Here is a 165,853-nt window from a genome sequence, read left to right on the forward strand (position 1 = left end):
TGGAGACCTTCGCGGTCCCGCCGCTGGTCTTCCTGCAGCCGGGGGCGGCCGAGGCGCTGCTGGACTTTCGGACCTGCACGCTCAAGGCGGCTCGCAAGAACGCCTACGCCCGAGGGCGTCGCGGCCTGCAGTTTCCGTGGGAAAGCGGCCCCGTGACAGGACAGGAGGCCGCGCCGCTGCCGGGTACAGCCTCGTGGCACGAAGACCACATCACCCCCGACGTGGCCCGGGCCTTCGCGCTCTACGCCGCCGCGGCCGGCGACGAGGAATTCATGCGCGAGCAGGCCTGGCCGGTGTTGTCCGGCGTCGCCGAGTGGATCGCCAGCCGCGTGACGCCCACCGAGCGCGGCCACGAACTGAAGCGCTCGATGGGCGTCGCCGAGCGGGAGACGGAGAGCGACAATCCCGCCTTCGCCGTGCTCGCCTGCCAGGCGGCCCTGGACGACGCGCTGGACATGGCCGAGAGGCTGGGCAAGCCCGCGCCGCCTAAATGGCGGACGATCCGCGACAGCCTGGTCCTGCCAATGCAGGGCGACCTCCTGGCGTCGCACGACGACTATCGCCCGGACGAAGAGAAGGGCGAGACGCCTGACCCGCTGATGGCCTTCTTTCCGCTGTGGCGCGACCTGGGCGTCGAGGTCGAGCGCACGACCCTGAGCCATTACCTGGGTCTGGCCGACGCCTATGTCGGCTCGCCGATGCTGTCGGGCCTCTATGGCGTCTGGGCCGCCTGGTCGGGGGACCGGGCGCTGTCGGCCCGGCTGCTGGAGGAAGGCTACGCCAAGTTCGCCGCCGGCCGCTTCGACCAGATCCTGGAATATCGCCCGGACCGCTTCCCCGAGCAGCCCCAGGCCGGACCGTTCGGGGCCAATATGGGGGCGTTCCTGATGTCGCTGATCCAGGGCTTCCCGGCCCTGCGCCCGACCTTGGGCCCGCCGGAGACCTGGCCCCAGCGGCCGGTGACCCTGCCCGAGGGCTGGGAGGCGATCCGCATCGACCACCTGTGGGTCCGGGGCCGGCGCTACCGCCTCGAGGCGCGGCAGGGCCGGATGGCGACCCTGGAGCCGGTCGATGAGGGCTGAGCCTCCCGCCGCCCGTCGCTAGGACTGCTCGACCTGCTCGATGCCCGCGTCGCTGAAGCCGAAGTGGTGAGCCACCTCGTGAACGAAGACGTGCTCGACCAGCGCCTGGAAGCCGACGTCGCCCGCGCACCACTCGTCCAGGATCGGGCGGCGGAAGAGCCGGATGCTGGAGGGGTTCGGCGCGACGTCGAACACGCTCCGCCGCGTCAGGTCGACCCCTTCATAGACCCCGGTCAGCTCGAACGGGTCTTCGATCTCCAGGGCGTCCAGCGTCGCGTCGTCGGCGAACTCCTCGACCCGGACCTGGACGTCGCCGACCGCCGCCTTGATCGCCGGGGGAAGATTGGCCAGAGCGTGGCCGGCCAGGGCGGCGAAATCGGCCAGCGACGGGGATCGGGCCTGGCTCCAGCCTTCCCCCGAGATGGTCGCGGGCGGCCAGACGGCGTTGAACGCCCGGCCCAGCTCGTCGGCCAGCACATGGGCGACCATCTCACCGAGTGCGACGTCGCCGCGCTCGCACCATTCGTCGAGGATCGGCCGGCGGTACAGGAACAGCGTCGGCGGACCCCGGCCCAGGTCGCGGAGGAGGCCAGTCAGGGCGTACGGATTCTCGATCCCCTGATCGTCCAGCACCGCGTCCGGGGCGAAGTCATCGACGCGGAGCGCCACCCCGCCGGCCCGATGGCGGATCTCTGCGGGCAGGCCGTCGAAGGCCTTTCGCGCCAGGGCGGCCAGATCATCCAGCGACGGGGCCAGGGTCGCGGCCAGGGGGTCGGTCCAGGTCATGGCCGGTAGATAGGCCGCCGGCGTCGCGCCGGAAAGGCGGGGCCGCATGGCCATGAACGGCCAGGCTCATCGCGCTCTGGCCACACGCGGCCTAATCTGTGAATCTGATTCGCTAACCACGTCCGCAGCCCGGGGGCCGACGACAAGCCTGATGACCTCGTCCGACTTGATCCTGGCCGCGACGGCCGGCGCGGTCTGCCTGGCCCTTTGCGCCACCCTGTGGGCCATGTCGCAGCGACGGCGGTTCGAGGACCACCTCGCCCGCCTGAAGGCCCGCGCCGGGGCGCTGGAGACACGGCTGATGGACGCCCAGGGCGCGGCCGAGGCCTTCGAGACCGCGGTGGTCGTCCTGCATGACGACGGCGTGGACCTGGTTTCCGGCGAGGACGCCCTGGCCGCCTGCGCCCAGATACTGGACGTCGCCGCCGACGCCCGAGCCGTGGTCGCGGCCCTGACCGAGGCCGACCCATCGCACGCCCTCAAGCTGAAGACCCTGTTCGAACAGGGCGAGGCCTGCGCCTTCGAGGCGCGGGGCGCGCGCGGCGGGGTGCTGGTCGAGGGCCGGGCGGCCGGGACCCGCGCCTGGCTGCGCCTGGCCGCGGCGGCCGCCGACGAGACCGGCCTGCCTGACGCCCGCCGCTTCGCCGCCTTCATGGACGGCCTGGTCGAGCCGGCCTGGATCGCCAGCGCCGACGGCGCGCCGGTCTGGGGCAACGCGGCCTATCTGCGGGTGGTCGGGGTGGAGACCGCCGCCGACGCGGCGCGGGACAACAAGTCGCTCGACCGGGCCGCCGACGCCCTGGCGGTCGAGGCCGCCAAGGCCGGCGAACTGCGTGAGCTGGTCCGCTGGGTGCCGCTGGACGGCCGCCGCCGGGCCCTGCGCTTTTCCGCCCAGCCGCTGGACGGCGGCGGGGTCGGGGTGTTCAGCAGCGACGTCACCGAGGTCGAGGACATGCGCGACGCGCTGAAAAAGCACGTCGCCGCCCACGACGAGACCCTGAACCACATCGCCGACGGCGTGGCGATCTTCAGCGCCGGGCGACGCCTGGCCTTCCACAACACCGCCTTCGCCGAGCTGTGGGGCCTGGAGCCGGCCTGGCTGGCCGAGCGCCCGACCCACGGCGAGGTGCTGGACCGCCTGCGCCAGCGTCGCAGGCTTCCCGAGACGGTGGATTATGCGCGGTGGAAGGCCGCCGAGCTGGCGCGCTACGAGGACCTGGGCCCCCAGGCCGACGAGATGTGGGACCTGCCCGACGGCCGCACCCTGCGCGTCGTGCGCCAGCCCCACCCGCTGGGCGGCATGCTGCTGCTCTATTCCGACATCACCGGCGAACTGCGGCTGAAGGCCCAGTACAACGCCCTGATCCAGGTGCAGCAGGCTACGCTGGACAAGCTGAACGACGCAGTGGCGGTGTTCGGCTCGGACGGCCGCCTGCGGCTGCACAACGAGGCCTTCGAGACTTTCTGGAACGTCTCGGCCCAGGCTTTGGAGGCGGCGGTCGATTTCGAAGGCGTGGTCGAGCTGTGCGTGCCGCGCCTGCACGACCTCAGCTTCTGGCGCGAGCTGAAGGGGCGGGTCGCCGATCCCGACCCGCAGATGCGCGCCCCGACCTCGGGCGAGACCCGCACCTCGGACAACCGGATCATCGTCTACCAGTCCCGGCCATTGCCGGACGGGGCGACATTGATCGCCTTCGCCGACGTCACCGACACCCGCGCCCTGCAGAACGCCCTGGACGACCGCTCGGCCGCCCTGACCGAGGCCGAGCGGCTCAAGCGCGACTTCGTCGGCAACGTCTCCTACGAGCTGCGCACGCCGCTGACCACGATCATCGGCTATTCGGAGCTGCTGGAGCGGGCCGACGGCCTCAGCGAGCGCGGGCGTGGCCACGTGGCCTCGGTGCGCGCCGCCGCCACCCAGCTGGCCCGCTCGATCGACGACGTGCTGGACATGGCCCAGATCGACGCCGGCGAGATGGCGCTGGAGATCGAGGACATCCGCGTGGCCGGGCTGCTGGCCGACGCCCAGGAGCGCTCGCTGAAGGCCGCCCAGCTGGGCGGGGTTACGCTGTCTGTGGAGTGCGACAAGGACGTCGGCCTGATCCGCGGCGATCACAAGCGGCTGTCGCAGATCCTGGACCACCTGATCGAGAACGCCCTGCGCCAGACCCCGCCGGACGGGGTGGTCACCCTGTCGGCGCGGCGGGCGCTGGGCGAGGTGCGGCTGGACGTGTCGGACACCGGCCGCGGCGTGCCCTTCCACGTCCAGGCCCACATCTTCGACCGCTTCGTCGGCCGCGACCGCGGCGGCCCGGGCCTGGGCCTGGCCCTGGTCAAGGCGCTGGTCGAGCTGCACGGCGGCTGGGTGGCGCTGGAAAGCGAACCGGGCGCGGGCTCGACGTTCACCTGCCACTTGCCAGAGACCCAGCAACCCGGGGCGGCCCAGCCGGAGTTCGGGTTTTAGGTTGGCATGACCACTTGCCCCCTACGGGTCGCTGCGCGACCGTCTTCCCCCGGAGGGGGAAGAGTACTCGGTCTGAAGGCTCCGCCCCCTATGGGGGCGGACAGACCGCGAAGCGGTCAGGTGGGGGCAAGTCCGCCGCTCAGTGCTGGCTTTCCGGCAACCGCACCACCAGGCCGTCCAGGGCGTCCGACACCTTGATCTGGCACGACAGGCGCGAGTTCGGCTCGACATTCTCGGCGAAATCCAGCATCGACTCCTCCATGGCCGACTTGTCGCCGGTCTTGGACAGCCAGGCCTCGTCCACATAGACGTGGCAGGTGGCGCAGGCGCAGGCGCCGCCGCAGTCGGCGTCGATGCCGGGCACGTTGTTCTTCACCGCGCCTTCCATGACCGTCAGGCCAGGCTTGACGTCGATGACGTGGTCCGTGCCGTCGTGCTCGATATAGGTGATCTTGGCCATGGGTTCCCTGGACAGGTTTTGAACAGTCGTTCTACGCCGCGACGTCTTTCATGGAAATCGCCGGATCCATCAACCTGGCGATATCGACAGGCGTGCGCCGGGCGATCAATTGCTTGCCGGCCATGAACTCGGGCGGCGCGTTGACGGCTTCGACGGCCTGCACCAGGTCGCCCTTCAGGTGGAAGACCGCGAAGCGGGCGGCGGCTACGTCGCCGCGCACCACCTGGCGATCGGCGTCGAACGGCAGGCCGGCGATCTGCAGCTTCAGGTCGTACTGGTCGGACCAGAACCACGGGATCTCGTGCGGCGGCATCGGCCGGCCGGCGATGGCGGCGGCGGCCTGCTTGGCCTGTTCCAGGGCGTTGGGCACGCTCTCGAGGCGGAACTGGCGGTCGTAGGTCGGCAGCGGCCGGTGGGTCAGGTCGCCGATGGCGAACACGAACGGGTCGGCCGTCCGAGCCTCGAGGTCGACCACCACGCCGTTGGTGCAGTCCAGCCCGGCGTCGCGCGCCAGCTCTTCGTTGGGAATAGCCCCCACCCCCACCAGGGCGACATCGCAGGCGATCACCGAGCCATCTGACAGTCGCACCCCGGTCACGTGACCTTCAGCGCCGTCGAAGCCCGCCACCTTGGCGTCGAGCACGAAGGTGACGCCGCGGGCGCCGTGATAGTCCTGGAAGAAGGTCGACAGGGTCTCGCAGGCCACCCGGGCCAGGACGCGCGGCTCGCGCTCCAGGATCGTGGCGTGGCCGCCCAGGGCCATGGCCGAGGCCGCCGCCTCCAGGCCCACATAGCCGCCGCCGACCACCGCCAGCCGCTTGCCGGGGCCCAGGGCGCCCTTCAGGGCCTCGGCGTCGGCCGCCGTGCGCAGGGCCAGGACGCCGGCCAGGTCGGCGCCGGGGAGAGGGAGGGCGCGAGCGCGGGCGCCGGTCGCCAGGATCAGGTAGTCGTAGGGAAGCGTCTCACCCGAAGCCAGGCTGACCGTCTTGGCGCCGCGATTGATCGACACCGCCACCCCGCCCAGGCGCAGGGAGACGCCGGCCTCCTCGTACCAGCTGCTGGGCTTGAGCTGCAGGCTGTCGGCGTCGGCCTCGCCCTTCAGCCAGGCCTTGCTGAGCGGCGGGCGCTGATAGGGCAGCAGCGGCTCGTCGCCGATCAGCACGATCGGACCGGTATGGCCGTACTGGCGCAGAAAGGCCGCGGCCGAACCGCCGGCATGGCCCGCGCCGACGATGACGACGCGACTGTTCAGATCGCCAGTCCCTGCTTCACTCAACGCCGTCGTCCTCCCGTTCGAGCAAAGATGACGGCAGCGTCACCTTTTTGCAAGCCGACCGGCCTTGGGCTCGAAGACCGGAATGATCCGACGTCCACGCGATGGGTCAGCCCCGTCCCGAGCCCCTTCGAAGGACGAGGCGGTGGGGGTCGCGGTCCTAGACCACGCGCTCCACCAGCATCTTCTTGATCTCGGCGATCGCCTTGGCCGGGTTCAGGCCCTTGGGGCAGACCTGGGCGCAGTTCATGATCGTGTGGCAGCGATAGAGCTTGAACGGGTCCTCAAGGTCGTCGAGGCGGTCGCCCGTGGCTTCGTCGCGGCTGTCGATCAGCCAGCGGTAGGCGTGCAGCAGGGTGGCCGGGCCCAGGTACTTGTCGCCGTTCCACCAGTAGCTGGGGCACGAGGTCGAGCAGCAGGCGCACAGGATGCACTCGTACAGGCCGTCCAGCTTGGCGCGGTCTTCCGGCGACTGCTTCCACTCGGTCTGCGGCTCGGGCGTGACGGTGTGCAGCCAGGGCTCGATCGAGGCGTACTGAGCGTAGAACAGCGTCAGGTCCGGGATCAGGTCCTTGACCACCGGCTGGCTGGGCAGCGGGCTGATCTGCACCGCCTTGCCGGGCGTGTCGGCGTGGCCGTGGGTGCAGGCCAGGGTGTTGCGGCCGCCGATGTTCATCGCGCACGAGCCGCAAACGCCCTCGCGGCACGAGCGGCGGAAGGCCAGCGTCGGGTCGATGGTGTTCTTGATGTAGAGCAGGGCGTCCAGGACCATCGGGCCGCAGGCGTCGACATCCACCTCGTAGGTGTCCCAGCGCGGGTTGCGGCCGTCTTCCGGGTCGTAGCGGTAGATCTTGAACGACCGCGTGTTCTTGGCGCCGGCTGGGGCGGGCCAGTGCTTGCCGTTCTGGACGGTGGAGTTCTTGGGGAGGGTGAGCTGAACCATCGATCGTACCCTCAGTACACGCGCTGCTTGGGCGGGATGTAGTCGATGTCTTTCGACATGGTGTAGCTGTGCACCGGCCGGAAATCGATCTTCACCTGGCCGGTCGATTGGTCGAGCCAGGCCAGGGTGTGCTTCATCCAGTTGGCGTCGTCGCGCGTGGAGAAGTCCTCGCGGGCGTGGGCGCCACGGCTTTCAGTGCGGTTGACCGCCCCGGCCACGGTGACGACCGCCTGGCCGATCAGGTTGTCGAACTCCAGGGTCTCCATCAGGTCGGTGTTCCACACCAGCCCCCGGTCGCTGACCTTGATGTCCTTGACCTTTTCCCAGACCGCGCCCAGGCGCCTGACGCCGCTTTCCAGGCTCTCGCCGGTGCGGAACACCGCGGCGTCCTCCTGCATGGCCTTCTGCATCTCCAGGCGCAGGGCCGCCGTGGGCGTCGCGCCGTTGGCGTTGCGGAAGCGGTCGAAGCGCGCGAGGTGCGCGTCGGTCATGCTGTCCTTCAGCTCCGGCTGGGTGGCCATCGGCTTGAGGATCTCGGCGCAGCGCAGGGCCGCGGCGCGGCCGAACACCACCAGGTCGATCAGGCTGTTGGAGCCCAGGCGGTTGGCGCCGTGCACGCTGACGCAGGCCGCCTCGCCGACGGCCATCAGGCCGGGGATCACCTGGTCGGGATTGTCGCCCGACTTGGTGACGACCTCGCCGTGATAGTTCGTCGGGATGCCGCCCATATTGTAGTGGACGGTCGGCAGGACCGGGATCGGGGCCTTGGTCACGTCGACGCCGGCGAACACCTTGGCGGTCTCGGAGATGCCGGGCAGGCGCTCGTGCAGGATCTTCGGGTCCAGGTGGTCCAGGTGCAGGAAGATGTGGTCCTTGTTGGGACCCACGCCGCGGCCTTCGCGGATCTCGATGGTCATGGCCCGGCTGACCATGTCGCGCGGGGCCAGGTCCTTCACCGACGGGGCGTAGCGCTCCATGAAGCGCTCGCCTTCCGAATTGGTCAGGTAGCCGCCTTCGCCGCGGGCCCCTTCGGTGATCAGGCAGCCGGCGCCGTAGATGCCGGTGGGGTGGAACTGCACGAACTCCATGTCCTGCAGCGGCAGGCCGGCGCGCAGGGCCATGGCGTTGCCGTCGCCCGTGCAGGTGTGGGCCGAGGTGGCCGAGAAATAGGCGCGGCCGTAGCCGCCGGTGGCCAGAATGACCATCTGGGCCTGGAACCGGTGCAGGGTGCCGTCGTCCAGCTTCCAGGCGGTGACGCCGCGGCAGACGCCGTCTTCCATGATCAGGTCGAGCGCGAAGTACTCGATGAAGAACTCGGTGTCGTGGGCCAGGGACTGGCCGTACATCGTGTGCAGCATGGCGTGACCGGTGCGGTCGGCCGCCGCGCAGGTGCGCTGGATCGGGCCTTCGCCGAAGTTCTTGGTCATGCCGCCGAAGGCGCGCTGGTAGATCTTGCCGTCCACGGTGCGCGAGAACGGCACGCCCCAGTGCTCCAGCTCGTAGACCGCCGCGGGGGCGTTGCGGGTCAGGTACTCGATGGCGTCCTGGTCGCCCAGCCAGTCCGAGCCCTTGACGGTGTCGAACATGTGCCAGCGCCAGTCGTCCTGGCCCATGTTGCCCAGCGAGGCCGAGATCCCGCCCTGGGCGGCGACCGTGTGGCTGCGGGTCGGGAACACCTTGGTCACGCAGGCGGTCTTCAGCCCGGCCTGGGCGCAGCCCAGCGCGGCGCGGAGGCCCGAGCCGCCGGCGCCGACGACGACGACGTCGAACTTGTGGTCGATGAACTTGTAGGCCGACATCAGAGGGCTCCGGTGAAGGCGACCTTGAGGATCGCCACGACCCCAAGAGCGCCGCCGAGGACGCAGACGAAAAGATTGGCGAGGACCAGCACGGTCTTGGTCGTGAAGTCCGGGATGTAGTCCTCGATCACCACCTGCACCGCGCCCTTCAGGTGGATCAGGGCGACGACGATCAGCAGGCTGAGCAGGACGGTGTTGTGCGGGATAGCCACCCATTCGGCGGCGCCGTCGAAGCCCAGGCTCGCCAGGCGCAGGACCGCGAACAGGCCCCACAGGGCCAGCGGGATCAGGGCGATGCCCGACACGCGCTCGGTGACGAAGTGGCCGACGCCGTGGTGCGAGGCGCCCAGGCCGCGGGCCCGGGACATCGGCGTGCGGAAGCGGGCGGAGGAAGAAGGACCGGCCATGATCAGAGCGCTCCGGTTTGGGCGGCGATGACCCAGACGACGATCGCGCCGACCACCGCGAAGGCGATGGCCCCGGCGCCGGTCATGTCGGCGGTCTTCGGCGTGAAGCCCTTGCCGGCGTCCCAGAAGGTCTGACGCACGGTGTAGGCGATGTTGTAGAGCACGGCGACGGTCAGGCCGAACAGCACCAGCTTGCCCAGCGGCGAGCCCAGGGCGCCGGTGTAGCAGGCATAGGCGTCGGGGCCCGAGGCCAGGGCGACGGCCCAGCCGGCCAGCAGCAGGACACCGACATACAGCGCGAACACGCAGGCCCGGTGCAGGATCGAGCAGGCCATGGTGATGTGCCAGCGCCAGACTTGCAGGTGCGGCGACAGGGGGCGCTCGGGAAGGCCCCCGCGGGTGTCGGTCATGGTTGCGTCCAACCTTTGGCTTTGTGCGTTGCGGGATGCTTTTAAGCGCGACGCCGGGGGTGTCAACGCGGCCGCCCTTGTTGAGAAACGTTCTCAGGGCGTTGACCTGGAGGCCGTCTAACGGGCCTTGAACAGGTTCAGCGCCGCGTGCTGCAGCAGCATGATGGTCTTGGCGTCGCGGATGCGCCCGTCGGCGATCATGGCCAGGGCCTCGTCGAGGGGCAGTTCCAGCACCTCGATGTCCTCGCCCTCGTCCGGATGGCCGCCGCCGTCGCCGATCCGCATCCCCGCGTCGTACGGCGCGACGAAGAAGTGCAGGATCTCGGTCACCGACCCCGGACTCATGAAGGCCTGGAACACCGGCGTCACCGCGCCCAGGCGATAGCCAAGCTCCTCCTCGACCTCGGCGCGGATGCGGACCTCCGGCTCGGCGTCGTCCAGCAGGCCGGCGGCGGCCTCGATCAGCAAGTCGTCATGGCCGTTGACGAAGGCCGGATAGCGGAACTGCCGGACCAGCAGTACGGTGCGGCGGGCCAGATCGTAAGGCAGCAGCACCGCCCCGTTGCCGCGGTCGTAGACCTCGCGCGACTGGGTCTGCCAGGTCCCGTCGCGACGCTTCCAGTCGAAGGTGGTCGTCTTCAGGACATACCAGTTGTCGGAGAGCAGCCGGGTCTCGTGGACGCGGACACGGTCCTTGATGCTCATTGCACGTTCCTAATCCCGCACCCGCGCCACATAGTCGGCCGAGCGCATCTCCTGCAGGCGCGACACCGTCCGCTCGAACTCGAACGACCCGTCGCCGGCCGGGTACAGCGCCTCGGGCTCGCCATCCGCCAGGGCCACCAGCTTGGCGTCGGCCTCGTAGAGGGCGTCGACCAGGGTGTTGAACCGCCTGGCGGCGTCGCGCCGCTCGGGCGTCAGCAGCGGCACGTCCTCGAGGAACAGGGTGTGGAAGCGCTCGGCGACCGCCAGGTAGTCCTGCGGCCCCAGGGCCTGCTGGCAGAGGCTGGCGAACGAGGCGCGCAGCAGGCCGCCGGCGGCGCGGGGAAAGTGCATCTTGCGGCCCAGCACCTCCAGCTTGGCGCCGGTCTCTTCGGCCCCGTCCAGCATGTCGGCCCACAGGGCGTCGAAGGCGGCGGCGTTGGCCTTGTCGTCCGGCGCCAGCCAGGTTCGGGCGGCGCGCAGCCGGTCCAGCCGGAAGTCCACCGGCCCGCGCACGGCGACCACCTCCAGCCTGTCCTTCAGCATCTCGATGAACGGCGTGAAGAGCTGGCGGTTGAGGCCGTCCTTGTAGAGGTCGTCCGGCGGGCGGTTGGAGGTGGCCACCAGGGTCACGCCCTGGGCGAACAGCGCCTCGAACAGCCGGCCCAGGATCATCGCATCCGCGATATCGGTGACCTGCAGTTCGTCGAAGCACAGCAGGCGGGCCTCGGCGGCGATCAGGTCGGCGGTCGGGACGATCGGGTCGTCGCCCTTGTGCTGGCCGAAGCGCGCCTTGCGCTCGCCCGCATCGCCCTTGCGCCAGGCGTTGATGTGCTCGTGAACCTCCGCCATGAACACGTGGAAGTGCACGCGGCGCTTGCGGCTCACCGGGGCGCTGTCGAAGAACAGGTCCATCAGCATGGACTTGCCGCGCCCGACCGGCCCCCACAGATAGACGCCCTTCTGGCCCTTGGGCTTGCGGCCGAACAGCGAGAAGCCGGGCTCGCCGGCGTTGTCGAGATCGGCCTCCAGCCGCGACAGGGCGTCGACCGCGGCGGCCTGGGCGACGTCGGGCTTGATCTCGCCCTGGGCCAGGCGCTCTCGGTAGGCGGTGCGGACGGATGTGGGCATCGCCACGGGGGTTAGCGCGCCAGGACCGGCGGGGAAAGGCCCAACAGGCGGCGAAGGGTGGGAGCGCCGGATGAAACGTGGCTGGAGCCAACCTCGTTAGTTGCCCTGGAAATGTGAGAGGAGACCGTCATGGCCCAGCCCGAAGACCGCACGATTCCCTCGGACCTCGCCCCCGAGGGCGAGACGGCCGCGCTCTACGACGCCGCCGACAACCTGGACCTCGACGCCGGCGCCGCGCCCCGCGACGGCGGCCTCGACGATCAGCACGGAACCAAGACCCGCCAAGCTCGCAAGAACGAGATCAGCAACCGGCCGGTTTGAGCCTCCGGGGACATGCCCTTGCGGCGTGTCTCCGTCAGCACTGCCGAGCGCCTAGACGCCCAGGTCCTTGCGCACGAACCGGTACGTCTCGCGCCGCTCGCAGGCGCAGGCCTTCATCTGGCCGTCCTTGGTCCACCAGACCAGCAGCGGATAGGCGAAGTTCACGCCGTTGGCCTTGAGCAGCGGGCGCAGGTCCTCGACGGTCTTGCGGCCGGCCTCGATCACCGCGGTGCGGGCGACGTCGCCGTCGGCGGGCGCGATCCCCTTGGCCGTCCAGGCCTCGACCGGGGTGGCGTCCCACTTTTCCGACAGCGCCCAGCTGCGGTTGACCCACAGCTCGGCCACCGTGGCCCGCTCGGCCGGCGTGGACTTCGGCACGCCGTTGCGGTCGGCGCGGGCGATCTCGATCAGCCGGGTGTCGACGCCGGCCTTGTGCAGGCCCGGATATTCCTCGTGCTTGAACCGCACGCAGTCGGGGCAGGTGCGGAAGCTGACCATGTAGAGCTTCTGGCCCTTCAGCCCCGGCGACACCCAGCCGGCGGTCTCCAGGATCCTGGCGATCTCGGCCTGGTTCCTGGTGATCGTCTTGGGCCGCCAGCGCAGCTCGAGGTTCCAGTAGGTCCACGCTCCCGCCGCGACGGCGGCGATCACGACGATGGCGACGAGCCAGCGGCCAAAACGCTTCATGCAGGAAACTCCCTCTTCAAGCCCAACCTCCGATGTCGCGGCCGGTCCGTCAAATGTCGGGCCTCCCTTGGAACCGGGCGGCGGCTTCTCTAGACTCGGCGGATGACCTCGACGCAGGCCGCGATCCCGGCCGGCCCCCACATCATCGACACCCTGATCGCCGAGCGGGCCCCCAAGCTGTGCGGCTCGCGGGCCTGGCCGCTGGCGCGCGGGCCGCTGCACGCCCTGCTCAGCTACGGCAAGGCCCGCGCCCTGGCCGAGGCCGTCGCCCCGCTGGGCGGCCGCGAGGCCCTGGACTACGTGTCCGGCCTGCTGGGCCTGTCCGTCGACGTCCGAGGCCTGGACCATCTGCCCGCCAAGGGCGCGGCCGTGGTCGTCTGCAACCACCCCACCGGCGTCGCCGACGGCGTGGCGGTCTACGACGCCCTGAAGGCCCGGCGGCCCGACCTCACCTTCTACGCCAACGCCGACGCCGTGCGGGTCTGCCCGCGCCTGGGCGAGGCGCTGATCCCGGTCGAGTGGGTCGAGGCCAAGCGCACCCTGTCCCATACCCGCGGCGTGGTGGAGCGCACCCGGGCGGCGCTCAAGGCCGGCCAGGCCCTGGTGATCTTCCCCGCCGGGCGGCTGGCGACCCGGGTCGACGGCCGGCTGACCGACAAGCCCTGGCAAGCCTCGGCCGTGTCGATCGCCCGCTGGAGCGGCGCGCCGATCGTGCCGATGCACCTCAGCGGACCATGGTCGACCCTGTTCCACCTGTTCGACGGCCGCTTCCAGGAACTGCGCGACATCACCCTGTTCCACGAGATGCTCAACAAGCGCGGGCGGCGGTTCTCGCTGGTCGTCGGCCAGCCGATCGCCGCCGCGGCGCTCGACCCCGACGCCGCCATGGCTGTCGGCGCGCTCAAGCATTTCGTCGAGCGCGTGCTGCCCACCCACCCCGACGCGGTGCTGCGATGACCGAAATCTTCCTGCCCGACGAGGCGGCCACCAAGGCCCTGGGCCGCAAGCTGGCCATGGCCCTGCGGCCGGGCGACGCTGTCTGCCTGACCGGTCCGCTGGGCGCGGGCAAGTCGACCCTGGCCCGGGCCCTGGTCCGCGCCCTGACCTCGCCGGACGAGGAGGTGCCCAGCCCAACCTTCACCCTGGTGCAGTTCTATGACGGCCCCGACTTTCCGGTCGCCCATTTCGACCTCTACCGCCTGACCGACCCGGACGAGGCCTACGAGATCGGGCTGGAGGAGGCGCTGGAGGACGGCGCGGTCCTGATCGAATGGCCCCAGCGCCTGCAAGGCCGCCTGCCGACCGACCGACTCGCTATAGACATCACCCCCATGGGCGACGACGGCCAGGCGCGCCGCGCCGTGATCGTGGCCCACGGAACCTTCGAAGGACGCCCGCTTGAGCTCTGATCGCGAAACCCTCAAGACGGCCTTCCTGGCGGCCCACGGCTTCGGCGACGCCCGCCGCGAGCCGCTGGGCGGCGACGCCTCGACCCGCGCCTACGAGCGCCTGCATCGGGGCGATCAGAGCTTCATCTTCATGGACCAGCCGCCGGCCCTGGAGAGCGTGGTCTGCCCGCCCGGCGCCAGCGACTCCGAGCGCCTGGCCCTGGGCTACAACGCCGCCGCTCGCCTGGCCGCCGGCTCGGTCGCCGCCTTCGTGGCCACCGCCGCCTATCTGCGCGGGCGCGGCCTGTCGGCCCCAGCCATCCTGGCCCACGACGTCGAGGCCGGGCTGGCCGTGCTGGAGGACCTGGGCGACGGCCTCTACGCCACCCTGATCGCCGACGGCCAGGACGAGGTCCCGCTGTACGAGACCGCCGTCGACGTCCAGGTCGCCCTGCACGCCGAGACCCCGCCGGACGTGCTGACGGCGCCCCAAGACAAGACTGGCGGCGGCGTGGCCTGGCCGTTGCTGACCTATGACGCCCTGGCCCTGAAGATCGGCACGGACACCTTCCTGGAGTGGTGGCCGAAGTTCTCCGGCCTGCCCGCCTTCGGTCCCGAGGCCGTCGCCGGGTGGGACGCCCTGTGGGCCCCGGTCTGGGTGCGCGGCGAGGCCGGCGCCTCGGTCTTCACCCATCGCGACTATCACGCCCAGAACCTGCTGTGGCTGCCCGACCGCCAGGGCGTGGCCCGGGTCGGGCTGCTGGATTTCCAGGACGCCCTGCGCGCCCATCCGGCCTGGGACCTGACCCACCTGCTGCAGGACGCCCGCCGCGACGTCTCGCCCGAACTGGAACAGGCCATGCTCGACCGCTATCTGGCCGCCCGGCCGGGCGTCGACCGGTCGGCGTTCATCGCCGACTACCGGGCCCTGGCCGCCTCCAACGCCGCCCGGATCCTCGGCCGGGTGTTCGCTCGCCAGGCCTTGCTGGGACGCCCGCAGTACGAGGCCTACATGCCGCGCACCTGGCGCTATCTGGAGCGCAACCTGGCCGACCCGGCGATGGCGGGATTGAAGGACTGGTTCGACGCCCACGTGCCCTCGGAGTTCCGCCGATGAGCGCTCCGCCTCACGCTCCCAAGATCGCCATGGTGCTCGCCGCGGGCCTGGGCACCCGGATGCGGCCCCTGACCGACGACCGGCCCAAGGCCCTGGTCGAGGTCGGCGGCAAGGCGCTGATCGACCACATGCTGGACCGCCTGGCCGCCGCCGGGGTCGAGACCGCCGTGGTCAATGTCCACTATTTCGCCGACCGGCTGGAAGCGCATCTCCTCCGCCGCGCCGAGACCCACCCGCTGCCGCACATCGTTATCTCCGACGAGCGGCCCCAGGCTCTGGAGACCGGCGGCGGCGTCAAGCACGCCCTGCCGCTGCTGGGCGACGACCCGATCTGGGTGGCCAATATCGACTCCGTCTGGATCGAGGACGCCTCGGCCCTCGCGGCCGTGGCCCGCGCCTGGGCCCCGGCGACCATGGACGTCTGCCTGATGCTGGCCTCGACCCCGGGCTCGCTGGGCTTCCACGACAGCGGCGACGTGTTCCTGGCCGAGGATGGCGTCGTGCGGTTCAAGGCCGCGGGCGAGATCGCGCCCCTGGTCTATGTCGGCGTGCACATCTGCAAGCCGCAGGTGGTGGCCGACGGGCCGGACGGGCCGTTCTCGCTGACGCCGATCTGGAAGGCCTTGGCCATGGAGGGCCGAGTGCACGGCGTCGCGCCCGAAGGGGTGTGGATGCATGTCGGCGATCCGGACGCCCGCGACATCGCCGAAGCCCGGCTGGCCGGAAGCGCCTGACGATGGCCGGCCCCTTCGAGCATCCGGGGCCGCGCTGGTTCTCGATCCCCGCCCACCGGCCCTTCGTCGAGGATCTGGCGCGCGGGCTGCTGCAGGCGCTGGCGCCGTTGGGGCCCGAGGCCCTGCCCGCCGCCACCGTCCTGACCCCCACCCGCCGCGGGGCCCGCGCCCTGGCCGACGCCTTCGTGTCCGTCTCGGAAGGCATTGGAGGGGGCGTCAAGGCCCTGCTGCTGCCGCAGATCCGGCCGCTCGGCGACCTGGACGAGGGCGAGCCGCCGTTCGAGCCGGGCGAGCTGAGCCTTACCCTGCCGCCCGCCGTCTCCTCGCGCCGCCGCCGGTTCGAGCTGGCCCGGCTGGTGGCCGACCACGCCCACCTGCTGTCGTTCCAGCCGCAGGCGAGCCAGGCGCTGGAGATGGCCAAGGCCCTGGCCGAGTTCCTCGACAGCTGCCAGATCGAGGAGGTGGTCACCGACGACGGCCGGCTGGACGGCCTGGCCGAGGGGGATCTGGCCCAGCACTGGCAGGTCTCGGCCCGGTTCCTGAAGGCGGTGCTGACCGCCTGGCCCCGGCGGCTGGACGAGATGGGACTGATCGACGTCAGCGACCGGCGGGTGCGGCTGCTCAACGCCCTGGCGGACCAGTGGGAGGCCCATCCGCCGCCGGGCGTGCTGGTCGCCGCCGGCTCGACCGGCACGGCGCCGGCCACCGCCCGCCTGCTGCGGGTGATCGCCGGCCTGCCGCAGGGCGCGGTCGTGCTGCCCGGCCTCGACGACGGCCTGGCCGACGACGCCTGGGACAAGATCGACGGCCTGGCGGGCGAACAGCACCCGCAGGGGGCGATGAAGCGGCTGCTGGTCGGGGCGGGCGTGACCCGCGCCGATGTCCGTCCCTGGTGGCCCGAGGCCGACAGCCGGGGCCGCTGGCGTCGCCGCCTGATCAACGAGGCCCTGCGTCCCGCCGAGGCCACGGCCGACTGGCTGGCCCAGATCGACCGCCTGCGGGCCGAGGCCCCGGGGCTGGACCCGATCGAGGAGGGTTTGAAGGGCCTGTCCCTGGTCAGCGCCCGCACCGAGGAGGAGGCGGCGGTCGCCTGCGCGCTGCTCTTGCGCGAAGCGCTAGAGGATCAGGGGCGGACCGCCGCCCTGGTCACCCCCGACCAGGAGCTGGCCCGGCGGGTCAACGCCCGGCTGATGCGCTGGGGCGTGGTCCCCGACAGCTCGGCCGGCGCGCCCCTGGCCGCCAGCCCCGCGGCGATCCTGGCCCAGCATGTCGCGGGCCTAGCGGTGGATCCGCTGGACCCGGTCCGCCTTCTGGCCGTGGCCAAGCACCCGCTGCTGGAGGCCGACGCCCAGGCGGCCCGCGACCTGGAGCTGAGGGGCCTGCGCGGTCCAGCCCCGCGCGACGCCGCCCTGCTGCTGGAGCGGCTTGAAGGACGCCCGGACGCCAAGACCCTGGTCGAGCGTGTGCTGGCCGCCGCTCATCGCGTCGCCATGCCGTATGTGGTCGATCCCAAGGCGGGCGCGCCGGCCGCCGCCGCCCGCGCCCTGGTCGAGGCGCTGGAGGCCCTGGCCGATCCGGCCCACCTGTGGGCCGGTTCGGCCGGCGAGGGCCTGGCCGGCCTGCTGTCGTCGCTGATCACCGACGGCGTCGCCTTGCCGTCAGCCTCGGCCCAGGGCTTCGCCGACCTGCTGGACCGCCTGGTCAACGAGGAGACCCTGCGCACCGGCGGCGCCACCCATCCTCGCCTGCGGATTTTCGGGGCCATCGAGGCGCGGATGGTGCGGGCCGACCGGCTGATCCTGGCCGGGCTGGAGGAGGGGATCTGGCCGCGCGGCGCGCCGATCGACCCGTTCCTGTCGCGCCCGATGCGGACCCGGCTGGGCCTGCCGCCGCCCGAGCGCCGCATCGGCCTGACCGCCCACGACTTCGCCCAGGCCGCCTGCGCCCCTGACGTGGTGCTGGTCCACAGCGAGCGGCGCGGCGGGGCTCCCGCCGTCGAAAGCCGCTGGCTGTGGCGGCTGAAGACCCTGGCGCGCGGGGCCGGCCTGCGCCTGACCGAGCGCCCGGACGTGCTGGCCTGGGCTCGCGACCTCGACGCCCCCGGCCCCTACGCGCCGATCAAGCGCCCCGCCCCGACCCCGCCGGTCGCCGACCGGCCGCGCCGGATGGCCGTGACCCGGGTCGAGGCCCTGACCCGCGACCCCTACGCCGTCTGGGCCCGCGACATCCTCAAGCTCTATCCGCTGGACCGTCCCGACGAGCCGGTCGAGGCCCGGGCGCGCGGCACGGCGATCCACGCGGCGTTCGAGACCTTCGCCCTGAAGCATCCCGGCCCCGTGCCGGCCAACGCCGCCGAGATCTTCGCGGGCCTCTATCTGGACGAGCTGGAAAAGGCCGGCATGCCCGCCGCCGCCCTGGCTCGCGAGCGCGCCCTGGCCCGCGAGGCGGCGCTGTGGGTCGCCGAACTGGAGACGCGGCGCCGCGCCAACGCCGAGCGGATCGTGGTCGAGGCCGCCGGCGCGCTGACCTTCGACATCGGTGGCCGGCCCTTCACGGTGACCGCCAAGGCCGACCGCATCGAGCCGACCGCGGACGGCCTGGCCCACATCCTCGACTACAAGACCGGCGCCGCGCCGTCGAAGAAGCAGGTGGAGACCGGCTTCTCGCCCCAGCTGACCCTGACCGCCGCCATCCTGCGCGAGGGCGGCTTTCCCGACATCGGTCCGCGCGAGCCCGGCGACCTGACCTATCTGCGGGTCACGGGCCGCAAGCCGGCGGGCGTCGAGGAGGTGCGCGCCACCGCGGGGGCCGAGGCCAGCGAGGCGGCGGTCAAGGCGCTGAACGGCCTGCGGGCGCTGATCGAGCGCTACGACAATCCCCGCCAGCCCTACCTGTCGCGCGTGGCGCCGCAGTTCGTGCACGACCACGCCGGCGACTACGGCCACCTGGCTCGGGTGTTCGAATGGTCGACCAGCGGCGACGACGGGGAGGGGGCGGAGTGAGCCTGCAGACCCAGATCCTCCCCCCCTGGGGGAGGTGGCCCGAAGGGCCGGAGGGGGTTTCACCCGCCGGCTCTGCAAGACCCCCTCCGTCGCTTCGCGACACCTCCCCCACAGGGGGAGGAGCTTTCTGATGTCCGACGCCCTGACCACAATCATCGACCCCCAGCGCATCGCCGCGGATCCGGCCATCTCGGCCTTCGTCACGGCCAACGCCGGCTCGGGCAAGACCAAGACCCTGATCGACCGGGTCGCGCGCCTGCTGCTGGCCGGGGCCGAGCCCGAGGCGATCCTGTGCGTCACCTACACCAAGGCCGCCGCCGCCGAGATGCAGCGGCGGCTGTTCGAGCGGCTGGGCGAATGGTGCATCACCCCCGACGTCAAGCTGCGCGAGCAGCTGGGCGCGCTGGAGGGCCGCGATCCGGCGGGCTTCGATCCCCGCGCGCTGTCCAAGGCCCGGGGCCTGTTCGCCAAGGCGCTGGAAACGCCCGGCGGCCTGAAGATCCAGACCATCCACGCCTTCTGCGAGAAGCTGCTGCGGCGCTTTCCGCTGGAGGCCGGGGTGTCGCCCGGCTTCCAGGTGATGGACGACAGCGCCTCGGCGGCCATCGCCCAGGGCGCCTTGCGGCAGGTGGCGGCCTATGTCACCGACCACGACGACGCCTTCGCGGAGGCCTATGCCCGGTTCTCGGTGGCCCTGGACTTCGCCAGCTTTGAGGCGATGTTCGCGACGTTCGAGGCCCAGCGCGGCGCGATCGGCGAATATCTGGACCGGGCCGGCGGCCTGCAGGGCGCGGTCGAGGATGTCTGGACCGTCTGCGGCTTCCACGACGGCCCCCGCAGCGTCGAGGCCGTCACGGCCGAAGCCATGGCCGAGCTGGACCGCGACCTGTGGCGCGCGGTGGCCGACGTGCTGCTGAACGGGACCAAGACCGACGTCAAGTGCGCCGGCCAGATGCTGGCGGTGGCGGCCGATCCCGACGCCGATCTCGACCAGGCCCTGGCGGCGCTGTTTACCGAGAAGGGCGGCGGCACGCCCATGACCTGGCCGGCCAAGACGTCCGGCCTGAAGGCCCGCGAGGACCTGCGCGCCCGGCTGCTGGCCGAGCAGGAGCGCCTGGAGGCGGCCCGCGAATGGCTGCGCGCCGCCCGGGTGGCCGAGGACAGCGCCGACGCCCTGCGCCTGGCCGCCCTCTACGTCACCTCGCACCAGATCGAGAAGGACACGCGCGGGGCCTTGGACTTCGCCGACCTGATCGACCGCACCCGGGTGCTGCTGACCGAAAAGGTCGACGCGGCCTGGGTGCTGTACAAGCTGGACGGGGGCATCGACCATATCCTGCTGGACGAGGCCCAGGACACCGCGCCCGAGCAGTGGGCCATCCTGCGGGCCCTGACCTCGGACTTTTTCGCGGGCGAAAGCGCCGTCCGCTGGCGCGCCCAGCATCCGGGCCCAAATGGCGGCGAAGACGCCCGCACGCTGTTCGTGGTCGGCGACGAGAAGCAGTCGATCTATTCGTTCCAGGGCGCCGACCCTCAGCGCCTTCTCGCCGAGACCCAAGGCTATATCGCCCAGATCACCGCCGCCGACCGGGTGGGCAAGGCCGTACCCCTGACCATGTCGTATCGCTCGACGGTCGAGGTCCTGAGCTTCGTCGACGCCCTGTTCTCGGCGCCGGAGACCCGCTCGGGCGTGCCGGCGCCGGCCGGTGAGGACGTGGTCCGCCACCAGCCGTTCCGCATCGACCACAAGGGCTGCGTCGACCTGTGGCCGCTGGAGCGCGAGCTGCCCGGCGCGGAGCGCGAGGCCTGGGACGCGCCGCTGGACGCCGAGACCGAGCAGGGCACCAACCGCCGCCTGGCCGAGAAGATCGCCGCCGAGATCCAGGCCCTGATCGCTCGCGGCGACGCGGTGTTCGACAAGGAGACGCGAGCGTGGCGGCCCGCCCATGCCGGCGACGTCCTGGTGCTGGTGCGCCGGCGCAAGGCGCTGTTCGAGGAGATCCTGCGGGCCCTGAAACGGCGTGGCGTGCCCGTGGCCGGGGCCGACCGCCTCTCCCTGTCGGCCCATATCGTGTTCGACGACCTGCTGGCCCTGGGGCGGTTCTGCCTGTTCCCCGACGACGACCTGACCCTTGCGGCCCTGCTCAAGAGCCCGTTCTGCGGCTTGTCGGACGAGGACCTCTACGCCCTGGCCAAGGGCCGGCCGGCCACCCTGTGGCAAGCGGTCAACGACCGCGCCGGCGAGCAGCCCCGCTGGACCGCCGTCCGCGACCTGCTGCGTTGGGCCCTGGCCGAAAGCCGCCGCCGGCAGCCGTTCGAGTTCTACGCCCTGCTGCTGGGCCGGGTGGACGACACCGCCCGCTCCAACCGCGCCAAGGTGCTGACCCGCCTGGGCGAGGAGGCCGCCGAGGCCCTGGACGAGTTCCTGGCCCAGATCCTGGCCGCCGAGCAGCGCGGGGTGCGCGACCTGGAAGCCCTGGTCGCCGACTTCGCCAGCCTGGACATCGTCGTCAAGCGCGAGATGGAAGGGGCGCGCCACGAGGTGCGGGTGATGACCGCCCACGGCTCCAAGGGGCTGGAGGCGCCGATCGTCTTCCTGCCCGAGACGACGATGAAGGGCGCGGCGCGCGGCTCGCCGCTGATGCGCACGGAGGCCGGCGGCTTCCTGTGGTGCGCCAGCAAGGCCAATGATTGCGAGGCCAGCGCCGCCGCCCGCGAGCGGCGCGAGAAGAAGGACGCCGAGGAGGCCCTGCGGCTCTACTACGTGGCCCTGACCCGGGCGCGGGACCGGCTGATCCTGTGCGGCCGGATCGACGCCCGGACCAAGGACGAGAACGTCGGCGGCTGGTACGCCGCCGCCCAGGCCGCCTTCGACCATCCCGATGTCGAGCCCGGCGTGCGCGAGATTTCCGATGACGGCCGCCGGCGCTTCGGCCCCGACCCGATGCGGGCCGAGACCCTGGCTCCGCGCGCCGCGCCGGTCCTGGTCCCCACGCCCGCCTGGACCTTGGCCCCGGCCGCGCCCGAAACCCCCGCCGCCCGCTACGCCGCTCCCTCGACCCTGGAGGACGAGATCCGGGGCAGCGCGCCCTCGCCCCTGGCGGTGGTGGCCGGCCTGGGCCGCTACCGGCGCGGCGAGATCATCCACCGGCTGCTGCAGCTGCTGCCCGACCTGGAGCCGTCGGCGCGCCGGGCGGCCGCCGGTCGCCTGCTGGCCGCCGAGCGCGACCTGACCGACGACCAGCGCGAGGAGATGGCCGCCGCCGCCTTCGGGGTGCTGGAGGACGCGCGGTTCGCGGCGGTGTTCGGCCCCGGCTCGCGGCCCGAGGTCTCGGTGGCCGGGGGCGCGGCGACCCTGCCGGCCGAGCTGCGGATCGCCGGTCGTGTCGACCGGCTGGTGGTCACGGAGGGTCGCGTCCTGGTGGTCGACTACAAGACCAACCGCCCCTCGCCCGACCGCATCGAGCAGGCCGATCCGGCCTATCTGTCGCAGATGGCGGTCTACGCCGCCGTTCTGGCCGAGGTGTTTCCCGACCGCCCGATCGAGGCCGCGATCGTCTGGACGGACGGTCCCAAACTCATGGCGGTTCCAGAAAAGGTGATGGCCGCCGCCCTGGCCCGGCTGTTCTAGATCATTGCCGAGGGCGACGCGGGTCCCTAAATCTTGACGCAAGACGGGGCGCGAATCCCCCGCCACGACAGTTTTCTAGCGCGCCTTCGAACATCCGGGCGCAGATGGAGCCAGACGATGAGCACCGTGACGGTGACCGACGAGTCCTTCGAAAAGGACGTCCTGCAGGCCGACAAGCCGGTCCTGGTCGACTTCTGGGCCGAGTGGTGCGGCCCGTGCAAGCAGATCGCCCCTGCCCTGGAGCAGATCTCCGAGGAGCTGGCCGACCACGTCACCGTGGCCAAGGTCAATATCGAGGACAGCCCCACCACCCCCTCGCGCTACGGCGTGCGCGGCATCCCGACCATGATGCTGTTCCGCGGCGGCCAGATGGCCTCGATGAAGGTCGGCGCCATGCCCAAGGCCAAGATCCTGGAATGGCTGAACGAAGCCGGCGTCCACCAGCCGGCCTAGGCTTGTTTTTGAGCTTCCACCGCCCGCCTCGCCCCAGCGAAGCGGGCGGTTCGCGTTTGGGGACGCGTACTCACGGCAGGGCGTCGGACGGGGTGCAGGGCGCTCCGCGTGAGTTCGTGTCCCCTCCTTGATCCGCTGAGTCCGGCCTTGGACCCGCTGTCCAGGACGAACGATCCAGCGTCGCGGACAACGTGGGGGACACGCACTCACACGAGGCGCTGGGGATCATCGGCTTCGGCCTTGCCGTGAGTGCGCGTCCCCGGCGTTTATCCTCGGGCTATCGGGAACGAACCCTAGCGATTTCAACGCCCTGAACTTTCTCGACCCCAATCCATCCTCACCCTCCCGAACCGCCCTTATCCTGATCTCACCCCGTCGCGGGGAAAGGGCGCATGGCCAGCGACCGATGCGGCGGCGGGGGGCGATCGAGCGGGGTCCTTTCCGGCTTTGCTGGAGAGAGACTTAAACAGAGGGCGAGGGACGTAAGCTCGCCCATCGGGATCTTCATGCTGGGAAGGTTCCGCCCGTCGTGGGGTTCGCTCCGGTGCTCGTTGGCTCACTCCCGCCTCTGATCATCATGCGGTGCACAGATCCTTGGGGAGATACCGGGTGGGGTGAAGGGCGGAAAAGGCCCGCGCGCCCCGGCCTTGCGGATAACGGTCGCGCGGAGCGCTCGGCTTCGTCGAAACGGTAACTTGTTCAAACAACTCCGGACGATGTCCGGGCGCTCCGCGACCCTTTCCATCCACTCAGCGGCGAGCCGCGTGAGGTCGAGAGATCGTGCCGGTGACTACTTGCCCCCACCTGACCGCTTCGCGGTCTGTCCGCCCCCATAGGGGGCGGAGCCGCTCGCACCAGAAGGCTCTTCCCCCTTTGGGGGAAGACGACCGCGAAGCGGTCCGTAGGGGGCAAGTGATCGGCAGATGGCCGGACAATCGACGATCCCAAAACTCTCCCCACGGGAAGGGGCGGAGCCGTCGCGGAGGTCAGGCCGCCTTCTTGGCGGCCTTTTCCTTCTTGGGCTTCTTGTCCTTCTTGCCGTGGCCGGCCTTCTCGGCCTTGGGCGACTTGAGCTTCTTGGTCTTGGCCTCGGGCTCGGCGTGGACGTCGGACACGGCCATGTCGGCCAGCAGCTCCAGGAAGCCCTCGCGCTTGCTGGGCTTGAGCAGGGCCAGGATGCGGGCGTCGGCCATGGCCACCTTGGGGCGGCTGTCCTCCAGCACGGCGGCGCCGGCCGGGGTCAGGCTGACCGTGTTGGCGCGGGCGTCCTGGTCGGAGCGCTGGCGCTCCAGATGACCCTTGGTGATCATCCGGGCGACCATGTCGGCCAGGGTGGAGCGGTCGATGCCGGTGGCGCGGACCAGGCCCGTCTGGGTGACGCCCTCGTTCTCGGCGACGGCCGCCAGGACGGCGTACTGGCGCTGGGTGATCCCGCCGGCGCCGCTCTCCTCGGCGTAGATGTCGAGGGCCAGCTGCAGGACCCGGTGCAGGAGGTGACTGGGCGACCGGGCCAGGGCCCCGCCGTGTTCCGCCTTGTCGCCCTTCGTATCGCCCTTGGTCTTGGCCATGGTCCGCCGTCCCTCTTTTCCGCCGACGGACCTTTCAGTACCACGCTTAGACGTCGTTTTGACGACAGATGGTCCGTGGGCGGCGGGTTATCCGGCCCCCGATTCCGCGCCGGGCTCCTCGGGCGTCTTGGCCTGATCCTCGTCGTGCATGTGCTTCATCATGAACGGCACCTGGGTCAGGGAGAACAGGATCATCAGGACGGCCAGGCCCGGGAACTTGAACCACACCCACACCGCGTCGGACTGGGTCCGCCAGACCGCCTCGTTGACCCCGGCCAGGACCAGGAAACAGGCGCCGTAGCGGATCGTCAGCGTCCGCCAGGCGGCGTCGGACAGATGCATCGCCTCGCCCAGCAGCACCTTCAGGGGGTTCCTGCGCAGCGCCACGCCGCCGAACAGGAAGGCGGCGTAGGCGACATTGAGCACCGTGGGCTTGATCTTCAGCAGCCGCGGGTCGTGGAAGATCAGGGCCAGGCCGCCGAACACCAGGGCGCCCAGGCCGGCGATCAGCGGCATCGGCGCCAGCCGGCGTTCGACCGCGAAGCCGAACGCCAGGGCGACCGCCGAGGCGGCCACCAGCACCCAGGTCGCGGTCGTGATGTTGCGGGTGATCAGGAAGCTGACCAGGAAGGCCAGCAGGGGGCCGTAGTCGACCGCGTGGCGGATCCAGGCGGACCGCTTGGCGGCGGCGTTCGGGGTGGGGGGCGGCGTTTCGGGCGTGCTCATCGCCTAGTCCTCCAGCCCGACCAGCGAGCGGGAGAAGGCCCGGGCGTCGAACGGCTGGAGGTCGTCCACCCCCTCGCCGACGCCGATCAGCTTGATCGGGCTGTCGGAGGCGCGGGCCACCGGCACCAGCACCCCGCCGCGCGCGGTGCCGTCCAGCTTGGTCATCACGATGCCCGACACGCCCACCTGGTTGCCGAAGATCTTCTCCTGGGCCAGGGCGTTGCGGCCGACCGTGGCGTCCAGCACCAGCAAGGTCTCGTGCGGCGCGTCGGGATCGACCTTCTTGACCACCCGGATGACCTTCAGCAGCTCGTCCATCAGGCCCTGCTTGTTCTGCAGCCGGCCGGCCGTGTCGATCAGCACCACGTCGTGGCCCTCGGCCTTGGCGCGCTCGACGGCCTCGTAGGCCAGGGCGGCGGCGTCGGCGCCGGGCGGCCTGGACATGAAGTCGGCCCCGGCCCGATCGGCCCAGACCTTCAGCTGCTCGACGGCGGCGGCGCGGAAGGTGTCGCCGGCGGCGATCAGCACCTTGGCCTTCTTGCCCGCCAGGTCCGAAGCGATCTTGCCCAGGGTGGTGGTCTTGCCCGAGCCGTTGACCCCGATGAACAGCACCACATAGGGCCTGGGCCCCGACAGCGGGTCGAACACGCCCTCGCGGTCGGCCAGCTCGGCGGCGACCAGCTCGGCCAGGGCTTCCTTGACCTCGGTCTCGGTCGACGACTTGCCGAACCGGGCCTTGCCGAAGGCGTCGGTGATGCGAGCGGCGATCTGCGGGCCCAGGTCGGCCTCGATCAGCATCTCCTCCAGCTGGTCCAGCTGCTCCTGGTCCAGCGGCTTCTTGGTGAAGGCGCTCGTGACCTGCTCGGTCATCTGCTGCGACGACCGGGCCAGGCCGGACGTCAGGCGCTGGAACCAGCCTTTTTTCTGCTCGGGCTTTTCGCTCATGGCGTTCCTTTAGAGCGTGACGGGCGAAAGTGTGAGCGGTTTCGACGCGCGCCACGCTCTCCGGCAAGAGATAGGGCGCCTCTTGCCGGATCGAAGCATCGGAGAAGACAGGCTCTAGCGGGGCGTGGCATGAAACGCCGATGGACGCGCTTTCGACCACGCTCTTCTGGCTGGACTACGCCGCCGTCGCCGTGTTCGGGGCGACCGGGGCGCTGGCGGCCGCCCGCCGCAGGCACGACATCATCACCTTCGGCTTCTTCGCGGCCATCACCGGCGTGGGGGGCGGCACCCTGCGCGACCTGCTGATCGGCGCGCCGGTGTTCTGGGTCCAGCGGCCGGGCTATGTGATGGTCTGCCTGGTCGCGGCGACGGCCGTGTGGCTGCTGGGCAAGCGCGGCTGGCGCTTCCGGGCCCTGCTGTGGCTGGACGCCCTGGGCATGGCCGCCTACGCCGTGGTCGGCACGGCCAAGGCCCTGAGCCTGGGCGTCCACCCGTTCACCGCCGTGGTCATGGGCGTGCTGACCACCGCGTTCGGCGGGGTGATCCGCGACGTGCTGGCCGAGGAGCCGAACCTGCTGCTGCGCCGCGAGATCTACATCACCGCCGCCCTGCTGGGCGCGGCGGTGTTCGCGGGCCTGACCCTGCTGCACGTCGACTTCTGGCCGGCCGGGATCGCCGGGTTCTGCGCGGCCTTCGGCCTGCGGGCCTGCGCCATCCGGTTCGGCTGGAGCCTGCCGGGGTTCGCGGGCGGCGAGGAGGAGGCGAAGTGATCAGCCTAGAACAAGAATGATCGAACCACGCACGCAGAGATATCCTGTTGATAAGCCTCCGCGATAGACGAGGTTCCCTTTATGTTCTACCCTTTTACGTTGCCTTAGGAGACGCTGTGGAACAACGTTAATGGCACAAGATATTGGGGTAAGAGGGGCCAGAATGCCCAAGCTGTTGAGCACCGCCGAAATTCGGACCGCCATCGAAAGCGAGTCGTTTTTGATTGGAGGTAACCTTTCCAGCGCCGAAGCCGTAAAATACGATTTTCGGATGGGAGACCGAGTCCTCAAAGCCGCATACCGACAGCCGAAAGACATCCTCTCCATTCCGGAAGAAAGCCGATGTGTTGATCCCGGTGAAGTTGTCTTTGTCCTTTCCAAGGAGCGCCTAAAACTCCCAAAGGATATGATTGCCACCTTAATCCCCAAGCGCAAACTTGCACACAAAGGAATCCACATACTCGGCGGATTAGCAGTTGACCCTGAGTATAAGGGCGTCCTTGTTATTGGGCTTCATAATTTTTCTTCTACACCCTTTGCCTTATTGCCTGGAATGAAGCTAATCGCAGCAACCTTCCAAAAGCTGGCAAAAAATGAACTTTCCGATTATGACGTCGCTGATAGTCGGGAAATTTTAGACTTCCCAGAAGAGCTTATTGACTTGATCCAGCACTATCGCCCCACCGATACTGGAGCCCTCTATAAAATTATTGAAGATACAAGGAAAGAGTTGATTGCACTTAAAAATGACATCACGACAGACCGTGAGTGGCGACAGGAATTTCAGGGAAATCTTGACAAGCAAAATAACTTACTTGATCGTACGAATACAGAGATAAATAAGGTTCTAGAGCTTATAAAGGAAGAAGCTAGAGAGAGGAAAAATCAAGATGAAAGGCTTGGGGATAGACTAAATGCTATGTCTGGTATGTTTGGTGGACTTCGGGTTGTCTGGATTGTTATTGCATTAATTGTCGGATCTTTGGTAACTTACACAGTCCCGAAAATAATATCTAAGCTTTCCCAACCCGCATCTAGTCCGCAAACTTCATCCCCTGCCGGCACATCGCCCATTCAGCCACCGCAAAAATAGAACCACCTATATGATCAGGTCTCACGGTCCGGATGCTGCCGGCTGACCACGGCTCCGTGGGGCCCACCGGCCGGCGGGCGCACCGGCAGATCGGCCAGATGCTCCATCCAGGCCGGACGTCCCTCGACCGCCAGCTGCACCGCCGGTTCCACCCGCGACGGATCGTCGAAGGCGAACACGGCGAGGTCGATCTTGTCGGCGCTCCATTCGAAGGTCAGGGGCGTGCCGCAGACGGCGCAGAAGCCGCGCTTGACCGCGTCCGAACTCTGGAAGGTCGAGCGCTGGCCACGCGTCCAGGCCAGATCGGCGACCTTGACGGTGACCAGCGCCCCGAACGGTCCGGCGAAGGCCTTCTGGCACATGCGGCACCAGCAGATCGAGGCGCGGCCCGTCTCGCCCTCGACCCGGAAACGCACCGCGCCGCACTGGCATCCGCCAGCAAGAGGGGCGCCGGTCAGAACAGGCGTGTCGGACATCGCAAGACCTCAGGGCTTGTGCGGCGGAACCGGCAGGACGGGGATCGGCGTCAGGCGGAAGGTGACCTCATAGGCGTCGTGGTCGGACAGCACCGGCCCGCCGGTGACCGAGCCGTCGAACCGGGCCTCCACCTGGACCGGCCGGATCGCCACCTTGTCGCCCGGCTTGAAGCCGATCAGGTCCTGGGTGTCCAGCCACGGGGCGTCGCCGTCGGCCGAGATCTTGGCGTCGCAGCTCTGAGGCTCCTGGAAGCAGACCTGGCTGACCACCTCGAACGGATAGCGCTGCATCACATAGTCATAGCGGTCGGGGGCGTGCATGACGTTGAAGTCGCCGCCGACGATCAGGGGCGCGCCCGGCGTGCGGTCGCTCTCCATGAAGCGCCCCAGCTCCTCGGCCTGCAGGTGGTGGGCCATGCGGTTGCGGTTGCGCGGCACGCCCGAGGCGCCCTTGGAATTGAGGTGGGTGTCGGCGATCTCGACCGGGGTGGGCAGGCCCGGCACGTCCAGGCTGACCAGCATCACGCCCTTGTTGGCCAGACAGTCCAGGCCCGCGCAGTAGCGGTAGGCGTGCGACTTGACCCAGTTGATCGGATGGTCGCTCAGCACCCACAGGCCGCTGGAGCCCCACTTGCCCCAGCCCTCGCCCTTGCGGATGTACTTCACCCGCTTGTAGGGCGGGCGATCGCCCTTGCTGAACGGGTTGGCGTCGCGCTGCTTCTTGCGCGGCCCGCGGGCCACATGCTGATAGCCGCTGAGCGCGATCAGGTCGCGGACCTCCTCGCGAAAGCCTTCCTGCAACAGGACGACGTCGGGCTGCAGTCCCTTCTCGCGCAGGGCGGCCAGCTGGCGGCCGATGGCCTTGAGCTTGGAGCCGCGCCCGGACCGCACCGGCCAGGGCAGACCCTCGACATTGTAGGTCATGACGCTGAATTCGATCGGCTGTATCGGGCCGACCGGATGGAAGGCGGCGGGCGGGGTGTCCTCGGTCTTGGGCTCCGGAGCTGGCGGGGCCTGCTGGGCCCAGGCCGAGGCGCCGAACGACAGGGTCGCGGCCAGGGCGGCGGTCAGGACGAGGCTATGGATCATGCCTGGGCGGCGAGCTCGGCGATCACCCGCGTCCCGTCGTGGCCGACCACCCGGAAGGCGGCGATCTGGCCCTGGGGCGCGGGGCCTTCGAAGGCGATCTCGGTGAAGTCCTCGGCCCGGGCCACGCCCTCGCGTTCCACCAGGCCTAACAGGGTGCGGCCCACCTGGCGCTGCAGGTGGCGTTCGAGCCCCGCCTGGCCGGCCTCGCGCAGGCGACGGGCCCGGTCCTTGATCACCGGCCCCTTGACCGGCGGCATCCGCGCGGCCGGCGTGCCGGGGCGGGCGCTGTAGGGAAAGACGTGCAGGAAGGCCAGGCCCGCTTCCTCGACCAGCTTCAGCGTGTTCTCGAACGCTTCCTCGCTCTCGGTCGGGAAGCCGGCGATCAGGTCGGCGCCGAAGGCGGTGTCGGGGCGCACGCGTCGCACTTCGGACACCAGCTTCAGCGCGTCCTCGCGGCTGTGGCGGCGCTTCATGCGCTTGAGGATCAGGTTGTCGCCGGCCTGCAGGGAGAGGTGCAGGTAGGGCATCAGCCGCGGCTCGGTCTCCAGCAGCGCGAACAGGTCCGGGTCGATCTCGGCCGCGTCGATCGACGACAGGCGCAGGCGTGGCAGGTCGGGGACCATCCGCAGGATCCGGCCCACCAGCTGGCCCAGGGTCGGCTGGCCGGGCAGGTCGGCGCCCCAGGAGGTGACGTCGACCCCGGTCAGCACCACCTCGTTATAGCCCTCGGCGGCCAGGCGGCGGACCTGCTCGACCACCTCGCCGGCCGGGGCCGAGCGCGAATTGCCCCGGCCGAAGGGGATGATGCAGAAGGTGCAGCGATGATCGCAACCGTTCTGGACCTCGACATAGGCCCGGGCCCGGTCCTTCAGCCCGGCGATCAGGTGACCGGCGGTCTCCTTGATCGACATGATGTCGTTGACCCGCACGCGGGTGGAGGTGTCGAGCAGGGCGCCCGGGGCCGCCTTCTCGGCGTTGCCCAGCACCAGGTCGACCTCGGGCATGGCGGCGAAGGCGGCGGGGTCGATCTGGGCGGCGCAGCCGGTGACGATCAGCCGGGCGTCCGGCCGCTCGCGGCGAGCCTTGCGGATCGCCTGGCGGGCCTGACGCACGGCCTCGCCGGTCACGGCGCAGGTGTTGAACACCACCGCGTCGGCCAGGCCGTCGGCGCTGGCCCGGGCCCGGATGGCCTCGGATTCGTAGGCGTTCAGCCGGCAGCCGAAGGTGACGACGTCGACCCCGTCAGGCCCCGACATCGTCGTCGCCGGCCCGCCTTCCTCGCCGACCTGCGGCCTGGGCGTCGGCGGACGCGAGATGAGGGTGTAGGTCGTCACGGCGCTTCGACGAACGCCGTGAAGGCGTCTTTCCAGTCGGGATGCCAGCGCGACAGGGCGGGGCGGTTTTCGATGACGTCGCCCATGGCCCAGGCCATGCGCTTTTCGTCCAGCGCCCGCGGCGCCTCATTGTCGGGGCACAGGATGTAGAAGTCGCCGCGAGCTATGCTGTCCAGCATGAACTGGATGGTCTGCTCGGGCGTCCAGGCGCCGGGCGGCTTGTCGGTTCCGCGACGGGTCATGCCGGTGAAGACATAGCCGGGGATCAGCAGGCGGGCGTCGACCTGGCAGTCGACGATCTCGCGTAGGGTGTGGGCCAGGCCCTCGGTCAGGGCCTTCACCGCCGACTTCGAGACATTGTAGGCCGTATTGCCCGGCGGCTGGGTGATCCCCTGCTTGGAGCCGGTGTTGATGATCAGCCCCGGACGGCCGCTGGCGGCCATCTCTTCGCCGATCACCTGGACGCCGTTGATCACCCCCCACAGGTTGACGTCCAGCACGCGCTTCCACGGGTCCTCGCCCGAAAAGACGTCGCCGCCGCCGCCGACCCCGGCGTTGTTCATCAGCACGTCCACGGCCCCGAACCGCTCGACGGCGGCGTCGCGCAGGGCCTGGACGGCGGCGCGGTCGGCGACGTCGGTCGGCACGGCCAGGGCCTTGTCGCCGATGGCCTCGGCCGCCTTCTTCAGGGCCCGGCCCATGATGTCGGCCATGACCACGTTCATGCCGAGCGCGGCGAACGCCTGGGCGGCGGCCAGGCCGATGCCGTCGGCCGCGCCGGTCACCACGGCGGTCTTGCCGGGCCCGATGGCGGGATGGATGGTCATGCGGCCACCGGCTCCGGCAGCTTGCCGGCGAACTCCATGGTCACCGGACCGGTCATGATCACGTGGCCGTCGCCCTCGCGCCATTCGATGGTCAGGGCGCCGCTTTCGAACTCGACCTTGGCCGTCCGGTCGGTCAGGCCGCGGCGCACGGCCGCCACCTGGGCCGCGCAGGCCCCGGTGCCGCAGGCGGCGGTCAGGCCCGCGCCGCGTTCCCAGACCTTGAGCTGGATATGGTCGCGGGCGGCGATATGGGCGAAGCCGACATTGACGCCTTCCGGAAACAGCGGGTGGTGCTCGACCAGACTGCCCGTGCCGCGCGCGAAGTCGTCGCTGACCGGGGCGTCGACGAAGAACACCACGTGCGGATTGCCCATCGAGACGCAGCCGGGCGTGTGAACCAGCGGCGCGTCGATCGGGCCGACCTGCAGCTCGATCCCGACCGTGTCCATTTCCTCGGCCAGCGGAATCTGGTCCCAGGCCAGGCCGGGCCGGCCCATGTCGACGGTGACCAGCTTGTCGCCGGCCATCACGCCCGATAGCCGTCCGGCCACGGTGTCGAAGGCCACGGCGTCCTTCTGGCCCGACTGCATCAGCAGCCAAGCCACGCAGCGGGTGCCGTTGCCGCAGGCCCCGGTCTCCTCGCCGTCCGAATTCCAGAACCGCACATAGGCGCTGGCGCCTTCGGCGCGTGGCGGATCGATGGCGATCACCTGGTCGCAGCCGATCCCGCCCTCGCCCCGTTTGGCGATGGCGCGGATGTCCTCAGCCGTCGGATGGAAGGGCTGGGTCAGGGTCTCGATCACGACGAAGTCGTTGCCGAGGCCGTTCATCTTGAGAAACGTGCGGCTCATGGTGGGGGCTATATAGTGGAAAACCTCGGCCGAGTCAGAGGCCTGGCCTCGCTGCGGCGATTTGAGCTTGGGTTTTCCGGCTCGGAGGGGATCCTGAGGGCCTTATCAGGGCGATGGCGCGGCTCAAGCTATCTGGCGTCCGCCCTCTTTTGCGATACCGTCGTGCAAAGGCGCCGCTTGAAGGCGAGCCACCTGTCACGACCGCCGCCGGATACCCAGATGCGTAGACTGCTTCTCGCCCTCCTCGCCTCCACGAGCCTCATGACCACCGCCCAAGCCGCCGACCCCGCCCCGCCCGCCAATGTTGAGCCCCGCACGCCGCTGGCCGAGCTGGGCAAGGACGATCCCTACAAGTGGATGGAAGAGATCGAGGGCGAACGGCCGCTGGCCTGGGCCAAGGCCGAGAATACGCGCAGCCTGGCGATTCTGCAGGGCGACAGCCGCTATGCCGGGCTCGAGGCCCAGGCCCTGGCCATCCTCAACGCCAAGGACCGGGTGCCTGGCGTATCGTTCGCCGGCGACGGGTCGCTGCGCAACTTCTGGCAGGACGCCGACCATGTGCGCGGCCTCTGGCGCAGGACCACGCTGGACAGCTACCGCACGGCCGATCCGCAGTGGGAGACGATCCTCGACATCGACGCCCTGTCCAAGGCCGAGAACGCCAACTGGGTGTTCAAGGGCGCCAACTGCCTTCCGCCCGACGAGACCCGCTGCCTGCTGACCCTGTCGAACGGCGGCAAGGACGCGGTGACGATCCGCGAGTTCGACACCACGACCAAGGCGTTCGTGCCCGGCGGCTTCGTGCTGCCCGAGGGCAAGCAGAACGTCGCCTGGCTGGACAAGGACACCCTGCTGGTGGCCCGCGAATGGGAGCCGGGCCAGATGACCAAGTCCAGCTACCCCTATGTGGTCAAGGCGCTGAAGCGCGGCCAGGCCCTGGCGGACGGCAAGGAGGTGTTCCGGGGCGCGCCAGACGATGTCTCGGCTTCGGCCTACACCCTGACCGACGCCGACGGAAAGGTGGTCGCCGTCCTGGCCAACCGGGCCGTCAGTTTCTTCGAATCCGAGAGCTATCTGCTGACCGACGCCGGTCCGGTGAAGCTGCCCCTGCCGCTGAAGCATTCGATCCAGGCCTATGTCGCCGGCCAGATGGTGATGTCGCTGGAGCAGGACTGGCCCGAGCGGGGCTTCAAGACCGGAGACCTGATCAGCTTCGACCTTGCCGCCTTCAAGGCCGATCCGGTCAAGGCGGTGGCGACCCTGGTTCTGCGTCCCACGGCCAAGCAGTCGGTGGAGAGCGTCACCACCACCCGCGACAAGCTGGTGGTCGGCCTGCTGGACAATGTGACCGGCGCGGCTCTGGTCTACAGCCATGGTCCCAAGGGCTGGACCAGCCAGAAGCTGGCCCTGCCGGCCAATTCGACGATCGGCCTGGGCTCGGCCTCGCAGAAGGACGACCGGCTGTTCGTCAGCGTCACCGGCTATCTGACCCCCTCGACCTACTGGCTGGCCGACGCCGCCTCGCTGAAGCTGGAGCAGGTCAAGGCCTCGCCCGCCCGGTTCGACGCCTCGACCCACGTGGTCGAGCAGTTCGAGGCCACAAGCCAGGACGGAACCAAGATTCCCTACTTCGTCGTGCGGCCCAAGGGTGTGAAGTACGACGGATCGGCCCCGACCCTGCTCTACGCCTATGGCGGCTTCCAGGTGTCGATGACCCCGACCTATTCCGGGGTGATGGGCAAGCTTTGGCTGGAGCGCGGCGGGACCTATGTGGTGGCCAACATCCGCGGCGGCGGCGAGTTCGGCCCCGCCTGGCACGATGCGGCTTTGAAGGCCAACCGCCAGAAGGCCTATGACGACTTCTTCGCCGTTTCTCAGGACCTGATCGACCGCAAGATCACCTCGCCGCGTCGGTTGGGAATCATGGGCGGCAGCAACGGCGGCCTGCTGATGGGTGTGGCCCTGACCCAGCGGCCGGAACTCTACAACGCCATCGTCGTGCAGGTGCCGCTGTTCGACATGATCCGCTACAGCCAGATCGGGGCCGGCGCCTCCTGGGTGGGCGAATACGGTGATCCCGCCATTCCGTCCGAACGGGCGGTGATCGAGAAGTACGATCCCTATTCCAACCTCAAGGCCGGCCGAAAATATCCCGAGGTGTTCATCGAGACCTCGACCAAGGACGACCGCGTCCACCCGGCCCACGCCCGCAAGGCGGCCGCGCGGCTGGAGGAGCTGGGCTATCCGGTGCTCTATTACGAGAACATCGACGGCGGCCACGCGGCCAGCGCCAACCTCGCCGAGACCGCCCGTCGCCAAGCGCTGGAATATGTCTACCTGTCGAAGAGGCTGATGGATTGACGGGCTTTACGCCCCGACGAACGCCGATCTCCGGGGCGTAAACCCTCGTTCAATCTATCCGCGTCATGGTGGCGCCGAATATCCGGCCGCACGTTCGGCTCGAGCCGGATCGAGGTTGCCTTGAAGATCGACGTCTTCCCCGCCCTGGAACTGCCCGCGGAGGTCCTCGCGGCCTGGTCGGCCGCCCAGGCCGGCGAGGCGCGTTTCGACAGTCCGTTCCTGTCGCCGTCGTGGGCCCAGGCCGTGGCCCGAGCGCGCGGTCCCGCCAACAGCACGCGGGTCGCGGTCCAGTCCGACCCGGCCGGGAACCCGGCGGCCTTCCTGGCGGTGCGCAAGCGCGGCTCGACCGCCATGCCCGCCGGCGCTCCGATGAGCGACTACCAGGCCCTGGTGACCCGCGACGGCTTCCGGGCCGATCCGCGCGCCATGCTCCAGGCCCTGGGCGTCTCGCGCTACGACTTCTGTCACATGCAGGCGCAGGACCCGGCGTTCCAAGGTCATGCCCGGGGCCACTGCATTTCCTGGGTGATCGAGGTCGCCGACGGCTACGCCGCCTACGAGGCCGAGCGCAAGGCGGCCGGCGTCGGCGCGCTGAAGGACATCGACAAGAAGCGCCGCAAGGTCGAGCGCGAGGTCGGCCCGACCCGGTTCACGGCCCTGTCGGAGTCGCGCTCCGATTTCGAGCGGCTGATCGCCTGGAAACGCGCCCAGCTGGCAGCCACCGGCCAGACCGATCTGTTCAAGACCGCCTGGGTCATGCGGTTGATGGACGAGCTGCTGGAGACCCGCGACCCGGCGTTCGGCGGCGGGCTCTACACCCTGCATCTGGGCGACGAGCTGGCGGCCGTGCACTTCCATTTGCGCGGCGGCGGCACGATCCACGGCTGGATGATCGCCCACGATCCGAAGTTCGAACGCTATTCGCCGGGCCTGCTGCTGTTTCAGGACATTCTCAAGAGCCTGGATGGCGGCCCCTACAAGCGCCTCGACCTCGGGGCCGGCGACTATCGCTTCAAGCGTGAGCTGTCGAACCGCCAGCAGGGCGTGATGTTCGGGTTCCTGGGCGCGCCGTCGGTCTCGACCCTGACCCGCACGGCGGTGTACGGCCTGCGCGAAATGGCCGAGGCCCTGCCGCTGGGGCCTATGTCGGCCTTGCCGGGCAAGGCGATGCGCCGGCTCGACCTGCTCCGCGGCCTGCGCTGAGGGTCGTCAGGTCGCGCGGACGATAAGGGCGATCACGCCGGTCCAAAGGACCAGGTTGATGGCGACGACCAGCATAAACCAGCTAAAGCGGCTGGAACGACCGCTTCGGCGCGCCCGATCAGGCGCGCCAAGGACCACGGGATCCATGACGTTCCTCCCAAGGCTCTCTACCAGAGCTTGAGTGAAATAAGACGCCTGTTCCGACGCGCGCGCAAGCAGGTTTGATGGCCTATCTCGGGCGGTCGAGAAACGTGACCTTGGAACGGATCTTAGCTAGCGGACATTCGTAGCGTCCGCTTTGGCTTCGCCGAACCGTGACGGCGCACGCGCAAGCGTCCGTCAGTTCAGCCGCAACCGCATCCGCTCGCGCGCCGCGCGGGCGGCGACCGTCGCGCCGCCGTCCAGGACCTGGGCGCGAGACAGGGCCTGCAGGGCGCCAGCCAGGGCGCCCTGGCCTTCGCGGGCGGCGGCGACGTCCAGCCAGGGGTGGTGGTCGGTGGGGTCGAGCAGGGCGCGGCGCAGGGCCGAGCGCTCGGCCCGGGCCCAGTCGCGGGCCTGCTGGGCGCGGGCGAAGATGGTGTTCTGCAGGCGGATCAACACGGCGCGGTCCGGGATCGGGCTCATCAGCACGTCCAGCTTGGCGGCGACGTCGGGCATCAGGCCGGTGCGCAGGGCCCGGCGCGACAGCTCCGACGGCAGCACCACCCGGCCCTCGCTGAACGGGTCGAGCGCCAGAGGCCCTTCCTCGGTCTCGATGCGCAGCAGGAAGTGGCCCGGGAAGTCGACGCCATGCAGGTCCAGGCCGCAGGCTCGGCCAGCATGCAGGTAGAACACTCCAAGAGTGACCGGCAGGCCCTTGCGCCGCTCGGCCACGGCGACCACGTCGGCGTTGTCGGGATGGTCGTAGGTGATCAGGTCGCCCGACAGCCGCAGGTCCCCGGCCATGGTCTCGGCCAGGGCCTCTTCCGGCGACTCGCCCTTCAGCCGCTCGGTCAGCCGATCGATCGAGGTCTTGGCCATGTCGAGCACGGGCGCCAGGTCGCGGTCGGGATCGTCGTGCACAGCGCAGGCGAGGGCCGCCTCGAACAGCGGGAAGGCCTTGTCCGACCGCTCGCCGGCCTGGGTCAGCAGGGCTTCGGCCTCTTCGCGCGTCATTGATCACCCATCCACGCATTGGCGACATGACGCGGACGGCGGCCGGGCGCGAGGGCGATCAGGTCCAGCCGGACCACGGCCCCGCGCAGGCCGGCGCGATGCGCGGCGACATGGGCTCCGGCGCGGCGCAGGCGGGCCCGCTGCTCGTAGGTCACCGCTTCCAGCGCCGCCTCCAGACTGGTCCTGCTCTTGACCTCCACAACGGCCAGCACGCCGCCGCGTTGCGCCAGCAGGTCGATCTCGCCCAGCGGCGTGGCCAGGCGGAAGCCGAGGATGCGATAGCCCTTGGCCATCAGCCACAGGGCGGCGACCACCTCGGCGCGCCGTCCCGACAGCCGCGCGGCGGCGCCCCTCGCCTGTCTCTGGGCCTGTCTCTGGGCCTGGCGGTCGGGACGGACGGGCCGGACGGCGCTCATCCGGCCGCCTTCATCGCCAGGGCCTGGCGGTAGAGGTCCTTGCGCGACAGACCCAGGGCCCTGGCCACTTCCGAAGCGGCCTCGCCCAGCGGCAGGCGGGTCATGGCCTCGCGTAGGGCGGTCTCGGCGTCGGCGGCGCTGGCGACCTCGTCCTGGCCCGGCCCGACCAGGATGACGATCTCGCCCTTGGGCGCCTCGAACCGCGGGTCAACGGCCAGTTCGTCGAGCGGACCCCGGACGCAGGTCTCGTACAGCTTGGTCAGTTCGCGGGCCACCGCGCCGGGCCTGGGGCCGAACACGGCGGCCATGTCGGCCAAGCTGTCGGCCACGCGCGAGGCGCCTTCGTAGAAGATCAGGGTGGCGCGGACCTTGGCCAGCTCCTCGAAGAACGCCTTGCGCGCCACGGTCTTGGTCGGCGGGAAGCCCGCGAACAGGAAGCGGTCGGTGGGCAGGCCGGCCAGGGTCAACGCCGCCAGGGCCGCCGAGGGGCCGGGGATCGGCACGACCGTGTGGCCGGCGGCGATCGCCGCCTGGGCCAGGCGCAGGCCGGGGTCGGAGACCATCGGCGTGCCGGCGTCGGAGACCAGGGCGATCCGCTCGCCGGCCTCCAGCCGTTCCAGCAGGCGCGGCGTCTCGCGGTCGGCGACGTGCTCGTCATAGCGCTGCAGCCGCTTGGCGATGCCGTAGGCGGCCAGCAGCTTGCCCGACACGCGGGTATCCTCGGCTAGCAGGACGTCGCAGCCGGCGAGCACGTCGAGCGCCCGCAGGGTGATGTCGCGCAGGTTCCCGATCGGCGTCGCCACCAGATAAAGCCCGGGCGCCAGCGGCGCGTCGGACAGGATGGGCGGGGCGGGCTGGCGGCTCAAGGGCGGACTTTCAACACGGGACTGGCCGACACGAACTGAGCGCCCCGAAGCGGCGCGCGGACAAGGGTTATCAGGTCGCGAGCGTTCCTGTCAGCCGGTCCAGCACCAGGCGTCCGGATCGGGTGGCCCGCAGGCGCAGGGGATCATCGGCCAGAAGGCCGGACTCCACCAGAGATTTCACCCTTGGCGTGTCTGGCGACAAGTCCAGGGCGGCGATCTCGGCGAAGCTGACGCCGTCGTCTATGCGCAGGCCCAGCAGCAGGCGCTCCTCGGCGGCCTCCAGCGGCGTGAGGACTTCGCGCTCGAAGCCGACGCCGGTCTCGGCCACCGCCTGGATGTAGTCGGCGATCCCGCGCCGGGCCGTGGTGGCCAGCTTTGCGTCGGCCAGGGTCAGGCGGCCGTGGGCGCCGGGGCCCACGCCGACATAGTCGCAGCCGCGCCAGTAGACGAGGTTGTGGCGCGAGCGGGCCGCCTCGCCCCGAGCGTGGTTGGAGACCTCGTAGGCGTCGAAGCCCGCCGCCTCCAGCACGCCTTGCGTGGTCTCGAACAGGGCGGCGGCCAGGTCTTCGTCGGGCGTGATCAGCTGGCCCCGGCGGACCGCACGGTCGAAGGCGGTGCCGGCCTCGATGGTCAGCTGGTAGGGCGAGACGTGCTCGGGGCCCAGGGCCAGCAGCTCGCCGAGCTCGCGGGTCCAGGCCTCGACCGTCTGGCCGGGGCGGGCGTAGATCAGGTCGGCCGACAGCCGCGGAAAGGCCCGGGCCGCCACGGCGATCGCCCGCCGGGCCGAGCCGGCGTCGTGGTTGCGGCCCAGCAGGGCCAGGGCCGCGTCGTCCAGGGCCTGGACCCCCAGCGACAGCCGCGCCACCCCCGCCGCCGCCAGGGTGTCGAAGCGGTCGGTCTCGGCGTCGGTGGGATTGGCCTCGAGGCTGATCTCCAGGTCGTCGGCCGGGGTCCACAGCGCCTTGGCGGCCTCGATCACCCGGGCGACCTGGGCGGGGTCCATCAGCGAGGGGGTGCCGCCGCCGAAGAAGATCGACAGCAGGGTCCGCGGCCCGGTCAGGGCGCGCTGGGCGGTCAGGTCGGCGACGATGGCGTCGGCCAGGGCCGCCTGCTCGTCGGTCCTGCCGCGATCCCGCACGACGTTGAAGTCGCAATAGGGGCAGATCCTGGCGCAGTAGGGCCAGTGGACGTAGACGCCGAGAGGGGGGAGGCCGGTCACCGCGGCCTCCTGCAACGATGGAAGGGTCTACTCAAACAGCGCCGCCTTCAGCTTGGCGAACGCCACGGCCCGATGGCTCATGGCGTCCTTGGCGGCCGGCTCCAGCTCGCCGAAGGTCTGGTCGAAGCCGGCCGGGATGAAGATCGGGTCGTAGCCGAAGCCGCGGTCGCCGCGCGGCGGGAAGGTCAGGGTCCCGTGGACCTCGCCCTGCACCACCACCGCCGGCCCGCCGTTTGGCCATGCCACGGCCAGGGCGCAGGTGAACCAGGCGGAACGGTCGTCCGAGCCGGTCTCCTCCAGTCGCTCGGCGACCTTGTCCATGGCCTGGGCGAAGTCCTTGCCGGGCCCCGCCCAGCGCGCCGAATAGATCCCCGGCGCCCCGTCCAGGGCCGCAACCGACAGGCCCGAATCATCGGCCAGGGCGATCTGGCCCGACAGGTCGGCGGCGTGGCGGGCCTTGAGCAGGGCGTTGCCGACGAAGGTGGTCTCGGTCTCGTCCGGCTCGGGCAGGCCCAGGGCCCCGGCCGCCAGCACCTCGAACCGGCCGTCCAGCAGGGCCGCCAGCTCCTTGGCCTTGCCAGGGTTGTGCGTGGCGGCGACAAGCTTCGTTCCAGCTTCCAGCTTCAGCGTCATCACGCGACTCCTTTTCGGGACAGGACCATGCAGCTTCTCTACTCCCCCATGTCGCCCTTCGCCCGCAAGGTTCGCGTGGTCGCTTTCGAGCTGGGCCTGGCCGAACGGCTGGCGCTGACGGTGGCCAGCCCGTTCACCGACGAAAGCGTGCGGGCAATCAATCCGCTGTCGAAGATCCCGGTGCTGATCCCGGACGACGGCCCGCCGATCTTCGACTCGCCGGTGATCTGCGAATATCTGGAAGCCCTGGCCGGCCGGTCGCTGACGCCCGCCGCCGGCCCGGACCGCTGGGCCGCCCTGACCGTCCAGGCCATGGCCGACGGCATGGGCGACGCGGCCGTGGCCATCGTCCGCGAGCGCCTGCGCGAGGGTCCGCACCGCCAGGACCTGTTCGACCGCCAGGGCGCCGTGCTGGTCGCCGCGCTGGACCTGCTGGAGCGCCAGACCCCGCCCGGCGACCGCTTCGAAATCGGCGAGATCGCGGTCGCCGCCCAGCTGGCCTATCTGGACGGCCGGCAGGTGATGGACTGGCGCCAGGGCCGTCCAACCCTCGCGGCCTGGTACGAAACCGCCAGCCGCCGCACCTGCATGGTGGCCACGGCGCCACACCTCGCATAATCCGTTCGGTGAGCGCGATCATTGCTAAAGTTTAATATCGTTTATCGATAAGCGACATTGGCGGCCGGGAAATCGGCCCCTATCTTCGGAGCCTGGGAGACACGCCATGCCGGCGCGGTCCCGAACCCGACCCGAAGGCCCGCCATGTCCGCCGCCAGACTGATCCGCATCGTCGACGCCGTCGCCACCCGCATGGCCACGCTGACGCTGATCGCCGGTCTGCCGCTCGCCGCCGTGACCTTCGCGATCAAGACGTTCTGACCCGGCGTCCAGCCCGCCTTTGACCCGTCCCGATCCGCCGGGGCATGGTCGGCGTTTCTGCGTGAGGGGAAGAGCGGATGCGCGCCTTGGGGCCTGGCTCGGTATCGAGCTTCCTGAAGATCATTCTGGACGTGATCTATGTGGGTCTGTGGGTCTGGGTCAGCCTGCTGGCGATCTTCACGGTCGCCGTGCTGCTGCTCAGCTTCAATCCCGAGCTGATCACCGCCAAACTGCATATCGGCAGCTCGATCGACGAGTTGATCAGCAAGGGACCGCTGTTCGCCGGGGCGCTGGGCGCCTGGGCTTTGCTGTCGGGCGGCTGGATGGTGATCGTCGAGCGCCTGCGCCGGGTGTTCTCCACCCTGACCGCCGGCGACCCGTTCCATCCTGACAATGTCCGCCGCCTGCGGGTGGTGGGCCTGGTCCTGGCCGCCCTGGAGATCGGCCACTACATCTTCGCCGCCCTGGCCAAGTGGCTGGCCCCGGACACCAAGATCGTCGACGGCTCGTTCAGCCTGAGCGCCTGGTTCCCGGTCCTGGTGGTGTTCGTTCTGGCCGAGGTCTTCCGCGAGGGCGCCCGCCTTCGACGGGAGGCCGAACTGACAATCTGACGACGCGGAGACTTTAGAACCCCATGGCCATCCGCGTGCAACTGGACCGCATCCTGCTGGAGCGACGGATGTCGCTGACCGAACTGTCGGACCGGGTCGGCGTGACCATCGCCAACCTGTCGATCCTCAAGACCGGCAAGGCCCGCGCGGTGCGCTTCACCACGCTGGACGCCCTGTGCCGCGAGCTGGACTGCCAGCCGGGGGACCTGATGACCTATGAGCCGGGTCCGGGCGAGGCGCACGAGGAGGATTGAGGCTCACCGACTTGCCCCCACCTGGCGGCTGCGCCGCCTGTCCGCCCCCATAGGGGGCGGAGCCTTGCGCCTCCGGCTCTTCCCCCTCTGGGGGAAGACGATCGCGAAGCGATCCGTAGGGGGCAAGTGCGGCGCGCTACTTCCCCGAAACCGCTTCCCGCTGCTTGACGAACAGCTCGCCGATCCCCTTCTCGGCCAGGGCGAACAGGCTTTCGAACTCGGCCCGGGTGAAGCCGCGCTTCTCACCGGTGGCCTGGATCTCGACGATGTCGCCAGCGTCGGTCAGCACGAAGTTGCTGTCGGCCTCGGCGCTGCTGTCTTCTTCGTAGTCCAGGTCCAGCACCGGGGCGTCCTTGAAGACGCCGCAGGAGACGGCGGCCACCTGGCCCAGGATCGGGTCGGTCTTCAACACGCCTTCCTCGATCAGATAGTTGACCGCGATGCGCAGGGCCACCCAGGCGCCGGTGATGGCGGCGGTGCGGGTGCCGCCATCGGCCTGGATGACGTCGCAGTCCAGGCTGATCTGGCGTTCGCCCAGGGCCTTCAGGTCGACGACAGCGCGCAGGCTGCGGCCGATCAGCCGCTGGATTTCCTGGGTGCGGCCGCTCTGCTTGCCCAGGGCGGCCTCACGGCGACCGCGCGTATGCGTCGCCCGCGGAAGCATGCCGTACTCGGCGGTGACCCAGCCCGCGCCCTTGTTGCGCATCCAGCCCGGAACGTTTTCCTCGACCGTGGCGGTGACCAGCACCTTGGTGTGGCCGAAGCTGACCAGGCAGGAGCCTTCGGCGTAGCGGTTGACGCCGGTCTCCAGCGTGACGTCTCGCGTTTGATCGGGGGCGCGTTCGGACGGGCGCATGGGCAACTCCGGGGCTTGGCGTGATAGGATGGGGCCGCTTATCCTAACTTCAGCGGGGTCGTCCAATCCCGTCGGAATCCGAGGAGCCCGCGATACACCGTGGCGGGCGCGTTCGAAGGCGACATGACACAGCTGTTTTCGGGGTTTTCCGCTCAGACTCCCAGTCTCACCGACCTGGACGCTCGGGCCCGTGACATCTTCCGGCGGGTGGTCGAATCCTATCTCGACACCGGCGAGCCGGTCGGCTCGCGGACCCTGTCGCGGGGCGGGGTGGCCCTGTCGCCGGCCTCGATCCGCAACACCATGCAGGATCTGGCGCAGCTGGGTCTGCTGGACGCCCCCCACACCAGCGCCGGCCGGATCCCGACCCATGCGGGCCTGCGGATGTTCGTCGATGGCCTGCTGGAGGTGGGCGACATCGGCGAGGACGAGCGGCGAACCATCGAGGCGCGCCTGTTCGCCCACGGCCGCTCGTTCGAGGAGGCGATGGGCGAGGCCAGCGCCATCCTGTCGGGCCTGGCCGGCGGGGCCGGGGTGGTGGTCGCCCCCGTCCGCGAGGGCGGGGTCAAGCACGTGGAGTTCGTGGCCCTGGGCGCCGACCAGGCCCTGGCGATCATGGTGTTCGACGACGGCACGGTCGAGAATCGGCTGATGAAGCGCGCGGCCGGGGTCACGCCGGCGGCCCTGCAGGAGGCCTCCAACTTCCTCAACGCCCGCCTGCGCGGTCGGACGCTGAACGAGACCAAGGCCGAGATGGCGGCCGAGCTGGACACCGCGCGGCGTGAACTGGACGCCGCGGCGGCGCGTTTGGTCGAGGACGGCCTGGCCGCCTGGAGCGGCGGCGAGGACGCCGACCGCGCCCTGATCGTCCGTGGCCGCGCCAACCTGCTGGCCGACGCCAGCGCCCGGGAAGACCTTGAGCGCGTGCGGCGGTTGTTCGACGACCTGGAGCAGAAGGGCCAGCTGATCGGCCTGCTGGACGACGTGCGGACCGCCGAGGGCGTGCGCATTTTCATCGGGGCCGAAACGCGACTCTTTTCGCTTTCGGGTTCCTCCCTGATCGCGGCGCCCTATATGACGGGCCGACAGAAGGTGCTGGGGGCGATCGGCGTGATCGGCCCCACCCGGTTAAACTATGCCCGGGTGATCCCGCTGGTGGACTATACCGCCCGCGTGCTTGGCCGGATGATGGACGGATAGAGGACGAGATGACCGACGAACAGACGCCGGCCGAAGACGTGGCCTTCGAGGCCGACCAGGCTTCGTGGGAAGACGCGTCGCAGGAGATTGAGGCGCTGAAGCTGGAAGTGGCGGCGCTGAAGGACCAGGCCCTGCGCTACGCGGCCGACGCCGAGAACACCAAGCGCCGGGCCGAGCGCGAGATGAACGACGCCCGCGCCTATGCGATCCAGAAGTTCGCCCGCGACCTGCTGGGCGTGGCCGACAACCTGTCGCGCGCCACCGCCCACAGCCCGCGCGACTCGCAGGACGCGGCGGTTACCAACTTCATCATCGGCGTCGAGATGACCGAGAAGGAGCTGCTGGCCGCCTTCGAGCGCAACGGCCTCAAGAAGATCGACCCGGGCAAGGGCGAGAAGTTCGACCCCCACCTGCACCAGGCGGTGATGGAGCAGCCCTCGGACGAGGTCGCGGCCGGCGGCGTCATCCAGGTGCTGCAGGCCGGCTACGAGCTGATGGGCCGCCTGGTCCGCCCGGCCATGGTCGCCGTGGCCGCCAAGGGCTCCAAGGGCCCGGACGCACCGGCCGAACCGACGGCGGGCGCCGCCAACCCTTATGCCAGCACCGACGCCGACACGGGCGGAGCCTTCGACACGAAGGCCTGAGGCCATCCTTTTGATCCGCTCATCCCGGCGAACGCCCGGATGAGCGGCTTTGGAATTGGCCCTCGATCAAATCCGCCAACCCCTTCGCCCCCGCCACGGCGTCGGCCCAGGTCAGGTCGAAATCCGCGTCGTCGCCGTAGTACGGGTCGGCTACCGACTTGCCCTGGCGGCCTTCGACCGCGTCCAGCAACAGCAGCAATTCGGCGGTCGCGTCCGCCGGCCGCAACCCCTGCAGGTCGGCCAGGTTGGCGCGGTCCAGCGCGACGATGTGGGTGAAACGGCGGAAGTCGTCGGGCGTCGCCTGCCGGCCGCGATAGCCGGAAATGTCGATCCCATGCCGCAGCGCCACGGCCTGGGCGCGGCGGTCGGGCGGATGGCCCACGTGCCAGGACCCGGTGCCGGCCGAATCGATCTCGACCTCCAGCCCGCGCCGCTGCGCCTCCCGGCGGAAGGCGGCCTCGGCCAGCGGCGAGCGGCAGATGTTTCCCAGGCAGACGAACAGGACGGCGGCGCGCTTCACGGAGGACCTCGGCGACAGGACGCGCCGCTTGCGCGCGCGCCGGACAGGTCCAACATGTAGCCTCGCCCATTGCCCTGACGAAAGGCCGACTGCCATGACCACCGAGACCGCGATCCTCGCCGGCGGCTGCTTCTGGGGCGTCCAGGATCTGCTGCGCCGCTATCCCGGCGTGCTGAAGACCCGCGTCGGCTATTCCGGCGGCGACGTGCCCAACGCCACCTATCGCAATCACGGGACCCACGCCGAGGCGATCGAGATCGTCTTCGATCCCGCGGTGATCAGCTATCGCCGGATCCTGGAGTTCTTCTTCCAGATCCACGACCCCACCACCCTGAACCGCCAGGGCAACGACATCGGGACCAGCTACCGCTCGGCGATCTTCTATCTGAGCGACGCGCAGAAGCGGGTGGCCGAGGACACCATCGCCGATGTCGACGCCTCGGGCCTGTGGCCGGGCAAGGTGGTGACCGAGGTCGCCCCGGCCGGTCCGTTCTGGGAGGCCGAGCCCGAGCACCAGGACTATCTGGAGCGGATCCCCAACGGCTACACCTGCCACTTCATCCGTCCGGGCTGGACCCTGCCCGTCCGGGCCGAGCGCGCGGCGACCGTCTAGCTCGGATCGATCCCAGATCGCGGGGTGCGCATTTCGCCGCACCCCGTCGCGCGCCCCCTCTTCCCCAGCGGCGCGATTACGCTAATGTCGCAAGTCCATTCATTGCGGGGCCGCGGGGGATTCTCTCTGTCGGCGGCGGCCCTGGGACCTGGACCGAGATATGAAGCTTACCATCGAGCGGGCGGCGCTGCTGAAGGCGCTGGGTCACGTGCAGAGCGTCGTGGAACGCCGCAACACCATCCCGATTCTGTCGAACATCCTGTTGTCCGCCGACCGCGACACCCTGTCGTTCTCGGCCACCGACCTGGACATGGAGATCATCGACGAGGGCCTGGCCCAGATCGACCAGCCGGGCCAGATCACCGCCCCGGCCCACACCCTGTATGAAATCGTCCGCAAGCTGCCCGACGGCTCGGACGTCTCGCTCAGTTTCAGCGGCGACGACCCGCGCCTGGTGATCCAGGCCGGCCGCTCGCGCTTCAACCTGCCGGTATTGCCGGCCGGCGACTTCCCGGTGATGAGCAGCGACGGCCTGTCGGGCCGCATCTCGGTCGACACCAATGAGTTGATCCGGCTGATCGACAAGACCCGCTTCGCGATCTCGACCGAAGAGACCCGCTACTATCTGAACGGCCTGTATCTCCACACCGTCAACGACGGCGGGACGACCAAGCTGCGCGCCGTGGCCACCGACGGCCACCGCCTGGCCCTGGCCGAGATGGACGCTCCCGAGGGCGCGGCCGGCCTGCCGGGCATCATCGTGCCGCGCAAGACCATCCAGGAGGCCCGCCGCCTGATGGAATCGGCCGGCGAGCAGGTCGACCTGCAGGTCTCGGCCCAGAAGGTCCGCTTCGAGTTCGGCCGCGCGGCCCTGACCTCCAAGGTCATCGACGGCGCCTTCCCCGACTATCTGCGCGTCATCCCGCGCGACAACGCCAAGATCCTGACCCTGGACAACGACCTGTTCGCCAAGGCCGTCGACCGGGTGGCCACCATCTCGGCCGAGAAGAGCCGCTCGGTGAAGCTGGCCGTCGAGCCGGGCCGGATCACCCTGACGGTGCGCAACATGGAAGCCGGCCAGGCCGTCGAGGAGGTCGAGGTCGACTACGACGGCGAGGCCTTCGAGATCGGCTTCAACGCCCGCTACCTGCTGGACGTCTGCGGCCAGATCGGCGGCCCGATCGCCGAGTTCCGCTTCGCCGACCCGGCCTCGCCCACCCTGGTGGTCGACCCCACCGACCCGGGCGTGAAATACGTGCTGATGCCGCTGCGGGTGTAGGGACTTCGAGAGTTCGCGGAGTTTTCAGGAGACGGGCGCCGCGGGCGCCCGTTTTGCTGTGCGGCTCTGGTCGGCTCGCAATCCAGGATTGACGGCCTTCCACATCTGCGCCGCGATCTATCTCGCCCAGAAAAACACGTCGGCCGACGAGGCCGCGTTCTGGAGTCTCCGCGGTCCCCCTTGCCCGACCCTGGACCCGGCGAGCTACCAGCGGGCCTGGGGAACGGCCCAGGTCACACGGTATGACGGGGCGAGTTTCGAATATCGGGTCGGCCACATGATGTGCACCCGGCGGCCTGCCGAACAGGGGACCGGCGGCCCCTATCCCGTCTGTCAATTTACCGGGCCCGTCTTTTTGGGCGTCGAAGCGGGCGGCCGCCGGTCCTATTTCGCGCCGCCCGCGCGGTCTGCGGCCCGGGTGGCGATCCTGAACGGCCAAGCCCGTTGCGTGCTGATCCCACCGTTCAGGATGAACGCGCATCGCTAGGGCGGCCGCGCGATATAGAAATCACGCGGCTACATGACGTTTGCGGAAAACCGACCGCCGCGACAGCCTCACGCCACCCCGAGAATCCGCACCACAAGCCAAAGTCCCCCGCAGATCACCGCCCACCCGGTCGCGATGCCGAGTTCCGGATGGGTCTGCCACCACTGGCGCGACGCGCCCAAAGCCTTGAGTTTCATGTCCCCCTCCCCAGGGTCTGTTACCGCTATTCAGACCATAGAAACCTTGTCATGCAAGCAACTTCCGGTTCCTGCGACGACTTGCGCGCGAACCGGGGCGAAATAGGAGGTCCTTGCCCGTATCGCCTCCCGTGCTAGCCTCCGTTTCATAAGAAGACGGGAGGGGCGGGCATGGCCAGGGTCAGCTACATGACGGTGGGGTCCAACAGGCTGGAGGCGGCCAAGGCGTTCTACGACGCCCTGCTCGGCTCGATCGGCATGACCGGCGTCTACGAGCATCCCTCGGGCGGGCGGCTCTATCGCGGCAAGGGCACGGGCCTGTTCGGGGTGCTGGGCCCCTATGACGGCCAGCCGGCCTGCGTCGGCAACGGCACGATGGGCGGCTTCGACTTCGAGAGCCGCGAGGCGGTCGACGCCTTCCACGCCAAGGCCATCGAACTGGGCGGGACCTGCGAGGGCGGGCCCGGCGAGCGGATGCCCGGGGCCTATTTCGCCTATTTCCGCGATCTGGATGGCAATAAGCTGTGCGGCTACAAGTTCGGCTGACCCCGACCTGATGCCGACCGGGGTCCAAGACCCTATATCCTCGGCCGGCGCTTCCGGCGCCGACGAGGAGCATCCCATGAGCAAGGATTTGAGCGGCCGCGTGGCCCTGGTCACCGGCGCGTCGTCGGGCTTTGGCGAGGCCGTGGCCCTGGGCCTGGCCAGGGTCGGCGCCAAGGTGGCCCTGGCCGCCCGCCGCGAGGACCGCTTGCGCGACCTGGCCGGCCGTATCGAGGCCCTGGGCGGCGAGGCCCTGGTGATCGTCGCGGACTTCACCGACGAGAACGAGGCCCAACGCGCGGTCCGTGAGACCGAGGCCGCCTTCGGCCGGCTCGACATCCTGATCAACAACGCCGGCGTCATGTACCTGGAGCCGGTGGCCACCGCCGACCTCGCCCGCTGGCGGTCGATGCTGGAGCTCAACCTGCTGGGCCTGATCGCCGCCACCCAGGCCGCCCTCCCCGGCATGACCGCCCGCAAGGACGGCCACATCGTCAACATCGCCTCGACCGCCGCCCATATCGCCAATCCGATGGCCGCGGCCTATTCCGCCACCAAGTTCGGCGTGGCCGGCTTCTCCGAGGCGCTGCGCAAGGAGGTCCACAAGGACAACATCCGGGTGACCGTGATCTCCCCCGGCATGGCCGCCACCGAGCTGCGCGACCACATCGCCGTCGCGGCCGTGCAGTCCGCGGTGAACAAGTCGGCCGAGGCCATGCGCCAGCTGACCGCCGAGGACGTCGCCGACGCGATCCTCTACGCCGTCTCCAGGCCCCCGCATGTGATGATCAACGAGATCCTGATGCGCTCGACCGACCAGGAGCGGTAGAGCATTTTACGACGAAGTGGAGACCGGTTCGTCGTCAGAAAATGCGTTAAAACAAATATCTAGAGCCTCGGCCTGACACAGTCAGGTCGGGGCTCTAGGCCGAGGCCCAGATTCCGCCGCCGTCCCAACCCGCCTCCGCCACGATCGAGGCGCACAGCAGATGCGCATCGCAAGGAGCCCGCCATGCGCACCAGCTGGGACCGCATCGCCGCCATCGTCTTCAGCGGAACCGCCTGGGCGCTGGCCCTGGTGGCCGGGCCGCACATGGCCCACGCCCTGCGCCACCCCGCCCGCCTGATGGCTCACGCCGCGATCGGCCGCCGACGCGACCTGGGCTGATCGCCGATTTAGACCTGCGGCCCGAATAGGCTAGAAGGCGCGGGTGAGCCGCGCCGCCCTCCTTTCGCTGACCCTGACCGACTTCCGCTCGTACGAGCGCGCGCGGCTGCGTCCGGAGGGGGCCAGCGTCTATCTGTTCGGAGCCAATGGCGCGGGCAAGACCAACCTGCTGGAGGCCATCAGCCTGCTGTCGCCGGGCAAGGGCCTGCGGGGCGCCGGCCTGACCGAAGTTGGCCGCCGGCTGCCCGGCGAGGCCGGGGGCCGCGCCTGGGCCGTCGCCGCGGAGGCCCAGGCCGGCGACGACGCGCCGGTGCGGCTGGGGACCGGCGTCGAGCTGGCCGGCGCGGCCCGCCGCGTGGTCCGCATCGAGGGCGAGACCGTCCCGCCCGGACGCCTGGCCGACCATGTCCGCCCGATCTGGCTGACCCCGGCCCAGGACCGGCTGTTCCTCGAGGCGGCCGGCGAGCGGCGCAAGTTCTTCGACCGCCTGGTGTTCGCCGGCGAGCCCGACCACGCCCGCCACGCCAACGCCTACGACAAGGCCCAGCGCGAGCGCATGCGCCTGCTGACCGACGCGGCCGAGACCGGCCAGCCGGCTGACGCCATCTGGCTGGCCGCCCTGGAGGCCCGGCTGGGCCAGGCCGGGGCCCTGATGGCGGCGGCCCGGGCCCGGACGCTGAGGGCCCTGCAGGCCGAGATCGACGGCCGCGGCGACCGCCCCTTCCCCCGCGCCCGCCTGACCCTGGCCGGCGAGTGGGAGAGGATGGCGCTGGATGGCGTCGAGACGCCCGAAATCGAGGCCCGGCTGGCCGCCGCCCTGACCGCCGCCCGCCCTCGCGACGGGGCCGCCGGACGCGCCCTGACCGGTCCGCACCGGGGCGATCTGGCCATCCACCACGTCGATAAGGACCGTCCCGCCGCCGAATGTTCGACGGGAGAGCAGAAAGCGCTGATTCTGAACCTGGTTTTGGCCCAGGCCGCGCGACTTTCGCGTGCGAAGGACGCGCCGAATCCTATATTGTTGCTCGACGAAGTCGCCGCGCATCTCGACCTGAAAAGGCGGGCCGCCCTGGCCGACGAAATCACGGCGCTCGGCCTGCAGGCTTTTTTGACAGGCACCGACGAGTCGCTGTTCGACCATCTGAAAGGTCGGGCTCTGGGCGTTCGCGTCAGCGAACTCGGCCTGACCGCATTGGAAGACGTATGACCGAAGAGACCAAGGGCCAGCCCGAAGACCACCTCACCACCGCCGACGGTTCGGAAATGTCGACCCCCGAGGTGATGACCGGCGAGTACGGCGCCGACTCCATCAAGGTGCTCAAGGGCCTGGACGCCGTGCGCAAGCGTCCGGGCATGTACATCGGCGACACCGACGACGGCTCGGGCCTGCACCACATGGTCTACGAGGTGGTCGACAACGCCATCGACGAGGCCCTGGCCGGCCACGCCACCCGGGTGGAGGTGATCCTCAACGCCGACGGCTCGGTGACGGTCACCGACGACGGCCGCGGCATTCCGGTGGGCATCCACGAGGGCGAGGGCGTCAGCGCGGCCGAGGTCATCATGACCCAGCTGCACGCCGGCGGTAAGTTCGACCAGAACAGCTACAAGGTCTCGGGCGGCCTGCATGGCGTGGGCGTCTCGGTGGTCAACGCGCTCAGCGACTGGCTGGAGCTGAAGATCCACCGCGACGGCCACAGCCACCAGATGCGCTTCGAGCGCGGCGACGCAGTGACCTCGCTGAAGGTGACCGGCGACTCGCCCATCCGCGCCGACGGCCCCAAGGCCGGCGAGGTGCTGACCGGCACCGAGGTGACCTTCTTCCCGTCCAAGGACACCTTCGCCTTCATCGAGTTCGACCGGAAGACGCTGGAGCACCGCCTGCGCGAGCTGGCCTTCCTGAACTCGGGCGTGACCATCTGGTTCAAGGACGACCGCGACGCCGAGCCGTGGGTCGAGAAGCTGCACTACGAGGGCGGCATCGAGGCCTTCGTGCGCCACCTCGACAAGGCCAAGACACCGCTGCTGAAGACCCCGATCGTCATCCGCGGCCGCAAGGACAAGGTCGAGCTCGACCTCGCCCTGTGGTGGAACGACAGCTATCACGAGCACATGCTGTGCTTCACCAACAACATCCCGCAGCGGGATGGCGGCACGCACCTGTCGGCGTTCCGCGGCGCGCTGACGCGCATCATCACCGGCTACGCCGAAAGCTCGGGCATCACCAAGAAGGAAAAGGTCAATGTCGGGGGCGAGGACGCCCGCGAAGGCCTGACCTGCGTACTGTCGGTCAAGGTGCCGGACCCCAAGTTCAGCTCGCAGACCAAGGACAAGCTGGTCTCGTCCGAGGTGCGCCCCGCTGTCGAAAGCCTGGTGCAGGAAGGCCTGGCCACCTGGTTCGAGGAACACCCGAATGAGGCCAAGGCCATCGTCGGCAAGATCGCCGAGGCCGCCGCCGCCCGCGAGGCAGCCCGCAAGGCCCGCGAACTGACCCGCCGCAAGAGCGCGCTCGACATCACTTCCTTGCCAGGAAAGCTCGCGGATTGCTCCGAGCGCGACCCGGCCAAGTCGGAGATCTTCATCGTCGAGGGCGACTCGGCCGGCGGCTCGGCCAAGCAGGCCCGCAACCGCGACAACCAGGCCGTCCTGCCCCTGCGCGGCAAGATCCTCAACGTCGAGCGCGCCCGCTTCGACAAGATGCTGTCGTCCGACCAGATCGGCACGCTGATCACCGCCCTGGGGGCCGGCATCGGCCGCGACGACTTCAACCCGGACAAGGTGCGCTACCACAAGATCGTGCTGATGACCGACGCCGACGTCGACGGCGCCCACATCCGCACCCTGCTGCTGACCTTCTTCTATCGCCAGATGCCCGAGCTGATCGAGCGCGGCTACATCTACATCGCCCAGCCGCCGCTCTACAAAGCCGCCAAGGGCAAGTCGTCGCGCTACCTGAAGGACGACGCCGAGATGGACGCCTTCCTGGTCGACGAAGGCGTCGACGGGGCCGAGCTGGACCTGCCGTCGGGCGAGCGCCGCACCGGCCAGGACCTGCTGGCCCTGGTCCAGCTGTGCCGCCAGGCCAAGGGCAACATCGACCGCCTGTCGCAACGCGCCCCCGCCTTCGCCATCGAGCAGGCGGCCCTGGCCGGCCTGTTCGGCGACAAGCCGGACATCGCCGCCGCCGCCAAGCGCCTTGATCTGTATGCGGAGGAAGGCGACGGCCCGTGGTCGGGCGAGCGTGGCGACACCGCCTATGTCTTCACCCGCGTCCGCCGCGGCGTGACCGAAAGCGTGGTTCTGGACGACGGCCTGCTGCACGCCGCCGACGCCCGCCGCCTGGCCGAACGGGCCGGGGCCCTGGCCGACATCTTCTCAGGCTCGGCGGTCTTCCGGCGCAAGGACAGGTCGACCACCGTGCGCGGCCCGCTGGACCTGGTGGGCGCGGTGCTGGACGCCGGCCGCAAGGGCCTGTCGATCCAGCGCTACAAGGGCCTGGGGGAGATGAACCCCGACCAGCTGTGGGAAACCACCCTCGACGTCGAGGCCCGCACCCTGCTGCAGGTCCGCGTCAACCACGCCGACGACGCCGATGACATGTTCAGCCGCCTGATGGGCGACCTGGTCGAGCCCCGCCGGGAATTCATCCAGGAGAACGCGCTGGACGCCGAGGTGGACGTTTAGAACCTTCCCGCTCTTCTTCTCTCCGCTCATCCCGGCGTCGCCAGGGTGGGCGGTGGAATGGGCCGGATCTCGGCCTTGTCTACTCCCCGAGCCGCTGAAGTTTCAGCCGCAGGATCCAGCGGCGAGAGGGGTCGGTGTCGCAGTTGTACTGCAGGCCGGTCACGTTGTTCTCGGTGCTCCGCCCGCCGGCGATCGTCAGGCACTTGTCGGTCTGGACGTTGCGGATCTGATGGAGACCATTGCCGCCGACGTCGGTGATCCGCCAGGTTCGCGACGGGTCGCCATCACAGTTGTACTGCAGGGCCGTGACGTTGTTCTCGGTGGTGCGGCCGCCGGCGATCGTCAGGCACTTTCCCGTTCGCACGTTGCGGATCTGGTAGATGTCGGCGCCCGCCACCTGATTCAGGATCCAGCGCCGCGACGGGTGGCTGTCGCAGTTGAACTGCACGGTGTCGACATTGTTGTCGGTGCTTTCCCCGCCCGCGATGGTCAGACATTTGCCGGTCTGGGCGTTGACGAGCATCACTTCGGCGCCGATCGCGGCGGCCTGGGATACGCCGAAGATGCATAAGGTCGCGATTGCGAACACGATCGACGCCACCGCGTGGGCGGCGACACGACGAAGCCTTGTCATGTCATGGTCCCCTGGGCGCGAGAACCGCCGCGCCGTCGCGTCCCCGATTTCGGACGATCATGTCACCGAGTCCAAATAGTTGCAATTATATATCTCACCACCCTTGCGTTCATGCCCACCTCAATCGTCGGTGAAATAGTCCGCGATCGCCGCGTCCTCCGACTCCAGCTCGAAGTTCGGCGAGCCGGCGCGTTCCAGGGCGTGGCGGATCTGCCAGGCGCTGCGGCCGACATGGATGTTCATGCCCCGCAGTTCCTCGATGATGGCCGCGCGGGTGACATCATCGACCGCCTTGTTGTTCTCCAGCCGCGCCTGATCGAGCCGCCAGCCGAAATAGCTATCCGGCGTCAGCTCGATCACCGCGCCGGGGGCCGGCAGCCATTCGTAGATCGCGCAGCGGCGGTCGACAGCGGCGTCGACATAATTGGCCAGGCAGTTGCGATAGCGGCGCGCGGCGTCGCGAATTGCCGCCACCGTCTCCAGCGGCCGCAGACGCTCCGTACCCGGATGAGGCAGCTTGGGCAGCTCGCGGCGGAAGTCGTCGGCCACCAGGTTGAACAGCGTCTTGGCGTTCGGGGCCCGGGTCCAGACCGCGACCCGTTCGGCCAGGACGGCTTCGGGCAGGCGGCGGGCGAGCAGCGCATGCGCTTCGGCCAGCAGCTTGGCCTGGGCGGCGCTGACCCGCACGGCCGCACCGCCGGCGTCGCGCAGCGGGCGCGGCAAGGTGCCCAGGGTCCGCACCTGCAGCGGGTCGATCCGCTCGGCGTGGCGCAGGGTCTTGGCCGGCTTGGGATCGGCGAGCAGGGCCACGAGGACGCGATAGTCCTCGGCCGCCCAGGCGATCTCGCCCAGCCGCTCCAGCGCCCGGACAAGGCCTTCGGGGGCCGGATCGAGCACCAGGCGCACGGCCTTGCGCAACGGCGCCTCGAGCAGGAGGCCGACATCGACCGATGCGCGGCGGTCGCTTTCCGTCGCCAGCATCAGGCAGATCAGGTGCCGCCGCGCGGTCGGCGCGGTGACGAACGGGGTGTGAGGCGCGGGCCACAACGCGGCCAGCACGTCCGCATAGGCGGGCGCGATCAGGCGCAGCAGGGGCGAGGCGAGCTCGGTCGCCTTGGCCAGAACGAGGGTGGTCATCGATAGCTCCCGGCGACGGCCGGGGCGGCCGTCGCTAGCGGTGGGCGTGTTGCGGACGAAGCGGGCGCGGCTCGCACGACGCGCGCCATCGCACCGGGATCGGTGGCTTGTATGGCTGAGCGGCGTTCAAGGTCATGCGGCGGCGGCTTCTTCCGGAGCGTGGATCGGGAGGCGCTGATCTCATGATCCGAGGCGACGGACAAGCGGGTCGCGACGAGGACGACAACTCAGGGCTCGCCTTGTTGCCGTCCGGACACGGTTCAACGAACGCCGTGCGGGCCGAACGGCGTTGGAGGCGGCGTCGCCCAGCGGTCCACTTCGTGCTTGCCAATTCCTATATATAGCTATGTATATAGCTTGACATGCTTCCTAGCTGACGAGCCTGACCATGACCGCCGACACCCTCGCCGATCTGGGCGTGACCTTCCTGGGCAGCCGGCTCAAGCGCCTAGCCGATCGGCTGCAGGCCGACGCCGCCGCCACGCTCCAGGCGCTGGATCTGCCGATCCAGCCCGCCCAGCAGCAGTTTCTGGCCGTGCTGCGCCGGCAAGGACCGCAGACCGTGGGCGGCGTCGCCCAGCACCTGCGGCTGAGCCAGCCCACGGCCACCCGCGCCATCCAGGCGCTGATCGAGCAGGGCCTGATCGATGTCAGCCGCGAGGGCCGCGACCAGCGCCAGAAGCTGTTGTCGTTGAGCCCGGACGGCCAGGCCCTGATGGACCGGCTGGAGCGCGAGCTATGGCCGAGAGTCGAGGCGGCCGCCGTTTCGCTGTGCGGCGGCCGCCACGCCGCCCTGCTGGGAGAGTTCGCCAGGATCGAAGCCGAACTGGACCGCCGATCGCTGCTGGATCGGGTCATGGCGACGCCCCCCGCCATGAGCGTGCGAGACTTCTCCGACGACCTGACCGAGGCGTTCTACGCGATCAACGCCGCCTGGATCTCGCAAATGTTCTCGCTGGAGGAAAACGACGTCAGGCTGCTGGAAAACCCGCGCGGCCTGATCGTCGACAAGGGCGGGGCGGTGCTGTTCGCCCAGACCCCGGACCTGGGCGTGGTGGGAACCTGCGCGATCATGCGGATGAAGGACGGCTGGTTCGAGCTGACCAAGATGGGTGTGCTGGAGGCCGCACGGGGCCGCAAGGTCGGCGAGTTCCTGCTGGCGGCGGCGATCGAGCGGGCCAAGGCCATGGGCGTGGCCGACCGGCTGTACCTGCTGACCAATCGCAAGTGCGCGGCGGCCATCCACCTCTACGAGAAGCTGGGCTTCCAGCACGACGCCGAGATCATGGCGCTGTTCGGCGGCCGCTACGAACGCTGCGACGTGGCGATGCGGTATCGGCCCGCGTCCTGAATCCGTTGGCCGGAGAGGCGGATCAGGACGACACCTGGGCCGCCGCCGCCTTCAGCACGTCGCGCGCGGCGTTCGGGTCCAGCCGCACCTGCAGGCCGCGCTGGCCGCCATTGATATAGACGTAGGTCTCGGCCAGGGCGTCGGCCTCGATCACCGCCGGCAGCGGCTTGCGCTGGCCGAACGGGCTGATGCCGCCGACCTTGTAGCCGCTGATCCGCTCGGCGTCGGCCGGCTTCATCATCTGGGCCGACTTGCCGCCGACCGCGGCCGCCAGCCTCTTCATCGCCACCTCGCGGTCGGACGGGACGATGACCAGCACCGGCTTGCCGTCGACCAGGGCCATCAGGGTCTTGAGCACCAGGCCGGGGTCCTCGCCCAGGGCCTCGGCGGCGGCCAGGCCGATGCTGTCGGCGTCCGGATCGTAGGTATAGGCGTGGACGGTGAACTCGACCCCGGCCTTGGTCAGGGCGAGGGTGGCGGGCGTGGTGCGGGACATGGCGCGACTATAGCCAAGCCCGCCGGCAACCGGCCAGGGCCCTATTTCGGGCAGACCGCGTCGCCCTCGTTCGAGGCCAGCCGCACCTCGGTCAGCGACAGCGAGAACGGTCCGCTCGCGCCGACCACGAAAGGCGCGGTGACATGGTCCATCTTCGCTCCGGCGGCCTGGAAGCACGACAGCTTGATCTTCACGTCCTGCCATTGGTTCAGCGGCGCTTCCTTGACGGCGGCGGTGACGTCGATCGTCCCCGCGCACGAGGCGTCGTCGGCGCAGCCGATGCTCATCGTCACGGGGCCGGTCGGGGCGGCGTCGATCCGGTAGCGGACCCTCACCGCCATGTCGCCGGTGGTCTGGCGCGACAGGTCCGCCGCCGGACCATGGATGGCCAGCATGCCCTGCCCCGTCCAGGTCGCCTGGCGGGCGTTCTCTTGGGCGCCGGCGTCGATCGCCTTGACCGAACCGGCCCCGACGAAGTCCATCCGCCACGGCGCGGCCACCCGGCCGTCGACGAAATAGCGGTCGACGCTGCCCGCCGCCGCCACCTTGCCCGGATCCTCCGGCAGGACCCCGACCTTGTCCGGCCTGGCGTAGGACAGGCCGTAGCCGTAGGCGAACTGCGGGTCGTAGCCCGGCTGGCCGCGGTTCAGAGGACCCTGGTCGGCCCGCTTGGGCCAGGAGAAGCCGAGCCGGCCCTGGAAGTCGCGCTTGGGCCTGCCGTCCGGACCGGCCACCAGCACGTCGGCGACGCCGCCGCCCTCGCTGCCCGGCAGCCAGGCGGCCACGAACGCGTCCGAGGTGTTGATCTCGGGGTTCACCCACAGCGGACGCCCCGACAGGAACACCGACACCACCGGGATCCCCCGCGCCTTCAGCCGCTTGAGCAGGGCCAGGTCGCGCTTGTCGCCCAGCTGGTAGCCGAGGTGGGTCGCGTCGCCCTGGAACTCGGCATAGGGGTCCTCGCCGAACACCACGATGGCCACGTCCGGCTTGGCGGCGAACTTGCCGTCCGGCGCCAGCTCCGCCTGGCCGCCGGCGGCCTTCACCGCCTGATCGAGGCCGCCCCAGATCGACTGGCCGTGCGGAAAGTCGCCGTTCTTGTTGCCCGTGCCCTGCCAGGTCAGGGTCCAACCGCCCGAGGCCTTGCCGATGTCGTCGGCCGCCCCGGCCACCAGCACCCGAGCCCCCGGCTTGACCGGCAGCACGCCGTCGTTCTTCAGCAAGACCAGCGACTTGGCCACCGCCTCGCGGGCGATGGCGCGGTGCTCGGGCGCGCCCAGGCGATCGAAGCGGCCCTGCACCGTAGGCGCCACCCGCTCGAACAGCCCGGCCTTGACCTTGACCCGCAGGATCCGTCGCACGGCGTCGTCCAGCCGCGCCATCGGGATCTGGCCGGCCTTCACCTGGGCCAGGGTGTTGTCGTACAGGCCCTTCCAGCTGTCGGGGGCCATGTACATGTCGAGCCCGGCGTTGATCGCCTGCGGGCAGCTGGTGTTGGTGCAGCCGGCGAGCTGGCCGTGGGCGTTCCAGTCGCTGACCACGAAGCCCTGGAAGCCCATGCGGCCCTTCAGCACGTCGGTCAGCAGGGTCTTGTTGCCGGTGATCTTCTGGCCGTTCCAGCTGGAGAACGAGGCCATCACCGTCAGGATGCCGGCGTCGATGCTGGGCGGATAGCCCTGGGCGTGGAGGGCGACCAGCTCGGCCTCGGGAATCTGGGCGTCGCCCTGATCCTTGCCCCCTTCGGTGCCGCCGTCGGCCAGGAAGTGCTTGGCCGAGCCGGCGATGTGGCCCGCGCCCAGGGTCTGGCCGGACTTCAGCTCGCCCTGCAGGCCCAGGGTCATGGGGCCGGAATAGGACTTCACCACCTCCGGGTCCTCGGCATAGCCCTCGTAGCTGCGCCCCCAGCGGTCGTCGCGCGGCACGGCCACCGTCGGCCCGAAGGTCCAGTCGCCGCCGGCCGCCGCCACCTCCTCGGCCGTCGCCTGGCCGATGCGGCGGATCAGGGCCGGGTCGCGCATGGCGCCCAGGCCGATGTTGTGCGGGAAGATCGTCGCCCCGACGATGTTGTTGTGGCCGTGCACGGCGTCGATGCCGAACAGGATCGGGATCGGCACGTGACCCGGCCGGGCGGTCAGGGCCTGCTTGCGATAGGCGTCGATCAGGTCGGTCCAAGCCTGGGGCGGGGCGCGGTCGTTGCCGCCGGGCGCCGAGTTGCCGCCGGCCAGGATCGAGCCCAGCGGGTATTTTTCCAGGTCTGCTGGAGTCATCGAGGCGATGTCGCCCTGGATGGTCTGACCGACCTTCTCCTCGACGCTCATCCTGGCCATCAGTTCACTGATGAACGCCTCGGTCTTGGCGTCGGTGATCGCCGCCGGGCTGGCCGCGGCGGGCCACTGGTTCGGATGGGCGGTGCCGGGGCTCGATTGCGCGAGCGTCGATGTCCCCGTCAGGGCGGCCGAAGCGACCACGGTCGAGGCGAGCAGGGCCGAAATCGCCTGGCGACGGGAGCGGACGGTCATTCAACACCTCGGGGAAACAGCCCGGCGACGGCGGGCTGACATTGCGCGGGAAAGAACCGGCGCGACGGGGAGAACGTCGTCGCGCCGGAGTTTCGAGAGCCCCCGAATGACGGGGATCCAGTCGCGCCGGCGCCTGAGGGATAGGATGACGGCGCGTCGCCCCCGCCGGCAGGTCGGCGCTGGAACGGGACGGATCGGAATGATGAAGGACGCGGCTCGCCATTCGGGCGCGCCAGCGTGGTCTCTGGGTGTTTCCTTCCTGATGGAGGCCGGCGCCCCTCTTCATGCCCTCTGACTGCACCACGAATTGACAGCGCTGTCCAGTCTGATTTGATAACGCTACCTTGGCATCCTCCCTGTTGACGACGCGAAGAACCGGCGCGGGCCGGGTCAGGCCATCGCGGCCTCCGCGGCCCACATGCGGTGGCGCTTGAGGTAGTCGACGTGGCTGGGCATGGCCTCGATGCGGCGGGCCATCATGGTCTTCATGTTGCGGAAGCCTTCGGCAATGGCCCGGCTGTCCTGGCCGGCCACCAGCGGCGAATAGGATCGCGGCCGCACGCCCTGCCCCAGCAGCACCGCCAGCCATGAGGTGGGAGTGAACATCTCGTCGGGATGGATGACCAGTTGGCCGCGCTCCTCGAACAACGCGATCCGCTCGGCCAGCGAGTCCGGGATCGGCATCTGGCGCACATACGACCAAAGGGGCGCGTCGTCGCGCACCGTGGCCTTGTAGTGCAGGACCAGGAAGTCGCGGATCGTCTCCATGTCGATCTGGATGCGCCGGTTGTAGACATCGCGGTTGGCCGGCGAGAACGACCGGTCGGGGAAGTGCTGCAGCAGCTTGTTGATGCTGGCCTGGATCAGATGGATGCTGGTGGACTCCAGCGGCTCCATGAAGCCGCTGGACAGGCCGATGGCGACGACGTTCTTGTCCCACGCCTTGCGACGGCGGCCGGTGTTGAACCGCAGCAGGCGCGGCTCGGCCAGGGGCTTGCTCTCGAGATTAGCCGTCAGGGTCGCCACCGCGTCGTCGTCCGAGATGAAGCGGCTGGAATAGACGTAGCCGTTGCCGACCCGGTGCTGCAGCGGGATGCGCCACTGCCAGCCGGCCTCGCGGGCCGTCGAGGTGGTGTAGGGCGACAGCGGGCCGGACAGGCCGCAGGGCGCGGCGGCCGCGCGGTCCATCGGCAGCAGGTCGGACCAGTCCTCGTAGCCGGCCTTCAGGGTCTGTTCGATCAGCAGGCCGCGGAAGCCCGAGCAGTCGATGAACAGGTCGCCCTCGACGACCTGGCCGGACTTGAGCCGCAGGGCGGTGACGAAGCCCGTCTCGGCGTTCTGGTCGACCTGGACGACCTCGCCCTCGGTGCGGACCACGCCCAGCTTCTGGGCGAACCGGCGAAGGTACTGGCCGTAGAGGATGGTGTCGAAATGGTAGGCGAAGCCGAAGGTCGACATCGGGTCGCGCGGATCGTCGCTCTGCCGGTCGAACCGGCCGGCCTTGGCGGCCTGGGCGCACAGCGCGTAGTCGGCCAGGTCGAGGTCGGCGCCTTCCGTGTTCAGCTTCAGCCAGTATTGGAAGAAGTGGCCCAGCTCGGCGTTGACGCCATAGACGCCGAACGGATGGAAATAGGACTGGCCCACGGCGCCCCAGTCGCGGAACTGGATGCCCAGCTTGTAGGTGGCCTGGGTCTCGCGCATGAACTCGGCCTCGTCCAGGCCCAGCATGGCGTTGAACAGGCGGATCGGCGGGATCGTGGCTTCGCCGACGCCCACCACTCCGATGTCCTGGGATTCGACGACATGGATGCGATAGCGACGGTCGAGGCCTCGCGCCAGGGCCGCGGCGGTCATCCATCCGGCGCTTCCGCCGCCAACGATGACGATAGTCTGGATCCAGTTTCCGTCCGACATCCCGCTGTCCCTTCAACTTGATGAGGTCCGTCGCCCGGCGATCCTGGGCCGGGCGGCGGCGACGCTCAAGGGCGGCGGCCATGGCCCGTCGGGGCCATGGCCGAGCCTTTCTCCGGCTAGCGGCCGAAGCGGTAGCGGAGGCCGAGCGACACGCGGCGGTCGCCCGACACGAAGCGGAAGGGCAGGTCGGAGAACTGCAGGTAGGCCTTGTTGTCCTCCTTGGTCAGGTTGGAGCCCTCCAGCGTCACCTTCAGGTCTTCGGTGACGTCGTAGGCGATCTGGCCGTCCAGCTGGCCATAGGCCTCGTTGCGGATCTCCAGCTTGTGGGTGTCGGCTCCGGAGCCGAAGCTGAAGCCGCCCAGATAGGACTTGTCGCGCCAGGCGTAGGACATGCGGGCCTGGAACGGTCCACGCTCGAAATAGCCCTGGAGGTTGAAGGCGTGCTTGGAGACGCCGGGAATCGGCAGGTCGTCGGAGAAGTCGCTAAACTCAGGCGATTTGGAGTCCGAGTAGGTGTAGTTGGCGGTGAAGCCGAACCCGTTCTCGAACGCGTACTGCGCCTGGGCTTCCAGACCCTTGATCTCGCCGCCTTCGCCATTGACCACCGAGGTGAACGTGCCGGTCGTGGCGCCGGCCACCGATTGGTCCTTCACCGTCACCGGGAAGGTCTCGGGGACGATGAACGAGTCGACGCTCTTGTAGAACACGCCGACCGAAACCAGGCCCTGGCCGCCGAAATAGTGCTCCCAGGCCAGGTCGAATTGCGACGCGCGGAACGGGTCGAGGTCCGGGTTGCCGCCGCTGCCGTTGGTGTAGAGGAACTTGTCGAAGTTCGGCCCCGGGGTGGACGAGCGGGTGAAGTTGTACGACGCGCCCTGGCCCAGATCGAACAGGTTCTGGGCGGCCACGACGCGAGCGCCGCTGGCCCTCACCTTGTCCTGGTCGGTGATGTTGAACACCGCGTTGAGCTGCGGCAGGACGTCCGTGTACTCGCGCACCGTGCGGGCGTTGTCCGGGTTCTTCAGGATGCCGTTCCAGCTGTCGGTGCCCCACCACAGCGGGGTCACCGGCGTGTTGGACGAGTCGATGGTCAGCTTGGTGTGCACCACGCGGACGCCGGCGTTGATGTGGTAGCCGTCGTCGCCCAGGTCGGCCATCACATAGCCTGAGGTCGTCTGGTCCTTGATTTTGAAGGACTCGATCGGGTCGCGGTAGAAGGCGAACTTGGTCGATGGATACAGGGCCTGGATCCAGTTCGCCGGGTTCTTCATCTGCCCGTAGTCCTGGAAGATCGCGTTGACGCCGTGGACGTTGTCGGTGACCGCGCGGCTCGGGGCCGTGGCGGCGGTCTGGTACGGGGTGATCACCGCGGGGGAGTCGCCGAAGCGCGAACAGCCGTAGAAGGCGATGTCGCACTTCTTCAGGCCGATGGCGCCGTCCATGAAGTAGCCCAGCGGGGTCCAGTCGACGAACACGCCGTGGTCGGTCGTGCCCTGGGCGCTGGCTGGCAGCTCGCCCTTGGCCGATAGGTCGGCCAGATAGCGACCATAGTCCGAGGTGACCTTGTTTTCCGAGTAGCGCAGGCCGCCGGTCAGGACCATGTTGGCGCCTTCGCCGAACTCGGGACGCCAGCTGAGATCGCCGGTGATGGCCTTGTTGTCCAGCTTGGACTTGTCGCCGAACGCCCAGTGCGACTTGAAGAACACCGAGCTCGGCGTGGTCATGGCCGTGGCTAGGTTGGCCGCCGGCGTGAACATCGGATAGGCGCCGTTGGTGAAGCTGTAGGTCGCCGTCGCCGGGGCGGTGGAATTGGGCGCGAAGCCCGCGATCCCGTCACGCACCGTGTACTGGGTGTAGCGCGTGTCGACCTGGCCCGAGGTGGACTTGTAGTCGGTCTTGGACCAAGCGGCGCGGACCTTGCCGCTCAGGCGCTCCGTGCCTGCCCAGTCGAGGGCGAACTGCACGTTGTCGGTCTTGGCCCTGGCGTTCTTGGCGAAGGTGTCGCCTTCCGACGAGTTGGCCGTGACCGTGCCCGACTGCAGCACGTCGTTGCTGCTCTTCACCAGGCCCTGCGAGTTATACATCGCGTTTTCGTTGGCGTAGGCCCACTTCAGCGAGTGCTCGCCCGTGAAGATCTTCAGGTCCGAGTGGAACCAGTCGGCCGTCAGGCTCAAGGTGTCGGACACCTTCCAGTCCGCGTTCAGCGAGAAGGCGGTCCGCTTGCGCTCCTGGTGGCGGTTGTTGCTGTAGCGGTATTCCGGCGACCAGATGTTGGTCGTGCCGGTCTGGACCTGGTTGTTGCCCGTCGCGGTGGGACGGTTCAGATAGGCCCAGCCGCCACGGTTCTCGCCGCTGAGCACCTCGGTGTTGATCCAGCTCTCGTCGTAGGTGACGCTGCCCAGCAGGCCGAAGTTCGGCGTGATCTTATAGCCGATCACCGCCGAGAGGTTCGGCTTCAGCTTGCCGTCGGTCGAGCCCTGATTGCCCGCGACGTCCAGCGCCACGGTCAGGTCGTTCTTCATGTCCAGCGCCCGGCGGGTCTTCAGGTTGACCGTGCCGCCGAGGGCGCCCGCCAGCTGGTCGACCTGGGGCGACTTGATCACGTCGACGCCGGCCAACAGGTTGGACGGGATGCCTTCCAGCGAATTGGTCTGCTTGAGGTTGCCCTCGCCCAGGCGGAAGGCTTCCAGCCCCGACAGGAAGGTGTCGCCGTTCAGCAGGGTGATGTTCTGGTCCAGGCCCCGGATGCGGACCTTGGTGCCTTGGCCGTTCTCGCGGTCGATCTGGACGCCCGGCAGGCGCTGCAGCGACTCGGCGATGTTCTGGTCGGGGAACTTGCCCATGTCCTCGGCGGTGATCGACTCGATGATCTGGTCCGAGTTCTTCTTCAAATTTAGGGCGTTCGCCAGCGAGGCCCGGAAACCGGTGACGACGACTTCATCAACCTGGGATGGTTCCTCTTTCTGGGCCGGCGCGGCCTGGGCTAGGGCCTGGCTGGCGCTCAGCAGCACCATGGCCGAGGCGGCGCAGAGCAGAGCCGTGCGCGATCGGTAACACTTTGTGGTCATTTAGCATTCCCCTGATGTGCGGCAGCAGTTCTCGTTCTCGATCAGCGGAGCCGAACGAGCCAAGACGCGGAGTTTGAGGGATGCGTGCGCATCCTCCCGTGGAGTTCCGGCTTTTTCTGGAGTGCCGGTAGCTTCAACCTATGGACAACCGACAGCGCTGTCAACTCGGGACAACGGATTCCGGAGGGAATTTGTCGGTGCAGCTTTTAGGTCACGCCCGAGTCAGGGCCGAGGTGACGGCAGCCAGGGTCACCGGCTCGATGACGGCGTAGCCTTCGCGGGTCGGATGAACCCCGTCATAGGCCAAGCCCGGCTTCATGCCGCCCATCCCGTCATCCAGCACCCGAGTGTAGTCGGCCAGCACCGCGCCGCGCTCGGCGGCATAGGCCGTCAGCCAGGCGTTCAGCGCTCGGACCTTGGCCACGGGCCCCAGGCCGGGGCGCCAGGGAAAGTCCAACGCCGGCATGACCGTGGCCAGGATCACGGCGATCCCGTTGGCCTGGGCCAGGGTGGTCATGGCCTGGAGATTGGCCTGGGTGGCCGTCAGATCGTAGGGCCCGGCGTTCTGGGCGATGTCGTTGATCCCGGCCAAGATGTGCACGGCGGCCGGCTTTAGGGTCACCACCTCCGGCCAGAACCGCACCAGCATCTGGGCCGTCACCTGGCCGCTGATGCCGCGGCCGAGAAAGCCGTTGTCGGTGAAGAAGGCCGGATGGGCGTCGCGCCAGCCCTGGGTGATCGAATCGCCCATGAACACCACCCGCCGCCGCTCGGGCGGCAGGTCGCGATCGACGGCGTTCTCGGCGGCGTAACGTTGCAGGAACGGCCAGTCGGTGCGCAGCCGCAGGTCCTCCGGGCTCGGCGCCGATGGAGCCGCGGCGGTCTGGGCCAGGGCCAGGCCCGGAGCGGCGGCGAGTCCGCCCGCCAACAGCGTGCGACGATCCAGCATCAGCGTACCTCCGTCTTGGCGGGGACCAGGTTCCAGCCCCGCAGTTCCACCTTCGCGCCCGCCCTCGCCTCGCCTGGATAGCGAATCTCGACGGTCCGGCGTTCGCCCGGCAGCAATGAGACATAGTTGTCGGCATAGTAGGCGGGCAAGATCCGAGCGCCCTTGGCGTCGACCAGGGTCAGCTTGCCGTTCAGGGCTGGGGCCGCGCCGGCATTGGCCAGGCTTACGGTGACCACCGTCTCGGCGTCCGCCCCCAGCCGCACCTTGCCGCCGGTGGCCCTGATCGACACCGGCTGGGGCGTCATGGCCGACAGCTGGCGTTCGCCCTGCGCGTCGCGCGCCACCCAGTAGAGATTGCTCGACAGCGGCGCGCCGTCGGCGGCCGTCAGGTCCAGCCGTACGACCACCGCGCCCTGGGCCAGCGGCTCCGACAGGTCCAGCACCTGGCCCAGCGTCACGCCGTTGGCCGCCGCGTCGATCTTGGCGACACGGTCAGCCAGCGGCTTGCCGTCCAGGCCCACGACCCGGGCGCGCAGGCTGGCGCCGGTGATCGGCGTCAGACCGTTGTTGACCACGGCCAGCCGATAGTCGGCCAGGCTCATCTGGACGTGGACGGCCTCGGCGGCCTTTTGGGTTCCGTAATAGGCGGCGTGGGTGTCGTAGTCGTGGCTGAGGATCTGCCACATGGTGGAGGGCCAGGCCGGCTGGGTCATCCACAGCAGGCGCCCCGACGACCTGGTCCACAGTTCCTGGTTCATGCCCTCGAAGATCGCCCGATGGGTCTCGTAGTTCATCAGCTGGGCCTTGCGCTCGAAGTCCTCCAGGCTGGTGGCCGGTCCCAGCTTGGCGGCCATGGCGTCCAGGAAGGTCTTGGTGTCGCCGTTCCCGGTCGGGTGCCAGTCGTGATAGGCCCAGGTGTCGCTGATCGGCCAGCGGTCGGGGGCGGGCACGGCGGCCTCGAACGCCTCCAGGGTGGGGAACGAGGGCGTGCCCACCTCGACCGAGAAGCCCTTGGCGTGCTCGGTGAAATAGGTCTCCGGCTCGCGGTAGTTGTAGGGCCCGCTGTTCTGCAGGTTCACCCGGTTGGAGCTGCCGGTGTACCAGCGCGTGCCGTCCAGGTCGTGGACCAGGGCCTCCAGGCCTTCGTTGAGGATCGGCTGCGGCACGCCCTCGTTGCGGCCGAACCACAGGGCGATCGAGGGGTGGTTGCGGTAGCGGCTGATCACGTCGGCGACGTTCTTCAGGAACAGCGGCACGTCCTGCGGCTCCAGCTGGAAGTCCTGGGTCGAGGCCCAGAAATCGTTCAGCACCAGCAGGCCGTACTCGTCGGCCAGGTCGTAGAAGACGTCCTCGGTGTTCTGGCCCACCCAGTTGCGGATGATGTTGAGGTGGGCGTCGCGGTGCAGGCGGAAATAGGGCTCCAGCCGTTCGCGCGATACGCGCTTGCGCCAGTCGTCCGTGCCCCAGTTGCCGCCCCGCGCGGCGATCTTCACGCCATTGACCTTGATCACCAGGTAGGGCGTCAGGCCCGTGTCGGGCACGTCACGGACCGCCGGCGAGGTTTCACCGACCTTGGTCAGCGAGGTGGCCCAACCGTCGGTCACCTTGCGGACGCCCTCGTGGCTGCCGTCGGTGATGTCCTGGCCCAGCTGGCGGGCCCTGGCGTAGTCGACCTCGACCCGCCGCAGCTCGCCGTGCGAATCCATCAGCGACAGCTCGTAGGTCATCTGTCGCAGGCCGATGCGGCTGTCCTTTTGGTCGGAGGCCTTGCCGTCCACCGAGGCCAGCAAGCGCAGGCCATACAGGGTCTGGGCTCCATAGCCGTTGGGCCACCAGAGCTTAGGGTTCTTGACCGACAGGTGTGGGAAGTCGGTGGGCCTGAACACCACCTCGCCCTGGCCCGGCGCCAGGGTGACGGTCTTTTCGACGGCGACCGTGTCGAAGGCGGCGCGGACCGTGGCCTGGACTGGCCCGTCGGTCAGGTTCTCGACCGGCACGGTGATCTCGACCTCGGCGACGCTGTTGTCCGGCTGGCCCGCCACTTGAGGCAGGGTGGTGACCACATGGCTGTCGCCGATCCGCACCGGGCCGGTGGAGCGCAGCACCACGTCCTGCCACAGGCCGGTGTTGCGGTCGCGGACGCTGGGGATCCAGTCCCAGCCTTCGCTGGCGATGAAGGTCGGCCCGTCCAGGGCTTGCATGCCGCCGTTCTCGCCGACCCCGGCGGTCAGGGATTCCTCGTGCGCCAGGCCCGGATGCGGCGGCGGCGAGATCCTAATGGCGACGACGTTGGCGGCGCCGGGCTTCAGCTTGCCGGTGACGTCGAACTGGCCACGGATGAAGGCGCCTTTCAGCTCCCCCAGCCTTTCGCCGTTCAGCCAGACCTCGGCGGCGTAGTTGATCCCCTTGAAGATCAGCTGCTGGTGGCGACCTTCCTGGTTGGCCGGCGCGACGAACTCGCTGCGGTACCAGTAGTCCTGCTTGTTCAGGCGCTCCGGAATGGCGGTGTTGTTCAGGCCGTAGTCAGGGTCGGGATAGACGCCGCGATCGACCAGGGTGGTCAGCACCGTGCCGGGGACGGTGGCCGTGTACCAGGTCCTGGCGTCGTAGCCAGGTTTTGACAGCGCTGTCCCAGCGTCCGTGACCTTCGGCGCCTCGGCCAGGGACCAGCGCTTCAGAGTCCAGGCCTCTGCACCTTCCGTGGTCGGCGCGGCGACCAGGGCCGGGCCGGCATAGGGCGCGACGGCGACGGGCTTGGAGAATGGCGCCTTGCCTTTCGGACGGGTCCAGGCGTCCTGCGGCGACACCTGGCCGTACATCTGGCGCACCTGCACCGGCCAGGTCGGGCTGCCTGACTCGTACACCGTCAGGTCGGGGTCCGGCTGGGTGGAGGCCAAGGTTCTGAGCGCCGCCGGGGTCAGGGCCGAGGCCTGGGCCGTGAAGCCCGCCACTTTGCCGCCGAACGGCGCCGCGCCGGCCAGTTTGCGCGGGCCCAGCTGGACGGTGGCGGCCGGAGCGACCGGCGCCGCCGGCCCTTCGGCGACCTTGGTCCCATCGACATAGAGCGCCACCGTCGTCCCGTCCGACACCGCCGCCACGTGGCTCCAGGTCCCCGGCTTCAGCGCCGCCGATCCCTTCACGGTCGATGCGCCGGCCCAGACAGCCGGCCCGCCGTCTTGCAGTCCGATGAACCGGCCGCCAGTAGCCGGATCGCCGACCCCGGCTACGACCACCCGGCCGGCCGCGGCGGTCGCCGGCGAGATCCAGCCCTGCAGCGACCACGGCCCTTCGGCCGGCAGCGGACTGCCCGCCAACGGCTTGGCCAGCCCGTCGCCGCCGCGCGGCAGGTCGGCGTTGTAAGGTCCGTAGACGGACGATGTCTGGGCGGCGGCCGGCAAGGCGACCAGAGCGGCGCAGGCCGCCAGCAGCGGCAGGCGAGATATCCCCGAGGCAAGGCGGGGCTTGGCGGTCTTGGTGGTCATGTATTCCTCCTCGGGCCGGCCTCTTCGGGCCGTGCTTGTGTTCAGGAAACGGTCGTCAAGGTCGGGGTAAGAGGCGGCAGAACGCGCGGCGGTCGTCTCTCGTGATCCGGGGTCCGGATGGGGCGAAGGCGATCGCCCTGGCGGCGGCGGTCCGGGCGGGCCAAGGCGCCAAGCCTGATCCGTTCGGATTGCCCGAGCGCGCGAAATTGGCCCAATAGGCCTGCAGGCGAGGCCAGGTCACCGGAGTCGCGCCCGCGGGCGGCGTGTCGAACACGAACGGCAGTTCGGAACCGTGGCGCACCGGCCCCGCGCCGGACGCGGCGACGGCCAGTTCGTAACGCCAGACCCGCTGGCCGGCCGCGACCTGTCGGGCGGCCACCCAGGTGGCGGGGCAACGGAAGCCGGTGTCGGCGGCGACCTGGTCGGCCGTCTTGTCCGAAACCGCGCCGCGGCCGGCGATCCCATAGAGCCGTAGCGCCTGCACAGGGTCGCGATAGTTGGCCTTGATCCAGATAGCGGCGTTGGCCGCGCCGCCATGCAGCGACAGCTCGCGCGCGCTGTTGCCGATGATCAACGGCACGCGGGCCTGACGGCCGGCGGCCAGGGTCTTGGCCGGCGCCTCGCGGATCACCGCTCCGTCGACCACCGCCTGCAACCACACGAAGCCATCGTCGGCGATCGGCGGCTTGAGACTCTCGGCGGCGTCGAGCACCGCCGGACCCGAGGCGGCGCGCAGCCCGGCCAGGTCCCTGGCGCCCAGCGCCCGGGCAAGGTCCTGGCCCAACGCCTCGTTCTGGGCCAAGGATCGCGGCGGCAGGCCGAAGCCCGCCGTGCCGCTCTGTTCGATGGCCTTGTGGAACAGGCCGCGAGCGTCCGGGGCCAACATCAGCAGCCCCACGTCCTGGCCGCCAGCCGAGTGGCCGAACAGCGTCACATTGCCAGGATCGCCGCCCAACCGGGCGATATTGTCCCGCACCCAGCGCAGGGCGGCGATCTGGTCCATCAGGGCGTAGTTCCCCGAGGCTCCGCCGCCCTCGGCGGTCAGGCCGGGATGGGACAGGAAACCGAAGGCCCCCAGCCGGTACTGGATCGACACCAGCACGACGCCCTGATCGACCAGGCTCGACTCGACCGTGCCCCGCGCCGATCCGGCCCGGTTGGCCCCGCCATGGATCCAGACCATGACCGGCAGAAGCTTGGCGGGCTTCAGCGCTGGCGTACGGACGTCGAGATAGAGGCAATCCTCACGGCTGTCGGCGGCGTCCTTGGCGTTCCAGCCGTAGGAGCGCTGCAGGCACGGCGCGCCTGAAACCGTCGCGTCGCGGGTTCCGGTCCAGGGCTGAACGGGAGCCGGCGACTTCCAGCGACGGTCACCGGTCGGTGGGGCGGCGAAAGGCACGCCGCGAAAGGCCGCCCCGGCGCCGCGCGCCTCGCCGCGGATCGCGCCGCCGGTGACGCCGACCTCGACGCCGTCGCTTGCGAAGGCCGTTCCCGCCGCCCCGAGGGCCAGCAGGGCGGCCCACAAGGCCATGGAGATGACGGAGCGACCGTCAGGCGGCGGCATGGGCGGCGGCCTCGGCCGGCGTCCACAAGCGCGCGGCGCCGCGCACGCCCGACGAGTCGCCCCACTGGGCCGGCGCCAGCCTGGCTCGCCAGCCGTCGGAGAAGACATGGGGTTCGATGAAGGCCGGCAGACGGTCGTACAGTTCGCCGACGTTCGACAGGCCGCCGCCGAACACGAAGGCGTCGGGATCGACGATGTCGGCGATCACCGCCAGGCCACGGCCCAGGCGGTCCAGATAGCGGTCGAAACTGGTCGTGGCCTCGGCGTCTCCGGCCCGGGCGGCGGCGATGATCGCTTCACCGGACAGGGCCTGGCCTGTGCGCTCGGTGTGATCGCGGCGGAAGCCGGTGCCCGAGATCCAGGTCTCCAGACAGCCATGCCGGCCGCACCAGCAGGCCGGGCCCGGCGACTCTTCCGGCTTGGGCCACGGCAGGGGCGCATGGCCCCATTCGCCGGCCAGGCCGTTGGCGCCCTCGACAAGCTTGCCCTCGACCGCCAGGCCGCCCCCGCAGCCGGTGCCGATGATCACCGCGAAGACCACGGCCAAGCCGGCCGCCGCGCCATCGACGGCTTCCGACAGGGCCAGGCAGTTGGCGTCGTTGGCCAGCCGCACCGGGCGACCCAGGCCCGCTTCCAGGTCCTCGCGGAACCGGCGGCCGTTCAGCCAAGTGGAGTTGGCGTTGCGCATAACGCCCGTACGTGGCGACACCGATCCGGGCGCGCCAACGCCGACCGAGCCGCGACCGCCGGCCTGCTGCTCGGCCTGGGCGATCAGGTCGCGGACCGTGGCGATGGCCGCGTCGTAGGATCCGGGATTGGGCGCCCGCACCCGGGCCAGGAACCGGCCGTCCGGCGACAGGGCGGCGGCCTCGATCTTCGTGCCGCCAAAATCAACGCCGACCTGAATCAAACCCGGTTTCCTCCAGACGTCCGGAGCGCACGCTACGGTGCTTCCGGCTTGCCTCATAGTCAGCAGCGTCGAATAAAGAAAGCAATTTAAACAATCCGTCGATAGCGGTGAAGCTATCGCGAGCGCCCATCACGATGCTACTAGGGCGTTAGGTCGAAGGTCATCGAATGCCGTCCTCGGAAATCTCGCGGAAGTCCCACCGGAAGCGCACCCCCGGCGCTAGCCTCTCGGGCGCCAATCTTGAGCGAGTCGGCGACCACAACCAGCGCGTTATCCTGCAAGCCATCCGCGTCAACGGCCCGATCACCCGCGTGACCCTGGCCCAGATCAGCGGCCTGACGCCGCCGGCCGTGGCCAACATCACCAAGCGCCTGCTGGACGACGGCCTGATCCTGGAGGCCGGCCGGGTCCAGGGCGCGCGCGGCCAGCCGGCCATGAACCTGACGATCAACCCCGACGGCTGCCTGTCGATCGGCGTCAATATCGATCGCGACCACATCACCGTGGTCATGCTGGACCTGCTGGGGGCGGTGCGGGCCCGGGCCAGCAAGGAGATCGAATTCCCCCTGCCCGCCGACGTGGCCAAGTTCTGCAAGGCCCAGATTCACAAGATGCTGGCTGGCTGGAAGGACGAGCCGCCGCGCCTGGCGGGAATCGGCGTCGCCCTGCCCGACGACCTGGGCCGGGTGGACCTGCCGCACCGGCCCGAGAACTACGGCGTCTGGAGCACGGTCGACATCGGCAAGCTGATGGCCGAGATCCTGCCCCTGCCGGTGTTTCTTGAGAACGACGCCGCCGCCGCCGCCCTGGGCGAACTGCAGTTCGGCCACGGCCTGCGGCGCCCCAGCTTCTTCTACGTCCTGGTCTCGTCCGGCCTGGGTGGCGGCCTGGTGATCGAGGGCGACTATTTCCGCGGCGCCCAGGGACGCAGCGGCGAGATCGGCTTCCTGCCGGTCAGCTCGCCGGAGACCAAGGCCCGCTCGCTGCAGGAGGTGGTGTCGCTGTCGGCGCTCTACGCCCACCTCGAGGCGGGCGGGATCCTGGTCGAGCGTCCCGACCAGCTGATCGACCTGCCAGCCGCGGGCCAGACGCTGGTCGAGGCCTGGATCGACCTGTCGGCCACGCTGCTGGTCCCGCCGTTGGTGGGGATCAGCTGCGTGGTCAATCCCGAGGCCATCTATGTGGGCGGACGCCTGCCCACCGCCCTGCTCGACCGACTGGTCGCGGCGGTCAATGCGCGGTTGGCCGCGATCATCGACGTGCCAGCCCTGGCGCGGGTCGAGCGGGCCGCCACCTCGGCCGACGGGCCGGCGGTCGGGGCGGCCCTGCTGCCGTTCACGGCCCAGCTGCTGCCCTCCCGCGCGGCCCTGATGAAGACCGGCCAAGGTTAACCATCCGCCTACGGATCATATGATCCGCTGGGCGGTCACCGGCTGCCCCTTCCGATGCTGGGCGTCGAGCATGACGATGGCCCGGTGAGCGGCGCGGATGGCTCCTTCCTGCCAGGCGCCGACGTGGCTGAGATACTCGCCGGCGAAGTGGATCGGCCCGTCCGGCTGACCCAGCAGGCGGTAATCCGGCTCGTCGTCACTGGCCCAGCCCACTCCGATGCCCAGGGTGTGGGGCACCGCGGCCCACTGCACCTGCAGGGGCTTTTCGAGCAGTTGGCCGCAGCCCGGATGCATGGCCTCGATGATCTTGCGGGTGTGCTCGATCTGCTCGGCCCGCGGCAGCTTGGCCAGCTGGGTGGCGGCCGGCCCGCCCGTATAGGCGCCGAGGATCACGCCGGTCTTGGTGTGCAGGCCGTAGCTTGGGTACCAAACCATGTTGGTCGGACCCTTCACGAACGAGAGGCCGCCATAGATCTGGTACTTGGGCCCCTCCCAGAACCGCGGGGCCTGCCAGGCGATCTTGATGCTGTCACGATAGGGCGTGCGGGCGATCGCGGTCTTGTAGGCGGGGCTGAAATCGGCGTCGATTTTGGCCAGCACCGGCAGGGGGATGGTCGAGATGCAGTAGTCGGCCTCGATCGCCAGGTCCTTGCCGGCCGCCGCGTCGTAATAGGCGATCCTGACGCCCCTCGCCGTCTTGCGGATCTGGCGCACCTCGCACTGGCGCTTGATGATCTTGGGACCCAGGGCCTTGGCGAAGGCGTGGGGAATGGCGTCCATGCCGCCCTTGGGCTGGAACATGGTGGCCTGCATGTCGATCGTCTCCTCGAACAGCACGCCGTTCCACAGATCCTCGTCGAGCAGGGCTTTCAGGCTGATCGGGTCGTAGGGCGCAGCCCGCTCGTCGCCGGCCCCCGGCTCGATCCTCAGCCCGGCCCGCTGCGAGCCCTTGTAGAAGAGGTCCGGCGACAGGTCGCCATAGGTCTTCAGGAAGGCGACCATCCGCTGCTTATCGTCGGCGGTCAGGTCAGCGTCGAGCGCGCCGGCGTTGATCGCCTTGGCCAGCAGTTCGGAGACGTGACCGCGGGTGTCATTGATCGCCGTCCGCATCTGGATCGGCTTGCCGCCGTTGGCCTCAGGGTTGAGCAGCAGGGCGCTGCGGCTGGTGTTGACCTCGACCTCCAGCTCCACCCCCAGTTCGCGGCAATAGCCCAGCACGATCTGGTGGTGGCTGGGCAGGCGCGCGGCGCCGGCGTTCATGTATTGGCCTTCGTCGAACTCGCAGACCTGGCGCGAGCCGTCGGTCATCTCGATCTTGTCGCCGCGGCGCACGGTCCAGACCCGGCCGCCGGTGCGGGCCCGGGCTTCCAGGATCGTGCAGTCGTAGCCGGCCTTGCCCAGCTCCCAGGCCGCCGCCATGCCCGAGACGCCGGCCCCCAGGATCACGACCTTGGCGCCCTTGCCCCCGCCGCCCTTGGCGAGGTCCGGCGGCGCGCCCGCGAAAGCCGTGGACGGCGCCAGCAGGCCCAGGGCCTGCATGGCGGTAAAGGCGGCGGTGTAGCCGCCGGCCGCCCCGACGGCGTGAATGAAGCTGCGACGGCTGACCGGCATGTGTACCCCTCGTTGCCCGTTGATCGCGCCATGCGAGGCGGCGGCTTCCGATGGGTCAATCCGGCGGCGACGCCGTCGCGCGTTTGGGGGCGCGGCGCCGCTACGGCTTGCGGCCGGCGCCGCATTTCGCGGCGCGCGGTCGGGTCCGTGCGCGCTGGTGCAAGCTGTCGAACGCGCTTGAGCAAAGCTATACCGGCGGCGGATTGACCTGCCGGAAGCCGCCCTCGCGCCAGTACGGGTAGTGCGGATAGGCCGGGGTGACGGCGCTGGCGGCGTCGAGACGCGCCACCTGGTCCAGCGTCAGGCTCCAGCCCACCGCGCCGAGGTTCTGGCGCAGCTGCTCCTCATTGCGGGCCCCGACGATCACGCTGGACACGGTGGGCCGGCGCAGCAGCCAGTTGATGGCGATCTGGGGCAGGGTCTTGCCGGTCTCGGCGGCGATCGTGTCCAGGACGTCGACCACCGCGTACAGGCGCTGGTCGTCGACCGGCGGGCCGATGTCGGCGGTCTCGTGCAGGCGGCTGACCGCCGGCAAGGGCCGGCCGCGGCGGATCTTGCCGGTCAGGCGCCCCCAGCCCAGCGGGCTCCAGACCAGCGCCCCGACGCCCTGATCGATCCCCAGGGGCATCAGCTCGTGCTCGTAGTCGCGGCCGACCAGCGAATAATAGGCCTGATTGGCGACGTAGCGCGGCCAACCATGAGCGTCGGCGATCGCCAGCGACTTCATCAGCTGCCAGCCGGAGAAATTGGACGCGCCGGCGTACAGCACCTTGCCGGCCCTCACGAGGTCGTCGAGGGCGTTCAGCACCTCCTCGATCGGAGTAAAGGCGTCGAAGGCGTGCAATTGCAGGAGGTCGATGCGATCGGTGCGCAGGCGCCTGAGGGCCGCCTCGACCCCGCGCACCAAGCGCAGGCGCGAGGTCCCGGCGTCCAGCGGACCGTCGCCCATCGGCAGGCCCAGCTTGGTGGAGATCAGGGCCTGGTCGCGCACGCCCTCCAGCGCCGCGCCGAGGATCTCCTCCGAGGCGCCGCTGGAATAGACGTCTGCGGTGTCGAACAGAGTCACCCCGGCCTCCAGACAGATCTCGATGATTCGCCGAGCCTGGGCGGCGTCGGTGTCGCCCCAGGCGCTGAACAGCGGACCCTGGCCGCCGAAGGTGCCGGCGCCGAAGCTGAGGGCCGGGACGCGCAGGCTCGATTTTCCGAGTTGGCGATATTCCATGATCGGGGTCCTTGATCAGAGGGCGGCGGCGCGTGGGACGCGGCGCTCGAGGGAAAGGCTGAAGGCGGCCAGGGCCAGGGCCGAGAGCGGCACGGCCGCAGCGACCAACGGGACGGCGGCCAGGCCCGGGCCGTGGGCGATCACCGCCCCGCCCAGCCAGGCGCCGAACGCGTTGCCGAGGTTGAAGGCGGCGATGTTCAGGCTGGACGCCAGGCCCTGGCCGGCGCCGCCGGCCTGCGACAGCACCCGCATCTGCAGCGGCGCGACGGTGGCGAAGGCGGCCGCGCCCAGGCCGAAGGCGGCGATTACCGCGCCGATCCGGTCGTGAAAGCCAAGGGCGGAAGCAACCAGCATCAGGGTCAGGATGGCCAGGCTGCCCAGGAGGGCCGGCGTCAGGGCCTTGTCGGCCCAGCGGCCGCCGACCAGGTTGCCGCCCACCAGACCAGCGCCGAACACCAGCAGGATCGGCGAGACGGCCGCCTTCGAATAGCCGGCCAGCTCGGTCAGGATCGGCTGGATGTAGGTGAAGACCGCGAACACGCCGCCGAACCCCAGGACGGTCATCAAGAGGCCCATCTGCACCTGCGGTCGGGCCAGGACAGCGAACTCCTCACGTAGCGGAGCGGGTTCGGCGGCATCCTTTTCGCGCGGAACCAGGGCGGCCAGCACCGCGAAGGCGACCAGGCCGATCGCGCCCACGGCCCAGAAGGTCGAGCGCCAACCGAAGGCCAGGCCCAGCCACGAGCCGAAAGGCACGCCCAGCAGGGTGGCCAGGGTCAGGCCCGTGAACATGACGGCGATGGCCGAGGCCTTGCGCTGGGGCGGCACCAGACTGACGGCGACCAGGGACCCCACGCCGAAGAAGGTGCCATGGGCCAGGGCGGTGACGATCCGGGCCGCCATCAGCAGGCCGTAAGACGGGGCCAGGGCGGCGGCGATATTGCCGATCGTGAAGATGGCCATCAGCACCAGCAGGGTGGTCTTGCGCGGCAGGCGGCGGGTGGCGATCGTCAGGATCGGGGCGCCGACGAACACGCCCAGGGCATAGCCGGTCATCAGGAGGCCGGCCCGAGGAATCGAGACGTCGAGATCGGCAGAGACCTGCAGCAGCAGGCCCATGATCACGAACTCGGTGACGCCGATCCCGAAGGCGCCGACGGTCAGGGCATAGAGGGCGAGAGGCACGGCAAGAGCTCCGGGAGAGTTTTCGAGCCGCTGAGGTAGTCTTCCTCATTTCCGTGAATTAGACTGCTGGAAAGACAGACATCTGTGAGCTGAAGTCAAAGATGGCCAGGCTGGAGATCAACCGTTCGGGCGAGATGGAAGTGTTCGCCCGGGCCGTGGAGCTGGGCGGTTTCTCGCCGGCGGCTCGGGCCCTGAAGATGACGCCTTCGGCGGTCAGCAAGCTGGTCAGCCGGATGGAGGCGCGCCTGGGCGCGCGGCTGATCAACCGTTCGACCCGCAAGCTTACCCTGACGCCCGAGGGCGAGCTGTTCCATGAACGGACCCTTCGGGTCCTCGCAGACCTGGATGAGGCCGAGAGCGCAGTCGCCGCCACCCAGGCGCCGCGCGGCCGGGTGCGCGTCAGCTCCAGCGTGCCGTTCGGCCTGCATCATCTGCTGCCGCTGGTTCCCGGCTTTTCGGCGCTCCATCCGAAGGTGATCCTGGATGTCGTGCTCTGCGACACGGTCGTGGACCTGATGGACGCCCGCGTCGACGTCGCCATCCGATCCGGGCCGATGCGGGCTTCGCAGCTGATGGCCCGCAAGCTGGGCGACAGCCCGATGGCCGTGGTCGCCTCGCCGTCCTACCTGGCCCGCCACGGCGCACCCGAGACGCCGCGCGCTCTGTCCGCCCACAACTGCATCGGCTTCAACTTCGCCCGTCACTGCGACAAGTGGCCGTTCATCGACGGCGACGAGCGCCTGTCGCTGCCGATCCATGGCGACGCCACCGCCGGCGACGGCGAGACCTTGCGGCGGCTGGCCCTGGTCGGCCAGGGCCTGGCCCGACTGGCCCATTACCATGTCGGCCCCGACATCGCGGCCGGTCGTCTGGTTCCGGTGCTGGAGACCTACAATCCCGGCGACCGCGAGGACCTGCACGCGGTCTATGTCGGTCACGGCGGCCAGTTGCCCAGCCGGGTGCGGGCGCTGATCGACTTCCTGGTCGCGGAGGTGGACTTGCATGCGCCGCGCGATTCCGCCGGTTGTTGAAGGCCTGCTAGAGCGGCTTGTCCAGGAACGGGCGGACCAGGGCGATCGTCGCCTGAGGGTTCTCTTCCATGATCCAGTGGCCCGAGGCCGGCACCACGCCTTCGGTGACGTTGTCGGCCGCCGCGCGCATGACCGTGGCCATCATCGGGCCGAACGACTTCTCGCCGCCCAGGGCCAGAACCGGCATGGTCAGCTTGCCGTACTGGGCCAGCAGGGCCTTGTCGTCGACGGCGTCCTGATCGAAGGCGTGGAACTGCTCGAAGCCGGCGTGCATGGCGCCCGGACGGGCGTAGAGCGCGGCGTAGTGGGCGCGGGCGTCCTCGGTGAAATTGGCCGGATTGGCCGAAAACTCGTTCCAGAAGCGGTCCAGATAGATGCGCTCGCGGCCGGCGACCAGGCGCTCCATGTCGGGCCCGCCGAATCGGAAGTGCCAGAGCAGCGGGTTCTTCAGGATCTCCTCCCAGGGGCCGATTCCCGGCACCGGAGCGTCGATCAGCACCAGGCGCGTCACCCGCTTCTGGTTCTGCACGGCGAAGCTGTAGGCGACCATGTTGCCGATGTCGTGGGCGACCACGTCGGTCTTGTCGATCTTCAGAGCGTCCAGCACTCCCGCCACGTCGCCGGCTTGAGTCTTCTTGTCGTAGCCGCCGGCGGCCCGGGCCGACAGGCCCATGCCGCGCAGGTCGGGGACCACGACGGTGTGGTCGCGCACCAGGTCAGCGGCCAGCGGCGCCCACATGTCGCCGGTCTCGCCATAGCCGTGCAGCAGCACCACCGCCGGGCCGTGGCCGCCGACGCGGACGTGGATCGTCGTGCCGTTGGCGGCGATCTCCTGGATCCTGAACGCGGCGGGGAAGGCGGGCATTTCGGCGTGCGCGGCGCCGGCGAACGCGACGGCCGCGATCAGCCAAAGGACAAGGCGTGGCATGGCGAGCTCCAGGGTTGAGGCCTTCAACCTGAGCCCCACCCAGCGGCGGCGCTAGCAGAATACCGTCGGGATTGGCCTATTTCCGACACCGATCGGACTGTAAGCCGGAAACGTGGCGCGGGGCCGCCACGCTCCCGCCGGTCGTCAGGCCAAGGCCTTCTTGTACAGCGCCAGCAGTTCGGCCCACGCCTTCTCGGCGGCCGGTTCGTCATAGACCTGGCCGCCCTTGACGGTCCAGCCGTGGGCCGCGCCAGCATAGACCTCGACCTTGGCCGGACGCTTGGCCGCGGCGAAGGCGGCCTTCAGCTTGTCCTTCGCGGCCGGATCCTGCTTGTCGTCGTTGTCGGCGATGGCGACCAGGTAGTCGGCGTGGGTCTTGGGGATCAGCAGGTGCGGACTGGTCGGCTGATCGGTAACCAGGCCGGCCCCGTGGAAGCTGGCCACCGCGGCGATGCGGCCCGGGGCGACAGCCGCCGTGCGGAAGGCCAGGGGGCCGCCCATGCAATAGCCCTGCACCCCGACCTTCTTGCCTTTATTGGTCTGGGGCTGGGCGTCGAGGAAGGCGACATAGGCGGCGGCGTCGCGATCGGTCCCCTCCGGCGTGACCGTGGCGCGCAGCGGGGTCAGCTTGGCGCGGTCGTCGGGATTGGCGAAGCTGAACGCCCCCTCGATCACCGGCGCCTTCTTGGCCCGGTAATAAAGGTTGGGGACCAGCACGACATAGCCGGCGGCGGCCAAGCGGCGGCCCATGTCGCGGAACACCGGCCGCAGGCTCATCACGTCGGGCCAGACCAGCACCGCCGGCCAGGGACCCTTGCCCTGCGGATAGAACAGGGCCGCGTCGGCCCCGCCGTCGGGCGTCTTGATCTCGACGTCCTTCTCGACCACCGGGCTCTGAGCGCCAGCGGCGGTCGCGGCCAGCCCTCCCAGGGCGGCGGCGGCCAGGCCGAACGTCCGGCGCGACAGGCGAGGATCGTGGACCAGACCCGGGTGGATATCGTCGTCACACATGCGAGCAGTCTCCATCGAGGCGGCAGGGCGCGAGCCCTCGTGGCGCACACCTTAGCGCATGGCCCGGCCCCGGGAAGGTCTCGGCGACAAACCTCCCGTTGCGACCCCCGCCTAGGCGGCGAAGACCTTCCGCCCCCGTTCGACATGCATGCGGTGCGAACCCGCCAGGCTGGTGTCGCGGACCTTGATCGTCCGCAGGAACAGCCATTCGCCCGTCAGGCGCTGCGGCGTCACCTCGATCATCATATAGCCGCGCTGGCTGGTGTCGGCCCATTTCAGCTCGGGATTGGCGGCCATGAAGCCTTCGGCGACCCGCCTGGGATCGGCCCCGAAGTCGCCCTCGGCCCCGCTGGAGGTGACGCTGTGGCCGGCGAACTCGACGCCGGCCGGACGGCCATCCTCGATCAGTCCATAGGCCCAGGCGTTGTGGCTGTCGCCCGACAGCATGACCAGGTCGGCGTCGGCGGCCTGGGCGGCCTGCAGCAGCCGCGAGCGCGCCGCCGGATAGCCGTCCCAGCGGTCCATCCACATCGGCAGGCCCAGCCTGGCGGCCCGGATGTTGTTCTTGTAGCCGGCGACCTTGCGTTCGGAGACCTCGGGCCGCAGCCAGTCGACCGCGTCGCGCGGCATCACTGTTCGCCCCAGGATCGTGCCCATCCCGACCATCTGCCAGGCGCTGGAGCGCGCGTTGGTTTTCAGCTGATGGGCCAGCCAGCTTTCCTGGGTCGAGCCGAGCATGGTCGCCGAAGGGTCCCGCCAGGGTCCGTCGCGAAAGGCCTTCAGCGCGGCGTCCGGATCTTCCGCCTTGAAGGCGGCGCCGATGTCGGCCGGCCGGGTGCGGCCCAGGAGGCGGGATTCCGTGCGGTAGAGCGTGGCCAGGGCGCCGATCGGATAGGTCTTCCACGGCTCGTCCGACACCGGCATCCACTCGCGATAGACCTGCATGGCGGCGGCGCGGCGCGCGTTCCAGTCGCCTTCGGCGGCCGGCTGGTGGTTCTGGGCTCCGCCCTCCCAGCTGTCGTTGGCGGATTCGTGGTCATCCCAGAAGGCGACCATCGGAGCCGCCTGGTGCAGGCGTTGCAGCTCGGGATCGGCGCGATAGCAGGCGTAGCGCAGCCGGTAGTCGGCGATGGTCAGGATCTCGTTGGCCGGCTGCAGCGACCGCCCCACGGCCCAGTCGCCTTCGTGGATGGACGCCGGGCCGTACTCGTAGATGTAGTCGCCGGTGTGCAGCCACAGGTCCAGGTCGGGGCGGGCGGCGGCGTGGCCATAGGCGTTGAACAGCCCGACCGGCAGGTTCGAGCAGGAGAAAACGCCCAGGCCGAACCGGGCGACCTCGCCGACCGGCAGGGTCTTGGTCCGGCCGGCCGGTGACCGGCTCCCGTCGGGCGCTATGAACCGGTACCAATAGACGGTTCCGGGCCGAAGCCCATCGACCGTGATCTTGACGGTCCAGTCGCGATAGGCGCCGGTGCGCACCACGCCGCCCGCGACCACCTTGGCGAAGCTGGAGTCAAGCGCCAGTTCGACCTCGAGCCGGACCGTGTCGTCGCGGGCCGCAGGGACGTAGCGGGTCCACAGCAGCATGGCGTCGGGCCCCGGTTCGCCGCTGGCCACATTGTGCGTGAAGCCCGTGGCGCCCAGGACCTCGGCCGCCAGCCCGCGGCCGGCGGAAAGCCCGAGCGCGCCCAGGCCAAGTCCGGCGCCGAGGACCAGACTGCGACGATCGATGTTCAGGACCACGGCATCCTCCGTAGACGGTTGATTTCGGAGAGAGACGGCCGCGCGCCGCTCATTGGGCGCGCGGCCGAGCTGGCGCCGGGGCAGGGGGGAGACCGCCAGCGCCAGGGTGGGAAGGGGTTAGAAAGTGCCCTTGACGCCGATGTTCCACATCGAGCCGTAGATGCTGTACTGCTGCACCCGGCTGCGGACGTTGGAGTAGATGACGTCCGGCGCGTTGAAGATGTTGCGGCCGGCCAGCATCACTTCGAACTGCTTGTTGATCTTGTAGCTGGCGCTGACGTTCCAGAGCTCACGCGCGGCGTGGTAGAGAACACCGTTCGGGCTGGAGGTCGGCGTATTGCTCAGCGCGCTGGTGCGATACTTGCCCTGGGCGTTACCGGTCAGCTGGACGTCGAACTTGCCGTAGCTGTAGCGCACGCCCCAGTTGGCCGCCGTCTTGGGCATGTTCACGCGCTCGCCGTCGGGATCGATCTTGGTGATCGAGCCGCGCAGGCCCAGGCCTCGCAGCGCCCCCGGCAGGAAGGTCAGCTGCTGGTCGTATTCGAGGGTCACGCCCTTGTTGGTGCTTGTGCCCGGCAGGTTCTGGGCGCTGCGGAAGGTGTAGCCCGCATAGGCGCCGGGATCATAGCCGACGTCCTCGGGGGCGACCGTGACGCCTGTCACCTGCATGTCCTTCACGTCCAGCTGGTAGGCGGACAGACCGATGACGCCGGAGGGCTCCAGGAAATATTGAAGGCTGGCGTAGTACTTGGTCGAATGTTCGGGCTTCAGCAGCGGGTTCGGGACCGAGACGATCAGGTTGTTGTCGTCAACCGCGACCACACCGCCCAGATTGCCGTAGTCGGGGCGCAGGATCGACTGGCTGAAGGCCAGCTGGCCGACCAGCTTCCTGCTGAAGTCATACTTGGCCCCGCCGCTCAGAAACCAGTCGTCGTACTCGCCGTGACGGGTCGCATAGGTCCCGTTCCGGTACTTGTAGAGCAGCGCGGGCTCGGTGTTGAGCGTATAGCCGGCGGCCGTCACCTCCTTGTCCGAGCGGACGTCGGCGACACGGGCGTCGGTCTTGGTGCTCTCGTAGCGCAGGCCCAGGTCGAACTGAGCCTTGCCGATACGCGGCTGGACCTCGAAATAGGCGGCGCTGACCTCCTCGCCGACCTTCTTATTGTTGTCGAGCTGGCGCTTCAGGTTGCCGTAGGTGTCGGGCGTGAAGAAGTCCGGGTGCTGTTCGTAGATGTCGTAGACGGCGTAGTTGCTGTCGGCGCGCCAGTTCTGATCGTTCAGGTTGCCGGCGTCGAAGCCGTGGATCTTGAAGCTGTAGTTCTGGGTCCAGGGAATGACCGCCTCGGGGGCCTTCTGGGTCGCGTCGTGCGTCGGGCCCACATATTGGAATTGCTGGTACGAGCCCTCGTTGGTCTTCCAGACATTGGTTCGGTAGGTCGCGCCGGCCAGAACCTTGAGCTGGACCGGACCGAGATCCAGTTTCTTCTTCAGGTCCAGATTGAGGCCGTACATCTGATTCTGGGCGTCGGACTGGGACGTGCGGATGTTGTTGCCGATGTCGTCGTCACGATTGAAATTGGACGCCACGCCCCAGGGCCGGCCGGCGGTCTGCTTCAGGGTCCAGGCGTTGGAGTCTTCCGACGCGCGGTCCAGCGTGAAACCGATGCGGGTCAGGTAGCTGTCCGTGCGCTGAAAGAAGCCCTTGTCGTTGTCGCGAAAATTGAACTCCGAGCTGGAATAGCTGCCACGCAGCAGCGCTTCCCAGGTGTCGCCGCGATACTCCAGCTTCGGCGCGAACAGCCATGAGGGCGTGCCGGCGTAGCGGTGCGAATACTGGGTATGCAGGCGGGTATTGGTCCCGTTCGGATTGACCACGATGTGGGTCGGCGTGGAGTCGGCCGTGGTCTGGGACGCTGTCGCCGTGCCGAAGATCAGGTAGGTATACTGGTTGAAGTACTCGACGTCGTAGAACGAATAGGTGCTGCGCAGGCTAAGCGTCCACTGGTCAGTCAGCTTATAGTCGACGCTGAGATTGGCCGCCTGGCGATGGGTCAGCTTGGGGCCTGGCCGCCACATCACCTGGTAGGGAATTACCCGGCCATTGGCCAGGTACGACCAGTCGGTCTGGATGCGATCCTGCTCGACGAAGTTGGCGTTGTAGCTGGCGTTGAAGGCAATCCCCAGCCGACCGTTCACGAAGACGTCGGCATAGCCGATCTGGGCCGACGGAAAGATCGAGGCGTGCTGCTTGTCGTCCGGCAGGTACATCCGCGACAGCCTGGAGTCGGAGGACCCCACGCCGCCCAGCTGGAAGCGCAGCAGGCGGCCGTTGCGCTGGAAGGCGTACTTGCTGCGCAGGTTGATGGCGCCGCCGGGCGAGTCGGCGTCCATGCTGGCCTGCAGGGTGTTGTTCAGCTCGATCGAGTCGATGCCGGTGATCGACATCTGCTCGAACGAGTTCTGGCGGCCGTTGTTGTTGTTGGAGGTCGCCGTCGCCATGCGGGCGCCGTCGGTGGTGAAGGTCGAGTACTTCGGGTCCAGGCCGCCGATCCGTACGGCCGTGGCGTCCACCTCGGTGTAGTCGAGCGAGATGCCCGGCATGTTCTTCATGAACTCGCCGACGTCGCCCATGGTCAAGGCGCCGAAATTGTCGGCGGCCACGACGTTCTTGGCGTTGGTCGAGGCGCGGCGCTCCATGATCGCCGCGGCCTGGCCTTCCCGCCGGGCGACGATGGTGATCGCTTCGACCTCGCCGTCCTTGGCAACATAGGACAGCGGGTTCAGGGCGACGTCCAGCGTCGCGGCCTGGCCGGCGACGACGGTGGCCACCGCCCGGGCCTCCTGCAGGCCGGTATATTTGACGACGACCGTGACCTCGCCGGCCGGGACACCGGCCAGGCGAAAGTCGCCGCCATCCTCGGAGAAGGCCGCGATGGTCGTGCCCTCGACGCGGATCTCGGCGTTGCGCACATATTCGCCGGTGGCGGTGTTGAGGACACGGCCGCGCACCACGCCGGCCCCGGCCTGGGACACGGCCCCGCTCGTCGCGCCCTGAACGGACGAGCGCAGGGTGATGACCTGTCCGTCGTCGGAGTCGATCCGCAGCGGCGTGCCGGCGATCAGGCGGCGAAGCGCGGTGCGCACATCCATCCGCCCCTTGACGGCCGGCGTCATGACGCCCTCGAGGTTCCGCGCCGACGCCACGATCTGCACCTGCCCCTGGCGCGCCAGTTCGGGAATGGCGCGCACCGCGGGCTGGGCCGGAATGTCGAAGATTCGGTCCTGCGCCAGGGCCGGCGCGGTGGTCGAGAGCGCGATGACCGCGGCTCCGCAGGCGAGGACGGAATGACGAGAATACATTGGTTGGCGGCCCCCAATCGTCGCGTCGGTCGCGACGTTCGCGGTTGAGAGCCGTCAGCCGGTGGCTTCCGCTATTTTGTAACAAAAACTTCTTGATGCGCCCCGTCGCCCAGGGCGCCGCCGCGGGTCAGGACGACCTTGTCGCCATCCTGTTCGACCCGGGCGTCGAACACGCGGGCGATGGCGCGGCTGAAGCCGGCGGGATCATTGGCGGCGAACAGCCCGGTCACCGGCTCGCGCGCCAGGGCCGGGTCGCGCACCTGGATCCGGGTGTCGCTGTAGCGCGCGAACGCCGCGGCGGCCTGGTCCAGGGTTTCGCCCTCGAACGCCAGCTTGCCATCGCGCCAGGCCAGTTCACGGGTGACCGCCTCCGGCCCCACCGGCCAAGGCCGCTCGGCCGGACCAGACAGGACCAGCCGGGTATTGGCCGTGAGCGCCACCCTGCTGGCCAAGGCCGCGAGGCTCAGGCCCGCGACCTCGACCCGGCCCTGGTTCACCAGGACGTCGACGGGATCGGCGTCGAGCTTGCGAACCCGGAACCCCGCCTGCGCCGTGCTGAGGCGCCGGCCGTCCACCTCGACGACGAACGGCCGCTGCTCGTCGCGGGCCACCGAGAAATAGGCCTCGCCGCTGAGCAGGGTGACCCGGCGCTCGCCCCGGCTGTACCGGACCCGGATCCGGGTCTGGGTGTTGAGCAGTACGGTCGATCCGTCCTTGAGCGGCGCCAGGCGAATCTCGCCCCGCTCGGTGCTGATGACCGCGCCGGCCGCCGACACGCCGACGCCCAGCGCCGCCAGGGCGCCGACCGCCACCGCCCCTCCGGTCCAGGCCAGCGCCTGGCGGCGCGACAGGCCCGAGCGCCGCGACCGCCCGGGCGGCTCGAACGCGACCGGATCGAAACCGGGCCCCAGCGCCTGGGCCGACTCGCTCATCAGCGACAGCGCCCGGGCGCGCAGCAGCGCGCCCTTGCGGCGCGGGTCGCCCCGCAGCCAGGCCTGAAAGACGTCCTCCGCCTCGGCGGTCAGCGGCCCGCGATCCAGCCGCGCCGTCCAGTCGGACGCCGCCTGATCAATGTCTCGACTGGTTTCTCGCTCGGCCATCTATCGAGGCAATCTCCGCTTCTGTGTTCCTAGAGGTTTGGGGCCGCCTGTTTCCGCCACGGCCGAACCAATCAATCAAGAAGAGGATGCCCCGGGAAATGTGCGTCTCGACCGTATTTTCCGAGATGCGCATGCGCGAGGCGATCTCGCGCTGGGGCATGTCCCGGACGCGACGCAGGACAAAGGCCTCGCGGGTCTTGAGCGGCATGGCCGCGATCGCGTGGGCCAGCTGGCGCAGTTCGTCGCGGTCGATCGCATACTGTTCGGGCGAGGCCGCGGTCTCGGCCTGCTCCAGCCGCTCCAGGTCGTCGACGGTATGGATCGGGACGATGCGCGCCCGACGGACATGCCGCATGATCACCGAACGCGCCACCTGGAACAGATAGGCTCGCGGATGGCGGATGGCGTCCACGCTCTCCAGCTCGGCCAGGATCGTGTAGGATTCCTGGATGATGTCGTCGGCGTCGATCCCCGGCGGCGCGGCCCGCAAAAGCCAGCCCCTGAGCGCTGCTTCATGCGGCAGGACGTTCCGCAGAAACCATCGTGTTCTTTCCCGGTCGGCGGCGCTCATTCGTTATCCGCTGGCTTGGAGACTGTTTTGGCCCCGAGCGACCCGGCGATGGGAATGACGGGAACCGCTCGCGTCGATCAGCGCCCTGCCTAATGGCCAATTGTGACAGTCAGGCTTCCCTGCACGTGGCCGGATGATCGCGAGCCGATCACAATTTTTAGTGGTGCCGGGCAGCGAAGCTGGGGAGCCGCCGCGGCGGGTTCATGCAGGCTGATGGCGCGACACGCGAAGCGGCGGCGGGAACAATCCCGACTCGCACTGCAGCGCCTTTTGGATGACGGGATCGTCGCCATGGAAATGGTCGCCGGAGCACTGCCCTTAACCGCCGCCCCGGCAAAGCTCTTCGCCTGATCGAGGTCGTGGAGATTGATGGCCTTGTCCGCACCGTCAAGCGTGACGGGATGGAGATAACAGCGCGGAACAAGGTGCTGGTTCCTGTTCAGGCCACGGCGCGAAAGAAGCTCCTCTCCTCATCCCCGGTCAATTTCGCGATAAGCGGCGATCAGGCGCTCCTCGCCGGGACGTCCGGCCAGGGAATTGCCATGCTCCATGCCGATCACGCCCCCATAGCGCCGGGACTTCAGCCACCGGACGATCGAGGTGTAGTTGATCTCGCCGGTGGTCGGCTCCTTACGGCCTGGAGTGTCGCCGAACTGCACATAGGCGATCTCGCTCCAGCAGGCCTCCAGCGTCGGGATCAGATGCCCGAACTGGATTTGCGCATGGTAGAGGTCGGCGAGAACCTTCACGGCCGGGCTGTTCAAGGCGCGTGCGATCGCGAAACCCTGCGGGATCGTCTGCATGTAGACGTTGGGATGGTCGATGCGGGTGTTCAGCGGCTCCATCACCATGACCAGGCCCTGGGGAGCCACGATGTCGTTCGCTCGGCGCATCACGTTGATGATGCGCGCCGTTTGGATATCCAGCGGCGTCTTCGGGTCCAAGAACCCGGTGACCACCGTCATGCACTTGGCGTTCAGCCGCTTGGCCACGTCGACGGACGCACGGATGTCGGCCAGGAACGCGTCCCGCTCCGCGTCATCGGGGCCGCCGAGCACGGGCCGGAACTGAGCCCACTTGGGCATGCTGGCGACGAAGACCCCCATCGTCATGCCGCGTTGCTTGAGCGCTCGCGCCATTCGCTCCTGGTCTTCCACAGGACGGTCCCGCGCCTGGTTGTCCTCCCAGGCGGTGAACCCCTGGTCCGCGGCAAAGGCGATCTGCTCGATCAGTCCGCCGCGGCTGGCGAAGCTGCCCTCATGGGGCGCGAAGGCGAGCGAAAAGCGCGCCGCGTTCGACTTGCCGCCCTGGGCGGCGGTCAGTCCCGGCGCCAGGGCGGCGGCGGCGCCCGCCGCAAGCACGGTCCGGCGACGAAGGATCATTTCCGGCTCCCTCCAAGTTAGGCGGCGACCGCGCCAGCAAAAGCCATCACACGCCATCCGGTGATCGACAATAGACGCCGAGAGGCTTGGCGGCCGGGGCCGAGCCCTTCTCACCCGGGTCTCGAAGGCGACGACTTCTTATTGTGACGCTTCTGCCAGAGATGCTCTTTTTTTGCGTATATAAAAACATATTTGCCAATGAGAATTTATATGTACTATTATTCGGTCCAGAAAATTAGACCCACCCTTTTCGAGAAATGCCGGCTGCGGGTTCGTCCGCGGCGTCGCGGGCGCTCGCCTTGGGCTCAAGAAATAGAAGCTGGGTAGCAAACACGGGAGGAAATTCATGCGGAAGACGTTGCGTCATGTCCTTTTGAAGGGGCTGGCCATTGGGGCGCTTGCGGTCTCTGCGGTCGCGTCGACCTTGGTCGCGCCCGCCAGCGCCCAGAGCTACAGCTGGCAGACGGTGAAGATCGGCGGCGGCGGCTATGTGCCCGCCGTCATCGCCCATCCGGGCCAGCAGAACCTCTTCTACGCCCGCACCGACGTCGGCGGCGCCTATCGCTACAATTCGTCGAACAGCACCTGGGTCCCGCTGCTCGACGGGCTCACGCCGAGCCAGGCTGCATACGACAACGTCCAAGCGATCGCCATCGACCCCAACAACACCCAGAAGCTCTACATGGTCGCCGGCGGCGGCCATGACTGGCAAACCAATTGCTGCGGCGGCGTGCTGATCTCAAACAACCAGGGCGCCAGCTTCACCATCGTGCCGCTGACCTTCGAGCTCAACGGAAACGAGCGCGGCCGCAGCGTCGGCGAGCGGCTGCAGGTGGACCCGAACCTCGGCTCCGTCCTGCTCTACGGCACCGCCAACACCTCGGCCGGCGCCTCCACCAATGGCCTTTGGAAAAGCACCGACAGCGGCGCGCACTGGTCCAAGGTCACCAGCTTTCCCGCCATGTCGAACAACGACACCGGCGCGGGCGTGAGCTTCGTCGCCTTCTACAAGCCGTCGGGTTCTTCGGGCCAGGCCACGCCGAGAATCTTCGCGGCCGTCAGCACGCCGGCCGCCGCCAGCTCGGGCGCCACCCTCTACCAGAGCACCAACGGCGGAAGCACCTGGTCGCAGGTTCCGGGAGCCCCGACGGGCCAGCTGCCGCAACGCGGCCAGATCGGTCCGGACGGCAACCTCTACATCACCTATTCGCAGCACGATTCGTCGTCCAGCGGCTGGGGCCCGGACGGCCTGGTGCACGGCGAGGTGTGGAAATACAACATCCCCGGCAACAGCTGGACCAACATCACCCCCCCGAACGACAGCCAGCAACTGGCCGGCTGGTTCGCCGACTACGGCTTCTCCGGCCTGTCGGTCGATCCGGCGCATTCGGGCGTCGTCGCCGTCATGAGCATCAACCGATACGACGGCCATGGCGAAGCCCTGTTCCGTACGACCAACGGCGGCGCGAACTGGGTCGACGCCACCGCCAACGTCAACATCAACCTCACCGCGGCCCCCTGGAACGGCACGCGCGGCTATATCGGCAACTGGAGCGGTGTGGCCCTCGATCCGTTCAACACCAACCACGCCTTCGTTACCTGGGGCGGCGGCATCATGTCGACCCAGAACCTGACGGCGTCCGCCAACGGTCAGACCGTCAATTTCGCGCTGGACCAAAACGGCGTCGAGGAGGGGGTTCCGCTCAGCCTCGCGTCTCCGGGCGTCTTCTCGTGGGGCGGTTCGGTTCCGCTGGTCAGCGGCATGGGCGACATGTGCGGCTTCTTCCACGCCAGCCTGACCCAACCCCCCGCCGAGGCGTTCTCGAATCCGACCTGCGGCAACACCACGTCTCTCGACTGGGCCAAGAGCACGCCGAGCATTCTGGTGCGCGTCGGTCAGTTCGGCAGCGCCGCCGGCGGCATCTCGTACAACGGCGGCTACAGCTGGTCTCCCTTCACCAGCAATCCGGCGGGCGCCACGGCCAACGGCGGCGGCAACGTAGCGATCAACGCCGACGGCAGCGCCATCGTCTGGTCGCCCGGCGACAGCGGCGTCGCACCAGCCGTCTCGACCAACAGCACCTACAGCTGGACGTCGACGTCGTTGCCGGCCGGCACGCCCGTGGTCGCCGACGGCGCGAACGTGAACAACTTCTATGCTTACGATCGCACCAACGGCAAAGTCTATGTCAGCACCAACAAGGGCGCCAGCTGGACCCAGCCGGTCACGCCGATCGCCTGGCACACCCTGATTACGCCGTTCGGCAAGTCGTGCGACGTCTGGCTGTACGGCTATAGCGGCCTGGTGCACAACACCACCTGCGGTTCGGGAACCTGGACCACGCTTTCCGGACCCACCAGCGTGCAGGCCATGGGCTTCGGCAAGGCGGCCTCCGGCCAGTCCTACCCGGCCATCTATGTCAGTGCGACGCTCAACGGCGTCGTGGGCGTGTACCGCTCGGTCAACGGCGGGAGCAGCTGGGCGAAGATCGACGACGCTCAGCATCAGTACGGCGGCTTCCGCATGCTGACGGGCGATCCGAAGACCTTCGGGACCGTCTATGCCGCCACCAACTCCGGTCGCGGCGTCATCGTGGGCACGTCTCCCAACTGACCCTGCCCAAGGCTGGCGGCGCCGCCAGCCTTGGGCGATCCCACCCCGTCCGCGCAGCCGGTTGCGGCGGTACGGACGGGGCTTGGGCAAAGACTGAAGGCCGCGCTTCTATCCCACGCGAAAATGCCATGGACAGAACAAAAAGGGGCTTACGAGCCATGAAAGCCATACGATACGTGTCAGGCGCCATGCGGGCGGCGTCTCCAGCCTTGGCCTTTATCGCCTTGCCGGCCCGTGCCCAGGCCTATGCCGACCCTGCAGGATCCGGCGCCATCGTCGGCGCGCTGCACTGGATCCAGGGGACCTTGCTGGGCACGACCGCGACCGTCGTCGCGGTGATCGCCGTCGCCTTCATCGGCTACATGATGCTGACGGGACGGTTGAACTGGCGCCACGGCGCGGCGGTCATCCTGGGCTGCTTCATCCTCTTCGGCGCGACCAGCATCGTCGCCGGGATCCAAACGGCGGCCAGCGGCGGCCTTTGAAGCATGGACATGCTCGATCGCGACCGCCTTTTCGTAGCCCTGACCAAGCCGCAGATGTTCCTGGGCGTCACCTACAGCTTCCTGATCGCGAACGTCATCGTCACGACGGAACTGTTCCTGATCTTCAAGGCGTTCTGGGTCATCGTCGCGGCGCTCGTCATTCACGCGGCGGGCTGGGTCGCCCACCTGTACGACCCGCGCATCTTCGATATCTGGATCGTCACCAGTTCACGCTGCCCTCGGGTCAGGAACCGGTCTCTGTGGGGGTGCAATTCCTACAGTCCATGACCAGCGTAGCACACGAAAAAGAGACCCGGGGCGGCGATCGCCTACCGTATCTTGCGCACATCGATGATCACACGGTGATGCTGCAAGACAAGCTCCTCATGCAGACCATCGTTCTGAAGGGACTTCTGTTCGAGACCGCGGACACCAGTGAACTCAATTACCGCAAAGACCTGAGGGACGCCGCGCTCAAGGCCCTCAGCGCCTCTCGCTTTGCGCTCTATCACCATATCGTCCGCCGCCGCGTCGAACCGGCGCTCGAGGCCGGCTATGAGGACGCGTTCAGCCGGACCCTGAACGAACGGTGGCGCAGGCGCCTGGACGCCAAGGCCCTCTACGTCAACGACATCTATGTCACGCTCCTGCGGCGGCCGACCCAGGGGGGCAAGGGACTGGTCCAACGCTTGCTCGAAAGCGCCTCCGCCGACGCCGGCCGCGCCGACGCCGAGCTGCGCGAGGGTCTGCGCGACCTGAACGAGGCCCGCGAGATCCTGATGGCCTCGCTGGCGGCCTACCGGCCGCGCGCGGTCGGCGTCTACACGCGCGGCGACAAGCACTATTCCGGAATCCTGGAATTCCTGGCGCAGATCTACAACGGCTTCGGCCAGACGCGACTGCTGCCGGAGGGCGACCTGGCTTCGCACGTGCCGGCCCGCCGCCTCAGCTTTGGGCGCAACACAGGCGAACTGGCTCCCTATGCGGAGCAGGACCGGCGCTATTTCGGCATCCTGTCGATCAAGGATTATCCGGGAACCTCGCGGCCGGGCATGGTCGATGAACTGCTGCGGCTGCCCGCCGAATTCGTCCTGACCCAAAGCTTCGCCTTCGTCGACCGCGACCCCGCCCTACGCCGCGTCGGCCTGGCGCTGCGCCGCATGCGCGCCAGCAACGACGAGGCGGTCACGCTGCGCAGCGAACTGGCCGTCGCCAGCGACGACGTGGCCGCCGGGCGCGCCGTCTTCGGCGAACATCACATGAGCCTCATGCTGAGCGCCGCCGACGAGCGCGAGGTCGCTCAGGGCCTAGCCGACGCCCAGGCGGTGCTGGCCGACCTCGGCATCGTCGGCGTGCGCGAAGACCTGGCGCTGGAGCCCGCCTTCTGGGCGCAGTTCCCCGGCAATATGCGGTTCATCACGCGGCGCGCGCTGATCGCCGGACGCAATTTCGCCAGCTTCGCCTCGTTCCACAATTTCGCCATCGGCGAGCCGCGCGGTTACTGGGGCGAGGCGGTCACCGTCCTGGAAACCACAGCCGCGGGCCCCTATTTCTTCAACTTCCACCACGGCGACCTCGGCAATTTCAGCGTCATCGGCCCGTCCGGCTCGGGCAAGACGGTGGTGTTGAACTTCCTGCTGGCCCAGGCGCTGAAGTTCCGGCCGCGGCTGGTCTTCTTCGACAAGGACCGCGGCTCGGAGATCTTCATCCGGGCCGTCGGCGGCCGCTATCGTACCCTGCGGCCCGGCGAGCCCTCGGGGCTGAATCCCTTGGCGCTCAAGGCGACGCCGATCAATCGCCGCTTCCTGATCGATTGGGTGTCGCGACTGGTTTCGCCGGACGCCGCGCCAGGCGCCGAGGACCTGGCGGTGATCGAGGCGGCGGTCGAGGCCAATTTCGCGGCGCCGGCCAGTCTACGCCGCCTGAGCGCCTTCGCGGACCTGCTGCGCGGCGCCGAACGGCCCAAAGCCACTGACCTCTATGCCCGGCTGCGTCCCTGGTTCGGGAACGGAGAGCATGCCTGGCTGTTCGACAACGCCGAGGACCAGGTCGGCCTCGACGCGGCGGTCGTCGGCTTCGACATGACTCAATTGCTGGACGCGCCGGCGACGCGGACCCCAGCCATGATGTACCTGTTCCATCGCGTCGAGGAGCGCCTCGACGGATCGCCGGCGATCATCGTCGTGGACGAGGGCTGGAAGGCGCTCGACGACGATATCTTCGTGGCCCGCATTCGCGACTGGGAAAAGACGATCCGCAAGCGCAACGGCCTGGTGGGCTTCGTCACCCAGAGCGCCCAGGACGCGCTGGCCAGCCGCATATCCTCGGCGATCGTTGAGCAGGCCGCCACGCATATCTTCCTGCCCAACGCGCGGGCCCAGGCCGTTGACTATGTCGACGGCTTCGGACTGACCCAGCACGAGTTCGACCTGATCCGGTCCCTGCCCGATCACGCCCATTGCTTCCTGATCAAGCATGGGCGCGAGAGCGTGGTGGCGCGCTTGGACCTGACCGGCGAGGCGGAATTGCTGCACGTCCTGTCCGGCCGCGAGAGCGCCATACGGCTGCTGGACGAGGTGCGCGCCGCCGTCGGCGACGATCCCAGCGACTGGATGCCGCCGTTCCTGGAGAGGCTGAGGTGAGCGCGGCCTGTCCCGTCGCCGCCGACAACGCCGGGGTTGTCGAGCGCCTGGCGGTCTATGTCGAGTGCCAATCGCGCCAGATCGATCTGGCGGCGTTCCAGGGCGGCTTGTGGCATGGCCTGCCGACGGCGCTGGTCTCCGCGCTCATGGTGCTCACCGTCGTCGGCATCGGCTACCGGCTGATCCTGCACCGCCATCTCGACATGGCCGACCTGATCTATGCGGTGCTGCGGCTGGGGTTCGTGATCGCGGTGGCCACGACGTTCAGCGCCTATTCCGCGCTGGTCTACACCGTCGCCACCCAGGGGCCGACGGAACTGGCCGCCATGGCGCTGGCTCCGACGGGGCTACGGGCGCCCTCGCTGACCCAGGCCAGCCATGCCGCGGCCGAGACCCTGACGTCCCTGGCCGGACCGACGCCGGTGTCCCCGCCCCCAGCGCCGCCGGCGACGGCCGGCGGCGACCCGTCCGCCAAACCCTCGACTCCGGCCCCCGCGCCCCCGCCTGTCGGTCCGAGCGTGGATCTAAGCAGCGCCGTGTTCATGCTTTCGTGCGTCGGGTTCAGCCTGGCCGCGCGGCTGACCCTGGCGATCGTCCTCGCCATCGGCCCGCTGTTCATCGCCGCCGCCGCGTTCGATCTGTCGACCGGCCTTTTCGTCGGATGGCTTCGGGCGCTGGTCGCGCTGTTCCTGGCCCAGGCGGGCTATGCGGTAAGCACGGCGTTGGAGCTGTCGTTCTTCGCCCAGGACCAGGAGCGCCTGTCGTCGGCGCCCGCCGACGCCGGCGACCCGTTGCTGGTCGGATTGTTCTTCATGGCGGCTGGCCTGGCCATAACCGTGATCGCCGTCCTGGCGGCTGGCGGATTGCTGCGTTTCGCCCTGGCCCGACGCGCGAGCGCGCCCGCGACGGCGCCGCCGGTGACCGAGCCGTCGCCGACGGCGCGATCGCCTTGGTCCGCCCCCGAGGTTCGGCTCGCCTCCCCGGCGTCGCGTGTCCAGCGCGTCATCGACGCCGTCGGAGCGCCGGCCGCCGTCTCGGAACCGCGTCAGAGCGGCGACCGTGAGGTCGTCGGCGTCTCAAGTGCTGGCGCGGCCTCGGGGACGGCCACGGGATCGTCGGACGCCGCCGGCCCGGGCTTGCGACGGCCCGGACACTTGCGAGCGTCGACGGGTGCGGCCAGGCGGGATCTGATTTCATGAAAACAGACAAGAAATCCTATTACGCGGAGACCTTGAGTTGGGCTCAAAGCGAGGCCGACGGCGCGCGGCGCACGCGCGACCGCACGTGGATCATCGCCGGCGCGGCGGTGCTGGTCGCCGTGGTCGAGGCGTTCGCCCTGGCCAGCCTGGCGCCGTTGAAATCGACGAGCGTGGTACCGGTCCTGGTCGACCGGCAGACCGGATTTGTCCAGGTGCTGAACAAGGACGGCGGCCAGATCCTGCGCGCCGACACGGCCCTGACCCGGTCGATGCTGGCCCAGTACGTCGCGGCCAGGGAAGGCTTCGACATCACGACCCTGAGCGCCGATTACCACCGGGTCATGCTGTGGTCGGGCGGCGCTGCGCGCGGCGAATACGCCGCGGTGATGCCGGCGCAGAATCCGCAGAGCCCGTTGCGGCTCTATCCGCGTTCAGCGCTGGTCGCGGTCAATATCGAGTCGGTCTCGGACCTCGGCCCGCGGACGGCCTTGGTGCGTTTCACCACGACCAGGCTGGACGAAGGCGCCTCGGCAAGGGCGGCCAACTATTATGCGGCTGTGATCACCTATCAGTTTTCCGATGGGCCGCTACGCGTCGAGGACCGGTTGATCAACCCGCTGGGCTTCCAGGTGACCCGGTATCATCGCAGCGACGAGACCGCGCCTTCGCCGCAACCAACGCCGGTAGCTCCCGCCACGCCGGTCAGCCCGAGGGATATATCCGAGACCCCGACAGCGCCCCCGCAAGGCGGCGTGGTCGGTGGGTAGCGTGCTCCCCGGCGAATATGAGGGACCCGTGACCACACGCCGCCATCTCCTCGCCCTGATCGCCGCCTTGCCGGCCGGCGTCGCCTTGCCGGCGAGGGCGTCGGTCGCACCCAAGCCGGGCCTGAAGGACCCGCGGATCCAGACGATCGATTTCGATCCGGACGAGGTCGTCGCGCTCCGCGTGGCGCTGGGCTATGCCTTGACCGTCGAATTCTCTTCGGACGAACGCATTGAAAACGTCGCCCTGGGGAACAGCGCGGTCTGGCAGGCCGTGGCCAATCATCGGGCCGACCACCTCTTCATCAAGCCCATGCAGGGCGCGACCAACACCAACCTCACCGTCGTCACCGACACGCGGGAATATAATTTCGACCTGACCGCCATTCCTGTGCCGGACGCCGCCACGGCGATATCGCTGAGGTTCGTCTATCCGGTGAGCCTCGACCAGCAACCCGCCCCCCAGGCCGCGCCGAAAGCGCGCTTCCGCTTCACCGGAGCCGGATCGATCCGGCCGGCGTCCATGTACGACAACGGCCTGGCGACCTTCGTGGAATGGCGCGAGGACAGCCAGATCCCAGCTGTCTTCATGGTCAACGACCAGGGGGCGGAGGTTCTGATCAACGGCGCCATGCGCGACGGCAAGTACGTCATCGATCTGGTCGCCGACCATTTCGTCTTCCGGCTTGGGAAGCAGAAGGCGACGGCGACACGGGTCCTCGACAAGGGGCAGAAATGACTGGCGACGGCCCGCCCAAGCCCGACTCCCCCGGCCCCCGAGTAGCCTTGCCGCCAACGGGGCCTTCACCGGTTGTCGTCGCCATCGCCCTTTGCCTGGCGGGCGGGGGCGTGATCTGGCTGGCCCAGGCGCATCTTGGTGCGCCCAAGCCCGCCAAAACGCGCGCCGCACCCGCCACGGCCCTTCCGCCAAGCATCGCGCCGCTGGACATTCCACCACCGCCGCCGCCGCCCCCCCCGACGTCCCCACCGCCCCCCGAAGTGCGCTACATCCAAGGTCCACCGCCGCCGCCGATCGTTCAGTACGTCAGCCAGCCGATGCCGCCGCCCATGGCGGCCGGTCCCGAACCACGGCTGTCCGAGCCGGTCATGACGATCGACCTCCCCCCGGCCTCGGCGCCGGCCGAGGGGGCGCCGCCGGCGGACGATCTGCCGGCCCGCGCCGTCGTCATGCGCAATCGCGCCATGCTGGTGCCCCAGGGCGCGCTCATTCCGGCGGCGATCGAGACTCCCGTCGATTCCAGCGTGGGCGGGGCCGTGCGCGCCATTACGACAGGCGATACGCGCGGGTTCGACGGAACGCGAGTCCTGATCCCGCGCGGCAGCCACCTGGTCGGTGAAATCCGTCCCAACGCCCAGCCGAACCAGAGCCGCGTCACGATCCTGTGGACGCGCCTCGTCCGGCCCGACGGCGTCGCCATCAAGCTGGTGGCGCCGGGAGCGGATCTGCAAGGCGGCGCCGGCGTCGCGGGCAAGGTCGACAACCACCTGTTCGCGCGCATGGGCTCGGCCGTTCTGCAGTCGGCCCTGACCATCGGCGTGGCCGTGGCCTCGCGCGGCGACAACGGCGCGGTCATCCTGGGCCTTCCCGCCCAGACCGCCGGCGGCATCGCCCAGGCCGGGGCGGCGCAAGGCAAGAACGCGCCCACGGTCACGGTCGCGGCCGGCACGCCGATCATGGTCTTCGTCAACCGGGACATGGACTTCACGGGGGTCTTGCCAAGACGATGACCGCCCGGCCGACGACCGATGGTCCCAGCGACTATCTCAGCTACTATCTCGAACCGCTGCGGCCGCTGCTCGTCGACGCGGATACGACCGACATCTATATCAACCGGCCCGGCGAGATCTGGCGGGAGCGGCTGGGCGGCGAGATCGCCTGCCTGCCGATGCCCATGCTCGACAGCGAGTACCTGCAGCGCCTCGTCCGGCAGGTCGCCGTCCATTCCCACCAGGGGCTGAGCCGGGCTCATCCGCTGCTCAGCGCCAGCCTGCCGGACGGCGCCCGCATCCAGATCGTCATGCCCCCGGCGACACAGCGCCATCTCGCCATCGCCATCCGCCGCCATCGCGCCGCGGCCCTGCCCCTGGCGTCCTATGTGCTGGAGCCGGCGCGGCGGCGCGACGCCATTGCCGCCCCGACCGGCGAACTGGCGGCCTATCTCGCCGAGGCGGTCCGGCAAAGGCGCAACATCATCATTTCCGGCGGCACCTCGAGCGGCAAGACGACCCTTCTCAATTCGCTGCTGGCCGAAATCCCGCCGTCCGAACGGTTGATCACCATCGAGGACGCGGCGGAGCTGCAGCCGAGCCACGCCAACCGGGTCCAGCTGATCGCCGCCCGCGGCGGACAGGGCGAGGCGAACGTAACCCCCAACGACCTGCTGGAGGCGGCCCTGCGTATGCGGCCGGACCGCATCCTGCTAGGGGAACTCCGCGGCGCCGAGGCCTATACCTTCTTGCGCGCGATCAATACGGGGCACCCGGGGTCCATCACCACCATCCACGCCGACAGCGCCGAGGGCGCGCTGAGGCAGCTGGCGATCATGATCCTGCAGGGCGCGCACAATCTCGACTACGCCAACGCCTATGGGCTGGTGACATCGATGATTGATATCGTGGTTCAGATCGACCGCGTCGAAAACCGTCGCTGCATTTCCGAAGTGCTGCGCCTGGGCGACCGCACCGCGCCTTGACGCCTTCCGGGCGCGAGCGCCGACGCCGCGCGGCAATGCGTGAGGCGCGGGCCCAAGAAGCGAGAAAAAATCCGATCCTGCGGAGACGGTCAGAGCGGCAGTTGAGCTTATCTCAAGCCCTTGGAAACTTTGGAGTTCGGACACACCGGGCGAGCGCTCGCTAGTGGCCAAGCTTCTGTTGCCAAAGCGTCTCACATAGAGGAAATGGCGCACCCGACACGATTCGAACGTGTGACCTTTGCCTTCGGAGGGCAACGCTCTATCCAGCTGAGCTACGGGTGCTTCCGCCTTGCGGAAGCGCGGTCTTAGCTGAAAGGCCGCGCCGGCGCAAACGGGTCTTTGCGGGGCGGCGTCAGCCTTTCGCCAGATAGACGAAGCGGACCACGAACAGGGCCGCGAGGATCAGCAGCAGCCAGTCGCCCTTGCCGATCTTGCCGGTCAGCAGGCGCAGGACCGCGTAGCTGGTGATGCCGAAGGCCAGGCCGTTGGCGATCGAGAAGGTCAACGGGATGGTGATCAGGGTCAGGAAGGCCGGGATCGCCACGGTGGGATCGGCCCAGTCGACGTCGACCAGCGCACCGACCATCAGGGCCCCGACCAGGATCAGGGCCGGGGCTGTGGCGGCGGCGGGGATCGCCTGGACCAGGGGCGCGAAGAACAGGGTGACCAGGAACAGCAGGCCGACGACCACCGCGGTCAGGCCGGTGCGGCCGCCGGCCGTCACCCCCGCCGCGCTTTCGATATAGCTGGTCACGGTCGAGGTCCCGGCCACGGCGCCGACCATGGTCGCCGCCGAATCGGCCAGCAGGATGCGGTTCAGGCGCGGGATCGAGCCGTCGGGCGCCTGCAGGCCGGCCTTCTTGGTCACCGCCACCAGGGTGCCGACATTGTCGAACAGGTCGACGAACAGGAAGACGAAGACGATCTCGAGCATGGCCAGGGCCCATCCCGCGCCATTGGGGCCGCCCTTCAGGTGGAACGCGCCGGTTACGTCGAGCTTGAAGGCGGTGGCCGTCAGGTCCGAGAGACTGGAGGTCCCCGGCGCGATCTTGGCCAGGCCCAGGGCCCAGCCGGCGGCGCCGGCCAGCAGGATGCCGATCAGGATCGCCCCCTTGACCCGCCAGGCCTGCAAGACGGCGATCAGGACCAGGCCCAGGATCGCCACGGCCGCCGTCGGGGTGGTCAGGTCGCCCAACGCCACGGTGGTGGCGGGACTGGCGACGATGATGCCGGCCTCCTTCAGGCCGATAAAGGCGATGAACAGTCCGACCCCGGCCGCGACCGCCGAGAACAGCGGCTTGGGGATGGCCGCGACGATCATCTGGCGCACGCCGACCAAGGTCAGGATCAGGAAGGCGACGCCCGACAGGAAGACGCAGCCCAGGGCCGTCTCCCACGGCACGCCCATGCCTTTGACGACGGTGTAGGTGAAATAGGCGTTCAGCCCCATGCCGGGGGCCAGGGCCAGCGGATAGTTGGCGACCAGCCCCATCAGGATCGAGCCGAAGCCGGCGGCCAGGCAGGTGGCGGCCGCCACCGCCGCCACCGGCATGCCGGTCTCGCCCAGGATCGTCGGGTTGACCACCACGATATAGGCCATGGTCATGAACGTGGTGACGCCGGCCAGCAGCTCGGTGCGGACGTCGGTTCCATGGGCCTTGAGGCCGAAGAGGCGTTCGAGCATGGCTTAGCGGCTCCGGCCGGCCGGGGTGTTGGGAATCTCGGTCGCGTAGCGGTCCCAGTGAGCGACCAGCTCGCGGACCACGACGCCGCCGACCTTGAAGGTGGCGTCGAACCCGGCCTTCAGGCCTTCGCCGTGGAAGACGTGCGGCAGGCTGGTCTGGCCCAGCGGCCCCCGGGAATAGTTGCTGGCGGTGCGCAGCACCAAGACCCGACGGCGGTCGATCTTTCCGGACGTGGCATGGGCGTCGAGCACGTCAAGGATCCCCTGGTCTTCGCAGTCGGTCATGGTGAAGGTTCCGGCGCCGTCGGTCCAGAGCTTGACCCAGTCCTCCGCCCATCGAGTGCGATGGGCGCCGTGCCAGAAACGCACCGTGCCCAGGGCGTCGCCCCGCAGCACGAACGGCGGCCGCTGGCCTTGGGGGTCGCCCTCATACGGCGCCCGCAGGGCCTGCAGGCCCGGAGAGTCCGGCAGTCTGACGTCACGGGTCAGGCCGTAAGCCCAGTCGACCAGGCCCTTGTCCAGCGTCCAGACCATGGCGCTGGAACCCTCGGCCTTGCCCTTGACGTTCGGGCGCTCGGTATCGTTGGCATAGAGGCCGTAGGGCCAGTCGGCCGGCATGTCGCGCTCGTCGAGCTCGTAGATCGGGTCGGCGTCGACCACATGGCTGGCCCAGGCGGCGCTGCCGACCGAGGCGACGGCGGGATCGACCCCGGCGATGCCGCTGACGATCCAATAGGCCTTGGACAGGTCGAACTGGTCCGACAGGATCAGGGCCGCCACGCTCTCGCGGGCCCGGCCCCGCATGTCGCTGACGATCGCCAGCACCCCGTCGTCGGAATAGCGGGCCACGTGACGGACGCCGGGGATGACGATCTCGTGCTTCAGCGGCCAGCCCTCCACCCAGGGCTGGAACTCGCCGGCCATGTCGCCGGTGTCGGCCCCGATCTCGAAGGTGGTGACCACCACCACCTTGACCGGCAGGCGGGCCGCCGCCTGGGCGCCGGCCAGGCCAAGGCCGAGGGCGACACTCAGCGCCAGGACGATCCGAAACCACAAAGCGCGCATGCAGGCCCCACCCAATCCGGCGCCGAACCTCCACCGATGCGGCCCGCGACGCAATCGCCGATCGCCGCAAGACGCGGCGACGCCCCCCGCTGCGCGCCGACGAGGCGTCGGCGCCCAATCCGGTCGCTGACGGCGATGGAGACCTCGCCTCCTGGCCGGGACCGCGGCTAGGGTGCCGGCGAATCACTCCCTTGCCGAAAGCCGCCCATGCGCCTGCTCCTGACGCTGCTGATCCTGGCCAGCGCTCCGTTCTCCGCCCCCCGCCCCGTCCAGGCCGCCGACCTCCTGGATCCCACGCCGCGCACGGCGGTGATCAGCGCCTTTCCACCGGAGCTGGCGGCGCTGGAGGCGGCGACCGGCGACAAGCACGTCTACACCGCCGCCGGCGCGCGGTTCGTCACTGGCACGCTGGAGGGCAAGCCGGTAGTGCTGTTCCTCAGCGGGATCAGCATGGTCAACGCCGCCATGACCACCCAGAGCGCCCTGGACCGCTTCCGGATCGAGCGGATCGTGTTCTCGGGCGTGGCCGGCGGCGCCGACCCCGCGCTGGAGGTCGGCGACGTGGTCGCGCCGGAGCGCTGGGTGCAGTCGTCCGAGATGGCCTATGCCCGGGAGGTTCCCGGCGGCTTCGCCCCGACTCCGGGCCTGACCGACGGCCGGAGCAATTTCGGCATGATGTATCCGCGCGCCGTGACGGTGACCCGCGATCCGGCCAAGCCGGAAGACCTGAAGGACTTCCCGGTCGACCCGGCCCTGCTGGACCTGGCCCGCCGCAGCGTCTCGGGCCTGACCCTCAAGCGCTGCGCGGCCGACCAGTGCCTGGCCAAGCCGCCCAAGGTGGTGGTCGGCGGGGTGGGCGGCTCGGGCCCGGTGTTCGTCGACAACGCCGCCTTCCGGCAGTACGCCCACGACGTGTTCGGGGCCCGGGTGCTGGACATGGAGAGCGCCGCCGTCGCCCAGGTGGCCTATGTCAACCGCACGCCGTTCATCGTCTTCCGCAGCCTGTCGGACCTGGCCGGCGGCGACCCGGCCGGCAACCAGTTCCCGGTGTTCCTGAGGTTCGCGGCCGAGAACTCGGCCACCGTCGTCAGGGCGTTCGTCAAGGCGCTGCCTTAGGACGCCCTCACGTCTTCAGCGGATCTTTGGCGTTCGGATCGCCATAGGTCAGGGACACGAAGACGTCCTCCAGGTCGGGATCCTCGGTGGCGATGTCCTTGATCTTCAGGCCCTCGGCGCGGACCGCCGCCAGCACCTGCTCGACGCTGGACTGGCCGGTGCGGTAGGAGACCGAGAACGCCCCGGCCCCGCGCAGCCTGGTCTCGAAGCCCGGCAGCAGCGGCGCGACCGTCACCGGCTCCTCCGGCGTGACCACCACGTTGCGGCTGTCCATGCGGCGCAGCAGGGTCGCGGTCGGCTCGCAGACCACCACCTCGCCGCGGTTGACGATGGCGATCTGGTCGCACAGCTCCTGGGCCTCCTCCAGGTAGTGGGTGGTCAGCACGATGGTCACGCCCAGCTGGTTGAGGCCCGTGACGTATTGCCAAAGCTGGCGGCGCAGCTCGACATCGACCCCGGCGGTGGGCTCGTCGAGGATCAGCACCGGCGGCTGGTGGACCATGGCCTTGGCCACCATCAGCCGGCGCTTCATGCCGCCCGACAGCTGGCGGACATAGGCGTTGGCCTTGTCGCCCAGGCCCAGGGCGTTGAGCAGCTCGTCGGTGCGGCGCTCGGCCTTGGGCACGCCGTAGAAGCCGGCCTGCACCTCCAGCGACTCGCGCGGGGTGAAGAACACGTCGGCGGCCAGTTCCTGCGGCACCACGCCGATGGCGGCGCGGGCGTCGCGGGGGCGCTCGTCGATGTCGCGGCCCCAGATCCGCACCTTGCCCGAGCTCTTGCGGGTCAGGCCGGCCAGGATGTTGATGAAGGTCGACTTGCCCGCGCCGTTCGGCCCCAGCAGGCCGAAGATCGAGCCGCGCGGCACCTTCAGGTCGATGCCGTTCAAGGCGCGCTTCTCGGGCGCGGTCTTGGTGGCGGGATAGGTCTTGAACAGGCCTTCGGCTTCGATCGCGTAGGCGGGCAGGTCCATGGAGCGTCCAGATGCGCCGCTTTGCAGCGGTATTGGGAAACGAAGGGGCGCGCCTTCAATTGACGACGGCCAGACGGGTCGCATAGGTATGCCTGCATCGCCGCCACGCCAAGGCCGCGTCTGATTTTCAAGGGTTTCACGAACATGGCGCGCAAGGCCAAGTCCACCGCTCCCACCGCCATGGAGCCGACCGTTGTCGAGGTCGGCGCCGGCCCCGCCCCAGAAACCGTCATGGTCCGTTCGCACCGCATCGCCTGCGACGGCGTCGGCGGCGCCCTGGGCCATCCCCGCGTCTGGCTGGAGATGGGCGCGGCCGGCTTCGTCGATTGCTCCTATTGCGACCGCCGCTTCGTGGCCTCCACCGCCGCCGGCCACGACGAGGATGAGCAGCTGGCCCCCGGCGTCTACGAAGGGTCGGGCGGCCACTAGGTCGTCGGCGCTTCGATGAGCGACATCGTTCCGACGGCCCGGCGCGCCGAATCCCTGGCCAAGGCCTGGGAGGCCGCCGAGTGGCCGCACGAAGCGCCGGTGCTGCGAGCCATCGCCATGCCGTCCGACACCAATCCGGAAGGCGACATCTTCGGCGGCTGGCTGCTGTCGCAGATGGACCTGGCGGCGGCCTCGATCGCCTTTCACCGCGCGGCCGGCCGCTGCGCCACCATCGCCGTCGACGGCATGACCTTCCTCAGCCCGGTGTTCGTCGGCGACGAGGTGAGCCTGTTCGCCAAGGTCGTGCACGTGGGCCGCACCTCGCTGAAGGTCGAGGTCGAAGCCTGGCGCCGCCGCCGCGACGGCGAGCAGGCCCACAAGGTGACCCAGGGCGTGTTCACCTTCGTCGCCATCGACGAGAACCGAAAGTCCCGGCCGCTGCCCTAGATCCGCGCTCCGCTCCCGCGGGCGGCCGACGCGCAGCTGCTCGCTTCTGGGGAAGCTGTCAAAAGGCCGACTGAGGGGTCTTTGGCACGTACGGTTTGGCCCTCGTGGGAGGGTGGCCCTGGCGGCGCAGGTGTCGAGTGGGGGGCCGGCGGCGGCGGCATACATTTATAAAAGCTGGTTTCTCGCTCGGCTGATGACCTTCCCGGCCCTAGTCGTTTGCTTGCTTGACGTTGAGCGGCCTTCGAATAGCTTCTTTGCAATAAAACCTGGGATTGCCGACCGTGCGCGGTTTCCTGATCTTCATACATTCAGTCGAGTAGGGCACGCGCATGGTGACGATTTCGGGGACCTCCGGTGACGACATTCTCAGCGGCGGCGACGGCGACGACACGCTAAACGGTCATCTTGGCGTCGATATCCTCCACGGCGGCGATGGCGATGACGTCCTGGACAGCGGGTCTAACGATTTCGCCGGAACCAGGCTGGGCTTCTCCTATGAAGGGGACGCGGGCGGCAACCAGCTCTACGGCGACAATGGCGATGATGTCCTGTCCGGCGGCGCGGGCGATCGGCTGGACGGGGGAGCCGGCAACGACATCTTCACGATCCGTCACGGCACGCTGTCCCTGGGCCGGGGCGCGATCAACGTCACGGGCGGCGACGGCGACGATACGATCAAGGCGGGGGCCGAACTGTACGGCGTGATCGACGCCGGGGCCGGCGCCGACACGATCGAACTCTTCATCCGCTACAACACCGGTCCGGCGACGCGCCTATCGGTGATCACCGGCGCGGGCGCCGACACAATCAGCATCCCCAACGGCGGCGTTTCCCTCGGACTCTCCACGGTTCCGGCGACGGTCGACGTGACCGACTTCACGGTGACGGGCCCCGAGCATGACAGCATCATCCTGACCGGCGGCGGAAATATCTTCGCTGCCGGCGGCGCCAATCCTTATGCTCTGGCCCAAGTGGGAGACGACACCGCGGTTTTCCGCCTTCAGTTCAACGCCGACTTCCAGGGCTCGACACCCTACCTGCTGCTCAAGGGCGTCAACGCCCAGACCCTGACCGCGGCCAATTTCGGCGGCTTCGATCCCGGGCCGATCTGGACCATCGGTGGCACGGGCGACGATAGGCTGACGGCCTCGGCCGGCGGCAACCATCTCCAAGGCTTCGAAGGCGCCGACGTGCTGATCGGCGGCGCAGGAGACGATGTCCTGGTGGGCGGTTCGGGCGCCGACACCCTGGCCGGTGCAACCGGGGCGGACACCTTCGCCTATTACGGCCTGAGCACCGTCGCCTTCAGTCACAACGACTCCACCCTCGCCGCACGCGACCAGATCACCGATTTCGAGAGCGGGATCGACAGCCTGGACTTCACCAGGGCCCAGCCCGTCAGCGTTCAGGTCGTCACCAACGGCGACCAGTCCCTAGTCTATGCCTACGACTCCGGAGGCGTGGCCAGCGCGATCCATATCGCCGGCTCCATACTGACTACCGACGTGATCGCCGCCGCGGGGACGGTTAAGGCCGGTGTGCAGGGCACGTCGCTCCCGGACACGCTGGTGGGGACCAGCGGCGACGACGTGATCCTGGGTGGCGAGGCCCTCGACGTCCTGACTGGCGGCGGCGGCAAGGACATCTTCGCCTATCTGCGGGTGACGGAATCGACGCCTGGCTCCACCGACCAGATCACCGACTTCCAGACCGGCGCCGATGTCATCGACCTGTCTTCGCTGGCCGTCAGCCACGTCACGATCACGCAGAACGGTGACGGCTCGGGCCTCGTCGAGGCCACGACCGACGAGGGCGACATGCGAATCGAAGTCCAGGGCGCGGTGCTGGAAACCGACGTCTGGGCCAATGGCGACGCGACCGGCTTTACCCTGATCACAGCTGACGGCGACCAGAGCTTGATCGGCACGGCGGCCTATGACCGACTGGTCGGCGAGACCGGAGACGATGTGATCATCGGCGCCGCCGGCAGCGACAACCTGACGGGCGGCGCGGGGGCCGACACCTTCCTGTATCGCCACACGAGCGACTCCCTGTCGTCCGACTACGACATCATCGCCGATTTCGAACAGGGCGTGGACGTCATCGACCTCTCGGCGATCGGCGCGTTCTCCATTAGCCTGATCCATAGCGGGAGCGCGACCTATCTCTTCGTGCCGGACGCGTCGGAGACGCGTCTCAGCCCGATGACAATCGCCGTCGCGGGGAACGTGCAGGCCACGGACATCAGGACGGGCCTCAACACCAGTTTCTACATCGTCGGCGACACGATGGGCCAGACCCTGGTCGGTGGTGTCGGATTCAACACAATCGTCGGCGGCGGAGGCGCGGACGCCCTGTTCTCCGGAACCGGGACCACCTACTTCACCTACACCGCCGCCTCGGATTCCAATGCCGCCGCCTATGACATCATTCATGGCTTCAAGGCCGGGACCGACAAGCTGGACCTGGGCGGCCTGAACGCCAGCAATGTCAGCATCGTCAACCACGACGGCGGGACGTTCGTGTTCGGCCGATCCGGGGCCGAAAGCTTCCAGATCGCCTCTACCCAGACCATCAACGGGTCCGATCTGCTCGGCCTGTCCGGCGGGATCTACATCGTCGGTGGAGACGCTGGCGGGGTGCTGATCGGGTCCTCCAACGGCGACACCGTCATCGGCGGGGCGAGCGTGGACGTGATTCGAGGCGGCGGTTCCGGAGACGCCCTGTTCGGCGGCGCCGGGGCCGACGTCTTCGTCTATGGCGGCGTCGATGATTCGAGGCCGTCCAGCCTGGACATCCTGCACGACTTCCAGACCGGCGTGGACGCGCTGGATCTCTCCGCTCTAGCGCCCAGCAATGTTAGCATTATCCGTTACAACGGCGGCTCTTTCATCTCGGGAATTTCCGGCTCGCAGACCTTCCAGATCGCCTCGACCCAGGACCTCAACGCCAGCGACATCATTGGCCTGACCAGCGGCGCCTATATCGTCGGCGACGATGGCGTGAACGTCCTTACGGGCGGGACGCTGGCCGAGAGCATCGTGGGCGGCAGCGGCGACGACGTGATCATCGGCGGCGGCGGGGCGGACGCCCTCTACGGCGGGGCGGGCGCGGATGCCTTCAAGTATCTGGCCGCCTCCCAATCGACGCTCTCGGCCGCGGACATCGTTCATGACTTCCAGGCGGGCGTGGACAAGGTCGACCTGACCGCGATCCACGCTTCGACCAGCGACGCCTTTGGCTTCGCCTATGCGGACGGCGCGACCTTTCTGTTTGTCGATCAGGGCGGCAATGGCGTGAACGAGATGCTCATCGAGTTTACTGGGGCGACACTGAGCGCCGCGGACATCGTTTGGTGACCCTCGGCCAGACGATCTGACCGTCGCAAGCCAACACCAACGGCCACGACGCCGCCTCTGGACACCACCACCCGTCGCGCGCCATATCCGCCCATGCGCGACCACGACGCCGACGTCATCATCGCCGGGGCCGGCATGGCCGGGACCACCCTGGCGCTCGCCCTGGCCTCGGCCGGGGTCAAGGCCCTGCTGGTCGATCCCCAGCCGTTCGACGCCCAGCTGGCGGCGACCTTCGACGGCCGCTCGTCGGCCATCGCCTATTCGTCGTTCCGCCAGTGGCGGGCCATCGGGGCCGGCGAGGCGCTGGCGCCGCACGCCCAGCGGATCGAGCAGATCCTGGTCACCGACGGCAAGACGCCGGGCGCGGCCTCGCGCGGACCCTCGCCGTTCTTCCTGCGGTTCGATAGCGGCGAGATCGCCGACCGCTCCGAGGGCGAGCCGCTGGGCTACCTGATCGAGAACCGCCAGATCCGCGCCGCCCTGGCCCGGACCGTGGTCGACAAGGGGATCACCGTGCTGGCCCCGGCCGCCGCCAGGACCCTGGAGGTCACCCCCGCCCGCGCCGCCCTGACCCTGACCGACGGCCGGACCCTCAGCGCCCCGCTGGTGGTCAGCGCCGAGGGGCGCAACGGCGTGCTGCGCAAGGCCGCCGGCATCGGCGACATCGGCTGGAGCTACGGCCAGAGCGGGGTGGTGGCCACCGTGCGGATGCAGCATCCGCACCAGGGCGTGGCTCACGAATATTTCCTGCCCAGCGGCCCGTTCGCCATTCTTCCGCTCACGGACAATCGCGCCAGCCTTGTCTGGACCGAGAGCACCGACCGGGCCGAAGCCTTGCGCGACGCCTCGCCCGAAGCGTTCCACGCCCACCTGATGCGACGGTTCGGCGAGTTCCTGGGCACGGTCGAGATGGCCGGCCCGACCTTCGTCTATCCGCTGTCGCTGTCGCTGGCCGAGCGGCTGGTCGCCCCGCGCCTGGCGCTGATCGGCGACGCCGCCCACGGCGTGCACCCGATCGCCGGCCAGGGCCTGAACCTGGGCCTGAAGGACGCCGCGGCCCTGGCCGAGGTGGTGGCGCAGGCCCTGCGCCACGGCGAGGACATCGGCGCCGAGGCCACGCTGGAACGCTACGCCCGCTGGCGGCGGTTCGACAATGTGTCCAACGCCCTGGCCTTCGATGGTTTCGTGCGCCTGTTTTCCAACGACAACCCGCTGCTGCGCCTGGCGCGCGGCGCGGGCATGGCGGCGGTGAACCGTATCGCCCCGGCCCGGCGGTTCTTCATGCACGAGGCCGGCGGCGGGGTGGGCGACCTGCCCCGGCTGCTGCGGGGCCTGGCGCTCTAGGGTCGCCTCTCCTAGCTCGGCCCCCAGAATGTCCGTCATTCCGGGCCTTGTGCCCGGAACCTCTGTTTCAGCTAACGGTGAAGCGCCTTGGCGCGCCGGCGCGCCACACATCCGCACCTGCTGCGACAAAGGGGTCCCGGGCACAAGGCCCGGAATGACGGCTGAAAGGGTGGCTGGAAGAGGATGAGACCAGCGCCAGGGCGGCGGAGGACTGTCTAATCCTCCAGACTGCGGGCTTCCTCGGGCAGCATAATCGGCACGCCGTCGCGGATCGGATAGGCCAGCTTGGCCGCGTTGCTGATCAGCTCGCCCCGGGCGCGGTCGTAGAACAATGGCGCGCGGCTGACGGGGCAGACCAGCACCTCCAGGAGGCGCGGGTCGAGATCGGCGGGCGGGGGCGGCGGCTGGCTGGTCATCGGGGCGTTCTAAGGGGTTTTCGCGAGGAAGGAAACGGCGGCGCCGTGCGTCCTTCGAGGCCCGCGGGCGCGGGCGCCTCAGGATGAGGAGTTCGTCACCAATCCACGATCCTCATCCTGAGGTGCGAGGCGCAGCCGAGCCTCGAAGGACGCACGGCGCTACTGCAGCATCGTCGGGTCTTCGTCGTCGCCGGCCGCCGCGTCGATCTCCAGCAGGGCCACCAGGGTCTCGCGGCGGTCGGCCAGGGTCGGGGCCTCCAGCAGGGCCTGCTTCTCGACCGGCTCGAACGGGAGGGCCATGGCCAGGCTGTTGATCAGGGCGTCGGACGGCGCGGCCTCGGCGCTGCTCCAGTCGATGGCCAGGCCGCGATGGTCGAGATAGCGGCGCAGGGCGTCCAGCAGGGACGAAGGGTCGCTGCTCGCGCCGCTGTCGGGCGCCCCTTCCCGCAGATCGTCCTCGAACGCCGCGAAATCGGCGCGCACCTGGCGGTAGGGCCCGCGGGCCGGCAGCTCCTCACCCAGGCGGAACCGGCACACCCCGGTCAGGGTGACCAGATAGCGGCCGTCGCTGGTCTCGGCGAAGCTGGTCACCCGGCCAGCGCAGCCGACGGGCGCCAGGTTCGGCCGCTCGGCGTCGCCGCCCGGACGGGTCTGGACCATGCCGATGATCCGCTCGCCCGACATCGCGTCGTCGAACATGTTCAGATAGCGCGGCTCGAAGATGTTCAGCGGCAGCTGGCCGCCCGGCAACAACAGGGCGCCGTCCAGCGGGAACACCGGGATCACCAGCGGCAGGTCGTCCGCCCTTCGATAGGATCCTGGCATGCGACGCTCCCTTATCCGACCAACCCGGCCTAACTGAACAGGATCGATGACAGCCGCTTGCGGCCGGCCTTGGCCACTTCCGACGCGTAGCCGGCGGCCTCGAAGACGGTCAGCAGCTGCTTGCGGGCCGCCTCGTCGTTCCAGGCACGGTCGCGTTCGATGATGGTCAGAAGATGGTCGGACGCGGCCTGGAGACGGCCGGCGCCGGCCAGGGCCTTGGCCAGCTCGAAGCGGGCCTCGTGGTCGTCGGCGTCGGCGGCCAGGCGCCTTTCGAACGGCGCGGTCTCGGACGGGGCGTCCTGCGCCAGGGCCAGGGCGGCGCGGACGCTTTCCAGGTCCGGATCCTTGGCGTCGGCCGGGGCCGTGGCCGCCACCTCGCGGGCGCCCTCCAGGTCGCCGCCGGCCAGGTAGCAGCGGGCCAGGCCGCCGATGGCCTTCAGGTTGGCCGGATCCCTCTGCAGAACCTGGGCGAAGGCCTGGGCCGCGCCGCCCAGGTCGCCGAGATCCAGCGACTCCTTGGCCATAGCCAGCAGGGCGTCGACGTCGCTCTCGGCCGGCGGCCCGGCCAGGCGGTCGATGAACGCCTTGACCTGGCTCTCGGGCAGGGCGCCCTGGAAGCCGTCGACCGGCTGGCCGTTGACGAAGGCGTAGACGGTGGGGATCGACTGCACGCGCAGCTGGCCCGAATAGCCGGGGTTCTTGTCGACGTCGATCTTGACCAGCTTGACCGCCCCGCCGGCCGCGTTGACCGCCTTTTCCAGGGCCGGGGTCAGCTGGCGGCACGGACCGCACCAAGTGGCCCAGAAGTCGACGATCACCGGCTGGGTCTTCGACGCCTCGATCACGTCGGCCATGAAGCTGGCGTCCGTGCCGTCCTTGATGTGCGGACTCTTGGCGCCCCCTTGCCCATTGGGAGCGCCGGCTTGGATGGGAGCGGGGGTGTCGCCGATCAGGGCCATGGGGTCTCTCTAATACGCGGGTCTTGAACGCACGGGGCGCCGAATGGATCGGCGGGGGCGGGACGCGGGCGTCCCCTCTCGGCGGCCAAGATGGTCCCTCGGGGCGCGGTTCGCAATCGGTCGATCGGCTTAATGAACCACCGTCATCGCCGCGAAATCGACGATCATCGGCGTGATCCCCAGCGCCGCCAGGAACCGGCGCAAGCCGTTCTGCGAAACCGCCGTGGTGGCGTCGTTGGCCAATGGGTGGAAGTTGACCGGATCGGCCTTGGCCAGGGCCGCGTCGAGCACGAAGCGCACGCGACGCTCGACATCGTTGATCAGGCCGAAGGCGGTGACCGAGCCCGGCGTGACGCCCAGGGTCTCCTGCATCAGCTCCGCGCTGCCGAACGACAGCCGGGCCGAGCCGATCACCGTGTGCAGGCGCTTGAGGTCGATCGCCGTCTCGCCCAGGGCCGAGATCAGCCACAGCTGGCCCTTGGCGTCCTTGAGGAACAGGTTCTTGGTGTGGCCCCCGGGCAGGGCCGCCTTGATCTCCAGCCCCTCCTCCACGCGGAACACCGGCGGATGGTCGAGGGTGGAATGGGCGACGCCGTGGGCGTCGAGAAAGGCGAACAGGTCGGCCCGGCTCTTCATCGAGGTGGTCATGAGGGACTTCCTAGCCGAGCCCCCGCCCGCTAGACCAGACGCAAGACAGCCAGGGAAGAAGAGAGCCGGCATGGAACTGGAGTGCTACCCCACCGAGGCCCGCCCGCCGGAGATCGTGCCGGGCCGACCGCAACGGGCCTGGATGGACCATTTCGCCGACCGCCATCCCTATCGCTGCCTGCCCCTGACCATGGCCAACACCACCGGCTGGGAGATCCTGTGCCCGGTCGGCTTCACGGCGACCTGGGACGGCGGGGCGCACCAGAACTGCATCACCTTCCGCGCCGACCACCCGCATCCGGGCTTCGACGACTTCGTCAAGTCGCACTTCTCGCGCGGCACCATCACCTTCCACACCGGCTACCTGTTCCGCACCCCGCCCGGCTGGTCGATCTGGACCATGGGCCCGCCCAACCATGTCAAGGACGGCGTCCAGCCGCTGGCGGGGCTGGTCGAGACCGACTGGCTGCCGTTCCCCTTCACGATGAACTGGATCTTCACCCGCCCGGGCACGGTGCGCTTCGAGAAGGGCGAGCCGTTCTGCTTCTTCATGATGATCCAGGACAAGCCGCTGGAGCAGGTGCAGCCGGTGATCCGGTCGATGAACTCCAACCCCGACCTGCGCGGCCAGTACGACGCCTGGGCCGCCAAGCGCGGCGAGTTCAACGCCCGGATCTTCAAGCGCGAGCCGGAGGCGATGAAGGAGGCTTGGCAGCGCTTCTACTTCAAGGGCGAGTTCCCCGAGGAGATCGAGGCCCCGGCCCCCGCGGCCCACGTCAACAAGCGGCGGCTCAAGGCGCCGAAGGTCGGGTAGTCGATGAAGAGGCGCGCGCATCGCACGCCGCTGTCGATCTGGATCATCGCCGCGATCTGGTCGCTCGGCGCCCTGGCGCCGGCCCTTCGTTGGACGATGAACGCATGGTCGACCGGCGGCGGAGCGGTCGTGGCGCTGCTCGTCGTGACGCTCGTCTTCGTAATCTATCACGCCGTCGCACTGGTCCGTCTCAGCCGCTGGCCGATCGTGCTGCAAGTCGCGACGATCGCGTGGAGTGTCATCGGCCGGGCCTTGACCGGAAACTTCGACGTGGGTTCCACCTCCGTCCTTGGCCTTCTCCTGATGTGGGCCCCGTTTGGCGTTTATCTCGCCTGCACCCTGCCCCACTGGCGCAAGATGAGCTGGGCGCTGTTCGGGCGCCCCTATCGGCCGGCCGAGGATCGGGTCGAGGTCTTTACCTAGAAAGCCGCCCGGGAGCGCCCCGGCCTCCGGGCACGACAGCGTCTGCAGAATACTCTGCTTGACAGAGTTCGCAATCATGGTAACTCTGCATAACAGAGCGCTCTGAGCGCGAACTTCAACGGAGGGTGCGATGGGCATTTCCAAGAGCGAGGCGGCGTCCGCGCTGGCCGATATCGAGAGCACGGCCGGCCGCGGCCGTCTGCTGAAGGGCTATCAGATCGGCGGACCGATCCTGATGGCCTGGGGCGCGGTCTGGGCGCTGGGCTATTGCGCCATGGGCCTGCTGGCGCCCGATCGGTGGGGCGTCAGTTGGCTGGTGCTGGACGCGATCGGCGTCGCGGCGACAATCCTCCTGAGCCGACGGGGCAAGCGAGAGGTCGCGGCGGGGGCCAGGGCCGCGAACGGCTGGAAGACCGCGGCCGGCGCCTTCGCGATCCTGGCCTTCGTGGCGGCGACCTACGCCGTGTTCCGGCCGACCTCGGTCGAGCCCGCCATCGTCTTTCCGGGCCTGGTCACGGGCCTGGTCTATGCCGGGGTCGGCGTCGCCTTCGCGCCCCGCTACCTGTGGATCGGCGCGGCGGTGTCCGCCGCCAGCCTGGTGGGCTGGTTCTTCTTCCAGCCGTGGCTGGCCTTCTGGATGGCGGCGGTCGGCGGCGGCGGGCTGTTCGTCGGCGGCCTGTGGCTGCGGAGGGCGTGAGCGTGGCGCAGCTGGACGAACTGATCCACCAGCCGCTGCGGCTGAAGATCATGGCCGCGCTGCACGCCGAGCGCGACGCCGAGCCGGTGGAGTTCTCGCGCCTCAAGGCCGTCACCCAGGCCACCGACGGCAATCTGGGCAGCCACCTGACCACCCTGGAGAAGGCCGGCTATGTCGAGATCGCCAAGGACTTCGTCGGCAAGAAGCCCCGCACCCGCGTCGCCCTGACCCCGGTCGGCCGCAAGGCCTTCCGCCGCCACGTCGACTATCTGCGCGCCGTGGTCGAGGGGGTGGACGGGGATTGATCAATCTTAAATCGGCACTATTCAAATTACTATCATCGCTTGCGTGGCGCGAGCGTTGCCTTCACCATCGGAGTCGCAACCATGGGTCGCATCTCGCGTCCCTCAGTGAAAGGCGAAATGGTCATGGCGCTCAAAATGGCGACGAAAATCAAAATTCTGGCCGGCGTCCTCCTCGCGTCGAGCGTGGCGGCGGGCGTCGCCCTGGCCCTGCCGGCCTATTCAGTGGTGACTTACTACTATTCCGACGAGGCGAAGACCGACGAGGTCGGCTCGTCGGTCCTGACCTGCAACGGCAATTACACCTTGGCCGGCCAGCAGACCCAGTATGCGACCGTCGAGCGGGAATGGTGCGGCAACACCCAGTGGCCCAACTAGACGGCCAACAGGAATACGTAGCCGTCCTTAGGGAGCGTCCGTTAGGGGGCGCTCCCGAATTTCGCCCGACCTTCGCGGGGCGTACCAAGGCGTCATGACCGGCCCGAGGCGGACCGGCCCTTTCGGGGAAACCATCATGACCAGCCCAGCCGTCGACCTGACCGTCCACCACCAGCCCGCCGGCGCCTCGGACCGCGTCGCCTACGGCTTCGTCAAGCTGCTGCGCTTCTTCGCCGACACCTTCTTCGCCAAGCGCTACGGCCACCGGGCCGTGGTCCTGGAGACCGTCGCCGCCGTGCCCGGCATGGTCGGCGCGACGCTGAACCACCTGAAGTGCCTGCGCCGGATGGAGGACGACCGGGGCTGGATCAAGACCCTGATGGACGAGGCCGAGAACGAGCGGATGCACCTGATGACCTTCATCCAGGTGGCCAGGCCGACGATGTTCGAACGCTTCGTGGTCGTGGCCGCCCAGTGGGTGTTCTACCTGTTCTTCTTCGGCCTCTACCTGGTCAGCTCCAGGACCGCCCACCGGGTGGTCGGCTATTTCGAGGAGGAGGCGGTGATCAGCTACACCCACTACCTGGCCGAGATCGACGAGGGCCGCAGCCCTAACGTCGCCGCCCCGCAAATCGCGCTCGACTACTGGAACCTGCCCGCCGGCGCCACCCTGCGCGACGTGGTCGAGGTGGTGCGGGCCGACGAGGCTCACCACCGCGACGTCAACCACGGCTTCGCCAACGAACTGCGCGGCCTGCCGCACGGCGACATCGCGCCCTGCCCGCCGCACGTGGTGCTGGAGCCGAACTGGAAGACGGCGGCCTGACGCCGCCCGCCAGCTCAGGCCCTGCGCGCGCCCCGAGGGTTCAACCCTCGGGGCGTTGTGCCGCCTGGGGGCGCTTTCCGAGCACTGAACGCCGCGCGTGATCCCGGTCCTTCGACCTCGGCGTCGAACGCCTCAGACCGCCTTCACCGCCGTGACGATCGACCTGACCACCTTCTTGACCAGGGCCGGGTCGTCGCCCTCGGCCATGATGCGGATCAGCGGCTCGGTGCCGGACGGGCGGACCACGATGCGGCCCGCGCCGTTCAGCTGGGCCTCGCCGTCGGCGATGGCTTCCTTGACGGTCTTGTGCTCCAGCGGCTTGCCGCCGGCGAAGCGGACGTTTTCCAGCAGCTGCGGCACGGGCTCGAACTGGCGGCCCAGGGCGCTCATCGGTTGGCCGCTCTCGATCAGCACCGCCATCACCTGCAGGGCCGCGATCAGTCCGTCGCCGGTGGTCGAGAAGTCCGACAGGATCACGTGGCCCGACTGCTCGCCGCCGATATTGAAGCCGCCCTCGCGCATGCGGGCCATCACATAGCGGTCGCCGACGCTGGTGCGCTCCAGCTTCAGGCCGTTGTCGGTCATCAGCCGCTCGAGGCCGAGATTGGACATCACGGTGGCGACCACGCCGCCCGACTTCAGCTTGCCGGCCTTGGCCAGGGCCAGGGCGATGATGGCCATGATCTGGTCACCGTCGACCACCACGCCCTTCTCGTCGCAGATCACCAGCCGGTCGGCGTCGCCGTCCAGGGCCACGCCGATGTCGGCGCGATACTCGCGCACCATCTTGGCCATGGCTTCGGGGTGGGTCGAGCCGCACTCGGCGTTGATGTTGGTCCCGTCGGGCGAGACCCCGACCTCGATCACCTCGGCGCCCAGCTCGTACAGCGCCGTGGGCGCGACGCGATAGGCCGCGCCGTGGGCGCAGTCGATCACCACCCTCAGGCCCGACAGCGACAGGTGGCGCGGGAACGTGGCCTTGACGATCTCGACATAGCGGGCCTGGGCGTCGTCGATGCGCTTGACCCGGCCAAGGCCTCGCGGCGGCGCCAGGCCTTCCTGCAGGCCCTCGTCCATCAGGGCCTCGATCTTCAGCTCCTGCTCGTCCGACAGCTTGTAGCCGTCGGGGCCGAACAGCTTGATGCCGTTGTCGGCGAAGTCGTTGTGGCTGGCGCTGATCATCACGCCCAGGTCGGCGCGCATCGAGCGGGTCATCATCGCCACGGCCGGGGTGGGCAGCGGGCCGAACAGGCGCACATCCATGCCGACGCTGGCGAAGCCGGCGACCAGGGCCGGCTCGATCATGTAGCCCGACAGCCGAGTGTCCTTGCCGATCACCACAAGGTGGCGGCGGTCGTCCTGCGAGCGGAACAGCTTGCCGGCCGCCAGGCCGACCCGCAGGGCGACCTCGGCGGTCATCGGATGCTTGTTGGCCTGGCCGCGGATGCCGTCGGTGCCGAAATAGGCGCGCTTGCTCATTGGTCTGGTCTCGCCCGGGCGTGACGCCGTCACGCTCTCATTGTTTGGTCCGGATCATTCCGCCGGAATGACCCCAGGGTCTAGATCGGACACCGTAATGATCCGAAATGCAGATTTATGAGGGCTGGACCTGCACGAATGCTAAAGGCCCAGCGCGAAATAACCGTGTCACAGCCATAGTCCCTGGCACGGCGTTCTACAAAGGATCATGGCCCATGTGCGGCATCATCGGCATCGTCGGAAAAGAACCCGTCGCCGGACGCCTGGTCGACAGCCTCAAGCGCCTCGAATATCGCGGCTACGACTCGGCCGGGGTCGCCGCCGTCGTCGACGGCAAGGTCCAGCGCCGCCGGGCCCAGGGCAAGATCAAGAACCTCGAAGCCGTGCTGGCCGAGCAGCCGCTGGCCGCCCGCAACGGCATCGGCCACGTCCGCTGGGCCACGCACGGCGCGCCCACCGTCACCAACGCCCACCCCCACACGGCCGGCCGCGTCACCCTGGTGCACAACGGCATCATCGAGAACTTCGCCGAGCTGAAGGCCGAGCTGCAGGCCGCCGGCCGCACGTTCGAGAGCGACACCGACACCGAGGTGATCGCCCAATTGATCGACGCCGAGCTGGCCACCGGCCTGGCCCCGCTGGAGGCGTTCAAGGCCACCCTGGACCGCCTGACCGGCGCCTATGCCCTGGCGGTGCTGGTCGAGGGCGCGGACGACCTGATCCTGGGCGCCCGGCGCGGCAGCCCGCTGGTGGTCGGCGAGGGCCAGGGCGAGATGTTCCTGGGCTCGGACGCCCTGGCCGTCGGCCCGTTCACCAACCGGGTGATCTATCTGGAGGAAGGCGACTACGTGGCCATCGACCACGACGGAGCCCGGATCTTCGACGCGGCTGGCGCGGCCGTGACCCGGCCGGTCAAGCTGGTCCCCGCCTCGGCGGTGATGATGGAGAAGGGCAACTACCGGCACTTCATGGAAAAGGAGATCCATGACCAGCCGGAGGGCTGCCAGCGGACGATCTCGGCCTATGTCGACGCCCTGACCGCCCGCACCGCCATGCCCGGCGACATCGACTTCAAGGCGCTGGAGCGGATCCAGATCGTCGCCTGCGGCACCTCCTACATCGCCGGGGTGATCGGCAAGTACCTGATCGAGCAGCTGGCCGACCTGCCGGTCGATGTCGAGATCGCCTCGGAATTCCGCTACCGCCAGCCGGCCCTGCGGCCGGGCTCGCTGGTCATCGCCATGTCGCAGTCGGGCGAGACCGCCGACACCCTGGCCGCCCTGCGCTACTGCAAGGCCAAGGGCATGAAAAGCGCGGTGGTGGTCAACGCCCAGGAATCGACCATGGCCCGCGAGGTCGACGTGGTCTGGCCGATCCATTGCGGCCCCGAGATCGGCGTCGCCTCGACCAAAGCCTTCACCGCCCAGGTCAGCGTGATGATCGCCCTGGCCGTCGCCGCCGCCAAGGCGCGCGGCGCGATCGACGCGGCCGAGGAGCAGCGGATGGTCCGGCTGATGCTGGAGGCCCCGCGGCTGATCGCCGAGGCCATCGGCCTGGAGGACGCCCTCAAGGAGATCGCCAGCGACATCGCCAAGGCCCGCGACGTGCTGTTCCTGGGCCGCGGCCCGATGTCGGCCCTGGCGCTGGAAGGCGCGCTGAAGCTGAAGGAGATCAGCTACATCCACGCCGAGGGCTACGCGGCCGGCGAGCTGAAGCACGGCCCGATCGCCCTGGTCGACGACCAGACGCCGATCATCATCCTGGCCCCCTATGACAGCTATTTCGAGAAGTCGGCCTCGAACATGAGCGAGGTGATGGCCCGCGGCGGCCAGGTGGTGTTCATCACCGACCCGCAAGGCGCCCGGCACGCCCCGGCCGGCGCCCGGGTGGTGGTCACCGCCCCGGCCAGCGACCCGCTGGTCTCGACCCTGGTGATGTCGGCCCCGATCCAGCTCCTGGCCTACCACGTGGCCGTGGTGAAGGGGGCGGACGTGGACCAGCCGCGCAATCTCGCCAAGTCCGTGACGGTGGAATAGGCGCCGGCCGCGCGCCTTCGCGGAAATCGATCACCTCCACAAGGTTGTGATTTGGGCGCGATGCGCGCTGGAGTACTTTGTCGGCGACCAAGGGTCATCGTGGCGGAGGGCGCACGATGGAGACGCCGAGTCTGACGATCACGATTTCGGGCGGCGCCGACCAGGCGACGATCGAGGGCCTGCAGGAGGCCCTGGGCGGCGATCTCCGGCAGGAGACGCGCAAGAGCGGAGAGCTTGTCGACACGATCCGGCTGATCGTCGAGTGGGCTCCGGCCGCCCTGGTGGTTCTCAAGGGCGCCTCGAGCGTCGTCGAAGGCGCGGACCTGGCCACCAAGATCGTCGATCGCATGCTGGCGTGGACCGACGCGCGCGCCGCTCGGCCTTCCGCGGCAGCCCAGGCGCCGGCTCCGGTCGTGGCGATCGCCGGTCCGGACGGCAAGACCGCCGTGACGGAAGACAACCGCGACAAGCTCATCGCCCTGCTGATCGAGGAACTGGCGCGGGCCCGCGCGGGAAACTGAGCATGGACGAGGTCGCGCGGCTGAAGACGGAAATGCTCGCGATGAGCCGGCAGGCCGACATGATCGTGCAGGTCGGCGCGGCTCAGCGCCAGGTCCAGATGATCCTGGCCTCCGCGCCCGACGACACCGCCGGCAAGATCGCCGCGCAGCGTGTCTTCTGCTCGCTCATCGACCAGCTGATCGATCTCGAGACCCCCGCCGCCGGCCCTCAATTGCGCCGCACGATCGAAATGGCGGTGAACGAATACGGCATGCTCGGAGACTGGCTGGCGCTGGCGGGCGACCTCACGGCCGCGGAGGCCGCGTTCGATCGCTGCATCGGCGTGGCGGAGGCGAGCGACGCCGACCTGAAAATCCGTGCCCGGATCAACGTCGCCAGCCACCTGCTCGCGCGGGGCTCCTTCGCCCAGGCCCTGGCGCTCTTGTTGGCCGCGCGCGATCTGGAGGCGACGGCGGGCTGGCCCGCGGCTGTCCAGGTCGATCCCGTCATCGCGGTCGAAGCCAAGCTATCCGAAGCCTATCGCTGGCTCGGCGACGCGGCTCGTGCGCGGGCCGAAAGGGAAAAAGCGCTGGCCCGTCTGGCCGACCGACAGGCGAAGGCCGATCCGATCCAGCGGCTGCTGCTCGAGGGCAAGGATTTCGAACTGCGCCTCGAGGGGATGATCGTCGCGACCGAGGCCGGCGGCGCGGCCCTGGCCGAGGCCGAAGCCGGCCTCGACGCCTTGACGCCGACCTTCCAGGCTCTGGGTATCGCTCCGGCGGCGGCGTTCTATCGCGCCAAGATCGAACTGGCCCGCGGCAGGGCCTCGGCCGCCCTGGCGCTGCTCGATGCGGCGGCGCCGGGATTCCAGGAGTCGGAGATCCTGCGCAACAAGACCGGCATGCTGAAGACGCTCCGCGCCCAGGTCCTGACCAGCCTGGGGCGCGGCGCCGAGGCGGTCATCGACGCGAAGGAAGCGGTCGCCCGCGAGGTGCTGGCCGACAACCGCGAAACCGTGTGGAAGGCGCACTGGCGCCTGGCCCAGGCGGCGATCGCGGCGGGTGACCCTCGTACAGCGCTCGCGGCCTACGACGCGGCGATCGAGGCGGTCGACGGCGTCCGGCGCGTCTCGCTCGGCTATCGGCTCGACAACCTGTTCCTGCGCGAGCGCAAGCCGATGTTCGACGAGGCCATCGACCTCGCCGTCCGTCACGGCGACGCGCGCCGTTGCGCTTGGTACGTCGATGCGGTCAAGTCACGCTTCCTGGCCCCGGCGCTTGCCGCCGGGCCGCCGTGGCCGCCAGCGGCGGCCTGGGTGGACCGCCTCGACAGGCTGGGGGAGGTGATCGACCGGAACGCCGCCGACGACCCCGTCGCGGTCCGGGCGCAGGCCGACCGCGCAGCGATGATCGAGCGTCGACGGATCGACCTGAGCGCGGCCGAAGCCCTCGCGCCGACCCCGCTCGACGTCGAGGCGACGCTGGCCGACCTGCGCACCCGCGGCCAGGCGGCCCTCAGCCTCTACCGGCTCGGCGACCGGATCGTCGCGACCCTCCTTTTCGACACCGCCGAGGTCGAGGCGATCACGCTGGACGCCGCGACCCAAGAGGCGATCCGGCGCTACGCCGGCAACCTGTCTCAGCCGTCGGCCGATCAATCGACCGTCGATTTCGATCCGGCCCGGCTGCGCCTGAGCGCCGAAGCCCTGGTTCCCCCGCGGCTGCTCGCGCGCGCGGTCGCGGCCGACACGCTGCTGATCGCGCCCCACGCCGAGCTGAACCTGATCCCCTGGGCGATGCTGAAGTTCCGGGACGGACGCCTGTGCCAGGCGGTTCCGGTCGGGGTCGCGCCCAATCTGGCGGCCATCGCCCCGCTGGCGGCCCGCCCGATCGCGGCGGCCAAGCTCGCCCTGATCGGCGCTCCCGACGAAACGGGGACGCCCGAGGACGAGCAGCTGCGTCACACCCTGCCCGAGATCGAGGCCTTGGCCGCGCTCTACGCCGCCCACGGGGGCCTGCTCGCACCGTCTTCGGTCGGGGCGGAGGCGACGCTCGCCCGCTTTCGGGATCTGCTGGACGATCCGGCCGCGAAGGACGGCGTCCTCCATGTCTCGGGCCACGGCGTCTTCGCCCGGGACGATCCGGCCGGATCGGGACTGAAGCTCCACCGGCGGCGCCTGACCGCCGCCGAGATCGCCACGCGACCGCTGGCCTTCGCCGAAGTCACCCTGTCGGCGTGCAGCACCGCCCTGCGCCCGACGGCGGTCGGCGACGTGGCCTTGTTGGGCGACGACGTTGTCGGCCTTCCCGCGAGCTTCCTCGAAGCCGGCGCCGGCGCCCTGCTCGTCTCGATCACCGAGGCCGAGGACGCCGCGAGCGCGGCGTTTCAATGCGACTACCACCAGCGTCGGATCGCCGGCGCGCCGCCGCTGGCGGCGCTGGCCGCGACCCAGGACGCGATGCTCGCCGACGCGCGGTTCAGGCCCCACGAATGGGCGGGCTTCTGTCTCTATTCCACCAGGTGACGCTCCGAAACCGAAGGCGAGACATCCACATGAAGGACACCGGCATGATCGCCGCCAAGATCCAATTGGCGATACAGCACGAGGACCGCCACCACAGCGTCCATGCGGCGTTGCTGCAGCACGCGCGGGACATCGGCGGCGCGATGACCGACGATGACGCCCGGTTCCTGATCGACCAGACCAAGGCCGTCCTGTCGATCGTGCCGAACACCCTGAGCGCGGCGGGCGCCGCGGCGAAGGGCGCCGGCTACGAACGGGTCGTCGCCGAACTGACCAAACGACTCGTGGCCTATTGGGCGGAGGCCAATGACGTCGTTCCCGACCATCTGGGCATGATCGGCGTCCTGGACGACGCCTATTGCACCCTCGCCGCCCTCGACCGGATGTCCAAGGCCTGCGCGGCGCGAACCGGCCGGTCGCTCGTCGACGGCGATCTCGGCGAAACCCTCAAGTTCCTGCACTGGCTGCTGGGCGATGCGATCATCGCTCGCCTCAACGCACTGGTCGAGGCCGACATGCGCACCAATCCCTGGCTCGACCTGATCAACAACCTGGCCGCCCAGCTGGGCCAGATGCCGCAGATGCCGGTGGCGAACCCGGTCTGGGGCACGATGAGCACCGGGCAGATCGTCGACCACCAGGTCAACCTCATGCGGCCGCCGCCGCCCTCGTGGCGCTAGAGCAAGTCGCGCAATGTAGGAATCGCACGACTTGCTCTAGATTTTTGTTTTCGCATCGCTTTTGCGAAAAAACCAGCGTCCACTTTTCCGCGCGCTGCTCTAGGGCCAATCCACATTCAGGCTTCCCAGGCCTGAAGAGTGCTGAATCAATCCGATCCGGATTTTCTGATTCGGAGCGGATTGATGGGTGTGAAGCGCTACGAGCTGAGTGAGGCGCAGTGGATGCGGATTGCGCCGCTTCTGCCGGGCAAGGCGACAGATCCCGGTCGGACGGCGGCGGATAACCGCTTGTTCGTCAACGGGGTTTTGTGGGTGCTGCGGTCGGGGGCCTTCTGGCAGCACCTGCCGGAGCGTTATGGCAAATGGAAGAGCGTCCACGCCCGCTTCACGCGATGGGCCAAGAACGGCGTCTGGGAGAAGGTGTTCGCCGAACTGATCAAGGCCCGCGACAACAAATACCTGATGCTCGACTCCACCCTGGTCCGCGTCCACCAGCAGGCCGCGGGCGGAAAAGGGGGGCCCAAAGTCAGGCGTTGGGGCGTTCCCGAGGCGGACTGACCACCAAGATCCATATGGTCTGCGACACCCTTGGCCGGCCGCTGCGCTTCATCCTCACCGCCGGCCAGCGCCACGACTGCCTCTCGGCCAAGGCCCTGCTGGAGGGGTTCGACGCCGAAGCGGTGCTCGCTGACAAAGCCTATGACAATAACGACTTGCGCCAGACCATCGCCGACATGAAGGCTGCGGCCGTGATCCCTTCAACCCGCTCCCGCAAGGTCCCGATCCCGCACGACGAGGTCGCCTACAAGGACGCAATCGCATCGAACGCTGCTTCAACAAGCTCAAGCACTTCCGCCGCTTCGCCACCCGCTACGACAGGCTGAGCGTCCACTTCCTCGCCTTCATCCACCTCGCCGCCGTCATGCTCTGGCTGCGCTGAATGTGGATTCGTCCTAGGCCAGCTTCGATCGCTTCACCGAATAGCCGAAATAGACCAGGCAGGCCCCCGCCACCCACACCGCGAACAGGATCCAGGTGTCCAGCGGCAGGCCGTAGATCAGGTAGCCGCAGAACGCCACGCTGAGCGCCGGCACGAGCGGATACAGGGGCACGCGGTAGCCGCGCGGCAGGTCCGGCTGGGTCCGGCGCAGGATGATCACGCCCAGCGAGACGATGGCGAAGGCGATCAGCGTGCCCATGCTGGTCAGGTTGACCAGGGTGTCCAGCGGCACGAAGGCCGCCAGAGCCGCGATGAAGGCCGCCACGATCCAGGTGTTGAGGTCCGGGCTCTGGGTCCTGGGGTTCACCCGCTGGAACACCTTGGGCAGCAGACCGTCGCGGCTCATGGCGTAAAGGATGCGGGTCTGGCCGTACATGACCACCAGGGTGATCGAGAAGATCGAGACGATGGCCCCGACGCAGAGGATCAGCGAGGTCCAGGCCTGGCCGGTCAGGTTGCGCAGGATCACCGCCAGTCCGGCCTCCTGGCCCGCGAAGGCGGTCCAGGGCTGGGCCCCGACGGCGGCCAGGGCCACCAGGATGTAGACGCCGGTGACGATCAGCAGGGACAGGATGATGCCCAGCGGCAGGGTGCGGCGCGGATCCTTGACCTCGTCGCCGGCCGTCGAGACCGCGTCGATGCCGATATAGGAGAAGAAGATCGACGAGGCCGCCGCGCCGACCCCGGCCACGCCCATCGGCATGAACGGCGTCAGGTTGCCGGCGTGGAAGCCGCTGAAGGCGATGACCACGAAGAACAGCAGCACCAAGAGCTTCAACACCACCAGCACGGCGTTGACCGTCACCGATTCCTTCACCCCGCGCAGCAGCAGGATCAGGCATGCCCCGACCAGCACCACGGCCGGCAGGTTGAACACCCCGCCCGCCCCCGGAGCCTTGGCGATGGCGTCGGGCATGCGCCAGCCGATCAGGTCGGAGAACATCTCGTTCAGGTACTGCCCCCAGCCCACGGCGATCGCCGAGGCCGACACCGCGTACTCCAGCAGCAGGCACGCCCCGACGATGAAGGCCACGAACTCGCCCAGGGTGGCGTAGGCGTAGCTGTAGGACGAGCCCGACACCGGAATGGTCGAGGCCAGCTCGGCGTAGCACAGGGCCGTCAGGGCCGCGGTGATCCCGGCGATCACGAAGCTGACGACCACGGCCGGCCCGGCGGCCGGTACGGCGGTGGTCAGGGCCACGAAGATGCCGGTGCCGATCGTCGCCCCGACGCCCAGCATGGTCAGCTGGAACAGGCCGATCGAGCGGTGCAGGCCCTCTTCGGGGAGATGCTCGCCGCCCTCGGCGACGACCTGGCCCACGGGCTTGCGGCGAAGAAGGTCGGCCGCGCGAAACTGGCCCATGGAGATCCTCGAGGTCTGGAAGGCGGCGGCAAACTAGCCTCGCCCTGCACCCGACATCAACTTGCCTTCGCGCCCGTCCGCCTCGAAGCTGGACCTGGACGCCCTCAGCCATGTCGAGGTGATCTATGTCTTCGACCGGGTGGCCGACGACCAGATCGTCACCGGCGCCCGCCACCCGCGCGGCAACACCGTCTGGCCCAGGGGCGGGATCTTCGCCCAGGGTCGGGATCACCCTTGTATCTTGATCGCTGCTCAAAGCCATCACGCCTTCGAGCCGCGATCCAGATACAAGGGGGCAGGAAGGCGGCCACCGGTCCCCCTCAGGCTCGAAAGCCGACTTACCCGCGCTCGCCCTCGAACATGTAGTCGCGGGTGATCGGCAAGGCGCCGACCTTCTTGGCGACCTGGATCTGGAAGACCATGTGGCCGCCATAGCGGAAGCCCAGCTCGGCCCCGCACAGGTAGAACTCCCACATCCGCCGGAACCGTTCGTCGAACATGACGGGGATGTCGGGATCGGCCAGGAAGCGCATCCGCCAGTGCTTGCAGGTCTCGGCGTAGTGCAGGCGCAGGATCTCGATGTCGGTGATCCACAGGCCGGCCGCCTCGACCGCCTTGACGATCTCCGACAGGCCCGGAATGTAGCCGCCGGGGAAGATGTACTTGGCCGTGAAGGCGTTGGTGGCGCCGGGCCCGCTCATGCGGCCGATCGCGTGGATCACCGCGCTGCCGTCGTCGGCCAGCAGCCGCTTGACCGTCTCGAAATAGGTCCGGAAGTTCGGGGCGCCGACATGCTCCAGCATGCCGACCGAGACGATGCGGTCGAAGGTCTCGTCCAGGTCGCGATAGTCGGTCAGGCGGAACTCGACCCGGTCGGACAGGCCGGCCTTCTCCGCCCGTTCCCGCGCCAGGGCCAGTTGCTCGGTCGACAGGGTGACCCCGGTCATCTTCGCCCCGTGGTCGGCGGCCAGGGTCAGGGACAGGCCGCCCCAGCCCGCGCCGATGTCCAGCACCTTCATGCCGGGTGTGATGTTCAGCTTGGCCCCGATATGGGCCTTCTTGGCGGCCTGGGCCTCCTCAAGCGTCATGTCCGGCCGGGCGAAATAGGCGCAGCTGTACTGCATGTCCGCGTCGAGGAAGCGTTTGTAGAGTTCGTTGCCCACGTCGTAGTGGTGGGCGACGTTGCGGCGCGAGGCGAGGCGGTCGTTGACCGACTGCACCGTGCGCTTGACCGCCTTGCGGGCCCGGGTCAGGGGTGTGCCGCGCTTAGGCGTGCGCCCGCCGCTCTTGCCGACGATCTCCAGCAGGCCCCACAGGGTTCCCTGCTCGATCTTCAGGTCGCCCTCCATATAGGCCTCGCCCAGGCCCAGGCTGGGATTGGCCACCAGGCGGCGCAGGCCCCGGGCGTTGACCCGCATGGTCACGGGCGGACCCGAGCCGTCGCCGGCCTTCTTCACCGAGCCGTTGGGAAGGTGGACGGTCAGGTCGCCGACCTTGACCATCTTGTTCAGCAGCGCTTCGATCATGGCGGCGACCCTAGCGCGAGCGCCGCCGGAGAAAAGACCGAAATTTTCGTCCGCCTTCCCTTGAAAAACACGCGCCGCGAACCGGTCAGCGCTCGCTGTCGAGGTGGGCCATCTGGGCTTCGGCGTAGCGTGTCCCGGCCGCCGCGTCCCGGGGCACGGCGCGTTCGATGGCGGCCAGGTCGTCGGCCGACAGCGTCACGTCCAGCGCGCCCAGCGACTCCGACAGCCGCGCGCGGGTGCGGGCCCCGACCAGGGGCACGATGTCGTCTCCCTGCGCCGCCACCCAGGCGATGGCGATCTGGGCGACGCTGACGCTCTTGGCCTCGGCGATCTTCCGCAGCGCCTCGACAAGGGCCAGGTTCCGGTCGACATTGCCGTCCTGGAAGCGCGGGGAATAGGCGCGGAAGTCGCCCTTGGCCTGGCCCTGGCCCTTGTCCCAGTGGCCGCTGATCAGGCCGCGCGACAGCACGCCATAGGCGGTCATGCCAATGCCCAGTTCGCGCAGCACCGGCAGGATCTTGTCCTCGACCCCGCGGGTGATCAGGGCGTATTCGATCTGCAGGTCGACGATCGGATGGACGGCGTGGGCCTTGCGGATGGTCTCGACCCCGACCTCGGACAGGCCGATATGGCGCACGAAGCCGGCCTGGACCATTTCGGCGATCGCCCCGACCGTGTCCTCGATCGGCACCTGGGGGTCCAGGCGGGCTGGACGGTAGATGTCGATGTGGTCGACGCCCAGCCGCTGCAGCGTATAGGCCAGCGAGGTCTTCACCGCCGCCGGGCGGCCGTCGAAGCCGATCCAGCCCGCCCCAGGGTCGCGCTGGGCGCCGAACTTGACGCTGAGCACGGCCTTGTCGCGCCTATTTCCTTTAAGGAGGCCGCCCTTCAGCGCCTCGCCGATCAGCATCTCGTTGTGGCCCATGCCGTAGAAATCGCCGGTGTCGATCAGGGTGATCCCGGCCTCAAGGGCGGCGTCGATCGTGGCCAGGCTCTCGGCCCGGTCGGACGGGCCGTACATGCCCGACATGCCCATGGTGCCCAGACCCAGGGCGGAAACGACGGGGCCGGTCTTGCCGAGTTGACGCGTTTGCATGGTGAAGTCTCCGGAGAGGTGTTCGATGGCGGGGACTATGCGCCGTCGCATCGTGTGCGATAATCCGGCCATTGCGGCACAAGCCGTTCGGAAAATCGCACAATGGCTCAACCCAACCTCGCCGATCTCGACGCTTTCACCGCCGTCGCTCGGGCTCGCAGTTTCCGGGGCGCGGCCGCCCAGCGTGGGGTTTCGGCCTCGTCGCTGTCCGAAGCCCTGCGCCGGCTGGAGGCGGATCTCGGCGTGCGCCTGCTGAACCGCACTACCCGCAGCGTCACCCCCACCGAGGCCGGCGAGCGGTTGCTGGCGCGCCTGACCCCGGCCCTGGCCGACGTCGGCCTGGCCCTGGACGAGGTCAACGCCTTCCGCGACAGCCCGACCGGCGTGCTGAAGCTCAACGTGCCCGGCGCGGTGGCGCGGATCGTCTTCCCCGATCTGATCCCGCGTTTCCTGGCGGCCCATCCGGGCGTGCGGGCCGAGATCACCGCCGACGACGCCTTCGTCGACGTCCTGGCGGCCGGCTACGACGCCGGCGCGCGCTATGACGAGCGGCTGGAGAAGGACATGATCGCCGTGCCCCTGGCCGGGCCGCAACGGTTCGTGGTGGTGGGTTCGCCGGCCTATTTCGCCGCCCACGGCCGGCCCGCCCATCCGCGCGACGTCCTGGCCCACGCCTGCATCCGCCACCGCTTCACCCACGGCACGAGCTACGCCTGGGAGTTCGAGAAGGACGGCGAAGTGATCCGCGTCCAGCCCGAGGGCCCCCTGATCACCAACAGCGGCGAGCTGGAACTGGCCGCCTGCGAGGCGGGGGTGGGCCTACTGGCCACCTTCGAGGGCTTCGTGGCCGGCTCGATCGCCGCCGGACGCCTGGAGACGGTGCTGGACGACTGGCTGCCGCCGTTCAGCGGGCCCTATCTCTACTATCCCAGCCGAAGGCACATGCCCGCGCCGCTGCGGGCGTTCGTGGACTTCGTGAAGGCGGAACGCGCGGGGCGCTGAGTCCCTAGAGGCAGCCGGTGTCAGAATAGAAGACGGAGAGGTCCGATATCCTGCCGGCTCCATCGACCGTCCAGGAAATCAGGACCGGCGATTTGCACAAGCCCACCGCGCCCGCTGAAAAGGAGCGGTCCTTCACGGGTCCCATGCCCTGGCTGGACAGATAGTCAGCCAGGCCGGCTTCCGGTGTCCCGATCGGAAAGCGTTCGCCTATCTGCTGTCGAAGCCGCTGTGTGGCCTTGGCGTCTTCCCAATCTGCCCCTGTCAGTCCGGCGAACAGCGGCGTCGCCGGCAGGCGCGGCCTGCTGGCGCAGCCGCTCAAGCTCGCCATCAAGAGCGCGACGGCAAGTCCAGCTTTCAACCGCATGACGACGCTCCCTACCACGGCCGCTTCGCACGCTTCTTCAAAGGGCGTGGCGGGTCAAGCCGGAAGCACCGACCGGCGCCCGCCCCCGTCCAGGAGTGATTGTAGAGCCCTTGCAGGGCGCGTGTCTCTCCGGTCGTTGAGAGGTGAAATCTTCCCTGAACACCCCGCGCTAAGCGTCGCATTAGAAAGGCTGTTCTTGCTTATGCGCCTTGCGGGGCGTAACGGGTCCGCTCCCGCCGCCGATGGCGGGCTCAAGAGACGAATTGGAGGCTGCGATGGGCTACCGGGTCGCCGTGGTCGGCGCCACGGGCAATGTGGGCCGTGAAATGTTCAACATCCTCGAGGAAGTGAAATTCCCCGTGGACAGGATGCATGCCATCGCCTCGCGCAAATCCATCGGCGTGGAAGTCTCGTTCGGCAGCCAGATCGTTCGCTGCGAGGACCTGGAGACCTTCGACTTCTCGACCGTCGACATCGTGCTGATGAGCGCGGGCGGGTCGATCTCGAAGGCCTGGGGCGAGAAGATCGGCGCCGCGGGCGCGATCGTCATCGACAATTCCAGCCACTTCCGGATGGACCCGGACGTGCCGCTGGTCGTGCCGGAAGTGAACCCCGACGCGGTCAACAGCCTGCCCAAGAACATCATCGCCAACCCCAACTGCTCCACGGCCCAGCTGGTGGTGGTGCTCAAGCCCCTGCACGACGAGGCCAGGATCAAGCGCGTCGTCGTCTCGACCTACCAGTCGGTGTCGGGCGCGGGCAAGGAAGGCATGGACGAGCTGTGGGAGCAGACCAAGGGCGTCTTCGTCCTGGGCGCGCCGGCCCCCAAGAAGTTCACCAAGCAGATCGCCTTCAACGTCATCCCCCACATCGACGTCTTCATGGAAGACGGCTTCACCAAGGAAGAGTGGAAGATGATGGCGGAGACCAAGAAGATCCTGGATCCGTCGATCAAGCTGACCGCCACCTGCGTGCGGGTGCCGGTCATGGTCGGCCACGCCGAGGCGGTGAACATCGAGTTCGAAACCCCGCTGGACGAGGACGACGTCCGCGAGATCCTGCGCGACGCCGACGGCGTGGTGGTGGTCGATAAGCGCGAGGACGGCGGCTACATGACGCCGAAGGAAAGCGCCGGCGAGTTCCCGGTCTATGTCTCGCGCATCCGCACCGACCCGACCGTGGACAACGGCGTCGCGCTGTGGTGCGTGGCCGACAACCTGCGCAAGGGCGCGGCGCTGAACGCCGTGCAGATCGCGCAGCTGCTGCATGAGAAGGGCCTCATCAAGCAGAAACTCCCGGCCTAGGCCGCCCTCCGCAACCAGCGGGTGGACGATCTCAGGGGCTCCCGGGACTTGAAGGTCCCGGGAGCCCTTTTCATTTGCGATACGAGGAACGACGCCATGTCGGCGGACTTGACCAAGAGCCCGGACGAAGCCCGGACAGCGCTGATCGCCGGGGTGGGCTGCTACCTGCTGTGGGGCGTGCTGCCGCTCTATTTCCACCTGCTGTCCCTGCTGGGCGTCGGCGCGTGGGAGATGGTCGCTCACCGCACCCTGTGGGCCGCGCCGTGGGCGTTCCTGGCCGTGCTGATGGCCGGCCAGGGCGGGCAGGTGGCGGCCGTGCTGCGCCAGCCCCGCACCCTGGGGATCCTGGCCTTGAGCACGGCGGCGATCTTCATCAACTGGTCGATCTATGTGTTCGCGGTCACCGCCGGTCACGTGATCGAGGCCAGTCTGGGCTATTACATCAACCCGCTGATGAACATGGCCGCGGGCGCCCTGCTGTTCCGCGAACGGATCAGCCGCGAGGGGGCGATCGCCATCGGCCTGGCGGTGATCGGCGTGGCGATCCAGACCGCCGCCCTGGGCCACCTGCCGATCATCTCGCTAGGCGTGGCCTTCAGCTTCTGCCTCTACGCCATCCTGCGCAAACAGGTGAAGGCCGACGCCCAGACGGGCCTGTTCATCGAATGCGTCTACCTGGCCGTGCCCGGCCTGGTCTATGTGCTGCACCTGCAGGCGACGGGCGCCGGCCACTTCGCCACGGGCGCGGGGGTGACCACCCTGCTGCTGCTGGCCGGGCCGGCGACGGTCGTGCCCCTGGCCCTGTTCGCCTGGTCGGCCCGCCGCATGCCGCTCAGCGCCATGGGTTTCCTGCAGTTCATCGCCCCGACCCTGCAGTTCCTGATCGGCGTGGCGCTGGGCGAGGCCTTCACCCCGATGCGGGCCCTGTCGTTCGTGTTCATCTGGCTGGGCGTGGCGACGTTCGCCTATGGGGCCTGGAAGCGGACGCGGGCGGTGACCAGGGTCTAGCCTTCGGGACAGGTGGCGCGGCGGGGAGACCCGTCGTAGCCTCCGCCCCATGACCGGACCGGTGCATCCCCCGTGCGACGAAGGCGCCATCCGCGCGCACGCCGCCGCCGACCTGCCCGCGCCGCGCAAGCGCCTGGCCCTGGCGGCCACGGTGCTGGGTTCGAGCATGGCCTTCATCGACGGCTCGGTGGTCAATGTCGCCCTGCCGGCCATGCGCACCGCGCTGAACGCCGACGCGGCCCAGGTGCAGTGGATCGTCAACGCCTACCTGCTGTTGCTGGGCGCCCTGGTGCTGATCGGCGGCTCGGCCGGCGACCGCTATGGGCGGCGCAAGGTGTTCGTCATGGGGGTGGCGCTGTTCGCGACCGCCTCGCTGGGCTGCGCCCTGGCCCCGGACGCCGGCTGGCTGATCGCCGCCCGCGCGGTCCAGGGGATTGCCGCGGCCATGCTGGTCCCGGCCAGCCTGGCCATCCTGGGCTCGACCTTCGGCGACCAGGAGCGCGGGGCGGCGATCGGGGCGTGGGCCGGGTTCGGGGCGGTGACCACGGCGATCGGCCCGGTGCTGGGCGGCTGGCTGGTCGACCACGTCTCGTGGCGGGCCATCTTCCTGATCAACCTGCCGCTGGCCGCCGCCACCGTCTGGCTGGCCCTGGCGGCCGTGCGCGAGAGCCGCGACCCCGAGGTCCAGTCGCTGGACTGGCGCGGCGCGGCCCTGGCCGCGACGGGCCTGGGCGCCCTGACCTGGGGCCTGACCGCCGCGGGCCAGCGGGGCTGGACCAGCGGCGCGGTCTGGATGGCCCTAGCGCTCGGCGCGGCCCTCCTGACGGGCTTCGTGGTCAGCCAGGCCCGCGAGAAGCACCCGATGATGCCGCTGTCCCTTTACCGCTCCAGGACCTTCAGCGGCGCCAACCTGCTGACCCTGGCGCTCTATTTCGGCCTGACCGGCGCCCTGTTCTTCCTGCCGTTCGAACTGATCGCCCGCCACGGCTATTCGGCCGCCGGCGCCGGGGCGACCCTGCTGCCGTTCTCGGCGATCATGGGGACGCTGTCAGGGACGGCGGGTCGGCTGGCCGACCGGTTCGGGGCCCGGCCGATGCTGACCGTCGGCCCGATCCTGGCCGGCGTCGGCTTCGGCCTGCTGGGCGCGCCATGGATCGGCTCGGGCTACTGGACCGGCGTGCTGCCCGGCGTGCTCGTCGTCGCCCTGGGCATGACCATCGCCGTCGCGCCCCTGACCAATACGGTGATGAGCGCGGTGGCCGCCAGCCACGCCGGCGTCGCCTCGGGGATCAACAACGCCGTCGCCCGGATCGCTGGCCTGCTGGCGGTGGCGGTGCTGGGCCTGATCTATTTCGCCCCCGGCGCCGAAGGCTATCCCTGGGTGATGGGGGTCAGCGCCGTGACGGCCGTGGCGGCTGGGATTGTCGGGGCGCTGATGATCGAGGGAAAACCGGCCCGGAAGGCCTGACCCGGTCAACCGCTCATCCGGGCGCAGCGGCCGGCCGCGTGAGGGAGCAAAGCCGTGCATCCAAGATCCTCTCCACGGGGGAGGGGCGATCGGCCGAACCCGCCCTCGCCGCACACCCGTCGTTAAGCCGCCGCCGCTAAGCTCCCGCGCCATGACCCACCGTCCTTCCTCCGCCGGGATCACCCCCGAACAGCTGGCGACGCTCAGCCACGAATTCCGCACCCCGCTGAACGGGGTGCTGGGCATGGCGCGGCTGCTGGAGGGGACGCGGCTGACGGCCGAGCAGCGAGCCTATGTCGGCGCCCTGCGCGAAAGCGGCGACCACCTGCTGTCGCTGGTCAACGACGTGCTGGACTTCGCCCGGCTGGGGGCGACGGCCATCGAGCTGCACGCCGCCCCGGTCGACGTCGAGAACCTGCTGCGCCAGGTGGCCGAGCTGCTCAGCCCCCGCGCCCACGAAAAGGCCATCGAGATCGCCTGGGCCGCCGCGCCCGGCCTGCCGACGATCCTGGCCGACGAGGGCCGGCTGCGGCAGGTGCTGCTGAACTACGCCGGCAACGCCATCAAGTTCACCGAGGTCGGCGGGGTGCTGCTGAGCGCCGAGCCGGCCGCCGACGGCCGGGTTCGCTTCTCCGTCCGCGACACCGGTCCCGGCGTCGCTCCGGAAGCCCGGGCCGCCATCTTCGAGGCCTTCGTCCAGACCGATCCCTCGCATCAGGCCCAGCTGGGCGGAGCGGGGCTGGGCCTGGCCATCGTCGCCCGCCTGGCCGAGGCCATGGACGGCGAGGCCGGGGTCGGCGGCGAGCTGGGCCAGGGGGCCGACTTCTGGTTCGAGGCCCCGTTCGAGGTCGCCCCGACGCCGCCCGCGGAGCTGCCGCTGGCCGGCCGCGCCGTGGCCATCGCCTCGCCCAACGCCATGATCCGCGAGGCGGCCCTGCGTCAGGTCCGGGCCAGCGGCGGCCAGGCCCTGGCCGGCGAGACGGTGACCCAGGCCCTGAAGGGCGCGCCGGCCGACGCCGTGCTGCTGCTCGACGCCGCTCTCGCCGGGCCGCGCGGAGCGCTGAAACCGCCGGCCGGCCGGGCCTGCGTCGTCCTGCTGACCCCCGACCAGCGCGACCGCATCCCCAAGCTGAAGGCCGCCGGCCTGGGCTATCTGATCAAGCCGCTGCGCCGCGCCTCGCTGATCGCCCAGGTGCTGGCCGCTCGCCCCGCGACCCGGACCCCGGCGATCGAGGCCGTCCCGACCCCGGCCCACGAGGACGACCGTATCGCCCCCGCCGCCGCTCCCGGCGTTCGCGTGCTGCTGGCCGAGGACAACCCGATCAACGCCCTGCTGGCCCGCGCCCTGCTGGAGCGCGAGGGCTGCCGGGTCGACCGGATCGCCAGCGGCGACGAGGCTGTTTCGGCCCTGTCGCGCGGCTTCTACGACCTGATCCTGATGGACCTGCGCATGCCGGGCCTGAACGGCATCGAGGCGACCAAGGCCCTGCGCGAGCGCGGCGTCACCACGCCGATCGTCGCCCTGACCGCCGACGCCTTCGACGAGGACCGCCGCGCCTGCCTGGCGGCGGGCATGAACGACTTCCTGGCCAAGCCCCTGACGCCCCCCGCCCTGCGCGGCGTGCTGACCAACTGGACCGGCCTTGGCTGGACGAAAGCCACGACGCGCGCCAAGGTCGCCGGCTGATGGCGGGGCGGCTTCCCCGCTCCGGGGACCGCCACGCATGACCGACGCCAAACCCGCGCCGCAGAAGAAGACCCTTCTGCAGACCCTGGCCTTCTTCGGTGAGCGTCGCAGCCTGGTGATGCTGGGCCTGGGGTTCGCCTCGGGCCTGCCCTTCATGCTGATCTTCGACACCCTGTCGCTGTGGCTGCGCGACGCGGGCCTGTCCCTGGCGGTGATCGGCTTCTTCAGCCTGGCGACGCTGTCGTTCTCGTTCAAGTTCCTCTGGGCCCCGCTGATCGACCGCACCAAGCTGCCGGTCCTGCATGGGCTGGTCGGCCACCGGCGGGCCTGGATGCTGGTCTGCCAGGCGGTGATCATCCTGGGCCTGCTGGCCATTTCCGGCGTCAATCCGGCCGCGAACCTGCCGCTGATGGCCGCCATCGCCGTGATCGTCGGCTTCGCCACCGCCACCCAGGACATCGTCATCGACGCCTGGCGGATCGAGGTGGTCGACGCCGACCGCCAGGGCCAGATGGCGGTCGCCGTGCAGTGGGGCTATCGCGGCGCGATGATCATGGCCGGGGCCGTGCCGCTGATCCTGGCCGAGCGGTTCGGCTGGAACATCTCCTACCTGGTCATGGCTGGGGTCATGCTGATCGGCGTGGTCTCGACCTTGGCGGCGCCGCGCGAAGAGGCCCACGCCATCCGGCCTATCCATATCGACGGCGTCAACCAGCCCAAGGTCTTGGAGATCATCGAATGGCTGGTACGGCTGGCCATCCTGGTGGTTGGCGCCCTGCTCGTCGGTTCGGGCCTTTCGGGCGACGCCAGCCTGCTGTCCAAGCTGGCGGGTGGCGACGCCCTGGCCGAGGCCTGGAAGGCCAAGCCGAACGGGATCTGGCTGCAACTGGCCGGGGTGCTAGCGGGTCTCGCCGTGATCGTGGTCGCCGCTTGGCCGATCCCCAGGGTCAAGACCAAGCCCGGCGTCTATCTGTCGACGGCCCTCTATTCGCCGCTCAAGGAGTTCCTGACCCGCTTTTCGGGCGTGGCCGGCCTGATCCTGGCGGCGATCTGCGTCTACCGGGTCTCGGACTTCGTGCTCAACATCATGAACCCGTTCTACCGCGACATGGGCTTTTCCCTGACCGAGATCGCCGAGATCCGGAAGGTGTTCGGCATCATCGCCTCCATGGCCGGGGTGTTCCTGGGCGGGGTGGTCGTGGCCCGCTTCGGGCTGATGCGAGCCCTGATCGTCGGCGCGTTCGCCCAGCCGATCAGCAACCTGATGTTCGCCCTGCTGGCCATGAGCGGCCACAGCGTGCCGATGCTGTTCGCCTCGATCTGCATCGACAACATCGCCGGAGGCGTCGCGGGCACGGCCCTGATCGCCTACATGTCCAGCCTGACCACGGCGGGGTTCACGGCCACCCAGTACGCCCTGTTCTCGTCGCTCTACGCCTTGCCCGGCAAGCTGATCGCCTCGCAGTCGGGGCGGATTGTCGAGGCCTCGGCCGAGGCCGCGGAGCATGGCGGCCCGATCGGCGCGCTAAAGGGCCTGTTCACGCGCCTGCCACCCGAGAGCTTCACCGCCGCCGGCGCCAAGCTGGGGGTCAGCGCCCCAGCCATGGCGGCAGGCTACACGGCCTTCTTCCTCTACACGGCCCTGATCGGCGTCGTGGCCATTGTCCTGTCGTTCCTGGTCGCCGTGCGCCAGCCCAGGCACGCGGCGGCCAAGGCGGCGGAGGAAGAGCCAGATGCGGCGCAAGCCTAGCTTATACATCCCAACACCTCCGCCAACGCAGGGTGTTGCACTTCGTTTGAGAACTCAGGGGACCCAGATCCACAGGCTGGGCCTGACGGGATAAGCGCCGCGCCCTTGGAACTTGCCTTCGAGCTATTCCATCTGGGTCCCGGCATTCGCCGGGATAAGCGGCGTAATTTCTCAGGCCTCGCTCTTCAAACACACCACCTGGGCCACGCGCAGGTCGCGGCGCAGGCCGTCGGCGACGCGGCCGTAGTTCTCGGTGGTGATCGCCTCGCCCAAGGCGAAGCCGGCCGGCGGGCGGCGGCTCTGCTTGAGCAGGTCGTCGACGGTCTCCTGGGCGGTCGTGTAGATCCGGCCGCGGCGCGGCGACTCCGCCACCGTCACGCCGATCACCCGCCCGGCGCTGTCCAGGGCCGGGGCGCCCGACAGGCCCGACAGCGTGCCCTTCAGATTGTCGGTACGGCCGACCTCGGCCCAGACCAGCACCGGCTCGACCCGGGCGCCGCGCCCCCGGATGACCAGGTTCTCGCGGCCCAGCAGGCGCGAGGTGACCTCGCCCGGATGGCCCTGCGGGAAGCCCGGATGATAGGCCCGCTCGCCGCGCCGGGGCGGTTCGGCCAGGCCGCGCAGGGGCACGGCGGGCGCGCCGCCCTCGGTGGTCAGGATGGCCGCGTCGCCGGAAGGGTCCAGCGTGATGCGGGCCGCCACGCCCCGGCCGTCGGCCACGACGATCGCGGCGTCGCGGCAGCCGTCGACCACGTGCCGGGCGGTCAGCCACGAGCCGCCGTCGTCGACCGAGAAGGCCGTGCCGCTGCCGGGCTGGCCCTTCTCGGGCACCTGGACCACCACCGACGGATCGAACGGCGAGGCGGGACCCAGCGGCAGGCCCTCGCCGCCAGGGACCGGCGGCGGCGGCGGCGGCGCGTCCGAGCGCTCCTGCCGGCCGACGGCGACGACCACCAGGGCGGCCACCACCGCCCCGTAGATCAGCCAGTCCGGAAGTTTCGGGAAATGCACGGTACGCCCCCGCCCTCAGCCGGCGACCGCGGCGGCCAGGATCAGGGCGGTGGCCAGCTTGGCCCCGACCAGCAGGGCGGCGGCGGCGACCTCGCCCTCGTTGATCCGCTCGGGCAGGCCCTTGAGCAGCATGTCGGTGACGCGGAACACCAGCAGCTGGACGGCGATCGTCGAGACGCCCCACAGCACGATCTCCAGCGGCGAGACCGAGGCCTTCAGCGAGGTGGCCAGCGGGATGGCCAGGCCGACCATCACCCCGCCCAGCGACAGGGCGGCGGCGGCGTTGCCCTCGCGGATCAGCTTGATCTCCCGGTGCGGGGTCAGCAGGGCGTAGAGCGCCGTGCCGATGACCAGCATCACCAGGGTGATGGCCGCGTGCAGCAGGGTCAGGGGCAGGCCGCTGGCGAAGGCCTGGATCTCGGGCGACTGGAGCTGAGGCGGCATGAAGACGGTGATCCCGAACTGGAGGGACGCATTGCTAGCACGGGACCGGCGGCCGTGCGTAGGGGGCTCGTCGGGCGTGGATCCGACCCTTACGCCGCCGCCTCGTCCTCCTCATCGTCGTCCAGCACGCCGGCCATGGCCGCCATCGACAGCTTGCGCATCGCCGAGGCGCGGACCTTCTCGCTCTCGCTCTTCAGCTGGCCGCAGGCGGCCAGGATGTCGCGGCCGCGGGGGGTGCGGATCGGCGAGGAATAGCCGGCCCGGTTGAGGATCGCGGCGAAGGCCTCGATCGCGGCCCAGTCGGAGCACTGGTAGTCCGTGCCCGGCCACGGGTTGAACGGGATCAGGTTGACCTTGGCGGGGATGCCCTTGATCAGCTTGACCAGGGCGCGGGCCTCATCCGGGCTGTCGTTGACGCCCTTCAGCATGACGTATTCGAAGGTCACGCGACGAGCGTTGCTGAGGCCGGGATAGGCGCGGATGCCGGCCATCAGCTGGTCCAGCGGATACTTCTTGTTCAGCGGCACCAGCACGTCGCGCAGGGCGTCGTTGGTGGCGTGCAGGCTGATGGCCAGCATGGCCTGGGTCTTCTCGCCCAGGGCCTGCAGCTGCGGGACCACGCCCGAGGTCGAGACCGTGATCCGGCGGCGCGAGATGGCGATGCCTTCGTTGTCGCTGATGATCTCGATGGCGTCGGCCACCTGGCCCAGGTTGTAGAGCGGCTCGCCCATGCCCATGAACACGATGTTGCTCAGCAGGCGGTCGTCCTTGTCGGACGGCCATTCGGAGAGGTCGTCCTTGGCGATCTGCACCTGGGCGACGATCTCGGCGGCGGTCAGGTTGCGCACCAGGGCCTGGGTGCCGGTGTGGCAGAAGCTGCAGTTCAGCGTGCAGCCGACCTGGCTGGAGACGCAGAGCGCCCCCACCCGGCCCACGGACGGGATATAGACGGTCTCGACCTCGATCCCCGGCGCCATGCGGATCAGCCACTTGCGGGTGCCGTCCTTGCTGACCTGGCGCTCGACCACCTCGGGGCGGGCGATCGTGAAATGTTCGGTCAAGCGCGCCCGGGTCTCCTTGGCCACGTCGCTCATCTGGGCGAAGTCGGTGACGCCGCGATGATGCACCCAGCGGAAGATCTGGGTGGCGCGCATCTTGGCCTTGCCGTGCTCGACCACGCCGCTCTCGGTCAGGGCGGCCACCAGCTGCGGCCGGGTCAGGCCCGACAGGTTGATCAGCGGCTTGGGCGCATCGCCCCCTTCTTTCGAAGGAGAGGGCGCGACGCGGGACAGGTCGAGGGTGACGCTCAAGGGGCGGTCCGGAGGCAAGACATTTCAGGGATCGAGGCCAGGATATAGCAGCTCTCGCGGCTTTTTCCAAAAGGACGGGGCGTCGCGGCCCCGGACCTTGACGCCCGCGCCTGCGCCCTCTCCCATGCGGCGTCCGGATCCCTTGGGGATCGCCGAAATCTGGGGAGGCTCGATGAAGTCCCGTCTGCTGGCCGCGTGCGCGGCCGCGGCCCTGTGCGCCGCCGCCGTGTCCGCCCGGGCCCAGACCACCGCCTCGGCCCCCTCGCCCGCCGAAGCCACGGCCTTCGTCGACGCCGCCGAGAAGGACCTGATGGCCATGGGCGAATACGCCGCCCGCATGGCCTGGGTGCAGGCGACCTACATCACCGACGACACCAACTGGCTGAACGCCAAGGTCGACGCCGAGTCCAACGCCCTGGCCGTGAAATACGCCAAGCAGGCCGCCCGCTTCGACCGCACGCCGGTCGACCCGGTCACCCGCCGCAAGCTGAAGCTGCTGAAGGCCGGCCTGGTGCTGCCGGCCTCCGACCGGCCGGGCGCGGCCCAGGCGCTGGCCGACGTCCAGGCCCGGATGCGGGCGCTCTACTCGACCGGCAAGGTGACGATCGGTGGCGAGACCCTGACTCTGGACGACCTGGACGATCGCCTGCGCACCGAACGCGACCCGGCCAAGATCAAGGCCATGTGGGAGGCCTGGCACGCCGTGGCCAAGCCGATGGCCGCCGACTATCCCCAGCTGGTCAAGCTGGCCAACGAAGGCTCGGTCGAGCTGGGCTACAAGGACACCGGAGCCCTTTGGCGCTCGTGGTACGACATGGAGCCCGACGCCTTCGCCGCCAAGACCGACGCGTTGTGGGCCCAGGTCGCGCCCTTCTACAAGAACCTGCACTGCTATGTGCGGGGGCGGCTGAACGCCAAGTATGGCGACGCGGTGCAGCCGAAGACCGGTCCGATCCGCGCCGACCTGACCGGCAACATGTGGGCCCAGAGCTGGAGCAACATCTACGACATCGCCGCCCCGCAAGGCCTTCCCGGGCCAGGCTACGACCTGACCCAGTCGCTGGTCGCCAAGGGCTACGACGCCACCAGGATGATGAAGACCGGCGAGGGCTTCTACACCTCGATGGGCATGGCTCCGCTGCCGGGCACCTTCTGGACGCGGTCGATGATCACCCGGCCGCGGGATCGCGAAGTGGTGTGTCACGCTTCGGCCTGGGACGTCGATAACGACCAGGACATCCGGGTGAAGATGTGCACCCGGGTCAACGCCGACGACTTCTATACCGTGCACCACGAACTGGGGCATAACTTCTACCAGCGGGCCTACGCCGGTCAGCCCTACCTGTTCCGGGGCGGGGCCAATGACGGCTTCCACGAGGCGATCGGCGACTTCGTCGGCCTGTCGGCCCTGACCCCGACCTATCTGAAGCAGATCGGGGTGATCGACGCCGCGCCAGACGCGGACGCCGACATCCCGTACCTGCTGAACATGGCGATGGACAAGATCGCCTTCCTGCCGTTCGGCCTGCTGGTCGACAAGTGGCGCTGGCAGGTGTTCTCCGGCCAGATCGACCCCGCCCACTACAACGAGGCCTGGTGGAAGCTGCGCGCCCAGTACCAGGGCGTCGCCCCGCCCGGGCCGCGCCCGGCCGACGCCTTCGACCCCGGCGCCAAGTTCCACGTCGCCGACAGCACGCCCTATACCCGCTATTTCCTAGCCCGGGTCTACCAGTTCCAGTTCTACCGGGCCGCCTGCCGCCAGGCCGGCTGGAAGGGGCCGCTGAACCGCTGCTCGGTCTATGGCGACAAGGCGGTGGGCGAGAAGTTCGAGAAGATGCTGGCCATGGGCCAGTCCAGGCCCTGGCCCGAGGCCCTGGAGGCGTTCACCGGCGAGAAGGACTTGGACGCCAGCGCCATCGCCGACTATTTCGCGCCGCTGAACGCCTGGCTGATCAAGCAGAACAAGGGCCAGTCCTGCGGCTGGTAGACGCCGGAGACGGGCCCGAACGACGCTCGTGAAGGGTGATAGGATTCACCATCGTCGTTTGCAGCCCGTTCACCGTCCTTGGCGATAATGCCCGATCTCTGGGGAGTCGGGCCTTGCTCATGACCATGTGGAAACGCCTTGCGGCGCGCCTCGTCAGGCGTCTGGGCGACGACGAGCGCGGCGCGATCGCCGTGCAGTTCGCGCTGCTTCTGATCCCCATCGCCATCTTGACCTTCGGCCTGATCGACCTCAGCCGGGCCAGCGTCCAGAAGCGCCAGCTGCAGGACGCCCTCGACGCGGCGACCCTGATGGCCGCCCGCTCGACCGCGACCACCAACGCCGATCTGGACGCCATCGGCGACGCCGCCCTGGCCACAGAGATGGCCGGGCTGGGTGTGACCCTGACGGCCGCCAACTCGACGTTCTCGCTGGGCGACAACAACACCGTGGTCGGCACGATCCAGAACGTGACGATCAAGCCGATCATCTCCAATCTCTGGAGCACCGGCGATGCGAACGTCTCGGCGGGCTCCACGGTGATGCGCTCGGTCAACAAGCTGGAAGTGGCCCTGGTGCTCGACAACACCGGCTCGATGGGCAGCACCCTGGGCTCGGGGACCAAGAAGATCGACGCCCTGATCGACGCCTCCAAGTCGCTGGTCGACGTCCTGTCCGCCGCCGCGGCCCGGGCCAGCGAGACCGACGCGGTGAAGATCAGCGTCGTGCCCTTCTCGATGACCGTCAATGTCGGCTCGGCCTACAAGACCGAGAGCTGGATGTCAGGAAAGATGCCAGCGACTGGCTACGGGACCGACGTGTTCGCGACCAACCAGGACCGCTTCGCCCTGCTGTCGAACCTCGGCCTGACCTGGGCCGGCTGCGTCGAAAGCCGTCCCGCGCCCTATGACGTCACCGACGACCCGCCCACCAGCGCGACGCCCGCCTCGCTGTTCGTGCCGTTCTTCGCGCCGGACGAGCCCGACGACAACACCGTCGGCGTCAACCAATCCAGCTCGACCCGCTATCGCGACAGCCGGACCACCAGCACCTCCTATCCGATCCTGAACAACTGGCTGCCGGACGGCGTCTCGCCCAGCGGCACCTCGGCCACCGCCTGGAGCAGCCGCTCGACGCCGATCGCCAAGTACGGCCCGAACAACAAGAACAACGTGCTCAGCCTGGCCAAGACCGGCACGGTCTACGGCCCCAATTCCGGCTGCGGCATGACCAGCCTGATGCGCCTGACCAATGTTCGGACCACCACCGACCGGGACTTGGTGAAGACCAAGCTCGGGCAGATGGTCGCCAACGGCAACACCAACGTCGCCATGGGTCTGGTCTGGGGCTGGCACACCCTGTCGAACAACGCCCCTTTCGCCGACGGCGTCAATCCGACCACCGCCGACGGCAAGAAGACCACCAAGGTGATCGTGCTGCTGACCGACGGCGACAACACCAACGACACCTACAACAACCCCAACAACTCGGCCTATACCGGCTACGGCTACATCGGCCAGGGAAGGCTGAAGAACGCCAGCGGCACGTCCCTGACCACCAGCTCGACGGCCACCAACCGCCGCGACGCGATCGACAGCCGCGAGAAACTGGTCTGCGACAACGCCAAGGCCAAGGGGGTGAAAATCTACGCCATCGGCGTGGGGGTCTCCAGCCACTCCAAGACCATCCTGCAGGACTGCGCCAGCAAGCTGGACATGTATTATGACGTCACCGACGCCGCCCAGCTGACCGCGGTGTTCAACACCATCGCCGGCTCGATCCAGAACCTGCGGATCACCAAGTAAGCAAAAAGCCCCGGAGCGATCCTCCGGGGCTTTTCTCTTTTTGGCGGCGCCTCGCCGCTGGCTCGTCCTGCGACCGAGGGGGACCTGTAACCGTGACTAGGCCAGCTTGATCTCCCGCAGGCGCTGCTGGAGGAAGGCGTCGGCGGTGATCGGTTCGGGATAGCGGTCGGGGTTCTCCGCCGTGATGCAGCTGGGCAGGGTCTTGATCAGGTAGTCCGACGCGAAGTGCAGGAAGAACGGCGTCGAATAGCGCGGCACGCCGCGGCGTTCCGGCGGCGGATTGACCACCCGGTGGATGGTCGAGGGCAGGACGTGGTTGGTCAGGCGCTCCAGCATGTCGCCGATGTTGCAGACCACGCAGCCCGGCGGCGGGTTGATCGGCAGCCAGTCGCCGTTGCGGTCCAGGAGCTCCAGTCCACCCTCTTCTGCTCCAAGCAGCAGGGTGATGGTGTTGATGTCGCCGTGGGCCCCGGCCCGCACGCCGGTGGCGTCCTTGGGGATCGGCGGATAGTGCAGCAGGCGCAGCACGCTGTTGCCGTCCTTGACCGTCGGGTCGAAGAAGTCGCGGCCCAGCTCCAGATAGGTGGCGATGGCCTTCAGCACCCGCACGCCCAGGCTGTCGAGCGCGCCGTACAGCCAGCCGACATTATGGTGGAAACTGGGGATCTCGGCCGGCCAGACATTGTCGGCCATGGTGGCGCGGAACGGGTGGCCCGGCGGCAGGTCGCGGCCGACATGCCAGAATTCCTTCAGGTCGTAGTGGTCGGCGCCCTTGGCGGTCTCGATGCCGAACGGGATATAGCCGCGCGAGCCGCCCTTGATCCCGGCGTACTGGCGCTTGGTCTCCTCGGGCAGGGCGAAGAAGGCCTTGGCGTCGGCGATGGCGGCGTCGATCCGGGCCTGGGCCAGGTCGTGGTCCGAGATCACCGCGAAGCCGTAGCGCTGGAACGACGCGCCCAGCGCCTGGGCGAACCTGTCGAAATCCTTCGAGTACAGGGTGAACGAGACGGGTTCGATGGCGGATGCGGACACGGGCGTGGCCTCGGCTGGCAAGATGGGACTTAGTAAGATCGGACTTACTACACCGTCAGGCGCCCGGCGCGAAGGCTGTTCATCCTGGCGTCATGCGACATGGTGGAACGTGACCATGGACGAGGCGTTCTGCCTCGCAAGGATTCAACGACGCCAAGGATCACGGGCGATGGCCCGGGATCAAGGCCGCAAGAGGGAAAGACCGCGATGATGAACAAGTCCGCCCCGTGGATCGCCCTGGCGGGCGCCCTGGCCCTGGCCGCCTGCACCACCACCGACCCCTATACCGGCATGCCGGTGCGCAACAACACCGGGACCGGTGTCCTGACCGGCGCCGGCATCGGCGCGGCCCTGGGCTATCTGACCAACACCAACAAAGGCGAGCAGGGCCGCAAGAACGCCCTGATCGGCGCGGGCATCGGCGCCTTGGCTGGCGGCGCCGTGGGCAACTACATGGACCGTCAGCAGGCCGACTTCCGCCGCAGCCTGGAGGGCTCGGGCGTGATGATCCGCCGCAACGGCGACCAGATCGTGCTGGTCATGCCCAGCGACGTGACCTTCGCCGTCGACAAGTCGGACGTCCAGCCGCAGTTCACCCGGGTGCTGGACGACGTGGCCCGCACCCTGAACGCCTATCCCCAGACCACGATCGACGTGGTGGGTCACGCCGACAGCAGCGGTCCGGACGACTACAACCAGACCCTGTCGGAGCGCCGGGCCAGCGCCGTGGCCGGCTACCTGACCGGTCCCGGCCGGGTGCTGCCCGACCGCGTCTTCGTGGCCGGCCAGGGCGAGCGCCAGCCGATCGCCTCCAACGACACCGCCGAGGGCCGCGCCCAGAACCGCCGGGTCGAGATCATCCTGCGGCCGCTGACACGGTAGGACGGGCCGCCCGGCATGGCAGCGTTCGGGGGCATGCAGCTTTTCCCGTAGGGTAGGGAGAAGCCTACCGCTCCTCGTCGAACCGGTTGGACACCAGCTCGGTCAGGGCCTCGACCGCCGCGTCGGCTTCCGGGCCCTCGGCGGCGATGTCGATGGTCGAGCCGATGCCGGCGGCCAGCATCATCAGGCCCATGATCGAGCGGGCGTCGACGCTGGTCCCGTCGCGGGCGACCGTGACCTCGGCGTCGAAGCCCGAGGCCAGCTTGACAAACTTGGCCGAGGCGCGGGCGTGCAGCCCCCGCTCGTTGACGATCTCGACCGTTCGCTCCGCCATGCGACTCATTTTTCTCCCGCCAGCACGTAGGAGGCCACGGAGATATATTTGCGTCCAGCCTCCTGGGCGTGGGCGACGCAGGCCTGCAGGTTCTCGCGCTGGCGCACGCTGGCCAGCTTGATCAGCATCGGCAGGTTCAGGCCTGCGATCACCTCGGCCTTGGTCTGCTCCATCACCGAAATGGCCAGATTCGAGGGCGTGCCGCCGAACATGTCGGTCAGCAGGATCACGCCGTCGCCATCCTGGTCGACCGCGGCGCACGCCTTCAGGATATCCGACCGGCGACGCTCCATGTCGTCTTCCGGACCGATGCAGATGGCCTTCACCGCGCCCTGCGGCCCGACCACATGTTCCATGGCGGAGACGAACTCCTCCGCCAGCCGCCCGTGCGTGACTATCACGAGCCCGATCATGCCTGATCTCTCAAACGGGATCCCCATAACCCCTGGCGGCAGGGAGGCGCCGCGCGGGCCGCCTTGATACGCTTGTTAGCCGGCGACTCCAAGATGCTCAAACACCCGCCTGATTTTCCCCGGTCCGCCGGGTTCGAGAGGCCACAGGTCCAGCACCGGCGTGGACACGCCCTCGATGGCCTCGAACAGGGGATCGGGCAGGCGTTCGACCGCCTGCGGCCGATCCACGCAGCGTACCAGAAGATCGATTGGGCAGAACGCCCGATGCGGCCGGGGCAGCACGCCCACGCCGCGAACCTCGACCAGTCCGGCCAGGGCGTCGGGCGCCCGGCCGTAGAGCCTGCCGCCGGAGACGAAGGTCACGGTGCGGTCGTCGGCGACCAGGACGAAGCCTTGGTCCAGGGCCCGCAGCGCCAGGTCGCTCTTGCCGACGCCCGACGGGCCCTCGATCAGCGCGCCGCGCCAGATTCCGAAGACCCGGCGGGCGATCAGTCCCGCATGACGGATCATTCGCGCGGGCCGCCGTGGTGATGATGGTGGCCGTTGTGGGCGCTCGCCTCGGGCAGGTCGACCACGAACCGCGCCCCGATCACTTGGCCGTCGGCGTCCTTGCGGTTCTCCGCCCGCATGGCGCCGCCGTGCGCCTCGACAATCTGGCGGGCGATCGACAGGCCCAGGCCCGAATTGCCGCCGAACGCCTTGCCTTTCGGCCGCGAGGTGTAGAACCGCTCGAAGATCGTCTCCAGATTGTCGGGCGGGATGCCGGGACCGTCGTCGTCCACCGTGACGATCAGGCGATTGTGATGGTCACGCAGGCCCGGATCGCGCTTGAGCGTCACCCGCACCTCGCCGTCGGCGGCGCTGAACGAGCGGGCGTTGTCGATCAGGTTGCGGAACACCTGGCCCATCGGGGTCTCGCGCGCCACGATCCGGGCGTGCGGCGGCGCGCCCTTGGCGTCGAAGGTCACCCGCACGCTGCCGGGAGCCTCGCCCGGCCGCAGCAAGGCGTCGTACAGGTGGATGACCTCGGCCAGCAGGGCGTTCAGCTCGAAGGCCCGTGGCGCCTCGCGCGACAGCTCCGCATCCAGCCTGGAGGCGTTGGAAATGTCGGTGACCAGCCGGTCCAGGCGGGTGACGTCCTGCTGCAGGATGCCCAGCAGCCGGGCCCGGGCGGCCGGATCGGTCACCAGGTCCAGGGTCTCGATGGCCGAGCGGATCGAGGTCAGGGGGTTCTTGATCTCGTGGGCGACGTCGGCGGCGAAGCGCTCGATGGCGTCCATCCGCTCGGACATCGAGTCGGTCATCTCCTCCAGGGCGCGCGACAGATCGCCCAGCTCGTCCTTGCGGCCGGAAATGTCCGGCAGGGAGATGGCCCGGGCCCCGTCCAGCCGCACGCGGTCGGCGGCGCTGGCCATGCGCAGCACCGGCTGGGCGATCAGGCGGTTGAGCAGGAACGACGAGATCAGGGTGGTGGCGATGGCGATCAGGGCGAACGGCAGCAGGGCCTTGCGCTCGGCGGCGATGATCTGGTCGACGTCGCCGGCCTCGAGGGTCAGGACGCCCAGCACGGCCCGCACGTGCTGGATGGGAATCGACACCGACACCACCCGCTCGCCCATCTCGTCGATGCGGGTGCCGGCCACGGGCTCGCCCAGCTTGGCCTGGGCGATCTCGGCCGCCAGGGCCTCGTGGGCCGCCTCGGCGACCTTGGGCTTGGTGTCCGGATTGTGGGTCGGCAGGCCGAAGGCCGGCTGGCCCGGCTTGCGGGCCGGCGGCAGCACCCTGGACTCCACCCGGTCGGCGACGACGTAGGAATCGGCCAGCTGGTTGCCCTCGGCGTCGAACAGCCGCGCGCGCTGCGAGCGTGGGATGAACAGGCTCTGCAGGATGTCGCTGGCCTGGTCGGGCACCAGGCGCGGCTCCGGGTCGCCCACCGTGGCGGCCAGGTCGATCACGTTGGCGATCAGCTCGCCCTGGGTGGTCAGGCTGTCGATGCGGGTGTTGATCAGGCCGCTGCGCAGCTCGTTGAGCACCAGCGCTCCGCCCAGCAGCACCGCCAGGGCCAGCAGGTTCAGGCCGATGATCAGCCGGCCCAGACGCGAGCCTCTCGGCCAGGCGAGCTTGGGCCAGGCCAGCCTCGGCAGGATCAGACCCCGCTTCGGCCTGGCCTCCGGCCCAGACTCGCCGGCCCCCTTGCGATCAGGATTCGCGATATCGGTAGCCGACGCCATAGAGGGTTTCGATGGAATCGAACTCGGGATCGACCTGCCGGAACTTCTTGCGCATGCGCTTGATGTGGCTGTCGATGGTGCGGTCGTCGACATAGACCTGGTCGTCGTAGGCGGCGTCCATCAGGTTGTCGCGGCTCTTCACGAAGCCCGGGCGCTGGGCCAGCGACTGCAGCAGCAGGAACTCGGTGACCGTCAGGCGCACCGGCTTGCCGTCCCACAGGCTGTCGTGGCGCGCGGAATCCAGCGTCAGCTTGCCGCGCTTCATGATCTTGGAATTGGCCGAGCCCGGGGCGGCGCTGGCGGCGTCCTCCTCCTCGGGGCGCGCCCGGCGCAGCACGGCCTTGACCCGTTCCAGCAGCAGGCGCTGGCTGAACGGCTTGTGGATGTAGTCGTCGGCCCCGAGGTTGAAGCCGAGAATCTCGTCGATCTCGTCGTCCTTGGAGGTCAGCATGATCACCGGGATTTCGGTGCTCTGGCGCAGGCGGCGCAGCACCTCCATGCCGTCCATGCGCGGCATCTTGACGTCCAGGATCACCAGGTCGGGCGCCTGGCTCTCGACCGCGTCGAGCCCCGACGCGCCGTCGTAATAGGCCTTGACCACGTGACCGTGGCTTTCCAGCGCCAGCGAAACCGAAGCGACGATGTTCTCGTCGTCGTCGATGAGAGTAATATCGGCCATCGAGCCCTATGGGTCCTTTCGCGATTATCCCGCCGATACTATCGATCGGCGTCGCACGCTACAACGCGCCCCCTCACAACGCCTGGAGGCGGCCAAGCTTTCCCTGCCTTTTGCGGCTCCAGCGTGGCGCGATTGCGGCGCGCTTCCGAAGAGCGCCCGCCCCGCGTTTCCGGACGGCAACCTCACCTTAAGGTCTTGTATCCCATAAGGGAGCTTCGGGGAGCCCTTTGCCGATGAGCGACCAAGTCCATTACGAGCTGTTCGTGCGCCGCAAGCCCGGCGCGCAGTGGACGCTCGACATGGCGACCGAGATCCGCGCCCACGCCCTGCAGACCGCCGAGGAGGCGCTGGAGCAGGGGCGGGCGATCGCCGTGCGCGTCAGCAAGGAAACCCTCGACCCCGAGAGCCGTGAATACAAGTCGATCTCGATCTTCACCAAGGGCCAGGTCGACGGCGGCAAGCCCAAGAAGGTGCAGGAGGACCTGGATCCGCTCTGCGTCCAGCCCGCCGACCTCTACACCGCCCACGCGCGCGACCGCATCGGCCGGCTGCTGGAGGGCTGGCTGGCGCGTCACAACGCCACCCCGTTCGAGCTGCTGCACCGTCCCGACCTGGTCGAGAAGCTGGAAGCCTCCGGCACCGACCTGCAGCACGCCCTGCAGAAGATCGCCATCCCCGAGGCCGAAGCCCGGGGCATGTCGGTCCATGAACTGATCCGCACCTTCCAGGGCCTGGTCGAGCGCACCGTCGCCAACCTGATGAAGCAGTTCAAGAAGGGCGCCCTGCCCGACCTGGACAAGGAAGGCTTCGCCCGCGCCGCCGAACGCCTGTCCACCGATCCCGATCGCGCCTTCCTGCTGGGCGCCGGCGTCGCCGCCTCGATCGCGCCCGGCAAGAACTGGTCCGAGAAGATCGCCCGCCTGCTGGACCTGGCCGACGCCGCGCCCAGCGATCCCAAGGCCCGCGCCGCCGCCCTGGCCGCCATCGAGACGCCCCTGGCCGAGATCATCGGCTCCAAGGCCGGCATGGCCGACCTTCTGGGGACCCAGGACAAGGGCGGCGAAGCCGATCTCGGCACGACCCTGGCGGCCATGACCCGCCTGTCCGGCGGCGCCCAGGTCGAAGGCCTGATCCGTGTCGAGGCCGGGGTGCGCAACTGCATGCCCGAGCTCTCCGGCACGGCCAAGCGCCTGGGCGAATGGCTGGCCGGCGACCATTTCCCCGCCGTGCGGATGTCGATCGCCCAGCGCGTGCTCAAGGAGCTGAACGGCGTGCGCCGCCTGAAGCCGGCCGACGCCGAGGCCGAGATCGAGTACCTGCGCGCCCTGGCCATGAGCCTGACCGCCGCTGCGGGCCGCATCCTGCCGCCTGAAGACATCACCAGCGCCTTCACCACCCGCTCCAAGACCCTGCTGAACGGCGAGTTCATCGAAGCCCTGCTCGGCCGCGACCGCTCGTCGCGCGAGGAGGTGCAGATGCTGATCCGCCTGGCCGAGAACGTCATGGGCGCGGTCAACAAGCGCATGGCCGCCCGCTGGCTGTCGGCCAACGTCCTGGCCCTGCGCTTCGAGCGCGAGCTGCGGCAGGGTCCCGACTCGGCGGCGTCCAAGCTGGCCGCCCTGGCCGCCCTGCAACGGTCCCTGGTCCGCTCGGGCCTGGTGGTCGAGGACTACGGCCCGCTGTGCACCCGCCTGGGCGAGGTGGGCGGCATGATCGAGGCCGACGCCCGCCTGGTCGCCATGCTGGTCCGCGCCCCCGCGCCCCTGCCCCAGAAGCTGGCCGTGCTGATCAAGCTGGCCATGGGCGAGGCCGGCCCCACCGGCCCGGTCGCCGACAAGGCCAAGCTCGAAGCGATGAAACTGGCCCGCGCGCCCGAGGCCCGCGAAGAACTGGCCAACTCGCCCGAGACCATGGACCTGCTCAAGGGCATGGTCACGAAGGCGGCGGCTTAGGGCCTCCGCTGGGGACATGCACTTGTGCGTGTCCCCAAATCTCGCCCCAAATCTCGCACTGCGACGGCTGGGGACACGCGCAAGCGCATGTCCCCGATCTTTATCGCCCCAACGCCCCCGCCAGCGCCTCGACCACCCGGTCCACGTCGCCGTCGGCCATCCCCGGATACAGCGGCAGGGTCAGGCAGCGGGCGTACCAGGCGTCGGCGCCGGGGAGGTCCAGGGCGCCGTAGCGGGCCTGGTAGTAGGGCTGGCGGTGCACCGGGATGTAGTGGACCTGGCTGCCGACCCCCTGGGCCTTCAGCGCCTCGACCACCTCGCGACGCATGGTCCCGGCGGCCTCGAAGTCGACCAGCACGGTCAGCAGGTGCAGGGCCGGGTCGGACCAGGCGGGGCTTTCCGCCAGGCGCACGACCGGGGCCAGGGACGCCAGCTTTTCAGCGTAGAGCGCCGCCAGCGCTTTTCGCCGCGCCACGAAGCGGTCGAGCTTGGCCAGTTGCGAGATCCCCAGGGCGCAGAGCACGTCGGGGATGCGGTAGTTGAAGCCCAGCTCAGGCATCTCGTAGACCCAGGCCTCGGCCCCGGCCGGGCGGACCATGCCGTGGCCGCGCAGGGACCGCGCCCGCGCCGCCAGGGCGGCGTCATTGGTGGTCAGCATGCCGCCCTCGCCGGTGGCCAGGGTCTTGACGGGATGAAACGAGAAGCTGGCGAAGCTTGAATAGGCCCCGTCGCCGACCGGGTGGGCGACCCCACCGAAGGTCCCGACCGAGCCCAGGGCGTGGGGCGCGTCCTCGACCAGCACCGCGCCGACGCCGTCGGCCAGGGCCTTCAGGCCCGGCAGATCACAAATGTCGCCGCGCAGGTGCACCGGCAACACGGCTTTCACCTTGCGACCAGCCGCACGCTTCAGCGCGTCGGCCAAGGACTCTGGCGTCATCAGGCCGGAATTCGGGTCGACGTCGGCGAACACCACCTCGGCCCCGACATAGCGGGCGCAGTTGGCGGTGGCCAGGAAGGTGACCGACGGCGCGATGCAGACGTCGCCCTCGCCCACGCCCAGGGCCAGCATGGTCAGGTGCAGGGTAGCGGTGCCGTTGGAGACGGCGATCGCGTGCTTGGCGCCGACCTTCTCTTTGAATGCGGTCTCGAAGGCTTCAACGGTCGGACCCGTCGTGAGAAGGTCGGCGCGCAGGGCCGCCGCCACCGCCGCCACGTCGTCGTCCTCGATGGTCTGACGGCCGTACGGCAGGAACGGAAGCGCGCCGTCCGACACGTCAGGCCTTCTCGGCCAGCATGGCGTTCAGGCCGTCCTCGCTGAGCCAGTCGTCGTTGCTGTCGCTGCTGTAGCTGAAGCCCTCGGCCACGTCCTTAGTCCCCGCCTCGCCGCGGAACGGCGTGCGGGGATATTCCACGAAGGTCGGCTCGATCACGTAGCGGTCCTCGAGCTCGACGGTGGCGCGAGCGTCGTCGGCGCTGATCATCATCTCGTGCAGCTTCTCGCCCGGCCGGATGCCGACGATCTTGACGCCGGCGGCTGGCGACATCGCCTTGACCAGGTCAGGCATGGTCATGGACGGGATCTTGGGCACGAAGATCTCGCCGCCGCGCATGATCTCCAGCGACGACAGCACGAACTCCACGCCCTGGTTCAGGGTGATCCAGAACCGGGTCATCCGCGCATCGGTGACCGGCAGCTCGGTGGCGCCCTGGGCCAGCAGGCGCTTGTAGAGCGGCACCACGCTGCCGCGCGAGCCGACGACGTTGCCGTAGCGGACCACGGCGAAGCGGGTGCCGATGTCGCCCGACAGGTTGTTGGCGGCCACGAAGGTCTTGTCCGAGGCCAGCTTCGTGGCGCCATAGAGGTTGATCGGGTTGCAGGCCTTGTCGGTCGACAGGGCCACCACCTGCTTGACGTGGTTGTTCAGGCTGGCCCAGACCACGTTCTCGGCCCCCAGCACGTTGGTGTGGATGCATTCCGACGGGTTGTACTCGGCCGCCGGCACCTGCTTGAGGGCCGCGGCGTGGATGACGATGTCGACGCCACGCAAGGCCAGGGTCAGGCGCTCGCGATCACGCACGTCACCCAGGAAAAAACGAAGCTTGCCGTAGGTCGCCTCGTCGAACTGCTCGCGCAGCTCCAGCTGCATGTCGCTCTGCTTCAATTCGTCGCGGGAATAGACGATCACCTTCCGCGGGTCCGAACGTCGCAGGACGGTTTCGATGAATCGGCGGCCGAACGAGCCCGTCCCGCCGGTCACCAGGATGACCTTGCCGTCCAGATCGAGGGTTTTCGGTGAAAAGCGCCCCAATTTCAGCCTCCTGAGCCTCCGCCGCCGTCAGAGGCGCGCGAGGCGAGTCATGGTTAACGCCCCTTTGTGCTCGCCAGACGTAAAGAGGACGTCAATCCCGTCGTGCCACAAGGGCCCATGCGCCGCGCAATCGTCCTGTCCCTCCTGTCGCTGCTGGCCGCCGCCAGCCTGGCCGCCCCGCCCGCCTTCGCCGGTCACGGCAAGGAGGAGAAGAAGGCTCCGGCCACCTATTTCGCCCTGCAGCCCCTGACCGCCACCACGATTCGTCGCGACGGCCGCCGGGGGGTCATGACCCTGGAGACCGGCGTCCAGGCCCTGGATCCGGCCCTGATGGAGCGCGCCCAGCAGTCGGAACCCCGGCTGCGCGCCGCCTTCGCCCAGGTGCTGATGACCTACACCGCCGGCATGCCGCGCGGCGCGGCCCCGGACCTGAACTATCTGGGCTCGCGGATGCAGGACGCCGCCGACAAGGTGCTTGGCCGCAAGGGGAGCAAGGTGCTGCTGGGCTCGGCGATGGTGAACTGACGGGCCTACTTCTTCCGTCGCTCGCGGAAGAACCCCCGAAGCAGGTCCGCGCTCTCCTCCGCCATCACCCCGCCCGTCACCTCCGGCCGCCAGTGGCAGGTGGGCTGGGCGAAGAATTTCGGGCCATGGACCACGGCTCCGCCCTTGGGATCCTCGGCCCCGAACACCACCCGGCCGATGCGGGCGTGACTGATCGCCCCGGCGCACATGGCGCAGGGCTCCAGCGTCACCACCAGGGTCAGGCCGGTCAGGCGGTAGTTCTTCAGCCTGACGGCCGCCAGCCGCATCGCGGCGATCTCGGCATGGGCCGTCGGGTCGTGGGCGCCGATCGGCCCGTTGCCGGCCCGAGCGATCACCTCGCCGGTCGCCGGATCGAGGATCACCGCCCCCACGGGCGTCTCGCCGGCCGCAGCGGCGGCGCGCGCTTCGTCCAGCGCCAGGGCCATGACGGCTTCGTCGGTGAGCGGGGCGGGGATGATGATCAAGGCTCCGAGGTCAACAAGCGCACATGGCCAGCCAGGCCGACTTCAACTGCTCTTCTAGCAAGCTTTGCATCGGCCGTGACGAGTGGAACGCCGCGCCGAAGGGCCAGGACCAGGTAGACGGCGTCATAGGTCGAAAAACCATGGTGCGCCGCCAGATCGTGGGCCGGGCTGGCCAGATCGCCCAGGCCCGAGGCCTCGTCGATCAAGTCAGGTAATCGACGGATCGCCTGACGCGCCACCGCATCACTGACCTGTCTGCGCCGAACGAACCTGGCGGCGGCCGAATTGAACTCGACAAAAATCAGTTCCGGCGCGACCCGCCGCTCGCCGCCCCTGACAAGCGCCGCCGCGGCCGCCGATCCCGACCCCGGGAGAAGCCAATCGACGGCGACGGAAGCATCCACCACCACCTCATCGCCCATCGAGTTCTTCATCGCGCTCTTCGCGGATTTCGCGGATCAGGTCGGCGCTGGAGATCGCGGACGGCGGCGACGCCTTCTGGAACCAGTCGACCATCGCCGCGAGCCGGTCGTTGGCCAACTGGTCGAGCAGGGCGACGCAGGCGCCGGCCCGGTCGCCCCCGTGCTCGGCGACGTGCTCGTCGATCATCCGCAGGGCGCGCGGGTGAAGGGTCGTTGGCGGCAGGACGATGGCTTCGGCGTCCTGGTGTTGGAAGATCGCGCCCTCCTCGGCCACGCCGAACCGGTCTGCCTTGACGAAGCTGACCCGCTGGGCGCCGAGGTCGAGCGAGGCGGTCCTCCAGCCGGCGTCCAGCCAGGCGGTCGCCTGCGAGTGGCCGGCCCGGGTGTTCGACCACCAGGGCTGGGCCTCATAGGCCGAGCGCGGCAGGGAAAAGCCGAGGATGCGCTCGATCTCCTGGAAGGAAAGGCGCACCTCGCCGTGTTGGAACATGCCTTCCAGATGCCGTTTCAGGGGCTCGTACTTCGTCGGCTTCATAGTATGTTTCCAGCCAGCGTACGAAGTATATACTATTTTCGGGACTCGGCAATCTTGATCCCCGGCTGGATCGGCGCCATCACGGGCCTCGCCCATCGTGAGATGCGCCCCGCCCTCGAAGGATTACGCCATGACCGAGAAATACCAGCCCCACCTGCATGACAACGCCCTGCTCGACCCGGTCGACGAGATCGACGGCGAAGGCGGCGAGGGCGAGCGCGTCGCCAAGATGCTGGCCCGTTCGGGCGTGGCCTCGCGGCGCGAGGTCGAGCGGCTGATCGAGGCCGGCAAGGTGGCGCTGAACGGAACGGTGCTGACCACCCCCGCCGTCAAGGTCCGCCCCGGCGACATCCTGACCGTCGACGGCAAGATGATCGACGAGCCCGAGCCGACGCGGATTTTCCGCTACCACAAGCCGACGGGCCTGCTGACCTCGCACAACGACCCCAAGAACCGCCCGACGGTTTTCCAGGCCCTGCCGCGCGACCTGCCGCGCGTCATCTCGGTGGGCCGCCTGGACCTCAACTCCGAGGGCCTGCTGCTGCTGACCAACGACGGCGAGCTGTCGCGGGCGCTGGAGATGCCCCAGAACGCCTGGGTGCGCCGCTACCGGGCCCGCGCCTTCGGCGACACCACCCAGGCCAGGCTGGATCGGCTGAAGGACGGCATCACGGTCGAGGGCGTGCGCTACGGCCCGATCGAGGCCCGGCTGGACAAGGCCCAGGACAAGGCCGGCGGCGGCAAGAACATCTGGATCACCCTGACCCTCAGCGAAGGCAAGAACCGCGAGGTCCGCAAGGTGCTGGAGGCGATCGGCCTGAAGGTCAACCGCCTGATCCGCCTATCCTACGGCCCCTTCGCCCTGGGGACCCTGCTGCCGGGCCAGGTCGAGGAGGTCGGCCCCCGGGTGATCCGCGAGCTGCTGGAAGGCATCATCCCGCCCGAGAACATGCCGACGGGCGACAAGCCGCGGTTCGTCGGCGTGGCCGATCCGCTGAAGGCCCCGGGCCAGGCGGGCGGCGGCGACATGCAGCGCCGGGGCGTGCCCCGGGCCGGCAAGATGACCCAGGTCGCCATCCTCTCGCCCGAGGAGAAGGTCGAAGAGGAAAGGTTCGTCCGCAAGCCCGGCTGGGCCAAGCCGAAGAAGAAGCCGGCGATCGCGGGCAAGGCCGGCGCCGGCAAGACGCCGGTCGGCAAGCCTGGCGGGCGTCCGGGCAAGAAGTCGATCGAGACCAAGATCGTCGGCCCCCGGGCCCTGTCGCCGCGGGAGGCGGCCGACAAGCGCATCCGCGAAAAGGCTCAGGCCGAGAAGGCCGCCGACAAGCGCGGCAAGGACGTCCCCGCCAAGGCCGGCGGCAAGCCGGGCGGAGCGGCTCCGCGCGGCAAGCGCTGACACCCAGAGCATCGCGCGGAAAAGTGGACGCCGGTTTTCCGCAAAAGCGATGCGAAAACAAAAACCTAGAGCAAGTCGTGCGATTCCTATATCGCGCGATTTGCTCTAGCCTCGCAGTCCTCTCGCCAGGTTCCGCGTCCGTCGGATCACCGTGGCCAGGCTCCCGGCCGCGATCACCAGCAGGCCGCACAGCAGCACCACGCCACGGCCACGCCACGGCGGCTCGAACACCGAGATCAGGCAGAACGCCGTCAGCGTCGCCATCCGCTGTGGCTTGGCCATCGGTCCCGAGAAGTCGGCGGGCTGGCCCAGGCCCCGACCCAGTTCGCGGACATAGGCGGTCAGCACCGCCAGGACCGCCGCGATCCAGCCGACGGCCGCGCCGCCGTGGATCCCGGCCGACCGGACGCCATAGCCGGCCCCAGCCAGCAGCAGGACGTCGGCCACGCGGTCGGGCAGCTCGTTCCAGATCGGCCCCGCCGGCCCGCCCCGACCATGCTCGACCGCCACCAGGCCGTCCAGCAGGTTGCACAGCAGCCGCGCCTGGATGCAGGCCGCCGCCAGCAGGAACCCCGCCGCGCGCAGGAGCCAGCCGTCCAGCGCCCCGGCGGCCATCATCAGCGCCCCGCCCAGGGCCGCGAAGGCGACGCCGGTGGCCGAGACGACGTCCGGGTCGACCTTGGCCTCGGCCAGCCGCCGGGCCATCCCGCGCGCGAAAGCGGCGTCGCGAACCTTCAGCGGGCGGCGGTTGTCCAGGTCCTGGGTCATGGCGTCTCCTCCAAGGCGAGAACTAGGCTATAGCTAAACCCGTTCACCGCCAGGGGCGTTGGCAGGAGCCGCATGGACATCGTCGCCGCCGTTCGAGCCTTCTTCGCCGCCCAGCCGCCGGCCCTGCTGGCCGGCCTGGCCGGCGTGGTGGCTTTGCTGAGCGTGGCCGGGGCGATCGCCACCGTGCTGACCGCCCTGAAACCGGACCGGGACTACCGCGAGCTGCGGCAGCGCATCGCCAGCTGGTGGGTGATGGTCGCCCTGCTGGCCGGGGCTCTGCTGCTGGGCTGGCAGGCCACCGTGCTGGCCTTCGCCCTGGTCTCGTTCATGGCCCTGCGCGAGTTCCTGTCCCTGGCCCCGATCCGCAAGGAGGACCGGCCGGCCATCCTGGCCGCCTATCTGGCCCTGGTCGCCGCCTACGGCTTCATCGCCGCCGACAAGTACATGTTCTACCTGGTGTTCATCCCGGTCTGGGCCTTCCTGGGCCTGCCGTTCCTGATGGCCATGCTGGGCCAGACGCGGGGTTTCCTGACCACGGCGGCCACCTTCCACTGGGGTCTGGTCACCTGCGTCTACAATCTCGGCTTCGCCGCCTTCCTGATGCGGACGCCCGACAGCGACCGCCTGCCGGCAGGGGCGGCGGGGCTGGTGTTCTTCCTGCTGCTGGCCACCGAGTTCAACGATGTGGCCCAGTACGTGTTCGGCAAGCTGCTGGGCCGCCGCAAGATCGCGCCCACGGTCAGCCCCAACAAGACCTGGGAGGGCTTCCTGGGCGGCTGGCTGGCGACGGGGCTGCTGATCGGGTTCGCCGGGCCGCTGTTCACCCCCCTGGCCGGCCCCGGCCTGCTGGTGGTGGCCGTCGCCCTGCCGCTGGCGGGCTTCGCGGGCGATGTCACCATGAGCGCGGTCAAGCGCGACATCGGGGTCAAGGACACCTCGCACGCCATTCCCGGCCACGGCGGGGTGCTGGACCGCGCCGACAGCCTGACCTTCACCGCCCCGCTCTATTTCCACCTGCTGGCGGTTTTCGCCCTGAGCAAGTTCTGATGAGCAAGTTCTGATGGGCAAGTTCTGATCCATGGGCTGGCTGCGCTTCCTGGTGCTGGTGCTGGTCGCCCGGCCCCTGGCGCTGTTCCTGACCGGGGCCGACGTCACCGGCCGCGAGCGCCTGCCGCTGAAGGGTCCGGCCATCGTCGCGGCCAACCATTCCAGCCATGTCGACACCCTGCTGCTGCTGGCCATCTTCCCGTCCCGGGCGGTGGCCCGGGTGCGGCCGGTGGCGGCGGCCGACTATTTCCTGCGCGATCCGGTGATCGGCTGGTTCTCGCGCCATGTGATCGGCATCGTGCCGGTGGCCCGGCTGAAGGCGGGCCAAAGAACACGGGACGATGGCGAGGACGTGCTGGCCCCGGCCCGCGCGGCCCTGGCGGCCGGCGACATCGTCGTGGTGTTTCCCGAGGGCACGCGCGGCGACGGCGACCAGCTGGGCCAGCTGAAAGGCGGGGTGGCGCGCCTGGCCGAGGCCTTTCCCGAGGCGCCGGTGACGCCGGTCTGGATCCAGGGCGCCGGCCGCGTCCTGCCCAAGGGCGAGGCCATCCCCGCGCCGCTGAACTGCGCGGTGCTGGTCGGCGAGCCGCTGGACTGGGAAGGGGGCAGGACCGCCTTCATGGCGCGGTTGCGCGTGGCCCTGCTGGCCCTGAAGGACCAGGCGCCGCCCCTGCGGTGGTCCTGATCGTCGGCTAGGTCGCCGCCAGCCGCGTCCAGCGACGCAGCGGCGCCCAGCGGGCCACGATCTCGGCCAGGGCGACATAGCCGGCCAGCATCAGCGGCGCGATGACCAGGGTCTCGGGCGGGAAGCCGTGCGGCGGGTCGGGCTTCAGCGACATCGGCTGGATGAACAGCAGGATCAGGATGTTGTTGGCCGCGTGGGCCCCGACCGCGAACTCAATACCGCCGAGGCGCAGGGTCATCCAGGCCAGGCCCACGCCCATGGCCAGCCGCACCAGGAAGGCGTCGAGATTGGGATCGAAGTGGATCGCCGAGAACAGCAGGCCGCTCAGCACCAGCACCACGCGCGGATCGGGGAACCAGGCGCCGACGACCTTGATCAGCCAGCCCCGAAAGACGAGCTCCTCGGCGGCGGCGGCGATGACCAGCAGGAAGACGGTCAGGGCCGCATAGGCCAGTCGGCCGGCCAGGTCCGGACTGATGGCCAGCAACGGCGCGCCGTGCGCCTTGGGGTCCAGCGCCGCTGAGGCCAGCAGGAGCGGCCCGATCGTCAGGGCGAACAGGCCCAGGCCCAGCAGCAGCAGCCGCCAGCGGAAGCCGGACGCGGCGGTGAAATAGGACGACAGCCGGCGACGATGCAGCAGGGCGGCGACGCCGACGAAGGCCAGGGCCATGCCGCCGTTGACGAAGGCCAGCAGGCTGATCACGAAGGCGATCTGGGTCAGGCCGGCCGGGGTCTCGCCCAGGCTGATCATCGCCATCAGCCGCTCGGCCGATTCGACCCCGCCGCCGGCGATCGCGAAGGCCACGAACACGGCGATGCCGCAGATCACCGCCGCCAGCAGGGCGGCGACCACGCCGACCGGCAGGGTCAGCAGCAGTGGAACCACGCGGCGGTCGGCCGACGTCAGGTCGTCCAGGAACGGCGACCGTCGAAGCTCTGCTAGCACCACTGTTTTCGATCCTGGCCCGACATCATCGCTAGGCGTTCGGCGCGCGGGACGCAAGCGGCGCGACACGCGACTTGCCGCGACGGCCGGCGCGCGGCACACATCGAGGCGAAAACGGCCGGGGCAAAGCGGGGCGCGCATGACCGACAACACCCACAAGGAAGCACAGCATCTTCACCGCCTGATCCTGTTCTCGGACGCGGTGTTCGCGATCGCCATCACCCTGCTGGCCATCGAGATCCATCCGCCCGAGCACTGGCGCGGGGTGGCCGATCTGTTCGGCCAGATGCAGCACAAGCTGATGGCCTATGTCGTCAGCTTCGCCGTCGTCGGCATCTACTGGGTCAGCCATCGCCGCACCTATTCGCGCCTGCGCCGGGCCGATGGCGTGCTGGACGGGCTGAACCTGGTGATGCTGGGGCTCTTGGCCCTGCTGCCGCTGGGCACCGAACTGCTCTGGGAGAACGGCAACGCGGCGTCGGTGTTCGTCTATGTGGGCCTGGTGACCGCCATAGGCCTGGCCCATGCGGCGGCCTGGGGCTACGCCGCCTTCTTCGGGGGCCTGTCGGAACCCATGCCGGCGCTCGAGAAGATCTACGTACTGCTGCGCGTGGCCCTGCTGCCTGGACTGATGTGCAGCCTGACCTTCGTCAGCCTGATCACCCACACGCCCTGGGGCTGGCTGGGCATCGCCCTGGTCGTGGGCGGCCTTTCGGTCATCAACCGCCTGATGGCGCGGAAGGCCGCGGCCGTCCAGACGGCGGAAGCCTGACCGTGCGCATCGTCTCGGGCCGGTATCGCGGCAAGGCCATCGCCACCCCGCCGGGCGACACCACCCGTCCCACCTCCGACCGGGCCCGGCAGGCGGTGTTCAACATCCTCGAGCACGCCGCCTGGGCGCCCGAGCTGCACGGGGCCCGGGTCATCGACCTGTTCGCCGGCTCCGGGGCCCTGGGCCTGGAGGCGATGTCGCGCGGGGCGGCCTTCTGCCTGTTCGTCGAGACCGACGACGCCGCGCGCGGCGCCATCCGCGAGAACATGGAAGCCTTCGGCCTGTTCGGCCAGGCCCGGGTGCACCGGCGCGACGCCACGGACCCGGGCCCACGCCCCGGCAGTGTCGGCGCGCCGTTCGACATCGCCTTCCTCGACCCGCCCTACGCCAGGGGCCTGGGCGAGAAGGCCCTGGTGCAGCTTGTCGCCGGCGACTGGCTGGCCCCTGGGGCGATCGTGATGTTCGAGCGCGGCCGCGACGAGCCCGACCCCGCCCCGGCCGGCTTCGAGCGGCTCGACGCGCGCGACTATGGCGCCGCGCGCGTCTTCTTCTTCCGGCTGGCCTGACCGCCCCAGCGGTCTAGCTACCAGCCCCGGGCGCTCACCCGGTTGTCGGCCTGCGCACGCAGGTTCGCCGCCCCTTCGCGCGTGATTCGGTAGGGGCGGCCGCCGGAACTGGCGATGAAGCGCCGCCGCTTCAGAGCTTTGAAGACCGCCAGGGTGCAGTCGCTCAGGCGCCAGCCCTCGCCGGTGATGCAGTCGGCGCCGACGATGCGGCCGCGGTTGTCGCGCACGAGTTCGATGCGGGCGCCCTGCGCCAGCGCGTGCAGCGTGCGTTGCTGCGGTTTGGAGATGTTCAAGGAAGTTGTCCGAAGATCGAGGCGTGGGAACGCGCGTCAGAGCCTCCCTCGGAGGCTCGCCCTCAAAGATTTGGACGTGACGAAATCACGTCCGGGCGGGACACGCGGACGGAGCGGGGCCTGATCAGCTGTCGAACGGGAGGTTCGGAGCCTTAGGCCCGGACCTCGAACACAATCGGAGACATGAACCACACGGGGTTTCGGACGGAGGCGAGCTTAGCGCATCCACCAAATCCGTCATCTCCCAAGGCTCGCTACTTCTTCTTGACCTTGGCCGGCGTGGTCTGGGCCACCTTGACCGGGGCGCCGTCGCGGCGGGCCTCGGCGACCAGGCTGGCGCAGTCGGCGTCCTTGGCCTCGCCGCCGGTCACGAACGGCAGGATGGCGGCCAGGGGCGAGACCAGGCTGCCCAGCGCGGCGGCGAGACCGCCCTGGGCCACCGCGCCGCCGGGCTCCAGCCCGACCTTGGGCGTCATGAACGGGCCCTTGATGGTGATCGGGATGAACAGCCGCACCAGGCGCAGCTTCTTGCTGTCGCCCTCGATCTTCAGGTCCAGCCGCTCGTTCTGGAGATCGACAGTGCCCTTGCCCTTGGCCAGCACGACGCCGGTGTCGGCGACGATCTGGTTGGCGGTCATCACCCCGTCCCTGACGCTGAAGTCGGCCACGGCGCAGCGGACGCTGGTTTCGCGATTGTCCTTGCTGAGCAGCAGGATCAGGCCCTTGGAGGCGTTGACGCCCAGCAGTTCGGCGAAGGCCTGTCGGATCTCGCCCCGGGGCGAGACGACCGTCACCTGGCCATTGGCCGACGAGGCGGCGCGGTGCACCGAATTGCCGTAGCCGGTCAGCTTGGCCCGCGCCATCACCCCGCCCTCGATGGCCGGCTTGCCGCCGCTCTGGATCGGGATGAAATCCTCCAGCTTGGCGTTGATCAGTCGCAGGTCGAGGTCGGTGCGCGGAACCTTGGGATTGGCGTCCAGTCGCACCTTCCCGGACAGATCGCCGCGCGAGAAGGTGAAACCGATGGGATCCAGGGTCAGCACGCCCTTTTCCAGGGTGACGTCGGCCCGCACCTTTTTCAGCGGCAGGTTGGGCGCGTTGACCGCCAGGGCGCGGTACTTGACCTTGGCGTCCATGGCCTTGACCCGCTCGACCTGCAGGGTGGCGTCGGGCAGCAGGCGGCGGGTGGCGTCGCGCTGGGCGGCCTCGACCTTCTGGCCCGCCGAGGCGGTCTCGCCGCGGCCCGTGGCCGGCGCCGCGCCGACCAGGCTGCCCAGGTCGTCGAAGTCCAGGCGTCGCGATTTCAGGTCGGCCTCCAGATACGGCCGCTCGCGCCCCATCAGCACGAACAGGTCGCCCGAGACGTCGCTGTCGCCGACCTGGCCGTTCAGCCTGTCGAAGTCGAAGCGTTCGCCGTTGCGGGTCAGGTGGCCGCTGATCCGGTAGGGCGGGGTGTTGGGCAGGGCCAGGCCGGTCAGGGCGTAGAGGCGGTTCAGGTCCGTGCCCGAGACGGTCAGCTGGGTCTCGAACAGGCCCAAATTGAACGGCTTGGTGATGTCGCCCTTGGCCGTGACATGGGTTGAGCCCGCCTCGACCCGCGCGTCGAACGGATAGGGGCGGTTGGGCGAGATGTTCAGCAGCGGGCCGCCGGTGACCAGGGCGGTGAACGGCGAACGGTTCAGCTGGCCCCTGCCCTCCAGCACGAACCTGCCGCGCCCGTCGCCGCCGGCGTGCTCGTTGGAGCTAACCGTGCCCAGGAAGAGGATGTCGCGCTGCTGGTCCTCGTAGCGCAGCTGGCCGTCATTGATGATGAAGTGCTGGATGGCCGGCAGGTCCAGCGGCTTCCTGGGGGCGTTGGGATCGCCGAACGTCCAGTTGGCGCGACCGGAGGCCTCGCGCAGCAGGCGCACGTCGGGACGGTCGACGGCCAGCAGCGGCAGGATCACGTCGCCCTTCAGCAACGGCAGCAGCCTGATCTGCACCGCGATGCGGTCGACCTTGGCCATCGGCGTTCCGGCGGGCGAGCCCTTGGGATCGGCCTTGGCCGCCCAGTCCGGCTGGGCGATGCGGACGCCCAGGGCCTCGGCCTTGGGCGACAGCGACCAGGGGTGGACGCGCAGGTCGCCGGTGATCACCACCTCGCGGTTCAGCCGCGCCGAGGCGAAGCGCCCCAGCGGGCCGCGAAACCAGTTCCAGTCGAAGATCACCAGGAAGGCGACGATCGCCGCCGTCAGCAGGATCGCCCCGATCATCCCCCAGCGCGCGCGCGGCGGCAGGCCGCGCAGGCGCGCGGTCAGGCTGGGCGGCGGATTGGGAGCGAGCGTCGTCAGGGCGGAACCTCCTACCCGTTCACAACGCGCGGGCAGGGTCCTTGTGTTCCGAGGTCGGTCAGTCCCCTGGAAGGCTTAGTGGATCAGTCTCACGACGCCGATGCAGGTCGCGGCCAGCACAAAGACCATGATCGCCACGATCTCGTGGGTCTTGAAGAGCGGTTTGCCCCGTGTGCGCATGATGAGAATCCCCCGTCCCGGATTGAAGCGTGCGGCCACGCCGTACGCAACACCCGGGCCAACACGGATCGTCAGGGCAGCTTGCCCGGCCAGACCAGGAAGCCGTCGGCGTCGCGGCCGGCGACGCGGTAGGTCGGATAGCGCTCCGGGTAGGAGCTTTCGCCGTAAGCGCCGCCTTCGTAGGCCGGATAGGCGGGCGCCGGGCGCCAGCCGCCGTAGCGGTCTCCCTGCCATGGACCGTCCCAGGCTGGGCCGTACGAGGGCGGGCCAGCCACCACGTCCAGCGGCCGGCCCCAGCGGTCGAAGTCGCTCAGGCCGGCGTGGGCCTCGCACTCGACGCGGTCCCAGCGATAGGCGCCGCCCGGGCCGGTGACCCGCCGCGTGACGTACTCGCCCGGCCAGGCCTGGGCCGAGGCGGCGGTTCCCACGCCGAAAAATGCGACGGCGAGCACGAGCGTGGGGAGCAGGCGGCGGATCATGGCGAATACTCCAGAAGGTTAACAGACCAGAGCGCCGGACCGGTTTCGCCCCTTTTCGCCTTCGAGGCGAGCGTGGCCATGAAGATTCTCAGGCGATTGCCAGGACCGCGCCGGCCGCCTAGCGTCCGATCAAACAAATGTTTGAGGCGGGCATGGCGATCGAGGCGGTGATCTGGGACTTCGGCGGGGTGTTCACCACCTCGCCGTTCGAGGCCTTCCGGCGGTTCGAGGCCGAGCGCGGCTTGCCACCGGACTTCATTCGCCGAGTCAACGCCGCCGATCCCGACGCCAACGCCTGGGCCCTGTTCGAGCGCAACGCGATCGACGCGGCGGCCTTCGACGCGCTGTTCCTGGAGGAGACGTCGCGCCTGGGGCATCCGCTGCGCGGGGCCGAGGTGCTGCCGCTGCTGTCCGGCGACGTGCGGCCGCGCGTCGTGGCGGCGCTGGAAGCCTGCAAGGCGCGGTTCAAGGTCGGCTGCATCACCAACAATGTCGCGACCGGGCATGGGACCGGCATGGCCGGCTCGACCGAAAAGGCCTTGGCGGTCGCCGCGATCTTCGCCCGGTTCGACGCGGTGATCGAAAGCTCCAAGGCCGGGGTCCGCAAGCCCGACCCGCGCATCTACCAGATGATGTGCGACCTGCTGGCCGTGGAGCCCGAACGGTGCGTCTATCTCGACGACCTGGGGGTCAACTGCAAGCCGGCCGCGGCCCTGGGCATGACCGCCATCAAGGTCACGACCGAAGACCAGGCGCTGGAGGACCTTGCGGCGGCTGCCGGTTTGGCGTTCTGAGGGGATCAGATCCGTTCGCAGGAGTCGCCATGTCCCGCCCCGCCAAGATCGGCGCCGCCGCCGCCCTCTCCCAGTTAAACGAGGCCCAGCTGGAAGGCTGGACCGCCGTGTCCGGCAAGGACGCCATCGGCAAGACCTTCCGGTTCGCCGACTTCAACGCCGCCTTCGGCTTCATGACCCGCGTGGCCCTGATGGCCGACAAGATCGACCACCATCCGGAGTGGTTCAACGTCTACAACCGCGTCGAGGTGGTGCTGACCACCCACGACGCCGACGGGGTCAGCGCGCTGGACGTGGAGATGGCGCGGTTCATGGATTCGGCGGCGGGCTGATCCCTCGGTCCGTGAGCGATCGGAGAGGGCCTGCGCGTTTCCCTCTTCCACCCGCCTCCCATCCGGTTCAAACTATCGTTTGAATTATAATCGGGAGGACGCCGCGGATGGCGCAGAGCACGGGTCGGGTCGCCGGCAAGAAGGCCTTCATCACCGGCGGGGCCCAGGGCCTGGGCGCGGCCGCGGCGCGGCGGCTGGCGCAGGAAGGCGCCAAGGTCAGCCTGGCCGACATTAACTTCGCCGGCGCCCAGGCGGTGGCCGACGAGATCAACGCCGCCCACGGCGCGGGCACGGCCTTCGCCTTCGAACTGGACGTCACCCAGGAGGACCAGTGGATCGCGGCGCTGGAGCGGGCCGACGCCGCCATGGACGGGATCTCCGTGCTGCTCAACAACGCCGGCGTCGCGGGCGACCAGCCGCTGGAGCAGATGGAGTTCGACCTGTGGAAGCGGATCATGTCGATCAATGTCGACAGCGTCTTCCTGGGGGCCAAGCACGCCCTGAAGCACATGCGCGCCCACCAGCCCGGTTCGATCATCAACATCAGCTCGATCGCCGGCCTGATCGCCAACCACAATTCCCCGGCCTACAACGCCTCCAAGGCCGGGGTCTGGCTGCTGTCCAAGAACATCGGCCTCTACTGCGCCAAGATGGGGCTGGATATCCGCTCCAACTCGATCCACCCGACCTTCATCGACACCCCGATCCTCGACCCGCTGAGCCAGCGCCTGGGCAAGGAGGCCGCCCACGCCAAGCTGGGCCGGCAGATCCCGCTGGGCCATATCGGCGAGCCCGACGACATCGCCAACGCCGTGCTCTACCTGGCCAGCGACGAGAGCAAGTTCATGACCGGCGCGGAGCTGAAGCTGGACGGCGGCATTTCGGCGATGTGAGCGCGCCGGCCTTTCTGTGAGATTACCCTTACCTGCCCCCACCTGACCGCTTCGCGGTCTGTCCGCCCCCATAGGGGGCGGAGCCGCCTGCTCCTGAAGGCTCTTCCCCCTCTGGGGGAAGACGATCGCGAAGCGATCCGTAGGGGGGCAAGCGGCCCGGAAGCTACTCGGCAGCCACCGCTTCCGGCGCGGTCGTCTTCTGGCCCATCGGCCGCAGGTCCAGGTCCTGGAACAGGGCGCTGTCCTCGTCCTGGCCGGGGAGGGGGGTGGTCAGCAGCTTGCCGCCGACGAAGATCGA

Annotated in this window: 152 protein-coding genes, 1 tRNA gene and 3 pseudogenes (1 of these 156 running past the window's edge); 74 read left to right on the forward strand and 82 right to left on the reverse strand. The window is 69.2% G+C overall.

Annotated elements, in window-relative coordinates:
• Positions 1-1,082 carry the 3' portion of a glycoside hydrolase family 65 protein gene (locus EV278_RS01620; protein ID WP_132086002.1) on the forward strand. It extends 985 nt beyond the left edge of the window, so 1,082 of the gene's 2,067 nt are visible here — the last part of the coding sequence; its start codon lies beyond the left edge, outside the window; the stop codon is at positions 1,080-1,082.
• Between the two features lie 18 nt (positions 1,083-1,100).
• Here the strand turns inward: EV278_RS01620 and EV278_RS01625 are convergent, their stop codons facing one another.
• Both EV278_RS01625 and EV278_RS24210 read right to left on the reverse strand, forming a co-directional pair.
• On the reverse strand, positions 1,101-1,559 hold the full coding sequence (locus EV278_RS01625) for a metallopeptidase family protein (RefSeq protein WP_347812814.1): 459 nt from the start codon (positions 1,557-1,559) through the stop codon (positions 1,101-1,103).
• Positions 1,539-1,868, reverse strand: a pseudogene (locus tag EV278_RS24210) (metallopeptidase family protein); the annotation flags it as partial. The gene EV278_RS01625 and the pseudogene EV278_RS24210, both read right to left, overlap by 21 nt.
• Before the next feature lie 151 nt (positions 1,869-2,019).
• Between EV278_RS24210 and EV278_RS01630 the strand changes: the two are divergent.
• Positions 2,020-4,332 (forward strand): PAS domain-containing sensor histidine kinase, encoded by a 2,313-nt coding sequence (locus EV278_RS01630; RefSeq protein ID WP_132086004.1) that lies wholly within the window; start codon positions 2,020-2,022, stop codon positions 4,330-4,332.
• 139 nt (positions 4,333-4,471) lie between these two features.
• Here the strand turns inward: EV278_RS01630 and EV278_RS01635 are convergent, their stop codons facing one another.
• The 8 genes from EV278_RS01635 to zapE all read right to left on the reverse strand — a co-directional run bounded on the left by EV278_RS01635 (position 4,472) and on the right by zapE (position 11,457).
• Positions 4,472-4,792 carry a 2Fe-2S iron-sulfur cluster-binding protein gene (locus tag EV278_RS01635; protein ID WP_132086006.1) on the reverse strand — a complete coding sequence of 107 codons (321 nt, stop codon included), beginning with the start codon at positions 4,790-4,792 and terminating at the stop codon, positions 4,472-4,474.
• A gap of 31 nt (positions 4,793-4,823) precedes the next feature.
• Positions 4,824-6,044, reverse strand: a complete 1,221-nt coding sequence (locus EV278_RS01640; protein ID WP_132086306.1) for an FAD-dependent oxidoreductase — start codon at positions 6,042-6,044, stop codon at positions 4,824-4,826.
• 181 nt (positions 6,045-6,225) lie between these two features.
• Positions 6,226-7,008 carry a succinate dehydrogenase iron-sulfur subunit gene (locus tag EV278_RS01645; protein ID WP_132086008.1) on the reverse strand — a complete coding sequence of 261 codons (783 nt, stop codon included), beginning with the start codon at positions 7,006-7,008 and terminating at the stop codon, positions 6,226-6,228.
• Between the two features lie 11 nt (positions 7,009-7,019).
• Positions 7,020-8,807 carry a succinate dehydrogenase flavoprotein subunit gene (gene sdhA / locus EV278_RS01650; RefSeq protein ID WP_132086010.1) on the reverse strand — a complete coding sequence of 596 codons (1,788 nt, stop codon included), beginning with the start codon at positions 8,805-8,807 and terminating at the stop codon, positions 7,020-7,022.
• Positions 8,807-9,214 carry a succinate dehydrogenase, hydrophobic membrane anchor protein gene (gene sdhD, locus EV278_RS01655; RefSeq protein WP_132086012.1) on the reverse strand — a complete coding sequence of 136 codons (408 nt, stop codon included), beginning with the start codon at positions 9,212-9,214 and terminating at the stop codon, positions 8,807-8,809. The genes sdhA and sdhD overlap by 1 nt, the downstream gene beginning before the upstream one ends.
• A gap of 2 nt (positions 9,215-9,216) precedes the next feature.
• On the reverse strand, positions 9,217-9,624 hold the full coding sequence (gene sdhC, locus EV278_RS01660; protein WP_056755993.1) for a succinate dehydrogenase, cytochrome b556 subunit: 408 nt from the start codon (positions 9,622-9,624) through the stop codon (positions 9,217-9,219).
• Between the two features lie 117 nt (positions 9,625-9,741).
• Positions 9,742-10,329, reverse strand: a complete 588-nt coding sequence (locus EV278_RS01665) for an NUDIX domain-containing protein (protein WP_132086014.1) — start codon at positions 10,327-10,329, stop codon at positions 9,742-9,744.
• 9 nt (positions 10,330-10,338) lie between these two features.
• Entirely contained in the window at positions 10,339-11,457 is a 1,119-nt protein-coding gene (gene zapE / locus EV278_RS01670; protein WP_132086016.1) for a cell division protein ZapE, read from the reverse strand.
• A 129-nt stretch (positions 11,458-11,586) separates the two neighbouring features.
• Between zapE and EV278_RS01675 the strand changes: the two genes are divergently transcribed.
• Positions 11,587-11,778: a hypothetical protein gene (locus EV278_RS01675; protein WP_132086018.1), complete on the forward strand. Its 192-nt coding sequence runs from the start codon at positions 11,587-11,589 to the stop codon at positions 11,776-11,778.
• Positions 11,779-11,829: 51 nt separating this feature from the next.
• Here EV278_RS01675 and EV278_RS01680 read toward each other — a convergent pair whose 3' ends face one another.
• Positions 11,830-12,465, reverse strand: coding sequence for a hypothetical protein (locus EV278_RS01680; protein WP_132086020.1), 636 nt, complete (start codon positions 12,463-12,465; stop codon positions 11,830-11,832).
• Between the two features lie 102 nt (positions 12,466-12,567).
• Here EV278_RS01680 and EV278_RS01685 point away from each other — a divergent pair, with 102 nt between their 5' ends.
• The 7 genes from EV278_RS01685 to trxA all read left to right on the forward strand — a co-directional run bounded on the left by EV278_RS01685 (position 12,568) and on the right by trxA (position 22,790).
• The gene (locus EV278_RS01685; protein ID WP_132086022.1) at positions 12,568-13,422 is read left to right on the forward strand and encodes a 1-acyl-sn-glycerol-3-phosphate acyltransferase; all 855 of its coding nucleotides are present in this window, start codon (positions 12,568-12,570) and stop codon (positions 13,420-13,422) included.
• Positions 13,419-13,874: a tRNA (adenosine(37)-N6)-threonylcarbamoyltransferase complex ATPase subunit type 1 TsaE gene (tsaE, locus tag EV278_RS01690; protein ID WP_132086024.1), complete on the forward strand. Its 456-nt coding sequence runs from the start codon at positions 13,419-13,421 to the stop codon at positions 13,872-13,874. The genes EV278_RS01685 and tsaE overlap by 4 nt, the downstream gene beginning before the upstream one ends.
• The gene (gene amgK, locus EV278_RS01695) at positions 13,864-14,970 is read left to right on the forward strand and encodes an N-acetylmuramate/N-acetylglucosamine kinase AmgK (protein WP_132086027.1); all 1,107 of its coding nucleotides are present in this window, start codon (positions 13,864-13,866) and stop codon (positions 14,968-14,970) included. Before tsaE ends, amgK begins: the two co-directional genes overlap by 11 nt.
• Entirely contained in the window at positions 14,967-15,704 is a 738-nt protein-coding gene (murU, locus tag EV278_RS01700) for an N-acetylmuramate alpha-1-phosphate uridylyltransferase MurU (RefSeq protein ID WP_132086029.1), read from the forward strand. Before amgK ends, murU begins: the two co-directional genes overlap by 4 nt.
• 2 nt (positions 15,705-15,706) lie before the next feature.
• On the forward strand, positions 15,707-18,706 hold the full coding sequence (gene addB, locus EV278_RS01705; RefSeq protein ID WP_132086031.1) for a double-strand break repair protein AddB: 3,000 nt from the start codon (positions 15,707-15,709) through the stop codon (positions 18,704-18,706).
• A gap of 130 nt (positions 18,707-18,836) precedes the next feature.
• Positions 18,837-22,337 carry a double-strand break repair helicase AddA gene (gene addA, locus EV278_RS01710; protein WP_132086033.1) on the forward strand — a complete coding sequence of 1,167 codons (3,501 nt, stop codon included), beginning with the start codon at positions 18,837-18,839 and terminating at the stop codon, positions 22,335-22,337.
• Between the two features lie 117 nt (positions 22,338-22,454).
• Positions 22,455-22,790, forward strand: a complete 336-nt coding sequence (gene trxA, locus EV278_RS01715; RefSeq protein ID WP_018061274.1) for a thioredoxin — start codon at positions 22,455-22,457, stop codon at positions 22,788-22,790.
• Positions 22,791-23,776: 986 nt separating this feature from the next.
• Here trxA and EV278_RS01720 read toward each other — a convergent pair.
• The 3 genes from EV278_RS01720 to ftsY form a co-directional block, all read right to left on the reverse strand.
• Positions 23,777-24,358, reverse strand: coding sequence for a MarR family winged helix-turn-helix transcriptional regulator (locus EV278_RS01720; RefSeq protein ID WP_132086035.1), 582 nt, complete (start codon positions 24,356-24,358; stop codon positions 23,777-23,779).
• Between the two features lie 87 nt (positions 24,359-24,445).
• Positions 24,446-25,084 carry an inner membrane-spanning protein YciB gene (locus EV278_RS01725; protein ID WP_132086037.1) on the reverse strand — a complete coding sequence of 213 codons (639 nt, stop codon included), beginning with the start codon at positions 25,082-25,084 and terminating at the stop codon, positions 24,446-24,448.
• Positions 25,085-25,087: 3 nt separating this feature from the next.
• Complete coding sequence (gene ftsY / locus EV278_RS01730) at positions 25,088-26,029, reverse strand: signal recognition particle-docking protein FtsY (protein ID WP_132086039.1); 942 nt, start codon at positions 26,027-26,029, stop codon at positions 25,088-25,090.
• A 140-nt stretch (positions 26,030-26,169) separates the two neighbouring features.
• On the opposite strand from ftsY, the gene EV278_RS01735 reads away from it, so the two are divergent.
• Both EV278_RS01735 and EV278_RS01740 read left to right on the forward strand, forming a co-directional pair.
• Positions 26,170-26,799 carry a trimeric intracellular cation channel family protein gene (locus EV278_RS01735; protein ID WP_132086041.1) on the forward strand — a complete coding sequence of 210 codons (630 nt, stop codon included), beginning with the start codon at positions 26,170-26,172 and terminating at the stop codon, positions 26,797-26,799.
• Between the two features lie 163 nt (positions 26,800-26,962).
• Positions 26,963-27,892: a hypothetical protein gene (locus EV278_RS01740; protein WP_165916491.1), complete on the forward strand. Its 930-nt coding sequence runs from the start codon at positions 26,963-26,965 to the stop codon at positions 27,890-27,892.
• Between the two features lie 14 nt (positions 27,893-27,906).
• Here the strand turns inward: EV278_RS01740 and EV278_RS01745 are convergent, their stop codons facing one another.
• From EV278_RS01745 to dapF, 5 genes are all read right to left on the reverse strand, one after another.
• On the reverse strand, positions 27,907-28,368 hold the full coding sequence (locus EV278_RS01745; RefSeq protein WP_132086045.1) for a GFA family protein: 462 nt from the start codon (positions 28,366-28,368) through the stop codon (positions 27,907-27,909).
• A 9-nt stretch (positions 28,369-28,377) separates the two neighbouring features.
• Entirely contained in the window at positions 28,378-29,457 is a 1,080-nt protein-coding gene (locus EV278_RS01750) for an endonuclease/exonuclease/phosphatase family protein (RefSeq protein ID WP_132086047.1), read from the reverse strand.
• A complete protein-coding gene (mtaB, locus tag EV278_RS01755) occupies positions 29,454-30,713 on the reverse strand; it encodes a tRNA (N(6)-L-threonylcarbamoyladenosine(37)-C(2))-methylthiotransferase MtaB (protein ID WP_243692049.1) in 1,260 nt (419 codons plus the stop codon). The genes EV278_RS01750 and mtaB overlap by 4 nt, the downstream gene beginning before the upstream one ends.
• Before the next feature lie 74 nt (positions 30,714-30,787).
• Positions 30,788-31,702, reverse strand: a complete 915-nt coding sequence (locus EV278_RS01760; protein ID WP_165916492.1) for an SDR family NAD(P)-dependent oxidoreductase — start codon at positions 31,700-31,702, stop codon at positions 30,788-30,790.
• On the reverse strand, positions 31,615-32,469 hold the full coding sequence (gene dapF / locus EV278_RS01765) for a diaminopimelate epimerase (protein WP_132086053.1): 855 nt from the start codon (positions 32,467-32,469) through the stop codon (positions 31,615-31,617). Before dapF ends, EV278_RS01760 begins: the two co-directional genes overlap by 88 nt.
• 219 nt (positions 32,470-32,688) lie before the next feature.
• Between dapF and EV278_RS01770 the strand changes: the two genes are divergently transcribed.
• Both EV278_RS01770 and EV278_RS01775 read left to right on the forward strand, forming a co-directional pair.
• On the forward strand, positions 32,689-34,830 hold the full coding sequence (locus EV278_RS01770; RefSeq protein ID WP_132086055.1) for a prolyl oligopeptidase family protein: 2,142 nt from the start codon (positions 32,689-32,691) through the stop codon (positions 34,828-34,830).
• A gap of 120 nt (positions 34,831-34,950) precedes the next feature.
• Entirely contained in the window at positions 34,951-36,033 is a 1,083-nt protein-coding gene (locus EV278_RS01775) for a GNAT family N-acetyltransferase (protein WP_132086057.1), read from the forward strand.
• 6 nt (positions 36,034-36,039) lie between these two features.
• On the opposite strand, the gene EV278_RS23870 is transcribed toward EV278_RS01775, so the two are convergent.
• From EV278_RS23870 to rdgB, 6 genes are all read right to left on the reverse strand, one after another.
• Positions 36,040-36,180 carry a hypothetical protein gene (locus EV278_RS23870; protein WP_165916493.1) on the reverse strand — a complete coding sequence of 47 codons (141 nt, stop codon included), beginning with the start codon at positions 36,178-36,180 and terminating at the stop codon, positions 36,040-36,042.
• A 192-nt stretch (positions 36,181-36,372) separates the two neighbouring features.
• Entirely contained in the window at positions 36,373-37,188 is an 816-nt protein-coding gene (locus tag EV278_RS01780; protein WP_132086059.1) for a transglutaminase family protein, read from the reverse strand.
• On the reverse strand, positions 37,185-37,604 hold the full coding sequence (locus EV278_RS01785) for a YraN family protein (RefSeq protein WP_132086061.1): 420 nt from the start codon (positions 37,602-37,604) through the stop codon (positions 37,185-37,187). Before EV278_RS01785 ends, EV278_RS01780 begins: the two co-directional genes overlap by 4 nt.
• Positions 37,601-38,470 (reverse strand): 16S rRNA (cytidine(1402)-2'-O)-methyltransferase, encoded by an 870-nt coding sequence (gene rsmI / locus EV278_RS01790; RefSeq protein ID WP_132086063.1) that lies wholly within the window; start codon positions 38,468-38,470, stop codon positions 37,601-37,603. Before rsmI ends, EV278_RS01785 begins: the two co-directional genes overlap by 4 nt.
• 70 nt (positions 38,471-38,540) lie before the next feature.
• Positions 38,541-39,689 carry a radical SAM family heme chaperone HemW gene (gene hemW, locus EV278_RS01795; RefSeq protein ID WP_132086065.1) on the reverse strand — a complete coding sequence of 383 codons (1,149 nt, stop codon included), beginning with the start codon at positions 39,687-39,689 and terminating at the stop codon, positions 38,541-38,543.
• 27 nt (positions 39,690-39,716) lie between these two features.
• Positions 39,717-40,322, reverse strand: a complete 606-nt coding sequence (rdgB, locus tag EV278_RS01800) for an RdgB/HAM1 family non-canonical purine NTP pyrophosphatase (protein WP_132086067.1) — start codon at positions 40,320-40,322, stop codon at positions 39,717-39,719.
• Positions 40,323-40,349: 27 nt separating this feature from the next.
• On the opposite strand from rdgB, the gene EV278_RS01805 reads away from it, so the two are divergent.
• The 3 genes from EV278_RS01805 to EV278_RS01815 all read left to right on the forward strand — a co-directional run bounded on the left by EV278_RS01805 (position 40,350) and on the right by EV278_RS01815 (position 42,066).
• Complete coding sequence (locus tag EV278_RS01805) at positions 40,350-40,940, forward strand: glutathione S-transferase N-terminal domain-containing protein (RefSeq protein ID WP_132086069.1); 591 nt, start codon at positions 40,350-40,352, stop codon at positions 40,938-40,940.
• 338 nt (positions 40,941-41,278) lie between these two features.
• The gene (locus tag EV278_RS01810) at positions 41,279-41,812 is read left to right on the forward strand and encodes a DUF2975 domain-containing protein (protein WP_132086071.1); all 534 of its coding nucleotides are present in this window, start codon (positions 41,279-41,281) and stop codon (positions 41,810-41,812) included.
• 23 nt (positions 41,813-41,835) lie between these two features.
• A complete protein-coding gene (locus EV278_RS01815; protein WP_132086073.1) occupies positions 41,836-42,066 on the forward strand; it encodes a helix-turn-helix transcriptional regulator in 231 nt (76 codons plus the stop codon).
• 136 nt (positions 42,067-42,202) lie between these two features.
• On the opposite strand, the gene rph is transcribed toward EV278_RS01815, so the two are convergent.
• Positions 42,203-42,922 (reverse strand): ribonuclease PH, encoded by a 720-nt coding sequence (gene rph, locus EV278_RS01820; RefSeq protein ID WP_132086075.1) that lies wholly within the window; start codon positions 42,920-42,922, stop codon positions 42,203-42,205.
• Positions 42,923-43,045: 123 nt separating this feature from the next.
• On the opposite strand from rph, the gene hrcA reads away from it, so the two are divergent.
• Both hrcA and grpE read left to right on the forward strand, forming a co-directional pair.
• Positions 43,046-44,122, forward strand: a complete 1,077-nt coding sequence (hrcA, locus tag EV278_RS01825) for a heat-inducible transcriptional repressor HrcA (protein WP_132086077.1) — start codon at positions 43,046-43,048, stop codon at positions 44,120-44,122.
• A gap of 8 nt (positions 44,123-44,130) precedes the next feature.
• Positions 44,131-44,766: a nucleotide exchange factor GrpE gene (grpE, locus tag EV278_RS01830; RefSeq protein WP_132086079.1), complete on the forward strand. Its 636-nt coding sequence runs from the start codon at positions 44,131-44,133 to the stop codon at positions 44,764-44,766.
• 19 nt (positions 44,767-44,785) lie between these two features.
• Here the strand turns inward: grpE and EV278_RS01835 are convergent, their stop codons facing one another.
• Complete coding sequence (locus EV278_RS01835; protein WP_243692037.1) at positions 44,786-45,286, reverse strand: low molecular weight protein-tyrosine-phosphatase; 501 nt, start codon at positions 45,284-45,286, stop codon at positions 44,786-44,788.
• A gap of 94 nt (positions 45,287-45,380) precedes the next feature.
• Here EV278_RS01835 and msrA point away from each other — a divergent pair, with 94 nt between their 5' ends.
• The 3 genes from msrA (at position 45,381) to EV278_RS01850 (ending at position 47,665) form a co-directional block, all read left to right on the forward strand.
• Positions 45,381-45,899 (forward strand): peptide-methionine (S)-S-oxide reductase MsrA, encoded by a 519-nt coding sequence (gene msrA, locus EV278_RS01840; protein WP_132086081.1) that lies wholly within the window; start codon positions 45,381-45,383, stop codon positions 45,897-45,899.
• Positions 45,900-46,059: 160 nt separating this feature from the next.
• Positions 46,060-47,178 (forward strand): DNA polymerase III subunit beta, encoded by a 1,119-nt coding sequence (dnaN, locus tag EV278_RS01845; protein WP_132086083.1) that lies wholly within the window; start codon positions 46,060-46,062, stop codon positions 47,176-47,178.
• A gap of 88 nt (positions 47,179-47,266) precedes the next feature.
• Positions 47,267-47,665: a hypothetical protein gene (locus tag EV278_RS01850; RefSeq protein ID WP_132086085.1), complete on the forward strand. Its 399-nt coding sequence runs from the start codon at positions 47,267-47,269 to the stop codon at positions 47,663-47,665.
• A gap of 68 nt (positions 47,666-47,733) precedes the next feature.
• On the opposite strand, the gene EV278_RS24575 is transcribed toward EV278_RS01850, so the two are convergent.
• Positions 47,734-47,862: a hypothetical protein gene (locus EV278_RS24575; protein WP_279389360.1), complete on the reverse strand. Its 129-nt coding sequence runs from the start codon at positions 47,860-47,862 to the stop codon at positions 47,734-47,736.
• A gap of 171 nt (positions 47,863-48,033) precedes the next feature.
• Here EV278_RS24575 and EV278_RS01855 point away from each other — a divergent pair, with 171 nt between their 5' ends.
• From EV278_RS01855 to gyrB, 5 genes are all read left to right on the forward strand, one after another.
• The gene (locus EV278_RS01855; protein ID WP_132086087.1) at positions 48,034-48,408 is read left to right on the forward strand and encodes a VOC family protein; all 375 of its coding nucleotides are present in this window, start codon (positions 48,034-48,036) and stop codon (positions 48,406-48,408) included.
• Between the two features lie 76 nt (positions 48,409-48,484).
• Positions 48,485-49,234, forward strand: a complete 750-nt coding sequence (locus tag EV278_RS01860) for an SDR family NAD(P)-dependent oxidoreductase (protein ID WP_132086089.1) — start codon at positions 48,485-48,487, stop codon at positions 49,232-49,234.
• A 183-nt stretch (positions 49,235-49,417) separates the two neighbouring features.
• The gene (locus EV278_RS23875; protein ID WP_165916494.1) at positions 49,418-49,573 is read left to right on the forward strand and encodes a hypothetical protein; all 156 of its coding nucleotides are present in this window, start codon (positions 49,418-49,420) and stop codon (positions 49,571-49,573) included.
• Positions 49,574-49,616: 43 nt separating this feature from the next.
• Positions 49,617-50,780 carry a DNA replication/repair protein RecF gene (recF, locus tag EV278_RS01865; protein WP_132086091.1) on the forward strand — a complete coding sequence of 388 codons (1,164 nt, stop codon included), beginning with the start codon at positions 49,617-49,619 and terminating at the stop codon, positions 50,778-50,780.
• Positions 50,781-50,836: 56 nt separating this feature from the next.
• Complete coding sequence (gene gyrB, locus EV278_RS01870) at positions 50,837-53,257, forward strand: DNA topoisomerase (ATP-hydrolyzing) subunit B (RefSeq protein ID WP_132086310.1); 2,421 nt, start codon at positions 50,837-50,839, stop codon at positions 53,255-53,257.
• A gap of 79 nt (positions 53,258-53,336) precedes the next feature.
• Here gyrB and EV278_RS01875 read toward each other — a convergent pair whose 3' ends face one another.
• Both EV278_RS01875 and EV278_RS01880 read right to left on the reverse strand, forming a co-directional pair.
• The gene (locus EV278_RS01875) at positions 53,337-53,891 is read right to left on the reverse strand and encodes an RICIN domain-containing protein (RefSeq protein ID WP_132086093.1); all 555 of its coding nucleotides are present in this window, start codon (positions 53,889-53,891) and stop codon (positions 53,337-53,339) included.
• 120 nt (positions 53,892-54,011) lie between these two features.
• On the reverse strand, positions 54,012-55,028 hold the full coding sequence (locus EV278_RS01880; RefSeq protein WP_132086095.1) for a hypothetical protein: 1,017 nt from the start codon (positions 55,026-55,028) through the stop codon (positions 54,012-54,014).
• Positions 55,029-55,416: 388 nt separating this feature from the next.
• Here EV278_RS01880 and EV278_RS01885 point away from each other — a divergent pair, with 388 nt between their 5' ends.
• Positions 55,417-56,379, forward strand: coding sequence for a bifunctional helix-turn-helix transcriptional regulator/GNAT family N-acetyltransferase (locus EV278_RS01885; RefSeq protein ID WP_132086097.1), 963 nt, complete (start codon positions 55,417-55,419; stop codon positions 56,377-56,379).
• Positions 56,380-56,401: 22 nt separating this feature from the next.
• Here EV278_RS01885 and ybaK read toward each other — a convergent pair whose 3' ends face one another.
• The 8 genes from ybaK to EV278_RS01925 form a co-directional block, all read right to left on the reverse strand.
• Positions 56,402-56,875 (reverse strand): Cys-tRNA(Pro) deacylase, encoded by a 474-nt coding sequence (gene ybaK, locus EV278_RS01890; RefSeq protein ID WP_132086099.1) that lies wholly within the window; start codon positions 56,873-56,875, stop codon positions 56,402-56,404.
• Between the two features lie 41 nt (positions 56,876-56,916).
• Positions 56,917-59,394: an exo 1,3/1,4-beta-D-glucan glucohydrolase gene (locus EV278_RS01895; RefSeq protein ID WP_132086101.1), complete on the reverse strand. Its 2,478-nt coding sequence runs from the start codon at positions 59,392-59,394 to the stop codon at positions 56,917-56,919.
• Positions 59,395-59,784: 390 nt separating this feature from the next.
• Positions 59,785-61,308, reverse strand: a complete 1,524-nt coding sequence (locus EV278_RS01900; protein ID WP_132086103.1) for a tryptophan halogenase family protein — start codon at positions 61,306-61,308, stop codon at positions 59,785-59,787.
• 116 nt (positions 61,309-61,424) lie between these two features.
• Positions 61,425-64,376 carry a TonB-dependent receptor gene (locus tag EV278_RS01905; RefSeq protein WP_243692039.1) on the reverse strand — a complete coding sequence of 984 codons (2,952 nt, stop codon included), beginning with the start codon at positions 64,374-64,376 and terminating at the stop codon, positions 61,425-61,427.
• Positions 64,377-64,587: 211 nt separating this feature from the next.
• Positions 64,588-65,325: an SGNH/GDSL hydrolase family protein gene (locus tag EV278_RS01910; protein ID WP_132086105.1), complete on the reverse strand. Its 738-nt coding sequence runs from the start codon at positions 65,323-65,325 to the stop codon at positions 64,588-64,590.
• The gene (locus EV278_RS01915; RefSeq protein WP_132086107.1) at positions 65,325-68,807 is read right to left on the reverse strand and encodes a LamG-like jellyroll fold domain-containing protein; all 3,483 of its coding nucleotides are present in this window, start codon (positions 68,805-68,807) and stop codon (positions 65,325-65,327) included. The genes EV278_RS01910 and EV278_RS01915 overlap by 1 nt, the downstream gene beginning before the upstream one ends.
• A 55-nt stretch (positions 68,808-68,862) precedes the next feature.
• Positions 68,863-70,371, reverse strand: coding sequence for a carboxylesterase family protein (locus EV278_RS01920; protein ID WP_207905423.1), 1,509 nt, complete (start codon positions 70,369-70,371; stop codon positions 68,863-68,865).
• The gene (locus EV278_RS01925; RefSeq protein ID WP_132086109.1) at positions 70,358-71,281 is read right to left on the reverse strand and encodes an ROK family protein; all 924 of its coding nucleotides are present in this window, start codon (positions 71,279-71,281) and stop codon (positions 70,358-70,360) included. Before EV278_RS01925 ends, EV278_RS01920 begins: the two co-directional genes overlap by 14 nt.
• A 167-nt stretch (positions 71,282-71,448) precedes the next feature.
• Between EV278_RS01925 and EV278_RS01930 the strand changes: the two genes are divergently transcribed.
• Complete coding sequence (locus tag EV278_RS01930; protein WP_132086111.1) at positions 71,449-72,672, forward strand: ROK family transcriptional regulator; 1,224 nt, start codon at positions 71,449-71,451, stop codon at positions 72,670-72,672.
• 15 nt (positions 72,673-72,687) lie between these two features.
• Here EV278_RS01930 and EV278_RS01935 read toward each other — a convergent pair whose 3' ends face one another.
• From EV278_RS01935 to EV278_RS01945, 3 genes are all read right to left on the reverse strand, one after another.
• Positions 72,688-74,283, reverse strand: a complete 1,596-nt coding sequence (locus tag EV278_RS01935) for an FAD-dependent oxidoreductase (protein ID WP_132086113.1) — start codon at positions 74,281-74,283, stop codon at positions 72,688-72,690.
• A 187-nt stretch (positions 74,284-74,470) separates the two neighbouring features.
• Positions 74,471-75,505, reverse strand: coding sequence for an aldo/keto reductase (locus EV278_RS01940; RefSeq protein WP_132086115.1), 1,035 nt, complete (start codon positions 75,503-75,505; stop codon positions 74,471-74,473).
• A 15-nt stretch (positions 75,506-75,520) separates the two neighbouring features.
• A complete protein-coding gene (locus EV278_RS01945) occupies positions 75,521-76,690 on the reverse strand; it encodes an MFS transporter (RefSeq protein ID WP_132086117.1) in 1,170 nt (389 codons plus the stop codon).
• Between the two features lie 101 nt (positions 76,691-76,791).
• On the opposite strand from EV278_RS01945, the gene EV278_RS01950 reads away from it, so the two are divergent.
• The gene (locus tag EV278_RS01950; RefSeq protein ID WP_132086119.1) at positions 76,792-77,721 is read left to right on the forward strand and encodes a LysR family transcriptional regulator; all 930 of its coding nucleotides are present in this window, start codon (positions 76,792-76,794) and stop codon (positions 77,719-77,721) included.
• 7 nt (positions 77,722-77,728) lie between these two features.
• On the opposite strand, the gene EV278_RS01955 is transcribed toward EV278_RS01950, so the two are convergent.
• The 7 genes from EV278_RS01955 to EV278_RS01985 all read right to left on the reverse strand — a co-directional run bounded on the left by EV278_RS01955 (position 77,729) and on the right by EV278_RS01985 (position 87,816).
• Positions 77,729-78,649 (reverse strand): alpha/beta hydrolase, encoded by a 921-nt coding sequence (locus EV278_RS01955; RefSeq protein ID WP_132086121.1) that lies wholly within the window; start codon positions 78,647-78,649, stop codon positions 77,729-77,731.
• Positions 78,650-78,793: 144 nt separating this feature from the next.
• Positions 78,794-79,660 carry a dienelactone hydrolase family protein gene (locus EV278_RS01960; protein WP_132086123.1) on the reverse strand — a complete coding sequence of 289 codons (867 nt, stop codon included), beginning with the start codon at positions 79,658-79,660 and terminating at the stop codon, positions 78,794-78,796.
• A 111-nt stretch (positions 79,661-79,771) separates the two neighbouring features.
• A complete protein-coding gene (locus EV278_RS01965) occupies positions 79,772-81,403 on the reverse strand; it encodes an alkaline phosphatase D family protein (protein WP_132086125.1) in 1,632 nt (543 codons plus the stop codon).
• Positions 81,404-81,520: 117 nt separating this feature from the next.
• Positions 81,521-84,763 carry a TonB-dependent receptor gene (locus EV278_RS01970; RefSeq protein ID WP_132086128.1) on the reverse strand — a complete coding sequence of 1,081 codons (3,243 nt, stop codon included), beginning with the start codon at positions 84,761-84,763 and terminating at the stop codon, positions 81,521-81,523.
• 71 nt (positions 84,764-84,834) lie between these two features.
• Complete coding sequence (locus tag EV278_RS01975) at positions 84,835-85,863, reverse strand: FecR domain-containing protein (protein ID WP_132086130.1); 1,029 nt, start codon at positions 85,861-85,863, stop codon at positions 84,835-84,837.
• Complete coding sequence (locus tag EV278_RS01980) at positions 85,832-86,434, reverse strand: sigma-70 family RNA polymerase sigma factor (protein ID WP_132086132.1); 603 nt, start codon at positions 86,432-86,434, stop codon at positions 85,832-85,834. Before EV278_RS01980 ends, EV278_RS01975 begins: the two co-directional genes overlap by 32 nt.
• Before the next feature lie 470 nt (positions 86,435-86,904).
• Positions 86,905-87,816 (reverse strand): TIM barrel protein, encoded by a 912-nt coding sequence (locus tag EV278_RS01985; protein WP_132086134.1) that lies wholly within the window; start codon positions 87,814-87,816, stop codon positions 86,905-86,907.
• 346 nt (positions 87,817-88,162) lie between these two features.
• Between EV278_RS01985 and EV278_RS01990 the strand changes: the two genes are divergently transcribed.
• The 9 genes from EV278_RS01990 (at position 88,163) to virB11 (ending at position 98,234) form a co-directional block, all read left to right on the forward strand.
• On the forward strand, positions 88,163-90,430 hold the full coding sequence (locus EV278_RS01990) for a hypothetical protein (RefSeq protein ID WP_132086136.1): 2,268 nt from the start codon (positions 88,163-88,165) through the stop codon (positions 90,428-90,430).
• A gap of 158 nt (positions 90,431-90,588) precedes the next feature.
• Positions 90,589-90,915 carry a TrbC/VirB2 family protein gene (locus EV278_RS01995; RefSeq protein ID WP_207905424.1) on the forward strand — a complete coding sequence of 109 codons (327 nt, stop codon included), beginning with the start codon at positions 90,589-90,591 and terminating at the stop codon, positions 90,913-90,915.
• 9 nt (positions 90,916-90,924) lie between these two features.
• Positions 90,925-91,203, forward strand: a complete 279-nt coding sequence (locus tag EV278_RS02000) for a VirB3 family type IV secretion system protein (protein ID WP_347812812.1) — start codon at positions 90,925-90,927, stop codon at positions 91,201-91,203.
• Positions 91,200-93,557, forward strand: coding sequence for a VirB4 family type IV secretion/conjugal transfer ATPase (locus EV278_RS02005; protein WP_132086140.1), 2,358 nt, complete (start codon positions 91,200-91,202; stop codon positions 93,555-93,557). Before EV278_RS02000 ends, EV278_RS02005 begins: the two co-directional genes overlap by 4 nt.
• Entirely contained in the window at positions 93,554-94,756 is a 1,203-nt protein-coding gene (locus EV278_RS02010) for a type IV secretion system protein (protein WP_132086143.1), read from the forward strand. The genes EV278_RS02005 and EV278_RS02010 overlap by 4 nt, the downstream gene beginning before the upstream one ends.
• Complete coding sequence (locus EV278_RS02015) at positions 94,753-95,523, forward strand: VirB8/TrbF family protein (RefSeq protein ID WP_132086145.1); 771 nt, start codon at positions 94,753-94,755, stop codon at positions 95,521-95,523. Before EV278_RS02010 ends, EV278_RS02015 begins: the two co-directional genes overlap by 4 nt.
• Positions 95,524-95,551: 28 nt before the next feature.
• A complete protein-coding gene (locus EV278_RS02020) occupies positions 95,552-96,259 on the forward strand; it encodes a TrbG/VirB9 family P-type conjugative transfer protein (protein WP_165916495.1) in 708 nt (235 codons plus the stop codon).
• Between the two features lie 260 nt (positions 96,260-96,519).
• Positions 96,520-97,269 carry a TrbI/VirB10 family protein gene (locus tag EV278_RS02025; protein WP_165916496.1) on the forward strand — a complete coding sequence of 250 codons (750 nt, stop codon included), beginning with the start codon at positions 96,520-96,522 and terminating at the stop codon, positions 97,267-97,269.
• Complete coding sequence (gene virB11, locus EV278_RS02030; protein ID WP_132086151.1) at positions 97,266-98,234, forward strand: P-type DNA transfer ATPase VirB11; 969 nt, start codon at positions 97,266-97,268, stop codon at positions 98,232-98,234. The genes EV278_RS02025 and virB11 overlap by 4 nt, the downstream gene beginning before the upstream one ends.
• A 205-nt stretch (positions 98,235-98,439) precedes the next feature.
• Here virB11 and EV278_RS02035 read toward each other — a convergent pair.
• From EV278_RS02035 to EV278_RS02045, 3 genes are all read right to left on the reverse strand, one after another.
• A tRNA-Arg gene (locus EV278_RS02035) sits at positions 98,440-98,516 on the reverse strand.
• Positions 98,517-98,586: 70 nt separating this feature from the next.
• Positions 98,587-99,918, reverse strand: coding sequence for an NCS2 family permease (locus EV278_RS02040; protein WP_132086153.1), 1,332 nt, complete (start codon positions 99,916-99,918; stop codon positions 98,587-98,589).
• Positions 99,919-99,921: 3 nt separating this feature from the next.
• Positions 99,922-100,983 (reverse strand): purine nucleoside permease, encoded by a 1,062-nt coding sequence (locus tag EV278_RS02045; RefSeq protein WP_132086155.1) that lies wholly within the window; start codon positions 100,981-100,983, stop codon positions 99,922-99,924.
• Positions 100,984-101,190: 207 nt separating this feature from the next.
• On the opposite strand from EV278_RS02045, the gene EV278_RS02050 reads away from it, so the two are divergent.
• Positions 101,191-102,099 (forward strand): 5'-methylthioadenosine/S-adenosylhomocysteine nucleosidase, encoded by a 909-nt coding sequence (locus tag EV278_RS02050; RefSeq protein ID WP_132086157.1) that lies wholly within the window; start codon positions 101,191-101,193, stop codon positions 102,097-102,099.
• Between the two features lie 7 nt (positions 102,100-102,106).
• Here EV278_RS02050 and EV278_RS02055 read toward each other — a convergent pair whose 3' ends face one another.
• Positions 102,107-103,069, reverse strand: coding sequence for an ABC transporter ATP-binding protein (locus EV278_RS02055; protein ID WP_132086159.1), 963 nt, complete (start codon positions 103,067-103,069; stop codon positions 102,107-102,109).
• A 144-nt stretch (positions 103,070-103,213) separates the two neighbouring features.
• On the opposite strand from EV278_RS02055, the gene EV278_RS02060 reads away from it, so the two are divergent.
• The 4 genes from EV278_RS02060 (at position 103,214) to EV278_RS02075 (ending at position 108,648) form a co-directional block, all read left to right on the forward strand.
• Positions 103,214-103,498, forward strand: a complete 285-nt coding sequence (locus tag EV278_RS02060; protein ID WP_081942615.1) for a zinc-finger domain-containing protein — start codon at positions 103,214-103,216, stop codon at positions 103,496-103,498.
• A 15-nt stretch (positions 103,499-103,513) separates the two neighbouring features.
• Complete coding sequence (locus tag EV278_RS02065) at positions 103,514-103,945, forward strand: acyl-CoA thioesterase (protein ID WP_132086161.1); 432 nt, start codon at positions 103,514-103,516, stop codon at positions 103,943-103,945.
• Between the two features lie 329 nt (positions 103,946-104,274).
• Positions 104,275-107,304, forward strand: coding sequence for a calcium-binding protein (locus EV278_RS02070; protein ID WP_132086163.1), 3,030 nt, complete (start codon positions 104,275-104,277; stop codon positions 107,302-107,304).
• A 93-nt stretch (positions 107,305-107,397) separates the two neighbouring features.
• A complete protein-coding gene (locus EV278_RS02075; protein WP_132086165.1) occupies positions 107,398-108,648 on the forward strand; it encodes a UbiH/UbiF/VisC/COQ6 family ubiquinone biosynthesis hydroxylase in 1,251 nt (416 codons plus the stop codon).
• Positions 108,649-108,863: 215 nt separating this feature from the next.
• Here the strand turns inward: EV278_RS02075 and EV278_RS02080 are convergent, their stop codons facing one another.
• The 4 genes from EV278_RS02080 to EV278_RS02095 form a co-directional block, all read right to left on the reverse strand.
• Complete coding sequence (locus tag EV278_RS02080; RefSeq protein WP_132086167.1) at positions 108,864-109,064, reverse strand: Trm112 family protein; 201 nt, start codon at positions 109,062-109,064, stop codon at positions 108,864-108,866.
• 159 nt (positions 109,065-109,223) lie between these two features.
• Positions 109,224-109,889, reverse strand: a complete 666-nt coding sequence (locus tag EV278_RS02085; RefSeq protein ID WP_132086169.1) for an LON peptidase substrate-binding domain-containing protein — start codon at positions 109,887-109,889, stop codon at positions 109,224-109,226.
• Positions 109,890-109,918: 29 nt separating this feature from the next.
• Positions 109,919-110,848, reverse strand: coding sequence for a co-chaperone YbbN (locus EV278_RS02090; protein WP_132086171.1), 930 nt, complete (start codon positions 110,846-110,848; stop codon positions 109,919-109,921).
• Positions 110,849-110,977: 129 nt separating this feature from the next.
• Entirely contained in the window at positions 110,978-111,484 is a 507-nt protein-coding gene (locus EV278_RS02095; protein ID WP_132086318.1) for a prolyl-tRNA synthetase associated domain-containing protein, read from the reverse strand.
• 82 nt (positions 111,485-111,566) lie between these two features.
• Between EV278_RS02095 and EV278_RS02100 the strand changes: the two genes are divergently transcribed.
• From EV278_RS02100 to EV278_RS02125, 6 genes are all read left to right on the forward strand, one after another.
• On the forward strand, positions 111,567-112,310 hold the full coding sequence (locus tag EV278_RS02100; protein ID WP_132086173.1) for a DUF6065 family protein: 744 nt from the start codon (positions 111,567-111,569) through the stop codon (positions 112,308-112,310).
• Between the two features lie 3 nt (positions 112,311-112,313).
• Positions 112,314-112,733 carry a hypothetical protein gene (locus EV278_RS02105; protein ID WP_132086175.1) on the forward strand — a complete coding sequence of 140 codons (420 nt, stop codon included), beginning with the start codon at positions 112,314-112,316 and terminating at the stop codon, positions 112,731-112,733.
• Positions 112,734-112,863: 130 nt separating this feature from the next.
• Positions 112,864-113,430: a hypothetical protein gene (locus EV278_RS02110; RefSeq protein WP_132086177.1), complete on the forward strand. Its 567-nt coding sequence runs from the start codon at positions 112,864-112,866 to the stop codon at positions 113,428-113,430.
• Between the two features lie 2 nt (positions 113,431-113,432).
• Complete coding sequence (locus tag EV278_RS02115) at positions 113,433-113,735, forward strand: transcriptional regulator (RefSeq protein WP_132086179.1); 303 nt, start codon at positions 113,433-113,435, stop codon at positions 113,733-113,735.
• A 135-nt stretch (positions 113,736-113,870) separates the two neighbouring features.
• On the forward strand, positions 113,871-114,110 hold the full coding sequence (locus EV278_RS02120) for a hypothetical protein (RefSeq protein WP_132086181.1): 240 nt from the start codon (positions 113,871-113,873) through the stop codon (positions 114,108-114,110).
• A gap of 136 nt (positions 114,111-114,246) precedes the next feature.
• Complete coding sequence (locus tag EV278_RS02125; protein WP_132086183.1) at positions 114,247-114,936, forward strand: alternative oxidase; 690 nt, start codon at positions 114,247-114,249, stop codon at positions 114,934-114,936.
• A 132-nt stretch (positions 114,937-115,068) separates the two neighbouring features.
• Here EV278_RS02125 and glmM read toward each other — a convergent pair whose 3' ends face one another.
• A complete protein-coding gene (gene glmM, locus EV278_RS02130) occupies positions 115,069-116,415 on the reverse strand; it encodes a phosphoglucosamine mutase (protein ID WP_132086185.1) in 1,347 nt (448 codons plus the stop codon).
• Between the two features lie 215 nt (positions 116,416-116,630).
• Between glmM and glmS the strand changes: the two genes are divergently transcribed.
• The 5 genes and pseudogenes from glmS to EV278_RS24670 all read left to right on the forward strand — a co-directional run bounded on the left by glmS (position 116,631) and on the right by EV278_RS24670 (position 123,096).
• Complete coding sequence (glmS, locus tag EV278_RS02135; protein WP_132086187.1) at positions 116,631-118,451, forward strand: glutamine--fructose-6-phosphate transaminase (isomerizing); 1,821 nt, start codon at positions 116,631-116,633, stop codon at positions 118,449-118,451.
• A gap of 116 nt (positions 118,452-118,567) precedes the next feature.
• A complete protein-coding gene (locus EV278_RS02140; protein WP_132086189.1) occupies positions 118,568-118,972 on the forward strand; it encodes a hypothetical protein in 405 nt (134 codons plus the stop codon).
• A 2-nt stretch (positions 118,973-118,974) separates the two neighbouring features.
• Entirely contained in the window at positions 118,975-121,476 is a 2,502-nt protein-coding gene (locus EV278_RS02145; protein WP_132086191.1) for a CHAT domain-containing protein, read from the forward strand.
• Positions 121,477-121,505: 29 nt separating this feature from the next.
• Complete coding sequence (locus tag EV278_RS02150) at positions 121,506-122,156, forward strand: hypothetical protein (RefSeq protein WP_132086193.1); 651 nt, start codon at positions 121,506-121,508, stop codon at positions 122,154-122,156.
• 189 nt (positions 122,157-122,345) lie between these two features.
• Positions 122,346-123,096, forward strand: a pseudogene (locus tag EV278_RS24670) (IS5 family transposase).
• A 13-nt stretch (positions 123,097-123,109) separates the two neighbouring features.
• Here EV278_RS24670 and EV278_RS02160 read toward each other — a convergent pair.
• From EV278_RS02160 to EV278_RS02175, 3 genes are all read right to left on the reverse strand, one after another.
• The gene (locus tag EV278_RS02160) at positions 123,110-124,519 is read right to left on the reverse strand and encodes an amino acid permease (protein WP_132086195.1); all 1,410 of its coding nucleotides are present in this window, start codon (positions 124,517-124,519) and stop codon (positions 123,110-123,112) included.
• Positions 124,520-124,857: 338 nt separating this feature from the next.
• Complete coding sequence (locus EV278_RS02170; RefSeq protein WP_132086197.1) at positions 124,858-126,045, reverse strand: cyclopropane-fatty-acyl-phospholipid synthase family protein; 1,188 nt, start codon at positions 126,043-126,045, stop codon at positions 124,858-124,860.
• An 85-nt stretch (positions 126,046-126,130) separates the two neighbouring features.
• Positions 126,131-127,141, reverse strand: coding sequence for an aldo/keto reductase (locus tag EV278_RS02175; protein WP_132086199.1), 1,011 nt, complete (start codon positions 127,139-127,141; stop codon positions 126,131-126,133).
• Between the two features lie 102 nt (positions 127,142-127,243).
• Between EV278_RS02175 and EV278_RS02180 the strand changes: the two genes are divergently transcribed.
• Complete coding sequence (locus tag EV278_RS02180) at positions 127,244-128,143, forward strand: LysR family transcriptional regulator (RefSeq protein ID WP_132086201.1); 900 nt, start codon at positions 127,244-127,246, stop codon at positions 128,141-128,143.
• 4 nt (positions 128,144-128,147) lie between these two features.
• Here the strand turns inward: EV278_RS02180 and EV278_RS02185 are convergent, their stop codons facing one another.
• Complete coding sequence (locus EV278_RS02185; RefSeq protein ID WP_132086203.1) at positions 128,148-128,507, reverse strand: hypothetical protein; 360 nt, start codon at positions 128,505-128,507, stop codon at positions 128,148-128,150.
• Positions 128,508-128,782: 275 nt separating this feature from the next.
• On the opposite strand from EV278_RS02185, the gene EV278_RS02190 reads away from it, so the two are divergent.
• The 5 genes from EV278_RS02190 to EV278_RS02210 all read left to right on the forward strand — a co-directional run bounded on the left by EV278_RS02190 (position 128,783) and on the right by EV278_RS02210 (position 135,724).
• Positions 128,783-129,811, forward strand: a complete 1,029-nt coding sequence (locus tag EV278_RS02190) for an aspartate-semialdehyde dehydrogenase (RefSeq protein WP_132086205.1) — start codon at positions 128,783-128,785, stop codon at positions 129,809-129,811.
• A 96-nt stretch (positions 129,812-129,907) separates the two neighbouring features.
• On the forward strand, positions 129,908-130,819 hold the full coding sequence (gene rarD / locus EV278_RS02195; RefSeq protein ID WP_132086207.1) for an EamA family transporter RarD: 912 nt from the start codon (positions 129,908-129,910) through the stop codon (positions 130,817-130,819).
• A gap of 49 nt (positions 130,820-130,868) precedes the next feature.
• Positions 130,869-132,287: an MFS transporter gene (locus tag EV278_RS02200; protein WP_132086209.1), complete on the forward strand. Its 1,419-nt coding sequence runs from the start codon at positions 130,869-130,871 to the stop codon at positions 132,285-132,287.
• A 151-nt stretch (positions 132,288-132,438) separates the two neighbouring features.
• Entirely contained in the window at positions 132,439-133,974 is a 1,536-nt protein-coding gene (locus tag EV278_RS02205) for a response regulator (protein WP_132086211.1), read from the forward strand.
• 37 nt (positions 133,975-134,011) lie between these two features.
• A complete protein-coding gene (locus tag EV278_RS02210) occupies positions 134,012-135,724 on the forward strand; it encodes an MFS transporter (RefSeq protein WP_132086213.1) in 1,713 nt (570 codons plus the stop codon).
• Positions 135,725-135,895: 171 nt separating this feature from the next.
• Here EV278_RS02210 and EV278_RS02215 read toward each other — a convergent pair whose 3' ends face one another.
• The 3 genes from EV278_RS02215 to rlmN form a co-directional block, all read right to left on the reverse strand.
• Positions 135,896-136,735 carry a serine protease gene (locus tag EV278_RS02215; RefSeq protein ID WP_132086215.1) on the reverse strand — a complete coding sequence of 280 codons (840 nt, stop codon included), beginning with the start codon at positions 136,733-136,735 and terminating at the stop codon, positions 135,896-135,898.
• A 15-nt stretch (positions 136,736-136,750) separates the two neighbouring features.
• The gene (locus tag EV278_RS02220) at positions 136,751-137,179 is read right to left on the reverse strand and encodes a DUF350 domain-containing protein (RefSeq protein ID WP_056754991.1); all 429 of its coding nucleotides are present in this window, start codon (positions 137,177-137,179) and stop codon (positions 136,751-136,753) included.
• An 89-nt stretch (positions 137,180-137,268) separates the two neighbouring features.
• A complete protein-coding gene (gene rlmN / locus EV278_RS02225) occupies positions 137,269-138,489 on the reverse strand; it encodes a 23S rRNA (adenine(2503)-C(2))-methyltransferase RlmN (protein ID WP_132086217.1) in 1,221 nt (406 codons plus the stop codon).
• A gap of 172 nt (positions 138,490-138,661) precedes the next feature.
• On the opposite strand from rlmN, the gene EV278_RS02230 reads away from it, so the two are divergent.
• Both EV278_RS02230 and EV278_RS02235 read left to right on the forward strand, forming a co-directional pair.
• Positions 138,662-140,476, forward strand: a complete 1,815-nt coding sequence (locus tag EV278_RS02230) for a M2 family metallopeptidase (RefSeq protein ID WP_132086219.1) — start codon at positions 138,662-138,664, stop codon at positions 140,474-140,476.
• Positions 140,477-140,595: 119 nt separating this feature from the next.
• On the forward strand, positions 140,596-142,278 hold the full coding sequence (locus EV278_RS02235; protein ID WP_165916497.1) for a TadE/TadG family type IV pilus assembly protein: 1,683 nt from the start codon (positions 140,596-140,598) through the stop codon (positions 142,276-142,278).
• 96 nt (positions 142,279-142,374) lie between these two features.
• Here EV278_RS02235 and EV278_RS02240 read toward each other — a convergent pair whose 3' ends face one another.
• Positions 142,375-143,310 (reverse strand): 2-oxoglutarate and iron-dependent oxygenase domain-containing protein, encoded by a 936-nt coding sequence (locus tag EV278_RS02240; protein ID WP_132086223.1) that lies wholly within the window; start codon positions 143,308-143,310, stop codon positions 142,375-142,377.
• Between the two features lie 207 nt (positions 143,311-143,517).
• Here EV278_RS02240 and EV278_RS02245 point away from each other — a divergent pair, with 207 nt between their 5' ends.
• Positions 143,518-144,192, forward strand: a complete 675-nt coding sequence (locus tag EV278_RS02245) for an OmpA family protein (protein ID WP_132086225.1) — start codon at positions 143,518-143,520, stop codon at positions 144,190-144,192.
• A gap of 64 nt (positions 144,193-144,256) precedes the next feature.
• Here EV278_RS02245 and EV278_RS02250 read toward each other — a convergent pair whose 3' ends face one another.
• From EV278_RS02250 to EV278_RS02270, 5 genes are all read right to left on the reverse strand, one after another.
• Positions 144,257-144,535 carry an HPr family phosphocarrier protein gene (locus EV278_RS02250; RefSeq protein ID WP_056756108.1) on the reverse strand — a complete coding sequence of 93 codons (279 nt, stop codon included), beginning with the start codon at positions 144,533-144,535 and terminating at the stop codon, positions 144,257-144,259.
• Positions 144,532-144,939: a PTS sugar transporter subunit IIA gene (locus tag EV278_RS02255; RefSeq protein WP_035080717.1), complete on the reverse strand. Its 408-nt coding sequence runs from the start codon at positions 144,937-144,939 to the stop codon at positions 144,532-144,534. Before EV278_RS02255 ends, EV278_RS02250 begins: the two co-directional genes overlap by 4 nt.
• A gap of 75 nt (positions 144,940-145,014) precedes the next feature.
• Positions 145,015-145,449 (reverse strand): HPr kinase/phosphorylase, encoded by a 435-nt coding sequence (locus EV278_RS02260; RefSeq protein ID WP_132086227.1) that lies wholly within the window; start codon positions 145,447-145,449, stop codon positions 145,015-145,017.
• Positions 145,446-147,170, reverse strand: a complete 1,725-nt coding sequence (locus EV278_RS02265) for an ATP-binding protein (protein WP_243692041.1) — start codon at positions 147,168-147,170, stop codon at positions 145,446-145,448. Before EV278_RS02265 ends, EV278_RS02260 begins: the two co-directional genes overlap by 4 nt.
• Entirely contained in the window at positions 147,139-147,849 is a 711-nt protein-coding gene (locus EV278_RS02270; RefSeq protein WP_056756117.1) for a response regulator transcription factor, read from the reverse strand. The genes EV278_RS02265 and EV278_RS02270 overlap by 32 nt, the downstream gene beginning before the upstream one ends.
• 233 nt (positions 147,850-148,082) lie before the next feature.
• On the opposite strand from EV278_RS02270, the gene EV278_RS02275 reads away from it, so the two are divergent.
• Positions 148,083-149,801: a hypothetical protein gene (locus tag EV278_RS02275; protein ID WP_132086229.1), complete on the forward strand. Its 1,719-nt coding sequence runs from the start codon at positions 148,083-148,085 to the stop codon at positions 149,799-149,801.
• 100 nt (positions 149,802-149,901) lie between these two features.
• On the opposite strand, the gene pseC is transcribed toward EV278_RS02275, so the two are convergent.
• Positions 149,902-151,074, reverse strand: coding sequence for a UDP-4-amino-4,6-dideoxy-N-acetyl-beta-L-altrosamine transaminase (pseC, locus tag EV278_RS02280; RefSeq protein WP_132086231.1), 1,173 nt, complete (start codon positions 151,072-151,074; stop codon positions 149,902-149,904).
• A gap of 1 nt (position 151,075) precedes the next feature.
• Positions 151,076-152,110 carry a UDP-N-acetylglucosamine 4,6-dehydratase (inverting) gene (gene pseB / locus EV278_RS02285; protein ID WP_132086233.1) on the reverse strand — a complete coding sequence of 345 codons (1,035 nt, stop codon included), beginning with the start codon at positions 152,108-152,110 and terminating at the stop codon, positions 151,076-151,078.
• A 117-nt stretch (positions 152,111-152,227) separates the two neighbouring features.
• Here pseB and EV278_RS02290 point away from each other — a divergent pair, with 117 nt between their 5' ends.
• Positions 152,228-152,635, forward strand: a complete 408-nt coding sequence (locus tag EV278_RS02290) for a hypothetical protein (RefSeq protein ID WP_132086235.1) — start codon at positions 152,228-152,230, stop codon at positions 152,633-152,635.
• Positions 152,636-152,640: 5 nt separating this feature from the next.
• Here EV278_RS02290 and EV278_RS02295 read toward each other — a convergent pair whose 3' ends face one another.
• From EV278_RS02295 to EV278_RS02305, 3 genes are read right to left on the reverse strand one after another with little or no spacing between them, the layout of a single operon-like run.
• Positions 152,641-153,120 (reverse strand): nucleoside deaminase, encoded by a 480-nt coding sequence (locus EV278_RS02295; protein ID WP_347812813.1) that lies wholly within the window; start codon positions 153,118-153,120, stop codon positions 152,641-152,643.
• On the reverse strand, positions 153,117-153,554 hold the full coding sequence (locus tag EV278_RS02300) for a type II toxin-antitoxin system VapC family toxin (protein ID WP_132086237.1): 438 nt from the start codon (positions 153,552-153,554) through the stop codon (positions 153,117-153,119). The genes EV278_RS02295 and EV278_RS02300 overlap by 4 nt, the downstream gene beginning before the upstream one ends.
• Complete coding sequence (locus EV278_RS02305) at positions 153,532-154,077, reverse strand: hypothetical protein (RefSeq protein ID WP_132086239.1); 546 nt, start codon at positions 154,075-154,077, stop codon at positions 153,532-153,534. The genes EV278_RS02300 and EV278_RS02305 overlap by 23 nt, the downstream gene beginning before the upstream one ends.
• 130 nt (positions 154,078-154,207) lie before the next feature.
• On the opposite strand from EV278_RS02305, the gene EV278_RS02310 reads away from it, so the two are divergent.
• The gene (locus tag EV278_RS02310; RefSeq protein ID WP_132086241.1) at positions 154,208-155,470 is read left to right on the forward strand and encodes a pseudouridine synthase; all 1,263 of its coding nucleotides are present in this window, start codon (positions 154,208-154,210) and stop codon (positions 155,468-155,470) included.
• A gap of 105 nt (positions 155,471-155,575) precedes the next feature.
• On the opposite strand, the gene EV278_RS02315 is transcribed toward EV278_RS02310, so the two are convergent.
• Complete coding sequence (locus tag EV278_RS02315) at positions 155,576-156,238, reverse strand: CDP-alcohol phosphatidyltransferase family protein (RefSeq protein WP_132086243.1); 663 nt, start codon at positions 156,236-156,238, stop codon at positions 155,576-155,578.
• 72 nt (positions 156,239-156,310) lie between these two features.
• On the opposite strand from EV278_RS02315, the gene EV278_RS02320 reads away from it, so the two are divergent.
• Positions 156,311-157,285: a phosphatidate cytidylyltransferase gene (locus tag EV278_RS02320; RefSeq protein ID WP_132086245.1), complete on the forward strand. Its 975-nt coding sequence runs from the start codon at positions 156,311-156,313 to the stop codon at positions 157,283-157,285.
• 31 nt (positions 157,286-157,316) lie between these two features.
• The gene (locus EV278_RS02325) at positions 157,317-157,970 is read left to right on the forward strand and encodes a lysophospholipid acyltransferase family protein (protein WP_132086247.1); all 654 of its coding nucleotides are present in this window, start codon (positions 157,317-157,319) and stop codon (positions 157,968-157,970) included.
• 7 nt (positions 157,971-157,977) lie between these two features.
• Here EV278_RS02325 and EV278_RS02330 read toward each other — a convergent pair whose 3' ends face one another.
• Positions 157,978-158,916, reverse strand: a complete 939-nt coding sequence (locus EV278_RS02330; RefSeq protein ID WP_132086249.1) for a CPBP family intramembrane glutamic endopeptidase — start codon at positions 158,914-158,916, stop codon at positions 157,978-157,980.
• A gap of 139 nt (positions 158,917-159,055) precedes the next feature.
• Between EV278_RS02330 and EV278_RS02335 the strand changes: the two genes are divergently transcribed.
• Both EV278_RS02335 and rsmD read left to right on the forward strand, forming a co-directional pair.
• Complete coding sequence (locus tag EV278_RS02335; RefSeq protein ID WP_132086251.1) at positions 159,056-159,688, forward strand: TMEM175 family protein; 633 nt, start codon at positions 159,056-159,058, stop codon at positions 159,686-159,688.
• Positions 159,689-159,690: 2 nt separating this feature from the next.
• A complete protein-coding gene (rsmD, locus tag EV278_RS02340; protein WP_132086253.1) occupies positions 159,691-160,254 on the forward strand; it encodes a 16S rRNA (guanine(966)-N(2))-methyltransferase RsmD in 564 nt (187 codons plus the stop codon).
• Positions 160,255-160,271: 17 nt separating this feature from the next.
• Here the strand turns inward: rsmD and EV278_RS02345 are convergent, their stop codons facing one another.
• The 4 genes from EV278_RS02345 to EV278_RS02355 form a co-directional block, all read right to left on the reverse strand.
• Positions 160,272-160,547: a YjhX family toxin gene (locus EV278_RS02345; RefSeq protein WP_132086255.1), complete on the reverse strand. Its 276-nt coding sequence runs from the start codon at positions 160,545-160,547 to the stop codon at positions 160,272-160,274.
• A 254-nt stretch (positions 160,548-160,801) separates the two neighbouring features.
• Positions 160,802-162,799: an AsmA family protein gene (locus EV278_RS02350; protein WP_132086257.1), complete on the reverse strand. Its 1,998-nt coding sequence runs from the start codon at positions 162,797-162,799 to the stop codon at positions 160,802-160,804.
• Between the two features lie 153 nt (positions 162,800-162,952).
• A complete protein-coding gene (locus EV278_RS24230; protein ID WP_243692042.1) occupies positions 162,953-163,057 on the reverse strand; it encodes a hypothetical protein in 105 nt (34 codons plus the stop codon).
• Between the two features lie 71 nt (positions 163,058-163,128).
• Positions 163,129-163,536, reverse strand: coding sequence for a hypothetical protein (locus EV278_RS02355; RefSeq protein WP_132086259.1), 408 nt, complete (start codon positions 163,534-163,536; stop codon positions 163,129-163,131).
• A gap of 152 nt (positions 163,537-163,688) precedes the next feature.
• On the opposite strand from EV278_RS02355, the gene EV278_RS02360 reads away from it, so the two are divergent.
• From EV278_RS02360 to EV278_RS02370, 3 genes are all read left to right on the forward strand, one after another.
• Complete coding sequence (locus tag EV278_RS02360; RefSeq protein ID WP_132086261.1) at positions 163,689-164,330, forward strand: HAD-IA family hydrolase; 642 nt, start codon at positions 163,689-163,691, stop codon at positions 164,328-164,330.
• Between the two features lie 29 nt (positions 164,331-164,359).
• Positions 164,360-164,662: a 4a-hydroxytetrahydrobiopterin dehydratase gene (locus EV278_RS02365; protein WP_132086263.1), complete on the forward strand. Its 303-nt coding sequence runs from the start codon at positions 164,360-164,362 to the stop codon at positions 164,660-164,662.
• A 107-nt stretch (positions 164,663-164,769) separates the two neighbouring features.
• Positions 164,770-165,555: an SDR family oxidoreductase gene (locus EV278_RS02370; protein ID WP_132086265.1), complete on the forward strand. Its 786-nt coding sequence runs from the start codon at positions 164,770-164,772 to the stop codon at positions 165,553-165,555.
• A gap of 163 nt (positions 165,556-165,718) precedes the next feature.
• Here EV278_RS02370 and EV278_RS02375 read toward each other — a convergent pair.
• Positions 165,719-165,853, reverse strand: a pseudogene (locus EV278_RS02375) (biotin synthase); the annotation flags it as partial.

The sequence above is a fragment of the Caulobacter sp. BK020 genome (genome assembly GCF_004342605.1).
GTDB lineage: Bacteria > Pseudomonadota > Alphaproteobacteria > Caulobacterales > Caulobacteraceae > Caulobacter.

Excerpts from the sequence above, each read along its gene's own strand:
- trxA (WP_018061274.1), top strand. The coding sequence starts at position 22,455 with ATGAGCACCGTGACGGTGACCGACGAGTCCTTCGAAAAGGACGTCCTG.
- glmM (WP_132086185.1), bottom strand. The coding sequence starts at position 116,415 with ATGAGCAAGCGCGCCTATTTCGGCACCGACGGCATCCGCGGCCAGGCC.
- EV278_RS02335 (WP_132086251.1), top strand. The coding sequence starts at position 159,056 with ATGACCGACAACACCCACAAGGAAGCACAGCATCTTCACCGCCTGATC.
- EV278_RS02105 (WP_132086175.1), top strand. The coding sequence starts at position 112,314 with ATGAAGAGGCGCGCGCATCGCACGCCGCTGTCGATCTGGATCATCGCC.
- sdhC (WP_056755993.1), bottom strand. The coding sequence starts at position 9,624 with ATGACCGACACCCGCGGGGGCCTTCCCGAGCGCCCCCTGTCGCCGCAC.
- EV278_RS02245 (WP_132086225.1), top strand. The coding sequence starts at position 143,518 with ATGATGAACAAGTCCGCCCCGTGGATCGCCCTGGCGGGCGCCCTGGCC.
- EV278_RS01910 (WP_132086105.1), bottom strand. The coding sequence starts at position 65,325 with ATGCTGGATCGTCGCACGCTGTTGGCGGGCGGACTCGCCGCCGCTCCG.
- gyrB (WP_132086310.1), top strand. The coding sequence starts at position 50,837 with ATGTCGACCCCCGAGGTGATGACCGGCGAGTACGGCGCCGACTCCATC.
- EV278_RS02200 (WP_132086209.1), top strand. The coding sequence starts at position 130,869 with ATGACCGGACCGGTGCATCCCCCGTGCGACGAAGGCGCCATCCGCGCG.
- EV278_RS02120 (WP_132086181.1), top strand. The coding sequence starts at position 113,871 with ATGGCGACGAAAATCAAAATTCTGGCCGGCGTCCTCCTCGCGTCGAGC.
- EV278_RS02060 (WP_081942615.1), top strand. The coding sequence starts at position 103,214 with ATGGCGCGCAAGGCCAAGTCCACCGCTCCCACCGCCATGGAGCCGACC.
- EV278_RS02235 (WP_165916497.1), top strand. The coding sequence starts at position 140,596 with ATGACCATGTGGAAACGCCTTGCGGCGCGCCTCGTCAGGCGTCTGGGC.
- EV278_RS02075 (WP_132086165.1), top strand. The coding sequence starts at position 107,398 with ATGCGCGACCACGACGCCGACGTCATCATCGCCGGGGCCGGCATGGCC.
- EV278_RS02305 (WP_132086239.1), bottom strand. The coding sequence starts at position 154,077 with ATGAAGCCGACGAAGTACGAGCCCCTGAAACGGCATCTGGAAGGCATG.
- EV278_RS02205 (WP_132086211.1), top strand. The coding sequence starts at position 132,439 with ATGACCCACCGTCCTTCCTCCGCCGGGATCACCCCCGAACAGCTGGCG.
- sdhD (WP_132086012.1), bottom strand. The coding sequence starts at position 9,214 with ATGGCCGGTCCTTCTTCCTCCGCCCGCTTCCGCACGCCGATGTCCCGG.
- EV278_RS01980 (WP_132086132.1), bottom strand. The coding sequence starts at position 86,434 with ATGAGCGCCGCCGACCGGGAAAGAACACGATGGTTTCTGCGGAACGTC.
- EV278_RS02325 (WP_132086247.1), top strand. The coding sequence starts at position 157,317 with ATGGGCTGGCTGCGCTTCCTGGTGCTGGTGCTGGTCGCCCGGCCCCTG.
- EV278_RS01635 (WP_132086006.1), bottom strand. The coding sequence starts at position 4,792 with ATGGCCAAGATCACCTATATCGAGCACGACGGCACGGACCACGTCATC.
- sdhA (WP_132086010.1), bottom strand. The coding sequence starts at position 8,807 with ATGTCGGCCTACAAGTTCATCGACCACAAGTTCGACGTCGTCGTCGTC.
- EV278_RS01990 (WP_132086136.1), top strand. The coding sequence starts at position 88,163 with ATGCGGAAGACGTTGCGTCATGTCCTTTTGAAGGGGCTGGCCATTGGG.
- EV278_RS02160 (WP_132086195.1), bottom strand. The coding sequence starts at position 124,519 with ATGGGCCAGTTTCGCGCGGCCGACCTTCTTCGCCGCAAGCCCGTGGGC.
- EV278_RS02365 (WP_132086263.1), top strand. The coding sequence starts at position 164,360 with ATGTCCCGCCCCGCCAAGATCGGCGCCGCCGCCGCCCTCTCCCAGTTA.
- tsaE (WP_132086024.1), top strand. The coding sequence starts at position 13,419 with ATGACCGAAATCTTCCTGCCCGACGAGGCGGCCACCAAGGCCCTGGGC.
- EV278_RS02210 (WP_132086213.1), top strand. The coding sequence starts at position 134,012 with ATGACCGACGCCAAACCCGCGCCGCAGAAGAAGACCCTTCTGCAGACC.
- EV278_RS01725 (WP_132086037.1), bottom strand. The coding sequence starts at position 25,084 with ATGAGCACGCCCGAAACGCCGCCCCCCACCCCGAACGCCGCCGCCAAG.
- EV278_RS02125 (WP_132086183.1), top strand. The coding sequence starts at position 114,247 with ATGACCAGCCCAGCCGTCGACCTGACCGTCCACCACCAGCCCGCCGGC.
- EV278_RS02175 (WP_132086199.1), bottom strand. The coding sequence starts at position 127,141 with ATGCAAACGCGTCAACTCGGCAAGACCGGCCCCGTCGTTTCCGCCCTG.
- EV278_RS01875 (WP_132086093.1), bottom strand. The coding sequence starts at position 53,891 with ATGACAAGGCTTCGTCGTGTCGCCGCCCACGCGGTGGCGTCGATCGTG.
- mtaB (WP_243692049.1), bottom strand. The coding sequence starts at position 30,713 with ATGTCGGGGCCTGACGGGGTCGACGTCGTCACCTTCGGCTGCCGGCTG.
- EV278_RS02255 (WP_035080717.1), bottom strand. The coding sequence starts at position 144,939 with ATGATCGGGCTCGTGATAGTCACGCACGGGCGGCTGGCGGAGGAGTTC.
- EV278_RS01930 (WP_132086111.1), top strand. The coding sequence starts at position 71,449 with ATGCCGTCCTCGGAAATCTCGCGGAAGTCCCACCGGAAGCGCACCCCC.
- addA (WP_132086033.1), top strand. The coding sequence starts at position 18,837 with ATGTCCGACGCCCTGACCACAATCATCGACCCCCAGCGCATCGCCGCG.
- rarD (WP_132086207.1), top strand. The coding sequence starts at position 129,908 with ATGTCGGCGGACTTGACCAAGAGCCCGGACGAAGCCCGGACAGCGCTG.
- EV278_RS02230 (WP_132086219.1), top strand. The coding sequence starts at position 138,662 with ATGAAGTCCCGTCTGCTGGCCGCGTGCGCGGCCGCGGCCCTGTGCGCC.
- EV278_RS02045 (WP_132086155.1), bottom strand. The coding sequence starts at position 100,983 with ATGCGCGCTTTGTGGTTTCGGATCGTCCTGGCGCTGAGTGTCGCCCTC.
- EV278_RS02005 (WP_132086140.1), top strand. The coding sequence starts at position 91,200 with ATGACCAGCGTAGCACACGAAAAAGAGACCCGGGGCGGCGATCGCCTA.
- ybaK (WP_132086099.1), bottom strand. The coding sequence starts at position 56,875 with ATGTCCCGCACCACGCCCGCCACCCTCGCCCTGACCAAGGCCGGGGTC.
- EV278_RS23875 (WP_165916494.1), top strand. The coding sequence starts at position 49,418 with ATGCGCACCAGCTGGGACCGCATCGCCGCCATCGTCTTCAGCGGAACC.
- EV278_RS02320 (WP_132086245.1), top strand. The coding sequence starts at position 156,311 with ATGGACATCGTCGCCGCCGTTCGAGCCTTCTTCGCCGCCCAGCCGCCG.
- EV278_RS02090 (WP_132086171.1), bottom strand. The coding sequence starts at position 110,848 with ATGGCCCTGATCGGCGACACCCCCGCTCCCATCCAAGCCGGCGCTCCC.
- EV278_RS02095 (WP_132086318.1), bottom strand. The coding sequence starts at position 111,484 with ATGAAGAGCCGGGCCGACCTGTTCGCCTTTCTCGACGCCCACGGCGTC.
- EV278_RS01995 (WP_207905424.1), top strand. The coding sequence starts at position 90,589 with ATGAAAGCCATACGATACGTGTCAGGCGCCATGCGGGCGGCGTCTCCA.
- EV278_RS01975 (WP_132086130.1), bottom strand. The coding sequence starts at position 85,863 with ATGGCCGAGCGAGAAACCAGTCGAGACATTGATCAGGCGGCGTCCGAC.
- rdgB (WP_132086067.1), bottom strand. The coding sequence starts at position 40,322 with ATGACGCTGAAGCTGGAAGCTGGAACGAAGCTTGTCGCCGCCACGCAC.
- EV278_RS01880 (WP_132086095.1), bottom strand. The coding sequence starts at position 55,028 with ATGACCACCCTCGTTCTGGCCAAGGCGACCGAGCTCGCCTCGCCCCTG.
- EV278_RS01905 (WP_243692039.1), bottom strand. The coding sequence starts at position 64,376 with ATGACCACAAAGTGTTACCGATCGCGCACGGCTCTGCTCTGCGCCGCC.
- dnaN (WP_132086083.1), top strand. The coding sequence starts at position 46,060 with ATGAAGCTTACCATCGAGCGGGCGGCGCTGCTGAAGGCGCTGGGTCAC.
- rph (WP_132086075.1), bottom strand. The coding sequence starts at position 42,922 with ATGCGCCCGTCCGAACGCGCCCCCGATCAAACGCGAGACGTCACGCTG.
- EV278_RS01915 (WP_132086107.1), bottom strand. The coding sequence starts at position 68,807 with ATGACCACCAAGACCGCCAAGCCCCGCCTTGCCTCGGGGATATCTCGC.
- EV278_RS02360 (WP_132086261.1), top strand. The coding sequence starts at position 163,689 with ATGGCGATCGAGGCGGTGATCTGGGACTTCGGCGGGGTGTTCACCACC.
- hrcA (WP_132086077.1), top strand. The coding sequence starts at position 43,046 with ATGACACAGCTGTTTTCGGGGTTTTCCGCTCAGACTCCCAGTCTCACC.
- EV278_RS02370 (WP_132086265.1), top strand. The coding sequence starts at position 164,770 with ATGGCGCAGAGCACGGGTCGGGTCGCCGGCAAGAAGGCCTTCATCACC.
- EV278_RS02250 (WP_056756108.1), bottom strand. The coding sequence starts at position 144,535 with ATGAGTCGCATGGCGGAGCGAACGGTCGAGATCGTCAACGAGCGGGGG.
- glmS (WP_132086187.1), top strand. The coding sequence starts at position 116,631 with ATGTGCGGCATCATCGGCATCGTCGGAAAAGAACCCGTCGCCGGACGC.
- EV278_RS01960 (WP_132086123.1), bottom strand. The coding sequence starts at position 79,660 with ATGTGTGACGACGATATCCACCCGGGTCTGGTCCACGATCCTCGCCTG.
- EV278_RS01855 (WP_132086087.1), top strand. The coding sequence starts at position 48,034 with ATGGCCAGGGTCAGCTACATGACGGTGGGGTCCAACAGGCTGGAGGCG.
- EV278_RS01675 (WP_132086018.1), top strand. The coding sequence starts at position 11,587 with ATGGCCCAGCCCGAAGACCGCACGATTCCCTCGGACCTCGCCCCCGAG.
- EV278_RS02015 (WP_132086145.1), top strand. The coding sequence starts at position 94,753 with ATGAAAACAGACAAGAAATCCTATTACGCGGAGACCTTGAGTTGGGCT.
- addB (WP_132086031.1), top strand. The coding sequence starts at position 15,707 with ATGGCCGGCCCCTTCGAGCATCCGGGGCCGCGCTGGTTCTCGATCCCC.
- EV278_RS01895 (WP_132086101.1), bottom strand. The coding sequence starts at position 59,394 with ATGACCGTCCGCTCCCGTCGCCAGGCGATTTCGGCCCTGCTCGCCTCG.
- EV278_RS01760 (WP_165916492.1), bottom strand. The coding sequence starts at position 31,702 with ATGGCGCGAGGGCGACGGCCACGTGATCATGACCGGTCCGGTGACCAT.
- EV278_RS24575 (WP_279389360.1), bottom strand. The coding sequence starts at position 47,862 with ATGAAACTCAAGGCTTTGGGCGCGTCGCGCCAGTGGTGGCAGACCCAT.
- EV278_RS02070 (WP_132086163.1), top strand. The coding sequence starts at position 104,275 with ATGGTGACGATTTCGGGGACCTCCGGTGACGACATTCTCAGCGGCGGC.
- EV278_RS23870 (WP_165916493.1), bottom strand. The coding sequence starts at position 36,180 with ATGGATCCCGTGGTCCTTGGCGCGCCTGATCGGGCGCGCCGAAGCGGT.
- EV278_RS02050 (WP_132086157.1), top strand. The coding sequence starts at position 101,191 with ATGCGCCTGCTCCTGACGCTGCTGATCCTGGCCAGCGCTCCGTTCTCC.
- EV278_RS01720 (WP_132086035.1), bottom strand. The coding sequence starts at position 24,358 with ATGGCCAAGACCAAGGGCGATACGAAGGGCGACAAGGCGGAACACGGC.
- EV278_RS02190 (WP_132086205.1), top strand. The coding sequence starts at position 128,783 with ATGGGCTACCGGGTCGCCGTGGTCGGCGCCACGGGCAATGTGGGCCGT.
- virB11 (WP_132086151.1), top strand. The coding sequence starts at position 97,266 with ATGACCGCCCGGCCGACGACCGATGGTCCCAGCGACTATCTCAGCTAC.
- msrA (WP_132086081.1), top strand. The coding sequence starts at position 45,381 with ATGACCACCGAGACCGCGATCCTCGCCGGCGGCTGCTTCTGGGGCGTC.
- EV278_RS02145 (WP_132086191.1), top strand. The coding sequence starts at position 118,975 with ATGGACGAGGTCGCGCGGCTGAAGACGGAAATGCTCGCGATGAGCCGG.
- EV278_RS02300 (WP_132086237.1), bottom strand. The coding sequence starts at position 153,554 with ATGAAGAACTCGATGGGCGATGAGGTGGTGGTGGATGCTTCCGTCGCC.
- EV278_RS01985 (WP_132086134.1), bottom strand. The coding sequence starts at position 87,816 with ATGATCCTTCGTCGCCGGACCGTGCTTGCGGCGGGCGCCGCCGCCGCC.
- EV278_RS01645 (WP_132086008.1), bottom strand. The coding sequence starts at position 7,008 with ATGGTTCAGCTCACCCTCCCCAAGAACTCCACCGTCCAGAACGGCAAG.
- EV278_RS02085 (WP_132086169.1), bottom strand. The coding sequence starts at position 109,889 with ATGCCAGGATCCTATCGAAGGGCGGACGACCTGCCGCTGGTGATCCCG.
- dapF (WP_132086053.1), bottom strand. The coding sequence starts at position 32,469 with ATGAGCCGCACGTTTCTCAAGATGAACGGCCTCGGCAACGACTTCGTC.
- EV278_RS01750 (WP_132086047.1), bottom strand. The coding sequence starts at position 29,457 with ATGATCCATAGCCTCGTCCTGACCGCCGCCCTGGCCGCGACCCTGTCG.
- EV278_RS02065 (WP_132086161.1), top strand. The coding sequence starts at position 103,514 with ATGAGCGACATCGTTCCGACGGCCCGGCGCGCCGAATCCCTGGCCAAG.
- EV278_RS02180 (WP_132086201.1), top strand. The coding sequence starts at position 127,244 with ATGGCTCAACCCAACCTCGCCGATCTCGACGCTTTCACCGCCGTCGCT.
- EV278_RS02170 (WP_132086197.1), bottom strand. The coding sequence starts at position 126,045 with ATGATCGAAGCGCTGCTGAACAAGATGGTCAAGGTCGGCGACCTGACC.
- EV278_RS01815 (WP_132086073.1), top strand. The coding sequence starts at position 41,836 with ATGGCCATCCGCGTGCAACTGGACCGCATCCTGCTGGAGCGACGGATG.
- EV278_RS01900 (WP_132086103.1), bottom strand. The coding sequence starts at position 61,308 with ATGTCGGACGGAAACTGGATCCAGACTATCGTCATCGTTGGCGGCGGA.
- EV278_RS02220 (WP_056754991.1), bottom strand. The coding sequence starts at position 137,179 with ATGCCGCCTCAGCTCCAGTCGCCCGAGATCCAGGCCTTCGCCAGCGGC.
- EV278_RS01745 (WP_132086045.1), bottom strand. The coding sequence starts at position 28,368 with ATGTCCGACACGCCTGTTCTGACCGGCGCCCCTCTTGCTGGCGGATGC.
- EV278_RS02260 (WP_132086227.1), bottom strand. The coding sequence starts at position 145,449 with ATGATCCGTCATGCGGGACTGATCGCCCGCCGGGTCTTCGGAATCTGG.
- EV278_RS01685 (WP_132086022.1), top strand. The coding sequence starts at position 12,568 with ATGACCTCGACGCAGGCCGCGATCCCGGCCGGCCCCCACATCATCGAC.
- EV278_RS02080 (WP_132086167.1), bottom strand. The coding sequence starts at position 109,064 with ATGACCAGCCAGCCGCCGCCCCCGCCCGCCGATCTCGACCCGCGCCTC.
- EV278_RS01810 (WP_132086071.1), top strand. The coding sequence starts at position 41,279 with ATGCGCGCCTTGGGGCCTGGCTCGGTATCGAGCTTCCTGAAGATCATT.
- EV278_RS01780 (WP_132086059.1), bottom strand. The coding sequence starts at position 37,188 with ATGACGCGCGAAGAGGCCGAAGCCCTGCTGACCCAGGCCGGCGAGCGG.
- EV278_RS01950 (WP_132086119.1), top strand. The coding sequence starts at position 76,792 with ATGGCCAGGCTGGAGATCAACCGTTCGGGCGAGATGGAAGTGTTCGCC.
- EV278_RS02040 (WP_132086153.1), bottom strand. The coding sequence starts at position 99,918 with ATGCTCGAACGCCTCTTCGGCCTCAAGGCCCATGGAACCGACGTCCGC.
- EV278_RS01740 (WP_165916491.1), top strand. The coding sequence starts at position 26,963 with ATGCCCAAGCTGTTGAGCACCGCCGAAATTCGGACCGCCATCGAAAGC.
- EV278_RS01920 (WP_207905423.1), bottom strand. The coding sequence starts at position 70,371 with ATGCCGCCGCCTGACGGTCGCTCCGTCATCTCCATGGCCTTGTGGGCC.
- EV278_RS02270 (WP_056756117.1), bottom strand. The coding sequence starts at position 147,849 with ATGGCCGATATTACTCTCATCGACGACGACGAGAACATCGTCGCTTCG.
- EV278_RS01770 (WP_132086055.1), top strand. The coding sequence starts at position 32,689 with ATGCGTAGACTGCTTCTCGCCCTCCTCGCCTCCACGAGCCTCATGACC.
- EV278_RS02185 (WP_132086203.1), bottom strand. The coding sequence starts at position 128,507 with ATGCGGTTGAAAGCTGGACTTGCCGTCGCGCTCTTGATGGCGAGCTTG.
- EV278_RS02000 (WP_347812812.1), top strand. The coding sequence starts at position 90,925 with ATGCTCGATCGCGACCGCCTTTTCGTAGCCCTGACCAAGCCGCAGATG.
- EV278_RS01940 (WP_132086115.1), bottom strand. The coding sequence starts at position 75,505 with ATGGAATATCGCCAACTCGGAAAATCGAGCCTGCGCGTCCCGGCCCTC.
- EV278_RS01735 (WP_132086041.1), top strand. The coding sequence starts at position 26,170 with ATGGACGCGCTTTCGACCACGCTCTTCTGGCTGGACTACGCCGCCGTC.
- EV278_RS01630 (WP_132086004.1), top strand. The coding sequence starts at position 2,020 with ATGACCTCGTCCGACTTGATCCTGGCCGCGACGGCCGGCGCGGTCTGC.
- EV278_RS02275 (WP_132086229.1), top strand. The coding sequence starts at position 148,083 with ATGAGCGACCAAGTCCATTACGAGCTGTTCGTGCGCCGCAAGCCCGGC.
- EV278_RS01665 (WP_132086014.1), bottom strand. The coding sequence starts at position 10,329 with ATGAGCATCAAGGACCGTGTCCGCGTCCACGAGACCCGGCTGCTCTCC.
- EV278_RS02310 (WP_132086241.1), top strand. The coding sequence starts at position 154,208 with ATGACCGAGAAATACCAGCCCCACCTGCATGACAACGCCCTGCTCGAC.
- EV278_RS02140 (WP_132086189.1), top strand. The coding sequence starts at position 118,568 with ATGGAGACGCCGAGTCTGACGATCACGATTTCGGGCGGCGCCGACCAG.
- EV278_RS01785 (WP_132086061.1), bottom strand. The coding sequence starts at position 37,604 with ATGAGCGCCGTCCGGCCCGTCCGTCCCGACCGCCAGGCCCAGAGACAG.
- EV278_RS02265 (WP_243692041.1), bottom strand. The coding sequence starts at position 147,170 with ATGGCGTCGGCTACCGATATCGCGAATCCTGATCGCAAGGGGGCCGGC.
- zapE (WP_132086016.1), bottom strand. The coding sequence starts at position 11,457 with ATGCCCACATCCGTCCGCACCGCCTACCGAGAGCGCCTGGCCCAGGGC.
- EV278_RS02150 (WP_132086193.1), top strand. The coding sequence starts at position 121,506 with ATGAAGGACACCGGCATGATCGCCGCCAAGATCCAATTGGCGATACAG.
- EV278_RS24230 (WP_243692042.1), bottom strand. The coding sequence starts at position 163,057 with ATGCGCACACGGGGCAAACCGCTCTTCAAGACCCACGAGATCGTGGCG.
- EV278_RS02110 (WP_132086177.1), top strand. The coding sequence starts at position 112,864 with ATGGGCATTTCCAAGAGCGAGGCGGCGTCCGCGCTGGCCGATATCGAG.
- EV278_RS01885 (WP_132086097.1), top strand. The coding sequence starts at position 55,417 with ATGACCGCCGACACCCTCGCCGATCTGGGCGTGACCTTCCTGGGCAGC.
- EV278_RS02355 (WP_132086259.1), bottom strand. The coding sequence starts at position 163,536 with ATGATCCGCCGCCTGCTCCCCACGCTCGTGCTCGCCGTCGCATTTTTC.
- EV278_RS02350 (WP_132086257.1), bottom strand. The coding sequence starts at position 162,799 with ATGATCGGGGCGATCCTGCTGACGGCGGCGATCGTCGCCTTCCTGGTG.
- EV278_RS02055 (WP_132086159.1), bottom strand. The coding sequence starts at position 103,069 with ATGGACCTGCCCGCCTACGCGATCGAAGCCGAAGGCCTGTTCAAGACC.
- EV278_RS01680 (WP_132086020.1), bottom strand. The coding sequence starts at position 12,465 with ATGAAGCGTTTTGGCCGCTGGCTCGTCGCCATCGTCGTGATCGCCGCC.
- EV278_RS02290 (WP_132086235.1), top strand. The coding sequence starts at position 152,228 with ATGCGCCGCGCAATCGTCCTGTCCCTCCTGTCGCTGCTGGCCGCCGCC.
- ftsY (WP_132086039.1), bottom strand. The coding sequence starts at position 26,029 with ATGAGCGAAAAGCCCGAGCAGAAAAAAGGCTGGTTCCAGCGCCTGACG.
- murU (WP_132086029.1), top strand. The coding sequence starts at position 14,967 with ATGAGCGCTCCGCCTCACGCTCCCAAGATCGCCATGGTGCTCGCCGCG.
- EV278_RS01860 (WP_132086089.1), top strand. The coding sequence starts at position 48,485 with ATGAGCAAGGATTTGAGCGGCCGCGTGGCCCTGGTCACCGGCGCGTCG.
- EV278_RS02100 (WP_132086173.1), top strand. The coding sequence starts at position 111,567 with ATGGAACTGGAGTGCTACCCCACCGAGGCCCGCCCGCCGGAGATCGTG.
- EV278_RS01970 (WP_132086128.1), bottom strand. The coding sequence starts at position 84,763 with ATGTATTCTCGTCATTCCGTCCTCGCCTGCGGAGCCGCGGTCATCGCG.
- EV278_RS02315 (WP_132086243.1), bottom strand. The coding sequence starts at position 156,238 with ATGACCCAGGACCTGGACAACCGCCGCCCGCTGAAGGTTCGCGACGCC.
- grpE (WP_132086079.1), top strand. The coding sequence starts at position 44,131 with ATGACCGACGAACAGACGCCGGCCGAAGACGTGGCCTTCGAGGCCGAC.
- EV278_RS01935 (WP_132086113.1), bottom strand. The coding sequence starts at position 74,283 with ATGCCGGTCAGCCGTCGCAGCTTCATTCACGCCGTCGGGGCGGCCGGC.
- EV278_RS01955 (WP_132086121.1), bottom strand. The coding sequence starts at position 78,649 with ATGCCACGCCTTGTCCTTTGGCTGATCGCGGCCGTCGCGTTCGCCGGC.
- EV278_RS01805 (WP_132086069.1), top strand. The coding sequence starts at position 40,350 with ATGCAGCTTCTCTACTCCCCCATGTCGCCCTTCGCCCGCAAGGTTCGC.